Source organism: Chitinophaga sp. 180180018-3 (assembly GCF_037893185.1).
In the GTDB taxonomy this organism is placed as follows: domain Bacteria; phylum Bacteroidota; class Bacteroidia; order Chitinophagales; family Chitinophagaceae; genus Chitinophaga.
In genome coordinates, this window is sequence record NZ_CP140772.1 from 7,326,715 (window position 1) to 7,557,400 (window position 230,686).

204 protein-coding genes and 1 tRNA gene (2 of these 205 running past the window's edge) are annotated in these 230,686 nt (G+C 45.8%); 79 read left to right on the top strand and 126 right to left on the bottom strand.

The window, feature by feature from the left end:
- The 6 genes from cysS to UNH61_RS28920 form a co-directional block, all read left to right on the top strand.
- A protein-coding gene (cysS, locus tag UNH61_RS28895) for a cysteine--tRNA ligase (protein ID WP_326995484.1) crosses the window boundary here: on the top strand, positions 1–1,144 show its 3' portion. Its footprint begins 356 nt before the window's first position; the window shows 1,144 of its 1,500 coding nt (coding positions 357–1,500); its start codon lies beyond the left edge, outside the window; its stop codon occupies positions 1,142–1,144.
- Positions 1,145–1,164: 20 nt separating this feature from the next.
- Positions 1,165–2,160, top strand: coding sequence for a M28 family peptidase (locus tag UNH61_RS28900; protein ID WP_326995485.1), 996 nt, complete (start codon positions 1,165–1,167; stop codon positions 2,158–2,160).
- A 50-nt stretch (positions 2,161–2,210) separates the two neighbouring features.
- Positions 2,211–2,855, top strand: coding sequence for a DNA-3-methyladenine glycosylase 2 family protein (locus UNH61_RS28905; RefSeq protein WP_326995486.1), 645 nt, complete (start codon positions 2,211–2,213; stop codon positions 2,853–2,855).
- 41 nt (positions 2,856–2,896) lie between these two features.
- Complete coding sequence (locus tag UNH61_RS28910; protein ID WP_326995487.1) at positions 2,897–3,514, top strand: alpha-ketoglutarate-dependent dioxygenase AlkB; 618 nt, start codon at positions 2,897–2,899, stop codon at positions 3,512–3,514.
- A 16-nt stretch (positions 3,515–3,530) separates the two neighbouring features.
- Positions 3,531–4,433, top strand: a complete 903-nt coding sequence (locus tag UNH61_RS28915) for a hypothetical protein (protein WP_326995488.1) — start codon at positions 3,531–3,533, stop codon at positions 4,431–4,433.
- 111 nt (positions 4,434–4,544) lie between these two features.
- Positions 4,545–5,606, top strand: coding sequence for an META domain-containing protein (locus UNH61_RS28920; RefSeq protein ID WP_326995490.1), 1,062 nt, complete (start codon positions 4,545–4,547; stop codon positions 5,604–5,606).
- Between the two features lie 108 nt (positions 5,607–5,714).
- Here the strand turns inward: UNH61_RS28920 and UNH61_RS28925 are convergent, their stop codons facing one another.
- The 8 genes from UNH61_RS28925 to UNH61_RS28960 all read right to left on the bottom strand — a co-directional run bounded on the left by UNH61_RS28925 (position 5,715) and on the right by UNH61_RS28960 (position 15,446).
- Positions 5,715–6,482: a helix-turn-helix domain-containing protein gene (locus tag UNH61_RS28925; RefSeq protein ID WP_326995491.1), complete on the bottom strand. Its 768-nt coding sequence runs from the start codon at positions 6,480–6,482 to the stop codon at positions 5,715–5,717.
- A gap of 97 nt (positions 6,483–6,579) precedes the next feature.
- A complete protein-coding gene (locus UNH61_RS28930; protein WP_326995492.1) occupies positions 6,580–6,930 on the bottom strand; it encodes an IPT/TIG domain-containing protein in 351 nt (116 codons plus the stop codon).
- Between the two features lie 205 nt (positions 6,931–7,135).
- Complete coding sequence (locus UNH61_RS28935) at positions 7,136–7,882, bottom strand: succinate dehydrogenase/fumarate reductase iron-sulfur subunit (RefSeq protein WP_326995493.1); 747 nt, start codon at positions 7,880–7,882, stop codon at positions 7,136–7,138.
- A gap of 11 nt (positions 7,883–7,893) precedes the next feature.
- Entirely contained in the window at positions 7,894–9,804 is a 1,911-nt protein-coding gene (locus tag UNH61_RS28940) for a fumarate reductase/succinate dehydrogenase flavoprotein subunit (RefSeq protein ID WP_326995494.1), read from the bottom strand.
- A 6-nt stretch (positions 9,805–9,810) separates the two neighbouring features.
- The gene (locus UNH61_RS28945; protein ID WP_326995495.1) at positions 9,811–10,479 is read right to left on the bottom strand and encodes a succinate dehydrogenase cytochrome b subunit; all 669 of its coding nucleotides are present in this window, start codon (positions 10,477–10,479) and stop codon (positions 9,811–9,813) included.
- A gap of 23 nt (positions 10,480–10,502) precedes the next feature.
- Positions 10,503–11,933, bottom strand: a complete 1,431-nt coding sequence (locus UNH61_RS28950) for an anion permease (RefSeq protein WP_326995496.1) — start codon at positions 11,931–11,933, stop codon at positions 10,503–10,505.
- 11 nt (positions 11,934–11,944) lie between these two features.
- Positions 11,945–13,120 (bottom strand): porin, encoded by a 1,176-nt coding sequence (locus UNH61_RS28955; protein WP_326995497.1) that lies wholly within the window; start codon positions 13,118–13,120, stop codon positions 11,945–11,947.
- 163 nt (positions 13,121–13,283) lie between these two features.
- Positions 13,284–15,446 (bottom strand): S46 family peptidase, encoded by a 2,163-nt coding sequence (locus UNH61_RS28960; RefSeq protein ID WP_326995498.1) that lies wholly within the window; start codon positions 15,444–15,446, stop codon positions 13,284–13,286.
- 208 nt (positions 15,447–15,654) lie between these two features.
- Between UNH61_RS28960 and UNH61_RS28965 the strand changes: the two genes are divergently transcribed.
- From UNH61_RS28965 to recA, 5 genes are all read left to right on the top strand, one after another.
- Positions 15,655–16,092, top strand: a complete 438-nt coding sequence (locus tag UNH61_RS28965; protein WP_326995499.1) for a hypothetical protein — start codon at positions 15,655–15,657, stop codon at positions 16,090–16,092.
- A 79-nt stretch (positions 16,093–16,171) separates the two neighbouring features.
- Positions 16,172–16,789 (top strand): ribonuclease HII, encoded by a 618-nt coding sequence (locus UNH61_RS28970; RefSeq protein WP_326995500.1) that lies wholly within the window; start codon positions 16,172–16,174, stop codon positions 16,787–16,789.
- A 114-nt stretch (positions 16,790–16,903) separates the two neighbouring features.
- Positions 16,904–18,394 (top strand): RNA polymerase factor sigma-54, encoded by a 1,491-nt coding sequence (gene rpoN, locus UNH61_RS28975; RefSeq protein WP_326995501.1) that lies wholly within the window; start codon positions 16,904–16,906, stop codon positions 18,392–18,394.
- 9 nt (positions 18,395–18,403) lie between these two features.
- Complete coding sequence (locus UNH61_RS28980; RefSeq protein ID WP_326995502.1) at positions 18,404–19,099, top strand: hypothetical protein; 696 nt, start codon at positions 18,404–18,406, stop codon at positions 19,097–19,099.
- A 598-nt stretch (positions 19,100–19,697) separates the two neighbouring features.
- Positions 19,698–20,708, top strand: a complete 1,011-nt coding sequence (gene recA, locus UNH61_RS28985) for a recombinase RecA (protein WP_326995503.1) — start codon at positions 19,698–19,700, stop codon at positions 20,706–20,708.
- Between the two features lie 410 nt (positions 20,709–21,118).
- On the opposite strand, the gene typA is transcribed toward recA, so the two are convergent.
- From typA to UNH61_RS29000, 3 genes are all read right to left on the bottom strand, one after another.
- Positions 21,119–22,927: a translational GTPase TypA gene (gene typA, locus UNH61_RS28990; RefSeq protein WP_326995504.1), complete on the bottom strand. Its 1,809-nt coding sequence runs from the start codon at positions 22,925–22,927 to the stop codon at positions 21,119–21,121.
- Positions 22,928–23,268: 341 nt separating this feature from the next.
- Positions 23,269–25,500, bottom strand: a complete 2,232-nt coding sequence (locus tag UNH61_RS28995) for a patatin-like phospholipase family protein (protein ID WP_326995505.1) — start codon at positions 25,498–25,500, stop codon at positions 23,269–23,271.
- 82 nt (positions 25,501–25,582) lie between these two features.
- Complete coding sequence (locus tag UNH61_RS29000) at positions 25,583–26,653, bottom strand: COX15/CtaA family protein (protein ID WP_326995506.1); 1,071 nt, start codon at positions 26,651–26,653, stop codon at positions 25,583–25,585.
- A 190-nt stretch (positions 26,654–26,843) separates the two neighbouring features.
- Here UNH61_RS29000 and UNH61_RS29005 point away from each other — a divergent pair, with 190 nt between their 5' ends.
- A complete protein-coding gene (locus tag UNH61_RS29005; RefSeq protein WP_326995507.1) occupies positions 26,844–27,299 on the top strand; it encodes a hypothetical protein in 456 nt (151 codons plus the stop codon).
- A gap of 89 nt (positions 27,300–27,388) precedes the next feature.
- On the opposite strand, the gene UNH61_RS29010 is transcribed toward UNH61_RS29005, so the two are convergent.
- Entirely contained in the window at positions 27,389–30,373 is a 2,985-nt protein-coding gene (locus UNH61_RS29010) for a glycoside hydrolase family 3 N-terminal domain-containing protein (protein ID WP_326995508.1), read from the bottom strand.
- A 276-nt stretch (positions 30,374–30,649) separates the two neighbouring features.
- On the opposite strand from UNH61_RS29010, the gene UNH61_RS29015 reads away from it, so the two are divergent.
- From UNH61_RS29015 to UNH61_RS29035, 5 genes are all read left to right on the top strand, one after another.
- A complete protein-coding gene (locus tag UNH61_RS29015) occupies positions 30,650–31,237 on the top strand; it encodes an adenylate kinase (protein ID WP_326995509.1) in 588 nt (195 codons plus the stop codon).
- A gap of 171 nt (positions 31,238–31,408) precedes the next feature.
- On the top strand, positions 31,409–32,434 hold the full coding sequence (gene obgE / locus UNH61_RS29020; RefSeq protein ID WP_326995510.1) for a GTPase ObgE: 1,026 nt from the start codon (positions 31,409–31,411) through the stop codon (positions 32,432–32,434).
- Positions 32,435–32,499: 65 nt separating this feature from the next.
- On the top strand, positions 32,500–33,207 hold the full coding sequence (locus UNH61_RS29025; RefSeq protein ID WP_326995511.1) for a hypothetical protein: 708 nt from the start codon (positions 32,500–32,502) through the stop codon (positions 33,205–33,207).
- A gap of 21 nt (positions 33,208–33,228) precedes the next feature.
- Positions 33,229–33,993 carry a hypothetical protein gene (locus UNH61_RS29030; protein ID WP_326995512.1) on the top strand — a complete coding sequence of 255 codons (765 nt, stop codon included), beginning with the start codon at positions 33,229–33,231 and terminating at the stop codon, positions 33,991–33,993.
- Positions 33,965–34,645, top strand: a complete 681-nt coding sequence (locus UNH61_RS29035) for a DUF2306 domain-containing protein (protein WP_326995513.1) — start codon at positions 33,965–33,967, stop codon at positions 34,643–34,645. The genes UNH61_RS29030 and UNH61_RS29035 overlap by 29 nt, the downstream gene beginning before the upstream one ends.
- Here UNH61_RS29035 and UNH61_RS29040 read toward each other — a convergent pair.
- The 5 genes from UNH61_RS29040 to UNH61_RS29060 all read right to left on the bottom strand — a co-directional run bounded on the left by UNH61_RS29040 (position 34,642) and on the right by UNH61_RS29060 (position 38,926).
- Positions 34,642–35,775, bottom strand: coding sequence for a hypothetical protein (locus tag UNH61_RS29040; RefSeq protein ID WP_326995514.1), 1,134 nt, complete (start codon positions 35,773–35,775; stop codon positions 34,642–34,644). The two genes, UNH61_RS29035 and UNH61_RS29040, sit on opposite strands and share 4 nt — an antisense overlap.
- 241 nt (positions 35,776–36,016) lie before the next feature.
- Complete coding sequence (locus UNH61_RS29045; RefSeq protein WP_326995515.1) at positions 36,017–36,559, bottom strand: N-acetyltransferase; 543 nt, start codon at positions 36,557–36,559, stop codon at positions 36,017–36,019.
- Entirely contained in the window at positions 36,546–36,911 is a 366-nt protein-coding gene (locus tag UNH61_RS29050; protein ID WP_326995516.1) for a hypothetical protein, read from the bottom strand. Before UNH61_RS29050 ends, UNH61_RS29045 begins: the two co-directional genes overlap by 14 nt.
- 342 nt (positions 36,912–37,253) lie before the next feature.
- Positions 37,254–38,465: a PepSY-associated TM helix domain-containing protein gene (locus tag UNH61_RS29055; RefSeq protein WP_326995517.1), complete on the bottom strand. Its 1,212-nt coding sequence runs from the start codon at positions 38,463–38,465 to the stop codon at positions 37,254–37,256.
- A 158-nt stretch (positions 38,466–38,623) separates the two neighbouring features.
- Positions 38,624–38,926: a YbaB/EbfC family nucleoid-associated protein gene (locus UNH61_RS29060; protein WP_326995518.1), complete on the bottom strand. Its 303-nt coding sequence runs from the start codon at positions 38,924–38,926 to the stop codon at positions 38,624–38,626.
- Positions 38,927–39,044: 118 nt separating this feature from the next.
- Between UNH61_RS29060 and UNH61_RS29065 the strand changes: the two genes are divergently transcribed.
- On the top strand, positions 39,045–40,283 hold the full coding sequence (locus tag UNH61_RS29065; protein ID WP_326995519.1) for a geranylgeranyl reductase family protein: 1,239 nt from the start codon (positions 39,045–39,047) through the stop codon (positions 40,281–40,283).
- Between the two features lie 15 nt (positions 40,284–40,298).
- On the top strand, positions 40,299–41,372 hold the full coding sequence (locus UNH61_RS29070) for a DUF2891 domain-containing protein (RefSeq protein ID WP_326995520.1): 1,074 nt from the start codon (positions 40,299–40,301) through the stop codon (positions 41,370–41,372).
- A gap of 6 nt (positions 41,373–41,378) precedes the next feature.
- Here UNH61_RS29070 and UNH61_RS29075 read toward each other — a convergent pair whose 3' ends face one another.
- From UNH61_RS29075 to UNH61_RS29085, 3 genes are all read right to left on the bottom strand, one after another.
- Positions 41,379–42,572 (bottom strand): FtsX-like permease family protein, encoded by a 1,194-nt coding sequence (locus UNH61_RS29075; protein ID WP_326995521.1) that lies wholly within the window; start codon positions 42,570–42,572, stop codon positions 41,379–41,381.
- A 9-nt stretch (positions 42,573–42,581) separates the two neighbouring features.
- Positions 42,582–43,232, bottom strand: coding sequence for an ATP-binding cassette domain-containing protein (locus UNH61_RS29080; RefSeq protein ID WP_326995522.1), 651 nt, complete (start codon positions 43,230–43,232; stop codon positions 42,582–42,584).
- 114 nt (positions 43,233–43,346) lie between these two features.
- Positions 43,347–45,161: a hypothetical protein gene (locus tag UNH61_RS29085; protein ID WP_326995523.1), complete on the bottom strand. Its 1,815-nt coding sequence runs from the start codon at positions 45,159–45,161 to the stop codon at positions 43,347–43,349.
- 221 nt (positions 45,162–45,382) lie between these two features.
- Between UNH61_RS29085 and UNH61_RS29090 the strand changes: the two genes are divergently transcribed.
- Positions 45,383–45,661: a YciI family protein gene (locus UNH61_RS29090; protein ID WP_326995524.1), complete on the top strand. Its 279-nt coding sequence runs from the start codon at positions 45,383–45,385 to the stop codon at positions 45,659–45,661.
- 213 nt (positions 45,662–45,874) lie between these two features.
- On the opposite strand, the gene UNH61_RS29095 is transcribed toward UNH61_RS29090, so the two are convergent.
- Together UNH61_RS29095 and msrB are read right to left on the bottom strand one after the other, a co-directional pair.
- Positions 45,875–46,426: an SRPBCC family protein gene (locus UNH61_RS29095; protein ID WP_326995525.1), complete on the bottom strand. Its 552-nt coding sequence runs from the start codon at positions 46,424–46,426 to the stop codon at positions 45,875–45,877.
- 92 nt (positions 46,427–46,518) lie between these two features.
- Complete coding sequence (gene msrB, locus UNH61_RS29100; protein ID WP_326995526.1) at positions 46,519–47,010, bottom strand: peptide-methionine (R)-S-oxide reductase MsrB; 492 nt, start codon at positions 47,008–47,010, stop codon at positions 46,519–46,521.
- Between the two features lie 323 nt (positions 47,011–47,333).
- Between msrB and mutL the strand changes: the two genes are divergently transcribed.
- A complete protein-coding gene (mutL, locus tag UNH61_RS29105) occupies positions 47,334–49,235 on the top strand; it encodes a DNA mismatch repair endonuclease MutL (RefSeq protein WP_326995527.1) in 1,902 nt (633 codons plus the stop codon).
- A gap of 57 nt (positions 49,236–49,292) precedes the next feature.
- Here mutL and UNH61_RS29110 read toward each other — a convergent pair whose 3' ends face one another.
- Complete coding sequence (locus UNH61_RS29110) at positions 49,293–50,759, bottom strand: gluconokinase (RefSeq protein ID WP_326995528.1); 1,467 nt, start codon at positions 50,757–50,759, stop codon at positions 49,293–49,295.
- Between the two features lie 81 nt (positions 50,760–50,840).
- Here UNH61_RS29110 and UNH61_RS29115 point away from each other — a divergent pair, with 81 nt between their 5' ends.
- From UNH61_RS29115 to UNH61_RS29125, 3 genes are read left to right on the top strand one after another with little or no spacing between them, the layout of a single operon-like run.
- Positions 50,841–52,580: a GMC family oxidoreductase gene (locus UNH61_RS29115; protein WP_326995529.1), complete on the top strand. Its 1,740-nt coding sequence runs from the start codon at positions 50,841–50,843 to the stop codon at positions 52,578–52,580.
- Between the two features lie 6 nt (positions 52,581–52,586).
- Positions 52,587–53,282 (top strand): gluconate 2-dehydrogenase subunit 3 family protein, encoded by a 696-nt coding sequence (locus tag UNH61_RS29120; protein WP_326995530.1) that lies wholly within the window; start codon positions 52,587–52,589, stop codon positions 53,280–53,282.
- 48 nt (positions 53,283–53,330) lie between these two features.
- A complete protein-coding gene (locus tag UNH61_RS29125) occupies positions 53,331–54,785 on the top strand; it encodes a Gfo/Idh/MocA family oxidoreductase (protein ID WP_326995531.1) in 1,455 nt (484 codons plus the stop codon).
- Positions 54,786–54,847: 62 nt separating this feature from the next.
- Here UNH61_RS29125 and UNH61_RS29130 read toward each other — a convergent pair whose 3' ends face one another.
- On the bottom strand, positions 54,848–56,608 hold the full coding sequence (locus UNH61_RS29130) for a RagB/SusD family nutrient uptake outer membrane protein (protein ID WP_326995532.1): 1,761 nt from the start codon (positions 56,606–56,608) through the stop codon (positions 54,848–54,850).
- A gap of 10 nt (positions 56,609–56,618) precedes the next feature.
- Complete coding sequence (locus tag UNH61_RS29135) at positions 56,619–59,687, bottom strand: TonB-dependent receptor (RefSeq protein ID WP_326995533.1); 3,069 nt, start codon at positions 59,685–59,687, stop codon at positions 56,619–56,621.
- Between the two features lie 454 nt (positions 59,688–60,141).
- Here UNH61_RS29135 and UNH61_RS29140 point away from each other — a divergent pair, with 454 nt between their 5' ends.
- Entirely contained in the window at positions 60,142–60,798 is a 657-nt protein-coding gene (locus UNH61_RS29140; RefSeq protein WP_326995534.1) for a hypothetical protein, read from the top strand.
- Between the two features lie 7 nt (positions 60,799–60,805).
- On the opposite strand, the gene UNH61_RS29145 is transcribed toward UNH61_RS29140, so the two are convergent.
- The 3 genes from UNH61_RS29145 to UNH61_RS29155 all read right to left on the bottom strand — a co-directional run bounded on the left by UNH61_RS29145 (position 60,806) and on the right by UNH61_RS29155 (position 64,544).
- Entirely contained in the window at positions 60,806–62,101 is a 1,296-nt protein-coding gene (locus tag UNH61_RS29145; RefSeq protein ID WP_326995535.1) for a D-alanyl-D-alanine carboxypeptidase, read from the bottom strand.
- 104 nt (positions 62,102–62,205) lie between these two features.
- Entirely contained in the window at positions 62,206–63,537 is a 1,332-nt protein-coding gene (locus tag UNH61_RS29150) for a Gfo/Idh/MocA family oxidoreductase (protein ID WP_326995536.1), read from the bottom strand.
- A 41-nt stretch (positions 63,538–63,578) separates the two neighbouring features.
- Positions 63,579–64,544 carry an SUMF1/EgtB/PvdO family nonheme iron enzyme gene (locus UNH61_RS29155; RefSeq protein WP_326995537.1) on the bottom strand — a complete coding sequence of 322 codons (966 nt, stop codon included), beginning with the start codon at positions 64,542–64,544 and terminating at the stop codon, positions 63,579–63,581.
- Positions 64,545–64,719: 175 nt separating this feature from the next.
- On the opposite strand from UNH61_RS29155, the gene UNH61_RS29160 reads away from it, so the two are divergent.
- From UNH61_RS29160 to UNH61_RS29170, 3 genes are all read left to right on the top strand, one after another.
- On the top strand, positions 64,720–65,655 hold the full coding sequence (locus UNH61_RS29160; protein ID WP_326995538.1) for a TIM barrel protein: 936 nt from the start codon (positions 64,720–64,722) through the stop codon (positions 65,653–65,655).
- Positions 65,656–65,805: 150 nt separating this feature from the next.
- Positions 65,806–66,156: a phage holin family protein gene (locus UNH61_RS29165; RefSeq protein ID WP_326995539.1), complete on the top strand. Its 351-nt coding sequence runs from the start codon at positions 65,806–65,808 to the stop codon at positions 66,154–66,156.
- A gap of 35 nt (positions 66,157–66,191) precedes the next feature.
- Positions 66,192–68,165: a thiamine pyrophosphate-dependent enzyme gene (locus UNH61_RS29170; RefSeq protein WP_326995540.1), complete on the top strand. Its 1,974-nt coding sequence runs from the start codon at positions 66,192–66,194 to the stop codon at positions 68,163–68,165.
- Positions 68,166–68,457: 292 nt separating this feature from the next.
- Here UNH61_RS29170 and UNH61_RS29175 read toward each other — a convergent pair whose 3' ends face one another.
- From UNH61_RS29175 to UNH61_RS29185, 3 genes are all read right to left on the bottom strand, one after another.
- On the bottom strand, positions 68,458–69,000 hold the full coding sequence (locus tag UNH61_RS29175) for an O-acetyl-ADP-ribose deacetylase (protein WP_326995542.1): 543 nt from the start codon (positions 68,998–69,000) through the stop codon (positions 68,458–68,460).
- A gap of 17 nt (positions 69,001–69,017) precedes the next feature.
- Positions 69,018–69,767 carry an NYN domain-containing protein gene (locus UNH61_RS29180; RefSeq protein ID WP_326995543.1) on the bottom strand — a complete coding sequence of 250 codons (750 nt, stop codon included), beginning with the start codon at positions 69,765–69,767 and terminating at the stop codon, positions 69,018–69,020.
- A 113-nt stretch (positions 69,768–69,880) separates the two neighbouring features.
- Positions 69,881–70,351 (bottom strand): DNA starvation/stationary phase protection protein, encoded by a 471-nt coding sequence (locus UNH61_RS29185; RefSeq protein WP_326995544.1) that lies wholly within the window; start codon positions 70,349–70,351, stop codon positions 69,881–69,883.
- Between the two features lie 174 nt (positions 70,352–70,525).
- Between UNH61_RS29185 and UNH61_RS29190 the strand changes: the two genes are divergently transcribed.
- On the top strand, positions 70,526–71,713 hold the full coding sequence (locus tag UNH61_RS29190) for an MFS transporter (RefSeq protein ID WP_326995545.1): 1,188 nt from the start codon (positions 70,526–70,528) through the stop codon (positions 71,711–71,713).
- A gap of 10 nt (positions 71,714–71,723) precedes the next feature.
- Here UNH61_RS29190 and rmuC read toward each other — a convergent pair whose 3' ends face one another.
- The 4 genes from rmuC to UNH61_RS29210 all read right to left on the bottom strand — a co-directional run bounded on the left by rmuC (position 71,724) and on the right by UNH61_RS29210 (position 76,440).
- Positions 71,724–73,199: a DNA recombination protein RmuC gene (gene rmuC / locus UNH61_RS29195; RefSeq protein WP_326995546.1), complete on the bottom strand. Its 1,476-nt coding sequence runs from the start codon at positions 73,197–73,199 to the stop codon at positions 71,724–71,726.
- A gap of 170 nt (positions 73,200–73,369) precedes the next feature.
- Entirely contained in the window at positions 73,370–74,446 is a 1,077-nt protein-coding gene (locus UNH61_RS29200; protein WP_326995547.1) for an iron-containing alcohol dehydrogenase family protein, read from the bottom strand.
- A 20-nt stretch (positions 74,447–74,466) separates the two neighbouring features.
- Positions 74,467–75,192, bottom strand: coding sequence for a 3-deoxy-manno-octulosonate cytidylyltransferase (gene kdsB, locus UNH61_RS29205; protein ID WP_326995548.1), 726 nt, complete (start codon positions 75,190–75,192; stop codon positions 74,467–74,469).
- 57 nt (positions 75,193–75,249) lie between these two features.
- Positions 75,250–76,440, bottom strand: a complete 1,191-nt coding sequence (locus UNH61_RS29210; RefSeq protein ID WP_326995549.1) for a DegT/DnrJ/EryC1/StrS family aminotransferase — start codon at positions 76,438–76,440, stop codon at positions 75,250–75,252.
- Positions 76,441–76,558: 118 nt separating this feature from the next.
- Between UNH61_RS29210 and UNH61_RS29215 the strand changes: the two genes are divergently transcribed.
- Both UNH61_RS29215 and UNH61_RS29220 read left to right on the top strand, forming a co-directional pair.
- Positions 76,559–76,996, top strand: coding sequence for a DUF4440 domain-containing protein (locus UNH61_RS29215; protein ID WP_326995550.1), 438 nt, complete (start codon positions 76,559–76,561; stop codon positions 76,994–76,996).
- Positions 76,997–77,491: 495 nt separating this feature from the next.
- The gene (locus tag UNH61_RS29220; RefSeq protein ID WP_326995551.1) at positions 77,492–78,040 is read left to right on the top strand and encodes a CAP domain-containing protein; all 549 of its coding nucleotides are present in this window, start codon (positions 77,492–77,494) and stop codon (positions 78,038–78,040) included.
- Here the strand turns inward: UNH61_RS29220 and UNH61_RS29225 are convergent, their stop codons facing one another.
- A complete protein-coding gene (locus tag UNH61_RS29225) occupies positions 78,041–78,313 on the bottom strand; it encodes a hypothetical protein (protein WP_326995552.1) in 273 nt (90 codons plus the stop codon).
- A 19-nt stretch (positions 78,314–78,332) separates the two neighbouring features.
- Entirely contained in the window at positions 78,333–79,085 is a 753-nt protein-coding gene (locus tag UNH61_RS29230) for a GH25 family lysozyme (RefSeq protein ID WP_326995553.1), read from the bottom strand.
- A gap of 129 nt (positions 79,086–79,214) precedes the next feature.
- On the opposite strand from UNH61_RS29230, the gene UNH61_RS29235 reads away from it, so the two are divergent.
- The 3 genes from UNH61_RS29235 to UNH61_RS29245 all read left to right on the top strand — a co-directional run bounded on the left by UNH61_RS29235 (position 79,215) and on the right by UNH61_RS29245 (position 82,370).
- Positions 79,215–80,240, top strand: coding sequence for an SPASM domain-containing protein (locus tag UNH61_RS29235; RefSeq protein ID WP_326995554.1), 1,026 nt, complete (start codon positions 79,215–79,217; stop codon positions 80,238–80,240).
- Positions 80,241–80,343: 103 nt separating this feature from the next.
- Positions 80,344–80,706 (top strand): BlaI/MecI/CopY family transcriptional regulator, encoded by a 363-nt coding sequence (locus tag UNH61_RS29240; RefSeq protein ID WP_326995555.1) that lies wholly within the window; start codon positions 80,344–80,346, stop codon positions 80,704–80,706.
- Between the two features lie 5 nt (positions 80,707–80,711).
- Positions 80,712–82,370, top strand: a complete 1,659-nt coding sequence (locus UNH61_RS29245) for a M56 family metallopeptidase (protein ID WP_326995556.1) — start codon at positions 80,712–80,714, stop codon at positions 82,368–82,370.
- A gap of 1 nt (position 82,371) precedes the next feature.
- On the opposite strand, the gene UNH61_RS29250 is transcribed toward UNH61_RS29245, so the two are convergent.
- From UNH61_RS29250 to UNH61_RS29260, 3 genes are read right to left on the bottom strand one after another with little or no spacing between them, the layout of a single operon-like run.
- Positions 82,372–82,725 (bottom strand): hypothetical protein, encoded by a 354-nt coding sequence (locus UNH61_RS29250; RefSeq protein ID WP_326995557.1) that lies wholly within the window; start codon positions 82,723–82,725, stop codon positions 82,372–82,374.
- 20 nt (positions 82,726–82,745) lie between these two features.
- Positions 82,746–83,228, bottom strand: coding sequence for a hypothetical protein (locus UNH61_RS29255; RefSeq protein WP_326995558.1), 483 nt, complete (start codon positions 83,226–83,228; stop codon positions 82,746–82,748).
- Between the two features lie 24 nt (positions 83,229–83,252).
- Entirely contained in the window at positions 83,253–83,447 is a 195-nt protein-coding gene (locus UNH61_RS29260; RefSeq protein WP_326995559.1) for a hypothetical protein, read from the bottom strand.
- Between the two features lie 208 nt (positions 83,448–83,655).
- Between UNH61_RS29260 and UNH61_RS29265 the strand changes: the two genes are divergently transcribed.
- On the top strand, positions 83,656–84,738 hold the full coding sequence (locus UNH61_RS29265; RefSeq protein WP_326995560.1) for an AI-2E family transporter: 1,083 nt from the start codon (positions 83,656–83,658) through the stop codon (positions 84,736–84,738).
- Here UNH61_RS29265 and nadD read toward each other — a convergent pair whose 3' ends face one another.
- The 5 genes from nadD to paaA form a co-directional block, all read right to left on the bottom strand.
- On the bottom strand, positions 84,739–85,308 hold the full coding sequence (gene nadD / locus UNH61_RS29270) for a nicotinate (nicotinamide) nucleotide adenylyltransferase (RefSeq protein WP_326995561.1): 570 nt from the start codon (positions 85,306–85,308) through the stop codon (positions 84,739–84,741). It abuts the gene before it with no gap.
- An 83-nt stretch (positions 85,309–85,391) separates the two neighbouring features.
- Positions 85,392–85,883 (bottom strand): 1,2-phenylacetyl-CoA epoxidase subunit PaaD, encoded by a 492-nt coding sequence (gene paaD, locus UNH61_RS29275; protein WP_326995562.1) that lies wholly within the window; start codon positions 85,881–85,883, stop codon positions 85,392–85,394.
- 4 nt (positions 85,884–85,887) lie between these two features.
- Positions 85,888–86,652, bottom strand: a complete 765-nt coding sequence (paaC, locus tag UNH61_RS29280; RefSeq protein ID WP_326995563.1) for a 1,2-phenylacetyl-CoA epoxidase subunit PaaC — start codon at positions 86,650–86,652, stop codon at positions 85,888–85,890.
- Entirely contained in the window at positions 86,649–87,017 is a 369-nt protein-coding gene (gene paaB / locus UNH61_RS29285) for a 1,2-phenylacetyl-CoA epoxidase subunit PaaB (protein WP_326995564.1), read from the bottom strand. The genes paaC and paaB overlap by 4 nt, the downstream gene beginning before the upstream one ends.
- A gap of 37 nt (positions 87,018–87,054) precedes the next feature.
- On the bottom strand, positions 87,055–88,053 hold the full coding sequence (gene paaA, locus UNH61_RS29290) for a 1,2-phenylacetyl-CoA epoxidase subunit PaaA (RefSeq protein WP_326995565.1): 999 nt from the start codon (positions 88,051–88,053) through the stop codon (positions 87,055–87,057).
- Between the two features lie 161 nt (positions 88,054–88,214).
- Between paaA and UNH61_RS29295 the strand changes: the two genes are divergently transcribed.
- Together UNH61_RS29295 and UNH61_RS29300 are read left to right on the top strand one after the other, a co-directional pair.
- A complete protein-coding gene (locus UNH61_RS29295) occupies positions 88,215–88,871 on the top strand; it encodes a hypothetical protein (RefSeq protein ID WP_339070485.1) in 657 nt (218 codons plus the stop codon).
- 54 nt (positions 88,872–88,925) lie between these two features.
- Positions 88,926–90,380: a S41 family peptidase gene (locus UNH61_RS29300; protein WP_326995567.1), complete on the top strand. Its 1,455-nt coding sequence runs from the start codon at positions 88,926–88,928 to the stop codon at positions 90,378–90,380.
- A 72-nt stretch (positions 90,381–90,452) separates the two neighbouring features.
- On the opposite strand, the gene UNH61_RS29305 is transcribed toward UNH61_RS29300, so the two are convergent.
- The 4 genes from UNH61_RS29305 to UNH61_RS29320 form a co-directional block, all read right to left on the bottom strand.
- Complete coding sequence (locus tag UNH61_RS29305) at positions 90,453–91,394, bottom strand: M20/M25/M40 family metallo-hydrolase (protein WP_326995569.1); 942 nt, start codon at positions 91,392–91,394, stop codon at positions 90,453–90,455.
- A 38-nt stretch (positions 91,395–91,432) separates the two neighbouring features.
- Positions 91,433–93,565, bottom strand: a complete 2,133-nt coding sequence (gene feoB, locus UNH61_RS29310) for a ferrous iron transport protein B (RefSeq protein ID WP_326995570.1) — start codon at positions 93,563–93,565, stop codon at positions 91,433–91,435.
- A 196-nt stretch (positions 93,566–93,761) separates the two neighbouring features.
- Positions 93,762–95,537, bottom strand: a complete 1,776-nt coding sequence (locus UNH61_RS29315) for a PspC domain-containing protein (protein ID WP_326995571.1) — start codon at positions 95,535–95,537, stop codon at positions 93,762–93,764.
- A gap of 38 nt (positions 95,538–95,575) precedes the next feature.
- Complete coding sequence (locus UNH61_RS29320) at positions 95,576–95,914, bottom strand: PadR family transcriptional regulator (RefSeq protein ID WP_326995572.1); 339 nt, start codon at positions 95,912–95,914, stop codon at positions 95,576–95,578.
- A 373-nt stretch (positions 95,915–96,287) separates the two neighbouring features.
- Between UNH61_RS29320 and UNH61_RS29325 the strand changes: the two genes are divergently transcribed.
- From UNH61_RS29325 to UNH61_RS29335, 3 genes are all read left to right on the top strand, one after another.
- Entirely contained in the window at positions 96,288–96,581 is a 294-nt protein-coding gene (locus UNH61_RS29325) for a hypothetical protein (RefSeq protein ID WP_326995573.1), read from the top strand.
- Between the two features lie 207 nt (positions 96,582–96,788).
- Positions 96,789–98,438, top strand: coding sequence for a SulP family inorganic anion transporter (locus UNH61_RS29330; RefSeq protein ID WP_326995574.1), 1,650 nt, complete (start codon positions 96,789–96,791; stop codon positions 98,436–98,438).
- Between the two features lie 79 nt (positions 98,439–98,517).
- A complete protein-coding gene (locus UNH61_RS29335) occupies positions 98,518–99,189 on the top strand; it encodes a carbonic anhydrase family protein (protein ID WP_326995575.1) in 672 nt (223 codons plus the stop codon).
- A 116-nt stretch (positions 99,190–99,305) separates the two neighbouring features.
- Here UNH61_RS29335 and UNH61_RS29340 read toward each other — a convergent pair whose 3' ends face one another.
- The 3 genes from UNH61_RS29340 to UNH61_RS29350 all read right to left on the bottom strand — a co-directional run bounded on the left by UNH61_RS29340 (position 99,306) and on the right by UNH61_RS29350 (position 102,607).
- Positions 99,306–100,442 carry a methionine aminotransferase gene (locus UNH61_RS29340; RefSeq protein WP_326995576.1) on the bottom strand — a complete coding sequence of 379 codons (1,137 nt, stop codon included), beginning with the start codon at positions 100,440–100,442 and terminating at the stop codon, positions 99,306–99,308.
- A 96-nt stretch (positions 100,443–100,538) separates the two neighbouring features.
- Positions 100,539–101,630, bottom strand: coding sequence for a mannose-1-phosphate guanylyltransferase (locus tag UNH61_RS29345; protein ID WP_326995577.1), 1,092 nt, complete (start codon positions 101,628–101,630; stop codon positions 100,539–100,541).
- Positions 101,631–101,632: 2 nt separating this feature from the next.
- Positions 101,633–102,607: a KpsF/GutQ family sugar-phosphate isomerase gene (locus tag UNH61_RS29350; RefSeq protein ID WP_326995578.1), complete on the bottom strand. Its 975-nt coding sequence runs from the start codon at positions 102,605–102,607 to the stop codon at positions 101,633–101,635.
- A 156-nt stretch (positions 102,608–102,763) separates the two neighbouring features.
- Between UNH61_RS29350 and recQ the strand changes: the two genes are divergently transcribed.
- The 3 genes from recQ (at position 102,764) to UNH61_RS29365 (ending at position 105,916) form a co-directional block, all read left to right on the top strand.
- A complete protein-coding gene (gene recQ / locus UNH61_RS29355; RefSeq protein WP_326995579.1) occupies positions 102,764–104,965 on the top strand; it encodes a DNA helicase RecQ in 2,202 nt (733 codons plus the stop codon).
- 26 nt (positions 104,966–104,991) lie between these two features.
- The gene (locus tag UNH61_RS29360; protein WP_326995580.1) at positions 104,992–105,759 is read left to right on the top strand and encodes a DUF3050 domain-containing protein; all 768 of its coding nucleotides are present in this window, start codon (positions 104,992–104,994) and stop codon (positions 105,757–105,759) included.
- A gap of 84 nt (positions 105,760–105,843) precedes the next feature.
- Positions 105,844–105,916 (top strand) — tRNA-Phe (locus UNH61_RS29365).
- Here UNH61_RS29365 and UNH61_RS29370 read toward each other — a convergent pair.
- The 7 genes from UNH61_RS29370 to UNH61_RS29400 all read right to left on the bottom strand — a co-directional run bounded on the left by UNH61_RS29370 (position 105,909) and on the right by UNH61_RS29400 (position 110,025).
- Positions 105,909–107,483: a recombinase family protein gene (locus UNH61_RS29370; RefSeq protein WP_326995582.1), complete on the bottom strand. Its 1,575-nt coding sequence runs from the start codon at positions 107,481–107,483 to the stop codon at positions 105,909–105,911. The genes UNH61_RS29365 and UNH61_RS29370 overlap by 8 nt on opposite strands.
- Positions 107,480–107,719, bottom strand: coding sequence for a hypothetical protein (locus tag UNH61_RS29375; RefSeq protein ID WP_326995583.1), 240 nt, complete (start codon positions 107,717–107,719; stop codon positions 107,480–107,482). Before UNH61_RS29375 ends, UNH61_RS29370 begins: the two co-directional genes overlap by 4 nt.
- Positions 107,720–108,051: 332 nt before the next feature.
- Positions 108,052–108,291, bottom strand: coding sequence for a hypothetical protein (locus UNH61_RS29380; protein ID WP_326995584.1), 240 nt, complete (start codon positions 108,289–108,291; stop codon positions 108,052–108,054).
- Between the two features lie 251 nt (positions 108,292–108,542).
- Positions 108,543–108,776: a DUF433 domain-containing protein gene (locus UNH61_RS29385; protein ID WP_326995585.1), complete on the bottom strand. Its 234-nt coding sequence runs from the start codon at positions 108,774–108,776 to the stop codon at positions 108,543–108,545.
- A gap of 121 nt (positions 108,777–108,897) precedes the next feature.
- Positions 108,898–109,125, bottom strand: a complete 228-nt coding sequence (locus tag UNH61_RS29390; protein ID WP_326995586.1) for a hypothetical protein — start codon at positions 109,123–109,125, stop codon at positions 108,898–108,900.
- A gap of 92 nt (positions 109,126–109,217) precedes the next feature.
- Positions 109,218–109,517, bottom strand: coding sequence for a hypothetical protein (locus UNH61_RS29395; RefSeq protein WP_326995587.1), 300 nt, complete (start codon positions 109,515–109,517; stop codon positions 109,218–109,220).
- 145 nt (positions 109,518–109,662) lie between these two features.
- Entirely contained in the window at positions 109,663–110,025 is a 363-nt protein-coding gene (locus tag UNH61_RS29400; RefSeq protein ID WP_326995588.1) for a hypothetical protein, read from the bottom strand.
- Positions 110,026–110,489: 464 nt separating this feature from the next.
- Between UNH61_RS29400 and UNH61_RS29405 the strand changes: the two genes are divergently transcribed.
- The 3 genes from UNH61_RS29405 (at position 110,490) to UNH61_RS29415 (ending at position 115,528) form a co-directional block, all read left to right on the top strand.
- Complete coding sequence (locus UNH61_RS29405) at positions 110,490–110,708, top strand: helix-turn-helix transcriptional regulator (RefSeq protein ID WP_326995589.1); 219 nt, start codon at positions 110,490–110,492, stop codon at positions 110,706–110,708.
- Positions 110,709–110,966: 258 nt separating this feature from the next.
- Positions 110,967–114,971: a hypothetical protein gene (locus tag UNH61_RS29410; protein WP_326995590.1), complete on the top strand. Its 4,005-nt coding sequence runs from the start codon at positions 110,967–110,969 to the stop codon at positions 114,969–114,971.
- Positions 114,972–115,189: 218 nt separating this feature from the next.
- Positions 115,190–115,528, top strand: coding sequence for a hypothetical protein (locus UNH61_RS29415; protein ID WP_326995591.1), 339 nt, complete (start codon positions 115,190–115,192; stop codon positions 115,526–115,528).
- Positions 115,529–115,781: 253 nt separating this feature from the next.
- On the opposite strand, the gene UNH61_RS29420 is transcribed toward UNH61_RS29415, so the two are convergent.
- The 9 genes from UNH61_RS29420 to UNH61_RS29460 form a co-directional block, all read right to left on the bottom strand.
- Positions 115,782–116,714 carry a hypothetical protein gene (locus UNH61_RS29420; RefSeq protein ID WP_339071592.1) on the bottom strand — a complete coding sequence of 311 codons (933 nt, stop codon included), beginning with the start codon at positions 116,712–116,714 and terminating at the stop codon, positions 115,782–115,784.
- Positions 116,715–117,058: 344 nt separating this feature from the next.
- Positions 117,059–117,673 carry a hypothetical protein gene (locus tag UNH61_RS29425; protein WP_326995593.1) on the bottom strand — a complete coding sequence of 205 codons (615 nt, stop codon included), beginning with the start codon at positions 117,671–117,673 and terminating at the stop codon, positions 117,059–117,061.
- Between the two features lie 421 nt (positions 117,674–118,094).
- Positions 118,095–118,505: a DsrE family protein gene (locus UNH61_RS29430; RefSeq protein ID WP_326995594.1), complete on the bottom strand. Its 411-nt coding sequence runs from the start codon at positions 118,503–118,505 to the stop codon at positions 118,095–118,097.
- A gap of 41 nt (positions 118,506–118,546) precedes the next feature.
- A complete protein-coding gene (locus tag UNH61_RS29435) occupies positions 118,547–119,521 on the bottom strand; it encodes a c-type cytochrome (protein ID WP_326995595.1) in 975 nt (324 codons plus the stop codon).
- Positions 119,518–120,219 carry a hypothetical protein gene (locus tag UNH61_RS29440; protein ID WP_326995596.1) on the bottom strand — a complete coding sequence of 234 codons (702 nt, stop codon included), beginning with the start codon at positions 120,217–120,219 and terminating at the stop codon, positions 119,518–119,520. The genes UNH61_RS29435 and UNH61_RS29440 overlap by 4 nt, the downstream gene beginning before the upstream one ends.
- Positions 120,220–120,474: 255 nt before the next feature.
- The gene (locus UNH61_RS29445; RefSeq protein ID WP_326995597.1) at positions 120,475–121,287 is read right to left on the bottom strand and encodes a helix-turn-helix domain-containing protein; all 813 of its coding nucleotides are present in this window, start codon (positions 121,285–121,287) and stop codon (positions 120,475–120,477) included.
- 1,610 nt (positions 121,288–122,897) lie between these two features.
- A complete protein-coding gene (locus tag UNH61_RS29450; RefSeq protein ID WP_326995598.1) occupies positions 122,898–123,059 on the bottom strand; it encodes a hypothetical protein in 162 nt (53 codons plus the stop codon).
- A gap of 13 nt (positions 123,060–123,072) precedes the next feature.
- The gene (locus UNH61_RS29455; RefSeq protein ID WP_326995599.1) at positions 123,073–123,618 is read right to left on the bottom strand and encodes a hypothetical protein; all 546 of its coding nucleotides are present in this window, start codon (positions 123,616–123,618) and stop codon (positions 123,073–123,075) included.
- Between the two features lie 81 nt (positions 123,619–123,699).
- Positions 123,700–124,500: a lipid II flippase Amj family protein gene (locus UNH61_RS29460; RefSeq protein WP_326995600.1), complete on the bottom strand. Its 801-nt coding sequence runs from the start codon at positions 124,498–124,500 to the stop codon at positions 123,700–123,702.
- Between the two features lie 218 nt (positions 124,501–124,718).
- Between UNH61_RS29460 and cls the strand changes: the two genes are divergently transcribed.
- Positions 124,719–126,197 (top strand): cardiolipin synthase, encoded by a 1,479-nt coding sequence (cls, locus tag UNH61_RS29465; RefSeq protein WP_326995601.1) that lies wholly within the window; start codon positions 124,719–124,721, stop codon positions 126,195–126,197.
- Between the two features lie 4 nt (positions 126,198–126,201).
- Here cls and UNH61_RS29470 read toward each other — a convergent pair whose 3' ends face one another.
- The 5 genes from UNH61_RS29470 to ybeY form a co-directional block, all read right to left on the bottom strand.
- Entirely contained in the window at positions 126,202–126,597 is a 396-nt protein-coding gene (locus tag UNH61_RS29470) for a hypothetical protein (protein ID WP_326995602.1), read from the bottom strand.
- A gap of 107 nt (positions 126,598–126,704) precedes the next feature.
- Positions 126,705–127,979, bottom strand: a complete 1,275-nt coding sequence (locus UNH61_RS29475; RefSeq protein ID WP_326995603.1) for a porin family protein — start codon at positions 127,977–127,979, stop codon at positions 126,705–126,707.
- Entirely contained in the window at positions 127,972–128,559 is a 588-nt protein-coding gene (locus UNH61_RS29480; protein WP_326995604.1) for an RNA polymerase sigma factor, read from the bottom strand. The genes UNH61_RS29475 and UNH61_RS29480 overlap by 8 nt, the downstream gene beginning before the upstream one ends.
- Before the next feature lie 324 nt (positions 128,560–128,883).
- Positions 128,884–130,752, bottom strand: coding sequence for a tRNA uridine-5-carboxymethylaminomethyl(34) synthesis enzyme MnmG (gene mnmG, locus UNH61_RS29485; protein WP_326995605.1), 1,869 nt, complete (start codon positions 130,750–130,752; stop codon positions 128,884–128,886).
- A 2,055-nt stretch (positions 130,753–132,807) separates the two neighbouring features.
- Positions 132,808–133,230 (bottom strand): rRNA maturation RNase YbeY, encoded by a 423-nt coding sequence (ybeY, locus tag UNH61_RS29490; RefSeq protein WP_326995606.1) that lies wholly within the window; start codon positions 133,228–133,230, stop codon positions 132,808–132,810.
- A gap of 162 nt (positions 133,231–133,392) precedes the next feature.
- Between ybeY and UNH61_RS29495 the strand changes: the two genes are divergently transcribed.
- Entirely contained in the window at positions 133,393–133,629 is a 237-nt protein-coding gene (locus UNH61_RS29495; protein ID WP_326995607.1) for a FeoA family protein, read from the top strand.
- Positions 133,630–135,163: 1,534 nt separating this feature from the next.
- On the opposite strand, the gene nadA is transcribed toward UNH61_RS29495, so the two are convergent.
- Positions 135,164–136,171 carry a quinolinate synthase NadA gene (gene nadA, locus UNH61_RS29500; RefSeq protein ID WP_326995608.1) on the bottom strand — a complete coding sequence of 336 codons (1,008 nt, stop codon included), beginning with the start codon at positions 136,169–136,171 and terminating at the stop codon, positions 135,164–135,166.
- Between the two features lie 766 nt (positions 136,172–136,937).
- Between nadA and UNH61_RS29505 the strand changes: the two genes are divergently transcribed.
- Both UNH61_RS29505 and UNH61_RS29510 read left to right on the top strand, forming a co-directional pair.
- Positions 136,938–139,028, top strand: a complete 2,091-nt coding sequence (locus UNH61_RS29505) for a SurA N-terminal domain-containing protein (RefSeq protein WP_326995609.1) — start codon at positions 136,938–136,940, stop codon at positions 139,026–139,028.
- Between the two features lie 126 nt (positions 139,029–139,154).
- Positions 139,155–139,661: a DUF2480 family protein gene (locus UNH61_RS29510; protein ID WP_326995610.1), complete on the top strand. Its 507-nt coding sequence runs from the start codon at positions 139,155–139,157 to the stop codon at positions 139,659–139,661.
- On the opposite strand, the gene corA is transcribed toward UNH61_RS29510, so the two are convergent.
- The 4 genes from corA to UNH61_RS29530 all read right to left on the bottom strand — a co-directional run bounded on the left by corA (position 139,658) and on the right by UNH61_RS29530 (position 143,352).
- On the bottom strand, positions 139,658–140,764 hold the full coding sequence (gene corA, locus UNH61_RS29515) for a magnesium/cobalt transporter CorA (RefSeq protein WP_326995611.1): 1,107 nt from the start codon (positions 140,762–140,764) through the stop codon (positions 139,658–139,660). The two genes, UNH61_RS29510 and corA, sit on opposite strands and share 4 nt — an antisense overlap.
- Positions 140,765–141,019: 255 nt before the next feature.
- On the bottom strand, positions 141,020–142,276 hold the full coding sequence (locus UNH61_RS29520) for a DUF3472 domain-containing protein (RefSeq protein ID WP_326995612.1): 1,257 nt from the start codon (positions 142,274–142,276) through the stop codon (positions 141,020–141,022).
- 120 nt (positions 142,277–142,396) lie between these two features.
- Positions 142,397–142,789, bottom strand: a complete 393-nt coding sequence (locus UNH61_RS29525; protein WP_326995613.1) for a septal ring lytic transglycosylase RlpA family protein — start codon at positions 142,787–142,789, stop codon at positions 142,397–142,399.
- A 53-nt stretch (positions 142,790–142,842) separates the two neighbouring features.
- On the bottom strand, positions 142,843–143,352 hold the full coding sequence (locus tag UNH61_RS29530; RefSeq protein WP_326995614.1) for a DUF2867 domain-containing protein: 510 nt from the start codon (positions 143,350–143,352) through the stop codon (positions 142,843–142,845).
- 101 nt (positions 143,353–143,453) lie between these two features.
- Here UNH61_RS29530 and UNH61_RS29535 point away from each other — a divergent pair, with 101 nt between their 5' ends.
- A complete protein-coding gene (locus UNH61_RS29535; RefSeq protein ID WP_326995615.1) occupies positions 143,454–145,190 on the top strand; it encodes a thiamine pyrophosphate-dependent enzyme in 1,737 nt (578 codons plus the stop codon).
- A gap of 19 nt (positions 145,191–145,209) precedes the next feature.
- On the opposite strand, the gene UNH61_RS29540 is transcribed toward UNH61_RS29535, so the two are convergent.
- The 5 genes from UNH61_RS29540 to gltB form a co-directional block, all read right to left on the bottom strand.
- Positions 145,210–147,654, bottom strand: a complete 2,445-nt coding sequence (locus tag UNH61_RS29540) for a BamA/TamA family outer membrane protein (RefSeq protein WP_326995616.1) — start codon at positions 147,652–147,654, stop codon at positions 145,210–145,212.
- Entirely contained in the window at positions 147,638–152,713 is a 5,076-nt protein-coding gene (locus UNH61_RS29545) for a translocation/assembly module TamB domain-containing protein (RefSeq protein ID WP_326995617.1), read from the bottom strand. The genes UNH61_RS29540 and UNH61_RS29545 overlap by 17 nt, the downstream gene beginning before the upstream one ends.
- Positions 152,714–152,988: 275 nt before the next feature.
- Positions 152,989–153,615 (bottom strand): hypothetical protein, encoded by a 627-nt coding sequence (locus UNH61_RS29550; protein WP_326995618.1) that lies wholly within the window; start codon positions 153,613–153,615, stop codon positions 152,989–152,991.
- A 200-nt stretch (positions 153,616–153,815) separates the two neighbouring features.
- Entirely contained in the window at positions 153,816–155,291 is a 1,476-nt protein-coding gene (locus UNH61_RS29555; RefSeq protein ID WP_326995619.1) for a glutamate synthase subunit beta, read from the bottom strand.
- A 64-nt stretch (positions 155,292–155,355) separates the two neighbouring features.
- Entirely contained in the window at positions 155,356–159,885 is a 4,530-nt protein-coding gene (gene gltB, locus UNH61_RS29560; protein WP_326995620.1) for a glutamate synthase large subunit, read from the bottom strand.
- Between the two features lie 348 nt (positions 159,886–160,233).
- On the opposite strand from gltB, the gene UNH61_RS29565 reads away from it, so the two are divergent.
- A complete protein-coding gene (locus UNH61_RS29565) occupies positions 160,234–161,328 on the top strand; it encodes a hypothetical protein (RefSeq protein ID WP_326995621.1) in 1,095 nt (364 codons plus the stop codon).
- Positions 161,329–161,453: 125 nt separating this feature from the next.
- On the opposite strand, the gene UNH61_RS29570 is transcribed toward UNH61_RS29565, so the two are convergent.
- The 4 genes from UNH61_RS29570 to UNH61_RS29585 all read right to left on the bottom strand — a co-directional run bounded on the left by UNH61_RS29570 (position 161,454) and on the right by UNH61_RS29585 (position 166,025).
- Positions 161,454–162,995, bottom strand: a complete 1,542-nt coding sequence (locus tag UNH61_RS29570; protein ID WP_326995622.1) for a family 10 glycosylhydrolase — start codon at positions 162,993–162,995, stop codon at positions 161,454–161,456.
- An 86-nt stretch (positions 162,996–163,081) separates the two neighbouring features.
- Positions 163,082–164,953: a mechanosensitive ion channel family protein gene (locus UNH61_RS29575; protein WP_326995623.1), complete on the bottom strand. Its 1,872-nt coding sequence runs from the start codon at positions 164,951–164,953 to the stop codon at positions 163,082–163,084.
- A 48-nt stretch (positions 164,954–165,001) separates the two neighbouring features.
- Positions 165,002–165,454, bottom strand: a complete 453-nt coding sequence (locus UNH61_RS29580; protein WP_326995624.1) for a methylglyoxal synthase — start codon at positions 165,452–165,454, stop codon at positions 165,002–165,004.
- 55 nt (positions 165,455–165,509) lie between these two features.
- Positions 165,510–166,025 carry a ferritin gene (locus UNH61_RS29585; RefSeq protein ID WP_326995625.1) on the bottom strand — a complete coding sequence of 172 codons (516 nt, stop codon included), beginning with the start codon at positions 166,023–166,025 and terminating at the stop codon, positions 165,510–165,512.
- A gap of 154 nt (positions 166,026–166,179) precedes the next feature.
- On the opposite strand from UNH61_RS29585, the gene UNH61_RS29590 reads away from it, so the two are divergent.
- From UNH61_RS29590 to UNH61_RS29605, 4 genes are all read left to right on the top strand, one after another.
- Entirely contained in the window at positions 166,180–166,776 is a 597-nt protein-coding gene (locus tag UNH61_RS29590) for a NifU family protein (protein WP_326995626.1), read from the top strand.
- A gap of 96 nt (positions 166,777–166,872) precedes the next feature.
- Positions 166,873–168,591 carry a PNGase F N-terminal domain-containing protein gene (locus UNH61_RS29595; RefSeq protein WP_326995627.1) on the top strand — a complete coding sequence of 573 codons (1,719 nt, stop codon included), beginning with the start codon at positions 166,873–166,875 and terminating at the stop codon, positions 168,589–168,591.
- Between the two features lie 54 nt (positions 168,592–168,645).
- Positions 168,646–169,269 carry a nicotinamide riboside transporter PnuC gene (gene pnuC, locus UNH61_RS29600; protein WP_326995628.1) on the top strand — a complete coding sequence of 208 codons (624 nt, stop codon included), beginning with the start codon at positions 168,646–168,648 and terminating at the stop codon, positions 169,267–169,269.
- Positions 169,266–169,793 (top strand): ATP-binding protein, encoded by a 528-nt coding sequence (locus UNH61_RS29605; protein WP_326995629.1) that lies wholly within the window; start codon positions 169,266–169,268, stop codon positions 169,791–169,793. Before pnuC ends, UNH61_RS29605 begins: the two co-directional genes overlap by 4 nt.
- On the opposite strand, the gene mtgA is transcribed toward UNH61_RS29605, so the two are convergent.
- Positions 169,777–170,493: a monofunctional biosynthetic peptidoglycan transglycosylase gene (mtgA, locus tag UNH61_RS29610; RefSeq protein WP_326995630.1), complete on the bottom strand. Its 717-nt coding sequence runs from the start codon at positions 170,491–170,493 to the stop codon at positions 169,777–169,779. The genes UNH61_RS29605 and mtgA overlap by 17 nt on opposite strands.
- Before the next feature lie 102 nt (positions 170,494–170,595).
- Here mtgA and UNH61_RS29615 point away from each other — a divergent pair, with 102 nt between their 5' ends.
- The gene (locus tag UNH61_RS29615; RefSeq protein ID WP_326995631.1) at positions 170,596–171,213 is read left to right on the top strand and encodes an L-threonylcarbamoyladenylate synthase; all 618 of its coding nucleotides are present in this window, start codon (positions 170,596–170,598) and stop codon (positions 171,211–171,213) included.
- 9 nt (positions 171,214–171,222) lie between these two features.
- A complete protein-coding gene (locus UNH61_RS29620; RefSeq protein ID WP_326995632.1) occupies positions 171,223–171,534 on the top strand; it encodes a hypothetical protein in 312 nt (103 codons plus the stop codon).
- Positions 171,535–171,618: 84 nt separating this feature from the next.
- Here the strand turns inward: UNH61_RS29620 and UNH61_RS29625 are convergent, their stop codons facing one another.
- From UNH61_RS29625 to polA, 3 genes are all read right to left on the bottom strand, one after another.
- On the bottom strand, positions 171,619–172,764 hold the full coding sequence (locus UNH61_RS29625; protein WP_326995633.1) for a C1 family peptidase: 1,146 nt from the start codon (positions 172,762–172,764) through the stop codon (positions 171,619–171,621).
- Positions 172,765–172,867: 103 nt separating this feature from the next.
- Entirely contained in the window at positions 172,868–173,392 is a 525-nt protein-coding gene (locus tag UNH61_RS29630; RefSeq protein WP_326995634.1) for a GNAT family N-acetyltransferase, read from the bottom strand.
- Between the two features lie 77 nt (positions 173,393–173,469).
- Positions 173,470–176,295 carry a DNA polymerase I gene (polA, locus tag UNH61_RS29635; RefSeq protein WP_326995635.1) on the bottom strand — a complete coding sequence of 942 codons (2,826 nt, stop codon included), beginning with the start codon at positions 176,293–176,295 and terminating at the stop codon, positions 173,470–173,472.
- A 94-nt stretch (positions 176,296–176,389) separates the two neighbouring features.
- Between polA and UNH61_RS29640 the strand changes: the two genes are divergently transcribed.
- Positions 176,390–176,719 (top strand): ArsC/Spx/MgsR family protein, encoded by a 330-nt coding sequence (locus tag UNH61_RS29640; protein WP_326995636.1) that lies wholly within the window; start codon positions 176,390–176,392, stop codon positions 176,717–176,719.
- Between the two features lie 6 nt (positions 176,720–176,725).
- Here the strand turns inward: UNH61_RS29640 and UNH61_RS29645 are convergent, their stop codons facing one another.
- Positions 176,726–177,823 (bottom strand): glycosyltransferase, encoded by a 1,098-nt coding sequence (locus UNH61_RS29645; protein WP_326995637.1) that lies wholly within the window; start codon positions 177,821–177,823, stop codon positions 176,726–176,728.
- Between the two features lie 357 nt (positions 177,824–178,180).
- On the opposite strand from UNH61_RS29645, the gene UNH61_RS29650 reads away from it, so the two are divergent.
- Both UNH61_RS29650 and UNH61_RS29655 read left to right on the top strand, forming a co-directional pair.
- Positions 178,181–178,429 carry a hypothetical protein gene (locus UNH61_RS29650; protein WP_089764628.1) on the top strand — a complete coding sequence of 83 codons (249 nt, stop codon included), beginning with the start codon at positions 178,181–178,183 and terminating at the stop codon, positions 178,427–178,429.
- A 116-nt stretch (positions 178,430–178,545) separates the two neighbouring features.
- A complete protein-coding gene (locus UNH61_RS29655; RefSeq protein WP_326995639.1) occupies positions 178,546–179,685 on the top strand; it encodes a formimidoylglutamase in 1,140 nt (379 codons plus the stop codon).
- 21 nt (positions 179,686–179,706) lie between these two features.
- On the opposite strand, the gene UNH61_RS29660 is transcribed toward UNH61_RS29655, so the two are convergent.
- From UNH61_RS29660 to UNH61_RS29690, 7 genes are all read right to left on the bottom strand, one after another.
- Positions 179,707–180,114 carry a lysozyme inhibitor LprI family protein gene (locus UNH61_RS29660; protein ID WP_326995640.1) on the bottom strand — a complete coding sequence of 136 codons (408 nt, stop codon included), beginning with the start codon at positions 180,112–180,114 and terminating at the stop codon, positions 179,707–179,709.
- Between the two features lie 88 nt (positions 180,115–180,202).
- Complete coding sequence (locus UNH61_RS29665) at positions 180,203–180,610, bottom strand: lysozyme inhibitor LprI family protein (protein WP_326995641.1); 408 nt, start codon at positions 180,608–180,610, stop codon at positions 180,203–180,205.
- Between the two features lies 1 nt (position 180,611).
- Entirely contained in the window at positions 180,612–181,418 is an 807-nt protein-coding gene (locus UNH61_RS29670; RefSeq protein ID WP_326995642.1) for a class I SAM-dependent methyltransferase, read from the bottom strand.
- A 130-nt stretch (positions 181,419–181,548) separates the two neighbouring features.
- On the bottom strand, positions 181,549–182,829 hold the full coding sequence (locus tag UNH61_RS29675) for a pitrilysin family protein (protein WP_326995643.1): 1,281 nt from the start codon (positions 182,827–182,829) through the stop codon (positions 181,549–181,551).
- A 26-nt stretch (positions 182,830–182,855) separates the two neighbouring features.
- Positions 182,856–184,094 carry a pitrilysin family protein gene (locus UNH61_RS29680; protein ID WP_326995644.1) on the bottom strand — a complete coding sequence of 413 codons (1,239 nt, stop codon included), beginning with the start codon at positions 184,092–184,094 and terminating at the stop codon, positions 182,856–182,858.
- A 116-nt stretch (positions 184,095–184,210) separates the two neighbouring features.
- On the bottom strand, positions 184,211–185,134 hold the full coding sequence (locus tag UNH61_RS29685) for a retropepsin-like aspartic protease (RefSeq protein WP_326995645.1): 924 nt from the start codon (positions 185,132–185,134) through the stop codon (positions 184,211–184,213).
- Between the two features lie 13 nt (positions 185,135–185,147).
- Positions 185,148–186,377 carry an aspartyl protease family protein gene (locus UNH61_RS29690; RefSeq protein WP_326995646.1) on the bottom strand — a complete coding sequence of 410 codons (1,230 nt, stop codon included), beginning with the start codon at positions 186,375–186,377 and terminating at the stop codon, positions 185,148–185,150.
- A 164-nt stretch (positions 186,378–186,541) separates the two neighbouring features.
- Between UNH61_RS29690 and mqnC the strand changes: the two genes are divergently transcribed.
- The 3 genes from mqnC (at position 186,542) to UNH61_RS29705 (ending at position 189,152) form a co-directional block, all read left to right on the top strand.
- Entirely contained in the window at positions 186,542–187,666 is a 1,125-nt protein-coding gene (gene mqnC, locus UNH61_RS29695; protein WP_326995647.1) for a cyclic dehypoxanthinyl futalosine synthase, read from the top strand.
- 184 nt (positions 187,667–187,850) lie between these two features.
- The gene (locus UNH61_RS29700; protein WP_326995648.1) at positions 187,851–188,474 is read left to right on the top strand and encodes a hypothetical protein; all 624 of its coding nucleotides are present in this window, start codon (positions 187,851–187,853) and stop codon (positions 188,472–188,474) included.
- Positions 188,475–188,609: 135 nt separating this feature from the next.
- A complete protein-coding gene (locus UNH61_RS29705; RefSeq protein WP_326995649.1) occupies positions 188,610–189,152 on the top strand; it encodes a GNAT family protein in 543 nt (180 codons plus the stop codon).
- Here UNH61_RS29705 and UNH61_RS29710 read toward each other — a convergent pair.
- Both UNH61_RS29710 and UNH61_RS29715 read right to left on the bottom strand, forming a co-directional pair.
- Positions 189,149–190,621 (bottom strand): amino acid permease, encoded by a 1,473-nt coding sequence (locus UNH61_RS29710; protein ID WP_326995650.1) that lies wholly within the window; start codon positions 190,619–190,621, stop codon positions 189,149–189,151. The genes UNH61_RS29705 and UNH61_RS29710 overlap by 4 nt on opposite strands.
- A 56-nt stretch (positions 190,622–190,677) precedes the next feature.
- On the bottom strand, positions 190,678–191,544 hold the full coding sequence (locus tag UNH61_RS29715) for a TIM barrel protein (protein WP_326995651.1): 867 nt from the start codon (positions 191,542–191,544) through the stop codon (positions 190,678–190,680).
- Between the two features lie 227 nt (positions 191,545–191,771).
- Between UNH61_RS29715 and UNH61_RS29720 the strand changes: the two genes are divergently transcribed.
- Positions 191,772–192,053 (top strand): hypothetical protein, encoded by a 282-nt coding sequence (locus UNH61_RS29720; protein ID WP_326995652.1) that lies wholly within the window; start codon positions 191,772–191,774, stop codon positions 192,051–192,053.
- 120 nt (positions 192,054–192,173) lie between these two features.
- On the opposite strand, the gene UNH61_RS29725 is transcribed toward UNH61_RS29720, so the two are convergent.
- Complete coding sequence (locus UNH61_RS29725; RefSeq protein ID WP_326995653.1) at positions 192,174–195,035, bottom strand: outer membrane beta-barrel protein; 2,862 nt, start codon at positions 195,033–195,035, stop codon at positions 192,174–192,176.
- Positions 195,036–195,070: 35 nt separating this feature from the next.
- The gene (locus tag UNH61_RS29730) at positions 195,071–195,847 is read right to left on the bottom strand and encodes a GLPGLI family protein (protein WP_326995654.1); all 777 of its coding nucleotides are present in this window, start codon (positions 195,845–195,847) and stop codon (positions 195,071–195,073) included.
- Positions 195,848–196,073: 226 nt separating this feature from the next.
- Between UNH61_RS29730 and UNH61_RS29735 the strand changes: the two genes are divergently transcribed.
- Both UNH61_RS29735 and UNH61_RS29740 read left to right on the top strand, forming a co-directional pair.
- A complete protein-coding gene (locus UNH61_RS29735) occupies positions 196,074–197,501 on the top strand; it encodes a HAMP domain-containing sensor histidine kinase (protein ID WP_326995655.1) in 1,428 nt (475 codons plus the stop codon).
- Positions 197,502–197,520: 19 nt separating this feature from the next.
- Positions 197,521–198,207, top strand: a complete 687-nt coding sequence (locus tag UNH61_RS29740) for a response regulator transcription factor (protein ID WP_326995656.1) — start codon at positions 197,521–197,523, stop codon at positions 198,205–198,207.
- On the opposite strand, the gene UNH61_RS29745 is transcribed toward UNH61_RS29740, so the two are convergent.
- On the bottom strand, positions 198,204–199,043 hold the full coding sequence (locus tag UNH61_RS29745; protein WP_326995657.1) for a histidine kinase: 840 nt from the start codon (positions 199,041–199,043) through the stop codon (positions 198,204–198,206). The genes UNH61_RS29740 and UNH61_RS29745 overlap by 4 nt on opposite strands.
- 91 nt (positions 199,044–199,134) lie before the next feature.
- On the opposite strand from UNH61_RS29745, the gene pheS reads away from it, so the two are divergent.
- The 3 genes from pheS to UNH61_RS29760 all read left to right on the top strand — a co-directional run bounded on the left by pheS (position 199,135) and on the right by UNH61_RS29760 (position 202,134).
- Positions 199,135–200,163 carry a phenylalanine--tRNA ligase subunit alpha gene (pheS, locus tag UNH61_RS29750; RefSeq protein WP_326995658.1) on the top strand — a complete coding sequence of 343 codons (1,029 nt, stop codon included), beginning with the start codon at positions 199,135–199,137 and terminating at the stop codon, positions 200,161–200,163.
- An 85-nt stretch (positions 200,164–200,248) separates the two neighbouring features.
- Positions 200,249–201,100, top strand: a complete 852-nt coding sequence (locus UNH61_RS29755) for a 3-hydroxyacyl-CoA dehydrogenase NAD-binding domain-containing protein (protein ID WP_326995659.1) — start codon at positions 200,249–200,251, stop codon at positions 201,098–201,100.
- A gap of 47 nt (positions 201,101–201,147) precedes the next feature.
- Positions 201,148–202,134 carry an NAD-dependent epimerase/dehydratase family protein gene (locus UNH61_RS29760; RefSeq protein WP_326995660.1) on the top strand — a complete coding sequence of 329 codons (987 nt, stop codon included), beginning with the start codon at positions 201,148–201,150 and terminating at the stop codon, positions 202,132–202,134.
- Between the two features lie 15 nt (positions 202,135–202,149).
- On the opposite strand, the gene UNH61_RS29765 is transcribed toward UNH61_RS29760, so the two are convergent.
- The 14 genes from UNH61_RS29765 to UNH61_RS29830 form a co-directional block, all read right to left on the bottom strand.
- Positions 202,150–202,836, bottom strand: a complete 687-nt coding sequence (locus UNH61_RS29765) for a hypothetical protein (RefSeq protein ID WP_326995661.1) — start codon at positions 202,834–202,836, stop codon at positions 202,150–202,152.
- Between the two features lie 57 nt (positions 202,837–202,893).
- Complete coding sequence (locus tag UNH61_RS29770; protein WP_326995662.1) at positions 202,894–203,841, bottom strand: UDP-3-O-(3-hydroxymyristoyl)glucosamine N-acyltransferase; 948 nt, start codon at positions 203,839–203,841, stop codon at positions 202,894–202,896.
- A gap of 562 nt (positions 203,842–204,403) precedes the next feature.
- Complete coding sequence (hemN, locus tag UNH61_RS29775; RefSeq protein WP_326995663.1) at positions 204,404–205,762, bottom strand: oxygen-independent coproporphyrinogen III oxidase; 1,359 nt, start codon at positions 205,760–205,762, stop codon at positions 204,404–204,406.
- A gap of 6 nt (positions 205,763–205,768) precedes the next feature.
- Positions 205,769–206,476 (bottom strand): sulfite exporter TauE/SafE family protein, encoded by a 708-nt coding sequence (locus tag UNH61_RS29780; protein ID WP_326995664.1) that lies wholly within the window; start codon positions 206,474–206,476, stop codon positions 205,769–205,771.
- 34 nt (positions 206,477–206,510) lie between these two features.
- A complete protein-coding gene (locus UNH61_RS29785; RefSeq protein WP_326995665.1) occupies positions 206,511–206,948 on the bottom strand; it encodes a FixH family protein in 438 nt (145 codons plus the stop codon).
- Between the two features lie 35 nt (positions 206,949–206,983).
- Positions 206,984–208,369: a cytochrome c oxidase accessory protein CcoG gene (ccoG, locus tag UNH61_RS29790; protein ID WP_326995666.1), complete on the bottom strand. Its 1,386-nt coding sequence runs from the start codon at positions 208,367–208,369 to the stop codon at positions 206,984–206,986.
- 3 nt (positions 208,370–208,372) lie between these two features.
- Positions 208,373–209,434 carry a cbb3-type cytochrome c oxidase N-terminal domain-containing protein gene (locus UNH61_RS29795; RefSeq protein WP_326995667.1) on the bottom strand — a complete coding sequence of 354 codons (1,062 nt, stop codon included), beginning with the start codon at positions 209,432–209,434 and terminating at the stop codon, positions 208,373–208,375.
- Positions 209,435–209,444: 10 nt separating this feature from the next.
- Entirely contained in the window at positions 209,445–209,624 is a 180-nt protein-coding gene (locus UNH61_RS29800; RefSeq protein ID WP_326995668.1) for a CcoQ/FixQ family Cbb3-type cytochrome c oxidase assembly chaperone, read from the bottom strand.
- 10 nt (positions 209,625–209,634) lie between these two features.
- Entirely contained in the window at positions 209,635–211,779 is a 2,145-nt protein-coding gene (ccoN, locus tag UNH61_RS29805; RefSeq protein WP_326995669.1) for a cytochrome-c oxidase, cbb3-type subunit I, read from the bottom strand.
- A gap of 30 nt (positions 211,780–211,809) precedes the next feature.
- Positions 211,810–211,968, bottom strand: coding sequence for a cbb3-type cytochrome oxidase assembly protein CcoS (gene ccoS / locus UNH61_RS29810; RefSeq protein WP_326995670.1), 159 nt, complete (start codon positions 211,966–211,968; stop codon positions 211,810–211,812).
- 6 nt (positions 211,969–211,974) lie between these two features.
- Positions 211,975–212,265 carry a cupin domain-containing protein gene (locus UNH61_RS29815; protein WP_326995671.1) on the bottom strand — a complete coding sequence of 97 codons (291 nt, stop codon included), beginning with the start codon at positions 212,263–212,265 and terminating at the stop codon, positions 211,975–211,977.
- A gap of 192 nt (positions 212,266–212,457) precedes the next feature.
- Positions 212,458–214,896: a heavy metal translocating P-type ATPase gene (locus UNH61_RS29820; protein ID WP_326995672.1), complete on the bottom strand. Its 2,439-nt coding sequence runs from the start codon at positions 214,894–214,896 to the stop codon at positions 212,458–212,460.
- Positions 214,896–215,444, bottom strand: coding sequence for a hypothetical protein (locus UNH61_RS29825; RefSeq protein ID WP_326995673.1), 549 nt, complete (start codon positions 215,442–215,444; stop codon positions 214,896–214,898). The genes UNH61_RS29820 and UNH61_RS29825 overlap by 1 nt, the downstream gene beginning before the upstream one ends.
- Before the next feature lie 96 nt (positions 215,445–215,540).
- Positions 215,541–216,200: a Crp/Fnr family transcriptional regulator gene (locus UNH61_RS29830; RefSeq protein ID WP_326995674.1), complete on the bottom strand. Its 660-nt coding sequence runs from the start codon at positions 216,198–216,200 to the stop codon at positions 215,541–215,543.
- A gap of 104 nt (positions 216,201–216,304) precedes the next feature.
- Here UNH61_RS29830 and UNH61_RS29835 point away from each other — a divergent pair, with 104 nt between their 5' ends.
- The 7 genes from UNH61_RS29835 to UNH61_RS29865 all read left to right on the top strand — a co-directional run bounded on the left by UNH61_RS29835 (position 216,305) and on the right by UNH61_RS29865 (position 222,016).
- Positions 216,305–216,910, top strand: a complete 606-nt coding sequence (locus UNH61_RS29835; RefSeq protein WP_326995675.1) for a pseudouridine synthase — start codon at positions 216,305–216,307, stop codon at positions 216,908–216,910.
- A gap of 102 nt (positions 216,911–217,012) precedes the next feature.
- The gene (locus UNH61_RS29840; protein ID WP_326995676.1) at positions 217,013–217,888 is read left to right on the top strand and encodes a YicC/YloC family endoribonuclease; all 876 of its coding nucleotides are present in this window, start codon (positions 217,013–217,015) and stop codon (positions 217,886–217,888) included.
- A gap of 15 nt (positions 217,889–217,903) precedes the next feature.
- A complete protein-coding gene (locus UNH61_RS29845; RefSeq protein ID WP_326995677.1) occupies positions 217,904–218,392 on the top strand; it encodes a gliding motility lipoprotein GldH in 489 nt (162 codons plus the stop codon).
- Complete coding sequence (locus tag UNH61_RS29850) at positions 218,389–219,408, top strand: ATP-binding protein (protein WP_326995678.1); 1,020 nt, start codon at positions 218,389–218,391, stop codon at positions 219,406–219,408. The genes UNH61_RS29845 and UNH61_RS29850 overlap by 4 nt, the downstream gene beginning before the upstream one ends.
- 47 nt (positions 219,409–219,455) lie before the next feature.
- A complete protein-coding gene (locus tag UNH61_RS29855) occupies positions 219,456–220,166 on the top strand; it encodes a response regulator transcription factor (RefSeq protein ID WP_079471554.1) in 711 nt (236 codons plus the stop codon).
- A gap of 244 nt (positions 220,167–220,410) precedes the next feature.
- Complete coding sequence (locus tag UNH61_RS29860; protein WP_326995679.1) at positions 220,411–221,199, top strand: histidine kinase; 789 nt, start codon at positions 220,411–220,413, stop codon at positions 221,197–221,199.
- A gap of 73 nt (positions 221,200–221,272) precedes the next feature.
- Complete coding sequence (locus UNH61_RS29865; protein ID WP_326995680.1) at positions 221,273–222,016, top strand: response regulator; 744 nt, start codon at positions 221,273–221,275, stop codon at positions 222,014–222,016.
- Here UNH61_RS29865 and UNH61_RS29870 read toward each other — a convergent pair.
- From UNH61_RS29870 to UNH61_RS29880, 3 genes are all read right to left on the bottom strand, one after another.
- Complete coding sequence (locus UNH61_RS29870) at positions 222,011–222,781, bottom strand: tetratricopeptide repeat protein (protein ID WP_326995681.1); 771 nt, start codon at positions 222,779–222,781, stop codon at positions 222,011–222,013. The two genes, UNH61_RS29865 and UNH61_RS29870, sit on opposite strands and share 6 nt — an antisense overlap.
- A 14-nt stretch (positions 222,782–222,795) precedes the next feature.
- Entirely contained in the window at positions 222,796–224,643 is a 1,848-nt protein-coding gene (locus UNH61_RS29875; protein ID WP_326995683.1) for a BatD family protein, read from the bottom strand.
- Between the two features lie 212 nt (positions 224,644–224,855).
- A complete protein-coding gene (locus UNH61_RS29880) occupies positions 224,856–225,557 on the bottom strand; it encodes an SDR family oxidoreductase (RefSeq protein WP_326995684.1) in 702 nt (233 codons plus the stop codon).
- Positions 225,558–225,649: 92 nt separating this feature from the next.
- Between UNH61_RS29880 and UNH61_RS29885 the strand changes: the two genes are divergently transcribed.
- A complete protein-coding gene (locus UNH61_RS29885; protein WP_326995685.1) occupies positions 225,650–226,345 on the top strand; it encodes a YjjG family noncanonical pyrimidine nucleotidase in 696 nt (231 codons plus the stop codon).
- A gap of 106 nt (positions 226,346–226,451) precedes the next feature.
- Here the strand turns inward: UNH61_RS29885 and UNH61_RS29890 are convergent, their stop codons facing one another.
- The 5 genes from UNH61_RS29890 to UNH61_RS29910 all read right to left on the bottom strand — a co-directional run bounded on the left by UNH61_RS29890 (position 226,452) and on the right by UNH61_RS29910 (position 229,601).
- Positions 226,452–226,658, bottom strand: a complete 207-nt coding sequence (locus tag UNH61_RS29890) for a hypothetical protein (RefSeq protein WP_326995686.1) — start codon at positions 226,656–226,658, stop codon at positions 226,452–226,454.
- Positions 226,659–226,694: 36 nt separating this feature from the next.
- The gene (locus tag UNH61_RS29895) at positions 226,695–227,348 is read right to left on the bottom strand and encodes a phosphatidylserine decarboxylase family protein (RefSeq protein WP_326995688.1); all 654 of its coding nucleotides are present in this window, start codon (positions 227,346–227,348) and stop codon (positions 226,695–226,697) included.
- Between the two features lie 85 nt (positions 227,349–227,433).
- A complete protein-coding gene (locus UNH61_RS29900; protein ID WP_326995689.1) occupies positions 227,434–228,318 on the bottom strand; it encodes a phosphatidate cytidylyltransferase in 885 nt (294 codons plus the stop codon).
- Positions 228,319–228,387: 69 nt separating this feature from the next.
- On the bottom strand, positions 228,388–228,633 hold the full coding sequence (locus tag UNH61_RS29905; RefSeq protein WP_326995690.1) for a DUF2007 domain-containing protein: 246 nt from the start codon (positions 228,631–228,633) through the stop codon (positions 228,388–228,390).
- 20 nt (positions 228,634–228,653) lie between these two features.
- Positions 228,654–229,601 (bottom strand): type II CAAX endopeptidase family protein, encoded by a 948-nt coding sequence (locus UNH61_RS29910; RefSeq protein ID WP_326995691.1) that lies wholly within the window; start codon positions 229,599–229,601, stop codon positions 228,654–228,656.
- Positions 229,602–229,786: 185 nt separating this feature from the next.
- Between UNH61_RS29910 and dusB the strand changes: the two genes are divergently transcribed.
- On the top strand, positions 229,787–230,686 hold the 5' portion of the coding sequence (dusB, locus tag UNH61_RS29915; RefSeq protein WP_326995692.1) for a tRNA dihydrouridine synthase DusB. 168 nt of this gene lie beyond the right edge of the window; 900 of the gene's 1,068 nt are visible here — the first part of the coding sequence; the start codon lies at positions 229,787–229,789; the stop codon falls past the right edge of the window.

A 230,686-nucleotide genomic window follows, 5' to 3' on the forward strand; every position in this document is an offset into this window, starting at 1 on the left:
GCCCAGCATTGAGCCCACCGCTACGGGGCACATCATTGAGCAGATAGAGATGATCAAAACGATCATAGAAAAAGGTTACGCATATGAAGTAGACGGCAGTGTGTATTTTGATGTAAAGAAATATGCCGCCGGCTATAATTACGGTATACTCAGTGGCAGGGTACTGGAAGATATGCTGGAAACAACGAGAGAGCTCGAAGGGCAGGATGAAAAACATAATAAAGCGGATTTCGCACTTTGGAAGAAGGCGCCGCCGGAACATATCATGCGTTGGCCAAGCCCATGGGGAGAAGGTTTCCCGGGCTGGCATATTGAATGCTCTGCGATGAGTGCAAAATATCTCGGCTCCCAGTTCGACATACATGGAGGCGGAATGGATTTGCAGTTTCCACATCACGAATGTGAGATCGCGCAAAGTGAGATTGCCCACGGTGATATGATGGCCCGTTACTGGATGCATAACAATATGATTACCATCAACGGGCGCAAAATGGGCAAAGCATATGGTAACACCATTAAGCTGACAGAGATGTTCACCGGCGATAATCCGCAACTGGAGAAGCCATACAGTCCCATGACCATCCGCTTCTTCGTATTGCAGACCCATTACCGCAGTACACTGGATTTCTCTAATGAAGCCTTACAGGCTGCAGAAAAAGGATTACAGCGTATGTGGGCCGCTTATGAAACATTGCAAAAACTGACATACACCCCTGCAAACGGACAACCGGTTAATGAAGAACTGGACAAAAAAGTGCAGGAGTGGTGCCGGGAATGCCCGGAGTTCATGAACGACGACTTCAACACCGCTAAAGTGCTGGCGAATCTGTTTGAGCTGACACCGGTGATCAACTCCCTGAAAGGCGGGCAGATAAAGATTCATGAGATCAGTGAAGATACCTTCAGACTGCTGCAATATACGTGGAAAACTTACCTGATAGACATCCTGGGAGTACAACAGGAGGCCATCAGCGGGGAAGACAATAAACTGGACGGTGTATTGAAGATGCTGATTGAAATGCGGCGGGAAGCCAAAAGCCGGAAGGATTATGCCACTTCCGACAGGATCCGTAATGAATTGCTCTCAGTTGGTATTCAGCTGAAAGACGAGAAAGACGGTTCCGTATCTTATACGTTACAATAACCAATAATACTCCGGATATAATGCGTAAAGCTCTTATTGCGTTGACAGCGCTGGCCCTTACAGTCGGCGCCTGTCAGCCAAATGGAACCACAACAACAGATAATTCTAATGACAGCACCGGTGCAGGTAAAGTGGCGAGGATTGAAGCGCCGGTACCTGCTTTTCAGGTTGACTCGGCCTACGCGTACACTGCCAAGCAGGTAAGCTTCGGCCCAAGAATACCCAATACGCCGGCACAGGAAAAATGCGCCGGTTGGCTGATCAGCAATTTCCGCAGTTGGGCAGATACTGTTTATGTGCAGCGCACTGTTGTTACCGGGCCTAAGAAAGAGAAACTACCCTGTATTAATATCATTGCCAGCTTTAACCCGGCAGCGAAACAGCGTATATTGTTGCTGGCACATTGGGATACCCGTCCATGGGCAGATGAAGATGCTTTCGATAAAACCAAAAAACTTGATGGGGCCGATGATGGTGCCAGCGGAGTAGCTGTGCTGATGGAAGCAGCAAGACAGTTCCGGAAACAAAAACCGGAAGCAGGCGTGGATATATTGCTGGTTGATGTAGAGGATTACGGTGCAAAAAGCGATGAAAACTCGTTTTGCCTGGGTACCCAGTATTGGGCAAAAAACCCGCATATTCCGGGCTATAAAGCCAATTACGGCATATTGCTGGACATGGTGGGAGGCCGCGGGTCACAGTTTTTCATGGAAGGTTCTTCCAAACAATATGCCGCCGGCCCGATGAAGATGTTCTGGGATGCCGCCAATAAACTCGGCTATTCCGATCAGTTCCGTTATGAAAATAACGGTGCATTTATCACCGACGATCATATCGCTGTAAATACCATCGCCAACATTCCAACATTTGATATCATTGCCTTACAGGCGAATAACAACTTTGCTCCGCATTGGCACACCACTAACGACAATATGGATGTGATAGACAAGAAAACGTTGCAGGCGGTGGGCCAAACCCTGCTGCAGGTAGTTTATGCACAGCCATTCAATTACTAACTGATCAGTGCTCCGGAGAGGTGATTTGATGATCATTGAAAAAGAAGTTTATGGCAACATCCAAAGCAGTTCCGGAGCTTGTTCCGGTTCATTACGTGACTCATCTCAGCAAGGACAGAAAGCTTCAGAAAATAATTGACGGCCCGCTAACGGAGCTGGGCATACGAAAAAATATTGCCCTCAAACTGATCGGCTCTATCATGAGCCAGCAGCTATCGACCAAAGTGGCAGACGTCATCTATGGTCGGTTCCTGGAGCTTTATGGCGGTAAAGAACCTACTCCCCGGCAAATACTCGACACGCCGACTACCACACTGAGAAACATCGGCCTGTCTAACGCCAAAGTAACCTATGTACACAATGTAGCTACCTTTGTTATCGCTGAAAAGCTGACGGACAGCCGGCTGAAGAAGATGGATAATGAAGAAGTGATCGCCTATCTCACCCAGATCAAAGGAGTTGGCAGGTGGACAGTAGAAATGTTGCTGATGTTTTACCTGGGCAGGGAAGATGTATTTGCGATGGACGACTGGGGCCTGCAACAGGCAATGGTCAAACTTTACAAACTGGACCGCAGCGACAAAAAACAATTCCGGGAAAAACTGAAAACGATCTCCGACAAATGGGCGCCTTACCGGACACATGCCTGCCGGTATTTATGGTCCTGGAAAGATAATACGCCAGATCAATCCTGACAGCACATATACAATGCGTACCTGTTTACTAAATTTGTAACATGAATGCGCAGGGAAACCTTTTTGATGATCAGAATGCCACAGAGATTTCATTGCTGAATGGAGAGCTGGCTTACTATCCCCGGTTCTTTACATTACAAGAGAGCGATTATTTTCTGCAGGTATTAACGGATACCATTGCCTGGAAACAGGAATCAATGAAGATGTACGGCAAGGAAGTACTGTTTCCCCGTTTGATGGCCTGGCATGGCGATCGTTCCGCGGCCTACAGCTTTTCGGGAAACATCTTCAGTCCAACTACATGGACGAAGGAGTTACAGGAAATCCGGGATCGTATTTCTCCCATAAGCGGCAGCGTTTTCAACAGCGTTTTATTGAATCTGTACCGCAGCGGCAGTGATTCTATGGGATGGCATGCAGATGATGAACCGGAGCTGGGCAATCAACCAGTGATTGCATCTGTAAATTTCGGCGCCACGAGGCGTTTCATGCTGCGCTACAAAACAGATCACCAACTGAAGTACGAACTCGCGTTGCAACACGGCTCGCTGCTGATAATGAAAGGAAAATTACAGGAATACTGGGAACACCAGGTTCCTAAAACAACAAAAATAGCAGACAAACGGATCAACCTTACTTTCCGACTTATCCACCCTTAAAAAGAATGCATTTACTATGAAAAACCTTGTTTTGTTGATCGGAAATGACATTAATAATATTTCCAGTGGTCAGAGCTGGAAAGACCTGCTGCAGGACATTATCAACTTCTGTCATGCAGGAGAGTTTGTGGAACTGGATGATAAAAAACCTTTTCCATTATTGTATGAAGAAATTTTTCTGACGGCAGCCAAACATAACCGGATCAGGGAAAAAGACCTCAAGTCCTTTATAGCAATAAAAGTGGCGGAGATCAAAGCCAATCAGCTGCATCAGGCGATCCGGGAACTGGCGCCCGCACATATTCTGACCACTAACTACGAATTCACGCTGGAAGGCCGTATTCCGCTGGAGAATACCAGTATTATCAAAGAAAAATTCTATAGTATTTTCCGGTGCTATGAAGTAGACAACATTCGTTATTGGCATGTACATGGCGATTGCCTGAACCCGATGAGTATCAACCTTGGGTTTGAGCACTATGGCGGCCAGTTACAGCTGATGCGTAACTATGTGGTCAGCGGTACGGTATATACCTCCCGGGAAGTACCTAAACCTTCGTTGCTGAGACGTATACATTCCAGGGAAGTTTATTTTCATTCCTGGATCGATCTCTTCTTCACGAACGATATCCACATCTTCGGCTTGTCGCTCGATTTCGTGGAAACAGACCTCTGGTGGTTGCTGACTTACAGAGCCCGGCAGAAATTCCATCATAAAAATGTTCCTGTTCCCAACAAGATATTCTATTACATTCCGGAGGAATATGTAACTGCCTCCAGATTCAAATTGGATTTACTGATCGCAAATGACGTTACGGTGATCAGCTTACCCGGCAAAGACAAGCTGGCTTACTATGAATCTATCATCAAACGTTTGGAGAAATCGTCTCAAACAGCCACCCATGGCCATGCTAATTAATTAACATTTTATAAAACGGGTATGGCAGCGTTTTTGCAAAACACTGCGAATTCTAACAAAAAGTAAAACCGTTTGGCTGCTTTTGTTGTTAACTATTAAAATCTATATTTTATGTTATTTGAATTAGCAATTTCCCTGGCCACCACTTTCTTATCACCTGTACAAAGCAAACCTCAAACCGCCAAAACACAGGTTATATATGTGAAGGAATCTAAGGAGCCCTGCACTGGAGTTGCGCCGATGGAGTGCTTGCAGGTAAAAGGAGTAAATGACAAAGAATGGTCTAATTTATACACCGATATCAAAGGATTTAAATACACTCCGGGATACCGTTATAAGCTGAGAGTAAGGGTCACCACCATTAAAAACCCTCCAGCTGATGGATCTTCCATGAAATATACTTTAGCCAGAGTGCTGGAAAAGAAGAAGATCAGCAACAGCAGCAACTTTGCCGCCATTGAGGGCAAGAAATGGGTACTGACAAAAATGGATGGTGCTGCTATCCCTGGTGGTCGTATCTGGATAGCATTTGATGCTGCTCAGAAACGCGTGCATGGCAAAAGTGGCTGTAACGCTATGACTGGAGGGTATACAATTAGCGGCAGCAATATCACTTTTTCCAGGCCGGCAGGTACGCTGATGGCTTGTGCAGAAGATGTGATGAAACAGGAAGGCGCTTTCCTCGAACACATCGGCGACAAAACACTTAAATACAGCGTTTCCGGTAATACTGTAAGCCTTAGTGATAAAGGGAAAACCGTCATGCAATTCGAACTGCAGGAAAACAGTGATGAAGCAAATGCCAATACAATAGATCAGAAATTATGGGCATTCATTGCCAGCAAAAAATGGAATGTCATTAAACTGAACGATGAAACACTGACCAATGGCGGCATTTGGGTGGAATTTGACACCGATAAACAACGCTTCCATGGTAAAGGCGGTTGTAACAGTATTTCAGGCAGCTACAGTACGGCTAAGGAAGATATCAAATTCGGTCCAGCCATCAGTACGCGTATGGCCTGCGTGGATGCAGATGTAATGCGTCGCGAAAATACTTTCCTGAAACTGCTCAGCGAAAATACCTACCGCTATGATGTGGCAGATCAGACGCTGAACCTTTATAAAGATGGGAAAATAGTAGTGATGTTTGGTATGCAGAATAAACAATAAATAATTCCTCTGAATATAATTGTAGCGACCGCAGGATCATCTGATCTCCGGTCGCCACAATATTTTAAAGCGTTGTTATCGTTGCATTATTGTGTTATTACCGGGGTATTAACGCTGTTGGTAACTACTGGGGCTTTCGCCTGAAAACTCACGGAATTCGCGTGTAAGATGTGCGTGATCATAGTATCCGTTGCCCAGTGCCAGCGACAGGAACCGCTCTCCTACTCCGGCTTTCAGCTGCCTGCGGATATTGATAAACCGTATTATACATGCAAATGTTTTAGGAGATATTCCAACTGCCTGCAGGAAATGGCGCTCAAAACTACGTTGGCTCATATATGTTTGTTCGCCAAGCGTGGCAACAGCTATATTTCCTTTCTGCCGGGTGATTAATGATAATCCCTGCTGTATGCTCCCCGCCACTGCACCTGTTGCCGGTAGCCGCTCCAACAAAAAATGCTCTATTTTGCTGATCTTTTCAGGCAGCGTTGTATTACTCTCCGGCAAAAATGCCAGCTGTTGCTGCCATGTAGCCTCCATCGCCGGGAGCATCAAATGCTGATCGGTAAGCTGTTGCATCGGCACGCGGGTAAACGCATGCAATCCTCCCGGTTTAAAACGGATTCCTAACATAATAGTACCGGGCGCAGCAACAACATCCCGGAAGGTAGTCATCGTACCTACTACAAAAGCAGCCCCGGGAGCCAGATTTTCTTCCAGCCCATCCATCACTATGGTATCTTCACCTATATTAAAAATAATATCCGCACAGGTATCGGGCAGGATGCGTACTTGTTCTGATCCTGTAGCTTCCGAAATCCAGTAGGCATCTACATAGGCCGCCAGCAGCGGATGTGGTCGGAATGTCTTATACATCTGCCTGTTATTAGTTGCCACAAATTACGAAATGGCATGCAGATACAGACAGATAAAAATCTGCCTGTGCCTGCTGCCATTGTCGTTACACTAAAGATTATTTCACCGCTATCAGATTCGGATTATAAGCAAACAACATAGCGTTGGATGAATTATCTCCAACAGCCACTACCACAGTTACGGTAGCCGTTTTCTGCAGCTGAGCCGGAACCTGTACCAGCAACGACCTGGAATCTGCGCGCAACACCTGCGCCGGCACATCGCCGAAGGTTACTTTATTTTGTGTTTTGTTTTCACTGAAGCCGTGGCCTTTGATAACCAGGAAATTACCTGCATGGCCTTGTACGACGGTCATTTCATTGGATGATTCTTTTGCATCCGGTGCACAGCCCATCATCATTGTCATGAACAATACCTGGGATAGCACAAACATTTTAAACTGTTTCATTTTGATTTTTCTTTTGGGGAGGGTAACAAGCCCTTTATGATTAACAAATTACCGGGGTTAACGCTATCGCTATTGCAACTCCTATCAGCAATAGCATATATTCGGTATACAAACGGCTGCAAAGTTACAACCATTCTTCCAAAAAAAAGAAAGTTGTGTCAAAAAATATTTGTACTACGCAAACGGATATATGAATGCTGCCACATTATTTTTTCAGCAGCAACGCTTTATTATATTCATAGTTCATACGGGCAATATGCAGTACGGAAATTTGTTGCGGGCACTCCGCCTCACAGGCTTCTGTATTGCTGCAATGTCCGAATCCTTCTTTGTCCATCTGATCTACCATATGCATCACTCTGGTACGGGCTTCTATCTTTCCCTGCGGGATTTGCACGAGGTGTGAGATCTTTGCGCTGGTAAATAACGCCGCACTCGAATTCTTACATACCGCCACACAGGCGCCACATCCGATACAGGATGCGGCATCAAAAGCGGCTTCCGCTTCCGGCGATCCAACAGGGATACTATTTGCCTCCGGCGCCTGGCCGGTATTCACCGCAATATAGCCGCCAGACTGAATGATCCGGTCGAAGGCAGAACGATCTACTTTCAGATCACATTTCACAGGAAAAGCCGTAGCTCTGAATGGCTCCACAACAATCTCCTCATTGTCGCTAAACGTTCGCATATGCAACTGACATGTGGTGGTATTTTTCAATGGCCCATGTGCCCGGCCATTGATCATCACGCCACATTGCCCGCAGATCCCTTCGCGGCAGTCGTGGTCAAACTCCACCGGGCGTTTGCCTTCATTCAGCAGCTGCTCGTTCAGCGTATCCAACATCTCCAGGAACGACATATGCGGATTTACATCTTTCAATACATATTGCTCCATCCTACCCGGATCAGACATATTCTCCTGCCTCCATATTTTTAAGCGTATGTGCATAACCGTTAGTTTTATTTATAACTTCTGACACTCGGTGTCACATATTCAAACTGAAGCACTTCTTTGTGTAAAACCGGTTCCTGTGTTTCGCCTTTCCATTCCCAGGCAGATATAAAAGCATAGTCTTTATCATTACGCAATGCTTCTCCATCCGGTGTCTGGTATTCCACACGGAAGTGCGCGCCGCAGGATTCGTTACGGGTAAGTGCATCATAGCACATCAATTCTCCCAGCTCCAGGTAATCAGCCACCCTGCCGGCTTTTTCAAGCTCGCTGTTGATGCCGTAACCACCAGGTATGTAGAGCCGCTGCCAGAATTCCTCACGTAATGAAACAATTTCCTGAATGGCTGTTTCCAATCCTTCTTTAGAGCGACTGAGTCCACACTTATCGTAGAGGATCTTTCCCAATGTTTTATGGAAGTGGTCTGCACTCAGGTTTCCCTGAATTCCCATCAACCGCTGCAACTGCTGATGTACATGTTCCTCCGCCGAAGCAAAAGCTGCGTCCCGCACATCCACCGGACCAGATCTGATCTCATCTGCCAGGTAGTTTGCCATCGTACCGGGTGCGATAAAATAACCATCCACACAGGCTTGTAACAGGGAATTAGCACCGAGGCGATTGGCGCCGTGATCGGCAAAATTGGCCTCTCCCAGGGCGAATAATCCTGGTATGGTAGTCATCAGGCCATAGTCGACCCATAACCCGCCCATGGAAAAATGTGCTGCCGGCGATATTTTCATGGGTTCTTTGTAAGCATTAACGCCCGTAATCTTCTCATACATCCGGAAAAGATTACCGTATTTCTTTGCGATAGCACCCTCTCCCTGATCTGCAATTGCCTTTGAAAAATCGAGGTACACCGCATTTTTTAATGGCCCCACACCAAAGCCGACATCAATCCGTTCCTTAGCCGCCCGCGATGCAATATCGCGCGGCGACAGGTTCCCGAATGCAGGATACCGGCGCTCCAGGTAATAATCCCTTTCTTCTTCCGGTATCTGGTTAGGATCCCGCTGTTCATCTTTATTCTTCGGCACCCAGATTCGTCCATCGTTACGTAACGATTCCGACATCAGGGTTAATTTCGACTGGTACTCGCCCGACTGTGGCAGACTTGTAGGATGAATCTGCGTCCAGCTGGGATTGGCAATGAAGGCACCACGTTTATGGGCTCTCCAGATAGCAGATCCATTACACCCCATGGCTAATGTAGACAGGTAGTATATTTTCCCGAACCCGCCGGTAGCCAGCACTACAGCGTGCGCACCATGCCGTTCCAGTTCGCCGGTATCCATATTCCTGACAATGATCCCTCTTGCTTTTCCTTCTGACACCACCAGGTCGAGCATTTCATGCCGCGCGAATAATTGTACAGTACCAGCAGCCACCTGACGCATTAACGCCTGATAAGCTCCCAGTAACAGCTGCTGCCCGGTTTGTCCTCTTGCATAAAATGTGCGTGAAACCTGTACACCGCCAAAGGAACGGTTATTCAGATATCCTCCGTATTCGCGGCCAAACGGAACACCCTGCGCCACCGCCTGATCTATCAGGCTCGCGCTGCATTCTGCCAGCCGGTATACATTCGCTTCCCGTGAACGGAAATCACCTCCTTTGATGGTATCATAGAACATGCGAAAAACACTGTCGCCATCATTCTTATAATTCTTACAGGCATTCACGCCACCCTGTGCCGCCACAGAATGGGCACGCCGGGGAGAGTCCTGGAAACAAAAACTCTTCACGCTGTACCCCATCTCCCCCAGCGAAGCGGCTACAGCACTTCCTGCCAGCCCGGTACCTACTACAATGATCTGTAATTTCTTCCTGTTGGCCGGGTTCACCAGCTTTGCATGTGACTTATAATAGCTCCACTTGTCTTCCAGCGGCCCTTCCGGTATCTTAGCATCCAGCATAAGCAACTATTTTAAGAAATGAACATAAACCGGCATTGCAGCAAATCCTGTACAAATAACAATGCTAAATACCCAACCGAAAATCCTTATCCATTTTGCGTAGCGGGGATGATAAAGCCCCAGTGTTCTGGCTGCACTAAAAAATCCATGCAACAAATGGTAACAGAGTGCCACCATGCACAATATGTATAGCAGCACATACCAGAGCTCACTGTATGCACTTACTACCAATACATACAGATCCTTGTGCCCGTCGGCGTCGAGAGGCACTTTCCCGAACTTATAAACGTACCAGAAGTCACGCAGATGAATCACCAGGAAAATCAGGATAACAGTACCTAACAAGCCCATATTCCGGCTGTACCACTTACTAACAGCCCCTCGTTTATCGTAACGATACCGTACTTTCCCAGCCTTGTTATTCGTGATTGTAATGATTACTGCATATACGACATGAGCAATAATGCTGGCGTAGAGTATATAGGAGATGACCATGATGATGATGTTCTCCGACAGGATATGCGAATACAGGTTAAACTGCCGGTGGGCACGTTCTTCCGGCAAAAACAGCTGCAGGTTTCCTAGTAAATGTATGACGAGGAACAGGCAAAGAAACAGTCCTGTTAATGCCATCCAATTCTTTCTCGACAGTGTTTGTTGTTTCCATCGACCCATAAAAGTTTTTTTAGCACGATTATTTACCAGATACCTAATACTTTCCACCAGCCGCCGCCAATTCCCATCCAGATAACGATCAGCACTATACTTAAAATGAACCCGTTTTTCCACCAGTCTTTCAGTTCTACATAAGTACTGCCGAAGAATACCGGCGCCGGGCCATGCCCATAATGCGTGAGCGTACCAAATATCCCTCCGCAGAAACCAAGTACCAATGCCAGCAATGTACCGGGGATCCCTACAGATACTCCAACACCGAGGAATGCGGAATACATCGCAGCCACATGAGCAGTGGCACTTGCGAAAATGTAATGGCTGTAGAAATACACCAGCACAATAATGGGGAACGCCACCGTCCAGGTCATGTCCCCTACCTGCCGCCGGATCTGCTCACTGAACCAGGGAATAAATCCGAGCGAATTCAGGAAGCTGGCCATCATTACCAGTGCAGAAAACCAAACGATCGTATCCCAGGCGCCCTTCTCCGACTTTACATCTTCCCAGGTAAGCACCTGCGACAACAGCAGGAATACCAGGCCTATCAGCGCAGTGGTAGTGGCATCAATCCCAAACATATCTCCCGTAATCCACAGGAATAACAGGATTACAAATGCAAGCAGCATCAGCCATTCATTTTTTTGTACCGGCCCCATTTCCTTCAGCTTCTCTGCTGCCATAGCCGGCGCATCGCCGGTGGATTTCAATTCGGGCGGATATATTTTATATAATACCCACGGCACCACTATCACAGAGAGCAAGGCTGGAAGAATTGCTGCCACAAACCACGACATCCAGGTGATCTCTATTCCTATATTCTTCGCAAATTTCTGACACATAGGATTGCTGGCTGTACCAGTTAAAAACATGGAAGAAGTGATAAGGTTCATGTTATAACTGCTCAACGTAAGATAACCTCCCAGCTTCCTGTGGGTAGCAGGTTCTTCAGGTACGGAGCCGAAATTGATTGCCATTGATTTCATGATAGGGTAAATAATCCCGCCTCCGCGTGCCGTATTGCTGGGCACTGCCGGCGCCAGTACAAGATCCGCCAGCCCCAGGCCGTAAGCCAGTCCCAGGGAGCTTCTGCCAAATACGCGAATGAACAAATAAGCAATCCGTTTCCCCAATCCTGTTTTAATAAATCCCCTGGCAATAAAGAAAGAAATCCCTATCAGCCAGATCACTTTATCTCCGAAGCTGCTCAGGGCCAGTGTGATCGATTTTCCGGGATTACCCGGTGCCAGTACGCCGGAAACCGCCACCAGCGTAATCGCCAGCATCGACATGGTACCCATACTTGCCGCCTTCATAATAATCCCCACTATGGTAGCCAGGAAAATAGCCAACAGATGCCAGGCTTCCGGGGTCACTCCCTGTGGCGCCGGAATAAACCAGATGATCAGCCCTATGGCGAGTGTAATCAAAAGTTGAGGGTACTTGATCTCTTTCATATCAGTTATTGTTAAAACCTGCATTGCACCTGGGCTATCAGCAGATTGCTGTTATGAGTTTTTGTTCCGGGGATATCTTTATTATACTGATCTATCTGCATGCCTAACTGTATCCTGCCTCCGTAATCTTTCAGGAATGCCAGGCTTATCATGGGAATATAGGAGTTGCGCACTACTCCGTCGTGTTGCCTGCTTTCATTGAAATACTCATACCTCATGGAAAGTTCTATAGAAGTAAGCTTATGGTATTGGATTTTATACCGGAGATTGGGAAGCACATAGATGCCTCCCATAATGTATTCATTGAGTGGATTGATCTTACGGATGCTATCCGGCAGCGCATAATACAATTGATGGTTATTACCCTGTTTGTATTCTGATTGCAACTGCAGATCCCATTTTTCAGCCAGTGGCAACACCGCGCTTACATCTATCCCCATAGCATAAACGTTGTGACGCTTCACGGCACCAAAGCCGCCGTTCAATCCTACCGATAACTTTTCCATGTTCCCAAACTCCAGGCGGGCAGTGCCCAGTTTGCCATTATCATTATCGGATATCTGATTACGGTTATTTCCGTTAACCACGGAAACGGCGTATTTCATGGGCACGCTGCTGTTTTTGTTGAATGCACCAAACATGGAAACTCCGATCTGAAAGCTCTGCCATCCGTTGCTGCCGAAAGCATAATATTGATTGGAAAAATCCATGGATTGGATAATGTCCACCGGATACAGATCTTCCAATCCGAATGAAGGCCTGAACTGGCCTATTGTAAAGTTAATGGCATCATTCCAGCGATAAGAAACGAAGGCGTTTTCCAGGACTTTTCCTTTTGTATCGCCGGAGAACTCTGCCAGGTTAATCAGCACTGCAGCAGTAAAGCGATCGCTCACCTGTGCCCGTGCCTGCAAACGGGCACGCTTAATACTAAAGCTGTTGCGCACCACTTCGTCCGCGTTCGGCTGATGTGTGGCGTTTACATCCACATCCTTCACCATCGATATGGTGTACCTGGCCTGAAAAACTCCGCCAAAGGATATTTTTTTTATAAACTGTTTGAGTGGCTTAACCGCCGTGTCTTTTACTGTACTATCGCCGGGAAGTCCGGTCTCCGGCCATTCCAACGCATACCCGCAAGTACAGATAAGCAATAATAAGGAGGATAGTAGAAATCGTTTATGCATACCCGGTTATTAGAAGTCGGTGGAGAATACAGGAGGATAACACACCGGGCCGGGAAAAAGTTCAGGAGGAAACCGGCATTAATGGCGAAGGCCTGAGTGAATGATATCATTGTTTATCATTCACTCAGGCCTTCGCCATTAATGCCGGGTTCTTAAATTCCTGCTACTTCACCAGTTTCAGTTCATTGATAATATTCTTCGCACCACCGAGTTTTTCAACGCACCACAGTACGTAGCGTATATCTACGCAGATAGTACGATTGTACTCAGCGTCGAACTGAATCTTATGGCTGAGGGCTTCGTAGTTACCATCGAACGCCAGGCCGATCAGTTCTCCGTTTCCATTGATCACAGGAGAGCCGGAGTTTCCACCGGTGATGTCGTTGGTAGTAATGAAGCCTACAACGATATCATTGCGTTTAGCATCTTTATACTGGCCAAAATCTTTTTTGTTATACAGGTCGAGATAATTAGCCGGCAGATCGAACTCATAATCACCAGGTACATATTTCTCCATCCCTCCTTTCATGGTGGTTACATAATCGTAATGTACGGCATCACGAGGTGCATATGGTTTTACCTGACCATAACTAACCCGCATGGTAAAGTTCGCATCAGGGTACCTGTTGCCGTTAGGGCTCATCTCCATTACGCCTTTCAGGTAGGCACGGCCGAGGTCATTGATTTTGCTGTTGAACTGGTTGTATAAAGGCAGATATTTACCAATATAATTCTTCACAAAAGCACCTGAATAGGCAAATACAGGATCATTCTGCAGTGTTACCGCGTCGGGGTTGGCAAGGAAAGCTTTCCATTTGGCATCATCAAAGATCATGGTGTTGTTCATCAGGGAAGTAGCCCAGAGACGGTAGGTATTGTCATCGTCCAGGGAACCGAACTTTGATTTGAGGCCTTCGTAAAAACCAATAGGGTGCTGGTCTTTTGCGATGTCGGTATAATACATATGGCAGGTAGCCGCCAGTATTTTCTGATCGCTTGGTTTATTTTCACCTTCCAGGAATGTTTTACGTGCTTTATCCGCAGCATCGAGCGCTTGTTTCACAGCATCTTTGGGAGCACCCGGAGTAGTCAGTGCTTTTTCCACACTCATCAGAGATCCGGCAAAGCCAGCCACAGGGGAGCCAAGGATACCTTCAGTCAGGTATATACGTTGTTTAGCATAGGGAGTCCATGCTTTGTAAGCATCTTCATAAGACGACAAAATATTCGCAAACTCAGGTTTTCCCTGTGCCCATTTGGCAAATGCAGCTTCCTGTTTTTGTTTGTCTGCCAATACGCCATGTTTTTCCAGCTGTTTGGTTTCTCCATCGAAGAATTTCCAGTAGTTGGCGATACCGGCATAAGAAGAAGCTAACTGCAGTTTTACAGCAGGATCTTTCTTCATCTGCTCAAACATGGCTTTCAGTCTCGCATCGCGCAGATTTACCACAGAAGGATTTTCGATGCTGGTTTTCAGTTTCACACCGTAAGAGGTTTCATAACGATTGGTACCACCGGGGTAACCGAATATCATTGCGTAATCGTTTTCCTTAACCCCTTTGATGGATACCGGCAGGAAGTGTTTGGGTTTTAACGGTACGTTGTCGGCCGCATATGGTGCGGGCTTACCATCTTTACTGGTATATACACGGAAAATGGAGAAGTCGCCGGTATGACGGGGCCATTCCCAGTTATCGGTATCACCGCCGAATTTACCCACACTTTCAGGAGGCGCTCCTACGAGGCGTACATCTTTAAAACGTTCATAAACAAACAGCAGATACTGGTTGCCTTTGAACATAGGTACCACTTTAGCTTCATAATCAGTGTTAGCGATGGCTTTGGTGATAATTTCACCAAAAACAGATTGTTCTTTCTGAGCCCGGGCAGTGCCGTCCAGGCCTTTCACCGCCTCTTCCACTTCTTTGCTGACATCTTCCACTTTCACGAGGAACTGAACAGAAAGTTGAGGAGAAGATATTTCTTCCTGTTTATTTTTTGCGTAGAATCCGTTTTTGAGATAGTTATGTTCTACAGAACTGGCTGCTGCAATGGCGCCGTAACCACAGTGGTGATTGGTGAATATCAGGCCTTCATTGCTTACAATTTCTCCCGTACAACCACCACCAAAAATAATGATAGCATCTTTCAGAGAGGCTTTGTTGATACTGTACAACTGTTCTTTGGTCAATTTGAGTCCTTTTTTCACCATGTCGTTGTACGTTTGTTGCCCCAATAAATAAGGCAACCACATGCCCTCATCTGCTTTGGCCCATTTTATACATACACCAAGCAGTAAGAGCAAAACCAGTAGTTTTTTTCTCATATTAAGTCAGGTTTTGTTTTAAGGATCTCAAACCTAGCTATTTTTTCGTTACCGGGCGTAGTTATAAGGTACCAGTGGCCTGAATTATGTAAGAAATATTTCTATATGACAGACGGATGAACCAAAAAACTGGAATATGATTTGATAAATGGGGGCCGGTTATAATGCTATGCCAGGATTTCCAATTAACTTAAAAACTGTACAGACTATGAAAAAGATATTTTTGCTGGTGGGTATGGCTATCCTCTTTGCCTGTAATGAAAACCGCGAACAACAGGAAAAGAAGAAAGAAATAAAAGATAGCATGCAGCAGGCGGCAGAAGATGTTAAATCGGCCGCCAACAATACAGAAGATTATTTAACAGCCCAGAAACAGCAGGCAGAAGATGCTATCCGGGAGCGGATCAAAGAGATAGATCAGACAACCCGGGAGTTGAAAAAAGCCGGGGATACGAAGAGTGAGGAAGCACGACAAAAACTGGAGACATTGAAAAGCCAGATGAACCGTAAACTGGAAGACGTAAAGAAGAGTTCTGCCGGGAAATGGGACAGCACCCGGGCCGCGGCTGATCAGCTGATGAAAAAATCAGACAAAGAGTGGACTGAATTCAAGCAGGAATTCAAAGATCTTTTCAACAAAGAGTAAATGATCAGGTTCAAAATTCGGGACCCCTTGTTCCTTGAACATTAATCTTGTAATTTTACCCGGATTAACAGATTTGAATTTGCTACTTTCTTATTATCAGGAGTTATTGACAGAAGCCGGCTGTGATGAAGCCGGAAGGGGATGCCTGGCGGGTCCGGTATATGCAGCAGCAGTAATATTGCCCCGGCAGTTCCGTCATCCATTGCTGAATGATTCCAAGCAATTGAAAGCATCAGAACGGGATACATTGCGGATAGTGATTGAAAAAGAGGCTGTTTGCTATGCAGTAGCCAGTGTGGATAATATAGAAATAGACAAGATAAATATACTGAAAGCGTCATTCAAGGCCATGCACCTGGCTTTGGAGCAGTTGCAGCAACAACCTGAATTCATACTGGTAGATGGCAACCGCTTTTATACATATGGGAATACACCTCATGCCTGTATTATTCAGGGCGACGGGAAATATGCGTCTATTGCGGCCGCATCGATCCTGGCAAAAACGTACAGGGATGAATATATGCAACAATTGCACACCTCGTATCCTCAGTTCGGCTGGGATGTGAACAAGGGGTACCCTACGAAACAACATCGTGATGCACTGCGGGAGCACGGTGAAACGCCATTTCACCGGAAATCATTCCGTTTGTTACCGGAGCAACTGGAACTGGATCTCGAATCGGAATCCGGGTCCTGATCCTGAGCTGTAAGAGGCTGGCGGCCTGTTAATATGTAACTATTCGTTAAAAGCCCGTGACTGATGGCTCCGTTAACCTTATACTTATTATTTTTGCCCTGATTGGGAATAATTATGTTAAAGCAGACACAACAGCAAAAATTATTACAGAAGCTTTCACCCCAGCAGATTCAGTTAATGAAACTGCTGCAGGTTCCGACTGTCAATCTGGAAGAGCGTATCAAGGAGGAGCTGGAGGAAAACCCGGCCCTGGAGTACGGTGAAGAGGCTGGTGATGACGAATTCAAGGAGCAGGAGGAATATGAAAGTCAGGCTGAAGATGAGGAGGAATTTGAACCGGATGGTAGTGAAAGCGAATACGATAACATTGATATTTCCGAATATGTGAGTGATGGAGATGATGATGTGGCGGATTATAAACTACGCGACGATAATTACCCGGATCCGGATGAAAGCAATAAAACCATACCGATCCGCGTGGAAACCTCCTTCCACGAGCACTTACTCAGCCAGCTGGGTATGCTGGAACTAGATGATCACCAACATGCTATCGCTGAACATATTATCGGCAGCATCGATGACGATGGTTATCTGCGCCGGGAAATCAGCTCTATGGTAGACGATCTGTCGTTTTCCCAGAATATCGATACAACGGAAGAAGAGATTACATCACTGATCAAAAAGATCCAGGATTTTGATCCGGCCGGAGTTTGTGCCACAGATCTGAAAGAGTGCCTGTTGCTGCAGCTGAAGCGCAAGTCGCAGGAAGATCCGGGGGTACACAACGCTTATCTCATTCTGGAGAACTATTTCGACGAGTTTACCAAGAAACATTACGAGAAGATACAGAAAGCACTGAGCCTTTCAGACGAAGGCCTGAAAGAAGCCATCACACAGATTATCAAGCTTACGCCGAAACCAGGAGGTAACTTTGCCACCCTCAACAAGGCGGAAAGCTATGTATTACCCGATTTCTTTATCGTAAACAATGCCGGCAAACTGGAACTGACGCTTAATTCCCGCAATGCACCCGACCTCCGCATTTCCGGAGGCTATCGGGAGATGCTCAAGGAATATGACCGGGGCGATAAAAAAGATAAACGTCAGAAAGAAGCTGTATTGTTCATCAAACAGAAAATAGACGCTGCCAAGTGGTTTATAGATGCCATCAAACAGCGCCAGCATACCCTGTTATCAACGATGGAGTCGATCATGGATTATCAGCGTGAGTTTTTCCTCACAGGAGATGAAACTACCATGAAACCCATGATCCTCAAGGATATCGCCGACCGTACCCAGCTCGATATCTCTACCGTCAGTCGCGTTGCCAACAGTAAATACGTACAAACAGAGTTCGGTACCTTCAAGCTGAAGTTTTTCTTCTCGGAGTCATTATCCACTGATAGCGGAGAAGAAGTATCTACCAGAGAAGTGAAAAAGATCCTGTCCGACCTGATAGAAGCAGAAAATAAACGTAAGCCGCTGAGTGATGAAAACCTGACGAAAATGCTGCAGGACAAAGGTTACAATATCGCCCGCCGTACAGTAGCCAAGTACAGGGAACAGCTCAACATTCCGGTAGCCCGTTTGCGCAAAGAACTATAAGACCATACCATGCAAGAACACGCTGTTTTAGACAGAAACGGAGATTTAAAGATGGAGCCGGAGTTTTCTCCTGCCATGAAAACCGTGGCCCAGGTGATCTCCTGGATCTCTCATCCTTTGTTTATTTCGCTGCTGGTCACATTTGTGGTACTGGCCTTCATCCCGGAGTATATGGTGCCGTTCAAACCTCTTAGCAAACGGTTCCCGTTCGATGTTTTATACATAAGGGTACTGATCATCAGTATAGGATTCCCTATGTTGACCCTGCTGCTGGCGAAAGCACTGAAATTTGTTTCTTCCATATACATGAAGTCTCAGCGCGACCGGATCATTCCTTATGTGGCGATGATCATTTACTACTTCTGGGCATTTTATACCTTCAAGCAGGAAGGGCGTGCACCGAGGTTTTACACGGCATTTTTCCTGGGCGTTTTTCTTAGTATTTCCATTTCTTTTGTCAGCAATAACTTTATTAAGACCAGCATGCATGCAGTAGGCTGGGGCGGCGTAATCGGGTTTCTCCTGTCGCTCATGTGGGGCATGCATATGAACGTATCCGTTCCGCTGGTGATCACCTTTTTTATAGCAGGCCTGGTAGCCACGGCCCGGCTGATACTGGCAGCACATACAGAGCGCGAGATCTATATCGGGTTTCTTATTGGTATTGTTTCCCAACTGGCAGCCTGCCTGATCCTTGTAAAATAAACAGAAAGATATTTACCATTCCGCCCTGTTCCCCGCTGATAACCCTGATTGCAGGATTATCAGCCGGTGAACAGGATTCAGTGTTTCAGAATGGTGGGGAATATTTTTTGGGGTTTGACCTGTAGCACTTTCATCGTAGCTGCCGGGGACATTGGATGTAAGGCCGTAAGGCAGGCTAACAAACAATTTAACAAACAATTCGAGGGGGATTTAACTCTAACAACTAAACTTGACAATACAAAAGTCTGATATTCCCGGCGCTTACTCAAGCGTATAACTACGCTTTTTAAAAAAGCAGTAGTATTCTCATTTTACTTTCCGGAAAATTTTTTTGAAGAATTGTTATTACGCAAATTCAATGCGTAATGAGTTGGCATCTTTGTTATGCCATTGCGGGTTAACCCCTTTTAAAGACTAAAAAGTAGTTTCTTTGACTGATATAAGTAAAAAGCGCTGAGAATACTATTTAATTTAGCATTTAAAAGAAATTGCTAAAATTTTTAGGAAAATAAAAAATAAGATCATAACTTAGCATTCCAATTGAATTGCTTTCTGTTCGTGATCGGGTATCTATTAAATTTGTAAAAACATTAATTATATGTCTACAGCCAATGCAGAAAAACTGAAGGCCCTGCGCCTCACAATGGACAAGATCGAGAAAGATTTCGGTAAGGGATCTGTGATGATGATGGGAGAAAAAGCAGATGCACCGATGGAAGTTATATCCACAGGTTCTCTGGGTCTGGATATAGCACTTGGAATAAATGGTTTACCGAAAGGCAGAATCATCGAGATATATGGTCCGGAATCTTCTGGTAAAACAACCATTGCTATTCATACAATTGCAGAAGCACAGAAAAAAGGTGGTATCTGCGCTATTATAGATGCGGAGCATGCCTTCGACAGCAGCTACGCCAAAAAGCTGGGAGTAGATGTTGATTCCCTGCTGATTTCCCAACCAGATCATGGTGAACAGGCCCTTGAAATTGCTGACCGCCTGATCCTTTCCGGAGCAGTAGATGTGGTGGTAATTGACTCCGTTGCAGCCCTGGTACCTAAGAGTGAGCTGGAAGGGGAAATGGGAGAAAGCAAGATGGGATTGCAGGCCCGTTTGATGTCGCAGGCATTGCGTAAGTTAACGGCAACTATCGCCAAAACCAATTGCTGTGCGATCTTCATCAACCAGCTGCGTGAAAAGATCGGTGTAATGTTCGGTAACCCGGAAACTACAACTGGTGGTAACGCATTAAAATTCTATGCTTCAGTAAGGCTGGATATCCGCCGCATGAGCCAGATTAAAGATGGTGATGAGGCTATTGGTAACCGTGTGAAAGTAAAAGTGGTGAAAAACAAAGTAGCACCTCCTTTCCGTCAGGCAGAATTCGATATCGTTTATGGTCAGGGTATTTCCAAAATGGGAGAAGTGATCGATATGGGTGTTGAATATGGCATTATCCAGAAAAGTGGTAGCTGGTTCAGCTATGATAGCAATAAACTGGGTCAGGGCCGCGATGCAGTGAAACAGCTGCTGGGCGATAATCCTGAGCTGGCTGCTGAAATCGAAACAAAGATCAAAGCAAAAATTGCCGAAAAGCAGGAAGCAGAGTGATATAGCATGAAGGCAGCGAATGAATAGCCAATCTCATCAATGATGACATTGAGGTTATTGATCCCGTATTGCAACTTATTTATAACATTGTAATGTTCCTGATTTTTTGAATCATATTAAAATTAAACCTTAGCATATAAGCACATATAGAAGTTAGTTTTAGTTTTAGTAAGCATTGGGTTAGTATGCACATCCCTGCCTTATCCTGGGCGGGGATTTTTGCTCTCTGGAAATTGCACGCTGAATATTCCTGATGGGGCCACTGATCCGGGAACCGTGATCACATGTGAATAGTAAATTCCAGGGAAAATCCGACAGATAATTGCGGAGGAAATAAATAAAAAAGCCTTTCCGGATTGGAAAGGCTTTTATTTATGTATAGCTATCTGAATCTTATTTCACAAAAACTATTACGCTTCTGCTTTCAGACTCTTTGCTGATCTCTTACGCTCTTCCTCATCCAGAATGGTTTTACGCATACGGATGTGGTTAGGAGTAACTTCAATACACTCATCATGCTGGATATACTCCATACATTCTTCCAGTGTCATCAGAATCTTAGGAGCAATGTTTGCAGCGCCGTCAGTTCCGCTCGCACGCATGTTTGTCAGCTTCTTTCCTTCATTCGGATTCACCACCAGATCACCAGGTTTGTTGTTCTCTCCGATGATCATACCCTTGTATACCTCTTCTCCCGGATCAACAAAGAAAGATCCTCTGTCTTGCAACTTATCCAATGAATAAGCAGTAGTAGTACCCGCTTCTTTCGCAATCAGTACACCATTGTTACGGCCGGGGATAGGGCCTTTCCAGGGTTTATAATCATTGAAGCGGTGCGCCATCACAGCCTCACCTGCAGTAGCGGTCAGCATCTGTGTACGTAATCCGATCAAACCACGGGAAGGAATCTCAAATTCCAGGTGCTGCATTTCACCCTTGGTTTCCATGATCAGCATCTCTCCTTTACGACGGGTTACCAGGTCGATTACCTTGCTGGCATATTCCTGCGGAACATCCACTACCAGGGTTTCATATGGCTCACATTTCTTACCATCAACATGCTTAACGATTACCTGAGGCTGGCCTACCGTTAATTCATATCCCTCACGACGCATAGTTTCAATCAATACGCCTAAGTGAAGAATACCACGACCATACACCATAAAACTATCCGCACTGTCAGAATCCATTACGCGCAGCGCCAGATTCTTTTCAGTTTCTTTCATCAAACGATCGCGCAGGTGACGGGAAGTAACAAACTTACCATCCTTACCAAAGAATGGAGAGTTATTAATACCAAACAACATGTTCATGGTAGGTTCATCCACGCTGATAACCGGTAATGCTTCCGGTGCTTCCCCATCCGCAATAGTATCTCCGATATTGAATCCTTCAATACCTACAACTGCGCAGATATCTCCGGCATAAACTTTCTGTACCTTTCTCTTACCTAACGCTTCAAATACATACAACTCACGAACTTTCTGTCTCTTCTGGGTACCATCAGCCTGCATCAGGGTAATCCACTGTCCTTCCTCAATAAACGCACGGGTTACTTTACCCACCGCAATACGTCCCAGGAAGGAAGAGTAATCCAGTGAAGTGATCTGCAGCTGCAGATTTCCTTCTGGCGTTTTTGGCTCAGGTACATACTCCAGGATGCCATCCATCAACGGGGTGATGTCTGCACTTTGCTCCAGTGAACTATTGAACCAGCCATTCTTACCTGAACCATAGAAGGTCGGGAAGTTTAACTGGTCTTCAGTGGCATCAAGATTAAAGAACAATTCAAATACTGCATCATGCACTTCATCAGGACGACAGTTAGCTTTATCAACTTTGTTGATAACTACGATAGGCTTCAGATTCAACTGCAATGCCTTATGCAGTACGAAACGGGTCTGCGGCATCGGACCTTCAAAAGCATCCACCAACAAAATAACGCCATCAGCCATTTTCAATACCCTTTCTACCTCACCACCAAAGTCGGCGTGGCCCGGAGTATCAATCACATTGATCTTCGTTCCTTTGTACTCAACAGAAGCATTTTTACTGAATATAGTGATACCACGTTCTCTTTCAAGATCGTTGTTATCCATGATCAGTTCTCCAGATTCCTGGTTTGCCCGGAATACATTGGTCTGATGCAGAATTTTGTCAACCAGCGTAGTTTTACCGTGGTCTACGTGTGCAATAATTGCAATATTACGAATGTTCATATGCTTAAATCTTTAGCTATCAGCCATTAACAAAATTTACGCTAATAGCCACAAAAAGAAGGCGCAAAGGTACGAAAAGCTAACGAGAATGATGGTAAGACGTTTTAAATAAATGTAATCATTTGGTCAGGTCTCCATATTCGCACACAAACAATTGAATATCAAATAGTTTCATTCACTGCCTGGCTCAGTAACAGGCATTTTAGGAAAAAACCGGCCCCTGCCGGATACCAGCGTGAAAAGGCCCATACTCGTAAGTTTCACCGCCGGCTGCGATCCGGCATCTTACTCACATTAAAGCCTACACGAAATTTTCCTGGTACCGGGGAGGAGATACTTCCCTACTTTGCCATCTGTTCCAATACATATTCCAACGCACTTTGATTTGCAGGGTTATCAAGTGCATGAGCGATATCGAGTTTCTCGCGGGAGGTAAGGTGCCACGACAGCGCAGCTCCTTTATCATGTTGCTGTGGAACGTATTGAAAAATAACCCGGTGGAATTTATTGGGAAAGTACCCTTCGATGTAATTCAGCAGATCGTCCTGATCGAAGTCCTGCATAGCGCTCCAGTGCTGCTGCATGGTAAAAAGCGGCTCAAAGACCAGATCGCTGAGATCTTTCGTTTTTTTAATCGGACTGATCTCGTTTTTGCGGGTATCTCTGATTTGTATATACACAACACCACTCGTATTTTCATTGATCCATTTACTGAAAGTAAATAAATAGCGCAGCGTTGTTTGCTGCCCGAAGTTATCACGGATACCGGCGTCCATCACATCCACAATAGGATTACTGGGCAAAAAGGCGTTAGGCAGCACATAGGGAAAGGTGGCACACATGCGGATAGCGCTGGAAACCCGAAGGTCCATAGCATCCTGCGCCGCAAAATACTGCCCGAAATCCACCCCGTCCACGTCTCTTACCATCCGTGTCGGATACAGATACTGCGGACTACACAGGTAACTGATCGGCTGTGGAGAAATCATCAGCCGTCTGCCATCTGCATTAATAGTGGCGTTCCAGATCAGCATAGGAATCTCCCCGTTGAACTCCGCCAGGCGGTAATCACCAATCGTTTTATCCAGCACCCCACCTGTATTTTCATTTAATTGCCGCTCAAAAGCATATCCCCGGTCCTTCGCATATTGGTTATGCCCCATCCTGAAACTTCTCCATGGCGCAATAAAGTCATTTACTGCCATCGCCAGGAACACGGAATTCAAAAGATCCATGGATACCCTGTCGACATAAACTTTGTTCTGTAACTCGATATGCTTTCCGTGCAGCTGCTCATAATAAAGTTCCCGAAAATAAGTTGCCCCCAACATTCCGCCTGAAGCGCCCGTCATCAATACGGTATGCTTCATCAGACGGCCTTTCAGCAAACTGTCGAGCCGCTGCAACACATTTAACGTCCAGGTGGCAGAACGACTTCCCCCTCCGCTGAAGTTCATCACTATCAGCTTCGGCTTCTGATCTGCCGGGAACCTCGCCCTCCAGTTGTTCAGGATTTTCAATGTCTGTTTTCTGTCGGCTTCATACTTCTCGCGGGTAAAAAATTGTTGCAGGGCTGTTACTGAGTACTCCGGGCGATCCTTCTTCTGGCGATAATTAAGGCCATAGGCCTTATTCCTGTTATCAACCCAGTTATGTTCCACCATCCAGTTCAATCCGAAGAGCATTACAAGCAGAATTGGGATAGACCAGGTTTGCAGCATATAAGAAAACGCTCCGGCTACTCCGATCAGAAACGCGAAGAATATCAGTACACTGGCTCCGGCGGGAATTCTAAATACATCAAACTCCATCAGGTGCGCAAGAATTACCAGAAATATCAGGGCTCCTCCTACCGTAATCATCGCCGCAAAGTGATGCTGCTTGAGAATACTATCGAGGTAATGCTTATTATAATGCTCTACATTCCTGGCCCTGCGAATCTTCCAGGGGGTAGTAAAATAGTTATGAACAGGCAGCGCATTTTCATCGGGCTCCTGTGTTGGCTTCATGATCATTCTCAGGAAGTTGCGGGTACCTCCGAAGCGTTTCTCGAGCCGCCTGCCTATATTTTTATCTGCATTAAAAAAGTAAAAAAAACAGAAGAAGAAAATAAACAATACGCCACATACGAACCCCTCCGACAGCAGCAGGGTGTCGGCTATACTGCTCAACTGTTCATATCGTTGGTATTCCCATCCCCTGTAAATCATACAGATAATAAATACCAGCGGAATAATCGAATTATTCAAACAATATTTAAAAAACGGCTGAGTGGTGGTGGCAAGAAACTTAAACCGGCCGGTATGAAGGATAAAGGTGGTAATTTGCCAGCTCATGATAAACATGCCTGTACATAAGCCCAGGATAGTTGTACTATAGAAATTAACTTTCCCAAGATATTCCGGCGCCAGGAAAAGGGCATCTCCTCCAAAAACCTTAGCGAATCCGCCGTTAATGGTGCTAAACAATATTACCCAGAAGAGCAGCAACACCTGGTACTTCCGGAAATGCAGCAACAGCAACTGGATAGGGAAAGAATAGTAAATTTTTATCAGTAATAACTTCACCTTCATCAGACGATTATTACAAATAAACCTACGAAAATTTATGGATTTACGGTTGTTGCTGCACAGGATTTTATCCCGGGAAAATGACTTATACGGCCAGATTTTCCTGACGGGCGCCGGCTGATCCCATACTCAGGAATAAAGTCCATATCAATGATAGTAATAACAGCATTCCAACACATTGATGCAGGATACCATAACTGATTGGGATTTTCACCTGACTGTTCAACAGTGTCAGCACGCCCAACAGCACCTGTAATAACACCAGCAACAGAGGCAGGTATCGGATAGCATGTAACTGGCTATGGATGGGCGCTTGCGAGGCTTTCCACCACCAGATACCAATCAGGATGGTAATCACGTAGGCGAGTCCGCGGTGGATGAATTGAATGGTAATGGGATTGTGCGCAATATCTACCCAAAAGCCGCCCTGTGAAAACATTCCGGCGGGTACCCACGATCCATTGATATCCGGCCAGGTTGCAGCCGCTAATGCAGTATGTAATCCTGCCATAAATGCACCATACACCAATTGCACGACCAGCAATACCAACAGCCAGATATTCAGTTTTTTCAGTCCGGGTACAGTTTGTACTTCCACAGGTTTTACACTGAGTTTCAGCGCAAACCAGAATACATAACAAAGTAACACCAGCGCAGAAATAAAGTGAATAGCCAGGCGGATATGGTTTACATACAGATTTTCCTCATTCAATCCGCTCTTCACCATGATCCAGCCAATGAGCCCCTGCAGGCCTCCCAACGCAAACAATATGATCATCGGATTAATCATACTGCTGTTGATTTTCTTCTTCAGTACAAAATAGATGAACGGTATGATAAACACGATCCCCATCAGCCTCGCCCAATCACGATGCAGCCACTCCCAGAAAAAGATGAGCTTAAAATCAGATAAAGTAAAATGATTATTGATGTACTTATACTGCGCTATCTGCTTATAGCCTTCAAAAGCCTTTTCCCAGGCAGCCTGATTCATTGGAGGAAACGCGCCCAGCAACGGCTGCCATTCTGTAATGGATAATCCGGAGCCGGTTAAGCGGGTGATCCCTCCCAGCAATACCTGTACTATTAACATGCCCACTCCTATATATAACCAGATGGCTACGGGGCGGTTACTCTTTAATGTTACTGCTTCCATAAACGCTGCAAAAATAGGGAATGAATGCTGAACAAGGTTGCTAAATTCTCACATTATTTTAACAAAGGCGTAATGTTCTGTTAATCCTATCGTAGGAGCTTTGCATTGAAAATTTAAACGGCACCATTGTATTAGCTAATACCGCCCTCATTAAAGAAAAAGAAAAAGAACACATTAAAAAATTAATGTCATGAAACATTTAAGATTTGTTGTTTTAGCACCCAAAGCAGCAGTATTAATTTTAGCTACTATCCTTTTCCCGATTTTACACGCTGCCTCCCAGTCCAAAGCTTTTGCATACAACGTAGCAAGACTGGCAAGCGCAAAACCGGTTAACAACGACGCACCTGTTGAGAACTTCGGCCTGCATGTGACTCAACTGCAGAAGGATCAGCTTTTATTCCAGTTGTCTGTAGACAATCCTGGTAATGAAAAACTGACTCTCTACATAAAAGATAATTTCAACAACACATTGCACCGCGAAGTTCTTCCTGCTACGCTCCGCTTTGAAGCCCGCTACAACCTGGCTTCTCTCGAAGATGGTAACTATACTTTCGAAATCAGAAATGGTAAATCCAAAGTAGCAGAGAAATCTATCGGCATCAAAACCGAAACGCAGGTAAACAGAAACGTTTCCGTAGAATAAGATCCTCAGCCATAATTTTTATTAAAACAAACGGGAGTTCCACTTGATGTGAAACTCCCGTTTGCTTTTTTATTTGTGATGGCCGGTTGTTAACGGGTTGCGTCGTACAAGGCTTCAAACATTTTTTCCCTTGTATGCAGGGCCGACAGTTTCGTATTGGCGCCCCCGTTAGGATACACCCGGTTGCTGAGGAAAATAAAAACCAGGTTGCTGGATGGGTCTGCCCATACACAGGTTCCGGTAAATCCGGTATGCCCGAATGTTGCTGCCGATGCGCTTTTTGCAGGATAAGGCTCCCGCCGGGTTGCATTGTCTTTCTCCGGTTTGTCAAAGCCTAATCCTCTGCGGCTGATACGGCTGTTGTAAGCTGTAAACAGCTCTATGGTTTCAGGTTTCAGGTAACGTACACCGTTGAAGGTTCCTTTATTCAGCAGCATCTGCATAATAACACCGAGGTCGTGGGCATTGGAGAATAGCCCGGCATGGCCGGCTACTCCTCCAAACATGGCTGCTCCCGGATCATGCACATCACCACGCAGCTGCTGCATGCGGAAAGTATATTCGCGCTCAGTAGGAACCAGCCGCGACAACGGAAAACGTTCCCTCGGTAAAAACCCGGTGGTACCAAGCCCCAGCGGCTCGTAGAACGTTTCACGAACATAGTCGTTCAGCTGCTTACCCGTGAGCTGCTCCACGATTTTTCCCAGGAATATGAAATCACAATCGCTGTATACATATCCCTGTCGTGGTGAAAGCTTGCTATCGAGTATCTTTTGCCACATCGTGTCGATGTAGCTGTTTGCTATATACATCCGCTCGGCCACGCGTTTCTCATGCGTTGCATCGGGGGTGGTATGGAAGATCACGGTATCCGGCGAGCCGTTGTTATAGAGCGTTTCTTTGTAGAAGGGAATAAACGGCACCAGGCCCGCCTGATGCAGGAGGATGTCGCGTATCTTCATACCTGCCTTGTCGGTTCCCTTTACCATCGGAAGATATTCGCCGAGTGAAGCATCGAGGCTGAGCTTTCCTTCGTCATACAGGCGCATTACCGCAAGTGTGGTAGCACAGATCTTGGTAACAGATGCGAGGTCGTATATCGACTGTGGTGATACCGGCTCTGCCTTGTTGTATTCGTAGTGGCCGAAACAACGGTCATATACTACCTTACCATTTTTCATCGCCAATATCTGCGCACCGGGTGCACCGTCGCGGGCAATCATGTCCTCGGCAAGGGCATCGATTTTCAGCAATGCCTGCTCATTCAATCCGGACTCCTTTAATGAGGCTGCCGGCAATGTTGTATATTGGTTTACCTTGTATATAACACCGGTGCCTGAAGGCAATGCCGGACACACTGTCACTGGCAGTTTACCCTCCGGGCCCAGTTTACCAAACAACAGATCTGCTGCTGCCCGTTGCGTAGTACTATCATCTTCATATGCCGCAATGATATTTGGCGCCTCGCAGAAATACTGAATGGCATACGGATTACCAAATACCACAGTTGCAGAAGGCATTTCCGATTGCAGCTGCCTGATGATAAGCCGCTGTGCCATCGACAGGCCAAAGTTGCCGGCCGGGCGACGGCTGTAATTGTGAAGGCTGATGATAACCGCTTTATAATCGCGCTGTATCCTTGATACAATAGGTGCAATCTCCCCTATTGTCTGACGGGAACTAAAAATGAATCCGTCGGTACCTGGTTTGTATTCTTTTATTGTCTGGAGAAAAGTATTGCTGGCATCTGCGCCAACAGCAATTACTGCCAGTTTCTGCTGGGTCATTGCCGGTGAGAACGGCACGAGCTGCTGACTATTTCTTATGAGGGTAATTGATTTTTCCGCAATGCGTTTGTTCAGTGCGATGGTACCTCTGTTCAGGTCTTCTGTCAGGTGGTCGGTATCAATATGCTGCGGTTTCCATAAGCCCAGGTTATACTTAGCGCGAAGTACTTTCTTCACCCGTTCATCCACTTCTGCCTGGCCGATCTTTCCCGCTTTGATGGCCTTTTTTATGGCCTCCACACTGCCTGCGGCGGTAGACGGCAATATCATCAAATCATTTCCCGCCAACAGCGACTGTAAGGACTCCTGTCCTTTGCTATAAAACTTGGCTATTCCTTTCATTTCCAGCGCATCCGTTACAATCAGGCCCTTATAACTAAGTTCTTCTTTTAACAGTTTGGTCACTGCGTTATAGGAAATAGACGTAGGAGTGTTGGGCTTTTTATCTATTGCCGGTATGTAGAGGTGTGCAATCATAATGGAACCAACGCCTGCTGCAATGCTCTGGCGGAAAGGATACAGCTCAAGAGAGTCCAGCTGTGCCCTGCTTTTATTGATGACAGGCAAATCAAGATGCGAGTCTACATTGGTATCCCCATGACCCGGAAAATGCTTGGCACAGGCCATAATCCCGGCATCCTGCATTCCCTTTATAGTAGCTACTCCCATACGGGCTACCTGGTATTTGTTTTCTCCGAAAGACCGGTCGTTGATTACGGGGTTAGCAGGATTATTATTCACGTCCATATCAGGTGCGAAATCCAGGTGAATACCCAGGCGCCGGCATTGCTCTCCTATCAGCTTTCCGGCGTCGTATGCCAGCGAAGAATCCTGTGCTGCTCCTATCATCATATTGCGGGGCAGGGAAATAACACTGTCCAGCCGCATGCCTAGTCCCCATTCCCCATCTATAGCCACCAGCAGTGGCACTTTAGAGATCGATTGGTAATAGTTAGTAAGATTGGCCTGTCTCACCGGTCCTCCCTGAAAGAAGATCACGCCACCTACCTTATTATCTCTGATATCTTTAATTACTGCATTAATGTGGTCCTGTCCGAGGTTGGAATGAGCCCTGATCATGATCAGCTGGGCAATGCGCTCTTCGGGAGTCAGCGACTGAAAAACGCTGTCGGCCCACTGGGAAGCTCTGTCCTGGCTGAGTATTGCCGGTTGCTCCGCTTTTGCTTTTTTTGTTTTTTTCTTGTCTTTATACCGCAAGGGTGCTGAAATAGCATTACCTGTTAACAATAAGCCTGTTAATCCTGCAACCAATAATTGTTTCCTCATATTATAAACTTACAAATAATCAAGTGAATATCCGGAGGGTATATTGAATATCAAAGAATTACTAATAATGATCATATGATTTTGTTAGATAGAAAGTAATTCATTAAATTAGAATACCCTGTTGAAGATAATTTATCTATTCTGGTTAAAATTTGAATGATATTTACAATTTTGTCAGAATATTTACATTTAGTTCAATCAATTGTAATTTTAATTACCAATACATTCAACTGTTTCTTATATTTGCATCCTTGCGAGTAAAGTAGATAATAAAACATGGTCAATCTCATTTTATTTGGCCCTCCCGGTAGCGGCAAGGGTACACAAAGTGCTAACATTATCCAGAAGTATGGGCTCATCCATTTATCAACCGGCGATCTGCTGCGCAGTGAAATCGGAGGTAAGACCCCACTGGGTATGGAAGCCAAGAAGTTTATGGATCAGGGCCTGTTGGTACCGGATGAAGTAGTGATTGGCATGATCAGCTCTAAGCTGGAGGCTAATCCGGAGGCCCGTGGTTTTATCTTCGACGGTTTTCCGCGTACTACTGCCCAGGCAGAAGCGCTGGATAAGCTGCTGGCATTGAAGAAAACTTCCATTTCCGCAGTACTTTCTCTGGAAGTTCCGGAAGATGCGCTGATCAAGCGTTTGCTGAATCGTGGTCTGACTTCCGGTCGCAGCGACGATGCCAACGAAGATGTGGTGAAAGCACGGATCGTGGAATATCACAATAAAACCGCTCCGGTAGCGGATCACTATGCTAAATTCGGCAAGTTCAAAAAGATCAAGGGAGATGGTACCGAAGAAGAAGTTTTCGAATTACTGTCTAAAGAACTGGATGAACTGGTGGGAGAAAGAGTATAGCATACGCGGAATACCGCGACCATAAAGACTATCAGTAATTTTTTTCATATAACGCAAAGACCGTAAAGAAGGGGCCCGGCACATGATTGTGCTAATTAGCCCAAACTTCACGATCTTTGCGTTTCATTTTTACTATGGTACTGGACCCATAGTACTTAAAATCAGAGCATTGTGGAAAAAGCGAATTTCGTAGATTATATCCGTGTTTATTGCAAATCCGGGAAGGGAGGTGCAGGAAGTATGCACTTCATGCGCACAAAATTCAATGCGCAGGCGGGCCCTGATGGCGGCGACGGCGGTCGTGGCGGACACGTTATTTTAAGAGGCAACTCGCAGCTTTGGACCCTTCTTCACCTGCGCTGGCATAAAAATCTGCTGGCTGAGGATGGGGAAAACGGTAGCGGCGACAACTGCACCGGTCGTTTTGGAAAGGATATTATCATAGAAGTTCCGCTGGGTACACAGGCTAAAGACGAAGAAACTGGCGAAGTGGAAGCGGAGATCCTGCACGATGGGCAGGAGGTGATCTGGCTCCCCGGTGGACAAGGCGGAAAAGGTAACGCCTTTTTCAAATCCCCTACCAACCAGACCCCGGAGTATGCGCAACCCGGCATGCCCGGACAGGAAGGCTGGAAGGTAGTAGAGTTAAAGGTATTGGCAGATGTTGGTTTGGTTGGTTTCCCCAATGCCGGCAAATCCACACTCCTGTCTGCCATTACAGCGGCCAAACCCAAAGTGGCTGATTATGCTTTTACCACACTGACCCCGCAATTGGGCATGGTGGCTTACCGCGATAACAGGTCGTTCTGTATCGCCGATCTCCCCGGTATCATTGAGGGCGCACATGAAGGCAAAGGATTAGGTCATAGGTTTTTGCGACATATTGAAAGAAACTCTGTATTATTATTTCTGATTCCTGCCGATAGTTCGGATCATAAAAAAGACTTTGAGATCCTGGTACACGAGCTGGAGCAATATAATCCCGAATTGCTGGACAAACAGTTTTTGCTGGCTATCAGTAAAAGCGATATGCTGGATGATGAGCTGAAAGCCGCAATAGCAGCCGAACTGCCGGAAGGCATTCCGCATGTGTTCATTTCTTCTGTTACCAACCAGGGCCTGACCGAATTAAAGGATATGCTTTGGGAAGCGCTTAACAGAAAAGTTGATACACCTGGCACTGTGGATGCAGACTAACTGTTGCCGCACTTACGGGGAAACCAAAGCCTGAAGCCAATGTTCGATATAGTATCCCGTATGCCATGAAAACACTTATTTTTCCTGCAGCTGTCCTGTTATTATTACAGGCCTGCCAGCAAGCAACCATGCCTGTTAAAGAAAGACCTGTGCAGATAGATACCATGCAGCTAATTGCTCCGCCGGCCAACTCTGTAAAAGTTGCCTCCAACGAGGCATCTGTAGTAGGTCATGATTCTACTACGTATGTCCGTTTTGGTGATTGTTACTTCTCTCTCGACTGGGTCATTCCGGATCAGAAACGGAACGATTTCGAGCACCATCCGGATACGCTCTATTTCCGGCTGGAGCATGGACACAGCATTGAAGGGCAAATGCTGGCGGTCACCACCGGTGAAACAGACCGGGTAAAGGTGTACCAGCGCTACGAAACCAGCGCAGTAATAGGCAAAGAACCCCTGCTCCGCTGGAAGCATTATTTGTCGCCCTGGGAAGCATTGCCCCCGGAGGCAAACAATTTTTTTGTTTGTAAGAAATACAGCGCTGAAGAAAGGGGCCTGTTTCCTGCCATCAGTGTGCAGGTATTGCAACAATACACGAAGCAACATGCGCCCCCCTCAGTTTATTCCAAAATAGCCCACCTGGAAAGTTTCCCGGCTCCTCCCGTCCGGATTGAAATAAGTCGCTATTACATACGGCTGGACGGTCTTCACAGGCAAACTCCCGAGAAGATCAACAAGCTTTTGGTCATCGACGTTACTTTTAAAGGCTAAAATCTATATTTACACAAAAAAGTGAAACATCTCCCCAGCCTTATATTCGCCGCCCTGGTAATATTCCAGTCCTGTAAGCAGTCTGGCAACAAACAATCCCCCGGCGCCGATTCCACCACAGCAGTTGTTGCAGCGGCCGATACTGCCACTGTCAACAAACTCCTGGGAACATATGCAGCCGAATTTTCCGGTAGCCCTATCTATGTCACTATCAATTTTCACAGTGGCAACCAAATAGGCGGATACAATGTGCATAGAGGCCTTCGCAGGAATCTGCACGGAGATATTAAGCAAGATGCCAATGGCAACCAGGTACTGACACTCAACGAACCCGGCGATCACCCTTTTGATGGTGTATTTCTGTTGCATCCCGATAAAAATTTCCAAACCATTCCTGCCAGCTGGGCCCCTACCAACAGCAATACACTAAAGAAAAAAACCTTTACGCTACAGCGACTTCTTTCCAGCGAAAAACAGGAAATTGACCTTCCTACTTTCGGGGGTTTCTTCATAGACGACAACCACAGCGAATTAAGCTTCGAGGATGATGGCAGCTGCCTGCTGAAATTCTACAAACAGAAAAACGATACCACCGTAGCTGATCAGCTTACAAACGTGAGAGGCACCTACGAGCGGCAACGCGATAAAGTAGTGGTTTACTGGGAGGATAATCATCTCATCAAATTAAACCCCCAGACCTTTATGCTCACCTATTATGATGGAGACAATACCAAAAGCATTACCGAAATGAATGCGGATGGATTCAGATTCTATCGAGGGCTATGATATGCAGCTGAGTGCGAGGAAAATATTGTGGATACTTACCGTTCTCATTGTATTATACGGCGCTTGGTTAATGCTGGCGCTGACGCTTCCCTATAGCACCTTTGAACGGTATACCGACTTCCTGCTGACCAAGCAACGGGTTTACAACATCCTGCACTGGCGCATCAGCTTCTACATACATATCTTCGTCAGTATTATCGTACTGCTGACAGGCCTGTTGCAGTTCAGTAAATATCTGCTGGATAAATATCCCCGGCTGCATCGTAACAGCGGGAAAATATATGCCCTGGTGATAACATTCATTAGCGGCCCTACCGGCCTGGTAATGGCCTTTTACGCCAATGGCGGCATTTATGCACGGATCAGTTTTGTGCTGTTATCCCTGCTATGGATTGGATGTACGATAACCGGCTGGAGACGTGCCCTTCAGCGTCGCTGGCCGGAACATATTACATGGATGCTCAGAAGCTATGCGCTCACACTATCGGCGTTAACGTTGCGGTTCTATGCACTGCTACTGGGATTGATGCATCATCCGTTAAGACCGGTTATTGCCTACATCACCATATCGTGGCTCAGCTGGACGCTGAACCTGCTCCTCGCAGAACTACTGATAAAACAATCGCTGATAACGCGAATGACTAAACGCTAGCGACGGTAGTATGCCAGCTGCTGGGTTTTAGGAACAATATGCCCTTCTCCATCCAACTGGTATATCATGGTTTTCAATGCTGTTTTGGATGTTTCGGGATTATCATGATAACCCGTTTCTGCAGGATCATGTGCATACTGAATATTGAAATCAGTGACCGTAATATCTCCATTGGCAGAAAATACCGCTTCTTTATAAGGATCTTTTATCAACTTCTGCCCCGCAATCTGCACCTTGTCGATCAGCACGCCAGTGTTACTGTAACTTACCAAAAAATAATATGGCCAGAAGATGCTCACCTCCGGATTATCCATCTCATCGCTCACTGCGTATAACACCACTGTGTAATCATCTGTCTTTTTAACTCTCCCTACATAATAAAATTCGCTTCCTACTTCCCGGGAAAATTTCGGGCCTCTCATTTCAGCTACATATTTCTCAAAATCGTACGGAATGGTACGTATTTCCAGTTTTTCAGCGAATGCTTTATTTAATGTCAGTGGAAGATCCAGCTGCCTGAACTCGCGTGCATAAACGCTCCACTGCAGTTTCTCCGGGTCGCCCACACCGCTGAAAGCCTCCAGCACGCGTTTGGTATAGGTTGAGTTTTCGGTTAAAAAACGCAGGTCCGGATCTTTCAGCACATTGTTCACATTATTGTAGCCGAATTCTATGGCAGCCATCAGATAATAATCAGCCGAATCAGCTCTTTGAGCCCTGGAATATGCACAGGCTTTGTTGAAGTACAATTTCGATTGCGGCTTGTAATCCAATGCTTCCGCCATGCTGTAGGCCATGATGGCTACATTCGGATTTCCGGCGTCCATCAGGGCATTTCCCAATTCATAATAGCTTTTACCCTGAGGATGCAATAAAATGGAATTGGTAAATAAAGGAATACTGCCTTTTGCATCTTTTTTATTCCGGAATTGATCAATCGCGTTCAGAAATTCCTTGTCTGCTGCGGCCTGTGTTTGCGCAAGGGCATGAGAGGCTACCCATTTTACCGAGTCAGCATTATAGATAGTAAGCTCATTCAGCTTAGTGGTATGATTGGCCGTTGAGTTGCTGTTTTTTGTATCGCAGGAAATCATCAGTATACCCAGCACAAACAAGGGGATATAACGCATAGAACAGGATTTATAACGTAAAGATAGGAAAACTGTTCACTTAAAAGCGCCTACCACAGAGGATTACAAGATAAATTAAGAATCGGGAATAAAGAATGAAGAAACAGCGTGAAGGCCCTTTTTTGTTAAAGTCTTCGCGCTGTTTCTTCATTCTTCAAAAAAAATACCGGCAACGCAAAAGCATCGCCGGTTCCATTTCGTCTCATTTGGCTGTAATTTTTCACAGTTCAGGTTTTCCTGCTCAGTTTGGCTGAAACAGCATGGCAGTACACAGGCAGTTCCTGCGGTCTTTTGCTGCCAGGATAGGATAGTTTACGCAGCTCTTACACCCATCCCAGAAATGGGGATCCTGGGTAATTTCGCTGTACGTTACCGGCTCAAAGCCCAGTCGCGTATTGAGTTTCATCACCGCGAGCCCGGTGGTGATGCTGAATATCTTTGAGGTCGGGTACATCGACCGGCTCAGTTCAAAAATCTTTTGTTTGATAGCGGCCGCCACTTTCTTTCCCCGGAAAGCCGGCGCCACAATGAGACCGCTATTAGATACGAAGCGGTCGTTTTCCCATGACTGGATATATGAAAAACCGGCCCAGATCCCGTCGGCGGTGAAGGCAATTACCGCCTTCCCTTCCAGTATCTTTGCTTTGATGGCGGCCGGGTCACGTTTCGAGATGCCTGTGCCTCTTGCTTTGGCAGATGCTTCCATTTCTTCTACAATCGGAAGGGCAAAATCAACGTCCATAGCTGTTGCCAACCGGACGACAAATTCATCATCTGTTTCCATTTTCTGTAAGTTGATGTTGTATGTAAAGAGGATAAAGTACGTCGGGTATGAGTGAATACATGCGGATCCTGCTGATGGCATCCGCCATTGGTATACTGCATAATGCCGGGAGGAAAACACGCACGATGGCTTCTTTTACTATTGCATTGCCACGCTCATATAATTTTCCGGCCAGCTTCAGGCATTTATCCGCTACCGTAAAATTCTGCTCCTTCAGTTGCTTGTTCGTATACTCGGTCAGGCAACCAATGGTATCGTAAATATGGAATACGGCAGGGAACTGATGTAATGCTTTCTTCAATGCCGGAATGGTATCTTCTATGCAGGCAGGCACTTCATATTGATTAATCATACTTAGTGATTTATACTGTTATATAAAAGTTCTGCCAGGGCGGTGATTAGTATAAAGCCGATAGCGAGATAATACATAACCTTGTGATTCGGTACCGGCGGCTTTGGATATGCACGCATAGTAGTTAAGTTTCCTACTGTATGCCAAATGCTATTCCATATTCATCATACGGAATGTTAAAACTTAGTACTGTGGAGGGTTTGGCAAGAAAATGTTAAATAAAACGCCCCATTAAACCTTTGGGTAGGTATACCATTTTTGAAGGGGGTTTTCAGAAAATGAAAATAAAAAGAGAGACGGGGTGGCCCGTCTCTCTCAATAATATAATCACTGGCAGGGTTCTTAACAGGCCACCTGGCGCACTTCTACAGGCATGGCAGGCGATTTCACTTTTTTCTTCTTTTTCCGTGTCCGGTTAATCCACATGATCGTGCCGGTTGCCGGGAAAGTAGCCCCCAGTAGCGCGATGATCAGCGCGAATATCTTAGATGCTGTGCCGAAAATGGCACCTGTGTGTACAGGCTTAACGGAAGCCTTCACCTGCTGAGCCAGGCTACGCTGCGCAAATGTCTGCGACTGGATCACCTTTCCATTGAACTGATCGAGATAGTAAGTAGTGGTGGCATTATCATGCAGTGCACCCTGTGGCAGCAAGCTCACGGTAAATGCGGCGGTGCTGTCTTTCGGCGCCGATACCGCATAAAAAACGGCACCTGGTGCCTGTTGTTGTACAATGGCCAGCGCTGATTCATAGGAGATCTTACCGCTATTGGCCACAACTGCTTCCGGCGTCGACAAAGGCGCTACCGCCTGTTTCGGGGCGCCGCCCAACAGGGAATAGAAGGCGTTGCTGAACCAGTCGAACGACCAGGTAAGCCCCGTAAAAGCAATAATGAACAGGAAAATTGACGCATAGAATCCGAACACCACGTGCATATCGTGGTTGAAGCGCTTCCAGCCACTGCCCCATTTCATTTTCACCCGTTGCTTGAAAATAGCCCGTGTTTTAGGCCACCACAGCACGATACCGGTAATAAGGATAAACAGGAATATCAGCGTACTGATTCCGGTAATCACTTTACCTGTGTCGCCGGCCAGGAGCCAGCGGTGGAGAGAAAATATCTTGTAGTAAAAAGTTTGCTGATAGCTGTATAATTCAATGACTTTACCAGTATAAGGATTTACGAAAGCAGTTCGGCCCTTTTCTTTTTTGGGCGGAGCGCCAGGCTTTCCTTTTTTGGCAGCTTTGTCGTTCCCTCCCTCTTTTTTTGCTTTTTTACTTTCGTCCAGCAATACCTGTGCGGATCGTTCCGGATCGGCAAATACCTGGATACGGGCGATGCCGGCACCCGGTACCTGTTCCTTCACCATTGCAGCTAACTTATCGAGCGGCAGTCGCGCTCCCACCGGTTGCACATAATAACGGTCGTGGTTAAACGTCTCTGTCAACTCCTTCTCAAATACCAGCAGAGCCCCGGTCAGTGAGCTGATAGTGATGATCAATCCTGCAGCAAGGCCCAGGTATAAATGTATGCGCCGAAAAAAAACTTTCATATACTGTTGGTCGTAACTGCAAAGAAACCGCTCACGCGGGATAATATACGGGCGGAAGCGGAAAACGATTTACGCAATCCGGAATTTTCGCCAATATACACAGAAAAACCCGCCAGTATCGCTCCCGGCGGGTCTTTCGCGCGTTATATTTTAATTAATTACAATAATCCTCCCAACATTCCTCCTGCAGCACCTTTCATTTCAGCTTCCCAGGCATTTTCTGCGTCTTTCAACGCGCGATTCAAAGCCGAAATGAGCAGATCTTCCATTTCTTCCTTATTTTCCGGGCTCAGAAGATGAGCAGCCACATCAATACTCTTCACCTGGCGGTTACCATCCACGGTTACTTTTACTGCGCCGTTTCCGGCTTCTCCGGATAAAGTTACTGTTGCCAGACGCTCTTTACCTTCCTGCAATTTTTGCTTGATCTGTGTCAGCTTTCCAAATAAATCACCAAACATGTTATTCCTGTGTTTTAAGAGCCGCAAAGATAACAATCAACAATAATCAGTGGTAAAGTTTCGTATCTTTCAACGCGCATAACTGTTTGCCAACCGTATCATATTATATTAATAATAAATGGAAACTAAAGTTTGTATCATAGGAGCAGGACCGGGTGGAGCTACTGCTGCCCTGCAACTGGCCCAGCTCGGTGTGGAATGTGTGGTAGTAGACAAAGCCGTTTTTCCGAGGGATAAAGTTTGTGGAGATGGATTAAGCGGCAAGGTGTTAACCCTCCTCGAACGTATCGACAAAGGAATCGGAGAACGGCTACAGCAAGCCCTGTTTAAGATGGACAGCTGGGGAGTGACTTTCGTAGCGCCCAACCGGATCGGAATGGATATCCCCTACCGCATGGGGTATGAGAACGACAAGTCGAATCCCCGTGGTTTTGTTTGTAAGCGGATCGACTTCGACAATTTCCTTGTAGACGAGCTGAAACGCCAGCCCGATATGATACACCTTTATGAAGGTACCAGCATCGATAAGTATGAGTTGAAGCCGGATGGGTACCACCTTTCCAGCAAAGACGGATCTTTCCGGGTAAAGGCCGATATCGTTATTGTTGCCAACGGTGCGCATTCCGGATTTACTAAAGATGTAGCTGGTATCAGGATGGAACCGGAACATTACGTTGCCGGTATCCGTGCCTATTACAAAGGGATCAATGATTTACACAAGGATAACTTTATTGAGCTGCACTTCCTGAAAAATATGCTGCCGGGCTATCTCTGGATATTTCCATTACCCAACGGAGAAGCCAACGTGGGTGTGGGCATGCTCAGCAACAATGCCCGTAACAAGAAGGTAAACCTGAAACAGCTGATGCTGGATACCATCGCGAGTGACCCTGTAATGAAAGAACGTTTCAAAAACGCAGAGCTGGTGGGCACAATCGATGGCTACGGCCTGCCGCTTGGCAGCAAAAAAAGAAAGCTGCACGGCGAACGCTATATGCTGGTAGGCGATGCAGGCTATCTCATTGATCCGTTCACCGGAGAAGGTATCGGCAATGCCCTCTACTCCGGCAGAATTGCGGCGCAGCAAGCTGCTGCAGCCATTGCAGCCAACGACTATTCCGATGCTTTCTTCAACAGCTACGATGAAAACGTATACCGCATTCTCGGGCCTGAGCTGCAGGTAAGTACCAAGCTGCAGAAACTCATCAAATACCCGTGGCTCTTTAATACACTGATGAAAATGGGTACCCGGAACAAGCAGCTGAAAGACCTGATGTCGTGCATGTTTCATGAGGTAGACCTCCGGAAGAAACTGGGCCAGCCAACTTTTTATTTGAAATTGTTATTTAACAGATAAAACCAACCCTCTGCCGTGAGATCCATCTTTGCTTTATTTATCGCTTTGTTTACGGCTTTTGTTGTTCGTGCACAGGTACAGCCCACGCGCCTCACCCGCGACATTGCTGAGAAACTGGCCGAGCTGCCGCTGAAATGCCTGGACCTGGAGTTTCCTTATAAAACGGGCATCGTGTTTACCGACAGCTCGCTGCTGACAGCGCCCCAAAACTACCATCCGGCGTTTTATGGCTGTTTCGACTGGCACAGTAGTGTGCACGGCCACTGGATGCTGGTGCGGCTGCTGAAATCCTATCCGGACCTCCCCAAAGCAACGTTGATCAGAAGCAAACTGGCCGCTCACCTGTCTTCCGAAAATATAAAAGCAGAACAACAATTATTCAAAAACGCAGAAAATAAAAGCTTTGAGCGTATCTATGGCTGGAGCTGGCTACTGCAGCTGCAACGCGAACTACTAACCTGGGACGACCCGCAGGGCAGGGAAATGAGCGGGCATCTGCAACCCCTGGCCTCACAATTTTCTGCTGCCTATATCCAATTCCTGGATAAACTGGTATATCCTATCCGGGTAGGCGAACATACTAACCTGGCTTTCGGGCTATGCCTCGCGTGGGACTATGCCGTTACCGCCAAAGATGCAGCCCTTCAAAAAGCCATCCATGATGCAGCAATGCGTTTCTATGCAACTGATAAAAATGTACCGGTTCAATGGGAACCCGGCGGATATGATTTCCTGTCGCCCAGCCTCGAAGAAGCTGATCTGATGCGGAGGGTAATGCCTGAAAACGACTATCGTAAATGGCTATATGCATTTCTCCCGGGACTCTTCGAGCATAAGATAAATATACTGCAGGTGGCACAGGTAAAAGACCGGACGGATGGTAAACTGGTACACCTGGATGGCCTGAATCTCAGCCGGACCTGGTGCCTGGAGGCCATCGCCCAACATGGTGGTAAAAATCAGGCGGCTATACGCGAACTGGCGCAACAGCATATGAATGCGGGCCTGAAGCAGGTGTTCAGCGGCAACTATGCAGGAGAGCACTGGCTTGCGTCCTTTGCCGTGTATATGCTGACAGTAGGAAAGTAACCGTACTTAAATATCGTTCACGTATTTTTTTACCGTAAACAGGTTTACGAAATACACCAGCGCCAATACCAGTATCACTCCGGCAAAAACCGGCATCCCCGGCCAGTTACTCACCAGCATCTGATGTTTCGCCAAAGTAGCTGCAGCCCAGTATTGCAGCACCGTCACCAACAATAGTGATAAAATACCTATCACGATATAAAGCGGCACAAATTGCTTCATCAGGTACCCTTGCAGCTGGCGGGGAGCTGTTCCCAATATCACCAGCAACTGTATTTCCCGTTTGCAGGAGGCTATCACCAGCTGAATGAACATACTGAATACAAGCAATGCAAAGAACAGCAATATCAGCCCGAAAAATCCCACCACCGACACAATGGTTTGCACAATCAGCCTCGTTTTGCTGAATTTAAGCTTATCCTGGTTGGTAGTATAGCCATTATCTTCCAGAAATTTTACCAGTGCCGGATTAGAAGGATCCGGTGTTTTGATGATCACCCGCGAGATCCCTGCCGGAACACCCGTGCCATATCGCTGATTGGCCCAGGCCATAAAAGAAGCCGGTACGAGAAAAGAAGAAATACGATCCGAGAAGCCCACAATATGCCCCATGTACTGATCCGATAATATATTGCTGGAAATATTCACCTGCAGCGGCAACGCTTTTACGGTTTCCTGGGAAATCTGTGGCAAATCCTGGCTCAGTGAGAACCCGAAATTATAGAGGTTGAGGAAGTCGTTGGGGAGGATGATGGGTATAGTACGATCGCCCGTTTGCCATTGCCAGTCTTCCGCCTTAACATCCAGGAAACTGTCTGGCACGGCTTCAAAAAACATATCCGTTGCAAAATGCAAATCTCCCGGGGCTTGTACCACCACTTTATACTGACTGGAAATAACTAACCCGAAGGCCTGTACGAAGGGTTGTTTTCTGATATTGGCAATTTCTTCCGGGGTAAAAATACTTTTGCCGGATTGTCCCATCATGGCATTGGTAATGGTTTTATTGAGCACCAGGAAGTCGGCAGTTTCGTTCTGATTTTTCTGGCTGTACAGTAACTGATCGAAATTGGTATGTGCCTGAATCGCAATGAGGATCAGCAGCATAGCAATGCCCAATCCAACAGCTGCCATCAGAAAGCGGTTTTTTCCGACGCCGGTTTGTATGATCTTCTTCAGTAATTCAAAAAAAGGACGCATGAAACAACGTTAAAGATGATAATGCACATGATAGGTGAAATGCTCGTCATTATCCAGGTCTGTTAAAATAAAGCCTGCATTGCGGGCCTTGCACTCGCTGGCTATCAACGCGGCTGCCCGGTGGGTGTTTTCTTCATCAAGATGACTGAATGGCTCATCCATGAACAGCCATTGGAAGGGTTGCATCAGCGCCCGGATAATTGCCACCCGCTGGCGTTCGCCATAGGAAAGCGTTTTACCGCTCTGGTCGAGAATATGGGTTACATTCAGCTGTGCTGCCATTTCATTGATCTTTTCCGGAGGATAGAAAGGTTTGGCCTGCATAGCGCTTTTCAATGCAATATTCTCCCTCGCCGTCAGCTGCTCAAACAACCGCAGATCCTGGAAAATGATGCTGATCTGCTGCTGGCGCAGCTGCGCAATCTGCTCTTTATTATAGGCCTGCCAGGGCTGACTGTTTACCATTACTTTTCCCGTATAGTCGTAACGGATATGATACAGGTAGTGTATCAATGTTGTTTTTCCGGTGCCCGAAGGGGCTTTTATCTTCACAAAATTACCCGGCGTAAATATTACATCCCTGTTCCAGATATCCGATTCCCGTTGCCGGAGTTTCTCCTGCAGCGGGATGGGCATCAGGTGATTAAGCTGAATCTGCATGATGGCATCACTGTTAACGGTAGCGAATATAACTGATATATTTTATGAAGACATCCTCAAGAAGAACGGGCGCGGAGGAAATCTCCGCGCCCGTTCTTCTTACATTTAAAAATATTATTTAACCGCAGCGGTGGCAGTATCCACTGGCGCCGCAAAGAGGCTGTCTTCGTAAGCCTTTTCACGATCCTTTTTTGCTTTCATCACTTTGGCTGCTTCTGTGCCAAGATTAATCAGCTGAACCAGGCTGTTCTGATCTTTGTTCTTAAAGGTCAGTACCGCTTCTGCGTGTTGCAGGGAGGTACCATCATTTTTGCTGGTCACTACAACATCTTTCAGCAGATTCTTGGCTTTAGCAACGATAGGTTTTTCTGCAGAATCCAGCTTGTCTTCAGGAAGAATGCTGATGATTTTCTCCAGGTTGGCGTAACCGCCTACCATACCACCTTTCACTTTTCCTTCGATGCCTTCCGGAAGTTTGATGCTGCCTTTACCAGCGAGGTATTGCTGCAGCAGAGCACTGTCGGAGCCCAGGGTCACGTATTTATCGTTGATCGACATGGCCGGCATGGAAGCAGCAGCCACCGGGTTGGCCAATACGTATTCATTGCCCTGTTTGGTAAATACTTCTTTCAGCATAGGGGAAGTCATCAGCTTATTGAAGGCGTCTTTATTGCCAACTTTCAGGCTGTATATCCATTTAGCAGCAGGTTCTTCAGAAAACTCTCCCGGGAAATATTTGGATTCTTTCTTAGTGATGGCGAAATCAGATGCAACATAGGTGATCTGGCCTTCAAAGGCATTCAGGATATCATCCATGGTCAGGCCGGATTTTCCGGTTACCATAGCATTTACGAGTCCATCCATGCCGGTGGCTTTGATAATTTCGCCAATCATGCGGAAATCAAAAGCATAGCAAAGGAAGCCGGTGATATTATCTGAAGGGTATTTTTTCAGCATATCCAGGTCTATTTCCTTTTTACCGTATTTCTTATAGATGTCTGCAATCTCTTTACCGTAGTAGGTATTGCTGCCAAACAGGATTTTTCCGTTTTCGAAATTAACTGTACCGGTCGCGTAAGTTCCTTCCAGCAGCTTCTTCACATTGGCCGGAATCATACTCAGCTGGGCGCTGTTAGCGATAGCAGTTGGATTTACGAATACTCCGGCGTCAGCATTTTCTTTCATCAGCTTACCGAAAGCGTCAATAGAACCGGCGGTTTCATCACTTTTCAGGTGGAAAAGGTGATCCACTTCTGCTGCCCAGGTTTTAATCTCCGCATCATCGTCAGCCGCTCTCAAAGCAACGGGGGAAACCGTGGAGGCCGGACCCGCAGAAGTTGCGCTGTCAACATCCTGCTGCTGATCGTCGGAATCATAATACCGGCGGCCACCACCAACGCCGGTTGGATCTAATTTTCTCCAGGAATCCGGATCGATGGCGCTGATATAAATAACCGCTGATTTAGTCCATCCGATCAGGGCATGTTCCTTACTTTCCCAGATGTATTTGAAATCTTTCTGATTTTTCAGGGAGAAGTCTGGTACTGTCTTCTTCAGGAATGCCTCAAACTTGTCGGCATCTTTCAGGCTGGCGGTCAGGCTCAGGTATGACTTATGCTCAGATGGCTGCCCCTGGAATACGAATGAAGCGAAGAAATGGCTTTGCAGGTCGATCCCTGAGTTTTCCGCATCCTTCCAGGCTTTCATCACTTCGTTGGAAGTGTCTTTATTCTGGGTCGCATCAAATAGTTTGTCCATGGTAATGCCGTTGGTAACCAGCTTGTTGGTAAGCTGTTTGGCGTTCAATTCGATCACCACACCGGCTGTTTTAGGGATAAACCTGCTTTCATCTGGGGTTTTGGAGCATGATGACAACACTACCGCTGTAGTCACAGCAGCTAACAAAACTTTGGAAATTGTTCTTTTCATAAAAGATGTTAAATTAAAAATTGATTCGGAGCAACACGAGTTCCACAATACATTCCCACTATCGTGGTATTTCTTGCGTGCAAAAGTACGTATATTTTTGTAGCGCATATGTCTGATTTTTCCCTCACGACATACAATAATTCTTTTACTGATTAAGTTTATACATTTGCTGTTATGCTACTAACTATGAAACTATTACTAAAAACCATAGAAAAACCGTTATGTTCCTGATTATGCTGCAATACATACGGCCAGTAGCGGCTGTAGAGCACTTTATGGAAGCGCATACCGCTTTCCTCCAAAAGCACTACGATAGTGGTCGCTTTATTTTATCCGGCAGAAGAAAGCCACGGTCGGGGTCTGTTATTCTATGCAATGCGTCGAGCCGTCGGGAAGTAGAAGAAATCATGAACGAAGATCCGCTGGAGAGACACCAGCTGGCAATGTACGAGATCATTGAATTTGAGCCAACTAAGTATGCCAGTACGATTGGAAGATAGCGTACTTTCCCTTCGTGATGCCGTGCCAACAGCTTATGCTTCTTTAGTTCAGGATGACTGTTTTATGTAGTAAATAGCCAGATCGGGTATTTGCTGTTGTCGTTCTTTTTTCCCTGCTGCCCTGCCATACACCCTCTGAAACCATCATCAGTTTGCCCGGAATTGTTATTCCGAAGGGCAATGGTAATGTCATGCCCTGATACGAGGCATGGGTCATTTCTTTCCGGCAGCCTCGTTTTCTGTTTCTGCCATCACTTTCAGGTTCTTCAGCCCTTCATCAAAGTCCCGTTCCAATACTCCTCCTTTCACAAAAAGGGTCAGTACATTCATAGGCCGGCCATAGCGTGTATCGAATCGCCACACTACTTTGGTTTTGCCATCTGTTTCTGTCAGGTGAAAAGACACATCCGCCTCTGCTTCCAGCGGTTTAACAAGGGTAAGCTTCTGTATTACGGAATGATAGGGATCCAAAGATAAATGCTGCAGCCGTCCTTCTCCGATCTTCTTTCCTTTCCAGGCATCAGTAGACCCGATAGCGCCATCATCACCGGTAATAGTGTAACTGGCGGAGGGATCCACCTGTTTCCAGGCACTCCACTCGTTAAATTTTTCAAATTTCACGAGATCTTCCCACACCACTGAAGCTGGCGCATTGATTTCTATTGACCGCTCTACATGGATACTGGTAGGCGCGAAAAAAATAAATGCAATAGCAATAAACAGGATGATTCCTAAAATCCAGGCGAGCGTTTTTAATACCTTCATGACCGTCGGAGGTTGATGATAATAAAAATACACTTTTTATTGGTCAACCTACCTATCACATTGGCAATCAGGAAGAAGAAAGTTGGCTATACTTACTCTTTTTCTTTATCACTGGCTGGGTCCTGCTGATAATGCTGATCCGCTTCTTTCGCCTTTTCAAAATCGAGGATCACGGAGTTAATACAGTAACGAAGGCCGGTTGGCGGAGGTCCGTCGTCAAAAACGTGTCCAAGATGTGATTTACAGCGCCCACATAATACTTCGGTGCGGTGCATACCATGACTGTTGTCTGGTGCATAGATTACGCTGGTTTTCGTTAACGGCTGAAAAAAACTGGGCCAGCCACAACTACTCTCAAATTTAGTATCGGAAACAAATAATGGATTACCACAAGCGGCACAGTAATAGGAGCCTTTTTCTTTGCTATTCCAGTATTTACCAGTAAAAGCCCATTCTGTTCCTTTTTCTCTGGCTATATGGTACACATCCTTGGGCAACATTTCCCTCCATTGGTCTTCCGTCAGATTTACTTTACTGGTATCTGTATGGGAGTAAATGCCTCCCTTCTTTTTTCCATCTTCCATTGATTTCTATTTTTCACCATTATTACGGATAAGTACAGTTGGCAACCCTGATAGAGATATTCAAAATTATTAGATTCCATAGGTACATATGTAAAGTTTTGATTCGTTAACTTCTCATTAACACTATCATGGGGATTTTCGGATTCTACGTTGAGATATTTTTTCTCTACATAAATTACGTATGAACATGCATTATGGATTGTTAGATCTTGCAAATCAAATGGCTAATTGACAAATCCGTGAGTTTTTTGTTTAAAACTGTCTGATAATCACCGATGAGCAAAAGCATAGAAATTGTTAACTTTACCGCAAAAGGCTTGTAAGTGGCGGATATAATTAATTTATTACCAGACAATATAGCAAACCAGATAGCTGCAGGGGAAGTAATACAAAGACCAGCATCAGCTGTAAAGGAATTATTGGAAAATGCGGTGGATGCGGGAGCAACGGAAATTCAGCTGATCATTAAGGATGCGGGCAAGGAATTAGTGCAGGTAATTGATAATGGTGGCGGCATGAGCGAAACGGATGCGAGAATGTGTTTCGAGCGTCATGCTACCTCAAAAATACAATCCATAGAAGATCTGTTCCAGATCACCACCATGGGATTCAGAGGGGAAGCCCTGGCTTCCATTGCAGCTGTTTCACAAGTAGAGCTGAAAACCCGGAAAAGGGGTAGCGATATCGGCACCTATGTGGAGATTGACAACAGTTTTGTTAATAAACAAGAACCTTGTCAGACTGCCGAAGGCACCAGTATTGCCATGAAGAACCTGTTCTTCAACGTACCGGCGCGCAGAAACTTTCTGAAGAGCAATGCAGCAGAGATGCGGCATATTGTAGATGAATTCATCCGCGTGGCAATGGCCTTCCCTCAGTTGCAGTTTTCGCTGACCAATAATGGCCAGCAGCTGTTCCACCTGGAAAAAGGATCTCTGAAACAGCGCATCGTTGCCATTCTGGGCCAACATTACAATGCCCGCCTGGTAAGCGTAAAGGAGACCACCGACTACATGAACGTATACGGATTTGTGGGAAAACCGGAAACGGCCAAAAAAACCAGGGGCGATCAATTCTTCTTTGTCAACAACCGGTTTATCAAAAGCTCTTACCTAAACCATGCAGTCATGAATGCATTTGCCGATATTATTCCGGCAGATGGCTTCCCGCTATATGTTCTTTTCATCGACGTCAACCCGGAGCATGTTGATATCAATGTACATCCTACCAAACAGGAGATCAAGTTCGATGATGAAAAGCTGATGTATGCTTTTGTACAATCTGCAGTAAAACATTCACTGGCCCAATTCAGCATCACCGCTACCCTGGATTTTGACCTCGATCCGAATATCCAGTCGCTCGACGCTGTGAGCAAGCCCTTTACAGCTGAACAGCAGCAGGAGTCCAGACAAAGCTCGCTTTATAAATCGTTCACACAGGCCAACCAGGCACATATGATCGATAAAAGCAGCAACGCCAGTAATCTGAAACACTGGAAAGATCTCTACGAGCCAGCTCAGAGCGACAGCTACGCTGCCAGCTCCTATACTGTTGCGCCCGAACCGGAAGCTAAACCAGAAGTCACTTACGAAAGCCAGCCACATGCCACAGCTTCTGTTATCGACGAACGCTGGCAGGATACGCCTTCCGATCAGAAGGTACCCGTGCAGGTGCATCAGCAATATATCTTATCCCAGATCAAGTCGGGTTTTATACTGATCGATCAACACGCTGCCCATGAAAGGATCCTCTACGAACGCTATCAGCGCGCGTTACAGGAAGCCCCCATGGCCACCCAGCAAAGCCTCTTCCCGCAAACCCTGCAGCTGCCTCCCGCAGATGCAGCCCTGGTAAGCGAAATGCTGGCCGACCTGCAAACCCTTGGATACGACCTGGAACCCTTTGGGAACAACACATTTGTTGTTCGCGGTACCCCCGCTGATATACAGAATGGCAACGACCAGGCTACCATTCAGAGCCTGATTGAACAATTCAAACACTTCAGCCATGAACTGAAAGTGAATAAACGCGAGCACCTGATCCGGTCTATGGCCCGTAACAATGCCATCCCGGCCGGCAAAACACTCTCCGCCCGCGAAATGCAAAATATCATTGACGAACTTTTCGCCTGCAGTATGCCGAATGTGGCCCCCGGCGGTAAGTTCACTTTTATATCATTTAAGCTGACAGACCTGGCCAGGATGTTTGATAAAAGCGGATTCTAGTCAACGGCTATCAGCTATTGGTAAAGTGCCTCGAAGACGGATCTTCGGGGCATTTTACTAATGACTGATAGCTAATAACTGTTGCTGTAGCTGCAGGAACAGTTGATACTTTTCCTGGTACCCTGCATATTTTTCCGGATCCGGTTCGAAGGCCGCCTGTAATTCTCCGCCTCTGCCAGCCCTGATTTCAAGCCGGAGGGTATCGGCAGCCAGGTAAATAGCCCCCATGGCCGAAGCATCGGCCGTATGCCGGAGATACATTGTTTGCCCGAAAATGTCGGCCAGCAGCTGTATCCAGCCAGGAGCATTGGTAAATCCCCCACTCACTGAGATCTTTTTTACCGGCCCGGCTGTTTCGCCGAGGGCATTCCTGATACTGAGCAGGGCAAAGCAAATGCCTTCCAGCACCGCCCTTGTGAAATGGGCCGCAACATGCCGGGGCTGTATCCCGATGAATGCCGCGGTGGCATTACTATCCCAGATCGGGGCCCTTTCCCCTAGCAGGTAAGGTAAACAGATCAGCCGCTCCGGCGCAATATTCAGCGCCTCTTTTACCAGTCCGTCGATATCGCTCAGTGGCCGTTGCAGGAAATCTCTCACAAGCCACTGTAGTACTACTCCGCCATTATTGGTAGCGCCTCCTGTGATATAGGTATGGTCAGTAAGCAGATAGGTAAAAAGCCGTTGCTGACTATCAGTAAGCGGCCGGCTGCCTGCCATCCTTACCGCGCCGCTGGTACCAATGGTAAGTGTGGCGTGCCCCTCATCCAGGGCGTTGCTCCCCAGCTGCGCGAGGCAACCATCGCTCCCTCCTATCACAATAGGCGTGGTGGCTGGTATCCCCAGTTCCCGGGCAATACCGGGTTTTAGTTCCCTGATCACGTAATCGGCCGGTACCGGCACTGGTAGCCGCGTTGCACCGACCCCGGCTGCTTCCAGCGCATCCGCATTCCAGCGGAGGGCATGTATATCGAACAGGCCGGTGGCCGATGCTGTGGAATGATCCGTCAGATAATGGCCGGTAAAATGATGCAGTATATATTCCTTGATCCCCGGAAACATGGCTGCAGCTGCAAATATGCCTGGTTGTTGTTCCCTCATCCACATCAGCTTACTCAGGGGCGACATGGCATGTACCGGGGTGCCGGTTTGCCGGTAGATGAGCAGCCCGCGGGGAGTATCCCGGAGGGCCCGGGCATAGGGTTCACTCCTGTTATCGGCCCAGATAATCAGCGGTGTCAACGGCGCCCCCTCCCCATCTACCGCCATGATACTGTGCATGGCGCTACTGAAAGAAATGGCCGCCGGTGGCCCATCCATCCCGGCCACTACCTCCCGGATACCTCTTTTAACCGCATCCAGGATCTCCGGAGCTGATTGTTCGCTGTAGCCCCGCTCCGGATGCCGCGTCACACAGGCCAGCTGGACGGATGGGCCCGGCTCACCGTTCATCCTCAAAACAATCGATTTTGCACTACTGGTGCCAATATCCACGCCGATAATATACCTGGTGTTATCACTCATATAAAAAACCTTCCTTTTTCCGCATTTAATTTATAGATTTAAAACCTGTGTTCTACTAAAAAGTCTAAAATATCCACGCAAATGGCATTCGAAATCAAAAAACAGGGAAAGGTTTATGACGTTTGTATTGTTGGTTCCGGTGCCGGAGGAGGTATGGCAGCGAAGATCCTGTCGGAAGCAGGTCTGAAGGTAGCCTTACTGGAAGCAGGTCCTAAGTACGACCCCGCCGATCCGGAGCAGGCGACGCAATTAAAATGGCCCTACGAATCACCCAGAAGAGGCGCGAGCACCACTCGCCCATTCGGCGACTTTGACGCCGCCTATGGAGGCTGGGAGCTCTCCGGCGAACCTTACACCAGAAAAGACGGCACGCAATTCGACTGGTTCCGCTCCCGCATGTTAGGAGGTCGAACCAACCACTGGGGCCGTATCTCTCTGCGTTTCGGTGAACGCGATTTCAAACACAAAAGTTATGATGGACTGGGCGATGACTGGCCTATCAACTATGAAGAAGTGGCCCCTTATTACGACCGGGTCGACAAAATGATCGGCGTGTTTGGGTCTCGCGAAAACCTTCCCAATGAACCGGATGGGTTCTTTCTTCCTCCGCCTAAACCCAGGCTCCACGAGCTGATGTTAAAAAAAGCAGGAGATCGTTTAGGAATTCCCGTTATCCCTTCACGGCTTTCCATCCTTACCCGCTCCGTAAACAAAGATCGCAGCCCGTGTTTCTATTGCAGTCAATGTAACCGCGGCTGTACTGTGTATGGCGACTTTTCCTCCTCTTCCGTATTGGTGAAACCAGCGATGAAAAGCGGACATGTAGATCTGTACACTAATGCGATGGTGCGGGAAGTGCTGACAGATAATAACGGCCTGGCAACAGGAGTAGCATATATCGACAAAACAGACATGCAGGAATATTCTGTAAACGCACGGGTAGTGGTACTGGCAGCCAGTGCCTGCGAATCCGCGCGATTACTGCTCAATTCCAAATCGGCCAAGCATCCTAACGGACTGGCCAATTCCAGCGGTGTAGTAGGTAAATACCTGCACGACTCCACTGGTTCTTCCAGAGGCGGCTTCCTTCCCCAGCTCATGGACCGCAAGCGGTATAATGAAGATGGTGTTGGAGGTATGCACGTGTATATTCCCTGGTGGGCAGATAATAAGAAACTGGATTTTGCACGGGGTTACCATATCGAATTCGGTGGTGGCATGCACATGCCTTCTTACGGTTATGGCTTCGGTATGGAAGGCATGAACGGGAAATACCCTGGCAAAGACGGAAAAGCCAAGCCGGCCGGTGGTTACGGAGCGTCGCTGAAAGACGATTACCGCCGTTTCTATGGTGCATCCATTGGTTTTGCCGGAAGGGGCGAGTGTATTGCGCGTGAAGACAACTATTGCGAAATAGATCCGAACGTGGTAGATAAATTTGGTATCCCGGTGCTTCGTTTCCACTATACCTGGAGCGAACATGAGATCAAACAGGCCAAACACATGCAGGATACTTTTGAACAGATCATGCATGAAATGGGAGCGATCCCGGCTGGCGCCAAACCCGGACCAGAAACGAACTACGGGCTCGAAAACCCTGGTCGTATCATTCACGAGGTAGGTACCACCAGGATGGGAGATAATCCTGGCAAGTCAGTGTTAAACAAATTTAACCAGGCCCACGACGTGAAGAACCTCTTCGTGGTAGATGGCGGCGCATTTGTATCCCAGGCAGATAAAAATCCTACCTGGACCATCCTCGCCCTGTCTATGCGAGCATCTGAATACATAGTGGATCAAATGAAAAAGAAAGCACTCTAAATCATTATGGACAGAAGAGAATCACTCAAAGCCATTGCACTGGGCAGTTTATCTGTAGGCGCTATTTTATCGACCACCGGTTGCGACGATAAAAAGGGTGCAGATGGTAAAAAAGAAGGCGTAGCCGGCAGCGCGCAGGGCTATGGCCGTACACCAGATGAAGTAACACGCGATAAAGCATTGATGGATCAGAAGTTCTTCACCCCTGAAGAAATGAAAACCATCACCATACTCGCAGATATTATTATTCCTGCCGACGAACACTCCGGAAGTGCATCCGATGCAAAAGTACCGGAGTTCATCGAGTTCATTGTAAAGGACATACCGGATCATCAGCTGCCGATGAGAGGCGGGCTGCGCTGGCTGGACCTTCAGTGTGCCAAACGGTATAATAAATCCTTTGCGGAATGCAGCGAACAACAACGTATTGAAATAGTTGACCTGATTGCCTATCCGGAAAAAGCCACCCCGGAAACTAGTCAGGGTGTCGCATTTTTTAACCGGATGCGCAACCTTACTGCAACAGGATTCTTTACCAGCAAAATTGGTATCAAGGATCTTGATTACAAAGGCAACACCCCCAACGAATGGGATGGCGTTCCTGCCGATGTATTGCAGCAATACGGTTATGCGTATGATGAAAAAACATTGGCTACCTGCCTGAAAATTGCAGACAGGGGTAAGCTGATGACCTGGGACTAACGACCAAAGTTGCTATTTCATAATTTAAATCCAGAAAATTTCACATCAATGATTCCAGAAAAAAAGAATGAGGGAGAAAGCAATGTATCCCGCAGATCATTCCTGAGAAACGGTGCACTTACCGCAGCCGGTTTCATGATTGTTCCACGTCATGTACTCGGCAGGGGCTACCTGGCGCCCAGCGACCGCTTGCGTGTAGCAGGTGTTGGTGTTGGCGGTAAAGGCTTTAGCGATATATCAGAATTTGCAAAAGGTCCGGCAGATATTGCTTTCCTCTGCGATGTTGATAAACGCCGTGCAGCCGAAGCCGTTAAGAAATTCCCTAAAGCTAAATTCTATACAGACTTCAGGGAAATGTATGATAAAGAACACAAAAACTTTGACGCCGTTTCCGTATCCACGCCGGATCACACCCACGCCGTGGCTGCTATGGGAGCCATGCAGCTGAAGAAACATGTATACGTTCAGAAACCGCTGACACATGATATCTACGAAGCGCGCATGCTTACAGAAGGCGCTAAAAAACATAAAGTAGTGAGCCAGATGGGTAACCAGGGCGCCTCCGGAGATGGTGTACGCCAGCTGATGGAATGGTATAACGCCGGACTGGTTGGCGATGTTCATACTGTTTACTGCTGGACCGACCGCCCCGTATGGCCGCAGGGTATTGCCTGGCCAACCAATCGCCAGGAAATTCCTTCAGAGCTCAACTGGGACCTCTGGTTAGGTACCGCACCGAAGAGAGAATACGTTGATAACCTGGTGCCTTTCAACTGGCGCGGCTGGTGGGATTACGGCACCGGCGCAATCGGCGATATGGGTTGCCATATTATTGAACCGCCTTTCCGCGTATTAGGCCTGGGATATCCTACCTCCGTGGAATGCAGTGTTGGTAGCGTTTATGTGGGCGAATTTACCCGTGGCTATTTCCCCGAAAGCTGCCCTCCGTCTTCACACGTGATCATGAAATTCGCCGGCAAAAACGGTAAGGAAATAACCCTCCACTGGATGGATGGTGGTATCCAGCCTGAGCGCCCCGAGGAACTCGGACCTAACGAAACCATGGGAGATGGTGGTAACGGAGCCATCTTTATCGGTGATAAGGGTAAAATGATGTGCGGTACTTATGGTATGTATCCGAAACTGCTGCCTACTTCCCGTACTACTGAAGTAAACGTACCACAAACGATTGACCGTGTACCGGAAGGACACTATGTACAATGGGTAAATGCTGCTATTGCCGGTTATGGAAGCCAGAAACAGAAAACGCTGAGCTCTCCGTTCGATATTGCAGGACCACTCACCGAATCCATTCTCATGGCGAACCTGGCTATCCGCAGCTTCGATATCCGCAAGCCCAAAGCCGGCGGTAAAGGCTTCGATTATCCGGGCCGTTATATCAAACTGCTCTGGGATGGTAATAATATGAAGATCACTAACTTCGATGAAGCCAATCAGTTCGTTAAGCGTACTTATCGCGACGGATGGTCTCTTGGAGTATAATAACACTATCATAAAAAAAAATGCAGCGGAGGGATCTCCGCTGCTTTTTTTATACACACTCCTTACCAATTATAGTCCTTCTGCTGCTGCAGATTTACATTCTTCCTGATTTCGTTGGCAGGAATCGGCAGCAGGTAGTTCTTCTCTTTAACAAACTTTCTGTCCTGTATACTGAACGGACGATATGTAAACGGATGTCCGGAGATCTGTGAGCCCAATACTTCAATGCCTTTGGCATTTACATTAAAAGCAGTTTGTGCTTCATCTATCCAGCGTCTTGCATCGAAATAACGATGCTCTTCAAACGCCAGCTCATAGCGCCGCTCGTACCTTAAAATGGCTTTAAGCGCATCGCCGCCGGCACTTGTGGCAGGCATACCGGCGCGCTGCCGCACCAGATTCAGCTTATCCCGGCCTGGCCCTTCCTGTTTTGCACCAATAGCAGCTTCCGCATAGTTCAGCAATATTTCAGCATACCGGAAATAGATCCAGTTCTGATCGCCCCGGAAGAATTGTGCATCCAGGTTTTTATCCATGAACTTCCGGATATAATAGCCGGAAAATGTTCCGTTCCAGTTTTCGATAGTACTGTTGCGGGTATCAAGCCCCCAAACACTGTCTTTACCATTTGCAGCTTCATATTTACCTGTTTGTATGATACCAACCGGGTCGATCTTCGCACCATCTGACGGGCGGGGCTTCCATTTTGCACCATCATAAAGAATGGTGGCATAGAAGCGGGGATCCCGATTTGCGTAAGGAGATTTGGCCTGATCCGGACTACTCCAGGAAAAAGCACTTCCATCTTTCATCTGGTAGCCGCTTACAAAATTTTCCAACGGAACGTTCCCTCCCCAGTTGTGATACCCGTTTGGCCCGTTATACAGGTCTACGGATGTTCCCAGCAGTGCTTTGTCGTATTGTTTTACGAAGATCAGCTCCGGATTCTCCTTGTCGAGGAATACCCGCGAATAGTTATCTGTAGGATTGCTGGTAGGTTGATATAAACTGTATATATTCATGCCCATCACCGCCGCTGCCGCATCCATTGCCTGCTGATAGCGATCCGTCTGACTACCGGAAGTGTAACCCATCAGTTCATTCGGTACTTTGGAATTATTGAACAGGTCGCTGGCTGCAAACAGCAATATCCGCGATTTCAACGCCAGCGCTGCTCCTTTGGTCGCCCTGCCTTTGTTGGCAACCCCATCGTAAACTACTGGCAGCTGTTGCGCGGCGCTGTCGCATTCATCTGAGATAAACTTGATACAGTCAGCAAAAGGAGCCCTTTTGATACTCAGGATCTCCTGCTCATCTCCTTTCACCTTAAATGTTTTGGTGATCAATGGCACTCCTCCGAAATACTTTACCAGCAAGTGATAGTACCAGGCTCTCATGAAGTGTACTTCTCCTGTCATCCTGGTGCGTACACTCTCGTCTGTAAACGGTACTGCTCCTACTTTTTCGAGGAACATGTTACAGTTCCTGATTGCTTTATAATGCGCATCCCATCTGGCAAAATCACCTATCGCTCCCAGGTCGTCTGCGGAGGCATTTCCCTGTACTACCCTCGATGTATTATAATCGTGTATGAACCGGCTTTCATCCGACATAGAAGAAAGCATTACTTCATTGAACCCTGGCCGCATTTGTACATACAGATCATTTACGAATGCCTGCACCAGCCCCACGTCTTTCCATACATCTGCTTCCTCATATTCTGTCAGCGGCTTCTTTTCCAGGAAGTCTTTGTTACACCCTGCAGCAACAACGCCTGCCAGCGCCACTCCTGCTATATATTTTAGTATGATTGTTTTTTTCATGACGCGTCAATTAAAAGGTTACGTTTAATCCCACATTGTAAATCTTCGTTTGCGGATAATATTGTCCACTTCCGGCAGGCGCTTCCGGATCAAATATTTTCACCTTGTCGATAGTCAGCAGATTCTGGCCACTCACATATACCCTCAGATTCTGAAGTCCGATACGTTTGCAAACTGCAGAAGGAATGTTATACCCGATGTCCAGTGTTTTCAGGCGTGCATAGTTGGTATTCCAGAACCAGAAAGTATTTTGCCGATTCACCCAGTACTCACGGTCACGGTCGTACGCTCTTGGCCAGGAGGCATTGGTGTTTTGTTCTGTCCAGCGGTCTTGTACGAAGGCCATCGGGAAGTTGCCTATCAGGCCCGATTCTGTACGCAGGTACTGACTGGCGCCGGTAGCTCCCTGCCACAGCATGGTGAAATCGAAGTTTTTGAATTTGGCAGTCAGGGTAAGACCAAAGATCCAGGTTGGATTTTCTGTACGGTCTATCCGGATACGATCGAGATCATCGATTACGCCATCTCCATTTTGATCTTTGAAAATGACATCTCCGGCCCTGGCGCCTCCTATATGAGCGCTTTTGTCTACTTCATCCTGAGTTTTATAGATGCCTATTGCCTCGTAATACAGCGGAGCGCCGATCTGTTTGCCGGTCGACTGTTGCCAGACAGGTACATTAGGTGTTTCATCCCAGAACAGTATCTTGTTTTTAGCGTGGGTAACGGTTCCTATTATTTCATAATGGAATTTCCGGATATCGTTTTTATGGCTCAATACCATTTCAAAACCTTTGTTTTCCACACGGCCGATATTCTCCTGTGGCAGGGTCATTCCTGTATAACCCGGCATGGATAAGCTGCGGCTGACAAGGATATTGGAACGACGGGTATAAAAATAGTCGCCTTCAAAGGCCAGTTTATCACCAAGGATTTTTGCTTCCAGACCTACGTCGTAGTTGTTGGCCACTTCCCAGGTGATGCCGGCATTAGGAGAACGTAACTGGTAAATACCTTTATTCAGGTCGCCGCCAAACATCACACCACCGCTACTGAAGCCGTAGGTACTCAGATACTGGAACGGATCTATCAGGTCGTTACCCATTTGCCCGTATGCAGCCCTGATCTTGAAGTAATCCAACGTACGGATGTTCTTCTTCCAGAAATTTTCGTTTGACAATACCCATCCGGCGGATGCTCCCGGGAAAAGCCCCATCCGTCGCCCTTTGGGGAAATTCTGCGAACCATCGTAGCGCATATTGAAATCGAACAGGTATGTCTCTTTATAATTATAAGAAATACGACCGAAATAATTACGGCGGGCATATTCGAATGCTGCGCCCTCATTGCTTTTCTCCTTATCTCCGCCCAGGCTTAGCTGATCAAGTTTGTCGCTGATGAAGTATTTCCTGTTGGCTGAAAAATTATCATTCCTCAACGTTGCCTGTTCAAAAGCGATAAACGTGCTGAGGTTATGCTTGCCGAAAGAGCGAACGTAGTTCAACTTAGCATTCACCGTTATCTGGCGCAGTGTACCAAATGATTCTGTAAGCTGAGGAGCGCTTGCTCCCCTGGAACCCGCGTTCAGCTTGTGAGTAGGATCATTTACATCTGCAAGAGTGTAAAGCGTCCATGGTTTAATAAAGGATTTATTGAAATCAAAGTTCTGATCATACGCAAAACTTCCATCTACAAACAACCCCTGCACCCATGGGATATTCACTACTGCAGCCATATTGGTGTTGATCACATAGTTCTTATCATTAGTGTAACCGATTGCATTTGTTCCCGTAACAACGGGGTTATCACCGTATTCGATATCAGGCCCTGGCAGCCCATTTGGCCAGATAGCATTTTCAGTAGGTCGTCCACGCATCAGGGATCTGAAAATGGAGCCTGCACTACGCGGAGGGAAGCTTCTGTTTTCCAGCCGGCCGGCGAGGTCGAAGCGCAGGCGGATATAATCATTTACCACCGCGTCCAGGTTGGCTCTTACGTTCTGTTGTTTGTAATTGGTTGCACTGTGTTTGTAAATACCGTCCTGGAAGAGTGATCCGAGAGATACATAATAACTCATCTTCTCTGTTCCACCGCTCAGCGACAGGTCGTGCCGGTTCTGCAGAGAGATTTTCTTAATAGCAGCATCGTACCAGTTGGTATTCGGATACAGCCAGGGATCTGACCCATCGCCGAATTTCTTGATCTGGTCTTCAGTGTACCGGGGTACATCGCCTCCATATTTCAGGATTTCATTTACGACCCTTGCATAGGTAGGCGCATCCGCCATTTTTGGCAACCTGGTTGGTGTTACAAATGACTGGTTGAAACCATAGCTCAGCGTGGGCTTTCCGCCCTTACCCCGTTTGGTGGTCACCAATATAACGCCATTGGCTGCACGCGAACCATAGATGGCCGCTGCCGCGTCTTTCAGGATGGAAACGCTTTCAATGTCGTTAGGATTCATCCGCTCAAAACCATCGCGGGGGAAACCGTCGATTACAACAAGCGGATTACTGTTTCCCAGCGTACTTCGGCCACGGATAAAAATGCGGGAACCATCGTAACCGGGTTCGCCGCTGTTGTTCACTGCAATGATCCCCGGAATGCGCCCCACGAGTGAGTTGGAGATATTCACGTTGGGCGATTGCTGCAGCTCAGCACCTTTCACAGAAGAAACAGCACCTGTTTTGGTGACTTTCTTCTGCGTACCGTAACCTACTACAACATACTCATCGAGGGTTTTTTGGTTCTCCTTCATCACAGTATTAATACTGCTCTTCCCTTCTACCCTAACTTCCAGCTGATCAAAACCGATGTACTGAAATACGAGCACCGCGTCTTTCTTTACATCATTGATCACATAATTACCTTTTTCATCGGTAGTGGCGCCTTTTTTGGTGTCCTTCACCAATACCGTCACCCCGGGCAGGGGGTTCCCGTTGACGTCTTTCACTTTACCTCTGATGGTGAGATTTCCCTGCTGCCAGATACCGGGCAAGGGTTCGCGCGCAGTCGTTGCGCGACTGTTGGTTGCAAACAGGCATAGCAATAGCAATGCCTTTGCATAACGTGGATGCATGCTACAAGTGATTTAGAGTGTGATAAATATTAATTCAAATTTTGGTTCTCCTGTGATTTAGCGTGTGATGAATATGCGTTCAAAATTTTGGTTCTTATAGCGTCGTGCGACAACTATACCGCGGATATGATGACGGGCTAATCGCGTGGTGTAAGTTTAGGTCTTCACGTTCACTAACGGGAATTCATGGTAACAAGCGAATTTTTTAAATCATTAAAATTTATCGACGATTCAGTTTTTCAAAACGACTAAATGGGTATTCATGTCTGCGTAAGATATTCAGAAAACCTTTAATTATTTTCGAAATATAATTGTTTTAAATACATTTATTTTAAAATAACGGATCTTAAAAAAAAATTTATGAAAAGGTCCGTTCGTTAGTTCAGTTATTCTATCCCTTTTTTGCATAATTTTATATTATTCAGCGTTATAGGAATATCAACCTGATGGTTCTATGAAAAAAGGTTTCTTTTTCACAGCTATCCTGTCCATCGCCGTGCTGCTTTTTTCCTGCAGTAAGGAAATGAGTAACGAAGGAGATGGAAACTCTCCCCCGTCGGGGAACTGTGAGTACGCCCCATACACTAATGGTTCTGTTTTTTCCTTCATCAATATAAATAGCTCCAAAGACACTATTAAATACGATTTCACTGTTTCGGGAGATACCACCATTAATGGGAATGTTTACAAAATTGTAGGCAATGACAGTGTATTTACCTGTTCCAACTGTAAAACAGGAATATACACCCAGGTGGCCAGTATTCTGACATTTCAGGGTTATAAAGCAGATGATCTGAAATTGACCTATCTGAAAGACAATGTTCCGGCGGGCACTACCTGGCGCGATACCATCACCGTCAACAATGGGGGCACCAATACTTCCGGCATACTGGAATTTACCCTTTTGCAAAAAGGAATCACCAAGGTGGTGAATGGGAAAAACTATGCTTCTGTAATCGCTGTCAGAATGGATGCCTATGCGATTGTACTGGGCAATGCGATTCCCGTGGGTACTATTTCCACCAGTTATTACGGCAGGGGTGTTGGCCTGATTGAGGCCGACCAGCAACGGGATACCACACTTCTTGTGTCTTACACCCTGAAACCATAACGGGCTGTTAGTATTCCTTCCACACCATTGTAAGCATTTTCTCCACGGCTCTTCTTATGGCAGATGCTGATTCATGATGGTTATTTATCAATACACTAAATACTAACTTCTTTTGTTTCCTCGTAATCAGGTACCCACTCAACGCTACTACCCCGTTCAATGTTCCTGTTTTTGCATGCACAAATTGTTGCTGGTAGTAATTTCTCAGTGTTCCTCTCCCTCCCGTTGGAAAGATCCGCCACAGCCGATCCTGCGGAAACTCCTGCTGCATAAGGGTGAGTACTTTCACGAAATCGCGCGGAGTGAAGAGGTTGTAGCGCGAGAGCCCGGAGCCATCCTCCCATTGGGGCGGATGTGGCAGGGTTTTCAGATCATGATCCAGTAGCCAGGCAATGGTCCGTTTACTGCTAACGGTGTCCCACATGCTGGAAGATGCCATCATCAGTGTTTGTTCTGCAAAAAAGTTATCGCTGCGTTCCATCATCGGCTGAAACAGGGAATCGGCAGGAATACTGCTCAGCACCCTGAACCGGCTGCCGGGAGGAGGTATAACGGCCACGCCTATCTGTTTATGCAGGGTATCTTCCAGGCGCTGCCGGAGATCCGGCACAGATCCGGTGATAAAAGGAACTGCTGCGGTAAAAACGCCTTTGTTACGGGGATTGTATTTCAACAGGAAGAGGTTACTGCGTTCCTCCCTGCTGGCGATGTTCTCGCTAAGGGTGTCGTCTTTCAATATATTCAGATTATAGGAAGATGGAATAATGATATTGGAATCCGCATGATGGCGGATACGAACCACATTTCCATACATAGGCCACTCTCCCAGCTCTGACTGGTAATCGTCCGCATAATCGCCCCAGGCCCAGCCCGGACCGTAACGCTGATTCTCGTTCACGCCCTGCACGAGATAGATCTTCTTTGAAGTTTGCAGCAGCAATTGCAAAAGCGGTTGCCAGGAGTAATCCGGATGCAGGAAGGAAGGATCTCCGGTTCCCTTTACAAATAGAGCTGTATCGTTTTCAAAGTACCTGGCGCCGGGAAGAGAATCGCCGAGTAGCTTCAGCCCGGCATACAGGGAAAAGATCTTTGTGTTGGAGGCCGGCGTAAAGAATTTATCATCCTGGTATTGATACCAGTACTTTCCCGTGGCAGGTTCATAGATACAAATACCCACGTGAGCGTGCTCCAGCGGCGATTTGTGCAAAAATTCCGTTTCTGACCATTTTTTAATGGCGGGTACCTGCCCGGCAACGGGCAGTGATACCAGCAACGTAATTAGTGCAGCCAATAATTTTTTCATAGATGAAAATTACGAATTGTGCCGTACGAAAACAGGGATTTGTGGAAGACGCCTGTCGGCCTCTTTCCTCAAATCCCTGTCAGTAAGTGTGAGCAGCTTATTTATCAGCTAAAGTATTTAGTGATACCTGGTTTGGCATAAGCATAGTTGCCAGATGCATCCGGCATAACCGGTGGTTGTGCATCAAATGAATATGTTTTAGGATGGATATCGAGACCGGAATTCAGCGCTACATCCCAGTTGATCACCTGACCGGAGTAGGTGGCCAGTCGGCCGATGATAGCGGAAAGCGTGGCTTGTGCTCCTCTTTCTGCATCTGCAAATTTGTACTCTCCTTTGGCAATAGCTGCAAACAATTCGTCGTGCTCTGTCTGGTAAGGATTGTTCTCTTTCTTCTTATCGAACTGGTAAAGTACCTTGCCTTTGTGATCCACGATCTGTGCTTTATCACAGTAAATACGGCCCTTAGTACCCACAATCTCCTCATCTACTTTGCTGGGCGCATCTTTCCAGTGACGGCACTGACTGTTCATTACCACACCGTTAGCATATCTGTACTCTACGAAGTGGTGATCGAATATTTCACCGAATTCTTTACCGGTACGTACTGCACGGCCACCAATGCCATAGGAGGTTACAGGGGTTGCTCCCATGAACCAGTTACCGACATCAATATTGTGGATATGCTGTTCTACGATATGATCGCCGCAAAGCCAGTTGAAATAATACCAGTTACGCATCTGGTATTCCATTTCGGTATACTCAGGTTTGCGCGGCTTCACCCATAATGCACCCTGGTTCCACCAAACCTGTGCCGACAGCATATCACCGATCATACCATCCTGGAAGCGTTTGTAGAGCTCACGGTAAGAGTTCTGGTAACGGCGCTGTAAGCCTACCACCACATTCAGTTTCTTGCTTTTCGCAACGGCGGCGGCATCCAGCACTCTTTTAATCCCAGCGGGATCAGTGGCAACGGGTTTTTCCATGAAAACATGTTTGCCCTGTCTGATCGCTTCTTCGAAATGAATAGGACGGAATCCCGGAGGTGTAGCGAGGATCACTACATCAGCCAGTTGTATAGCCTGCTTGTAAGCATCGAATCCAATGAATTTGTGTTCTTCCGGAACAGCCACTCTGTCGGCAGCGCTGCCCAGTGCCTCTTTAATATTGTCGTAGCTGTCTTTCAGTCTGTCGGGGAACGTATCGGCCATCGCTATGAGGCGCACGTTTTGCTTTGTGCTCAGCGCCTGGGTTGCTGCACCGGTACCACGGCCACCGCAGCCGATCAGTGCAATTTTTATTACATCGGAAGCTCCCGAGAAATAATTTGCTTTAGAAAGTATAGGCATCGCCAGCAAGCCGCCCGCAAGCAGGGTAGTCTGCTTTACGAACTCGCGGCGCCCTTCGCCGTGGAATTTTTTTTCGTTTTCCATAAATGAGTAAGATTTTTTAGATTTTAGGAACTGGGTCTGAATTAGCGTGCGCCTTTATATTTAGCGATCATTTCATTATAGAACTTTTCGGCTTCTTCCTTGCCTGGCTGCTTCGCCGGACGTACTATCCGGAAGCCCACAAACGGAGCATCGGCATTCCACCAAACACTTTTCGGGATCTGCGGATCGCGACGGTTCCAGATAGGATCAGATTTAATGCGTGCAGCGCTTCTCAGCAGCTGTGCATCATCCTGAAAACTTCCTCCTTTCAGCAAGCCGGAAACCTTTGTGCCGGCAATAGCCTGCGGATCTTTTTCAGTGGCATTGGCGATGCCTTTTTCATCGTATTGGTCCAGGGTCCACTCTTCCACGTTGCCAAGCATATCGTACAGGCCCCAGGCATTGGGCTTCAGCTGGCCCACCTTATGGTATTTCTGGCTGCTGTTCCCTGAAAACCAGGCATAGTCTTTCAACTGAGCACCATCTTCTCCAAAAGGATAAGCCGTAGTTGATCCGGCACGGCAGGCATACTCCCATTCTGCTGCAGTAGGCAGGCGATAGAATATGCCTGTTTTAAAATACAGCCACTGACAGTATTTCATAGCGGCATACTGGCTCATACTGTTAGCCGGAAAACCGCCGGCCTTGCCCATTCCCAGGGTAAGGTCAATGTAGGGGGGGCTGGGGCGGGTGGTACCATCCGGCACGGGTGTTTTATCTTTTTCTGCGTCGGCAAATACATCATATTCGTCAAATGTTACCTCGGTAGCACCCATCCAGAAATCGGAGAGCTCTATTTTCCTAGCGGGGCCTTCGTCTTTGTTTCTCCCCTTTTCACCGTCGGGGCTTCCCAATTTGAAACTTCCTCCCTTAATAGGTACCATCCTGAAGCTGACATCAGTTCCGGGGATTTGCTGAGAATAGGCTTCGAATGTTTGTGTTGATTGTGCTATCGCCACCTGGCTGAACAATCCGCTCAGCAGGATGGTTACATACTGTTTAGTCATCTAACGTAATTGAAAATATAAGGTGGTGAATCTAAAAAAAACTAATCTGGAATACAATATTTTTTGATGAATGCGCGAAAATGGCTGATGAATTGAAAATTTTTGTAAAAAATTAGTATTTCCTTTGTAAAGCTATTAATTTAATACCAGTCTATTGTAGAATCAATCAAACCTTATGGAAAGAAGAAAATTCCTTCAAAACGGTGCCCTGGCCAGCATTTCGGCAATGGCACTCGGCGGAATCAGCCACGCAGCCCAGGCTGCAACTGACCATGTCGCCGATAGCGAAATGGGCAAACCCAAGCCGTTTAACATGAATTATGCCCCACATGATGGTATGTTTAAAAACAGCGGTGGCAGTAACTTCCTGGATCAGATAAAATATATGCACGACCAGGGTTTCCGCGCGATTGAAGATAATGGAATGTTAGGACGCCAGCCAGCTGAACAATCCAAGATTGGCGAGCTGCTGAATAAACTCGGTATGCAAATGGGCGTGTTCGTTGTAGATACCGGAAACAACTGGAAAACTTCGCTGACTACCGGCAAACAGGAGTTCAAAGATGCTTTCATTAAAACCTGTAAAGACAGCGTAGAAGTAGCAAAGCGATGCAATGCCAAATGGGCAACTGTAGTTCCTGGCTATTTTGAACGTAATCTGCCAATGGGTATCCAAACAGCCAATGTAGTAGATGCATTGCGCAGGGGTGCAGAAATTTTCGAACCCCACGGCCTTGTTATGGTGCTGGAACCTCTCAGCGATAACCCCGACCTGTTCCTCCGTACAGCCGAACAAAGCTTCGATGTGTGTAAAGCAGTAAACAGCCCTTCCTGCAAGATTCTCTATGATATCTTCCATATGCAACGCAATACGGGCAACCTGATACCTGTGATCGACTGGTGCTGGGATGAAATTGCCTATTTCCAGATTGGCGATAATCCGGGCAGAAAAGAACCAGGCACCGGCGAGATCAACTATAAGAATATTTTTAAACACCTGCATGAGAAAGGCTATAAAGGCATTCTCGGTATGGAGCACGGTATGGCCGGACAAGGCAAGGATGGCGAAGCAGCCCTGATCAAAGCCTACCGGGAGGCAGACCGGTTCTAGGTGTTAGCTTTTAGCAGTTAGCCTTTAGTAAAGCGGAGACCACAGCGGGTATTATTCAGATGATATCCATTGTGGTCTCCGCTTTACTAAAGGCTAACTGCTAAAAGCTAATGACTTTTTCTTAACTTAACTGGTGTAAAAACTTTCATCATGGGATTTCTGATCCGTATACTGGTTAGTGCATTAGCTGCGATGTTAACCGCTTACCTGCTAAAACCCGCAGTAAAAGTAGATAGCTTTGTGACCGCACTGATCCTTGCATTGGTGCTGGCAGTACTGAATGCACTCGTAAAACCCTTGCTGATCATACTTACTTTCCCGGTAACAATTATTACGCTTGGGCTTTTTCTTTTTGTTATCAATGCCCTGATCATTCTGCTGGCAGCGAAACTGGTACCAGGCTTCAAAGTGGATGGTTTCTGGTGGGCGCTGTTATTCAGCATTGTGATGACCGTTATTAACAGTATCATGATAAATCTGGCAGGCGGCAACCAGGATTAACCCTTACTGTAACTGCCTGCTTAAAAAGCAGTTTCATGTATTTTGACAGGTCAGATCTGAGCAACGAGCAGTTGTTGTGGTTTTATAAAACGCTGCTATATCCGAGGCTCATCGAAGAAAAAATGCTGTTGCTGCTGCGACAGGGAAAAATCAGCAAATGGTTTTCCGGCATAGGCCAGGAAGCAATCGCAGTGGGCGCTGCGCTGGCAATGGCACCCGACGAATGGATAATGCCACTGCACCGTAACCTGGGCGTGTTTACGACGAGGGAAATGCCGCTTGGTAAATTATTCCGGCAGTGGCAGGGAAGTGAAGATGGCTACAGTAAAGGCCGTGAGCGCTCCTTCCATTTCGGCAGCCGGCAACATCACATCTGCGGTATGATTTCTCACCTCGGGCCACAACTCTCCGTGGCAGATGGCGTGGCGCTCGCATACCAGCTCAGAAATGAAAACAAAGCAACACTTGCTTTCATCGGCGAAGGCGGTACCAGTGAAGGGGAATTTCATGAGGCGCTGAATGTAGCGGCTGTATGGGACTTGCCGGTTATCTTTCTTATCGAAAACAATGGCTACGGGCTAAGCACACCGGTCAGTGAGCAGTACCGCTGCGAAAGCCTGGTAGATAAAGCTGTAGGATATGGAATAGAAGGGGTGAAAATAGATGGAAATAATCTCCTGGAAGTTTACCATACCGTAACCACTGCCCGCTCCTATGCCATCAAACAACAAAAACCTGTTTTGATAGAAGCCATGACCTTCCGCATGCGGGGCCATGAGGAAGCCAGTGGTGTGAAATACGTTCCCCCCTCGCTGCTTGAAGAATGGGGCAAAAAAGATCCTGTCCTTTCATTTGAAAATTTTCTCACGGCTTCCGGCATTTTAACAGATGCGGACATCAGCGCTATCCGTGAGGAGCTGAAACACCAGATAGAAAATGAGGTAAACCAGGGATTGGCGGAACAACCATTTTCTGTTGATAATAATACAGAGATCGGAGATGTATACGCTCCGGCTCCTATTCCGGTAATAGCTACCGGCGGCTCTTCAGAAAAAAGATTTATCAATGCTATTAGCGAGGGGCTGAAACAGGCTATGGAAGAACATCCAGAGCTGATTCTTATGGGTCAGGACATCGCAGAATATGGTGGTGCATTTAAGATCACGGAAGGGTTTACCGCTCTCTTTGGCAAACAACGAGTACGGAATACTCCACTGTGTGAAAGCGCTATTATTGGCACTGCATTGGGTCTGAGCCTGGAAGGATTTAAGAGTATGGTGGAAATGCAATTCGCAGACTTTGTTACCTGCGGCTTCAACCAGATTGTGAATAATCTTGCTAAAATCCACTACCGCTGGGGGCAAAATGCGGATGTTGTCATCAGGATGCCTGCTGGCGGCGGCGTTGGCGCCGGCCCTTTCCATTCACAGAGCAATGAAGCCTGGTTTACCCATGTACCCGGCCTCAAGGTCGTATATCCTTCCAACCCGGAAGATGCCAAAGGGCTGCTTACTGCAGCCATAGCGGATCCGAACCCCGTCATATACTTCGAACATAAAGCGCTCTATCGCAGCGTCAGCGGATTTGTGCCGGATAACTATTACACTACCGAGATCGGGAAAGCGGCCATTGTACAGCCTGGTAATGATGTTGGTATCATCACCTGGGGAAGCGGCGTTCATTGGGCACTGGAATACAGTCATCTTCATCCGGAATTCTCCATAGGTATACTGGACCTCCGCACGCTCCTTCCGCTCGATTATCCGGCCATCAGAGATTTTACGGCCACTACAGGCAAAGTATTGATCCTCCATGAAGATACCCTCACGGGTGGTTTCGGGGCAGAAATCAGCGCCTGGATTGCTGAACATTGCTTCCATCTGCTGGACGCTCCGGTTGTCCGCTGCGGCAGTCTTGATACTCCCATTCCTTTTGCCACTCCACTGGAAAAAAATTTTCTCGCAAAATCGAGGCTGGATAAGTCTATACAGCAATTAACCAGCTGGTAACACCTGGTTTGATTGGGAATATGCCCCGAATGTTTTAATTTGCACCCGGAATAATATAAAATCATTATACAATGAACCTTTTATCGGTAGTACACACCACTAACTTTTATAAAGTTGGCGACAGTATTGGTCACGTTCTGGCTCCTATTGCCATTGTAGTTTTTGCTATTATGTTCATTTATGCGTGGGCGAAATACGCAAAGCTCTAATCAATTCGTTTTTTCACATCGCACTATAATAAGAAAGGCTTCCTCCACGGAAGCCTTTCTTAATTTATTATACAGCTTGTTGTTCATTCTTCCGGGCGGATATACTGGTTATAATACTGCTCCGCATATCGCAGATTTTCATCATCGAAACAAACCAGTATCACTTCCTCGATGTCTTCATGCGCTTCCAGATATTTTACAATAGTATCCATGGCAATGCTGGCAGCCAGTTCCCTGGGGAAATGGTAGATGCCGGTGCTGATATTGGGAAACGCAATTGTTTTCAGATGATGCCGGGATGCCAGCTCCAGTGAATGTTTGTAGCAATTGGTCAGCAATGTTGTTTCACCACGCTTTCCGCCGTTCCACACAGGCCCTACTGTATGAATAACATGTTTTGCCGGTAACCGGCCTGCGGAAGTGATCACAGCCTCCCCTGTTTTGCAACCTCCCTGCCTCGCCACAATAGCCCGGCAATCGGCCAATATATCTGGCCCGCCCGCCCTGTGAATGGCGCCATCTACGCCTCCGCCTCCCAGCAGGGAGGTATTCGCCGCGTTTACAATAGCGTCTGCCTGTACTTTTGTGATATCTCCTTTGATGACCCTGATCTTCTTATATGCCATTATAGATAATGCAATTATTACACGGTTCTTACATATACCAGCTTCCCTGTTTTCTTACCGCTTTCGCGGATATCTATCTCGAAGTTGGGAAAGCTCTTCAGCAGCTGCAGCAACTTATTGAAGCCATAGTTACGGGAATCGAAGTCCGGCTGCTTTTTCAATAACAAATTCCCCAATTCTCCCAAATAAGCCCAGCCATCTTCATCAGCGATATCGTTAATACTGGCGGATAACAGGGCGATCAGTTGCTTATCGGCCTTACTGATACTGTTTCGCTTTTCTTTGGGCGATTTGGCTTTATCTACATTTTCCTTCTTTTCGCTTACCTGCAATATTTCCAGGTAGATGAACTTGTCGCATGCAGCCCTGAAGGCAGTGGGTGTTTTCTGTTCACCCATACCATACACGATCATCCCTGCCTCTCTCAGCCGGGTCGCGAGGCGGGTAAAATCACTATCGCTCGATACCAGGCAAAATCCATCTACACGGCCTGTGTAGAGGATGTCCATTGCATCGATGATCATGGCGGAATCTGTGGCATTTTTTCCGGAGGTATAACTATACTGCTGAATTGGGGTAATCGCATTTTCCAGCAGCACGCCTTTCCAGCCTGCAACGGTGGGTTTGGTCCAGTCGCCATAAATCCTTTTAAAAGTAGGGCTGCCATATTTCGCCACTTCTTCCAGCATGGCTTTTATGTTATGATAGGGAATATTATCTGCATCTATCAATACGGCCAGGCGGAGATCACTTCTTGTATTATCCATTTTTCCAGTTTTTAGGATGAGGATGGGTGTACAAACAAATATAGCTGAAATTAAAAACGTGTTGGTCACAGTTTCCCTCTGTTACCAACACGTTGTTTTATATTGCCCGCTTTTTATTTAAGATAAGAGCGGATCATCCAGGCTAACTTGAGGTGCTTCTGCATCATCTGGGTAGCAAAATCAGCAGCGCCTTTGTCTTTGTACTTGTCATCAAACTCATCTATCAGTCTGCGTAAGTTACGGATGATCGTCTCATGGTCGTCTAACAGCTCCTGTAATTGTTTCTTTTGGTCATTGGAATATTCTGATTCCAACAGATTGGTCAGTTTCAGCACATCTGCATAACGGCCTTCTGCGTAATGCCCGATAGAACGTATATATTCTGCCACTTCATCACCATATTCTTCCAGCTCTTCATATTGATTTTCATAGAACTTATGAAGTTCCATAAAGTTGCCACCCTCGATATTCCAGTGTGCATTACGGGTTTTTGCGTAGATCAGTAACTCGTCGGCCAATACCTTATTCAATTCTAATGCTATCTGTTTCGTGTTTTCAGCTGAAACACCAATGTTTACTTTCATATCATTGAATTTTTTGGTTTACATAAATTTACTACTTCCGGCACCAGATAACCATGATGATTATCATGATTTAACAGCCGGTTAATATAAACATGTCATCCACGTATTTTGTTTTGTTTTTTTTGAAGTGCCATTAATGTTGCTAAAATTGTACCATAGTTAGTACTTTTGAGTATGGAACCGTCGTCTGGAAAGATTTATAATCTTCACTTCATACTACTCTGCCTCAGCAATGCCCTTTTTTCGGCCAGTTTCAATATGATGATCCCCGAATTGCCTGCTTATCTCAGTAAGATGGGTGGGGCGGACTATAAGGGATATATCATAGGATTATTTACGCTAATGGCCGGATTATCCCGTCCGTTTAGCGGAAAACTTACGGATACCATTGGCCGTGTGCCGGTGATGATTTTCGGTTCTCTGATATGTGTGATCTGCAGCCTCATTTATCCTTTGGTCAGTTCGGTAGGCGCCTTTTTGTTACTGCGGTTCTTCCATGGCTTTTCCACCGGATTCAAGCCTACTGGTACATCTGCCTATATCTCAGATCTGGTGCCGGTAACACGGCGGGGTGAAGCAATGGGGATGGTTGGGCTTTTCAGTACCATAGGTATGGCGATGGGACCGGCTATCGGTGGTTATGTGGCGGTAAAATGGAATATCAATGTCATGTTCCAGCTCTCTGCTGTATTTGCATTGTTATCGGTGGTGATATTGATTGGAATGAAAGAAACGCTTACCAATAAGCAACCGTTTCGCTTCTCGCTGTTGAAGATTTCCGGAAATGAGATCTTCGAACCATTGGTTTGGTCGCCCGTGATCATTACATTTCTTACCTATTTCAGTTATGGCGCCGTTCTCACAGTTATCCCGGATTTCAGCGCCTTCCTGGGTATTTCCAATAAAGGGTTATTCTTTACGTTCTTCACCGCCAGCTCCATTGGCATCAGGTTATTGGCGGGGAAGGTATCTGACAGATATGGCCGTGTGCCTGTTCTGAAGATCTCCGCTATATTAATGGCCGGATCCATGCTGATGATGGCACTTTCCGGCAATAGTACCCTGCTACTGGCATCGGCTGTGGTATATGGCATTTCTGTTGGCCTGAATGCTCCTGCAGTAACTGCATGGACTGTAGACCTCGGGCATCCGGCTCATCGCGGGCGTGCGTTGGCCAGTATGTATATAGCGATGGAAGCAGGGATAGGATTGGGTGCCTACTTTTCTGCTTTTATCTATAACAATCAGTCCTCCAACCTCCCACTAACATTCTACATTTTTGCCACCATCACATTGATGGCAACACTGTATCTCAGCTTCATTTATAAACCACGGGAAACTTCGCCAGTGGTTTGCAGGTAGCCGTTGACGTTTACTCGGCGTCTGGAGGCGTATCCTGCGGTATTGCAGCCGCAGCATCTTCGGCTGCATCCGGAAGTGTTGTTGCTGCACCCGGACGAAGCACCGTGATTTGATCATCTTCAGGCTGCTGATCAGCAATAAGATCTTTCGACAGTGTTTTTTTATTGTCCAGTCCCAGTTTGCGCATTCTCTCAGCACGTCCAACCAGGTTACCATTTCCGTTAGTGAGCTTATTCATGGCGCCATCATACGCATTCTGGCTGCGCTTCAGATGTTCTCCCACCAGTCCCATATCTTCTGCAAACCCCACGAACTTATCGTACAATGCACTCCCCTGCCGTACAATTTCTTCCGCATTCTTATTTTGTTTATCCAACCGCCACATATTCTCAATAACCCTCAACGTAGCCAGCAGCGAGGGTACGCTTACCAGTATGATACGCTTGCGGAAAGCGAAGTCGTACAGGTCTTCTTCCTGCTGCATAATAGCCAGTGCATACGCCGGCTCTATCGGAATAAACAGCATCACAAAGTCGGTGGTATTTTTATACAGCGTGTGATAAGCCTTCGCACTCAGTTCACTCACATGGTTCTTTACAGACTGCAGGTGCATTTTCAGGGCATACCGCTTTTCGTCCTCATCAGCTGCACTGCAGTATTGTTCATATGCTTTCAGGGATACTTTGGAATCGATCACTAATTGCCTGTTTTCCGGCAGGTGTAATACAAGATCCGGTTTCCTGAGCTGCCCGGTTTCATCCCTCTGCGCATCCTGGGTAAAATAATGCACGCCTTTCTCTAAGCCGGAAGCCTCCAGCACCCTTTCCAGGATCATTTCCCCCCAATTACCCTGTTTCTTGGTATCCGCCTTCAGTGCATTGGTGAGGTTATTGGCTTCCTTGGAAAGCGTCTGATTCAGCAGCAACAGCCGCTGTAATTCGTTCTTTAACTCTGTACGCTGGGTTGTTTCAGCAACCAGTGATTGCTGCACGCTGCTCCGGAAATTATCTATCTTCTCCGACAATGGTTTCAACAGGTCATCCAGCTTCACTTTATTCTGTTCCATAAATGTACCGGAGATCCGCTGTAGCAGCTGCTGGGCTATATTCTCAAATTGTATCCTGAACTCCTGCTGTACCTGTTGTAAGCGCTCCTTCTCTCCCAACAGCTGCTGCTGCAGGTATTTGTTCTGCTCCATGAGCCGCCCCTGCTCCGACATTAACGAAGAAAATTCTTCATTCAGTCGCTCCAGCTGCTGCTGCTTCTCCCTCAGGGCCATCGCTCTGTCGTCCAGCACACTTTGCAGATAATCCTGCTTAGCCTCCAGCAAATTGTATTTTTCCTGTAACACCGCATAAGCAGCCTGCGCATCATTAAGCTGCTGTGCATGTGACTTTGTAGCCTCCTGCTGTTGCTGCTTTGCCATGTAAAGCAGGTATCCCAGCACGAGTGCCAGCATTCCCAAAATGATTAAAAGTATCAGCATGATAATCCTGTATACGTGAACAATATTCGTGTTTCACTACGCATTGGATTTGCGTTGTGCGTAGAGTGGCAGATACTGTTGCATTATCTGTCTCCCAAAAAATAAAAAATCAGCGGAAACAAATGGCCAATTATTCCACCTGTTTCCGCTGATCCTTACTTCGTTTGCTGTTAAAGGCGCTCGTAAAGCTTACGCAGCCGTTCACGGGTCATGATCTGCTGCCAGTCCTTACCCAGCGCGTTCTCCCATAAAGGCGCCATGCCCAGGGAAACATTGATCATGATATCAAACTGCTCATCTGTCAGTCCTTTGGTAATTCCCTGTGGAATAACAATGTTGTGTTTCTTCACCATCTGCTTGAATTTCGCCACTCCATCGGGGTAAAACTCTTCCAGTTTATCAAACACGATACAATTGCCGATACCATGTTTGGTGCCCAGCAGGTAAGCCAAACCGTAGCTCACCGCATGTGCCACTCCCACCTGGGAATAAGCGATGCTCATGCCTCCTGCATAGGACGCCATCATCAGCTTCTCGTCTGAATCATCGTCCCATTGCGCTTTCTCCAGGAAAATCTCTTCACACAACTCCTGTGCCTTCTCGCCGTACGATTGGCTGAAAGCATTCAGGTAAGTGCCCTGTAACGACTCCACACAATGGATAAAGCAATCCATGGCTGTATAAAACCGCTGGTTCACTTCTACTGTTTTCGTCAGTGAAGGATCCAGTACAATCTGATCAAAAGGCGTGAAATCCGAATTCATACCCAGCTTGCGGGTAGGCCCGGTCAACACACAGGTACGGCTCACTTCCGCTCCTGTTCCTGAAATAGTAGGAATACCTACCTTATAAACACCCGCTACTTTTACGAGATCCCATCCCTGGTAATCTGCAGAAGATCCCGGATTAGTCATCATCAACGCCACCGCTTTGGCCATATCCATCACTGATCCGCCACCAATGCCAATGATCCCCGATACGGTTCCGAACTCCGCTTTGAGCTCATCCCGGATCTGATCAACGTATTTGGTCTTCGGCTCATCTGTTACATCAATCACCACAATTTTATCTTTGCCCTGCAGGGGTATACGGGACAAAAATTCTTTCTTATCCTGGAAATACTGATCCACGAAAAATATCATGGGTGCATCGCCAACACGTTGGGGGGCCAGTATTTCGCCCAGCTGATCAAAACATCCGCTGCCGTAAACCACGTAGTCCACCATTTTAAAATTCCTGAATTTCATATATCCGTATTAGTTAGGTGTTATAAAAGTTTTGCCGCTTTTTCCAAATCTTCCGGCGTATCTATTTCCACGCCCATATAAGAAGTTACCACCATTTTCATGGAGATGCCATTCTCAAGATACCGCAGGCATTCGATTTTTTCTGCTGCTTCCAGTGGTGTTACTTCCATCCGGGTAAAATCAAGCAGCGTCTGTTTGCGAAACGCATAGATACCGATATGTTCGTAGTAAATGGACTTAATGTCTTTGTTGCGCGGATAAGGAATTACGGAGCGGGAAAAGAATAATGCGTTGAAATTTTTATCGACCGCTACTTTTACGTAATTAGGATCTTCTATAGAAGCAGGGTCTTTCAATTCCTGCATCAGCGAAGCCACCTGCACCTTTTTCCCTTCTTCTCCTTCAAATACTTTCAGCAGTTTTTCCAGTGGTTCTTTCTGTGTAAATGGCTCATCTCCCTGTACATTCACCACTATATCCATATCCATATCAACTACGGCCTCGGCTATACGATCGGTACCACATTCATGCTCTTTTTTGCTCATCACCGCTTTTCCGCCGTTGCCAACGATCTCGTTGTAGATGGTTTCGCTGTCTGTTACCACCATTACTTCATCGAAAACACCAGTTTTTACAGTCGATTCATAGGTGCGAAGGATCACGGTTTTATTACCCAGTTTCGCCATCATTTTCCCGGGAAAACGTGTGGCTCCATAACGGGCAGGTATCAACGCTATTTTCTTCATGTAGTAATATTTTCTTCCCGGAGAACACCGGCTGCAAGCCAGTGCTCTCCCGGTACTTTAAAAAGCACTTTTTACAGCATTCACCAGCTTTTCTGCTCTCTCACGGATTTCTGCTTCACTCCAGCCCAGGTTGATTGGGGTGGAAATGTTACGACCGATAATAGCGTCTGATGCAGGGAACTCCTTCGTTTTGTAAACTTCCATGGCTTGTTTCAGTCCTGCTGCAAACGGAGTCAGCACCGCTCCCTGTTTAAAGTGATGCCACTGACGGATGTAGTGCCAGTTGTTATTATAGTAGTGGAACGCCACCAAACCAGCTGCTTTCATGGCTGCTGCTGCTTTCTCCGTAGTTGCCAGATCGGGCAGGAAAAACGACAGGAAGGTTGCGCTGTCGCCGGCTTCATCCGGCAAACGGCGGAATGTTACGCCCGGCACTGTTGCCAGGGCTTCTTTAAATATTTTCTTGGTGCGACGCTGTATATCCAGGAAGTTATCCAGTTTACGTACCTGCGCCAGCCCTACTGCAGCATGCAGCTCGGAAATCCGGTAATTGTACCCGATAAACGGATGCAGATCCGCTCCGCGGTCAACTCCCAGATGATCATGCCCATGATCCGTATAGCCGTCACATTTAGTATAGATGTCTTTGTTATTGGTGATCACCGCACCGCCTTCTGCGCAGGTCACGGTTTTTACAAAATCGAAGGAGAAGGTACCTGCGTCTCCGATGGTGCCCAGGGCCTTGCCTTTGTAACTGGCGCCGAACGACTGACAGGCGTCTTCCAGCAGATAGAGGTTATGCTTTTTACAGATCGCCTGTAATGCATCCAGATCAGCCATCGCTCCGCACATATGCACCGGCATTACAGCCTTTGTACGCGGGGTAATAGCCGCTTCAACTGCTTTAGGGTCGAGGGTAAGGGTATCATCAACATCCACCAGTACAGGCGTTGCTCCTACAGAAAAAACAGACTCAAAGCTGGCTACGAATGTAAAGACAGGCATGATAATCTCATCCCCTGCTCCCAGGCCCAGAGCCGCCATCGCCGTTGTCAGCGCTGCTGTTCCACTGGATGCCAGTTGGGTATACTTTACATTCAGTTTATCGCAAATTGCCTGTTCAAGCTCTTTTGCTTTCCAGATGCCTTTACGCGGACCATCAAATCCGTAGCGCATCATAATCCCTGTTTCCAGTACATCGTTCACCTCTTTTCTTTCCTCGGCTCCAAATAGTTCAAATCCGGGCATAAACTGTTGATTTTAAGATATAATTTGAATGACTTGTTTTAAAATGGTGCAGCAAAGTTACTATAATCGTTGTTGCGTTACATAGGAAAAACTGTTTATCTTTTGCTAAAAATTCAACATGCGTTTTATACTGTTTCTTACCCTGTTGGGTACACTTGGCGCTATGTCGCCCCTCACCTCAATTGCCCAGCAGGGCGATCAGCAGAAAATTACCGCTCTGATGACGGCCCAGACCAATGCCTGGAATAAGGGCGACCTGGATGCCTTTATGCAAACCTACTGGCATTCCGATTCCCTCCTGTTCATCAGTAAAAACGGGGTGACATCCGGATGGCAGGCAACACTCGACCGCTACAGGAAAGCCTATCCCGATACCACCGCCATGGGAAAACTTGATTTCAAATTACTGGAATTCAAACGCCTGGCTGCTGATGTATACCTGCTCGTCGGCCACTGGCACCTGGCACGCAGCATCGGGGATCTTCAGGGCCATTTTAGTGTGATACTACGGAAAATCAAAGGGGAATGGAAGATCATTGCTGATCACAGCAGCTGATAAAAAAACCATCCCAGGACTAGGATGGCCGCTATACACCACAACATTAAAGAAGCTTACACTTCTTTAGATTAAGAAGTATGTCAGGGTTTCCGTCGGATTACGGCAGATGCCGAAATGTTTTGACTTTTTTGAAGTCGCTACATGAGAAGAATCTCAAACACTATTCCATCCCGTGAAATCAGGCTTTTAGCCATTAAAAGGAACCCCGGGCGGGGCGCACTTTCCACAAATCACTGATTCACAGTGGAAAAGAATCCCTGTTAAAAAATGTTAATCATATAGCGGCTATCATTAACATTAGATTTACAAAAACTGTGAATAATTTCTCATATTTCCCGTTTATATTCGCAGCCATAAGTGATTTTAACCCATAACCCTTGATCAACCACGAGTAATTTTAATCACCATCCTTCCGAAATCCCCATTTTAATTTTAATCGGTCCTGTTTAGAGCCCCTGTATCTATCTGTTTATTATTCATTTATCACTGGTTATGCCCGGGAAATTTATGCGTATGGCCACCGCTTTGCTGGCCCTGTTTATTTATTGCAGTTGCTCCAAAACAACCGATGTTGCTGTAAAAGCACCGGAAACAGCGAAGGTCCCCGATAGTACCATCGTTCCGGAAAACAAAGTGGACCGGACTTCCCTGTTACAGCTGGTAAACGGGCTGCGGACCCGCGGTTGCAAATGTGGTACCGACCAAATGCCTCCTGTTCCTGCCGTTACGTGGAACGGATTACTTGAAAAAGCAGCCTACGGGCACAGCAAAGACATGACGCTGCGCAATTATTTTGATCACAACAGTCCCGATGGCACCACTCCTGGCGCCCGACTGGATGCAGTAGGATATCATTGGAGTTTTTATGGAGAAAATATCGCTGCCGGCAACATGGATGAACAGGCCGTAATATTGGGCTGGCTCAGCAGTCCAAAGCACTGTCATAATATGATGGATCCCAGGTTTGCAGAATTTGGTGTAGGAAAATATGATAATAACTGGACGATGGAACTCGGCAGCAGACCCGCTTCCCGGAACTGATCAGGGAGCATCCATCTTCTTGCGCCAAGCCTTCCACACATAATACAGGAAGGCCCCCAGCGTGATAACAAACCAGGCATAAAAGAAGATCATCCGGCCCGGGGTAGATTCCTCCGGCACTGCAAATCCCAGGTAAAGACCCAGGAATACGTTACTCAACATCCAGAAAAGACCAATGAAGATGGTACGCATGATCTTTACCAGGAAATGAAACAGATCGTAATCAAGCTGGTTCGGGTCCTTTTCGGGGAGCTGTTCCGGTTCTTCTTCCATAGTTATTGTATCAATATTGCTAAGGTATACACAGTTTTGCAAGGTCTGCACTGTCGCCCCTGAAAACATTAAAATCCACAGTTGTGCGGATGCCATTAACACGGCCGATATCGCTATGCTGCCAGAAAAGCCACGCCCTGTCTGAACGGGGCCGTTCCTTCTGATAATAATGGGCAAGCCACAACGGATACCGGTCAAATTCACTGCCAAGATATGTTTCGTAAAAGTGGATGTTGGTATAGATGATCGGTTTAACCTTATATGTTTTCTCCATTTCTTCCAGCCAGATCTTCGCGGTACCCCTGATCACTGCCGGCGTTTGATTATTGCTTGTTTCAATATCCAGCACCGGAGGCAAATCACCGGATTGCAGATCCGCTACATTGCGGAAATTAATCGCCTGTTTCAACGGATCCCGGGTGGAATAAAAGAAATGATAAGCCCCCCTGATCAACCCGGCTTTACCGGCACGGTCCCAATTCTGATGAAAAGCAGCATCCTGCCTTGTTATTCCTTCAGTGGCTTTTATAAAGGCAAAGGATATACGAATATTGTCTACTTCCATCTGCCTGACAGCTTGCCAGTTGATGTCTTTCTGAAATTTGGAAACATCAATGCCATGTATCTTGTAGCTTACGGGGATATCGATACCAAATTCCTCGTACCGGACAAAATTGATGCGCTGCTCTCGCATATGCCACCATAAATAGCCGGATACAGCCAAAATAACCAATGCCACTGATATCGATATACGGATACGGGTACTTTTCACGTTGCTTCTGTTAGTTGCAGGGTCGGGGATGCCAGAGGTCAAAGATATACCTGCAACCCTGTTTTTATAGCAAGTATAGGTTATAATTTGTTTAAAGACACTACTTTTACAATGGCCAAGTGAATTTTTATGCCCGATTTTAATCTGAAAGATACCCTGAATCTCTTGTCCAAGTTCACACTGCGCCGGGGCTTAAACGCCGGTAAAGTACTTGGAAGTTACTTCGTAAGTAAATGGACCGGCAAGCCGGTACAGTGGGGGTATCCTATATCCATATCATTTGAACCTACCACCTCGTGTAACCTTCGCTGCCCGGAATGCCCCAGCGGTCTGAGGGCGTTTTCCCGCCCTACAGGGATGCTGGAACAGGACTTCTTCCGGAAAACGATCGATGAGATTTCCAAAGAGCTTTTATACCTGATCTTTTATTTTCAGGGCGAACCATATCTGAATACAGGTTTCCTTGATATGGTGAAATATGCCTCTTCCAAAGGAATATATACTGCCACCTCCACCAATGCACATTACCTGACTGATGCCAACGCTAAAAAAACGGTGGAAAGCGGATTAGATCGCCTCATCATTTCTATCGACGGCACTACCCAGGACGTATACACGCAGTATAGGATCGGCGGCCAGCTCGATAAAGTGATACAGGGTGCGAAGAATATTGTGAAATGGAAAAAAGAGCTGAAATCTTCCAAACCCTTTGTGTTTTTCCAGTTCCTGGTAGTAAAACCGAATGAACACCAGATAGAAGATATAAAAAAGCTGGCTAAAGAAATAGGCGTAGACCAGGTGAGATTTAAAACAGCGCAGGTATATGATTATGAAGAAGGCAATCGCCTTATTCCTACCATCGACAAATACTCGCGATACCACCGCAATGAAGATGGCTCCTATGCCATCAAAAACAAACTGAGTAACCACTGCTGGCGGCTCTGGCATAGCCCTGTTGTTACCTGGGACGGACTGGTTGTTCCCTGCTGCTTCGATAAAGATGCTCAGCACCGGCTTGGTAACCTGAAAAAAGAATCGTTCAAAGCCCTGTGGCATAATAAAGAGTATATCCATTTCCGTAGTCAGATCCTCGAAAGCCGGAAAAACATAGATATCTGCGCTAACTGTAGCGAGGGCACAAAAGTTTGGGGATAATTTTTCGATTCTTATTTATTGACAATCAACTAATTACTTCTTTTATAGTTAAATTACTACAAAAATAGTTTTTAAACTACAAAAATAGTATTAGTTTAGTGTCATGAAAAAGCTATCCAGGAAAGAAGAAGAACTAATGCAGGTATTATGGGACCTGAAGAAAGCATTTGTAAAAGATGCTATCGAGCACCTCCCCGATCCCAAACCACATTACAATACCATTGCCACACTCATGAAGCGGCTGGAGGAAAAAGGATATATCGGCCACCATGAATATGGTGGTTCCTATGAATATTATCCCATCATTGGTAAGGAAAGTTATAAAGACACCTTTATGAAAAAGGTGCTTAATACTTTTTTTGACAACTCCTATCTGAACCTGCTGGCATATTTCGCCAAAGAGGAGAAAATAGATGCCGCCGAAATGAAGGAGTTATTAAAGATGATTGAGAAAGATAAAAAATAACGTGTATGCCTGTACTCTTTTTATATCTTCTCCAGGCCTCCGGCGCTATGGCACTTTTCTACCTTTTCTATGTGGCTTGCTTCAGAAAGGAAACATTTTATCACTACAACCGGGTGCTGCTGTTAAGCATTTTCATCTTTTCTGCCCTGGCTCCGCTACTGCCAGTTCCCGCTATCAGCTGGAACAAGCCGGCGGCTGCTCATACAGCCAGTGCCGCACAGATTTATATTCCTGCGCATTCGCCCTCCATCGTATTCACCGAACAAGAACCTGCTGCTACTCCCTGGTGGCAGCCACTCCGTGACCATGCTGCTACCATAGTAACAGTTGCTTATTTCATGGTCGCATTCATATTGCTGCTGGTACACCTTGCCCAGTTCCTCAGGATCAGAAAACTGCTTAAATCCGGCAACGCCTATACGAAAAACGGCATCCGCTATGTGCAGGTGGCTGGTCTATATACACCCTTCTCTTTTATACGCACCATTTTCTTTGATCCTAACGCCCACGACCATACGGAGTTAAATCATGTACTGAAGCATGAAGAAGCGCATGTACACCAGCTCCACTCTGCTGATGTATTGCTGGCCGGGTTATATTGCTGCTTTTGCTGGATAAACCCCATTGCCTGGTGGTGCAAAAGAGCGATGCAGCTAAACCTTGAATTCCTGGCCGACGATGCTACTGTTAAAGGGTCCGATGCCCCGATGGAATATCAGTACAGCATTCTGAAGATGGGCATTATTCCTCCGAAAACCATCAGATTGGTAAATCATTTCAGCAGATCATTCATTAAAAACAGAATACTCATGATGAACAAAAACCAGTCTTCTCAAGGGCGCACCTGGCGGTACCTGCTGCTGGCGCCAGCTCTTGCTCTGAGCGTAAGCCTTTTGTCCGCCACCTCTCCTTCCGCCCCCGCCAATAACGGCACCAAATACCTGGTTACAGAAAATGGTACTACTTATGGCGTTGTAACCAGATTCACTGCCGACACGGATTTCGACAAAATGAAAGAGCTACTGGCCAAAGAAGGCATAGCGCTTACTATCCCCACGCTGAAAAGAAATACTGCAGGGGAAATCACGGCCATTAGATTCGAACTATCCTACGCAAAGGGAAAATTAAGCGAGGGAGTAGACGAAGACCCGAATGCCAAACCCATGGCTACATTCTTCTTCTACAGGGGCAGTAAAGAAGGGGGAATTGGCATCACCCCTAAAAAGCAATGCCCACAAAGCCTGATAGAAATAGCGGTCAACGAAAGCGCTGGCGCTGTTAAGGGAATCACCACCGATACCGCCTATCTGAACCGCTTTCCGGGTGGCGCAACCGCATTCTCAAAGGCGATGAGCAGACAACTGATATATCCCAGGGAATGCCAGGAAAACAACAAACAGGGATTGGTTGCATTACAGTACAGGATCGCTCCTGATGGAGCCATAAGAGATATAGAATCCCTGTGGGGACCAGATAAAAAACTGTTTGAAGAAGTGAAACGCTCTTTGGGAACATTGCCGGCATTCAAACCGGATCCGGCCGGAAAAACAGCTATCGTAACATACCGGGTTGGGTTTGTGCTACGGGACAAAGATGATAAAATGTCCGATTTTATCGGGATGGACGATGCGGACCTGATCGTTGTGGGGTACGGCGCGAAGTAACCTATTCCGCCGCCGCTGCCGCTTTCTTCTTCCGACGGTTTTTGGTGACCTTGTTAAACAGGTTTATCCCCAACTGAACACCAATAAATTCAAGTGCTGTCATTAATGCCCCGGTAGCAAAATTCTTAAATTTACCACTTCCCCAAACCATCTTAGCCACATTCATGGCTATGTTGAAGGTATTGCTATGTTTGGCGCTGCCGGGGATGACAGCATTGAGCGCCATTTTTTTGTAATTGTCCTTGAAGTATTCTACCCGGTCGCCCATCTCCTGCTCCAGCTGCCGCGAACGCATCTTTAAACGGGCGATTTCCAGGTCCAGCGTTTCAAAGCTGTTTATTTTTCCTTTACGCATGTGTAAACCTATTTCATGGATTATCCTCTTGCAGTATTTTCAGTGGCCTCCTCATCAGGAACGTAACCAGGTTCTTCCGGGGCCTGCTTTTGCGCCGATTTAGGTTGGGGCTGGTATTGGTTATGGATATGCCCGGAGCGTTCATCCGCCTCTGTTATTTCATCTACCAGTTCTGAAATCAGCAACCTTGCGAGCGGCCGTTGTATCAACTGCTTGCGAAATAACAGGATAATAAGAAACAGTACCACAAATAACCCTGCGGCACAGCTGAAACCAATAGTAAAGCTGCCGGTCATTTCTCCGATCCAGAAGCCCACCACCATCCCAAGAAACACTATCACAAAAAAGAACAGCAGGAAAGCCATCGTAAGGGAAAAAAACAATCCCAATGCCTTCGATAACTTTCCTGCTGCCTGGAGCTTAATCAGGTCCAGTCTGGTTTCCAGGTACTCCCTGGCTACTTTTCCCGTTTGTGAAAAATAGTTGCTGAAATTATCTTCCATGCAAAATGATTTATTCAAAAGGGGTTATGCCAACTCATTCTCTAACTCATCATGAAACTGATCCTTCCTCTTTCTCCATTTTGCTTTCAGCTTTTCAGACTGGTCTTTGAATTTTTCTACCAGTTCATCTTTCTTGTCTGAATTCAGGAAATACCCCACAGCCACGCCAACTGCTGCTCCTACGATAAATGAAACCACGGCTTTTGAACTTCTACTCATAACTAAGGTTTTTTAAGATGAAATAAATCAGGTTTTCTTTTTTAGGTAACAGTGGTTCAACAAACATTATTCCATAAATGAACTTTAATTGAAATATTGCCAGTTTCCCCGCAATAAGAACAAGCCGCCTGTCAATTTGTTCAACAATTCCTGTCTCTCTGCCGGTCTGCTTTTTGACAAGTCAACTAATTGCACGATATTATATACTATGAGTTATTTAGATACTGATCGCCTGAAGCAAACTGGCTTTCTTCTCCTTATTCTGTTCCTGGCAGTTTTGCTGTTCCTGGAAATGTATACCTACTTTCCCGGCTTCCTTGGCGCCGTCACCCTTTATGTTATCTGCCGTAAATGGATGTTCCGGCTGGTGGAAGAATGGCGCTGGAAAAACAGTCTTGCTGCCGCCTTGCTGATGGCACTTTCCTTCATCATCATCCTCGTTCCTGTAGGTATGCTGGTAAATATGCTCAGCACTAAAATAGCCTATGCGGCCAGTCATTCTGCGGAACTGATCAACAACTTAAAGCAGGCCAACGCACAACTCGAAGAACATTTGGGATTTGGCGTACTTACCCCCGAACGATTGAAAAAACTGCAGGAAAATATCACTTCTTTTCTACCCGGTTTCCTGGGCGCCACTTTCAATACACTGACTTCTGTTGCGCTCATGTATTTTGTGCTCTATTTCATGCTAACGAACGCCCGCAGGATGGAAGCTGCTTTATATGAATACATTCCTTTGAAAGACAGTAACGTAGACCGATTGGGTAAAGAGTTCAACACTTTGGTAATTGCAAATGCTGTTGGTATCCCACTGATTGCTGTTGTTCAGGGCATTGTGGCGCTTATCGGTTATCTTATATTCGGTGTGCCCCAGCCGGTATTCTGGTTTGTCGTAACCTGCTTTACGGCCATGCTGCCGGTAATAGGCGCTGCTGCTGTTTATGTGCCGATGGGGGTTTATCTCCTCGCTTCCGGGAATACCTGGCAGGGAATTGCGATCCTCGTATACGGGTTTGGAATAGTGGGTACTTCAGATAATATCACCCGACTGTTACTGAATAAGAAAATTGCTGATGTACATCCTCTGGTCACCATCATCGGCGTCATTATCGGGGTAAGCCTGTTCGGCTTTATCGGACTTATTTTCGGCCCGTTGCTTATATCCATGTTTATATTGCTGTTGGATATTTACGGGAATGAATTTATGGTAAAGAGACGGGAAGTGCCCGGATATCCTCTTTCTCCCGGTCGCGGCGAAGGCTCCCGGAATCTGCCAGGGTTAAAGTAATCAGCGGTAATAGTTATTTTCTGCTATATAGTTAATGACAGTATCCGGCACCATATAACGCACCGATTTACCATCCTTAATCCATTTACGGATATCCGTTGCTGAAATATCCAGCATCGGAGCATCCAGTATTTCCATCTTTGCACCAAAAGTATCTGTTATTTCATGCCCCGGGCGGCGATATACATAAATGGGATAGTTCTTTACAATATGTGCATAGTTTTTCCAGCGCGGGAGATTCTGAAAACTATCGCTTCCCATAATGATAGCAAACTCCTGTGTTGGAAATTTCTCACCCAGGTAGGCAAGTGTATCCACCGTATAGGAGGGCCTTGGAAGGGAAAATTCGATATTGCTGGCACGCAATCTGGGCTCATCCTTAATGGCCAGCTCCACCAGGTGAAAACGGTCGTGCTCATTCAACAGCGCGGATTGTGGTTTCAGGGGATTGTGCGGTGATACTACCAGCCAGACTTTATCAAGATCAGTATTGTGCGCAACGTAATTGGCAATGATCAGATGCCCTGTATGTATAGGATTAAAAGACCCAAAATATAAGCCTATTTTCATGATTTCGACGTATAAATTGCCTGCAGCGGCTTCAGTAATACGTGTAAAAATAGGTATTTATAGCATTAACAATACAATAAGGCTCATTCCAATGGTTTAAACTGCTCAAATACCTGTCCGCACGACTTACAAAAATGTATCGCCCGGCAAAGCGTTGAGCCGAACGGGGAACGCAGGTAGGTTTCCTTACTGCCGCAATGCGGGCAGGGCACATGTAACAGTATCTCCTGGTTCAATCCTTCCGAAAGCTTCTCCGGAGGCGCGATACCGAAGTTCTTCAGCTTTTCTTTGGCCGCAGGTGTCAGGCGGTTACTCTGCCAATGCACGGCTTTATCCACTTCTACGTGCACGGCTATCCCAAGCTCTTTTTCCAGGACAGTTTTGATATTTTGCCGGATATAGCTCACCGCAGGGCAGGCTGCAAACGTAGGTATCATTTTCACCTGCACGGAATCTGTTTCCAGCTTCACGTCAGTGATCATTCCCAGGTCAACTACACTTAGAACAGGTATTTCCGGGTCCATCACATGGTTCAGCGATTCATAAACACTATCTATGGTAATGGTTTGAGACATGATATTACCAACCGGCCTCCGTATCCAGATTAAAAACTTCACTCATTTCTGTCAGTAATGGCTGCAGATAAGGAGTATGAAACCCCTGCCGGCCCCCATACACCGGGGCAATAGTGCTTATCTCCGGCAAATTCAGCGAAGCCTGTACCAGCACAGGGTAGATCCTGTCGAGCCAGCGCTCATATAATACAGCCTCTCCGGGATACACGTTATCTGCGATCAATGTTGTTTCATATGTCAGCGATGGTTCAAATATCCCCGCAGCCAGGTGAATAGTGTGGTTTAATGCCTGCTGCATACGGGCAAAACTCTCTTCTCCCGCCCGGCACAACTGTAATATCCAGGCATCTGCATGCAGGGTATGATACTTCAGCTCTCCTTTTATTTTTCTGCTCAACATCCGGAATGACTCAAAACTGCTCTCCTGCAAACTTTCGTAACGAACCGTTTCCGCCTGGTCGAACAGGAAATGCCGCATCAGGCTGAAATCATATTCTCCGTTAGGCATTTCCACCAGTTGAGAACATTTAAACGCCTTCTCCGGCCGGAGGAATGCAAAATGATCCGGGTCTTCCCCTCCCAGCTCCTCATGATAAATCCTGTACAATGCCCACGCATGCCCTATTTTGTCTTGCGCCATAGATGAAAAGGCAATATCCTCTTCCATCACCGGGCCTAATCCGGTCCATTCCGAGTTCCGGTGTCCCAGGATCAGCTCATCATCTGCCATTTTTATGATCAGGTCTTTTAATGCTTCGTTATTCATCATTTGGATTGCTTGAATTTATTGATCTTCTCCATTACCTTAAACCCGCTGGCATCACGATAAGTCTTATCCGCATTGTTGGCAAACATATCTTCATCTTCCACATCAAATGCCAGTATATCTGCACTTTTTACGACCCAGAGATTAACACATTTCTTCCGGCGGGCAAATTGTTCCTTGGCAAAAACAAGCGCCAGTTGCGGATCAGGGGCATGCACACATCCTACATGTTCGTGATGCGCCCCTCTTTTTTCCTGATGGAATACTTCGTAAATATTCCAGTTTTCCCCTTCTTCCACCCGTACTACTTCTCCCGCTGATCCCAGTTTTAACCGGTTAATGCGGGGGTCTAATGAATCGTTCGACATGAATTACAGAAAGATTTTAAATCGAAAAAAATAGGTCTTATGCCACCGGGAGTGCCCGTTTTTCAGTTGGTTTCATTAATGCCTTACGTACCCAGCGGCCCTGTTCTTCCGCCCATTTGCGTACCTGTATACGCTCTGCATTACAAGGGCCTCCGCCATTGATTACACGGAAAAACTCATCCCAATCCGGATCTGTATATTCCCAGCGGCCAGTTTCCGGGTTTTTCTTCAGCGCAGGATCCGGCAATGTAAGCCCCAGCTCCCATACTTTAGGTACATAGGTATCCAGAAACTGATTTCTCATATCATCGTTACTGGCCATTTTCACTTTCCATTGCATCAGCTTTTCACTATGAAGGGAGTTTTTATCCGGTGGGCCGAAGAAGTGCATAATCGGTTGCCACCATCTGTTAAGGGCGTCCTGCAGCATGGCTTTTTGTGCGGGTGTTCCGATAGCCAGTTCAATGAATGCATCATGCCCCTGTTTGAGGTGAAAACTTTCCTCATAACAGATCCGCTCCAGTGCCCTGCAATATGGCCCATAAGACCCCTTCGCATTAGCGACCTGGTTCACAATAGCAGCAGCATCAATGAGAAAGCCGATCACTGCCACATCTGCCCAGGTTTCTGCCGGATAGTTAAAAACATTGGAATATTTGGATTTGCCACTCAGCAGGTCGTTGATCATGGCCTCCCGGGATTTACCCAGGGTTTCTGCTGCATTGTAAAGCAACTGCCCATGCCCTATTTCGTCCTGTACTTTGGCAATAAGCGCCAGCTTTCGCTTGAAACCCGGTGCCCGGGTAATCCAGGTTCCTTCCGGTAAGGCACCAATTACTTCAGAGTGTGCGTGCTGCTCGATCAGACGTATCAGTTGCCGGCGATATTCGGCCGGCATCCAGTCGCCAGGCTCTATCTTTTCTCCCCTGGCAATACGCTCTTCAAAAGCAGCCAGCTTCTCAGGTTCATCATGCTGTTGTTCTTCTTTCAGCTGTTTCCTGTTGGGTTCATCAAATATATATCCACCGCCGTACATATGCGATTGTTTTGGTTGCTAGTAAATTACGGAAAAAAGACCGTTCTGAAAGGAAATGATTGTAAAAACCATCTTCGCAAATGTTATAGAATCGCCAAATTTTCAGGCCCTGAAACAAGTAGTTGGTCATTACATTAATTTTATCGGTGTCTTTTCTTCCAATGCTATCAACTCCTGCCATATTGTGTTTACTGTTGCTGCCTCCGGGGCATAAACATGCTCACGCAAAAAGAATGGCTTCCAAACCGGTTACCGTGATCGAGCTGAATTTTGAAGAACGACAAAATCCGGCTGCCGCCCTTTGCGATACCATTTATTATGATCCGGCAAGAAAACTACAGTGGGATGATTTTCAGGCGAAACCATCGCCATATGGGCCCAGCGCCGCTGTGTCTTACACGAGCTTTGCCTACGAAGGCAATAGCCTCCTCGTACACGATACCCTGCGCATTACGCTTCACCTTCAGGTGTTCTTTATTAAAAGTGCTTCCTGGGTCAGACCGGATGCCCGGAACAGCTATGCCCTCGCACACGAACAGTTGCATTTTGATATTACCCGCCTCGTAGTGGAACGCTTCAAACAAAAATTGCGGCAAACAGCCCTCAACCGCGACGACTACGACAGCATCATTCAATACCAATATCTGCAATCATTCCGGGAAATGAACCGGCTTCAATACCGCTTCGATCAGGAAACCAATCATGGACTTAATGCCGTCGAACAGATCCGCTGGCGCGATAAGGTAAATATAGGACTGAAAAATAATGGTGCCCTTCCGGAAGAATTAGGTATTGAGGGAAATATGATAATACGTTAATTTTATTCCTGCTAAATAATAGTTTCCCGCGGGTATTATTTCTAAAAAGAATTTATGCGACCAAACTTTCTCATTAAAACACTGATTGCCAGTATATTTGCGGCATTTTTACTATCCTCCTGCAAAAAAGGTAACACTACTGCCCCCGATCGCTCAGGCGGTGGTGGCAATGGTTCCAACCCTTCCGCAAAAACAATCAACGATAGTATCTTTTTCATTACGAAAGACATTTATCTGTGGACAGACGCTCTTCCGGATTCTGCCACTTTTAAACCTGACAGTTATCAGAGTACGAATGCTATGTTTGAAGCACTCAAACAATATAAACGTAACAGTAACGGTGGCCAGCTAGACAGATACAGTTTCCTGGACGATGGTACTACCTCCAGAGTGCTCCAGGGCCAGGCCGGCGACATGGGCTTTGAAGTGGGCTACCAGACTTATACAACCCTGTACGTCATATATGTTTACCCTGGCTCCCCTGCAGATAAAGCCGGTATCCAGCGAGGCTGGCAGCTGACTGCCGTAAATGGCACCACCAGCTTCAATTATGACGATGCTACCAATACCCTGCTCAACAATGCCTTCGGTAGTCAAAGCGCTACCTTTGGTTTCCGCAAGCCGGACAATACCACCATGCAGGTAACCCTCAATGCCACTAATTACAAGCTGAATCCTATTTTATACACGAAGTTGTTCGACTTTAACGGCAATAAGGTCGGCTACTTTGTTTTCAACAATTTTGTGGCACTGAATGATGTGCAGGCCCAGTTCGACTCTACCTTCAACGCCTGGGAGAAAGCCGGCGTACAACAGGTGATAGTAGATCTCCGGTACAACGGTGGTGGTATGATAGAAACGGCCGAATATCTCGCCAACAAACTGGTTCCGGCTGCAAAGACCAATACACAAATGTATTCCCAGTATTTCAATAACAACGTATCGAATAAAACATTCAGCAGCTATTTCCAGAATATGAGAGCTGTTCCCAACTACCCTACCTATAACTGGACAGACATCTTCTACAATGAAGCGACTACTTATAAAACTACCAACTTCCAGAAATCCGGAGGTTTGGCGCTGAATAAACTTAGCTTCCTTGTTACCAGAAGCACGGTTTCTGCCAGCGAACTGCTGTATAATGTACTGAAGCCTTCCATGAGCCCTCGCCTGGTCGGAGACTCCACCTATGGTAAGCCTGTTGGGTTTATCAATATTACCTTCGGGCAGTACGACATGTACGCAGTCAGCTTCCAGACAAAGAACGCCGCCGGAGAAGGGGATTATTTTGCCGGACTTCCTCCTCAAATCAAAGCACTGGATGATTACTCTATGAACTGGGGCGACTTTAATGATCCGCTGCTGAGAGCTGCGCTCACCGACATGGGAGTGCCTGCAACAGCCCTTGGCCGTATGGCAATGGCACGTACCAACACCCTCGCACGGGCAGGTGTAAACCATTTGTCATCGAATCGGTTCAAAGGAATGATCCAGAGAATTAAGCGATAGAAAATAAGCAATAAGACGAAGGCCATGGCGGATGAAATTATTCGCCATGGCCTTCGTCTTATTGCTTATTTCTTAATTCATGGTTCTTACGCTACTGAATTTATTCTCTGGCATCTCGCTATCCAGTTTCCTGATCAGCTCCAGGATAGTTTGCACAGAATGGAAATAAAAGGAATGATTGATCCGTGAGTACTCGTCTGTTACTTTGTGATAGTCCGGATGGTCTTCCACGCCGAAATAAAGAAATGGAATTTTTTGCCTGAAAAACTCGTATTGATCACTTTGCCGGGTCCAGTCATCTATGCCACTTTCCGGTTTATCGTGTCCGGCAATGAGCTTAATATTGCTGTGGGCAGCTATATCATCAATATATTTTTTCAGATCCGGGAATTGATAGGTACCACATACATAGAGCTCATTTTTATCGTTGTGAGCGATCATGTCCATGTTAATGTTCTGGCGGATTTGCGTAATGGGAATGGGCGGCTGCTGAACAAATGCTTTCGCTCCCTGTAGTCCTTCTTCCTCCCCATCAAATGCAACAAAAATGAGGGTATAGCGGGGTGGATGTTTTTTAAACCAGGCCGCCATGGCTAACAGCCCGGCCACACCAGACGCGTTATCATCGGCGCCGTTATAGATAGAATCTGCCCCATTTGCGCCTGTCTGGATGCCAAGATGATCGTAGTGGGCAGATATCACTATTGCTGTACTAAGTTGTCCGTGAATGTAGCCAAAAAGGTTAGTGCCCATTACGTTTTTTTCTCTTTCCTGAAAATAAAAGGGGTATTCGTAAGTATCATGGTAGGCAGCTATCCCGATTTCTTTGAACCGGTTGATGATATAGAACTGCGCCATCCGGTTGCCGCGGGTGCCCGTTTTTCTGCCTTCAAATTTGTTGGCCGAAAGGGTTTGCAGGTCCTTCATCAGCTGAGAAGAATCCACCTGGGCCTGTGCAATTACCGGCAGCATCAGTAGGAAACAAAAGCAGTTGCGAAGCAATTTCATAAACATTGCATTTATGGTTAACTATACCTGCAATGTACAAGATATTATCTGAAGATATGAAACACTATAAAACTGCAGATATACGCCAGTCCTGTCATATACGTCAGCTGAATCAGCGGGAATTTCCATGATTTAGTTTCGCGTTTCACGATGGCCATGGTGCTCATACACTGCATCGCAAATGCATAGAAGATCATCAGCGATAAGCCGGAAGCCAATGTATATACCGGCGCTCCATCGGGCCAGGTAGCCGACGACAGTTTTTCCCTGAGTGTGGCATTGTTATTCTCAGGATTTTCCCCCACACTGTAAAGTGTGGCCATAGTACCTACAAATACTTCACGGGCTGCAAAAGAAGTGATCAGTGCAATACCGATTTTCCAGTCGAAACCCAGCGGGCGTATCACCGGTTCAATCGTATGCCCGAGCATACCGGCATATGAATGGGTTAAGCGGGCCGATTGATATTCCTTATTCAGTGCTGCCAGCTCCGGCGATCCGGGAGCAGCCTGGGCAATCAACGGTTCATATTTTTCATGCAGTGGTTTCATCCTGCTGGCAGGCCCATAGGAAGCAAGAAACCAGAGAATTACCGAGATAACAACAATTACTTTACCTGCATCCTTCACAAAGATCTTTGCCTTCTCCACCATGGTTGTACCAACATTAGCCCAACGTGGCGAGCGGTAAACCGGGAGCTCCATGATGAAATAGCTCTTTTCCTTTATTTTCAGGAAGAGTTTCATGATAGCAGCGATACAGATCGCCATGAAAAATCCCAGAAGATAAAGGCCCATCATGGCAAGCCCCTGTAATCCGAGAATGCCGAAGAGGCGTTTATCCGGCACTATCAGCGCAATCATCATGGTATAGATGGGTAGCCTGGCCGAGCAACTCATCAGTGGGGTTACCAGTATCGTTATTAATCTTTCTTTCTTGTTTTCGATTGTCCGGGTAGCCATGATTGCCGGCACCGCGCAGGCAACACCACTGATCAATGGCATCACCGATTTCCCGTTCAGGCCAACCTGTCGCATCAGGCGATCCGTGAGGAAGCTGATTCTTGCCATATAACCGGTATCTTCCAAAATGGTAATCAATCCAAACAGGATCATGATCTGCGGCACAAAAACGGCAAATCCGCTGACCCCGGCCAGGATACCATTGATAAAGAAATCGGTTACCTTGTTATCCGGCAATATACTACTGAGCCATCCACTCAGCGCTCCAAAACCGCCTTCAATCCAACTCATAGGGTAGGATGCCAGCCAGAATATACTCTGAAATAAGAGGAACATTACAACCAGCAAAATCACATACCCCCAGAAACGATGCAATAGCAGATCGTCAATTTTTTCTGAACGCAGCTGCTTCTGCAGGGGATCAGTTTCCACTACCGTCGCTTTCATGATATGCTTGATACGGGCATATCGCTGCATGATTTCTTCCGCCTGTAGCTTGGTTTTGTTAAACTGGTTGGCTTCCAGGGCATGCCGGATCGCGCTCTTCTGGCCCTGATCGATAAATCCGAGGTCATCAACGTTAACGGCTATATGAAGAGCACCATAGTCGCTTTTTACAGGGACTGTTTTCTTCACTTCATCGATCACTTCTTTAGCGAGGGCGTTATTATTGATAAAGTCTCTGGACGGCGTGCTGTACTGCGAGCGCAGCGACAGGTCAATCACCTTTTTTATTTCATTCACCCCCTTATTCTTGCGAGGGTTAATGGCAACCACAGGCACTCCCAGCTCCCGTTCCAGGCCGTCGAGATCTATCTCCACTCCTTTCTTGCGGGCAATATCCATCATCGTAAGGCCGATGATCACCGGAATCCTCAGGTCGATGATCTGAGAGCAGAAAAGCAGATTACGTTTGAGGTTGGAGGCATCCGCCACGATGATCACCAGGCGGGGGGTATCTTCATTATTTTGATTGATGAGCACATCATACGTCACATATTCATCCGCACTTTTAGGATAGAGACTATAAGTACCTGGCAGGTCTATAATATTCGTACTTACTCCCGGAGCGATCTGGGCCGTTCCGGTTTTCTTGTCTACCGTAACTCCCGGAAAATTGCCCACTTTCTGATTTAAGCCCGTGAGTGCATTAAAAAGGGAACTTTTACCACTATTCGGATTACCTACCAGTGCGATGTTTATGGGAGCCTGCATTCCTTATCTTATCCTGTTTTTTAATATTATATGCCTCAATACGCAAATTTAAACATTAATCAGGCTGTGGAATGATCCAATCAGGAAAATCTTGATAGTCTTTAACTTTTTAGTCTTTAGGAAAACGCAGCGGAGATCACAATATTAACTTACTTGTGATCTCCGCTGCGTTTTCCTAAAGACTAAAAGCTAAGGGCTAACTGAACATATTGAGAACAGAGTATCCGAGTATTGATATTCCGTCTTTCATTGGCGCCTTTCCTTGTGGGCAGGCCTGAGCTACCGGCCCTTTATAACGATACCCGTTGGCAGAACTGTCTGTTTTTTCCTTTTCAGGGGTATTTTGAAGCTTTTTCTGCTGAGTAGAGTCTTCTTTTTTGGATTTATCGGATTGTTCATTTGCGCCGTCGGGAGTCATTTTCAATATCACCCTACCAGGCTCATCATTATCATCGTCGTTATCATCAGCATCATCATGGCGGTAACGACTGAAGTCATAATTGTTGTATACTTCCTGATCTACTTCGATGTTTTTGCCGACCGGCACTCTTATGGTTACCGTTACCCTTTGGCCCCGGTACTTAGAGTCCCGGGGGAGTGTAAATCCCTCCGGCAGGTATAATATTGAATCCTGTTGTTTGATGTTGAACTCAATATCATGCGCCAGGGTCTGGGCTTTGGTGATGTTACGCCCCCGTGAGTATTTGGTTACATCAACGGAGAAACTATCGTTCGGGCTCTTTTCAATCCTCACCCGGATATAATTGATCAGGATGGTATCATCAGCAATCAGCAGGTGGTTATCGAAGAAATCGAATTCGTCGGAGCCGATATCAGCAAGCATTCCTGGTGCACGCTTCACTATCAGTTTACCTTTCGCGGGCTGCTGCAGAGTTACGTTCTGAGTTTCACTGGCTGGTCTTCTGAAATCCCGCACGAACGACACAGTAACGGCAGCAGCAAGGGCAACACCCAGTAACCAGAGGAAAGTCAGCGTATATCCGGCATAACGGTTGGTTTCCTTCACCCCGGTGAGCTTACGGATAATAAATATCAGCAATGCTACAATGGGAATCCCGATCAGCAGGCCAATAGCAGGCCAGATCAGCACTGTCTGCAGTGTTCCGTCCAGTAACAGATTTTTAATGGGATAAAGGGCCGCGGAGGAAACTGCAATGGCTATACCGGTTACGAGGAAAACGATCAGCATCACTACAGAAAAGAAATAGAAGAACCCTTTGGTAACAGCTACCAGCACTTGTCCGAGACCATTTGCAAGGTTTACAAAAAAGCGCTCGATATCGCTACCTACCTGCCTGCCGCGGCCCTGCGAAAAATTTCGGATATCATCTCCTACATTTTTCACCTGACCTTTCATGTGATTCAATTCTTCCTGTATGGTTGCCTTGATGTTATTCAGGTCCACCTTTTCTCCCCTCATTTCCAGCTTTTCAGCTGCAGTATCGGCGGAAGGAGTGGCAATCCAGAGGATAAAGTATACCAGCACGCCGGTACCAAAACCTCCGATGGCCAGGAGAGCAAAGATGATACGGAATATTACAGGATCGATGTTGAAATACGCACCCAAACCGCTACATACCCCACTTAATACCTTGTTATCCGGATCGCGGTACAGACGTTTACGCGGGCGGGAGAAAATCTTCTCTTCAGCAGCTGCGGCGTTTTGCTGCCAGGAGCTTTCGCCGGGGGCATCATCAAATTGTTCAGGAGTTCCCATGGAGGCCTTTACATGTTGCACATCTTCGTCAGTAATACAATGTGCTCCTTTTTTCAGCTTATCCTGGAATAATTCGGCGATACGACTTTCGATATCAGACACAATTTCATCCCCTCCCTCTTCTTTCGAAAAGTACTTTTTCAGGCTGGCGAGATACTGACTAAGTATCTCGTACGCGCTATCCTCAATGGGAATAAGGCGCCCCGACAGGTTTATGTTGATAATTTTTTTCATCTCGTTGTCTTTTTTAGGTTTCAGGTAAATAAGTCCCGTTAAAGGGGGGTACTATTTTGTGTTAATTGATGTACGGCATTGGCCAGTTCATTCCAGGTAGTCTCCAGCACTTTATAGAAAGCCTCCCCTTTCTCCGTCATGGAGAAGTATTTTCGTGGAGGACCTGAACTACTTTCTACCCATCTGTATGTCAGCAATTCCGCATTTTTTAATCTTGTTAATAAAGGATAAAGGGTTCCCTCCAGAATATCCAGTTTTGCTTCCTTCATTTTTTCTATGATATCTGATGGGTAAGCTTCTCCTTGCTTAATGATGGACAGTATGCAGAATTCCAGCACACCCTTCCTCATCTGCGATTGTGTGTTATCAATATTCATGGCAAGTGAGCTTTAATTTCTAAATGGTGGTTTCTGATCAGTTAATTAAAGTGTTATAGCTATTCTTTCAACTTTACGATACAAAAATAGGGATTATTTACTACTATGCAATACACAATACCATAGAAAGCAAAATAACTTGTTTTGAATATTACCCTTTTCAAACAGAAAAACCCTGTACAGTAAGGGATTTAAATCAGATTTTGCAGAAAATGAGCGGGGCCTAAAATATGACAAACGGATTTAAAATCTGACAAACGGCAACAACGGATCTGTTCGCATTTGCTGATAATTTGCTTTAACATTTTTTTAATTGGGTGGAGTCATCAATTATGAACTCCCGTTTTTACATTTGTATGAGCGCATACTACACATGAAGAAAATTATCGGCATATTCCTGTTGGCACTGATGGTGTCGCAACTGCTTCCAATCAAGGAAGTAGGCAGGCTGCTGTTTAATAATCAGATTGTGGAAGAACACCCGGTAGATTGTGGCGGGGACCATATGAAAATGGTGAAGGATTTCAGGATCTGTAAACAGTTTGATGAAATTCAATTCAGCCCGATACTGATATCAGGTATTTTACAATGCCATTTAATGGAAGATATTCCCGCTAACCCTGCTCAGGAAATACACGCTCCCCCTCCCAATATGCACATAGCATAATCGTTTTGCAGTTGTTGTATCAACTGTAGTCATTTCTTTTTACTTATTGAATTTATCACTCAACGACTGTCAGGCGCCGCGTGTCTATTCGAATGACACATTATTCCGGTACCAGCAGGCAGTACTATTCTATCAATGTTGCTTCAGCGATAGTGGCTTAATGCTACTGTCCGGAAGTGCGATCCCTTAGTGGAAAAGCAAATTTTTATGAACAAGCAAACATCCTTATTCTCCAATATAAAAGGCGATTTTTCTGCCGGCCTGGTTGTATTCCTTATCGCTGTGCCACTGTGCCTGGGCATTGCGCTCGCATCTGGTGCACCATTATTTGCCGGTATGATCTCCGGTATAGTAGGCGGCCTGGTGATAGGCTTTCTGAGTGGCTCCCAATTGAGCGTAAGCGGACCAGCAGCGGGTCTTACTGCAGTAGTGCTGGTAGCTATTACCAAACTGGGCGGATTCGAAATATTCCTGCTCAGCGCGGTGATTGCCGGTGCCCTGCAACTGATACTCGGTCTTGCTAAAGCCGGAACTGTGGCCAATTATTTTCCAAGCAATGTAATTACGGGCATGCTTACCGCCATCGGCGTTATCATTATCCTGAAACAATTACCGCATGCCTTTGGCTATGATGCCAACGCAGAAGGGAATATCACCTTTTTCCAGGTAGACGGCGATAATACTTTCAGTGCTTTGCTCTCTGCTGTAAATCATATTAGCCTGGGTGCCACCCTGATTACCATCATATCCATTTTCATTATTCTGTACTGGAGCAAGATCCCGAAACTTAATGTAGTGCCGGCACCACTGGTAGCCGTTCTTACCGGAATACTGCTGAACAGCCTGTTTTCCGGCAGTGCGTTGCTGGCACTGGGATCTAAACACCTGGTATCATTGCCGGTTCCCAGTAGTTTTAATGATTTTATCCACCAGTTCACCTTCCCTGATTTTACGGCTATAGGTAACAAAGAGGTCTGGATTACCGCTGTAACCATTGCCATTGTAGCATCTGTGGAAACGCTGCTGAACGTAGAGGCAACAGACAAACTGGATCCGATGAAACGGTATACCTCTCCCAACCGCGAGCTTAAAGCACAGGGAATAGGTAACATGGTCAGCGGGCTGATTGGAGGATTGCCGATTACATCTGTTATCGTGCGTTCCAGCGCCAACATTAATGCCGGCGGTAAAACCAAGATGGCTACCATGGTACATGGCGCGCTGTTACTGATATGCGCGGCGCTTATACCGGGGCTACTGAATAAAATTCCTTTGGCGACACTGGCTGCCGTGTTGCTCGTAACCGGTTATAAACTGTGTAAATTTTCCATCTTCCAGGGCATGTTCAAAAACGGGAAATATCAATGGGTACCTTTCCTTGTTACCGTAATCGCCATCGTGTTTACCGACCTGTTGATTGGTATCGCCCTCGGTATGGTGGTAAGTGTGCTGGCCATTTTACGCGGTAATATGAAAAGCTCGTATTATTTCCGCAAGGAAAAATACCATAATGGTGATAGTATCAGGCTGGAACTCGCGCAGGAAGTGTCATTCCTCAATAAAGCATCCATTTTGCTGACACTCGATCATATACCGGAAAATATCACCCTGGTGATAGACGCACATAAAACTGCATATATCGATTTCGATGTCTTGCAAACGATTCGCGAATTCAAAGATATTAAAGCGCCTCAGAAAAATATTAACGTTATTCTGACAGGATTTAAACCTGTGTACAACATACAAAATACTCCGGACCTGAGCCAGGAAGAGCAAACGAGGCTAAGCGCTGCCCACGTACACACTATTTCATCTGGAAATCATCGGGAATTATTGAAAGAATTACAATTAAACTAAAAGATGGGCAACAGCCCTGTTAGCGATGTTAGAAGTTACAGGAAACCATGCTTTTTCTAAATCCTAAAAAATGGCAATCATGAAAACACTCAATAAAATATCCCAGGCTAACCTTACTCCAGGAAAAGCGCTGGAATTACTGAAAGCAGGCAATGCCCGTTTCATTGACAATCTGCGCCTGAACCGCAACCTGCTGCAAATGATCAATGATACCAGCGATGGGCAATGGCCAATGGCGGCCATTGTCAGCTGCATGGACTCCCGCACGTCAGCAGAACTGATATTTGATCAGGGCCTGGGCGATATATTCAGTATTCGTTTAGCCGGTGCCGTTATCTCAGATAATGTGCTGGGTAGCCTGGAATATGCCTGCAAAATTGCTGGTTCCAAATTCATTGTTGTATTGGGCCATACGAAATGCGGCGCCATTAAAGGAGCTTGCGACGCCATAGAGCTCGGTAATCTTACCGGTTTACTGAATAAAATAGCTCCTGCTGTTTTTGCAGAAAAAACCGTGACAGAAGAACGGCACTCTCACAACAACGAGTTTGTCGAAAAAGTCAACAACATACATGTGGAACGCTCTGTACAAGCGATCATGGAACAAAGCAAAATTCTCCGTGAAATGATCCTGGCTGGTGAGGTAGGCATTGTTGGGGCTGTATACGATGTAGAAACCGGTATCGTGAGCTTCATGGAGCATACGCAAATCCTTGAAAAAAAACTGTCTGAAACAGCTGTCGCTGTTTAATCGCTTTTTTCGGAGAAGGACAAAATTTGCTTTTTCATAAAAATCGGGGAGGTACTGATAACAGATCCGGCAGCTTTTTTAAAGGCAGCTGTGCGGATCGTATCATGCCTCCTTTTTTATATCCCCTGCAGACGTGCTGCGGCCTGTTCCAGTGTTGTCTGCTTCTTTGCAAAACAGAACCTGACCACATGATCATCTTTTCCATCCTGATAAAATGCAGATACCGGGATAACCGCTACCCCAAAATCTTTTGTTAACCGGATAGCAAAATCCTTATCGCTCTCTTTGGAGATACGGTCGTACTTCATCAACTGAAAATAGCTGCCATGGCTGGCCAGTGGCGTAAACCGGGTGCCTTTCATTAACTCCAAAAAATAATCCCGCTTTTGCTGATAAAATGCCGGCAGTTCCAGATAGTGGGAAGGCGTTTCAAGAAATTTCGCCAGTCCGTATTGCATAGGGGTATTTACTGAAAAGCACAGGTACTGATGTACTTTCCTGTATTCTTTCATCAGGCGTTCCGGTGCTACGCAATAGCCCATTTTCCAACCGGTGTTGTGAAAAACCTTACCAAATGAAAACGTAACAAAACTATTCCGGTAGATCGCCGGATAACGCAGCATACTGCGATGACTTGCACCGTCGAATACCAGATGCTCATATACTTCGTCTGAAAGTACCAGCAGGTTAAATTCTTCCACCAGCTTTTCCAGTTCCTTTATATCATTGTCCTGCAGAATTGCGCCGGTAGGATTATGCGGGGTATTCAGCATTATCATTTTTGTACGGGGTGAGATCCGGTTTCTTACTTCACTCCAGTTAATGCTATAATCCGGAAATGACAGGGAGATACGTACCGGCACCCCTCCGTTTACCAATACATTGGGGATGTAGCTGTCGTACGCCGGTTCAAAAATAATCACCTCATCTCCAGGTTGTATACAGGTGGCTATGGCGGTGAAAATAGCGTAGGTGCCTCCTGGTGTGACAGTAATTTCTGTGTCGGGATCTACCTGTTGCTGATACAGGCTCCTGATTTTTGCTGCAATAGCAGATCTGAGTGGCATCAGACCGGGCATGGGGGCATATTGGTTGTGCCCTTGTTGCATGGCCTCATTTACCAATGCTTTAAGCTCGTCGCTGCAATCGTAATCCGGAAATCCCTGGGAGAGGTTAATGGCCTGATGGGTCGCCGCCAGGGCCGACATCACCGTAAATATAGTAGTGCCTGTTTGCGGCAGTTTTGATATCATTTTTCTGTTTTTGATTTCCGAATTTAGGTATTTGTTGTGTGAAGATATCTATCTGACAGATAATACCTAAATCCGGAAAACAAAAAACGGCATTCGTCAGAGGTATTTTTCCCCTTTGTTGCGTTTAATTTCTGCAACGTATTCCTTGATCTGCTGTTCGTTTTCTTTTTTGCAGATAAGCAGCACATCCTGTGTATCGATTACTATGAATCCGTCTAATCCCTGCAGCAATACCAGTTTTTCATTAGGCACTTTTACCATACATTTAGTAGCATCTATCACTACTACATTCTTTCCCTGAACGGCATTCCCCAGGTAATCTTTCTCCAGATTCTCATAAGCGGAAGCCCAGGTTCCGAGATCACTCCATCCAAAATTGGATGGGATCACATACACGTTGTCTGCTTTCTCCATTATACCATAGTCGATGGAAATATTGGTACATTGCGGATAAACTTTTTCAATAGCCTCCTTTTCCTGTGGCGTATTGAGATCAGCCGTTACCTGTTCAAACAGCTCGTCCATTTCCGGCAGATACTGTTTCAGCGCGGCCATAATAGTTTTCACATTCCAGACAAAAATGCCGGCATTCCAAAGAAAATCACCACTCTGCAGAAACGTTTTGGCCAGCTCCAGATTAGGTTTTTCTGTGAATGTTTTCACCTGATAAACATTATCTGCTACGTGTTGTGGTTCAAACTGGATATAGCCATATCCGGTATCAGGCCTCGTTGGCTTGATGCCTAGGGTAACCAGAGCACTATGCTTCTGAACGAACAACAAGGCATTCAGACAGGAATTGGTAAATGCCGGGCCATCCATGATGAGATGATCTGCCGGCGCACAGATGATATTAGCCAGAGGATCCTGTTTACTAATCTTGTGGGAAATATACGCAACACACGGTGCAGTATTTTTCCGCGACGGCTCGCTGACAATATTTTCCGCAGGCAAATCCGGCAACTGTGTTCCCACTTTGCTTGTATACTGATGATGAGTCACTACATAAATATTCTCTTTCGGAATAAACTGCAGGAATCTTTCATATGTCCATTGAAGTAGGGTTTTCCCTGTGTTCAGGATATCCAGGAACTGCTTGGGATTGTCTGTGCGGCTATGGGGCCAGAAGCGACTGCCGATTCCCCCTGCCATGATTGCCACATAAAAGTGGGTGTTCAGTTGTGTCATTTCTAAATAATTCCTTCTCTGATTAAATCATGTAAATGAATAATACCTTGATATCGCTCTCCGTCCATTACCAGCAGTTGTGTAATATCATGTTTGCGCATCAGCTCCAGTGCGTCGATGGCTAACTGATCCTGCTGGATCATTTTAGGATGAAGCGACATAATATCTTTTGCCGTTACAGCTGCTGTCGGAACATTTTTCTCCAACATTCTGCGCAGGTCTCCATCTGTAATAATACCTTGTAAAATGCCCTTATTATCCAGTACAGCAGTAACCCCGAGCATTTTAGATGAAATTTCTACAATCACTTCTCTCAGTGAACTATCGAGCAATACCTGTGGCGCCTGATGCTGTTTACTGAGATCCCCTACCTTCAGATATAGTTTTTTACCCAGCGCGCCTCCCGGATGAAACTTGGCAAAATCTGCAGCCGTAAATCCATGCCACTCTATCAGGCAAACAGCTAATGCGTCTCCCATTGCCAGCTGGGCAGTAGTACTGGTGGTAGGCGCCAGATTATTTGGGCAGGCTTCCTGACTAACAGTGGTATTCAATACAAAATCTGCCTCCTGTGCAAGAAATGAGTTGGTATTCCCCACCATGGCAATTAAAGTGTTGCCAAAATTCTTCACCAAAGGAACCAATACTTTAATTTCAGCAGAAGTACCACTCTTCGAGATACACATCACAATATCTTCCTCTCTGATCATTCCAAGATCTCCATGTATGGCATCCGCAGCATGCATAAAAAGTGCAGGCGTACCCGTGGAATTTAACGTAGCTACAATTTTCTGGGCGATGATGGCGCTTTTTCCAACACCGGCTATTACCAGCCGACCTTCACAATGCGCAATCCTTTCAACAATTTTTTCAAAATCTGCATTTATAAACTCCTGCAAATCATTAATCGCTGATGCCTCCATCGCAATCGTGCGCCTGGCCACCTGTCCTATATTGATTGTTTGATTCCTTTTCATGACGAATTACAAATTTATCATTTTTTAGTCAGCAGTGACGCCCTTTGGTAATTTATATTGATACTACGGGCTTTTTTAATTAACTTCGTGTCCCCTAAAAAACATATAATTATATTTCGTCATTTGTTAGTTCTTTAGAGTTAAAATTTGAATGCAATGGCTGTTGTTAAGGAACGTTTGATGGATGCATTACGCGAACATTTTGGGTTCGATTCCTTTAAAGGAAATCAGGAGAAAATTATAAGTAGCATCCTCTCTGGCAAAGATACTTTTGTAATAATGCCAACCGGCGGAGGTAAATCACTTTGCTACCAGTTACCGGCACTGATGAGTCCGGGCTGTGCTTTAATCGTTTCACCGCTTATTGCACTGATGAAAAACCAGGTAGATCTGGTGAGGGGATATAGCAGTAAAGACAATGTGGCTCACTTTCTCAATTCCACCTTATCCAAGGCGCAGATAAAGAAAGTGAAAGCAGATCTGACAGCAGGGAAAACAAAGTTGCTTTATGTAGCACCGGAAACCCTGACAAAACAGGAAAATCTCGACTTCTTTAAGGAGCTGGAAATATCTTTTATTGCCGTAGATGAAGCACACTGTATTTCCGAATGGGGACATGATTTCAGGCCGGAATACCGTCGCCTGAAAGAGATGATCGACCAAATCGATGATAAGCTGCCTATCATAGCGCTGACCGCTACGGCAACGCCTAAAGTGCAGAGTGATATTGTTAAAAACCTGGGGCTGACCAAGGCTAATATCTTTATCTCATCCTTTAACCGTCCGAACCTCTATTACGAGATCAGACCGAAGCGCAAAAAGGAACAAACCATCAAGGATATCGTTAAGTTCATTCATCAGCACAAAGGTAAAAGTGGTATTATTTATACCCTGAACCGGAAAACAACTGAAGAACTGGCCGACATGCTGGTAGCCAATGGTATTAAAGCAGTAGCTTATCATGCCGGTCTGGATTCTACCACCAGAGCGCAACGGCAGGATATGTTCCTACATGAGGATACAGAGGTGATTGTTGCTACCATAGCCTTTGGTATGGGCATCGATAAACCGGATGTACGTTTTGTAATTCACTACAATATCCCGAAAAGCCTGGAAAACTATTACCAGGAAACTGGTCGGGCCGGAAGAGACGGACTGGATGGACATTGTATCTGTTATTATTCTCACAAAGATGTGCAGAAGCTGGAGCACCTCATGCGCGACAAATCGCTCAGTGAGCGTGAAATGGGCGCTCAGTTGATCAATGAAACTGTTGCCTATGCTGAAAGTGCTGTTTGTCGCCGGAAAGTGATATTGCACTATTTTGGAGAAAAATTCGACGACGACAACTGTGGCCAGTGTGACAACTGCCGTAATCCGAAAGAGAAGATCGAAGTAAAGAACCGGGTAGTAATCATGCTAAAAGCCATCCGCGCGTTAGAGGAACGCTTTGGTAGTGAGTATGTTATCAATATTATTACCGGGAAGATAAGTCCGCAGATTACCACCTATCGCCATGATCAGCTGGACGTTTTCGGAGAAGGAAAAGAGTTTGATGCCCATTTCTGGAACTCCCTGATGCGCCAGATGATGCTGGAAGGGCTGATCGAAAAAGATATCGAAGAATACGGCTTGCTGAAAGTAACGGATAAGGGTGCGAAATTCCTTAAAAAGCCATACTCTATCATGGTTGCACTGAATCATCAGTTTGATGAAGATGCCATGGACGATGAAGAGGAAGCAGCCGCTGATGCACATGCCTCCGCAGATCCGGTGTTATTTGAAATGCTGAAAGAACTGCGAAAGAAAGTTGCGAAGGAAAAACACCTGCCCCCATTTGTCATCTTCCTGGAAAACTCCCTGGAAGATATGGCCACCCAATATCCTACCACTGTGCAGGAACTGGAAAAAATACAGGGCGTAAGTAAGGGTAAAGCCGTTCGTTACGGCAAACAGTTCCTCGACGTTATCACCCGGTACGTGGAAGAAAACAACATCACCAAGCCGGATGATTTTGTCATGAAGAGCGTGGTGAACAAGAGCGGAATGAAAGTTTTCATTATCCAGAACATCGATAAGAAAATTCCGCTGGAAACCATTGCCAAAAACAAGGAACTTTCACTCGCCGATCTGCTCGACGAAATGGAAACTATTGTTGCCAGTGGTACCAAGCTGAATATCGATTATTGCCTTGACGAAGAACTGGACGACTATGCCCAGGATGAGATCATGGAATATTTCAAAGGATGTGAAACCTCCAGCCTTGCGCTGGCAAGAGAAGAACTGATTGAAAACGATTATACACTGGAGCAATTGAAGTTGATGCGTATCAAGTTCCTGGTTGTTTACGGTAACTAACGCACGGCTGATTCAAATCGATATTTATGAACGTAGGATTTATACAGGAAACCATTGCTCCTATCAGGGAAAAGATAGTATCTCACCCGCTATACGGCCAGCTGCGGACGCCAGAAGATGTTCGTCGGTTTATGGAACATCACGTTTATGCCGTATGGGATTTCATGTCATTGTTAAAGGGATTACAGCAGCAGCTGACCTGCGTAAATGTACCATGGATTCCGGTAGGAAATGCAGCAACCCGCTATCTCATTAATGAAATTGTTACCGGGGAAGAAAGCGATATAGATCAGAATGGGAACCGTTGCAGTCATTTTGAATTATACGAACGGGCTATGCAACAGGCTGGCGCTGATATATCCCATATACAGGCGCTGATCAGCGATGTTAAAACCGGAAGGTCTATCGACAGCATTCTTTCAACCCCTGCCCTTCCAGAGGCGGTAAAGGGCTTTCTTCGCTTTACATTTGATGTTATTGCCACCGGCAAACCTCATATACTGGCATCGGTATTTACTTTTGGTCGGGAAGACCTGATTCCTGATATGTTTCTGGCCCTGGTAAAGGATCTGGGCGAAAAATTTCCAGGCACACTAGACATCTTTATTTACTACCTGGAGCGTCATATTGAAGTTGATGGCGATCATCATAGCCAACTGGCGATTCAGATGGTAAATGAGCTTTGCGGTACCGACCAGGCCAAATGGGAAGAAGCTGCCCGGTATGCTGAACAGTCGCTGCAATGGAGACATCGGCTCTGGAGTAGCATCATTGCTGAAAATGTAGTCGTATAAATTTTTTTGCAAAAAAATTTTGCAATTCAAAAGATTGTCTTACTTTTGCAATCCCCTCACACGAGAGGGACAAACAAAACGGATGGTGCGGTAGCTCAGTTGGTAGAGCAAAGGACTGAAAATCCTTGTGTCGCCGGTTCGATCCCGGCTCACACCACGAAAGCGGGAACATAACTGTAAAAGGTTTTGTTCCCGCTTTTTATTTGGTGCAAATCACTTGCCTGCGCTGCAATCTGGCGGAATACTTCATTTACGCGCGGGGTTCGACACGTATCATTTTTCCGATTATATAATATCCCTTCAGGAAAGAGCAAAAATTGTAGCTGCTGTTTCTCCCCATAATCACCTAAATCCCACAAGGACGCTAGTTTAGAAGCATAGGTAATGCACTCGTCGACACACTTTTCAAGGTTCGACACTCCATTTTTGAATTTAAGCAGCTCCTGCTCAATATTTTTGCGCTCCTCCAAAAGCCGGGGCTTAAATTCCTCATATATCTCCCGATCAATTTCCTCCATAGCGAAGCGTTCTTTAAGCCGTTGCAATTTTCTATCTACCTCTGCTAATTGCTTATGAAGCTGTTCCTGCTGCGCCCTCCCTTCTGCCGTTAACAGGTTATAAGTGGCAATCATCTGGAGCCGGATTATAGTCCTGTGATCTTCATTTACATCCACTGTATAACTATTCAACAGTGTCTTGAATGCTGAGTGCAGATTGTCGGCCCGCTTGTTGCATTTACAGCCGGGGGTATTACACTTATAATAATATTGCTGATTTTTAGCGGCTTTGTATGCCCGCAGGTAATTACCACAGTCGTCACACTTTAAAAAGCGCTTTAAAGGAATATTTTCATTTTCAGGTTTAAGGTTGTATCCCTGGTGATTTTGTGATAGAATGCCATTCACTTTTAGAAACAATTCCTTTGACGCCACTTTTTCCTGTACCCCTTCTACTATTTTTCCCTCCAAGGCATTGTGGACGAGCAATCCACAATAGAACGGATTCCGCAAAAAGTCTGAAATCCTTTGATTGTCAAGCTTTAATCCGCGCGCGGCTAACCTGGCTCTTACTTCTTCATTGGATACTCCTTCTGCCTTCCATTCAAAACCCTTCCTGAGCAGCTTCCCTGTTTGATTGATGACAAATTCTTTTTTTCCATTTCTGCGTACAATATTATATCCTAATGGCGGTGAGGTGCACCATATTCCTTGTAATAGCTTCTCTTTTACTCCCGCCATGCACTTTTCCCGGCGAAGCTGGTTGTCATATTCACTGAAAATAAACTGGATATTTTGTTGCAACCTCCCACTAACAGTTGTAGTATCCGTTGGCTGTGTTACCGCATAAACTAATATCCCTGCTTTCTTCAATTGATCCGCAATATACATGGCATTGGTTCCTGAACGGCTAAACCGGTCAACGCTATAAACAATGATGTAGGCAATCTTCTCCTTGCTCCTTTTTACAAAGGAAAGCATGTTATTAAACTCTTTCCTCTCATCAGTCTTGGCACTTTCATACGTTCCTCCGAAATACCCTGCTATATGATAACCACTTTTGTTGGCATACGCCTCACAGGCTTTACGCTGTGTCTCGAGGCTCATATTATTATCAGCCTGTTCTTTCGTTGAAACCCGCGTATAAATCACGCAATTCCTACTACTTGTGGTGGCTGTTTTCTTTCCTTTCGTAAAGGATTCAAAGAGGTGTAAATCGTTACTCATGCTGCTTTCTGTTTATCATCACCCGTTGTTAGCGTAATAATCCTGCCTTCTGCCACATTTCTTTTTGAGCGGACGGAAAGTGTTATTCGTGTAAATGCTTTAATCGTATCCATGAGCTGAATAATCTGTTCATCACTATAATCTCTAAAGCTGGCCAAGGCTCTCACTTCTTCTATGGTTACATCATAATCCCTGTATGAATCATACAGGGGACTATCTCCACACTGTTGGGGCATACCTTTTTGTTTACAAAAGTTTGATTGTAAAATGATAAAATCACAATGTGCGGCGTGGATTTGCAGACAGGTAATCATTTAACTGTGACTGGCTAAATAGAATACGCCCACGCCTCTTACGTTGTAGGGGAGCTAATTTGCCTTCACACACCAGGCAATAGATTCTAGCAACAGATAAATGCAGATAGGCTGCCGTTTCCTTAGCGGACAATAATTGGTCAGCGGCCAAATAAGGCTGCAAAGGCTCTTGGGTCCTTTGCAGCTTATCTAGTTTCTGCTCTATCTGTTCCAGTCTGGTGAGAATCTCCTGCAATACGTCCTCCGTGCTGTTGCTATTCGTCCTCCTCATCATCATCTTCTTCTTCATGGTAATCATCAATGAGGTCTTCTGCCTGATGAATAGCGTCCCTTTGCTCTTTTGTAAATTGTACCGACAATGTGATTATTTCATTCTTCTCATCGGCTTCTATGATTTCTGGCGTTATTTCTTGGCTGCATAAAAGATTGGCAACTTCAACAATAATTGCTACTGGGACTTCCAGGTCTTTTTCGATAATTGTTTTCAATGGCATGTGTGTAAGGATTAGTGAAACAATAGTTCGTATACTCCTTAAAGCATACAGATTTCAATACAAACATACTATGCCCACCAAGCCCACTTTCCCTTATTTGATCGAATGTGCTCGAATTAGCTCAAATTTTTCTGAATTTGTACAAATTTTCCATTTCTGGGGGCCACAATGAATTCTGAGGGCATAAATATCCTCGTTGAAATGCTAAAAACGCAGGTTCACTTCATTGATGACCGCTATTTACGCACCTGTTAAACATATTTAACCCCCATTAGAAGATAATAGAAGATAATAGAGATGTTGTCGTATCTGATGATATTTATTGCCTCTGGTGTAATATGTGGATAAGCTACGAGTATATCCTGCACTGTTTCACCGCTTGATAATCTTTCCAATATTAACTCAACAGTAATACGTGTACCTTTAATTACGGGTTTACCCAGCATAACCTTTGGATTGATATCTATGTATTGTGTTATGTCCATTTATTCAAGATTTGATAAAGGAATCGCCGACCAGGGAAAGCCAGCGGAGGAGACACAAATATAGTCCTGCCGGCTAGGAAGAATCAATAACTGGGTTAGTTGCTATACATTGATAGTAATATTATTGTGGCAAAAGTTCCGTTCTGTCGGTGTCTGCCTGATAGTAGACTTCATTCATCACCTCAATAATTTTCTGTTTTTCCGCATTACTGAGTGACGGAATAACTTTTCTGCTATCGGTTGGGTGTGGTTTGTCTCTTCCGCGCATTTTACGATAGAATGTAGGAGTACTCCAATTACATTCCTCACAAACCCTCTCCCTGAAGGTGACCGGTAGCTTTGATAACATTGTATGTATTTGTAACAAAGTATTTACGGATTTATTCATAATGCTATTTTGTATTGTTATTAATAGATTGATTCTACGGATGGCGATGTAGTTTATCCACCGAGTTTATTGGGTCTTTTTACCCTCTTAACGCCTTTCCTTATAAGAAAGAAGTTTGCCTCAAGCAGCTTTTCCACATCGCCAACAAATTCGATAGTGTTCAATAAATCCGGATTATTATCTGGAAGATTATTTAATAGTAGCGTAAAGTGATCATGAGCAGCGAGAAGATTGTAGATACTGAAGAACTCTTTTAATACGGATATCGGGGCTTTCATTTCGCCGGCGGTTAGCCTAAACGGTTTCTCTACACGGGCCTTTTTCTGTGAGCCTGTTTGTTGTTTTTCTTTCATAAAAATTAGCGTTTAATTTGAGGACTTAACTAATCTGATTTTTAGAGCAGCGCCAATAACATGCTCTGTAGTTTTCTAATTATAGCTGTTTCCTATAATGGGAAAGAGATTTCAAGGGGCGAACATTTTTCGGAAAACTCCGCGGCTATGTGCTTTCCAATACGGAAAATGGTTCTTTACATAGCAAAATGCTCCTTAATAATTCAATTCTATCTTCATTCTTTTGACGTCTTAGAAATAATAAGGCATGGCGAAGTATTGTCTTAAATAGCAAGCAAGAATTGTCCTTTGACAAGGTTTTTTCTCTTTTTGACCATAATTCAGCAAAAATATCTGTCGTGACATTCGTGATAACACTTACATCGCATGTTCCTGTCAGCCGAGCAACAGTACTGAATGTTTTATCACAATAGGTATTTAGAAAGTCCTCAAATACGGTCATATCGTCTTGTAGCTGATAAGCCATATTATTACCTGGAGACAGGGTTGTTTTAGCCTTACAGTTCATTGTAGCTCATTTTATGAATGGAGAAGAGAAATAGCTACCTGAAAGGACTTGCCAGCGGGGGAAAAACAAAAGAGACGCGGGTTAGTCCTTACCGCACTGAAGGGCTGCGACACCCTAACGACGAATAAGAACGCCCACGTCTCTTCAGTACGCAATATACTAAGGAAAGCGTGAGCGATTTACCCTATTCTCGTCGTTTTTGAAAGGTCGCAGTTTTCAGTGCGAGAATTGAAGCAAATACGCTTAATATTTAGCTGTCCATATGATCAAGGAAGTGTTATATATTTTGAAATCCATCGGTTGGAAAAAATTTTATTGCAGAGTGAAATTAATAGAAAGTGTTGAATTTTGCAAATAAATTTCTGAAATAATCATCAAAGTTCTCATTTTCAACACTTTTAGCTTTAAATGACATTTCTAGGGTTACCTATATTGCCACTTCAATGGTGAATAACGCTATTAAAATGTCAGAAAAGAGAATCCTTAATAGAATCAAAAGTGTCCTGGCGGATAAAGGAAAGACCAATATCTGGTTGGCGGAGCAGTTGGGGAAAAACAAAACAACAATATCTAAGTGGTGTACAAATGATCAGCAGCCCACGCTGGAGACGCTGTTTGATATTGCAGTTGCGTTAGATGTTGATGTTAAGGAACTCCTCATTTCGAATAAACCTCGAAAATAAAATTAAATGTTACTCTCCCGGAATCCTGACATTACTTCTGATTTACCTCTTAACCCAGCAAAATCATTTACTAGATAATGGGGGTGTAAAATTATTGGGGTTTTATGAGTAGATGGGATACGACCTGCTTACGAACTATTTGCCTTTACTTTAATTATATTTGACAGTTAATGTAATTCCAATCTCTCATTGGAAATAATTTACATATAATAGTTATTCTCAGTATCGCTTACCCCTTGATCTGTAAATCCTGTGTATATGCACCATGATCTGAACGAACGGGCGTACCGTATTTCCGAAGAAATAGATTTTATAAAGCCTTCCGTAATAAAACAGACAGACGAACTTTTGGAGCAGGCTGACTTAAAATGGAACTTATCATATTTGCTTGCCCAAATTCTCTTACATGCCAAACCTTTATCTGGATATAGCTTTAATGAGCAGGGTTTGCAAGAGGCAAAAGTAATATTCGAAAGGAGTAGCTCCTTTGTTGTCGATATTGACGGTCTAAAGTCCAAGTACTGGCTGCGCAACGTATTGGGTAAGATTTGCATACCATCCAGTATCAGATATGCGATAGGTGTTTATGATCGTATAAGATATGCGGAGGCAGAACTAGTTTTCCTAACAAATACCTTTAATCAAGATGCAAAATTATCAGCTGAGGAGCTCTCGCACGCAGTAGTGCTCTACTTACAAGAGAAGGGTATTGAAGTAAACATAGAAAATGCAACTGTCGCTGGATTCCTTTATTGGCGCGAGATAGAACAAAGCTACTCAATAGGTCCTTTACGCGAGTACGAGCAGCTCCTTTCAATGGAAAAGGATTTCGCTTTTCTTAGTTACTTAAATTCCAATATAGGGGGAGATTTTCAGTTTGAAATTGAAGCTTCAAAGTACGATGAGCTATGCCAACAGCATAGAGCCTATTATCCTGCAGTTGATCTACAACTCATTTTAAAATCAGAGACGATAAAGAGGGATGGGAATCGTTGTCTGATTCAGTTTCAACGTAACATTGATAGTAACGTCTTTGATAAGAGTTATGCATTACTTTTTCAGTTTATGGCAGAGGAGGATGCTGATTTACCTACGAACCGTCTGGTCGCACAGTGGCTGGAGAAGGTTTCATTATTAACGGAATCAATTCATGCACCGGACTTTCTCTCCAAGACTTATAGAGATATGATGCTGGATGGATCAATGTTATTGCTTCTTTCAGAACAAGATCTGGTGGGCACTGAGCAGGAATATGCAAAGGTGATGCTGGATTGCCTGGAACGACGTCTTGACTTTTTAAAAATAAATGCGCCTTGGATAAATTATAGCTTTTCTAAAGAAAATGACATTTTTAGTCAATATCGGCAGCTCGTAGAAAAGTATGGACACAATGGTGGATTACCACTCGGCCAGAGCTGCAGGGCTATGATAAGCTCACTAATCCGAATAGTAGTCAAGTATGACTATTTGCGGAATCCGGTCAGAGTATACAAATTATATGAGCACGCTTTGGAGCGTCCATATTTGCTGTATAGCTTGGGATGCTGGATTGCCTGGATACAGCCATCTGTTATTCCTCTTCTGTCGGTAAACACTAGTACCGCCTCTTTGTCGCTGGTGCTTTATAGAGAGTTCAGACAGCATAATGAAAGAGTGAAAGCAAGTTTGCTAGATACTGAAGTTTCGATTGTTGCAGGATTGTTTCAGTTATTACTTGATACATTTCTTAGGACACCTCATGCCTCAGGAGAAGAAGGTGCTCAAGCTATCCACCAAGCATTATTTGAAGTTTATGGGCAATATCATTGGTTTCTTCAGGCCAATCCAACTGAAGCGAACAAGACGAGACTGCGATATTATGAGCAGCTGATTAAAACGTTTGAGAGTATTCTTTCTACTCATATCATTGGATGTATAATGTATAAAAATGCTGTCGGTATTAAAGAGTTACTGACTGCTGTTATGACTCAGGAGCTAAATGAGTCATTGAGCAACAGACATCTTCTGAAACTGCCAACTATAAAAATGGAGTTATTGGCGTTTTTACTGCGGTTATCAGATAGCCATTCCATGACGATATTAGTTTCGGATCTCCCTGGTTTGAAAAAGAATATGGTAAGCGAGTTTTTTAAATCGTATGCGCAGATATTAGAGACTCAAGCAGTTGATGGTTGGGACTTCACTAATAATAAGGAAGGAAAATTTATACCAGTCCTTGGTGTAAATTATGCGGCATTTAATCGTATGCCCTGGGCAGAAACATTTGTTACTTTTAACGGATTGCTGTTATTGGATGACTGGCTGGATGAAGTCCGTTTGGGGATCGCAGGGAAGCTGGAAGGTGAAAAAAAACACTTCTTAATATCCAAGGTCCAAGCCTTTATTCATGGACTACTATTGGTCCATAAGGCCCTTAGCACACGCGAATATCGGTCGGATATTGGAAGAACGGGGACTATAATGAAAGTAGAACAGGCTTTGGCCAAATGGATACAGAAGTGGTCCCATGATAGCGTCGAGCATGGGGGGATTGATATATTTAGTAGCGCTTATGAGAATAATAGATTTCAGTATAAGCAGGAGTATCTTTTGCCCAAGATAGCCGTAACAGTAAATTATATGTCTGACGTGGTGAAAAATGATATATTCCGCGCGTTATTTCGGAAAGACAGTCTTTCAAAAGCGCTGCATATGCTAGAATTTATCACCAAAAGCAGGGATAGGCAGCTATTGGTAGATAAGATAGAGCAGCAGGATGTTCTAGAGTACGTTAGCCATAAGTATTCTTATGAGGTGGAACATGTACTCAGCACGCTAGCAGTGCATGAGGAGTTCAAGCAATTGGCTAAGTCCGTACTTGAATATTGGGTAATTAGTGAAAAGGCAGATGATCTGAACGCTTCACCAGAGAAAAAGATAACCGCTTTCAGGATAAGGCTACTCCTGGCTTATTTTGATGGTAACATTAATGAAATTGAAAATATTATTAATCCTGGATTTGACCGGTATTATAGCTCTGGTTATGGACAAAATTTCCAACCTGAGGAAACACGTAATTTTTATAAAGGACTGCTGGCAGCGCAGCGAAAAGAATACGAAAAAGCAATTACCGTTTTTAACACCTTAATCAATGATACCAGGTCTATCAGACCTGAGTTTGCGGTCAATCGGTTCCATTGCCGAAATGAAATAGCGATAAAAATAAGAAGCCAGCAGGACAGATTAGAGGCATTTGAGAATGCCATCAAGGAATGGGATGATTATATCAGTAAGATTCCGGAAGGTGATATGAAAGAGAAGTTTGATTTTGTCAGTGAGAGTATCTGGTTCAACAAGTTATTGGCATTTCTTGAAACAGGTAACCGCCAGGCATTTAACCGTACTTATCTTGAGCTAGAGCTCAGTCACAGGATGTTACCAGCCTTCCTGGAACTTTATATTAAATACCTTACCCGATTTAGCGAATATGACAAGGCTAAACAATTATTGATTGAGGCGCTTGAATATCATCGAATGGAGGATGGATCGGTTCCCGATTCAATAAAAGCTTTACGTCATCTAGTTGAGGAGAAGGAGGATTTTGAGAGAATGAGATTCTACTACCAGGATATAGTCAGCAGATCTCCTCAAACATTAATCAGGATACTTCCCGAAAAATTAAATGGCGGCGCTACACTTGAGGAGTTTCTCCTCCGGGAGATTTGCGGTGCGGTTAATGACCTATTAGGCAATATTAACGCTATCAGAGAGATTGGTAAGGAGGATAAGTATACTGATCTTGTAAAGATGGTTCTTCGGGCAAGAACCAGAAATTGGGACTGGAACATAGGTGGTGATAGAGGCGGATACTCTGCGCCCAAAAGTGCGAAAGGAAGAGAACCTAATCCGGGAGAAATTGACCTGATGATTTCAGAAGCCAATAACGACCATATGGCGACTATTGAAGCACTTATTCTTAATGGGACCAATCGAAATCTTGTTCTTGATCACGTAATGAAAACGTTCAACTATGATCACCGGAGAAAATTGTTCTTTATACTTAATTACTATCAAGGAAAATATTTCGTAGACCACTGGGGTGATTATAAGAACTACGTTTCAAACATATCCTATCCGACTGAATTTCCAATTTTAAACGAGGCCTTGGAAGATCTATCAGGACCTTTTACCAATCATTCAGTGAGGGTCGCTATTGCCAAGCATGACAATGGTCTGATTATTTATCATTTATTCATTAATGTTGGATATAAGATTGAAAGCTAGCAAAATATCTGGCCACAAATGAAAGAGAAATAGATAATCCGGATTATTTTCCTTTTTTCGATTTCTCTTTTATTCAATTGCATTTACATGATGATGCTGATAGGTTTTATCATAAATTAGATCATAATGTTTCTTTTTAAAATAATTGCTTTAACGTTGGATTAACACTTTTGTCGTGGAGACTTTCTATATTTTCAGAATAAATAATATTAGATATTATGGAGTTAGATAAAAATCAATCCGGTGTACCTGCAATTCCCAAGTTTCTTCCTTCATTGGCAAATGGACATATTTTTATCACACACACTTTAGAGCCACAATTTGTGGGTAGAGTACGTTTCAGTAAAAAGGGGAATTGGCTAATTAATTTTCCCTCAGCAGATGATCCCAACGAATTGCAAGACATTATTGATGTTGTAGATGAAATGTTAGAATACTGCAATGAGATCATTCTACCATCAGTGAAAGCAAAGGGCTATCAAATCGGAAAAACTGGATTATTAATACCTCCCGATAGAAAACCTATTGAAGATCTTGACTTTATCGAAAAAATATAGCCTGTAGACTTCGTCTGGATGAGTGGATTTGAACTACCAAAAAAGCCTGACTAAATATTCAATTCGTTACAAATTTCCTCCAAATCCTCCAAGAAATTCGACATCTCTCCCTTTCCACGGTGCCTGTAAGTAAGTTATTTACGGGCTTTTCTTTCTCCAAGCTTTTTGCTACAAAAATCCTCTACTGGCATATAGCTTATAAACTTTTTTCTGATCGAGGCATAAAGACCGGCATCATCCTGGCCGTTAGGAATCAAAATTTCAACTTTGTCAATTCTCTTAATTTTTTAAAGCCGAAGTTTCTAATGATATAGCCTATCATTTGGGGAGGCATTAAAGTAAGCGCTTGGGGGCATGTTAAAAAATATCCATGTTCTTTACAATGCAGCTTGTAAGTTCTAACCACCTCTTCTATTGTATACTTATTGCGGGTATAGAATTGGGAAACAAAATTAAGTCCTGATTTTTCCCGTGCTATTTTCAAAGTAAGCCCATGGCGATTCAGGCAGCCGGCTAAGCGAGAAAATCCGTCGTTTATTAGTTGTTGGCGTGTAAGAAACTTTCTATATTTTTTGCAGACTCTCCTGTAGTCTGCAATTGCCTGTTCTTGCAAGTATTCCCGTCCCCGGAAGCGACGCAGAGAAAACCCCAGCTTACATCGCCGACGAATAGCTTGGAAACCTTTGTGTTTGGTGATTGCATGTGCTAAGCCCCGTAGGTTCATTTCATAAAGTTCTTTCCTAGTCAAATACTTATTATAGTCTACACAAAGCTGCTTGTAGTCGGCAATTGTTTTTTGTAGGGTATAATACTCTCTGGACACCTGTCGGAATTTGATTTGCAGGCGTTGCGCAATATCATATGTTGTACCATGATATTTATAGATAGCATTGGCCATTGATGCTTTACCCGCTGAGTACAATTCCTTAATAGTAGGCATTCTCCCAAATCGGGAAATAAACGGCTGTAACTCTGTTTCTATATTTTTGAAGTCAGCCCAATAAGTAGGGGGCTTAATGCAACTATCCCTGCGAAAAGCAGATGATCTTGTTGGCTGAAAATCTATTTTGCCGATAATCTTAAGCACCTCCTCTTCAATCCATTTAATTCGTTGGCAAAACAACTTTTGTGGTAAAATGATATATTTCTTTTTTAGCTGTTTGTATATCTCTATCTTCTTCGCCATTTTAACTTCATAGGCGTTACTATTAGTCCGATTATATCCCGCTATTTCTATATACGTTTTCCCAATTAGGAAATCACACTTATATAGATATTTCTTGGAAATTCTGACGTGTACCTGGTGAGGTATATTATATTTAAAAAGAATGTTATCAAACACACACTCGTACGAGCTCTGCAGATAATGTCCGTCATTTGCCGGGAACAGCCGCTCAGAGCGCATGTTAAGTAATTTATAAAATTTGGGGTATCCGCCATTTTGGGATATCGCTGATGATAGGTCATTACGTTCTATCATCTTCAAGAGCGACGCGTTGGGAAAGAACCCATATTCTTCAATGATGGGTTTCAAATGCTTAATATAATAATGGACTCGTCTGACCAACGGACAACCTCCTTTATCGGGATACCAGCAGCCTTTTTAAAATTTGTCAACGTCCCCAACCTAGTACTAGCCCACGCTAAACCATTTTTACCTAACTCCCTCAAGTTAGCAAGTGTTATGACATGGCCAGCCTGATGAAGTTGTTGCAATTCCCGAATCACCCTAGCCTTTGTCCAACTCTTCTTTTTTAGTTTAATGCCTAATTTTTGCTTTTTATTCAACATTTTTAACCCACCATGCCTACTTATCGCACTTATTAAAGCAAACATTTTCTTTTCGTGCATGACTCTGAAAATCGCCATGTTTTCCAAAAGCTGTTGATTCTGCTGACAAAATTTTCTAAGCTCGGCTACTGTATTCTTTTTAGTCCAATAGCCTGGTGGCCTTCTCTCGTTAATGATCCCCATCTCTGCGTGAAGGTTTCGGAAGTTTTTAAAGTACTTAGGGACAGCATATTGAGCTAGTTTCCTATATCCTGTCTTAATCATTAGGCTTTTGGTAGGAACAATTGCCCATTGCCTGTAAAGTACTAGGCATTGAGTCAAAATACCTTCCCTGCTCCATTTTTCTCTCGGCATAACAACGAGACTTTATAATGAAAATAATTGCAGAAATTCTATTCTTATCCCTTTTCCTTCTTTGCAGGAATAGAAGAAAGGAGAAATTCTGTAAGCGTTCTTCTTTGGAAGCTAAAGAAAACCTAGAACCTTATAAGTATACTTACAACGAAAATGTTACTTCCTATAATCTGGTATACTACCGTAGAACCGATGGCTGGCTTAGGCTTATTATACTATACCTCATATCAAAACGTTCGTCTGTAAAAATTCAATCCACTGCAAATTTGTTCAAAATCCTTCAAAAAAGTCGACCTTTCCCCGCCCCTTTCCACGAAAGAAAAGGTCATCGAAAGATGGCCTTTTTTTATGCCCGGAAATGTTGGTTCAACATTTATTATGCCGCACGGAGCTCTGACCTCCGCGGGCAGATCACAATTTATTACTGCGCTACTTTGATATACCCCCACCCTTCACGCTGTTTGGTGACTATTTCATAAATGGCATCCGGCACTACTTGTACACCGGGGATCAATTCACTGGCTACTTTATTATTCCGCTTCATAGTAGCACCGCATACTTTTACGCTCACATTTTTATTGTTCAGCAATTCTGTGAGGGCAGTGGTTATTTTGGATTTATCTTTCAAAACCATATCCAATGCCTCGCCGTACACAGCTATCTCCAGCTGTGCATCCGGGCTACCTTTCAAAATACTGTTCACTTGCCGCATTACCGTGTTATGATCCGCTACCGATTTGCTGGTAATATCAAATACTACCTTGTAATCAGCCTGGGCATAAGATGCGAGATATACAAGCAAACATCCCACAAGTATGAATAGCTTTTTCATGATCATATTTTTACCTGAAATGATGAATATCAACCGGAAGTTTATTTAATGCGCCACTTGTTTCTTTGATCCCGGATAGGGCCAAAAGGACCGTATTTATGCTGTTGCTCAGAAAAGGTATCGCTGAACGGCCCGAAAGGATGATCCACCGGCTTCGTGCTTACTACAGGCCAGTCTTCGGGGAATTCTTTAACAGGACGAGGTTGTGAATTTACAAAGGCAGCTACATCCCACGCTTCCTCGTCGGTTAATTGTGGTTTACTATAGTCCGCGCCAAACGGCATATTGTTTTTTACATACCCGGCAAATCTCGATATCCTGTAAATGCCAGCGCCTGTATTATAACTGTTCTCTCCCCACAAAGGCGGATACTCAATTGCCAGCGTGTCTGATAATGTCTTGCCACCTCCATTCTCCCCATGACATCTACTGCATTTCTGTATGTATACCTGTTTACCTTTTATGGTATCTGCCTTTCTTTCCAGGTAGGCGATTTCTTTTATTCCGCTTCCGGGCGGCTTGTATCCCTTAGGTACATCTTTCCCGAGCCATCGTATGTAAGCTACGATCGCCCTGAGCTCCCGGCTGTTACTGTCGAGGGCATTGCCATTGAGGCTTCGGATCAGACAATCATTCACTTTTTTTTCTATTGATTCAACCGTGCCGCTTCTTTCTCTGAATTTCGGGTATGTAGATGCCGTTCCGCCATAGTTGTTTCCCCAGCGTTTGGTGCCCGCATCCAGGTGGCAATTCTGGCAATTCATACCATTGCTGATGGCCGCTATTTTTCCTCTTGGTCCCAGGTATATGGAAGTATGCACAATAAGATCCCGGCCATAAAGGATCATGGCTCCATTTGGTGTATATGGAATCATGGCTGTATCGGGAGCCATCCACAATACCGTGGTTAAGTTTCTTCCGCGTTTTGTCTGGCAGGCGAAAAACATTTTAATAACAACCAGGATCAATCCCAGCAACACCATCCCCAACAACACCCGGAAAAAAAGCTTTTTCATCCCGCACTACAGTAGCCACAATTCCGTTCCTGAGCACGGCCTACAGCCCAGACGCCGGAAGGCACTAATTGTATTCCTGGTAAGATTCCATCTATCCATTCTTTCTTAACCTCAGCAGCATCGAGCGACATGTTTTGTGCTACCACCGCACTATACACTGTCATTGCCATGTTACATACACAGAATAATACGCCGCTGGCCTGCAGTTCATTGATTCCGATAGCAACCTCTCCAATACCCGGTACTTTGAAATCTCCTGGTTTAGGCTCCCAGAACGGATTTCTGACTGCCGGCGCTTTTGTGGCAGGATCATCTGCCTTAAATACCTCTCCAAATTTATATTTCTCCCATAGCTCACTCTTCATAGCATACGGAATCCCTTCATGACGTAACACCACCACCACACAGCATTCTTTTTCGGGCGTTCCTGTAGCTGCATTGGTCATTAAAAACACCTTAGGCCAGGCAAAGGGCAATATGTCATGCGGACGAACTACATCCAGCACCATTTTGTGTTTACCCTTGATTTTATTCAGCCATGCCTCGGGGTCTTCGAGACCAGTTTTATTTTTTCCAGAGGTAAATGCCGCCTGCATATCTAAAGGAACAAAAGAAGGTATGGTCAACACCGTTGCTCCTGTAATGATTTTTCCAAGAAAATCACGGCGGTTGGTTGCGTCGTTTTCGATATAACTCATATGATTGCTATTTTGGTGAATGCAATATTTACCAATAACAACTGCTATTGCTAATAGCAGGCTGTCAATCGTCTGGCATTAAAGGATAGCAGGAATTCAAGGAAACGGTCAAAAATATAAGGAGATGCATTTTCGACACAGTTAATACGGCTAAATCTTCAACCAATGTTATCATTGCTTAACCGTATTAACTTGGGGAAGTGATGCTAATTTAGGAAAATAAGAATGGGGACTATCGGATAAAAGTGACAAAATTTAAATCCCCAACGCCTGCTCCAGGCTACTGCGGAAGCCGGGATATTCATGTGGCAAACATCCCGCGAAATGTCTGAACTCATTGATAAAATGAGTTTGATCGCTATACCCGAACCGGTTAGCCAATAAACACCATTGAATTTTTTTTTCTTTTTCCATGTATTCAATCGTTCGTCGGAAGCGCACAATGCGACAAAATGTTTTCAGGTGGAGCCCTGTTTGTTCCAGAAAATTTCTTTCTAAAGTACGTTTAGTAAGGTAAGTGCCCGACTCCAATTGCCGGATGGTAATATTACCATCTGCAGCATATATCATCCGTATTGTCTCATTCAGATTTCTTGAATATTTTCTTTCGCTTAACAATTGCCTGATAAGAAATGCCTCCAGAATAGCAACCTGTTGTTCTCCGTTACTGCATTCCCTCAGCTGCTTCCCTAATTCACGCATTTGAGAACCGATAATAACTGATAGATCTATGCTTTTATTGGTGAAATTAGTTGCCGGAACATGGAAGAGTTTAAACCAACCGCCTGGCTTAAAATTTACCACAAGGTTTTTCATTCCTGTATAAATGCAGCGCTCACAAACAATATCATTGGGTCCTGTAACACTTTCTGATGCTACATATTCCTTATTAGTAACATCATAAACCTTATCCGGCGGACCTAAATTAAATTCCAGACTTTGTATAAGATGTGGTAAGATGATCATGTTCCGGCTGTCTTCTTCCCGGAAATCGCTTTCCAGGATTAAGGAGGAAAGAATATAATCCTGTAACAACCTGTGCGGCCGGAAAGATTGCACCTTGAACATATTCAAACGCTTTATAGATACCAGATATCTGAAATATCAAACTGCTCTGAAATAGTTAATAGTAGCCCGAACCAAACATGAATTCATATGCAAATATAAGCATCATTATCTATCCTATAAATCGCCGGTTCGATCCCTGTTCATATCACAGCAAAAAGTTTCTCTGCCGGCGTCCTTTTTTATTAAGATCCCGGACAACATCCCCATTACCGGCAAATCTTACTTTCAAGATCCACCGCAACCAAGCTGGCTAATCACTTCTTAGAAAATTAATTCTTTAAACAGCACTGGTATCTTAAATGCCAATTGGTTTGTTCAAAGCTTATTAAATACGCGGTACAATGAACTGATGAATGATGCACTCCTCATCGCCCTGAAAAGCCGGGGGAATGGCGCAGTCACCGCACCATTCCTCTTTCTGATCCCGGCTGGGTTACAAACAATGGTAACATATTACCCCAAAGACCTAAACCTCTCATAAAGTTGGCCAATAAAAACATAACTTACCCTTTTTGAAATCTCAGAAAAATTTCTCCTCTCTCCTTAAAAATGAACTTCCTATAAAATACTCGCTCCCTTCCTCTTATATCCCTCCTTACTGTTTCTGTTCGCATTCCCTATCTGTTTTCTGTTTACATCTAACAAATACCCTAAGGCCATTATTTATTTCTATCCCTGATTTTTTCTTACGCAAATACAGCGCGTACTCATTAACTACTTTTACACTGTTAACCCCAAAGCTTGTCCCTAATACCCGTGAACACAGCAAGAGATCACCGTACGGAGGCGCTTGTTAAGCTTAATTTTCCCGTCCAGCTCATCTGGAAACACGACCGGGAATATAAGCCTGGCAGCATCTCTGAAGCGACGGTGATCTCTTTATTTGCTATGTTATTTTTTGATTATTGCACATGGTCTACAAACAACGGATTTACAAACAACGAAATTTCTATGTACCCTTTTCAAAATATAGGTTGGTTTTATTTGTTAATATTCTTTGGCTCCCTGATTCATAATACATTCTTCCGGTTCATAAAATCAAAGGATGAACGCCGTGCTGATGGTGACAATTTCTGCTACTAGTCTTATAAAATATTGGCCTGTCGCGGGGTTACCCATAACAATGCTATATCCGGCTCTTTTCTTTTTCGCTATAGCTGTTTCATTATACATTAATGAATACAGTTCTCCATAACAATCTACAGTTATATAGCTCTAATAATATTCTATTACACACCTGAAACATAGAAAGTACTATTTCAGTAATTAAATATTTCATAGCTATTTTTAAAAAGTCTCCGGATCATCCATTATTTACCTTCTTATAAATAGCTTCTTTCCCGCTGCAGCACTATATTTCATCAAAAACATCCAACATTTAACCCAAGTGTTCGCCGCAAATTTCGTTTGTATAAAATTGGCTAATCAATATGTATAACTTCCCGCAACAACCACTCTCTTTGCTCAAAAATGCTCTCATCAACTATGCTGTCACCGCACTTCCACAAACACTCGCCTGGCAGGTAGCCCATGCTTCTTCCAAACAACCAGCCATACTTTTTCCATGCGGAAACACTGCGCCTTCGCAAATCTGTGTACTAATAAAAACATCATGGCTTTGCGTCTTCCTCCACATCATTTCCTGGCACAACCCCTCCTGTCCACAGGTACAGCCCCATGAAATACACTTGTGTTTTACCCAGCACACCCCTGTATATCTCCCGACACAATAATTTCCCTCCCACCACGCGGCGCGTGGCAGTAACACTCATCTTTTATCTCTCATCACACCTCCTCCCGGTTCGAAAAAAATCCTCTGGATTTTGAAGCAGGCAACGATAACTCCCGCAACAACTGCACAATCTCTCCTACCCGCTCTTTAAATCGTTGCCGGGATTGCGTAATCAGGCGATCCAATACATAAATATTGCTGCTTTTCACCTCCTGCCGAAACAGCTCCATATCCTCATCACAGATCACTTTCTTGTCATTCCAGCTGCTATACAACATCAGGTAATGCACCTCGAAGCATAACTCGCTGAAAAATGACAGGATCGTTCTTGCATCCCGGGCGCTGTCATCAAAAACAAGACTGACAACCACCAACAGGCACGCTTCCGTATCACGATGATGCTCAATCACCGATTTTATACGCGCCAGATAATCCCCGGCCCGATAATTATGATCCGAATTGTTGATCACAATATAATCGCCGGTACCGAGTCCTGATGCCTGAATCGGCCCTTTAAAGGGAAAAAACAACCTTCGCTCGAATATCTCTGCGAGGGTCTTGGTTTTGCCTGTATGCGGGTAACCAACTATAACAAACAATTTTCTTGGGTTAAAATTCATACTGCAAGAAAACAAGAAAAAAGAGGAAGTCTGTTAACGAAATCTAAATAGCCTAAATAGCTAAACTTTCTCCGCCAGGTGAGCTATCAACTGTGCAGCCGGCAGGAATAATACCTGCGCCACCAGGGTTCCCAATATACGCGCCAATACCATATAAGACACATATCTGCTGAATGCCCCTTGTGATAATTTTCCCAACACTACATCATCTGTAAGCATAGATAAATGCGGATCTATAAATAGTGCCATCAACACCGTTGCAATACCATTTATTACCCCCGACAAATTGCTGGCCGTTGTCCTGTATTCCGGGCTCAAATAGGCAGCATATACGCATGATAAAACAGCTATTGTTATAATAGCCGTAGCCAGGACGTTATAAATAAAAATACGCCAGGGAAAATCCTTTCTGTCTGAAAGCATCACCAGGGTTTCTTTTGCCGGCATCCTGAGACTTTCCTTCATGAATTGCATGCCGGCACCCGATAACCCAAGATAAAACAGGCGGGGAATAGATCTGTGGACACTGAAATTAGCCACCGCTCCCGTCATCAATCGCCGGAAGGTAGGAATCAATATTGCTCCCAATACCGAGCCTATGGTGCAGGACAAAATAATATACCTGAAAACAGCCTCATTTGATGTAACCTGATGCTTCAATCCATCCTCCACCGTTTTTGCCAGTAATGGCGCCTGAAACGTATTAGCAGTACGGGATAATAATACCAGTATATTGAATAGCGAAAAGGTTATTGCAATTCTGCCTGTTCTGACCCCAACAATTCTTACGGCATATGATAATGTTGTGATCAGGTTGATCAGCATGGTAAGAATAAAAACGATTATAATCTGGGTAGACATATCTGTATCCTAATATTAATACAGCTACTAAAATAATCATTATTCTATTCTCCGCCTTTTCACCGGATTCGTAGCTGCAAGGCGAATTCACATTTCATTCCCACTGGAAACCAGGCAGCCTCCTCCCTGTTATAGATAAAATTATATCCGATCAGATAACCATTTTAACAGTACGCCATTAATTATATAATTTGCAATTAACATAAAGCTTTGAGCTGGTGAAAACACTTATTGGTTATCTGACAGATACGGAATGGCATCTCTATATGAAAGTTGGTAGTATTGTTTTAATAGTGCTCATTTTCATCGGGCTGGTTGCCACTATACTAATGGAAAACCGCAATCCTGTGAAGGCCATTGCCTATATACTGGTACTGGTATTCATTCCGATAGTAGGATTAATTATCTACTATTATCTCGGCAGGGATCTGCGTAAGAGGCGAAGGTTTACACTCAAGGGCAGCAAAGATGAAGTGTTGTTCCTACGATATTGGGAATCACAGCGATCGGAAATAGAACAGATGCAGATGCTACTCAGGCAGCAATTCGGCAGCAAACAGGAACTGTCCGCTATGCTGCTGAATACCCGCCAATCCGTATTGAGTAGGAATAACCATGTACAGATACTCGTAAATGGAGAAGAAAAATTTCCTGCCGTATTCAGTGCCCTGAGGGCAGCCCAACATCATATACATATCGAATATTACATGGTGACAGATGATGAGGTCGGCAGAGAACTGACAGAGATCCTTATTGAAAAACTGAATGTTGGTGTACAGGTTCGTTTTATTTACGATGATATGGGAAGCAACCGGATCGGAAAAATCCCTGGCAAACTGCAGGAACATGGAGCCAGCGTGTATCCATTTTCTCCCGTGCTGGTCGACTTCTACCTGAATGCCAATTACCGTAATCACCGTAAAATAATTGTGATAGATGGTAAAGTAGGATTTGTTGGCGGCATCAACCTGGATGAACGTTACATCAACAACGGCAAATATCCTACTTACTGGCGGGATACGCATCTGCGTATTGAAGGCGATGCCGTTAATTTGTTGCAGTTGCAGTTTCTGATGAGCTATCGTTACTGTAGTAAAGATGTTTTTCCTTTCGCTGAACCTTTTTTTGGAAGATCTCAATTAAAAGGGAACAGCTTTGTTGATATCGTTGCCAGTGGCCCCGACTCTGAATGGCCAATAGCCATGCAAAGCATATTGATGGCCATTAACGTAGCAAAAAGACGTATCCGGATCACTAATCCTTATTTTATTCCGACCGAAGAGTTGCTAACAGCGCTACAAATGGCAGCCCTCGCGGGAAAGGACGTACAGTTGTTACTGCCATTTAAGGGCGATTCCTTCATCGTACAGCACGCTGCTTTATCTTACCTGAAACCCTTGCTGGCTGCAGGTGTAAAAATATTTTTCTATACCCGGGGTTTTATTCATGCTAAAACGATGGTGATAGATGATAGTCTCGCGTGGGTTAGTTCTGTGAACTTCGATAACCGCAGCTTTTATCTGAATTGTGAAATAGGAGTACTCATCTACGATGAGGAAGTAGCTGGCAAATTAAACAGGGTATTTGATGAAGATCTTTTACACGCAGTACCTGTACAGGAAACCCGTTGGAATAAGCGCAATTTTTTGAACCGCTTTATAGACGCCGTTTTCCGGTTATTAACCCCCCTGTTGTAAAATATTAATTACGATCCTCTTCCAGATCCCGGAATTCACCGTTGTCTTCTTCCAGGTCCTGGTGCCGGTCGCCACCCAGGCTGTAAATATTATTCTCCTCGTCTTCATGTCCTATAGCTTCATCGCTATCGTCCAGCTCTGCTCCGGGAATATCAAGATCATCTCCTACCCTGTCTTCCTGCCAGCTTTCCTCCTGCTCATCTCCCCTGGTATTTTTCCTCTTATTTTGCTCAACCGGCAATTCGCTGTTTCTCCTGAAAGAACTGCTCATTTCATCCATATTGAGGTCCACCTCTCCATCGCGGTTATTCCTGTTCATAATATCTTCACTGGCCGGATACTCGGGATACCCTGGAAACTGATCTTCTTTTTTAGCCTTCTTTGTTTTTTTATTGCTCATAGTCATCTCTTTTTTCGCATAAAAATATAGGAATGTCATGCCATAGGCTGTTGACACAGTATCTATGAGAGATAACAATGCGGGAGAAATGATTGTTTACGGGCTTCTCAGCGTTTTTTTCCCAGAAGGTTAATCTGAAAGGATACACCGGCAGAGTACAGTTTAACCTGTCCAATCCCCACCCCACGAAGGGGAATTTTTGCATATGGTTGCACCCCAACAATGAGCCGTTTTCCTGCGGGATGCTGGTATAAAGCACCTACATTAAGAATGGCCAGATAGTGCTGGTTCTCATTTTCCACCGTTTTTTCCCAGTCGGGGTAGGTCTTATAGATATACTGATACTTCTCTTTCAACATCAGGTAATTAGAGATCCCAAGGGTAGCACTCAAAGTATTATTGTTCCTTTCCAGGAAGGTATAATTAAGGTTCACAGGAATGTCGAGTACATCGCAATCGGCATTTACTTTTACAAGATCATTGTTAACAGATCCGCCCGGCGTTTTATAATCTTTATTCGTAGCACCATAAAGCTTCTTACTATAAACCGCACCGGTAGTAACGAACCAGTGCCTGTTAAAATAATAATGAGCAAGCAGTCCCACATTGAAGCCCACTTTACCGTAATTAAAAGAAGGAGCAACATTAAGATCCGGTCCCAGGGTAACTCCAAAATAAAGCCCTTTGGCATTGATTTTTCTACGATTTTTTTTTGCGGTCGAATCCTCTGTAATGCCTGTTTTTACTGGTATTTCGTAAGGTTTGTTTATTTTCGTATACCCGTTAAGGTTATAGTCTTTTATCGTTACGGGAATGCTGGTAAACTGGCTATTATTTGTTTTTGTATAATTATCCGGAAGACGGATAACCGATTTATTCTCTTCTTTAATATTATCATCACCGGATGTATGTCCCGGATGTATGTTGTTTCCGGCAGACATTACCGTTTGTTCATCAGCAGGTTTATTTCTTCCTATAGTAGCGGTATCGTTGTTTTGATTGACAAAAACGGTTTTATTATTGCTTGTGGCTTGTTGCCTGCCTGTTTTGGTTGTTTTGGTTGTTTCACGTGAAACGACGCCGGCATCAGTATGATTTGGCGCTTTGGAAAGCTGCATGGTATCTGTACGGCTGCTTTGGGGGGATGCAGGTGCCTGCACAACGGCCTCCACATTATTCTCGTTAACACCAATTGATTGAATGCTCCACCAAACCAGTCCACCGAGAATCGGCAACAGCATTAGCCACCACCATGCAACTGGTGTTTTAGGCTGATTATCTGCATCAAGCAACGCTTCCATTTTCGTCCAGGCATCCTGGTCAAATGGAATGTCAGCTTCATTCAGCTTGTTACGGATACTATTTTCAAATTCGTCATTCATTTTTATACAAAGGCATATTTAAGTCTATACCATCATCCATGTTAATGGAAGCTTTTATTATTCTTTCTTTCAGTATTTTTTTTGCTTTAAACAGATTTGATTTGGAGGTACCTTCCGAGATGCGCAATATCTGCGCAATTTCCTGGTGCTGAAATCCTTCCATAACATACAGGTTAAAAACAGTCCTGTAGGCCGGAGGCAGCGCCTGTATATGTTTCAGGAGTTCGTCATAGGATAGTTTATCTATAGCCTTTTCATTGGTACCAGGATCCTGTAACTGGCTAAAATCATCAGTGAATACTAGTTTCTTCTTACCTCTCAAAAAGTCGATGGCAGTATTTACCATTATTTTTGCCAGCCAGGTTTTAAATGATCTGCTTGTGTCGAAAGATTGAATGTGTTGAAATATTTTAAGAAATCCATCATTCATGATTTCAATCGCTTCATCCCTGTTCTGTGCATATCGTAAACAAATACTTAAAGCATAAGCGAAAAAATTCCGGTATAACATTTCCTGGCTGTTGCGTTCTTTTCTGCAACAACCTGCTATCAGATCATTAATATTATTCAGATCCTGCACAAAAAAAACTTATCAGCTTTAAGCGTTACTGTTTCCTCGTTATCTAATTTGGGTTTTAAAAACTCAAAACTGATGAATGATACGGAAAGCAGTAAAAAAGCGTTGCCTGATTCTGAAAAAAAATCGCCTCTCTGCAAAACGCATTTTAAGCCCATTTAATAGCCCTACCCCTTTTCACAACACTTACATCCACCTCTAAAGAGATATACGAAATTTACCCCCTTTCCGGAGGTCGATTTTTCGTATTTCTGTCATTTTTTTTCGCATTATGCATAAAAAAGCGGACAGATGCTTAAGCATCTGTCCGCCTAAAAAAAGTGATGACTATCTTCCCATATAAACCATCAGGATCTGTACGTCGCTCGGATTTACTCCACTGATCCTGCTGGCCTGACCTAAAGTGTGTGGTCGTATTTTGTTAAATTTTTGTCTCGCTTCATTTGACAAGGAAACCAGTTTTCCGTAATCGAAATTTGCTGGTATTACCAGATCTTCCAACTGGCTCATTTTCTGAACAAGCTCGTTTTCCTTTTCGATGTATACATCATACTTGATCTGAATTTCTGCCTGTTCCAATGTTTCATTATTGAAAGCCACCAATGCCTGACCTATTTTTTCAACCCTGTCTTTCATAGAAAAAATATCCAGGCCGGGTCTTAACAGGATCTGATGGGCTTTTTGTTTTTGCGTAAGTGGCGCAGAAGCGCGGTCGGCCAGTAGTGAACTGATCTCCTCCGGCTCAATGGAAAGTTCCTTTAGTATGCGCTTGATTTGTTCTACTCCCTGTCGTTTTTCCTGTACCCGTTGCATCCTTTCTTCTGATGCCAATCCCATTTTGTAACTTCTTTCTGTTAATCTGAGATCAGCGTTATCCTGCCGTAACAGCGTTCTGAATTCAGCACGGGAAGTGAACATCCGGTATGGTTCTTCCGTTCCTTTGTTGATCAGATCGTCTATCAGTACGCCTATATAGGCTTCACTTCTTTTCAGGATAAATGGATCCAGCTCCCTTGATTTAAGGTGTGCATTGATCCCAGCCATGATACCCTGACAGGCCGCCTCTTCATACCCTGTGGTACCGTTGATCTGGCCAGCGAAGAAAAGGTGCTGAATCTGCTTTGTTTCCAGGGAAAACTGCAATTGGGTAGGTGGAAAATAATCGTACTCAATAGCGTATCCGGGCCTGAACATACGGCAGTTTTCAAATCCGGGAACCAGGCGAAGCGCTTTCATTTGTACCTCTTCCGGTAAGGAGGTAGAGAACCCGTTTACATAGATTTCCACTGTGTCCCAACCTTCCGGTTCTACGAAGAGCTGGTGTCTTTCCCGCTCAGCGAAACGGTTGATCTTGTCTTCAATACTAGGGCAGTAACGCGGTCCGGTTCCCTGAATTCTCCCCTGGAACATAGGAGAACGGTCAAAGCCGGTACGAAGCATTTCATGTACAGCCTCGCTGGTATATGTGATCCAGCAGCTTCGTTGCTGAGCTGGTTTAATTTTTTCGATGTCGAGGTAAGAAAACCCTATAATCTCATCGTCTCCTTTCTGTTCCTCCATTTTGGAGTAATCAAGACTCCGGCCATCAATTCGGGGAGGTGTACCTGTTTTCAGGCGATCACTTTCGAAACCCAATGAAACCAGTTGTTCTGTGATTCCGGTTGCAGCCTTCTCAGCCACTCTTCCCCCACCAAATTGTTTCTCGCCGATATGGATTACTCCATTCAGAAAGGTACCATTAGTGAGTACAACCGCTTTAGCTTTTATCTCATGCCCTAACCCGGTAATTACCCCATAGCATCTTCCATCCTTCACTAAAAGTCCTTTTACCATATCCTGGTAGAAATCGACGTTTGGTGTTTTTTCCAATGCTTCTCTCCATTTTGCAGCGAACAGCATACGGTCGTTTTGTGTACGAGGGCTCCACATGGCAGGTCCTTTTGAGCGGTTCAGCATACGAAACTGGATCATAGACTGATCTGTAACAATGCCAGAATAACCACCCAGGGCATCTATCTCCCTTACTATCTGTCCTTTTGCGATCCCTCCCATAGCAGGGTTGCAACTCATCTGAGCAATGGTTTGCATATTCATGGTCACCAATAATACTTTGGAGCCCATATTGGCGGCAGCAGCAGCAGCCTCACAGCCTGCGTGCCCGGCGCCTACAACAATTATATCGTACGATGGAAACATAATAACTCTAAGAAAATGCAAAATTACGGAGAAGAAGGCAGATTGCAGACAGAAAGTAAGATGTTCCACGTGGAACATTAGCACTCCTTAAATAGAGTAAGGAATACCTATAGTCTTGAAAAGCGATCCAGGTCATTTTACAATTGTATCCTATTTAACCAGCTCATAAATCAACCTCATTCATAACCCTAAAAGCAATGTTTCACGTGGAACATTCATTTTAAAACAGCGAGTACTATATCTCATCAAATACTCTCAATTAAGAACAGTGATTAGTCGCTGGAATAAAATGTGCATGGGGATTCGTTGAAAACAGATCAACAATGAATAAATACTATCCGGGATAATTCAAATCAAACTTGCCGGCGGTGCTGATTGAATAAAGTTTGATCGAACGCCTATTCCTGACTATTTACTACTCTAAGAATAGCGTTGTATAAACCAGAAAGATTCATTAAAAGCAATAAATGATTCTGGTGCTATTGATAGCTTTAGAATTGTGAGCTGAATAGAACTCGTGAAAAAATTACCATAGCGAGTCCATTTTTTACACCCCAAACATAATAAAGCGTAGATGCAATCATGAGCTAATACAGCCTAATTATATAGGCTGTATTAGAAATAACCATGGATATCTTCTTATTGCCTGCCCGTCTCTATCTACTACTATCTGCTGGTCATAGATGACCAAATACGATGCTTGCGCTGTTCATTCTCACTTGCATTATACCACGATTTCTAAAAGCAGCGCTGAACAATAAGTATATACTACTCTAAAAAGTGCCTACTTCCACTTTATCATCCGTATGACAACAGAAGAAATAATCGCTGTTGCGGTAACTCCATTATTCTAAAACAAAGCACCTGCTTCAATCAAATATAAAATTCAGCATGCATTACTATCCATCGGGGCATACATCCTTCTACCGTCAGTATAAACATAAAGGATCAGATCAGTTTTTTGGGTAACACCGCACAATTCGGTATTCTATTACAACACCGCAGGATAGGCTATCTCTCTCCTATTCCTTTCACGTTTATCTCCGCAACAGTAATTCCTTCCAACCTAAGATATACCTCATTGGTCTCCATAAAATCTGCAACAAAGCCGACATCAGATATTGAGAAATCAAACACCTCTGCTCTTCTGTTTCATCATCCTTCATAACATCATAACCCAATCACTTCAATACTCAGTATCCAAAAATCCCCTACACAATAATAAATATCATGGAGGCATATACTATCATAGCATTTCCCTTTAGCCAGTGAGCCCTCATCTTAAATAGCCTAATAAGATTCTCCCGGGTAATTTCATTATCGGCCAACGGGCCAACACCATCTATAGTAATCCTTCATGGTGGTATTTTCCATCTGGAGAAGCTAAAATGCTAATTGCGCCGATATTTTCAGCAGGCTTTCTACAAGTGGTATATCTATCTGCAATAAAGACAAAATAGTAATTGCACCATATATCAATAGGATTGTAGCAAATAAAGGAAACACTAAATAGGAATCAATCGCCCCATATACTATCAAACAATAAACTGAGACACACCCTTTTTGTTAGCATAATTTCTCAGGTAGACATAACAGGCGTTCAGGTAAATACCTATCAACCCTGCTGACTCGTAGGCAATGAATTATAAGCGGGATACCGATATCTTTACGTCGTTGATAAAAACAGGATCCAATCCTACTGGCTGTTATTACTACGGTAAAATCTGCTATAGTCCTGTTCAATAGCATTAGGCCATTGGTGTTTAAGCACACGAACGAGCAGGCAAATAAAAGGCTATTATAGAAAAAGAACTCAACCAGGCAGAAAAGTCGAGGTTGTTATCTTCTGAATTTAAATGTTCAACAAACAAGGGAAATAGTGTCATCTACCAGGAAGAATCAGCACTCATGATCATTCCAAATTTATGTAATCTCAACAACGGATATTTCTGCCCTGTGATAATTAATGTTCCACGTGAAACATTCAGATCTAAAAATAAAAAATGTTCCACGTGGAACATTTCATTTACTCCTCTTATAATCCAACCTATGTGTTTATCCAAAATACTTACACAGGTATTCATCCTCTTTTGCCCTCATTAGGGTCGAGTCTTTCTTGCTTTTATCTTTAAAACCACAAAGATGCAAGGCGCCGTGAAAAATGACCCTGTGTAATTCCTGAATAACTGGAACTTTGAACTTCTCCGCGTTATCTACTACTCTATCCACGCTGATATAGATTTCTCCCTCAGTAACATCAGGATCCTCTCCCATTTCAAAAGTCACGATGTCGGTATATGTATCGTGATTCAAAAATTGCTTATTGATCTCCAGCAAGTAAGCATCGGAACAAAATATATAATGCAGACTTTCCAATCCCTGCTCTTCTGCGGCGAAAAGTTCTGCCAGAAATGATTTCAGCCTGCGCTTTTCCTTCAAATAATCTTTTACCTCGTGTGCTGTAAATTGAATAGCCATTGATTCTCTGAAAAAATTTTATTGGATGTAAAAGTAAAGTGAAATTTCGGTTTCAAAGGCCTTTCTTTTTGCATATTGGCATTTCGAGGGTACCTTTGCTTATCATTCATGTAAGTCCCCAAAGATGCCAGGTAAAACGTTTAAAAGATTAATCAGCAGGAAATGAAAAAAGGCATGATTAAGTTGTCAGCTCTTACAACAGGGAAAAGCGCAGTAATTATTGAATTTGCAAAAGACGATCTTCATATAAAACTGATGGAAATGGGTTGCGTACCTGGTGAAACAGTGAAGGTGGAAAAAATAGCTCCCCTTGGAGATCCCATATCAATCATGGTTGCCGGTTATAATTTATCGCTTCGAAAAACAGAAGCAGATCATATTTGGGTAGAGGAAATTTAAATTTTATCCACGTTTTTTCACTTCTCTTCTATATTTCGACGAGATTTTATCCCAAAAAAACAAAAAAATTTTTTTTAAAAAAGTGCTTTTTCGAAAAAATAGACCCTTTTTTGTCAAATTTTCCACATTTTAGCTCCAGAATCGCTTTTTTCAAAGAAAAACTCTCATTTCTATTCTTTTCGGAGGCTCATTTATCCACATTTCTGGCTAAAAAACACTATTTCCTACCAAAAAATTTTCACGGCAAAAAAACATGAAACACAACGCAGTGTTTCATACTCCATCTTTGTTGAATTATGCGAAAATCAAGCCTTGAGAATCGCGTAAAAAAGCAACATACGGGGTTATGCAATGAACAATCCTGAAAAATGAATTCTCAGCCGCTAATAAAAGCGGCTGGATTCAAATAATTGTTTCGTCCAGTCTCTTCCCTAAGTACAAAGCATCCACAGCATCCTCCCAGTGCTTCAACAATCCAATATTTCTGGAAATCCCGGGGGGGTGAGGGGAAAATCCTGAAAGATTCATTGTCAGAGCAATTGCCAGGCGTCGTAGATGTCTTCTAAAATAGTTTCTCATACTTTATACAGAAAAATACATTTCTATCCAATTCTACACGCCCTGATAAGGCGCTGAGAATTGAATAAAACATCCTCACTCCTGCTTAATAAAAATGCTCACAAAATATTCGATTCTCAACGCCTTCCGTGTGGCTTTAGAACGAGATATAAAAATCTCCTGCAAATCTGCTTCCGATTGGAATTAGAATATTGAATTCTCAGCGCTTTAGTAACGCGTTGAGAATCGAATGAAAATAGATTATCTGCACATACCCCAGTATAGGAGCCAATCTCAGCTGCCTATGAGCGCGTTTAGGATTGAACGAAAATAAAAATGCCGGGGTAACCCCGGCATTTCATAAAATATTCAATTCTCACAGCCCTCTTAAAATCACTATGATAAGTCCTTTCCAGCCCTATAACCGACTAAAATCACTAAAACGACCTCAACTCTTAACAATACCCAGCCTCTTTTAAATTGGCCGCAATTCACAATGTCAATATTTCCCCGAAAAAACGAAGCCTCTGAGAATCACATGAAACTCCCAATCGTTCCATTCCCCCACATACGGAAAGAATATCGAATTCTGAACGCCTGTTCCCAATCCCTGCTAATATCATAGCTGGAAAGTTTGTACGATATCCAACCCGGCAGCGCACCAAATTTTGAAATCTCACGCTGCTGGTATGCCTCTGAGAATTGAATATTCGTTTCTTTTCACGGCATACCCCAAAGAGGATTTTATATTCCTGATTCTCAGCGTCCTGGAAAATGGTTTCTAAGAGTTTCCGTTCATTAAAAATTGGCGGAACAAAAAAGGGGGACCTCAGGTATGCATAACACACTGGTACTTAATCAATTCTGAAAAAATAAAAAGCCGTGAGAATATCAAAATCTCACGGCCTTCGCAAAAAAGAAGTGCTATTAGTTCAAGAAAAGATTCAAAATAAAACTGAAAATCAATAAGTTATACTTATAATCCAGCTCTTGCACTGATTTCCAGCATACGTTCAATAGGCTTTTTGGCTGCTACGCGTAAAGCTTCATCCATAGTAATCTCTGGCTGCTCATACTCCATGCACAGATATAATTTTTCCAGCGTATTCAATTTCATGTGAGGGCAATCATTGCAGGCACATGCATTATTTGGAGGAGCTGGTATAAAAGTCTTATGAGGATTCTCTTTCTGCATCTGATGAAGTATTCCTGTTTCTGTAACAACGATATACTCCTGGGCATCATCTTTCTGGCTGAACTTTAGTAGTCCTGTAGTAGATCCGATATAGTCAGCTATTGCAAGCACAGCCGGTTCGCACTCAGGATGTGCGATCACCCTGGCTTTAGGATGACGCACTTTTAGTTTGGTTATTTTCTCCAGTGAAAAAATTTCATGTACCATGCAGGCTCCGTTCCACAACACCATATCCCTTCCGGTCTTCTTGATCAGATATGAACCCAGGTTTCTGTCGGGTGCGAAAATGATTGGTTGATCTGCCGGCACGCTTTCAATTATCTTCTCAGCATTTGAGCTCGTGCAGATAATATCACTCAGCGCTTTGATACCTGCAGAGCAGTTGATGTAGGAAATCACGATATGATCGGGGTATTTATCGCGAAACTTTTTGAACAATTCCGGTGGAGCACTATCGGCCAAAGAACATCCGGCTTTAAGATCCGGCAACAGCACCTTTTTCTGAGGGCTCAGAATTTTTGCCGTTTCAGCCATAAAGTGTACTCCGGCGAAAACAATAATATCTGCATCTGTTTTTGCGGCCTGCTGGCTGAGCCCCAGACTATCTCCAATGTAATCTGCGATATCCTGAATATCCGGCTCCTGATAATAGTGTGCCAGGACAATTGCATTTTTTTCCTTTTTCAGATTTTCGATCGCTGCAAATAAATCCAGAGAGGGATCAACGGCTATATCCAAAAATCCATTTCGTTGCAAATTTTTTTTCGCTTCAGCGATTTCCATAATCATGACTATATATTTATTTATTTATTTAAAAGAAAAGCCCACTACTATTAGGGCTGTGAATATGTGGAAATTTAATTTCCGGCCTGTATACAAATGTAGTTGTTATTCTTTTTTACTTCGCTTTCCACATTAAATTAACACGCTATTTCCGCGTCAATACTGGCTTTTCCTGTTTTCATCCACATACGTGGATATCGTTGTTAGTGAAAATCTTTTTACTTGTTGGTGTATTAGGAAATTGTTAAAACATCGCATTTGCTATCCACAATTTCGGTCTTCTTGTTTTAAGGGTAAATTTAACCACAATAACAAAATTAGTTTTACCAGTTCAAAAAGGCTGGTTTTCCCACCTTATTTTACGTTTTACAGGGGTTTTTACACATGAATTGTGGAAAAAAAACGGCTGGAGGTTCAAAATGGTCGGAATGCATGTAGTCGCGGATTTGCCCCTTTTTATTCACATTTTTATGTGAATTGGGAAATCCACACTTTTATCGATTTGTGAATAAATGTTTACCCCGGGTTTTCTGCAGATTTTATGTAAAAACCAGCTGCGACTGGCTTTTCAAAATAAAAGACTGGCGGAAAAAAGCACCCTCGGAAATGGGGATATCTGTGGAAAAATTGTGAATCATAGGATATCCACCAAAGTGTTATACACAGTCGAAACCCTTTGCTGTATTGGGTTTGATGATAAAAAATACTCTTTTGCAGTTACAGTTATTTTATTCTATTTTTGCTTTCCTTAAAAATGTAGACTATATAATATATGTCAGTAATTCAGAAAATCAGGGACAAATACGCCGTCGTGATCGTTGTAGTGATTTGCCTGGCTATTGTTAGTTTCCTGTTACAGGATGCCTTTTTTGGCAAAAGTTCTTTGTCCCGTCGAAGTACGAGTGTGGGTAAAGTAAATGGTGAAGATCTCGATCTCTCAGAGTATCAACGCCGTATTCAGGACGCGGAAAATATTGCCCGTCAGCAAATGCCTAATATTGACGAGCAGACCCGTCAATACATTCGCGAACAGGTTTGGAACGAGTTTCTGAATGAACAAATCATGCAGGCTCAGTATAAGAAACTGGGCATTGTGGTAACCGAAGCTGAGATTGTAGATCAGATCAAAGGAAAAAATCCTAATCCTATAGTTGTTCAGCAATTTACCCGCGATGGTCAATTCGACCGTAATGCGCTGCAACAGGCTGTTTCTCAGGCAGGTACCAATCCGCAGATCCGCGAAGGCCTGCATCAGCTGGAAAGCTATATTGCTAAATACCAGGAACATCTTAAATACACTACTCTCCTTAAACAGGGTGTATATTATCCTAAATGGTTAGCCAAGCAACAACAGGAAGACAACAGCCAAACGGCTACAGTATCTTATGTTAATGTGCCCTACGCTACTATCGCGGATTCTACCATTAAAGTAACAGACAGCGAACTGGATCGCTTTATCCAGGAGCATAAACAGCTCTTTAAAGTAGAAGAATCCCGTAAAGTGGAATATGTTTCTTTCGATGCCATTCCATCTGCTAAAGATTCTGCTGCAGCCATCCAACAGATTGTTGGGCTGAAACATGAGCTGGATACCACCAAAGATGTGGCTGGTTTCATTAACAGAAACTCTGATATTAAGTACTACGACGGATATATTTCTAAGAACGAAGCAAAGGTTCCTCAGAAAGATTCGATTGTAAACCTTCCAGTGGGCGCTATTTTCGGACCTTATTATGATAATAACCTGATCGTTTATGCGAAAATGGTTGATCGTAAAAATATGCCGGACAGTGTAAAGGTGCGTCACATTCTGATTGCATCTGGTGGTCCTCAGGGCGGACTACCTGACTCGGTAGCCAAAAAACGCGCAGATAGCCTTGCTATCGCTGTAAAAGGCGGAGCAGACTTTAAAGCGCTGGTTGCTCAGTTCTCCGACGATCCGGGTAGCAAGCAAACAGGTGGAGAATATGATTTAACTCCTTCTTCCCAATTTGTACCTGAGTTTAAAAACTACGCGCTGGAAGGACCTAAAGGTGAAACTAAGGTTGTAAAAACCCAGTTTGGTTACCATGTAATACAGATCATGGAACAGAAGAACATAGGTCCGGCTATCAAAGTGGCTTACCTGGGTAAATCTGTAGAAGCCAGCAAAGAAACAAATAACACCGCTTATGGTGCTGCCAGCGATTTTGCTTCAAAAAGCCGTTCTGCCGCTGCTTTCGAGAAAACTGTGCAGACAGAAAAGCTGAACAAGAGAATTGCTGATAACGTTCGTCCGATGGATTTTGTAATTCCTGGTATTGGTCAGTCACGCGAACTGGTTCGTTGGGCGTATGATGCGAAGAGAGGAGATGTAAGCAATGTATTTACTTTTGATGATAAATATGTTGTAGCTGTATTAACCAGCGTTCGTGAAGAAGGAACAGCTCCACTGGCGGATGTAAGGCCGCAGGTAGAAGCAGAGGTTAAAAAGCATAAGAAATCTGAACAGATTATTGCTAAACTCCAGTCTCCTGCTTCTCTGGATGCGGCTGCTAAAACTACCAACCAGCCTGTGCTGAAAGCAGAAGGAGTATCTTTTGCTACTCCATTCATAGCTTCTCTTGGTTTTGAACCACGTGTAACGGGCGCTGCTTTCAATAAGAAATGGGGTACTGCTGCAGTATCTGCACCTATTGAAGGAAATGGTGGTGTATATGTAATTAAAGTAGACAGTTTCCAGCCTGCGGCGCAACCGGGCCAGGATGTTGCTTCTCAACAGGCTGCTTATGAGCAGAGTGTTAAAGCAATGATGGATCAGCAACTGTTTGAAGTATTGAAGAAGAAGAGCAATGTGAAAGACACCCGCGGTAAATTCTTCTAATAAAACGCTACATTTTAACTGACATAAGGAAAGGGGAAGCAGTAATGCTTCCCCTTCTTATTGTTTATAGGGTGGTTTTACCTGTTATTGACTTATTCGTAAATTTGTATTTCTAAATGTGAGAAAATGGACGAAATCGTTAATAAAATAGCGCAGAGTGGATTGGAAACCATCGACTTAGAGAATTACTTTCCACAGGGAGAAATAGTTGTTTTTGACCTGAAAGACTTTCTGTTCATGGGGCTGATCCTGAAAGAAAAGGATTTTAGAGCTGCCCTTCAAGCGCACGACTGGGAGCAATACCGTGGAAAGAATGTGGGTCTCGTATGTAGTGTTGATGCAGTAATACCGTTGTGGGCATATATGCTGGTAATGACCTATCTGGAGCCATTGGCGGCTTATGCGGCTGCAGGAGATGCCGATTTTATACACAAAACCCTTTACCTGCAGGAGTTGAGCAAGATTGATGTAAGCACGTTTGCAGATAAGAGAATTGTGATAAAAGGGTGTGGCGACAAGCGTGTGGGAGAAATTGCCTATGCGGAGATCACCAGGTTACTGCGTCCGGTTGTAAAAAGTATCATGTACGGAGAACCCTGTTCTACAGTACCTGTCTATAAGAAAAAAAGCTAAAACCAGCCTCTTTTCCTGAAAACAAAGACCATCAGGAGTAGCAATATACCCATTCCTCCCAGGGTGTAGTAATATCCGTTAGGGGAATCCAGTTCGGGCATATTGTGAAAGTTCATGCCATAGATACCGGCCAGCAATGTGGGCGGTGCCATTAGCGTAGTTACCACGGCCAGTACTTTCATAATCTCATTCAACTTCAGATTGAGCTGGGTATGGTACATCTCCTGGAGGTTTAGCACCATGTCGCGGTAGTTATCTGCCAGATCGTTACATTGAATAATGTGGTCATGAACATCTTTGTAATATTTTCTCACATTATCTTCCAGAAAATCGCTGTCGCTTTTCAGATAACCATTTACCAGCTCACGCACAGGTGAGATGGCACGCTTGAATAAAAAGACTTGTCGCCTCAGAAAGTTGATTCTGGCCAGTGTGCGGGTATTAGGTTGGTGTTGCACAATGTCTTCCATCATTTCAATCCGCTCTCCCAGTTTATCCATCACGATAAAATAGTTATCAACGATTACATCGAGCAAGGCATAACAGAGATAATCTGCTCCACCATTGCGGATCCTGGATCCTTTAAGCGTTAGTTTGGTGCGGATGGGATCAAATACATCTCTTACCGGATCTTCCTGGAAGGAAATCACGAAATTTTTTCCGAGCACGATACTTACCTGTTCCAGGTCAACCGCGGAGGTTTCATTGTTAAAGTAGATCATGGGAAGCAGGCAAAAGAGGCGGTCGTTGATTTCGTCCATTTTTGCCCGTTGTCCGATGCTCAAAATGTCTTCTTCAATCAATGGGTGAATCAGGAAGTTTTCACAGATGGCGTGTACTTCGTCTTTCCGTAGCCCGTCGATATTAATCCAGCAAAGTTGAGGTGACTCAAGATATTTATAGGTGTCTTCTATCTTTTCCAGAACCAGTTCTGTACACGAAGTGCTGTTATAGTCAAAAACAGTGATCCTTGTATTATCCGCTGGTTTGCGTAGAGAAACCCCTTCCGCCGGATTAAAGTTCATGATACGCTGCTTCCTCACCTTAAACGGATTTAGTACCTGCACTACATCGGGGATAGGAAGTTTGTTTTTCAATGCCATAATTAACTGATATTACGAGGATTCATCACCGAATTTAAAATAAATAGAGGTTCTGTCAATTTTCCAGCGGAATATTTATGGATGTTTAATATTTCTCCGAGTCGTAGAGAAAGATCGCGTGATGTGAGAAATAAATTCGCAACTATTATCCCATAGGACATATGGACTAAAGAATGAAATATTAAAAAGGCTTATTATTAACCTGCGGGTAGCAACGGAAAATAATAAGCCTATAAAAATTTTTAAAAGCGGAGATCAGAATTTAGGAAGATCGATTACCGGGGGCGTGCCGGTGGCCGGTCTTTCGAAAATATCCCCATATTGTGCATTAGCTGGTTTGAAGCCACTGTTCCATAAATAGAACCACCCGTTTTCTGCTCCTCCCCCATAGTCGATACGGTCTTTTGCTTTGGCGGTGGCGTCGTTGGAGAATCTGGCTTTGGTTAACTCAATCCATTCTCCGGTATTGGTTTTTATCCAATGGTTACCAAAGTAGCCTTTACGGCTGAGATGACCATTTTCAAACGAAAAGTTTTCCAGAAAAGAGTAAAGATGTCCCATATATTTTCCATCTTTCGGTGCTCTGAAACTGGCGATCAGCTTCCACTCCCGGTGTTCGGGAACATAGAAATACGCCGTATATGTGGTGGTAGTGCCGGTAGGAACGCTGTGCATCAGGAAATGATAGGTTTCTCCTGCTTTCCAGGGATATATCCAATGGCTGTGGCCTCCGGTTCCTTCTCCGCCAAAGCCGCTGGCATAAACGCTGTCGCCTTTTGCAAGGAGTACCACCTGATCTTCATATTTCACTTTGCTGCGTTCTTCCGGTTCTCCGCCGGCATCCCACACAGAAAAGATGATTCTTCTTTCAACAGAGGAATTTACCTGCATTCCGAAATAGCCTCTGTGAAAGCCGCACGACATGAAGTAAGTGCCTATTTTATCTTCTCCCGCCGGCACTTTAATTTCACCATAAAACCATTCTACATTTTTGCCATCCGGCACAGGGTAGTTAAGATGTACGGAGGCCGCACGGCGCCAGGGTTTGGGGTTGAACTGTATGTCTTTTACCGCGGCGCCGGAAAGGTCTATGCCTTTGACATCTGCATAAACACTTCCTTTCTTTTCTACTCCTTTCAGTGAGATACAATAAAACCCTGGGTTTTTTATATTGGTTTGTAAAACCGGGATCGTTGTAAATTCATTATTGTTAGGAATGCTAATTGTTTTTTCTGTTCCGTTCACTGTAAGTGAAATACTGCTTCCGGCATCAGATCTGGCAACCAATGATACTTTCAGCGGCCCGGTGCTGGCTGCGTGGAAATAGAAGTTAACCGTGTTACTATTACTGGTCCAGTTAGTAACACCTTCTTTTTCGTTGATGTTTACATTTTCCTCTGCAGGGTCTGCATAAGCAGTGAAACCGGGAAGTTCCACCGCAGGAGATTGAGCAAAAGTGCTGCCAGCAGTAGCGTATAGCAGCAGCGCCGATAGGAGAAATCGTTTATTCATTGTTCATTAATTGTATGGGAACAAATAAAGCAGCATCTCTTACCAAAAGCAATTGCAGGATTAAAATATTACAATCGAATGAGAATGTCTTAAAAGGCGCCAGGGATCCGGGAAATGAGGTTATTTCCGTTTTTTACTTTTCTTGTATTTCACTTCAACATTAGCCACGCCGGTATTGAGCATACCTAGTTTGGCAGCAGCCCGGTGTGAAAGATCTATAATGCGCCCGGTAACAAATGGTCCCCTATCGTTGATACGAACTTTCACACTTCTTCCGTTTGAAACATTGGTGACGGTGACTTTGGTGCCGAAGGGCAATGATCTGTGGGCTGCAGTGAGCCGGCGTTGACGGAAAACCTCGCCGCTGGCAGTTTTTCTACCATCAAAGGAGTCGGCATAATAGGAGGCTTTACCTGTTTCCATGATTTTGCGGCTGCAGGAAGAGGTAGTTGCCATCAGTAAGAACAGCAACGGTGCAAAACAACCACGGATGGACGCTTGAAGAGGTGTCATTACGGATAGCGATTTAGATTAGAGATATAAAAATAGCACATTTTTTAATATGTTCATCGGACATTGGTATTCAATTGATGAACAACGTTTTTGATTAAAGAAGGAACAATCAGGCGATGAAAAGGCTTAACAAAGAAGAAGTAGAGCCTCCCCCATATATTGTTGTAGTGAACAAGGGTAGTGCATAACAACAGTTGTGGGGTATTTTCGGAGGATTGCAGATAAAGGGAAACCCAGAAGTTAAGATGTTTATCATCCTGCCCAAGGATCAGTTCTTTCTTGTTTTTATCAAGGATAATAAAGGGGCCGGCCTTTTCTCCCGGGGCGATCTGCATTTGTTTCCGGGATGTGGGTTGGGATACTTTAAGGCCAAATAAGCGAACGAGGTTGTCCCTGAAAAGCAGCATCTGCTCCACCCAGCGAGGAGCTGAAGATAAAAAAGCAGAGCCAGTTTGTTCGATTGTTACCGGATGAGTGGAGAGGATTGCAGTTGAATAAGAGTCGGTATAATGAATGCTACCAGGCTTCGGGTGGAGGATTGAATCATCAGGGAGTAAGTACATGATATACGTTATTGATCCTGCACAAAGGTAAGTATATATATTGCTGAACAATGTAGATGAGGCAGATGTTTTAATCAATCTACGAGCAGAAAAAATATTTTATGGCAAAATTAGTAGCAGATCAGATCGTGGAAATGCTGGTTGCGGCTGGTATTAAGCGAATTTATGCCGTTACCGGCGATAGTTTAAACCATTTGAATGATGCTGTTCGCCGGGAAGGCAGCATACAATGGATTCATGTAAGACATGAAGAGGTAGGGGCATTTGCGGCCGGGGCAGAGGCACAGTTGAATGGACTGGCCTGTTGTGCGGGGAGCAGCGGTCCGGGCCACGTACATCTTATCAATGGCCTGTATGATGCACATCGTTCGGGAGCATCTGTGCTGGCTATAGCATCTACCTGTGCTACCAGTGAATTTGGCAGCAATTATTTCCAGGAAACAAATACCATCAAGTTGTTCGATGATTGTAGTCATTATAATCAGATTGCAGCAACCGCTGAGCAGGCGCCCCGTATGTTACAGGCAGCCCTTCAGCATGCGTTGAATAAACATGGTGTGGCGGTTTTCGGGTTACCCGGAGATGTGGCAGCCCAGGAAGCGAAAGAAATACCAACTGCCACGAAAACCTATGCTCCCCGGCCAATTATCCGTCCGTCTGAAAAAGAGCTGGATCAGCTGGCAGAGCTGCTAAACGGCGCCGGAAAGAGGGCTATTTATTGTGGTGTTGGTGCATCGGAAGGGCATGATCAGGTAGTGGCGCTTGCCGAAAAATTGAAAGCACCGGTTGCTTATTCGTTTCGCGCGAAGATGGGTATACAGCATCATAATCCGAATGAAGTGGGAATGACTGGCCTACTGGGCCTGGCATCCGCCTATAAAAGCATGCACGAGGCTGATGTATTGCTCCTACTCGGAACAGATTTCCCCTATACCCCTTTCATACCGGAAAAAGCGAAGATTGTTCAGATAGATATAAGGCCCGAACTGCTGGGCCGCCGGGCCACCCTTGAAATGGGCCTGTGCGGGGATATCAGGGACACACTGGATGCCCTGTTGCCGAAATTAAAAACGCATACAGACAGGGAGTTTCTCGATGCGATGGTGGAGTTTTACAAAGAAGTGCAGCAGAAAATGCAGACATATGTGAATGACAAAGGTAAAACGGATGCCATCAGCCCGGAATTTGTGGCAACCACCCTTAACCAGGTTGCTTCCAACAATGCAATTTTTACCGTAGATACCGGGATGACGAATGTGTGGACCGCCCGTTATCTGGTGGCGACAGGAAAGCGTTCTCTCCTGGGTTCTTTTAATCATGGATCTATGGCCAATGCCATGCCTCAGGCAATAGGCGCCGCACTGGCTCAACCGGGCAGGGAGGTATACGCCTTGTGCGGAGATGGAGGATTAACTATGTTGCTCGGAGATCTGATGACCATACGACAATATAATCTGCCGGTAAAAGTGATCGTGTTTAATAACAGGGCATTGGGAATGGTGAAACTGGAAATGGAAGTTGCGGGTATACCGGACTGGCAAACAGATATGGTTAATCCAGATTTCGCAGCGGTAGCAGTTGCGATGGGGTTCACGACCTTTACGGTACATCAGCCGGACGATGTAACAGATATTTTACAAAAGGTTGCGCAAACGAAAGGTCCGGTATTGGTAAACATCTTCACTAATCCTGAATCACTGGCAATGCCTCCCAAAATAGAGTTTTCACAAATGAAAGGTTTCGCCCTCTGGATGAGCAAATTAATTCTCAGCGGGCGTTATGAGGATGTGTTTGATGCCGTTAAATCGAATTATAAACATCTGAAAGACGCATTGTAGAAGAACAGTGTCTGATTCGCTAGAACGGGTATCCGATCGCAATATTCAGGATCAGGTTCTTCTTTCGCCAATCAGGATCGCCGAAATTGATTTTGTTGATGACCCATTTTTCGTTGTCAGGAAGATAGGGTATGCGCAATGGTGTGGCCAGATCCAGTCGTACTACCACTATTGAGGCATCTATTCGAAGACCGAGACCCGCGCCTACGGCGATATCTTTATAAAAAGTGTTGAACTTGAATTTGCTGCCGGGTTTGTCGGGAACATCTTTTTGAAGCCAGATATTACCTGCATCAACGAAAGCTGCAACGTTAAATACGCTTGCAACGTGTATGCGCAGTTCTGAATTGAATTCCAGTTTAATGTCACCGGCTTCGTTAGCCAGCAGGGCGGAAGTATCCACTGCTTTATTATGGTAAGAACCGGGGCCCAGCGTACGAGCCCTGAAGGCCCTGATACTGCTGCTTCCACCGGTGAAGAACTGTTTTACGAATGGCAGCGTGGCAGAGTTGCCATAAGGCAAACCATATCCCAGCAACAGGCGGTTAACCCATTGTTTGCCATTGCCTATTTTCCAATAGTGGCGGCCTTCGAGCGTAAGCTTTTCGTATTGAGCGAAGGAATTGCCGAGTATGGTACGTTGTCCGGTATCATTTTTAGGAACGAACAATCCGGCCAGATTACCGGATATATCGATGTTACCACTGAGATAGAAGCTATGTATACGATTGGGGTGCTGATTGTTGTAGGTGATGGTGTAGTTACCACCCAGGATGAATTGTTTTTCTATAGCAGCTCTTTGGCTTGGATCGTTCAGCAGTATGCTGTCGTATTTGGAAGTTGTTCTGGTCGGCAATACATAAGTAACTGCTACCGGAGCAAAGATGTGGCTGAGGTATTGTGTTTTTTGCCACAGATACTGCAGCTGCAGCGTATATGCGTTCAGGTTATACATGTCGGCCCGGCTGTATAGTTCATAACTGGCGCTGATACGGGTCTTGGGCACATAAGGTGTTCGGATATTAAGTCCACGGAACGGCGTCAGGAACCGGGGAAAGGTAACGGCCACTTCAGCTCCGAGGGAATATGAATTACTTCCTCCGGCGCTGTTATTACCTGTTTGCCATTCCATTCCTCCACTCAGGCCTATCTCCAGCAATGATGCTGAATGGAGCCAGTTGCGGTTCTTGGCCGTTATTTTCACTTCAGAACCAATAAACCCGTTGGATTTGGAGGTGCCTCGTAACTCTGTTTGTAATGAACGACGTTTATAGGGAGTAAGATAAAATTTGGCGTCCAGCCATCCACTATCGAGAGAGAGGCTGTTATTTACCATTGCGCGGTAATTGACGGTTTGCAGGCTGTCGCGCCCATTCCTGCCCGGCGTTTTGCTGGTGGGCAGCTGGCTGGGGCTGGTTCCCACGATATTGTGAACGGAAGTATCCCTCACCGGCGAAAACTGACCTTTGACAAATTTAAATACCCCAAGATTGATCAGCCTTTGTAAGGTGATGTTGTGGGAGCTCAGGCGGTAAAGGCTGTCCGGCCGGAGAAAAACGGACCGGTCGAAAGCACTGCGCTTAAATCGTTTTACAGAATCAATGATGTAAATACCCTTGTACATTACCGGTGTACCGAGTGTTGATGCAGAGTCGTTATCCAATGAATAGTCTGGGAAAAGCGAGATGTCGTGCATTCTGTAAGGCCGTAGTGCGAGCAAAGGCGTATTGTCTTTTATCTTCACATACAAATTCACCTTACCCATCTTATTACTATCGGCCTGTACAAGCAGGTAATCTGGTGTGAAGTAGTAATATCCCTGTTCTTTCAGAACTGCGTGTATACGTTCCCGTTCGGCCGTTATGGAATCAAGGGAATAGGGCTCTCCTTCTATCAGGGAGCTTTCATCTCTGGTGGCCAGAACGGATTTACCAATGGCGCTGCTATCGGTAATATAGGTAACGCTTTTGATCGTATAGCGATGATTGGGGGTGGCGGTGTAAATAACAGCGGCTTTTTTACGGCCGGTTTTTTTTACAGCAGCAGTTACTTCCGATTGAAAGTATCCATGGTCTATCAGTGAGCCCTGGAGGATTTTAGAAGTATAGTCGGGTTTTGCCTGGCTCAGTAACACCGGAGGCTCTCCCCATTTTTTTCTCAGGAGGTAGTTAAGGCCTTTTCCTCTGGGCTCTTTGCCCATATTATACAGCCATAGCTTAATGGGCATGCCCAGGAATTTCCTGTTCCGGTTAGGCCGGATCTTTTTGTTAAGTCCTTCAACGAGCGAGCTGTAGTCTTTGGGTTTCTTTCTGGTAACAGTATCGTTGATCCATTTCACCTCACTACCTGTATATAACCGGTCGCCCTCCGGAACAGTACGGGTAGTACTGCAGGAGCTGATCGCCAGGTATACCAGGCAGAGTATGATAGTGTTTATGATGATATAGTTATTTGCTCTTCGCATCAGGTGTTGCTGAATTTTTATTTGTCTTCTTATTATCACGTAACCGGTCTTTCTTCTTATCTGATTTGGAACGTTGCAGAATTTCCCGGAATTCATCATAGTCCATCACCAAAGCGAAGGCAACGCCGGTTTCTACCACCTGGCCCTGAATCACCATCTGGCCATCATTACGTTGATATACCCTGATTCTGTAGCGACCATCCCTGGTAAGTTTGTATTCTACTGAAATATCGCCTATCAGAGAGCTGGCATTTTGCTGATTCCCCTGCAGCATGATATTGGAGCCAACGGAAACGGATAAACGATCATTGAACAGTTGCTTGGATGCTCCGATATTCAGATTGGTGCTTTCCTGTGCAGAACCGGAAGAGTAATCTTCTTTATTCTGAAGATCAAAATTCAGGTCCACTCCTTTGATCAGGTTTCCGGCGAGGTTGTTGAGTTGCTGAGAGAGGATTTTACTAACACTGTTTTTGGCTGCCTGCCCTACCCCGCCTCCGGTTCCGCCGCTCAGTGTGCTCATCGGATCGTCGGGGACAAAGGTGTTCAGCACCAGTAGCCCCATTACCTGTTTATTCAATTCAGATGTGCTCTGGTTGATTTGTTTCAGGCGATTATAAGGGGTACCGTTTAGCGTGTTCCTGTCTTTTTCCGGCAAATCAAGACGGAAGCTGATATCGGGTTTCAGCAGGCTGCCTTTGATCATCAGGTAAACAAGAAATGGCATGCGCTGTTTGTACATATTCTGTTGGTCAGCAGGCTTGCCTTGTATCTGACCAGCCACAAGGTCGTAGGCTGGCGCATTCACCGTGTATTTGGCGGTAATATCGAGGTCGGCGGAGGTGGCATCCCCGTTGAAGGAAATAAAGCTTCCTTTCTCGATATCAAAGGAGCGTTTGATCAGTTGATTAAGCGACATTTCATATTTCCCTTCGGAAATTTCGTAACGTCCTGTCAGACTGAGTTTACTACTGGGATCCAGTGTTGCATTAATACTGGCCGTTCCCTTTGCCTGTACATAGTCCCCGTTCTGTGCATCAATGACAATCTTGATAACAGATTCCGGCGTGATGTCGAGGTTTCCGGAGAGGAACATCCCTTTCAGGCGGGTGGTTTTATATTTCAGGCTGTCTTGCCGGGCCAGCAGCGCAGAGTCTACCGGTTTGGACATATCCACGAATTCCACGATACCTTCCCTGTTGGCAAGGCTTGGCTCGTCCTGCGGAAGTATCATGGTGACGCTGGATTTATCGCGTAGTTTCACGGCAGCGTCGATTCTCGGGAGATCGAGGGTACCACGTACTTTTATTTTGCTATCGATGAATGCCGGCCCATAAACCCACTGATCGGGGTTTTGTTGCTTGCCGAGTGCCATGAAATTATTGGCGGTTACGTCCAGGTTGAAACGGTAGTTGGTGAAGTCCTTAGAGTTGATGCGGCCGTTCACTACCAGTTCGTTATTAAGACTGTCGGCGATGACAAGGTTGTTCAGCTGAATACCTTTTTCGTCGATCACAATATTTTCATCGGGCAAGTGCAGGGTACTGCCAATCATGTTGACCATGGCAGCTGCTTTGTTGAAATGCAGATTACCAGTAACGCGAGGGGCTGAAGTGGTCCCTGAAATATTGAACTGGCCGTCGGCGCTTCCCGACATATTAGACAGGCTACCCATTGTAAACGGCTCCATCACTCCCATATTGAGGTGGTTGATGTTGAGCAGGGCATTGATGGTGCTGTCGTAAGTACCATCTACCTTAATATCATTTCCATATCCTTCCAGTCCGGCAAGGAGTTTATATTGATCGGGTGAGCTATTATCAACGCTGGCGTTGAGGGTGCCCATGTGCTTGTTCCTTACCACAAGGCTGTCTACTTTCAGCACTGCATGAACGAGCGGAGACTGGTTCCAGTTATGTACGGTGGCGTCGGCATTGAGGATACCGTTTGCCAGCAGGGTATCGGTAGCCAGCAGGCCGGTGATGGTCGATAATTTGAAGTTGCTGATATTGGCCAGCAACGCGGGTACTGAGCTGGAATCGGGCCGGGTGGACACCTGTATTGCCTGATCGCCATGTGAAATTTTGATATTGGCGGTATCCGGAGCCCCGTTCCTGATGCGCAACACATTATTGCCGGCAACGGTCCAGGTTTGTTTATTCAACAGCAGTCCGGGTTTCAGCGAGAGCTGCATTACGTTGTCTTTCAGGAAGGAAAACAGGCCACCCAGTTTGTATTTAGCCTGCCGGTTTTCATCGTCCAGCAGGAGATCGAAATCAACCACTCCTGTGCTGGCATTGGCTTTCAGCAGGGTGTGCTGCAGCGGGAACGACGGATGATGCATACGGGCGAGCGACACGTACGATTGTATGGAAGTATCTCTGATGCGTGTAAACATCCGCAGACTGTCTATTTGCAGGGAGTCGTAACTGATTCGGGCAACGGCCGCATTCACCAGGAGCAGGCTGCTGTCGCTGTTCAACCTGCCGGAGGTAACCAGTGGCACGTCCATCCGGAGCGCGGGGAACAGTGCCTGCAGGCTTTTCGGCCATAATAAAGAAGCATTCCAGCGTAATATTTGTCCGCCGGGAACACTTACCACCCGGGATGAATCTTCCGGCATCAACGGCTTATTGATAATATTGCTGAAAGCAGTACCAATCTTTGTATAATTCATCTGGCCGCTGGCATTCAGCGAGCCAAGGGGACTTAGTAATGTTATATATTGCTGGTCGCTATAGCTTGCGGTGAGCGAGATGCTATCAAGCGGAAACTCCTTCTCCCTCGTTGTAATTTTGCAGTTGGTGAGAAAGGCATTTCCGCTGATCTGTTCTGGCGCAATGGTACTGAAATCTGCAACGAAGTTCCCTTTCAGCGACATTGGCTCTGAATACCAGTGGGTGGCAAACAGGTCTGCTTTGGCCAGGTCCATGTTTACTTTAAGGTTCCTGATGGTACTGTCGGGCAGCTGGCCGCTGATATCAAAGTTGGCGTTGATGCTGGTATCTGCGCTTTCTCCCTGTACATGAAAATCTCCTCTGTTAATGCCGGCAATGATGTTTACATCATGGTAGGTGTAGGCATTATAATGTGCTTCATCCAGCTGTACGGCAGCTTTAGCTGTCATCTGTTTTAGCGTATACCCCTGACCGTTAGCCATCAGTTTTCCGGCCACCCAGCCAAGCGTAGTATCATACAGCATAGCGCCAGGGTTGGCACGGAAGTATGGTATGCTGATGGTATAGCTACTGCGTATACTGTCGGTGATATTGACGAGATGTGCATCCAGATTGGCCTGGACATATTCGCTTTTTAACTGCAGTTGAGTGACAAGGTCTTTCATATCACCGCGGAACATCCCGGTGATAAGCATATCTTCCGGTATCCGGGGGGTATCCGGTAAAGTTCCCGCTGGTAGCCAGGCCCGCAGCGGTTTATTGCCGGTTTGTATGTAGAGATTTGGCAGATTGGCGCTGAACTGATTAGGATCGGTGGCATGCTGTACCTGGCTTTCGTCGGCTTTTATGATGTTGCCGTTATGGTCATTAAGATACAGTTGTTTGATATTGAGCGTACCCAGTGTTCCTTTCAGTATAGCCGACAGCGTTAGTTCCTTATCCCAGAGCGGGGCAAATGATTTGTTTTTCCTGGCATCCGGAACAAAGGGCAGCCACTCTCCCAGTGCAACATGAACAGAGTCGAGGCTGGCATCCAGTCCGAGCTGATCCAGGTTATCGGCAATGCCGGACCAGGAGGGAACTGTAACGATAATCTGTTTTCGGAATGTACTTTTATTTGTTTGTAGCAAGAAGTTTTTGAGGGCCAGCATATGCGGTGTAAAAAGCACATCCATATTTGCTTTCCTGATGGCAAACCCAGATCGCTCGCTGGCAGTAAGCGACTTAATATGAACGGCAGTACTGTCTGGTTTATATCGGAGGTTAGCGATTTTGCTGGCGAAGCTGGTCAGCAGCAGGTGATTGTAGTCGGGATCAGGGCCGGCGGCTTTGGGAGCCGGACCATTGTCGTAGCGCAAGGCGATGTGGTCCAGATTTACCAGGTTGGCGAATACCTGCCAGGTATTCGGAGTGGTATCTTTTGGGATGGCGGGAATGGTATCTTTTGCCGGCAACATCATCACAACACCGGTGGTGTTATTGATGGAAAGGTCGCCCACCTGTATGCGGGTAGAATCCTGATCCAGGTTGCTGTTGCGTAGCAGCAGGGAGCCAATCCGCCAGGTGGTGGAAATACCGGAGCCTTCATCAGCATATTGGAAGCTTGAATTGTTGAGCTGTAGTTTTTTTAGCAGCAGGTGCAGCGAGGGGCTGTTGGTATCGGCGGGTGGTGGCGGAGGGGCTGCCGCAGCGGGTATACGCGGTATATATTGTTGACGGAAAAAGCCCCGCAACCCATCGAGTTTAATGCCGCGGAATGCGTATACACCGTCATCTATCAGCAGGTCGTCCGGATCAACAAAAAGATTATCCCAGGCCAGCACCGCGTTCATACCGCCTGGAGCATCCAGGTAGCTTACCCTGACATGGCGGAGGGAAATATCTTTCAGGCGGAACTGCATGGTAGTGCCCGTAGCGGGAGAAATAGTATCCGGCGTGGTAGCAGGACTTACAAAAGCGTTGATAATAAACTGATAGTTAAAAACGGAATCGGTTGGATGCCGGTAGGCATTTACAATGAGGCTATCCCACTCCAGTTTGTCTATTTTCAGTTCATTGCCGATCAGTGAGAGCAGGTTGTAATGTACTTTGAGAGAACCGGTATAAAAGAGCGCCTGGTTGGAGGTATCGGCAACATACACATTACGAAGCTCCAGGTATTGCCACCATCTGACACGGAGATATCCAATCTGTACTTTGGTATGTAGTTTTTTTCTGAGATAACTTTCCCCCTGATCTCTCAGGTAGCTCTGGACACCGCTCAGTTGGAGTAATAAAACAAGTATTACGGGCAGAAAGAGCACCGCAACAATTGGCCATAAAATCCATCGCCACCAGCGGCGGCGGCCCTTTTTTTCTCCTGTTTCAGCTGGTTCTGTCACTATGATGTATTACGATAGTAAATTACTTAATATAAACGCAAAAGTGTATTTATGGTTTATTTGCGGGCAGGATAGTGCACCTGGCATTCGCCAGCGGGGTACAACAAAATCCATACCTTCGGGTAACAGGAATAAATAGTATTTGCAAGAATACATTAAATACGGTAACGGACACACTATTTTTTGGGTGCAGGATAAAAATGAATATGTGAAGCAGCGGTAACGGATCGTTGAAAATGGGGAGCTGTAGCAGGTTAAGAGGTAACCAAAAGATATTATTGTTTTATCACAGGTTTATTCCGTTGATTAAACCGATAGATGTAATACTCCAACTGATCTTTTTTTTCCCGGTCTGCTCTGAATTCGTCCAACAGCGTACTATCCTGGGGGAGTATATATTTACGGAGATTATAAGGGCTAAGATCCAGTATTTCACCGGTAACAATATTGAGTACTTTCTTGATGACAACAGGGGTGCTGATGTTATTAACAGTCATATCGGCCTGGTTGACATACCCGCGGGAAGGTTGCAGGCCATGTTGGGTGTAGATACAATAATAGCCGGTTTCTTCCAGTTTATTTAGCCCGTTGTCTTTTATATAGATATTTTTTCCATCACAGAATCCCCAGTACTTTTTCACTTTATGTTCCTGGCCGGAGGCGTCCCGGAGAATGAGCTCATTCCTGTTGGCGAGCAGGTATATCTGTGCAGCAGTGCTACGGTCTTTAATCAGAAGGTCGCCTTCTTCAGATGGGTTATTGGTCTGAAACTCTTCAAATGTTTTGTATAGTCCCTTTTTCAGCCTGGAAGCTTCGGTGATGAGCACCGGTTGCCGCACCGTTTGTGCGGCGGAAGAGAGCACAAACAACAGCAAACACCAAAGACACAACATTTGTTTCATGTGAACAAATGTATCCGGTTTGAGATTGGAATGGAGCAGAAATAGCTGAATGGGCTTATTTCTTCTGCTGGCCTGATAATTATATCTCCGACTTAAACAGGAAGAGATAAAAAACTATAGGCCGGGTAAAAACCCGGCCCGGCTGAAGGTTACAACAAAATCTAAACCTGCTTATGAGAAAAATGTTAATTCATTTGATCTTACAACGCCATTGCCTGCAGCGAATGGTCTTTACTTTCCAGTTGAGAGCTTCCCATCAGGAATTCATCAACTTTTCTGGCACATTCCCGTCCTTCACTGATGGCCCATACTACCAGAGACTGGCCGCGGCGCATATCTCCGGCGGTAAATACCTTCGGAATAGAAGTAAGGTAATCTTTTTCAGTGGCTTTTACATTCCCACGTTCATCTTTTTCCACTTCCAGTTGATCCAGAAGTCCGGTATGCTGCGGATGAACGAAGCCCATTGCCAGTAAAGCGAGCTCGCAGGGCAGATCCCTTTCAGAGCCAGGTACTTCAGAGAACTTTGCCGGACGGCCATCTGAACTGGAAGTCCATTCGATATCCACAACACGTAAAGCTTTCAGATGTCCTTTATCGTCACCGATGAAAGATTTCGTCGCAATTGCCCAGTGACGGTCTGCGCCTTCTTCGTGTGAAGAAGAAGTTTTCAGGATCATCGGATAAGTTGGCCAGGGCATGAACGGAGTACGTTCTCCCGGAGGCTTAGGCAGCAATTCCAGCTGAGTGACGCTGATAGCACCATGACGGTTACTGGTTCCGACACAGTCGGAACCGGTATCTCCACCACCTATCACAATCACATTCCTGCCTGTAGCCATAATATCATGGCCATCAACGGGGAGATTACCTACCCTTTTATTCTGCTGTTTCAGGAAATCCATTGCGTAATGAACGCCTTTCAACTCACGGCCTGCGATTGGCAGATCGCGCGGAATGGTAGATCCTCCTGCCAGTACTATAGCATTATACTCTCTCAGAAGATCGTTCGTACTAATATTAACCCCAACATTTGCATTGCACAGGAACACCACTCCTTCTTCTTCCATCAGTTTCACGCGGCGTTCTACCACCCATTTCTCCAGTTTGAAGTCGGGGATACCGTAGCGGAGAAGACCGCCAGGCGCATCATCGCGTTCGAAAACGGTTACAGAGTGACCTGCATAGTTCAGTTGGGCAGCAGCAGCGAGCCCGGCAGGACCGGAACCGATAACAGCTACTTTTTTACCGGTACGTACCCGGGGAGTTTTAGCCTGAACGAGGCCTTTATCGAAAGCGATTTCAATAATATGTCTTTCTATTTCCTCAATAGCCACCGGCGGCTGATTAATACCCAACACACAGGCGCTTTCACAAGGAGCCGGACAAATACGGCCGGTAAATTCCGGAAAGTTATTGGTGGATGTCAGAATATCATATGCTTCTTTCCAGTCCTGGCGGTATACAGCATCGTTAAATTCCGGAATCACGTTACCCAGCGGGCAACCGCTATGGCAAAAGGGCACGCCGCAGTTCATACAGCGGGCAGCCTGCTGATTTAATTTGTTTTCAGGGAAACGATCTACGAATTCATTGTAGTGCTTAACCCTTTCCCGGGGATCTGTTTTCCCGGGCAACTCGCGTGTAAATTCCAGGAATCCTGTAGGCTTACCCATAATTTTCCTCCACAAGTCCCTTACCTGCAAGGGATATTTTGAATGATGAATGTTAATTTTTTTCTCAGTGACCTACTTTCTGTCCCTGTACTTTACCTGATTTCAACACAGCCTTGTATTCTTTCGGGAATACTTTTACGAAGTGGCGCAGTTGGTTTTCCCAGTCTTTCAGGATAAACTTAGCTACGGTGCTGTTCGTATAGGCATGGTGTTTAGTGATCAGATCCTGCAGCAGAGTTACATCTTCCTGGTCCAGCGGATCGAGGTCGATCATATCCCTGTTGCATTGGTTGGCGAAATTGCCCTTGATATCGTATACATAAGCGATACCACCGCTCATACCGGCACCGAAGTTACGGCCGGTTTCCCCGAGGATAACGGCTTTACCACCGGTCATGTATTCGCATCCGTGATCGCCTACTCCTTCCACTACTATGGTAGCACCGGAGTTACGCACGCCGAAACGTTCGCCCGCTTTACCGCGGATATAGGCATCGCCGGAGGTAGCACCATAGAAGCAAACGTTACCGGCAATGATATTTTCTTCTGCTTTAAATCCGGCTTCGCCCTGCGGATACAGGATCAGTTTTGATCCGGACAGGCCCTTACCGAAGTAGTCGTTAGCTTCTCCTTCCAGTTCCAGCGTCAGACCTTTTGTAGTAAAGGCGCCGAAGCTCTGGCCTGCAGATCCGGTAAATTTAAAGTGGAGGGTATCTTCCGGCAGTCCTTCACTCTTATAACGTTTAGATACTTCGTTAGAGAGGATGGTACCAACTGTACGGTCCGTATTTTTAACAGTATACTGTTGATATACGCGTGCTTTCTTTTCCAGTGCGGGCTGTGCGGCTTTCAACAGCTGCCAGTCGAGCACTTCGGCAATACCATGATCTTGTTCTTCCTGTTTATAAAGACCGGTTTCAGCAGAAGCCTGTTCTTTATACAGGATCGGAGAAAGATCCAGTTTCTGTGCTTTCCAGTTGCCGATGTTATCGCGCACCTGGAGGCATTCTACCTGGCCTACCATTTCGTTGATGGTTCTGAAGCCTAGTTCAGCCATGATTTCGCGGAGTTCTTCCACGAGGAAGGTGAACAGGTTCACTACGTGCTGCGGATCGCCGGTGAAGCGTTTCCGCAGTTCCGGATCCTGGGTAGCAACACCCACAGGGCAGGTATTCACATGGCATTTACGCATCATGATACAACCTTCCACTACCAGTGCAGCAGTGGCAACACCCCATTCTTCCGCACCCAGCAATGTTGCAATAGCAATGTCGCGGCCGGTTTTCAGCTGTCCGTCTGTTTGCAGTACTACCCTGCTACGCAGTTTATTTTTTACGAGGGTCTGGTGCGACTCAGCGAGGCCGAGTTCCCAGGGCAGACCAGCGTGCTTGATAGAGCTTTCCGGAGAAGCGCCGGTACCGCCATCGTGGCCAGATACCAGTACCACGTCTGCGTGGGCTTTGGCAACACCTGCAGCGATGGTACCAACACCTGCTTTAGATACGAGCTTCACGCTGATACGGGCAGCACGGTTGGCGTTTTTCAGATCGTAGATCAGCTGAGCCAGATCTTCGATAGAATAAATATCGTGGTGAGGAGGCGGTGAAATAAGGCCTACACCCGGAGTGGAGTGCCTAACTTTCGCGATCCAGTCGTCCACTTTATGGCCGGGCAGCTGTCCGCCCTCACCGGGTTTTGCACCCTGCGCCATTTTGATCTGTAATTCGTCGGCATTGGTCAGGTAGTAGCTGGTAACCCCGAAACGGGCGCTGGCAACCTGTTTGATGGCAGAACGCATAGAGTCGCCGTTTTCGAGCAGCTCATAGCGGAGCTCATCTTCCCCACCCTCACCGGTATTACTTTTAGCACCGATGCGGTTCATGGCAATAGCGAGTGTGGAGTGTGCCTCGTGAGAAATAGAGCCAAAGCTCATCGCACCGGTTGCGAACCGTTTGAAGATGCTGCTGGCTGGTTCTACTTCGTCAATAGAAATAGATGGCCGGTTAGGTTTGAAGCTAAACAGACTGCGCAGCGTTGCTGCCTTTTCAGCCTGATCGTTCACGGCCTTGGAATATTTCTTGAATGCAGCGTAGTCGCCCATCCGGGTGGAGAGCTGCAGATAGTGTATAGTGGTTGGATTGAAGAGGTGGAACTCTCCTTTACGTTTCCACTGGTATACACCACCTTCTGTCAAACGCTGTACGGGTGTTTCCTTACGACCATATCCCATCCAGTGTTTGGCCAGTGTTTCGCGGGCGATTTCATCGAGGCCGAGGCCCTGGATACGGGAAACTGCGCCGGTGAAATATTTATCAACGGTAGCCTGGTTGATACCGAGTATTTCAAAAATTTGTGCACCCTGGTAAGATTGCAGGGTAGAGATGCCCATTTTGGAGAAAACCTTTAACAGGCCTTCGCACACCGCTTTGATGTAGTTCTTTTTCAGTTTGTCGACATCCTGGGCAGTATCCAGGTTGCCGCTCAGCTTCATATCACGGATGGTGCTGAGTGCCAGGTATGGGTTGATGGCAGTGACGCCAAAGCCCAGCAGGCAGGCAAAGTGATGTACTTCCCATACATCGCCGGCTTCCACAATCAGTCCTACCTGGCCACGATAGCCTTTCCGGATCAGGTGGTGGTGAACGGCAGATGCAGCGAGGATAGAAGGCATCGCGGCGTGTTCGGAGTCGATGGCGCGGTCGGAAAGGATAATCACCTCAAATCCGTCTTCCACGGCATCCACGGCATAGCGGCACAGGCGCGCCAGGCCTTTCTCGAGCGAACCGGGTTTACCATCGGCTTTGAAATAGGTATGCAGTGTTTTGGCCTGGAATAAACCAGTGTCGATACTGCGGATCTTTTCAAGTTCGTGGTTGTTAAGGATAGGATGACGCAGCGAAACACTGTGGCAGTGTAACGGATCTTCATCCAGCAGGTTGCCGTTGTTACCTACGAAGGTAGCGAGCGACATTACCAGTCTTTCCCTGATAGGATCAATCGGAGGATTGGTTACCTGGGCAAAGAGTTGTTTGAAATAGTTACAGAGGTGCTGGGGCTGGTTGCTCAATACCGCCAGCGGCGTATCGGTACCCATAGATCCCACAGGCTCCTTGCCATCTATCGCCATTGGTGCGATGATGTGCTCCAGATCTTCGGTGCTGTAACCAAAAGCGCGCTGGTATTTAAAGATCTGCTCGTGCTCCAGATGGGTAAAGGTTACCCTGGGTTCAGGCAGTTCTTCCAGGCGGATCTTGTATTTATTCAGCCACTCGCCGTACGGTTGCTGGGAGCAGATTTGCTGCTTCAGCTCTTCGTCGCCGATGATACGGCCCTGGTCCATGTCTACAATGAACATTTTACCAGGCTGCAGGCGGCCTTTTTCTTTTACATTTTTAGGATCAACAGGCAGTACACCGGCTTCAGAAGCCATGATCACCCGGTCGTCTTTGGTTACAACAAAGCGGCTCGGGCGCAGACCGTTACGGTCGAGCGTAGCGCCGATGATCTTACCATCGGTGAAGGAAATGGAAGCAGGTCCGTCCCAGGGCTCCATCAGGGAAGCGTGGTATTCGTAAAATGCTTTCTTTTCCTCGCTCATGCTTTCATTACCATCCCATGCCTCAGGAACCAGCATCATCATTACATGCGGGAGGGAACGGCCGGTCATGGTCAGGAGCTCAATAACGTTGTCCAGGCTGGCGGAGTCGGATTGTCCTTCTTCCACAATAGGGAGCAGCATTTCCATTTCTTCTTTGGAGAAGTATTTGGTAACGAAGTCCCTTTCGCCGGCGCGGAGCCAGTTAAGGTTCCCCTTGAGGGTGTTGATCTCACCATTGTGGGCAATATAGCGGTAAGGGTGAGCCAGTCTCCAGCTGGGGAAGGTATTAGTCGCAAACCTTGAGTGGATGAGGGCAAAGGCGGATACCATTTTCTCATCACTCAGGTCAGTATAATAATGACGTACCTGATAGGTAGTCAGCTGACCTTTATAAACGATGGTTTTATAGGAAAGGGACGCGATATAGAAAAGCGACTTTTCCTTCGGAACAGTATTGCGAACGGTTTTGGAAACGTAATTGCGGAGTACGAATAATTTGCGTTCAAAAACTTCCGGATCACTGATATGATAAGGGCAGGCAATAAATACCTGCTCAATTTCGGGCTCTACAGAAAGTGCGGATTCTCCGATGCCATCAGGGCGAACGGGAACTTTACGATAGCCCAGAATCTCCAGGCCCAGATTCTCAGCACTGCGTTGAAAAATTTCGCGGCATTCTTCCCTCCAGCGGGGCTCTTTCGGAAAGAAGACCATGCCTACACCATATTTTCCAAATTCCGGCAGGCGAATACCCAGTTTCAGGCATTCGTCGTACAGAAATTCGTGTGGCGTCTGAAACAGTATACCTGCACCATCTCCCGTATTCTGCTCACAGCCGCAGGCTCCGCGGTGTTCCATGTTTTCCAGCATGGTTAAGGCATCACGAATGATCTGGTGGGATTTACAACCCTTGATATGAGCTGTGAACCCTGTTCCGCAGGCATCATGTTCAAATTCCGGACGGTATAAACCTCGCGTTTGCTTCACTTCATCCATTTGGTTTAGATTTTTTGCTTTGGCACACTATCCCCTCTGACTTGCGCCGCGGGTGATGGTGTACGATATAATTTGGGAACGGTATAAAGATACTAAAGGAATGAGACATTTTTTATACAAACTTTTGTTAGGCGGTTAAAATTTAGAAAAAAATAAAATGAAGTGGTTAATTGTTAGAATTTTTGAAAAAATGAATGCCCGGTTGGGGTAACTTCAGGGGTTAAGGGGAAGCAGGCTCAACCAATTTAAAAGCAGGAAATCACACCGGGTTATCAAGGTCTTTTATTGATGAACCCACTATATCTTTGGCAAGTAACCACAATTTACTCACTCCTATACCGTAACTGTATGCCAACAAAAGCAACGCTCGCATTTTTAGCACTGGTATTGGGCGCGATTCAGCCGGCCAGCGCACAACAATTGCCCGAAGATACTGCTGCTCATGCAAAAAGCAATGCCCGGAAGAGAATTTCGCTCGACGAGGGCCAGCCCTTCTCCCCTGCCAGCCGGCAGGTAAAGATCGCCGGAATAACCGTTGTCAATGCTTTATGGGATACCAGCCGCCTGGGCTTCCTGCAGGTAGGGCTTTTTAATAAAAAGGTGGAAGCCGTTCCGGATAAGCCTATGGGAACGTTTCTCCAGGATTACATAAATGCTGCCTATGGGAATCTCTATCAGCCCGGAAACGTTACGTTGTTGTGGGTGGTTGAGGAACTGCGTATCGGCGAACGAACCGGCGCCATGAGTGAAAAGGCCTTTATACGTCTGAAAGCAACCGCCTATGCTACAAAGGACGGCAGGGCGTTCAGACCGGTAACCTCCATCGACGAAGTGAAACAGGTGGGTGGCATGGATGTCACGCACAAACACAAGAGTAATATCACGAAAGCATTCAAAAAGCTCTACGAGGAGTCTGTTGCCCACCTGGATACTGCTCTGCCTGATGCGCCGGCCATCACCTATGACGATGTAGTCAAGAAACACACCGCCCGGCGGGAAGCCCCGGCGCTGAAAGTTAGCAAGATGGATGATGGGGTGTATTTGTCTTATGAAGATTTCCTGCAGAATAAGCCTGCCATCACCCGGTTTGACCTGAGTGGATCAAATGTCCGTGCCCGTGTATACACTGTTGCTTCCGACGGCGGGAAGTCTGAAGTGCCGCAATATTGGGGAGTAGTAAAGAACGGAGAAGTATACAAGTATAAGGAAGGCCGTCTTATACCGCTTGAGCGGGATGGATTCGGCTATGTCATTTCCAGCTATATCGCCGATTATAAAAGGCGGAACAGGTCTATCATCTGGGGATCTGTAGCCGGAGGGATCACGGGAGCAGCTATTATGAGCGCATCTACCGGTCTGCAGTACGCTGATGCATTCCCAACCCTGAAAGTGTCGCCTGAAGCTACGGCGATAGATATGGAGACAGGGGAATTTATTTTTTAGGGAGAATTACGAATTAGGAATTACAAATTACGAAAATGCCGGGGAGATAGTAGCGAAGTGGATCTTCGCGTTTACTATCTCCCCGGCATTTTCGTAATTTGTAATTCCTAATTCGTAATTCTCTTCTACGGTTCAAACAAAAACACCGTCTTCCCATTTTTTACCTGCATTCTCAATGGCTCACTAAGCTGGCTTTCATTCTGCATTCTGTCCAGCGCAGTTACTACATAAGTGTACATCCGGCCTTTTACGTAGGTAATATCCTTGTATTCAGGATCAGAGGCCTGCTGCAGTATCGAGAGTATTTTCGTTGGGTCATTGACGTTAATGGGCTCATTTTGCTCAAAGCGATAGAGGACATACTGTTTGGTACGGCCACTGGTATCATCGTCGGTCCAGTGGATTTCCAGGCCACCGGGCCGTTCGAAGGCATCGATAAAATAAGGCGCATCCGGTGTTTGCTTAGGCAGCCAGTTCATGATCGGGCGCAGTGCCGGATATTTGTAAACGCGGTTGCGCAGGATATCTTCCAGCCCCAGCGGGTTACCGCGGAAGGAGGCAGCACTGTAAAAGATGCTTCCCTGAATGGTGCCGAGCGTACGGGCCTCCTCAATCTGGGCCGGTATTTCGTTAGGGTCTTTCCAGGCGGCGTTGCTGCCGATGCGGTATACGCCGTGCCCGATATACACCTGCCGTCCGTAGCCGTGCTGGCTCCACCAGTTCAGCAGTATCTCATAGTCTGCCAGCCGGTGGCCTCGCTCCCAGTACAACTGGGGCGCCACATAATCGATCCAGCCTTTCTTCAGCCATTTCAGGATATCAGCATAGAGATCATCGTAGTTGGTTTGTCCGCCTTTGGTATAGGATCCTTCCGGATCTTTATCTTTATTGCGCCATACCCCAAATGGGCTGACACCAAATTTTACCCAGGGCTTTTCTGCTTTGATAGCTACACTCAGCAGCTGTATAATAGCATCAACATTGGCTCTGCGCCAATCGTCCTTCATCATATTGTTCCCATACAGGCGGTAAGAACTGTTGTCCGGGAACTCTTTTCCCGGAACACGATAAGGATAGAAATAATCGTCAAAGTGCACAGCGTCGATGTCATATCGTTTTACCACATCCCTTATCACATTCGTCACGTATTCGCGGACTTCCGGGATGCCCGGATCGAAATATTTTTTGTTGTCGTAGGTGACGAACCACTGTGGTTTCAGACGGGTAATGTGGTTGGGAGCCACACTACTGCGACTGACATTAAAAACAGCGCGATAAGGATTAAACCAGGCATGGAATTCCATTCCACGGCGATGGGTTTCATCGATCATGAATTGCAAGGGGTCGTAATACGGATTCGGGGGCTGCCCTTGCACGCCTGTCAGGTATTCCGACCAGGGCTCGAATGACGAAGGGTAAAATGCATCGGTTGCCGGACGGATCTGTACCACCACGGCATTCATGCCATTGCGCTGCTGCTGGTTTAATATAGCGATGAACTCCTGTTTTTGTTGTTCTGTGCTAAGCCCGCGCCTTGATGGCCAGTCGATATTCTCTACTGTTGCTATCCACACTGCCCGCAGTTCCCTTTTGGGCGATACCTGGGCCCACGCCTGTTGTGCCAGGGTAACCCATAATATCGCGCCAGCTATAAATTGCTTCAACATCTGCCTTACTTTATACGTAAGATGCGAAAATAGCAAAAAGCAGGTCTGGTTGGATATAATTATGTGATTCTTATGAAGATAGCTATTTAATCTTTCCGCAGATTTACGTTAAACGCCGGTGCCTTATAGTCTTTCGGCAGGTGATCCGGCGGTATAGTAACGGTATTGCCATCGCGATGTGCATGGTAGTTGGGCGACATAATCTCCACTCCTGCCGCATTGAACTGGTTCTGGATATTTTCATGCAACCCGGAATAAATGCCGGCCATATGATCCGGATGATCTGTATAGACATTCAATTCATAAGCCACAGAAAAATCGTTCAGTGCGGTTTGCAGTACGAACGGTTTTTTATCAGCCAGGATCCCGTCGGTGGCCAGTGCGGCCTTTATCAGCAGCTCATGTACCTGCGGCCAGGGAACATCATATCCTATGGTGACGGTCGTGTGCAGGATCAGGCCGAGTTCTTTGCTGGAAGTAGTAAAGTTGATAGTGTGGCCGCTTAATATACTGGCATTGGGAACTGTAACTTCCTCATTCCTGACTGTGCGCAGCCTGGTTACCAGCAAATTCTTTTCTATCACATCTCCCATAACCTCCCCTATTTTAACCCGGTCGCCTATCTTAAAAGGGCGCATATAAGTAATCACAAAGCCCGCAATCACATTGGATATAGCCGATGACGAACCAAGGGAGAAAAGGATCCCCAGGAAAACAGATACTCCCTGAAAAATTTTGGAATCCGATCCGGGCAGATAAGGGAAAATGACAACAAACATGAATGCATACAACAGGAACTTTACACCGCTGCCTGTGGGGCGTGCCCAGTCTGCATAAAATCCTTTAATAGACAGGTTGCCGGTTGCAATTTCTTCTGCCAGATAATTTACCAGCTTAACAAGATACCTGGTGATCACATAAATGACCAGTATGGTAAGGAGTTTAGGGAGATAATGAACAAAGCTCAGGGATATTGATTTAATCGGAGCTAATGTCCACGAGATGAGTTTATCGGCGATGCCTCTTGTCCACGGAAATATGCTGAAAACAAATGGCAGTGTGATATAAAAGACCAACAGAATAAGAATGATCCTCAGGATGCGCAGCCCATTAAAGATAAGCCCCATCTGCTTTTGCTGGTTCAGCAATGCGTACTCCTTTACCCTGATGCCTTTGAAGTAGTGATCCTTATTGCGGACGATTTTTTTCCGTAATCGTTTAAACAGGCGGTTGATGCCAAATACAATCAGGGAAAATACAACGATGATCAGCAGCAGCCAGGCAATTCTGATGAGGATGTGTTGCAGACTGTTTTCCTGTTTTGTCTGCAATACGGCTTTGCGGATAGCTGCTGCATATTGTTGTGCCACCCGGGCCTTATCTTCATTGAGCCATAGCGCGTCGTCATCTGTTATGGTCAGGAGTACAAGGTCGTTATAGACTACATCGATGTTGCTTTCATTGGGGACAACGACCACGGAATCGGCAACGAATAGCGGGTCTTCTGCCAGCCGGGTTACTTTATGATCAATGTTTGCAGCCCGGTCACTTGGCTGAAATGGTCCCAGTTTATTATATACAAAGAAAAGGGTATCGCCGAAGGGAGCAACCGGAATCCCTGCATTGGAGGCTCTGAGCAGCTGAATGCGTTGCAGGGAGGCTGCTTTTTTAATGGAATCGGCCTTCTCAAAAGCAACCAGCTTTTCCTGTAGTTCTTTCTTCCTGCTGTTGTTTTCCTGTGTGAGCTGCCGGAGTTGCGCTTCCAGGGCCTGTCGTTGTTCTCCATCAGCTTTCTGGAGGGAATCATTTTCGCGGAGTAACCGGGTAGTGAGCACCAGCTGTGAATCGGCCTGTGCATTGGAGGATGTGCGACGGCTACTGTCTGCCTGTGCCACGGCGCAACAGGCAATGCCTGTGAACACCGCCAACAGGATAAGGATAGAAGAAAAACATCTCATTCCTTTAAAATACGTAAAATTCCTGTCCTGCAGCCGATATCCGGAAAGTTATATCTTCCGCCTGGCGTATTGGCTATAGTCCGGGAGAATAGCCTGGTATTCCTCGTGCATCAGTGGCGATGTAAGCAGGAAATCAGCAGATGCCCGGTTGCTGGCCATTGGAATATTCCAGACAACACCCAGTCGCAATAAAGCCTTGATATCGGGATCGTGTGGTAATGCTTCCATCGGATCCCAGAAGAAGATGATGACATCCAGCTCGCCGGTGGCTACGAGAGCACCTATTTGCTGATCGCCGCCCAGGGGGCCGCTCAGTAATTTTCTGACGGGGATATCCAGTGCCTGTTCGATCAGCTGGCCGGTGGTACCCGTGCCGTAGAGCTCATGGCGACTTAACACTGTTTTATTGTACGTGGCCCATTCTATCATCTCTGCCTTTTTATGGTCATGAGCAATAAGGGCAATACGTTTGCGTGCTTTAAGGACTTTCGTTGTTTGCATAATTGAGCACAAAAGTAATAAGTGACACGCAATAAATGTGAGAATTTATAATGTTTTAATGTCTGTCAGCTGTGTCAAGCGTACCCAGATCCCGGTCGAAAATATACAACCCGCCTTTATCCTCACCGATGAGTTTCAGCTTATCGAGGATCTGCCGGGCCATGCGTTCTTCTTCGATCTGCTCGGTTACATACCATTGCAGAAAGTTGTGAGTGGCGTAGTCTTTTTCGCTCAGGCATATATCCACCAGGTTATTGATCTCTTTGGAAACGAGCAATTCATGACTGAATACATGTTCAAAAATTGAGTGTATGTTTTTGAAATTATGGGTGGGTTGCTTCAGTGCAGGAACCAGACCGTGGCCGCCCCGTTCATTGATGAACTTTATCAGCTTCAGCATGTGTATCCTTTCTTCGTCTGAATGACGATACAGGAACTGGGCGATACCATTGTAGCCCTGTACTTCTGCCCAGGAAGCCATCGCAAGATAATATTGGGAAGAGGCAGCTTCCATTTCCACCTGCTGATTGAGGGCATCCTGGATTTTGGGAGATAGTTCTTTCAATAACATGACGAAAAATTTGTATAATTAGAAGAAGATGCAGACAGAGAAGGGATATCACTGCTGCTTATAACGAGATTGTTAATTTCGATGGCCTATATTCCGGATGCGCCGGAATTTCTGCCCGAAAAACGTTACCTTTGCCGTAGTAAATTAGGATAAAATGATTAAAACAGGAAATCCGATCATTAGCATATATACAGAAATGACACCTAACCCGGAAACAATGAAGTTTGTGGCAAACAAGCTGTTGTATCCCGGTAAGAGCATTGATTTCCCGGATGAAGCCAGCGCAAAACCGTCTCCTTTGGCCGTGGAACTCTTCAGCTTCCCATTCATCAGGGGCGTGTTCATCATGGCTAACTTTATTACGCTTACAAAAACCAGTGATACCGACTGGAACGATATAATCCCCACCGTGAAAGCCTTCCTGAAAGAATATCTGGAAGATTCCCGGCCTATTATCAATGAAGATGAGGTGGTTGTCACCAAATCTGCTGCCAGCAACGAAGTAAGCGCAGACGATACCGATGTGGTTAAACGTATCAAGGAATTGCTTGAAAACTACGTGAAACCAGCTGTAGAAATGGATGGCGGTGCTATTCAGTTTAAGGATTATGAGAACGGCACAGTGAAGCTGATGCTGCAGGGCTCCTGCTCAGGTTGTCCTTCTTCCATGATCACACTGAAAGCCGGCATCGAAGGTATGATGAAGCGCATGATCCCTGAAGTGAAAGAAGTGGTAGCAGAAGCAGAATAAGCCATAGTTGAGTGAATGATAGTGTTAAACGAAAGCACAGTCTTTATTGGCTGTGCTTTTTTTTAGCATGCAGTTTCCATGTTAACAACCCTGTGGATGAAGAAAACAGCGATTATTGATATGAAAGGATTCGGACTGATGATGGCCGGACTGGCGATTGCCATGACGCCGGCACAGGCACAGCAAAAGAAAGGTATCGACAGCACTGCTGCTGTTGTTACCTATGGCTTCAGCAGTAACGGGAAACCGGTACCGGGGAACGGGCTGCAATTATTTATCGATGGCCCGCGGGCCCATATTGTACCTGGCGGGAGTAAACAACAGGAGCAACAATACCTGCAGTTACACGAACAGGCTACCATGCAGGTACTTACACTGAATAACGGAGATGTATACACGCTGAAGAAGGGATTCGGAGAATACGCTACCCCGGAACTGCTGCCGGATACTGCTACCATTCTCGGCTATGTTTGTAAGAAAGCAAAACTCTTTATCCGTTCCAATACCATAGAAGTATGGTATACCAACAACCTTAAGCTGAAAGGAACTCCCAGTATCAGTATTGCTCCCGGGCTCGGACTGGTGCTGAAAATAGTACGTAACGGCAACAGCGAAACTTTGGCGAAGAGCATTTCTTACCGGAAAATCACCCCGGCAGAACTGGCCTGGCCGGCAAATACCGGGACACTAACAGACGATGCTGCTTACATGCGTCAGGTGATCGATAGCCGTTATACCACCATCCCCATATTCGATCAGGAGCAGATCAGCTGGGGCAACAATACCCCCAATCCATCAGGAGAGCAGGAAGGAATCACTTATCACTACGCGGGAGGCACTATCATCCTGAAAAAAGTTAAGCTGCCGGCACCGCGTAAAGGAGAGAACCTGTTCGCAGAGCTGACACAATACTCTAACGGGGATGCCTATGACCGCACAGGCGCTGTATTTATGATTCCGACAGACAAGCAGTTATCGTTTCTGGATGGCCTGCAGAAAGGCGTAGGGGCGTTACCGTTATTCACTGCCGCCAACGGGAAGAAGTATCAGGGAATGGTGGCAACAGACAATTACCTGCCAGCCCTGGAAATTCTGAGATTTTTTACTCCATTCGGTGTAAGACAGTTTAACAATCAGGTGAAAATTGCCGGTTATAACTGGGCGGATTCAGTGATCTATAAGCAGGATATCACGGAACTGCACAGCCGCTTGCAGGGAGAAGTCTGGTTGGGCGTTTATATCGGCAACTATGATAAAGGCGGACATAAAGTAAGCCTGCGATTGAAATATTATCCCGGAGATCCGGAAGATGAAAATAGGCCTGGTGGCAACTGGGTTTACCCGATCTTTAATACCACCAATCTGATGGAAATGGCCGGACAGGAATATCCTACCCTGTTCGATAAGGATTCCCTGAAAGCAACGGTTGATATCCCGGCGGGTATCAGGCATCTGCAGTTACGATTCCTTACTACAGGCCATGGTGGCTGGGGAGGCGGAGACGAATTCAATCCTAAGCAAAACGAGATTTTCGTGGATGGGAAAAGAGTGTATCACTTTATTCCCTGGCGCACCGATTGTGCTACCTACCGCTTATCGAACCCGGCATCCGGAAATTTCGGTAATGGTTTATCGTCGTCGGATCTGAGCCGTTCCAACTGGTGCCCGGGTACACTAACATCTCCGGTGATTATATCGCTCCCTGATATCGCCCCGGGCCGGCATACCATACAGGTAGCCATTCCGCAGGGAAAGCCGGAAGGAAGCAGCCAGAGTTTCTGGAATGTATCCGGAACACTGATAGGTGAGAAATAGCAAATTTTCCGGGATGCAGCTACTGTATCCCGGAAATCTTATCATATTCGCATTATGAACGATTTATACCAGGGATTTCTACAGGGATTACATGAGATGACCGGATGGGAATTGGTGGCTGTTTTCTTCGCAGTATTGTCTGTTATTTTCCAGAAAAACAACAACATCCTGGTTTATCCAACCGGTATCATCAGCACAGGGATTTACACCTATCTTTTATCGCGAGCGCACTTCAAGCTATACGCAGATGCCATCCTGAATGCCTATTACCTTGTAATGAGTGTATATGGCTGGATTTATTGGGCCAAAAAGGGGGCGTCCACTCCTCATACACCGGTGACGCATGCCGGAAAACGGGAACTGGGTACGGCAATATTAATCGCTGTGGGCGGATGGGGGCTCTTTTATTTCCTGTTAAGCCGCTTTTCCGACTCCAATGTTCCGGTGATGGATGCCTTCGTTTCCGCCACCGCCTGTGCCGGAATGTGGCTGCTGGCAAAGAGAAAGGTAGAAAACTGGATATTCCTGAATATTTCCAATCTGGCAGCCATTCCGCTGCTGTCCTATAAGCATCTTTACCCAACGGCCGCATTGACGGTCTTTTTGTTTATCATTGCTGTTTTCGGGTATTTCGACTGGCGAAGAATTGTACGGGAAAGAGAAACACTCCATTCATGAAGAAAGTAGTTGTAATAGGGCCGGAATCCACCGGTAAAAGTACGCTGAGTGAACAGCTGGCAGCCCGTTTTAACACGGTGTGGACACCCGAATACGCGCGCGAATATATCGACAAGCTGAACAGGCCCTATGAACAGTCAGATCTGTTGGAGATTGCCAGGGGGCAGGTGGCCCGGGAACGGCAATTGATGCCGCAAGCCAACCAGGTATTGATCTGTGATACGGATCTATACGTAATAAAAGTGTGGAGCGAGCATAAATACGGCAATTGTGCCCCGGAGATCCTGGAAATGCTATCTGTACAGCATTGCGACCTGTACCTGCTTACTTATATTGATCTGCCCTGGGAAGAAGACCCGCAACGTGAGTATCCCGATCCGGAGATGAGGCACTACTTCTATGACCTATACAGAAACATCGTTTCCTCGACTGGTATACCCTGGGTTGATATCAGAGGAAGTTATGAAGAACGTACGGCAAAGGCTGTGGCTGCGGTAGAACAATGCATTACTTCCGGCCGGTAACTAATTCCATAATGTCGGGATCCGGTGCAAGGTTCCGCATCTGAATGAGGATCCGGTGCTGGCGCCAGACAGTGATACGCGCAGGAGGATTGATCGTATATTTGACAGGGTTAGGCAGGCATGCGGCGATCATCGCAGATTCCTCGCGATTGAGGCTGGCTGCATTTTTATGGAAGTTTGCCTGGGCGCAGGCTTCCACCCCAAATATCCCCTCTCCCATCTCGGCAACATTCAGGTATACTTCAAGGATACGTTGTTTCCCCCAGATCTTTTCAATCATAAAGGTGAAATATACTTCCAGCCCTTTTCTGAACCAGCTGCGGCCCTGCCAGAGGAATACGTTCTTGGCAACCTGCTGGCTGATGGTACTCGCGCCTTTTATCTTTTTACTTTCCTGGTTATGTTTCATCGCCTTTTCGATAGACTTGAAATCAAAACCATTGTGATCGGTGAACAGTTGATCTTCACTGGCAATAACCGCCAGTTTCGCGTGTTGGGATATTTCGTTGTAGCCAACCCAGGTTTTCTGTAATTTCTTATCAGTGCCCCAAAGGCTGAACCAGCTGGAGATCTGAGTAATAGTGACAGGCGGGTTCACCCATTTTAGCAGGATGATATATAAAAACTGTGCAACAATTAGAAATAATAAAACTCTCTTCAGTCTCCTCCACGTTCTGGGAACAATGCCTTTTAAACTCATCGCGTAGGTTTAGAAAAAATCGGGCTGAAAGGTAGGCAAAAAGGCTGAAAGCGTAAAGCTGAATACAAAAAGCAATTGAGGCATATTTTGTAACTTTAAAGTATGTTATTGAACGTACACCCGGATAACCCTAATTCCAGGCATATTAAGACAATTATTGAATGTTTGAAGGAAGGAGGGATTATCATTTACCCGACGGATACGGTGTATGGCCTGGGTTGTGATATTACACAGCACAAAGCCATAGAGCGTATCGCAAGAATCAAGCATATAGATCCGAAGAAAGCGCAGTTTTCATTCATCTGCTACGATCTGAGCCACTTGTCTGACTACGCTAAAAGTGTGGACACGCCTGTATTCAGAATGCTGAAGAAAGCCCTGCCGGGGCCATATACATTTATTCTGCCGGCGAGCAGAATGGTTCCGAAGTTACTTAAGACGAAGAAAGATACAGTTGGTATCAGGGTACCGGATAACAATATCTGCCGCACCATTGTAAAGGAACTGGGTAATCCGATTATGAGTACTACCCTTCCGATAGAAGATTATGTAGAAGAATATACTGATCCGGAGATTATTTATGAGAAGTTTGGCAGCCAGGTGGATATTGTGATAGACGGAGGTCCGGGCGGAATGGGATTTTCCACGGTTGTAGATTGTACCGGGCCGGAACCTGTATTAATCCGCGAAGGTATGGGCAGTTTCGAAGAAATTTCCTGATGAAGAAATATGAGGTACATCGTGCTTATATCAGCTTTTATTTTAGTCTCCGCCGGTATTGTGGCGGGGCAGACGCCGATGTGGAAGCCCCTGTTGCCTGTAAAACCATTTAAGCTCCTGCCACTCTCCATCAGCCCTGTGAAGCCAGTTGGCGCATTAACACCGGCTACACCCGCTCCTTATTCTGTATACCCGGTATTCCGCCCTACTCCGGATGCCTATTATAAGCAGTATTTCGGTTTTTTCTGCAAACAGGAATGGATACTGGAGAAACACACGGGAATGCCGTTGAAGTTGCGGGTAGGGAGAATGACGAATTAGGAATTACGAAATAACGGGGGAGATAGTAAACGCGAAAATTAACTTCGCTACTATCTCCCCCGTTATTTCGTAATTCCTGATTCTTTACTTAACGCCTAATTTCTTCGCAACATCGGCAGGTAGTGCTTTCTTGTTTACCATGAAGCAGGTGGTTTTGTATGCGAAGTAAGGGACAGACGCGTAGAAGTAGCCCTGGCCCGGATTTTCTGTTCCCCAGGAGTTCTTGACACGGAAGTATTTGTTTCCGTTCTGATCTTTCACCAGGCCTACGATATGCATACCATGATCGTCCTGGGTTTCGTAATTATCGAATGCCAGCTGGCGAACTTCAGGGGTAATAGTTTTTTCCTTGCCAGGTTCGAGGAAGACATTTTTCCTTTCATCAGGCGACATATCAGTCCAGTCTTTTTCCGGAACGATCGCCAGTCCCTGTCTGAAGTTGAATCCTTTTTCGCTTACATCTGCAGCCCAGGCTATAGAGTAGCCATTCATAACGGCATTTTCTGCGACATTCGTGAATTCATCAAGAGGAACGTTATATACCCTTTCCCAATTCCAGTTATCCGGTACTTCCAGTACAAACTGGGAATAATATGGATGGTGAGTAAAGGAAGAAATGATTACATAATCGTCAGCATTCAGGCCCAGTTCTTTGGCGAATGATTGCGGAGTATATGTTTTACCATCGTACTGGAATTTTTCAGGAGCATCTCCCATGTAAGCATTCAGCACGCCATCCAGCGCTTTGGACCATTCAGGATTGATGGAGCCCTGGGCGTTACCGATTTTGGTAACCATGCCCTCGAGCAGGCCTTCCATTTCTGCGTGATTATATGTTTTGACTTTATTGCCATCGTAAACGCTTTGTGGCACCATGCCGTATTTGCGAAGGCACAGCAGGTCATCCGGGAATCCGCCGCCTTCACCGAAGTTGGCTTTCCCGTGCATACGCACGAAGTTGGCAGCTTTCAGGGGATACATCTTGCGGACAACATACATTTCACTAAGATTTAGCCCTTTGTACTTGCTGTTCCGCAGCAGTTCTGACTCAAAAAAAGACAGGCCGGAAAAAGACCAGCAGGTGCCGGTATTACCCTGGTTCTGTACATCGCCGGCTTCCAGATTTTTTAATACAGTAAACTGGTAGTGGCTTCCTTCAACGTTGGTGGTGTTTTGTGCAAATGCCCCAATGCTGCAAAGCATAGCAGCACTCATTATCCATTTCTTCATAAGTTATGACAGATTTAAACAGGCACCAAATGTAAAGGAAAGCAGGTATTTGACCGATTAAAAGATGGATGAGCGGGCTTTGCTACAGATAAACAGGACCAGGTTATTTAGATTCATATTGTTGCCGGGTGATCTCCCATTCCCAGAGATCTTCTCCTTCTTTATTTTTTATTGTTCCCACAAATCGCATTCCTGCTTTTTGTAATATTTTAACCGAGGCGTTGTATTCTTCTTCCGTGTGGGCAATGACTCGATGCACATAAGAATGGCCGAATGCAAAACGGATCAGGGCCCCGGCCATTTCTGTACCGAATCCTTTTTCCCTGTAATCGGCAGTGATTTCGTAGCCTATTTCCACGGTGCCATCGCCATTGGGCTTTCCTTTGAAGCCGCCCGCTCCTATCAGCCGTTCATCGGCACGGTGGATCACCAGGTAAAAGAACCAGCCCAGCATCGCCGGGTCGTTGCGCAATTTATCATATGCAACCAGGACCATTTCGGGATATTCTGTCCAGCCGTCAGGGATTGAAATTCCAAGCAGGTCGGCCAGATGGTCGTTGCCTTGTAACAACAATTCGAAATGCTCAAGGGAGCACGGCAACAATTGTAGTCGAGGTGTTTGGATCATATAAGAAAACTAGTAAACTGTTTTGGGAAAAGCAAGAAGTAGCTGCCCGCTCTTAGTAGCAGGCAGCTAATAGCTTTTTAATGTGCTTCCAGCCAGTTGTTACCAGTGCCCATTTCTGCTTCAACAGGAACGGACATTGGCAGGGCATTCCGCATAAGATCTAAAATAAGGGGTTTGATCACTTCCAGTTCAGAACGGTGAGCATCAAAAACCAATTCGTCATGTACCTGCAACAGCATACGTGACTTGAAATTATGGGCTTTGAATGCTTTATGAATAGATATCATTGCCAGCTTGATCATATCGGCAGCAGTTCCCTGAATAGGCATATTGATGGCGTTTCTTTCAGCGAAGCCACGCACCACTGCATTGGAGGAGTTGATGTCTTTCAACCATCTCTTTCTGCCAAGAATAGTTTGTACATATCCATGTTTCTGTGCAAACTTCACCTGGTCTTCCATGTATTGCTTAATAGATGGATACTGTGCAAAATAGTTATCGATCAGCGTTTTGGCTTCGCTTCTCGGAATACCAAGATTTTCAGAAAGCCCGAATGCGCTCACACCATAGATGATTCCGAAGTTTACGCTTTTGGCATTGCGACGCATTTCCGGTGTCACGGCATCGAGTGCTACATTGTATACTTTGGCGGCAGTAGCAGCGTGAATATCGATCCCTTGTGTAAATGCAGCAGTCATTTCCTTATCGCCGCTGATCGCCGCAATAATGCGCAGCTCTATCTGCGAATAGTCAGCAGAAAGCAACACGTACTCATCGTTGCGGGGAATAAACGCTTTGCGTATTTCCCGGCCTCTTTCCGTGCGTATCGGGATGTTCTGAAGATTCGGATTATTAGAGCTCAGACGACCGGTTACAGCTACCGCCTGATTGTAGGAGGTGTGTATCCTGTTGGTCCGTTTGTTCAGCAATAACGGTAACGTATCTACGTAGGTCGACTTCAGCTTACTCAATTCACGGAAAATGAGGATATCTTCTACGATTTTGTGTTTGCCGGAAAGCTTTTGCAGTACATCTTCCCCGGTAGCATACTGCCCTGTGCGGGTCTTTTTTGCTTTCGGATCCAGCTGGAGTTTTTCAAACAGCACCTCACCCAATTGCTTGGGGGAAGCGAGTTTAAAGCGGACGCCGGCCTGTTCGTATACACTTTCTTCTGCCCGTTTGATTTCTATCTCTAACTCTTTGGAGTAGTCGGCCAGTGCCATGATATCCAGTGCAATGCCTTCATACTCCATATCGGTGAGTACTTTTACCAGCGGGTTTTCTATCTCATAAAACACTTTATCCACCGCCTTTTCCGGCAACATGGGAGAGAATTTATCTTTGAGCTGCAGGGTAACATCGGCATCTTCCGACGCATATTCCTTGATCTTTTCAATCTCCACATCCCGCATATTGCCCTGTCCTTTTCCTTTTTTGCCGATCAGCGTTTCGATGGAAACGGGTTCGTACTGGAGGTATTGCGCACTCAGCACATCCATACCACGCCGGCCTTCCGGCTCAATCAGGTAGTGCGCGAGCATAGTATCGAATATAGTAGCGGTTACATCTACACCATACCATTTGAGGATCAGCATATCGTATTTGATATTTTGTCCTATCAGTACAATGCTCTGATGATGGAACAGCGGGATGAATTCCTGTATAATGGCGCGGGCTGCGGCCTGATCAGCCGGCATGGGTATGTAATATGCTTCGCCTTTTTTGAAAGAGAAGCTCATGCCCACTATTTCCGCTTCGTTGGCATCTGTGCCGGTTGTTTCAGTATCAAATGCCACCTCTTTTTGTTGTAATAACTGCTGCAGCAGGGATGCCCTTTTTTCGGGCGTATCAATTACATCGTATTGATGCGGCGTATTATGAATATTTTTATCAGCCAGCAGGATATTGGGAGCTTCTGTCGTTTCTTCTTCCGGAGTTTCCGCTACTTCTTCCGTTGCTACCGCTGTACCAAAGAGATCCGTTTGCACTACCTTGGCTTTGGTGGCAGCATTGGTAGTACTTCCTCCAAAACTATCGCCCAGTATCCTTTTGCCGAGGGTCTTAAATTCCAGTTCAGTGAAAATTTCGGTGAGCTTTTCTTTATCAGTTGCCTTTACGCAAAAATTTTCTTCATGGAAAGTGACGGGTACATTGGTGATGATAGTGGCCAGTTCTTTGGAAAGCAGGGCATTTTCACGGCCGGCATTGATCTTCTCTCCCATTTTTCCGCCAATAGTATCAGCATTATCCAGCACGTTTTCCAGGGAGTGATATTGGGCAAGAAGTTTCATGGCTGTTTTTTCTCCGATGCCGGCAATCCCGGGGATATTATCCACCGCATCGCCCATCAGCCCCAGAATGTCGATTACCTGTTTTACATCTTTGATCTGCCATTTGTCGCAAACTTCCTTGGGCCCCATGATCTCTTCCTTGTTACCCATGTAAGGGGGTTTGTAGATAAATATGTTGTCCCTCACAAGTTGTCCGTAGTCTTTATCAGGAGTAACCATATAAACGGTGTAACCTGCATCAGCAGCCTGCCAGGCGAGTGTACCGATCAGGTCATCTGCCTCGTAACCATCCAGTTCTATCACAGGAATGTTAAAGCCGTCGATGATGCGCTTGATATCGGGTAAAGCATCCAGCAGATCTTCCGGCGCATCTTCCCGGTTGGCTTTATAGTCGGTGTAAGTTGTATGACGCTCGGTAGGCGCGTGCGTATCAAATGCAACGGCCATATGGGTAGGCTTCTCTTTGTTGAGGAGGTCCAGTAAGGTGGTAGTAAAACCAAACTGTGCGTTGGTATTTCTGCCTGCACTGGTAATGCGCGGATTCCTGATCAGGGCGTAGTAAGCCCGGTAGATCAGCGCCATAGCATCCAGTAAGAATAATTTTTTCTCCATTGTTAAACCTACAAGATTTAATTTGAATCTGCAAAACTAAGATAGAACTATCATATTATTGCGAGGGGGAGTAACTTTGAAAAAAAGAAAGGAAATGAACAAAATTTATCATCTGTCTACGTGCAGCACTTGTAAAAAAATACTTGAAGAAACCAATGCTAAAGATCGTGGGTTCGTCTTACAGGACATCAAAAAAGAAAAAATAACCCCGGAGCAGCTGGATCAGATGAAGGCATTATCCGGCAGCTATGAATCATTGTTCAGCCGCAGGTCGCAGCTGTACCGGCCAATGGGATTACATGAGAAAGAGCTGACGGAAAAAGATTACCGCAGTCTGATTCTCCAGGAATATTCTTTCCTGAAACGCCCGGTGGCGATTGTCGGAAAGAAAATTTATATCGGGGCGGACGTTAAAGATATTTAGCGCCGGTTACCCGAGGGTTCGCACAAACTCATGCACTACCTGCTTATAAAGACTCATGTCCTGTTCGTGATGGAAAGATTTAAACCCGAACCGGCCGGCTTCTTCCAGGGCGGTTTTCAGGTTGAATTTTTCCTGCGAAACGGAATAAAAGTATCCTTTTTCCATCAGGTATTCGCCCAGGTATTCCTGTTCCGACTGTCCGGGTGTGGGGATCAGGATGGCTTTTTTATTCAGTTTGGCAAGGTCCATCAGCGTTGTATAGCCGGAGCGACTCAGCACCATATCAGAAGCAAGCATGGCTTCATTTAACTCGCTGGCGTTCAGGTGATTCACCTGTACAACTCCTGGCGCAACCTGTTCGTGCCGGGGAGTATCTGGTTTGCCGCTAACGATAAGCGCGGTGATATGTAACGACTGGATCTGATCGATGACCATTTTTTCCAGGTTGGTCCGTTGTGGTTCCGGTCCTGAAATGAGTACCAGCAGATCATATTTTTTGCGTACATCCCTGCGCGACTCAAACCGGCTCAGGCAACCGATATAGGTGGTATGAACCGGAAGCTTGCCGGGATGTGCCAGTTCGCCGGAGAGATTGTTGGTACCGGCAAAATCCGGAATCCAGCAGGCGCTGTACTTATTAATAAAATTATAATTTATCTGCTGTAGTGCCCGCTCTATCCACCCTCCAAAAGGTGTTTTAATTAATAGCTGATGAGTGATGAATACTGAGGGTATTTTTTTATGATATAATCCGAAGCGATTATCTGAAATCACCGCATCGATCTGATATTCAGCTACTATGCGATTCAGCCAGCGCTGCTCATATTTTACAGTACGATAGATTTTCGGAATTTGCTGAATGATTTTCAGGCCGAAAAATTGTCCTTTTTGAGCGTACCGGATGCGATAGCCAGGTAACGGGAGTATCGTGAGTTGGGGGAATTCCTGCTGGAGTAGTGCGGCGTGCTTGCCTTCGGCTGCAATAAAAACCTGACATCCTGCGTTTAGCATTTCGCGGATCAGCGGAATATCCCGTGTGGCATGTCCAAGGCCCCAGTCAAGGGGAACTATAAGAATTTTCCGGGACGTAAGAATTGTGGACAAATATTTTAATATTTTTTACGAATTTAGCTTAAATTACAAAAGGGCATTGTTAAGAAAAGGTAAACACACGGGAAAGGTTTTAATATAACAGCTAAGTACATTAAACTGCAGTATGAAAAGTATAAAATGGATCGTAGTCTTTTTTCTTTGCGGATGTTTAGTAATGGAGGGATGTAAAGTTTTTAAGAAAAACGATTGCGGTTGTCCTACCATGAATAAAAAAAGAATGCACTGATAAGATCTATTTTTTGCGACTGACAACAAGCTGAACGACGAACAATTTTGCCTTATCTTTTTGAACTATCCTTTGATACCTTGGCCAAACAATATTTCGGGGAACAGTCAAATTTTTTATTCATGAAACCTGTAGATAGAGATTTATTAATCCTGCTACATGAAGATAGGTACACGGAACAGCAGATACAGTCTGCGGTAAGACAAATCAGCGAGATGCTTTCGCTGATTGAAACGATGGATTATCTCTGTGCAGTTATGGAAGTGATGGATTGTAACAAGAGCCGTATTACCAGCAAACGATCGGTGCTGGAAAAAGCAATTTCGCGTAAGTCACATAAGCCATTCGAATTTATTATTCACAAGAACTAGTAGCGTCACCTACAAAATTCCCGTTATAGTAGCTTTGACCCGCTTACCTTAACAGCTGTTTTTGCTTTTTTTTAAATTCTTGTTTACGTTTGCCATCAAACAAACCCAAATAAGTGATGGCAGATTTTTCACATCTGCAGGATTTCCTGCAGCCTGTTTCCAGGGCATTTCTGAACGACGACCAGGAGTACGATCCATATCAGATAGGTGGTACCATTGATGTTTATGAAGTAGATCATCAGCCGGACATAGATGCGGCCGACGTCATTTTATTGGGTGTAGGTGAAGAAAGAGGCAGCATATCCGGCAAAACCAATACCAACGGACCGGATGCCATCCGAAAGGAATTTTATGGCCTGTATAACTGGCATCGCGATATCAGGCTCGCGGATGTTGGTAACCTGCTACCGGGCGCATTTCTGGCCGATGCTTATGCTGCCATGAAAACAGTACTCGCTGAATTACTGGCTGCCAATAAAACGGTGATCATCCTCGGGGGCTCACACGATCTCACCTATCCGCAATACAAGGCTTATGCTTCTCAGCAACTCATTATTGAAGCTACTGTAGCCGATGCACTGATTGACCTGAAAGAAGAATCAGGAGAGCGCAATGAACGCTTTCTGATGGAGATACTTACAGAACAACCCAATTATTTACGTCATTATAATCATATCGGCTTCCAGAGCTATTTCGTACATCCACGTATGTTAGAGACCCTGGATAAGCTGCGGTTCGACTGTTTCCGGCTTGGCCGCATCCGCGAGAATATGGAAGAAGCCGAACCGGTATTGCGCCATTCAGATATGTTCAGTCTGGATATCAATATCATCCGGCATACAGATGCTCCCGCCAATAGCCTCTCCCTTAATGGATTCAGCGGCGAAGAAGCCTGCTCTCTTGCCCGCTATGCCGGCATGAGCAGCCGCCTTTCATCCTTCGGTATCTATGGTTACCGACCGGAAAAAGACAAGGAACAGCTTACTGCCCGCCAGATTGCTCAGATGATGTGGTACTTCCTGGATGGGCGCGCAGTAAAAAACAAGGAAGCTGTGCTCGACGACCGGGATGCTTTCTGGGAATTTCATATAGCCTTCTCCGATATAGAAACTGTTTTTCTGAAAAGCAAAAGAACCGGGCGCTGGTGGATGCAACTGCCGGACCGCGAATTCGTTCCCTGCGCGTACAACGACTACCTCATGGCAAGTAATAATGAAATGCCGGAAAGGTGGCTGAGGCACCAGGAGCGGCTTTAAATAACTGCTGGCTGTTAGCTGTTAGTGGCTGGCAGCCAGTATATCTTCCAGCCGGGATCGGACAAATGCAGCTTTATTGTCGGTGGAGATCGTGTTGTCGTCCAGTCCGGCCAGGGTTTGCTTATGGAGCTTCTCTACTCTTTCATCTATCTTCCTGAAATATTCATATTTCTTTTCTTCCCAGGCACTCTGTTCCGCCTGCAATTGTTGCTGCCGGTGAGTATTAAGACTGGCATACAAATGTTGCAGGGTGCGGTTCAGCAGGCTGTCGAGCTGGCGATAATAAGTGACTGCACAGTCGTATATATTTTGACTGTTACCAAGACATTGCTGGTACCGGTTTTCAAGTGTGTCGAGTGCAGTTGGGTGTGATTGGGAATAGGCACTGGTACACAGGAAAACCATGACTATAAGGATCAGGTTTCGCATAGGACAGGGTGTGTACAACAAATATAATAATATTTAATATAAAAAATCAGGAATTACCCTATGCATAATTCCTGATCTTTCTTTAAGGTTATTGTTTATCCTGCTTATCTCCAACAGAACCGGTGCAAACATCCCCATCTTTTGGTTGCTGCGTCAGCCAGGCTCTTAGTGTTTCAATGCGCTGCTGTGTCAGCAGGGTGAGGTAATTGGCTTTACACACCGGGAAAACGCTACCGTAATTTTTGGCTGATTCCGGATACATCATTTTTAATTGTGCATCCCGCAGCTCAATCCAGATGCGTTGCGCATCTTTCAGGTTGTGTACAAAGTTCTTGTTGCCGGCATATTCTTTTTGAATACGCTGGTAGATTTCATTCAATTTTTTATCAGCGTCTTTATACTCCTGATTGGCCTGTTTGTTCAATTCTGCCTGTGATTGAGAAAAAGCGGCTATGCTGCCGGTGATTAGTAAGAGAAAAACAAAAAGTGATTTCATGTTATAGCGGTTTGAAGAATTTGAATGCATATACCATTGGCAGTTTCTCTTCGAGTCCACGAATATAGAAGCGGCCGTCTTTCTCTGTCATATTACTGAAGCAGTTGTAGGGAGAATAATTATGCTCGCGGAACACCTGCAGCTGCAATCCTTGCGCAGTGAGCGCAGTTACAATTTCACTCAGCGGATGATTCCAGGAATATGCTTTATTACTGACGGGAGCGCTGCGATCGGTGTAACTGCCGCTGGTTTCTTCGATGATGGTTTCGGTATTGAAATAGTCGTACGTAATTTTGGTGAAATCATTGTCGAACATCCATAGCATCGGGTGAAAATCGGCCATGATGAAGCGGCCGCCGGGTTTCAGGAAGTGGCAGACTACAGCCGCCCATTTATCCAGGTCTGGCAGCCAGCCGATGGTACCATACGAAGTGAATACGGTATCAAACGTATCATTGAGATGGGCGGGCGCGCTATACAAATCGCAGCAGATAAACCGTGTTTGATTTTCCAGTTGCAGTTGACGGGCAAGTTTTCCTGCTTCTGAGATAGCGGTATCAGACAGGTCAACTCCTGTAACGCGGGCGCCCATACGGGCCAGCGAAAGGCTGTCCTGCCCGAAGTGGCACTGGAGATGCAGAATCTCCTGCCGGTTTATATCTTCCAGTAATGCCAGCTCTATTTCTTTAAGGGAAGTATTTCCGGTAAGGAATCCGGGAATATCATAGAACTCAGAGCTAACGTGAACGGCCGTACGTTTATTCCAGAGTTCTTTATTAACGGCAATATATTCCGGATTTATTTCCATCGCAGATGTTTGAGGTAAAAGATAAAAAATTCCTGTGAGGGGTTGGGTAATTATCCGGTCAAAACAATAAAAAAGGGTTTGTTATATGGTCAATACATACAACAAACCCTCTCCGGCCGGAGCAGCGGTGCTAGATTACCACTAGCTCATAGAAATCGGCCGGTGTGAAATATTGTTTTGCCAGCTGTTGTAATTCACCGGTAGTAATCGTTTTAATAGTACGAATATTATTGTAAAAATAATTTTCGTCTAAATCGTTTAGAATCAGATTCTTCCATCGTTGTATTATCTGAAATGCGCCATCAAGGTCGCCCAGGATGGAACCTATCATATAGTTGCGGACGAGATCCAGTTCTTCCTGTGGAACGGGCTCGTCCTGCAGTCTTTTAAGCTCTTTATAGATTTCATCGATAGTGGCTTCACAAACGTCTCTGCCAGCCTCTGTTTGTATATTCAGCGCGCTGGTCTGGCGGAAGTTATAGAGCTGGGAGTAAATGCCATAGGTGTAGCCTTTTTCTTCCCGGATATTGCTCATCAGCCGGGAGCCAAAATAGCCTCCCAGAATGGTGTTCAGCACGAGCATCTTAGGGAAGTCGGGGTGATAGCGGTTCGGGAAATGGCGGGCAACCCTCACGGCACCCTGCACGCCGTTTTCATCGTTGAAGATCCTGAATTTCTTTTCTTCAGCGGGTTGTATCGGCAGGTCGAGCCTCAGCAGGTGGGAATCTCCGTTCCACTGGGTGTTACCGAAGTATTGATTCAACAGGGAGATCATATTGGCGGGTAAATTCCCGGCCACGAATATCCTGCAGTTATTATACGTATAGTGCTTTTTATAGAACGCCATCAGGGTTTCGGGCTGTAGCGCATCATAGGCCATCATGGTGCTTACGCGGCCATATGGATGAAATTCTCCGAAGAGATATTTATCGATATGCCGGTTTGCCACGAAGTCGCATTTCAGCAGGTTTACGGCCAGTTTCTGCTTCTGGTTCTGTTTGTAGAGGTTTAGCTCTTCTTCCGGAAACGCAGGATCAAGAATAACTTCCTGCAGCACAGGCAGCAGAGATTCCGCATGCTTGGTCAGGCAATGCAGCGTATAAGTGGCGTGTTCGTGATAGGCATTGCGGTTCAGGTAAGCGCCGTAGTAGTCAACGCTTTCGCTGATCTCATGGGCGGTATGTTTGCTGGTACCATTCCTCATGAGAAAATTAGTAGCAGTAGCTTCGAGGCTTTCGCTCTCGTACCAGCTGCCGGCCGGAAATATCAGCTCCAGCTGCAACGTATCCTGCTCATCAGATTTCACCACATATACCGGGATGCCGTTGTCGAGGGTGAACTTTTCATACGGTTTCAATTGTATATCAAAGTCCACCGCATCTTTAATGGGAGGGGCAATAGTTCTGTTCATCATTTGTTGTTTTAACGTATCCGACGTTAGTTCGCTGCGTAATAGTAAATGGTATTTGAATTCTTTTCATCAAACAGGAGCTTTGCTTCCTGATGGATTTGTTCTGAGGTGACGTCCTCGTAGTTTTCAAATTCGCGGTTCATCAGTGCTGCATCACCGAGTAATTCATAAAACGCGAGGTTGTTAGCGCGGTTCAACAAACTCATGTCCTCAAACGCGAGTAGGCTTTCCACGCGATTTTTTACTTTTTGAAGTTCCCGTTCCGGGATGATTTCTTTTTGAAGTTTTTCTAACTCCTGCTGTATGGCTTTTTCGGCGTCTTTCATTTTTACCCCTTTTACGAGTTTGCCTTCTATCGTCAGCAAACCGGCATCAAGGCTGCCGAAATGATAACACTCGATATTGCTGAATAGTTTTTTTTCTTTTACCAATACCTGGTGCAAGCGGGAAGAGCTGCCACCACCAAGTATATCGGAGATCAGATCTGCCACATAGTATCGCTTGTCTTTACGGGGATACATGTGATAGCATTTATAAAGCGCATCCAGCGGAACATTGGCTTTCACTTCCATTTTGCGGGCTGCAGCCTGTGGTGGTTCCAGGGGCAGCTTACGCTCGTATTTTTCCCCGGAAGGAATGCCGCCAAACCACTTTTCTGCCAGGGCTTTCACCTGCTCAACAGTGACATTGCCTCCCACAGAAAGGATGGCATTAACCGGGCGGTAGTGCCTGAAGAAAAAGGCTTTTACATCTTCCAGCTTTGCATTCTCAATATGAGAAAGCTCCTTGCCGATGGTCATCCAGCGATAAGGGTGGGTCGTGTAAGCCAGTTCACGCATTTTATGCCAGGTATCACCGTAAGGCTTATTGATATAGTGTTCTTTAAACTCCTCGGACACTACTTTGCGCTGTACGTCGAGGCTTTTTTCCCCGAAGGCGAGCGACAGCATACGGTCGCTTTCCAGCCAGAACCCTGTTTCTATGTTCTCGGCAGGCAGTTGTATGTAGTAGTTAGTGAGGTCGCTGGTGGTGTAGGCGTTGTTCTCCCCTCCTGCCATTTGCAGAGGTTCATCGTAGACGGGAATATTAACGGAACCTCCAAACATCAGGTGTTCAAACAAATGGGCAAATCCGGTCTGGGCGGGGTCTTCATCTCTTGCACCTACGTCGTACAGTACGTTGATAACCGCCATGGGTGTAGTATGGTCTTCGTGAACAATCACTCTCAATCCGTTTGCCAGCGTAAATTTATTATAGTGAATCATATCTTTTTGTTGGTCAATATGGTAAAAATAGGGAAAATACCGTAAAGCGTTTAGGTATTAGCGTTTAGACCCCGGGCGTTAAAGTAAAAAAATAACCGCCGGACCCGGCTGCCGGGTCAAAAGCTTTCCAGGTATAGCTCCCGTTTATCGTAATTGATGGTGAGGTTATAATCTTTCCAGACATCATATCCAATAGAGCCGGCCACTTCTGTAAATACGCCGAGGTCGTCGATGTCTTTGCTGTAGCTTACCGGTACATTTTTGATGGAGTAGCCACCCACTTCCAGGAGGGAAATGGAGCTGTTGATATAGTATAGCACTTTCAGCATATCCTGCACCCTGTCTGTGTTGATTGTGGGGAGCAGGGTATTAAGCTTGTTTTTATCTACATAAGGCCAGTTAAATAAAATTCCATAATCGCCACCGGAGGTGATATGGTAATGACCTGCCAGGCGGCTGCCATTGGGCAGCTGAATAACGGCATCGATGATGGGGGTGCTGAAGTTAAGCTGAAAATGAAGCAGGCGGCCGGTATTTCCTATGGGGGTATTGCCCGACTTGTACAGCACGAGCAGCCTTTGCTGATGATCGATTTTAACGATATAATTTTTCAGCAGCGCTATCCCGATAATACCATCGATCTGCCCCAGGTTGTGCAGGTCTTCCAGATATACTTTCACATATGGCATGCGTAACTCTTTCAGATAAAGCGCATTAAGCGTGGCAACGCCCGTTTTGGCCATTGCATTGTTGGTGCCGGTCAGGTAAGATTCCCCTGAATTTTTGAGCTGCAGTTTTGAAGCAGTCGCCATATTCAGGATGGTTACCTCTGCTCCGCTGTCGAAAATAAAATGCAGGGTATCCGTGCTGCCGGATACGACCACGGGAATCACCACGTGCTTGTCGACCAGTTGAAAAGGAATGACCGCTACAGGTTTATGCCTGCCTGTTTCCTCTGCCACCTGTTTTTTCTTCTGGGCAAAGGCAGGGATGAGGGCAAAACAGGTGATCACGGTTACTGTCCATAAGAAACGCCACATGACACAAATAACGTCAAAGTATACTTTTTATTGGCAATCTTTTCAGTAACAATTCGTTATCGCGACTGATCAGACAAACGGCCCTGGTGCCGATGTTTTTCAGGATTTCGCGGAAAAGCTGGAGATTAGGCCCCATGTTATTATTGATCGCCAGAATGATATCTCCTTTTTTGAAGCCTGCTTTTTCAGCGGGAGAGCCTTTGATAATATCTGTCACTTCTACCCTGCCGTTGATAAGATAAATAATAAGACCGGTGTAGGAATAATCGAACATATCCCTGAAATGCGTATTGGGCAGCAGGTATATCTCTTTCCGGCCGTAGTTGAGCGTGATATTGAAGCGTCGCAACAGGTCGTTGCCGATCATCCCGCCCAGGAACGGATAGGCGGTCACGTTACTTTTATCATCGAAGATATAGGTAGGTACATTACGAAAATTATAGTTACCGACGCGGAAGTCGGGGATCGTTGTAAGCGACATACTCATTTTACCACCCAGGCCCTGGGCTTCGGTTTGTATTATTTTCCGGCCGCGCCTTTTTTTGCGTTCGAGCACGCTGCTGTCGTTGACAAACTGCTGGGAAAGGAGCAGGCACATACCGGCACCGGTATCAAAGTAGTAGCGGTTGGTGATGGTACGTACGGAATTTCTCAACGGGGCGGCAATCAGCGGGATCTGGGTGAGGGAGGGACGCAGCAGCATGCCGCCTCTCGGGTAATTGAAGTCTCCTTTTGAATAGATGAGGATCTCTTCGGCATCATAATCTATCGTTACAATATAGCGGCTCAGGAGGCTGAATCCGATAATACCATCTACCTGTATACCGTACACCTGGCTGATCAGTTCATAATCGTTGATATGAAAATTGAGGCTGTCTACCGTTAAGCCGGGAAGTTTCAGGCTGTGATGGCGGGCGTATGATACCGGTTTTGAACTACCGAGTCCTTTGATGATGATATCAGAGGGCTCCATGTGGATGCCGAGCCGCAGGCAGGTGGTGGTATCCAGTGAAATACCGGCGCTGCCGGTATCGAGAATAAACTGGAGAGTATCCGGATAGTTGCTGACGAGCGCCTGCACCACCACTACCCCGCCATAGTATTGCTTGAAATGAAAACGGGTAAGCAACACAGATGCTCGTGTGGTGTCTTTTTCAAACGTGGCATTTCCGGCCAGTGCTCTTGCGGATATGCCTGTAACTGCCAGCAGCAGTATGAAGTGTAACAGAATGGCTTTAAGCATACCGGGACGCAGGAATGTATTGCTATAAATTTAACATTAAAAAGTGTTCGTATAAAATATTTTTATTACAGGGGGTTAACTACCTAAATGCTACCTTTGCGGGAGTTTTTCAGCTTTTAGCCTTTAGCTTTTAGCTTTTAATAAAGTTATCAGAAACAAAGCATATGAAACTTCAGGATCTATACAAAAAGGCGCAGGATTTCGGGTTTCTGACAGCAGAAGAGGGTGTTTATATGTTTGAACACGCCCCGCTGACGGAGCTGATGGAAATAGCGAATGAATTAAGGAAGCAGCAGGTGCCACATGGTAAGGTTACCTGGCAGATAGACAGGAATGTGAACACCACCAATGTGTGCATTGCCAACTGTAAGTTCTGTAACTTCTACCGCATTCCTGGTCATAAAGAAGCCTATATTACGCCGATTGAGGAGTATAGGAAGAAAATCGATGAAACGCTCAGGTATGGCGGCGACCAGTTGCTGCTGCAGGGAGGCCATCACCCGGACCTGGGGCTCAGTTTTTATGTAGATCTTTTTAAACAGCTGAAGCAGTTATATCCTGAATTGAGGCTGCATACCTTAGGGCCGCCGGAAGTAGCCCATATTACCAAACTGGAGAAAAGTACGCATATAGAAGTGCTGAAAGCACTGAAAGAAGCCGGGATGGACAGCTTGCCAGGTGCGGGCGCGGAAATCCTGAACGACCGGGTGCGCCGGTTGATCTCAAAAGGAAAATGCGGAGCACAGGAATGGCTGGATATCATGCGTGCGGCACATAAGCTCAATATTGCTTCTTCTGCCACGATGATGTTCGGACATGTGGAAACGGTGCTGGAACGTTTTGAACACCTGGTCGACATCAGGCAGGTACAAAGTGAGAAGCCGGAAGGACATTATGGATTTACGGCATTCATCCCCTGGACATTCCAGGACGTAGATACGCTTTTGGCAAGGATCCGCGGAGTGCACAACATGACCTCTGCAGAAGAATATATCCGTATGATTGCAATGAGCCGTATCATGCTGCCTAATGTCAAAAACATACAGGCGTCCTGGTTAACTGTAGGTAAACAGGTGGCACAACTTTGTTTACACGCCGGAGCCAATGATTTCGGATCTATCATGATCGAGGAAAATGTGGTAAGCGCCGCAGGTGCGCCTCACCGCTTTACATACCGGTCTATGCAGGAAGCCATTCGTGAAGCCGGATTTGAGCCACAGCTGCGCAATCAGCTGTATACTTTCCGGGAACTTCCTGAAGCGATCGAAGAACAGGTAATAAATTATTAGAATCTTACAATATTAAGACAGCCCTTAGCTGCCGGCTTCGGGTATTGGTCACCACCAATGCCTGAAAGTCAGCCGCTAAGGGCTTTTTTTTCGTCAAACAAATGTTAAAACTGGCAGGAAGATGTTACAAAAAGCTCCTTTATCCGTCTAACAGATACTAACTAATCAAACTAAAGGAGGGAATATGAAAAAGCTGGGTTTAATCATGGCTGGATTGGCATTCATGGCCATGGCAGCATGTACGAGCACCAAAGTAACGTCTTCCTGGCGTTCGAATAATGCTCCGCAGCTGCAGAGGGATAACAAGATCATGGTAATGGCGCTGGTGCCTCAGAAAGACCGTACCCTGCGTAGCCAGATGGAAAATTATACCGTATCAGAACTGAGGAGAAAGGGATATAATGCTGTTTCTGCCCTGCAGACATACGGTCCTGCAGAATTCGGAAAACTGAATGAAAAGCAGGTAGTACAACAGTTGCAGGGAAGCGATGTTAACCAGGTGATGACTATTGTTATGCTCGACAGAGGACGGGAAAGAACATTTGTTCCGAACTATAGTCCTTACGGATATTATGGTTTCTGGCCTTACTACTCCATGTGGTACAACCGGATGTATGCGCCGGGGTATTACACCTACAACACAAAATATCAGTGGGAAGGTAATCTGTATGATCTGAAGAGTGGTCAGTTGTTATACTCTGTTCAGTCAAGATCCTTTGATCCGCCAACAACGGAAAGGATGGCTGTATTGTATGCGCAACAGGTGGTGAAAGATATGGCCAGACAACAATTACTGGCTAAGCAATAAGCCATCAGAAGATATTGGAAGAGCAGCTGTCAGTACCGGCATCGTAGTAAAGCCGGGGCTGACAGCTGTTTTTAATTTCAGAACGTTGTTTTTTCCGCTAATAAAATGTATGTTTAACCCCCTTTCAATCCCGCTATGTTCGAAATCTTCGTTAATGAAAACATATACCTGCGGCAACTACAGGTGCAGGATGCCCCTCTGGTATATAAGCAACTGGATGTATCCCGAAAGAGTCTGCGTAAATTCTTACCCTGGGTAGATTATAACACAAATGAAGAGCATTCGCTCCGTTTTATAGAACTGATGCTCCGTAAAGCAGAAGAGCAGGATGCTATTGCGCTGGGCATATGGTATCAGCAGCAGTTCTGCGGAGTGATAGATCTGCACGGCTGGGACCATCAGTTACAAAAGGCAGAAATAGGTTACTGGATAGGAGAATCCTTCCAGGGGAAAGGCATTGTTACCAGCGCCTGCAAAAGCTTAATATCCTTTGTATTCAGAAAGCTTCACCTGAACAAGATCGAGATACGGTTCGTTTTACAGAATGAGCGGAGTGGCCAGATACCCATCAAGCTGGGATTTGCGAAAGAAGGTATCCTTCGCCACAGTGCCAAGCTGCATGGGCAGTATGTAGACATGGTGGTGATGGGTATCCTGCGGCAGGACTGGAAATATTAAGCCGCCTTCTTCTCTTCAGCCGCCTGCGACAGGCGTACCTTACTGTTTTTCCGGCCGTAAGTGTAGTAGACAATCATGCCCAGCGCCATCCAGATGATGAGCCGTAGCCAGGTATCCCAGGGCAGGAACACCATCATGACTACGCAGGAAAGAATGCCCATAATGGGAACGAAAGGAACCCAGGGCGTTTTAAAGGCGCGGGGCGCATCAGGCATGGTATGACGCATGATCCACACGCCGGCGCAAACAATTACAAACGCCAGCAATGTTCCGATACTGGTCATTTCCCCTACCACCCTTATTGGTACAAGGGCCGCAAAAAGGCTCACGAAAATGCAGAAAAGGATATTTGATTTCCAGGGAGTGCGGTAACGGGGATGCACATCTGAAAATATTTTAGGGAGCAATCCATCTTTAGACATCGAATAAAACACCCTCGATTGTCCCCACAAATCTACAAGGATAACGGATGTATAACCTACTACAATGGCCAGTACGATCATTTGTCCTAACCATTTGTAAGGAGTGTGGGAGATGGCAATGGCCACGGGAGCCGCGCTTTGTTTGAACTCCTGGTAGGGAGCCAGTCCTGTCATTACATAGGAGAATAGCATGAAGAGGATGGTGCAAACCGCCAGGGATCCGAGTATACCAATGGGCATATTACGTCTGGGATTGCGGGTTTCCTGGGCAGCTGTACTCACGATATCGAATCCGAGATAAACGAAGAAAATAACCCCTGCGCCCCTAAGTATTCCGGAAATGCCAAATTCGCCGAATTTGCCGGTGTTTTGAGGGATATAAGGGGTTAGGTTGGCCGGCTGTATATACTTCCAGCCCAGGGCTATAAAAACGAGAACAACGCCTACTTTCAGAGACACCACTACCGCATTCCACAAAGCCGATCCTTTGCTGCCCCGCATAAGGATAGCCGACATCAGAATGATGATCAGGGCTGCCGGCAGGTTGAAGTAACCCTGGCCTGTGGCGCCATTTGCCAGCACGAAGGTTTCGAAAGGGGAATGAGTATACTGAGGCGGAATATTAATGTTATAGGCAGACAGAAAAGTAACCAGGTAGTTCGACCAACTGATAGCCACTGTGGCAGCTCCCACGGAAAATTCCAGTACCAGATCCCAGCCAATGATCCAGGCCAGCTGTTCTCCCATGGTAGTATATGCGTAGGTATAGGCACTACCGGCCACGGGGATCATAGAAGCAAATTCAGCATAGCAAAGTCCGGCAAATGCACAGCCTATACCGGCTATTATAAAGGAAAGCGTTACTGCCGGGCCGGCGTTATTGGCGGCAGCCGGCCCCGTAAGGGAGAATAACCCGGCCCCGATAATAACCCCCAGACCCAGCATCAACAGCTGAAAACCATTCAGCGAACGCTTTAATGTATTCTTGTTTTCACTGGCTGATTCATTGAGCAGCCATGACAGTGGTTTTTTGTAGTATTGCGCCATCTTATATCCTACTGTTTTAGTGGACTAGTCCGCGAAAGTAGAACATATTTATGAATTTAAGCAACGTCGCAGATATTTATAGCCTGTCTGAGTGAGGCTATCTGGTCTTTGTGAGCAGGTATAAACTCCTGAGCCACATGACCTTTAAAGCCTGTTTCATATATCGCTTTCATGATAGCGGGATAGTACAGCTCCTGGGTTTCATCGATTTCATGCCGGCCGGGAACTCCTCCTGTGTGATAATGGGCGATATAATCGTGATGGTCACGGATATTGCGGATTACATCTCCTTCCATTATCTGCATATGGTAAATATCATACAGCAACTTAAAATTTGGAGAGCCTACTGATTTACAGAGTTCTACCCCCCAGGCGGTATGGTCGCACTGATAGTCGTGGTGATCAACTTTGCTGTTCAGCAGTTCCATTACCAGGGTTATTTTTTTCTTTTCTGCATAGCCCATAAGGCGTTTCAGTCCTTTGGTACAGTTTTCCAGGCCTTCCTGATCGCTCATGCCATTGCGGTTGCCGGAAAAGCAGATGAGATTGGTGAAACCGGCTTTCGCAGTTTCATCGATATAGTGTTTGAAATATTCTTCCAGTTGATCGTGGTGGGCAATGGTATTAAATCCTTTGGTAATCCCCCATTCCGGGCCATTACTAGCCACCATGGCGGTGATCATGTCATGCTTTTTCAGAATGCTGAAATCCCTGGGATCTACCAGGTCGATGGACCCGATACCGATCTGTTTCGCAGCGGTACAAAGGTCATCCAGTGGAATATTGTAACACCAGGCACAAACAGAGTGGTTGATCTTACCCTTTAGTTTTTCGTCGACCGCCTTGTCGTGGGCAGCAACCCTCGAAGTGAGAGAAGCTAACGAGGTGGATGCGAAGGCCATAGCGGCTACTTTTTTTATCATATCGCGGCGTGAGTTTTCCGGGTGCATAAATTTAGATTGCTTTAATAAGCATCAATGTACTCGAAATTATCGTCAAATACAAGCTATAGCGGTGTTTTCAGGGAGAAAAAAGCGATTTTACATTTCGGGCAGAATAACTGTCATTTTGCTACGTTAATATGATAAATTTGCATTAGCCGTGTTTTGGTAAGTATTTTGTTAAAACTTAGAAAAAAGCGGAGGTTGACATGGAAAAAAAGAATACCCCCAGTTTGTGGATCTGCATCCTGATGGATCTGATTGGATGTGCCAGCTACGCTGTGCCGGGCCTTGGTGAGCTTAGTGATGTCATTTGGGCTCCCATTTCTGCCCTGATCCTCTATCGCATGTTCGGCGGCGCGCTTGGTGCTTATGGTGGCGTATTCAACTTTGTTGAAGAGTTATTCCCCGGAACCGATTTCATTCCCACGTTTACGATTTCATGGATCCTGAAACGGATTGCAGAGGGGCGGCGAACAGCAACGGCATAATTAAGAATATGGAATAAAGAATTAAGAAATAACCCGAAGACTTTAGCAGATAAATATTACACATCGCTAAGGTCTTCGGGTTATTTCTTAGTGTCGGATTTTCTTACAGGTGGATGTTACTTAAAAATTTCTCTGTCTGAATCCTCCGCCAGGGAATCCTCCGGGCATACCCATTCTCATACCTTTATTAGGCTGGTTGGAACCTCCGAACTTGTTCAGGAAATAGGTGAAGCTGATCATGAAATATTGCTGCAATACATTGCTCTGCACGTCCTGGATATAGTTGTCGGCCACTGCCCGGGATACGCTGATATGCTGCCTCAGCAGATCAAATCCCTGTATTTTGATCAGCCCCTGTTTCTTGGGGAATACATACTTGGCAACATTGGCATTCCACATGGTGGAAGTCAGATTGTAGCCCGCCTGCCTGCCGCGACTCATGGTACAGGTAACATCGCTGCCTATCATGAATCCGAGTGGCAGATTGAAGTTTACGTCTGCGTTGACATTATAATCGAAATACCTGGTATTGCCGGCAGCAGTGGCTGCCGAGTGCGAATAGTTGGTGGCGTTGAAATTAACGCTGCCGCCAACCATTGCGTCGAACAGCTCCTTGTACATGTAATTCACATTGACAGATTGTGAGATGGTCAGCGTTGTGGAGCTGCCAGAAACGCCATTGTTCTCTATCATACTATTGCTATAATTGACAGAAGTACCTGTGTTCAGGTTCTGGCCTGGTGTTCTGGAGAGCGGGATGGAATTATGTATCATACCGGAAAGGTTGAAGTTACCATTTACATTCACCGGTTTTACGGTTTGTTTACCGGTGCTGGTATCCAGTGTAGTGGCATTGATGATCTGGTTTACTACAAATGAACCATTCAGTCTTGCGAACATACCACGGAAAGTAACGTTGTTGAATGTGTTATACATCACATTCAGGTTATTGGTGAAAGACGGCTTCAGGTCCGGGTTACCAAGTTGAATATACAGCGGATTACTGTTGTCCGGAACAGGAGCCAGCTGCTGTACGGTGGGCTGACTAGTGCTGCCATTATAGTTAATGCGCAGCCTTTTGCTTTTGGCAAACATGTAGTTGAACGATGCCTGTGGCGAGAAGTTAACCGTATGTTGCCGGATAAGGCTGTCTTTCCCGGTTAAAAAGGAATGGGTGGTATTATCAAGATTGTTGAACAACACGTTTAATCCAATGGAGTAGTCATATTTCAGCTTGTTCGTTCTTATTGCAAATCCTGCCTGTTGATTCACGGTGCTGTTAGTAAAATGGTTACTCAGCGAATCATTCATGATGCTGTACGTTCCCTTGACATTGTCGTAATCGAAAGTGTATTTGGTGCTGTTACTATTGTATTTGGTGATGCCGTAATTGGCTTCCAGGTAACGATCCCTTCCGATTGGCTCAGTGTAAGTGAGATTCATGCCTGCATTGCGGCTGTCGGTGTTTACCTGGTTGCTCTGGTTAAAGGTCACGAGGCTGTCGGCCGCAAAGTATTTGATACTGGATTGTATGTAGTTCTGCTGCTGGTTATTGCTGTTGTTGTAGCTGAAATTGGCGCTGAGTGTACGCCCTGCTTTTTTGAACCGTTTCCGGAAAAGCAGGGTGCCGCCAACGTTCTGATTGATGCCCTGTCCGTCGTTATACGTAGTGCCTTTGTTGACGGTATCTTTTGCTGTGTTGAGTGTTTGGCTGTTAGATACCGTATAGCTGTTACCGTTAGTCAGTGAAACGGTAGGTGAAAATATCAGTGAATGCAGCGTATCGATAGTATACTCCACCCGTCCGGCAAAGCGGTTGTTCGCATTATCCGACTGGGAAGAAGAATTGCTGTTATCGTAGGTGGTACTCGGCGTGCCTTTGATCACAGAGAATGTTTGGCGGGCTGTTTTCTGCTCGATATCTGTTTTGGTATCATTAAACAAATAGCTGCCATTGACGATAAGTTTTTTATTGAAATCCTGATTGAAATTGAGCCCGGTGTTCCAGTTGCGTGTGATACCCGGGTTATTGGAGCCACTGCCGCCTCCGCCCATCATCCGCATCCCGCCACGGCCTCCTCCTCCCCTGCCACCTCCGGCGGAGTTGAACGACATCTGATCCTGAAGCGTATAGCCCAGGTTATTCACGTTGTTGCCTCCGCCCAACAGCGACAGTTGTTGATTTTCACGGAAACGGTTCAGGCTCATGCTTAATCCGAAACGGTCGTCAGTGCCGTATCCGGCAGTTGCGCGTCCGAACATGCCTTTCTTTTTATCTTTCTTTATGGTGATATTAATCGTTTTCTCCGTCTGCCCGTCGTCGATCTGCGTGAACTGTGCCTGATCTGATTTGCGGTCTATCACCTGTACTTTATCGATGATATTGGCAGGGAGGTTTTTGGTGGCCATCTTTGGATCGCTGCCGAAAAACGGTTTGCCATCAACAAATACTTTGGTGACAGTTTCGCCCTGTGCCGTGATGGCACCATCTTTATCAACGGTAACGCCGGGTATTTTCTTCAGGAGGTCTTCCACCACTGCGTTTTCCCGTGTTTTGAATGCATCGGCGTTGAACTCCAGTGTATCTTTCTTGACAACAATAGGTGGTTTTTCATCCAGTATTTCCACCGTGCCCAGGGTTACTCCTTTCTGTGCCATGGCAATATTGCCCATTGAAACCTGGTTGTGATCCGGGGAGATTTGCAGTCGTTTATTGATGGCTTTATAGCCGAGAAAGGTTACGTACAGACGGTATCCGCCATCGGATATGTTATTCAGTTCAAAGTTCCCTTTGTTATCTGTGAGCGTGGTGGTTATAACACTGGAATCTTTAGCATACAGTAATACTACCGTTGCTGCCGGTAGCGGTTCTTTGGTAGTGGAGTCGGTCAGCTGGCCTTTGATTTTTCCCTGCTGAGCCTGGGCTTGTGCGTGCAATAGTCCCAAACCCAGTATCAGCAGGACTTGTAAAAGTTTCTTCATGGTAGAAATTAACGGAACGAAAGTTAGGATGAAATTTACATTTGTGGTTGCCGCTTACGTAATTTCTCCATTTCTTCCCTCCGGATATCTCTCATTTTTTCGGGCGTTACTTTTTCGGCGCCGGCAGGCAATGCCAGCTCGGCATCTGTAACTGGTTTAAGGCTTATACTGGTGGCATTGAATGCGCGACGGCCACCTTCAGCTGCCAGCACTACTGCATTATTTTCAGGCAGCAGCCCGTTTATGGGAGAAAAACTGAAGGGTAATTCGGTGGTGTACCAAACAGTGTATGTATCGTCCTTTAACTGTATAGTGGCCTTTTTACAGATATAGCCGGCGATTTTTTTTGTCTTGTCAGAAGATTTGCTGTTCGCTGTAACGATATAATCTTCCTCGGTGTAATAAGTTTTCTTATCGTCGCCGAACGTAGTGAAAACCTGTTCGTATTTTTTATTGGCGAGGTCCACATACTGTGCGTTGTTGCCTCTCATGCCGAAACCGTTCCTGCGGGGGCCGCGGCTGGTGTCGCCATCGGGGCGTTGCCTTCTGCCGCCCTGGCCGCCGAAATCAGGACGTTCGGTAGTAATCTTGCCAAGGTTGTTGTTGAAAGTAAAGATTTGTTTGAAAGTAATCACATCGGGGATCTGGCGGGAATCATCGCCCTCGCCCCCACCGCGTTGAAAACCACGCATACGTTCAGGGTCGGTTTGGGCAGTCACTTCGTATTCAATAACGCCGGATTGCTGAGCGAATAAAGATCCGGAAGAGAGCAGGGCTGCTGCTGCAAATAGTAAACGGATAGTTCGGTTCATGCCTGATAAATTTTATTTCACAAAAGTGGCAGATCAGGGCTGTTTTTTCGGTTAAAAACCTTTATTTACTGTTATTTATTGTTAAGGGCAATCTGTAAGCGTTAATCTTCCTTATTTACTGTTAAATACTGTTAAGGAATCGGCTGCTATTAAGCCTGTAATAGATAGTTTTGTAAGGATCTTAAAAAAGTTCATGCGACAACGAATCCGAAATATTCTTATCCTCATGTCTGTCTGTATCCTGGGTATATTTTTATTCCAGGGCTACTGGCTGTACAATTCCTATAAACTCCGGGAAGAACAATTCAACAAAGAGATCAATGAATCGTTGCGGACAGCGGTTTTCAACAAACAGTTTTCCGATGTACGCCGTTATATCCGGTATTTTGGTAAAGACAAAGATTCTCTGAAATCCCCTACGATGAAAGGGCTGGCAGACCAGCTGGAAGAGATCGGGGTACCCAAGGGTAAGCGGTTCCGGCCAAGAAAGCCCGACTGGGACGATCATTTCCCCGGTCCGGGGCATCCTCCGGAAGGTTTTCCGGGTGATTCACATGCCCGGAACTATGCCGATACCCTGGCCCGCCAGATCTCGGAATTCCTCATAACCAGTAATTTAAGTAACGATAGTACCAACCTGAAGAAGCTGGATTCGGTATTCCGGGTAGAGCTGACCAACCGGCAGATCAACACCCCTTACCGGCTCGATACTTTTCATATCAGCTATAGTGGTTTTGCCCGGGAAACTTTCCGCGACAGCCTCCGCAGGCGGGAGCCGCGGCGAACGTCAAAAATTCCGTTCAATCCGGCCAGCAGCCTTTTTGTACAGGCCAGTTTCGATTCTCCCCTGCAGTTTATTCTGCAGAAGATGATCTGGACATTACTGGCTTCCGTGGTGCTGCTGGTACTGACTACCGTAAGCTTCCTGTATATGCTGCGGACTATTCTCAAACAGAAGAAGCTGTCGGAGGTAAAGAACGACTTTATCAACAACATGACGCATGAGCTGAAAACTCCCATTGCTACAGTATCTGCAGCAGTAGAAGCGTTGCAGAATTTCAATGCACTGAACGATCAGCGCAAGACGCAGACATACCTGGATATCTCGAAAAATGAACTGCAGCGGCTGTCGGATCTTGTAGAAAAAGTATTACATATTGCAGCAGAAGAGAAGGAAGATATAGAGTTATACCGGGAAGAAACAGACCTTAATGAGATCATCGATAATATACTTTCCAATCATCAGCTGAAAGCAACAAAGCAATTACAGATCAGGTACGATAACAAGATCGGTGACAGGACGGTATACGTTGACAAAACACATCTCGCTAACGCTATTAACAACCTGGTTGACAATGCTATCAAGTATTCAGGTGACCTGGTACAATTATACATACAAACCAGCCTGGAGAATGGTACACTGAAGATCCGGGTAAAGGATAACGGGATTGGTATTCCCAAAGTTTATCAGAACAGTATCTTTGATAAGTTTTTCCGGGTGCCCACCGGCAACCTGCATAACGTAAAAGGCTTCGGACTGGGGCTGAGTTATGTACAGAAGATTGTAGAAATGCATGGAGGAACCATTCAGGTTACCAGCGAGCCCGACAAGGGCAGTGAGTTTATTATTACCATCCCGTCATCTGCTTTATAACAACTAATTTAACCGGTTTATGGCAAAAGTATTACTGATAGAAGATGAAGTTCAGCTCGGACAAATAGTGAAAGACAGTCTGGAGATGAGAGGCTTTGAAATGTTATATGCGGCCGATGGCCGGGAAGGGCTGCGCATTTTCCAGCAGGAGCATCCCGACGTAGTGGTGTTGGATATTATGATGCCGAACATGGACGGATTTTCCGTTACTGCGGAAATCCGCCGGCAGGATAAATTTACGCCGATCATTTTCCTGACAGCCAAGTCGCAGACAGCAGATGTGGTAAAAGGATTTGAACTGGGAGGTAATGATTACCTGAAGAAGCCCTTCAGCATGGATGAGCTGATCGTTAGGATCACGGCGCTGCTGAAGCGTTTCGGCGATAACCCCGGAACAAGGGAAATAGAGGAAGGAGCTGTATCTATCGGACAATATGTTTTTAACTATACGAAGCAGACCCTTTCCCGTAATAATACCACGGAGTTTCTTTCCCACAGGGAGGCAGCTATTCTGAAACGCTTATATGATAACCGGAACGAAGTAATGGAGCGTAAAGCAGTATTACTGGATCTTTGGGGAGATGATAATTTTTTCAACGCCCGCAGTATGGATGTATTCATCACGAAGCTGCGCCGGTACCTCAAGGATGATTCCCGGGTACAGATCGTCAATATCCGTGGCGTAGGATATAAGCTGATCTTTTAATGGCTCATGGCAGCGGGGTCTACTTCAAACGTAATATAAACCCTGGTGCCTTCCACATCATTTTCCTTTCCTGGCAGGTCGGTTACCTCGATGTTAAACTGGGTATGGTACATAGACCGATACAGTGAAGCCCTTTCCATGCATATTTCCATCCCCCGGGAATGATGATTGTTTTTTTTGAGACCATCGTGATGATACTGCAGCGCCCTAAGACGGCCAATGCCGTTGTCTCTCACCTCACAGGCATAAATATTGGAATGTAACCTGGTCCACTGAATATGCAGCTGCCGGTCGGTAGTCTTGTGCATTAAGCCATGCCAGATAGCATTTTCCACGAATGGTTGTACCAGCATACAGGGTACAGGCAGGGCTGAAGGCGAGATAGACGGATCAGTAGTGAGTGTGTATTCAAACCCGTGATTGGTGCGTAATTGCTCCAGTTTGAGATAAAGTTCCAGCATGTCGGCTTCTTCCTGTAATGGAATGAAATCTTTGTCGGCCAGCGTCAGTACCTTTCTGAGCAGCAGGGCGAATCCGGAAATGTATTCTTTGGCCAGATTTACCTCACCGGTCATCAGGGCGGTGTAGATGCCGTTGAGACAATTGAACTGAAAATGCGGATTGACCTGGGATTTCAGGCTGAGCAGTTTGAGCTCCGAAAGTTGTTTGCTTAGTAGCAGGATTTCTTTTTCCTGACTGGTACTATGATAAGCCATAGCTGACTCATTGCCTTTGACAGCAAGGTACCGGGAACGAAAATGGAGGAACAGTATAAAGAAAACCATAGCGCCCGCTGTTGCTAACAACAGCGCAACAGTGTGTATAGTGACAGGCATACCCCCTTACATTTGCTCATGAAAATATACGGCTTTTCCGGCAAAATATGCGCAATAGCAGTTTCCCCTTAAAGACTTATCTTTGTCGTTTATGGAACAATTAGTACAGCAAATAGCAGCCTATAAGGAAGAAATAGCGGCTTTTACGCCCACAGGAGCAGCGGAACTGGAACAATACCGCATTAAATTTCTGGGTACAAAAGGCATTGTAAAAGCCCTTTTCGGGGAGATGAAGCAGGTGCCTAATGACCGTAAGAAAGAGTTTGGACAGATTTTAAACGAATTTAAACAGATCGCAGAAGCACGTTATGAGCAATTCAGTGATCTGAAAGACAATGCCGGTGCCGCTGCTGCGGATATCGACTATACCCTGCCTGCAGCGCCTCATCGCCTGGGTACCCGGCATCCTATCAGCCTGGTGCGGAATAAGATCATCCGAATATTTGAACGCCTTGGATTTACGATCGCAGAAGGTCCGGAAATAGAGGACGACTGGCATAATTTCACGGCATTAAACCTGCCGGAGAACCACCCTGCCCGCGATATGCAGGATACCTTTTTCATCAGCAGGAATCCCGACTGGCTGTTGCGTACACAAACTTCTTCTGCCCAGGTAAGGGTGATGGAAGAAGGCAAGCTGCCTATCCGCATCATCAGCCCGGGAAGAGTTTACCGGAATGAAACCATTTCAGCGCGTGCGCATTGCTTTTTCCATCAGGTAGAAGGGTTGTATATAGATGAAAATGTATCGTTTGCCGACCTGAAACAAACCCTGTATCACTTTGTACAGGAAATGTTTGGTGAGAATACCGGCATTCGTTTCCGTCCCTCTTATTTTCCGTTTACAGAGCCCAGTGCAGAGATGGACATTGTATGTTTCATCTGTGGTGGTACTGGCTGCCCGGTATGTAAGCAAACCGGCTGGGTAGAAATACTTGGTTGCGGTATGGTACATCCTAAAGTGTTGGCGAATTGTGGTATAGATCCTGAAAAATACACCGGATTTGCTTTTGGTATGGGGATAGAACGCATCACCATGCTCAAGTACCAGATCAAGGATCTTCGTTTGTTCTCTGAAAATGATACCCGTTTCCTCGAACAGTTCGAGGGGGCGGTTTAGATATTGATACTGCCTGCATCATTGAACGGATGCAGTAGTCCAGGCTGCTGCATCCGTCCGGATAAATAACAAAAATCACCCTATAGTGATACAATCCATTGCCATATGCGGCGCCGGTACCATGGGCGCCGGAATAGCACAGATAGCAGCTTACAGCGGATTCAGCACCATCTTGTTCGACATTCGGGAGGATGGTTTGGACAAAGCAAGGGCCCAGATCGAAAAGAGCCTCAGCACGGCGGTAGAAAAGGGTAAGCTCTCTTCTGAAAAAGCAGCAGATACACTCCGGCAGATACGTTTTACCACCGTTATAGATGACTGTATCGCCAATGTAGTGATAGAAGCCATTGTAGAGAAATTAACCGCCAAAACAGCGCTCTTTAACCAACTGGGCGCCATTAATTCCCCCGACACAATTTTTGCGACGAATACCTCTTCCCTCTCTGTTTCCGAGATTGCAGCGGCGGTGGAGAAGAACCCTTCCCGGGTAGTGGGAATGCATTTTTTCAACCCGGCGCATCTGATGAAACTGGTGGAAGTGGTGAGTGGAAAACAAACAGACCCGGAGGTGGCGGATGTGGTGTATGAACTGGCGCTTGTGATGGGAAAGGTTCCGGTCAGGGTAAAAGATTCGCCTGGATTTATCGTGAACAGGGTGGCAAGGCACTATTACCTGGAAGCGATGCATATCGCTGAGCAGGGGCTTGCAGACTTCAGCACAATTGATCATTTGCTGGAAAGTGCAGGCTTCAGAATGGGGCCGTTTGCGCTGATGGACCTGATCGGTAATGATGTAAACCTTGCAGTAACACAATCCCTGTATGATGCCTTTCACCATGCACCGCGTTTCAAGCCTAACATGTTACAGGAACAACGCGTGAAGGACGGTAAACTGGGGCGCAAAACAGGAATCGGCTTTTACCGGTACGAACAATAGCAGGTTTTAGTTATTTTTGAGCCGCTTTTAGAAACAACATTCACTTCATGATCTTAGTAACCGGCGGAACAGGATTTTTAGGTAGTTATTTAATTCGGGCGTTAGTGGCTGCAGGCAAACCTGTCAGGGCGCTCTACCGTCAGCAACCATCTCCACGGTTAGAAGATATCTCCGACAAAATAGAATGGATACAGGGCGACATACTGGATGTATGTTCGCTGGAAGATGCCATGGCCGGAGTTACCCAGGTTTATCACTGTGCCGCAGTGGTATCGTTTCAGGCAGATGCCCGGGAACGGTTGATGAAAATAAATGTCGAAGGAACAGCTAATGTAGTAAATATGGCCCTTGATGCCGGAGTCAGGAAACTGCTATATGTAAGTTCCGTGGCTGCTATAGGCAGGGCTAAAGAAGGTGCAGAGATAAACGAAGACTGTGAATGGGAAGATAATAAGAACAATTCCCGCTACGCCATCAGCAAGTTCCAGGGAGAGATGGAGGTCTGGAGAGGAATAGCAGAAGGACTCGATGCCGTGATTGTAAACCCCTCCATTATTCTGGGAGCAGGTTTCTGGGATGATGGCTCCGGTACACTGCTTAAAAATGCCTGGAAAGAGTTTCCCTACTATACCACCGGCGTGAATGGATTTGTGGATGTGGAGGATGTGGTAAAAGCAATGATACTGCTGATGGACAGCGACATTCAGGCCGAGCGTTTTATCCTTTCTGCAGATAACTGGGACTATCGTCAGCTGTTCACAACGATGGCTCATTCATTTGGGAAAAAGCCGCCTCATATAGCAGCAAAACCCTGGATGGCCGAAGTAGTATGGAGGGTGGAAAAAGTAAAAGGAATGCTTACCGGTAAGCGCTCCGTGGTAACAAAAGAAACAGCCCGGACAGCCCAGTTGAAAGTGTACTATAGCAACCGCAAATTACTGGATGCGTTACCGGAGTTCCGGTTCCGGCCACTGGAAGATACCATACAGCATATCGCAGCGGCCTTCCTGCAGGAAAGAACCAGCGGGCAGTAAGATGCCAGCCTGTTATCAGAAGATAAAAGCAGCTATTGCTGCAGATAAGGTTTTAGACAATTCCGGAGCAACTTCCCTGCTCATCCATATCCGGGGTTTTTCGCCAGGCATTACTGCCGCTACGGATTGCCCGCGATACTGGAACTCGTAACAGATATTTTCATAAGAGTTCATTTTGCCATAACGGTTATTCGCTGTAACGCGGATATCCGTATCAGCAGATCTTAGTATGCCCACCGGTTTGTTTTCATTCAGCTCCAGGTAATGAGGCGATTTAACGATCATTTCCCAGCGTTTCAACGGCTCGTTCTTTGTGCCGTTGATCAGGGTATAACGAAGCTCTGCTCCTGCGGGCAAACTGTTTAACCAGGATGGCAGGTTACGGTTGGAAAAAGCAACCGCAGTGGTGCCCATTGTTTGTATCAGCAGGTGCTCATCGTTACCATTCAGATAGAAATTAAAGGCGTTTTTAGGGTCTTTGATGAAGGTGGCTTCCGCTACCCCGTTTTTACGGGAAGTCGTGGAATAAAGGCCAAAAGAAATGGTTTTAGCGGTAAGCCAGCCGTCTTTCACCTTAACGGCCCATTCCTGGTCGCTGGTATAGAGTGTATTGGTGGTCGTTTTTTTGCCGGTTCCGGCAGGTTTGGAGGTGCTGCAGCTCCACAGCAGCAATGGGATAAAAGCGGCTAACAGATATTTCATGAAACAGGTGGTTTGAATATGGGGTATGATCCGTTTCCGGATCATACCCGGGTTGTTTTATCTTGTTTCTTTCAGTTTTTCCCACATTTCAGGGATACGTTTGATCCAGGCAATTTCTTTTCTCTTGGCCCTGGCATCTTCTGCAGGGTACCCGAAATATACTTTGCCACCTTCAAGTGAAGAAGGTACACCACTTTGCGCAAGCACTACAGCGCCCTTACCTATGGTCAGGTCTTTATTAACACCTACCTGTCCCCAGAGGATTACGTTGTCTTCTATCCTCGCCTTACCGGCAATACCTACCTGTGCAGCAATGAGACAGTTTCTGCCCACAATGGTACCGTGACCGATGTGGATCATATTGTCCAGCTTCGTACCGCGACCAATGATCGTATCACCGCTAACTCCCTTATCGACGGTACATCCTGCACCGATCTCCACATCATCTTCAATCACTACCCTTCCGCAGCTTTCCAGCTTGTCGTATATCACCTCGCGTTCTGCTCTTTTTTTGAAGTAGAAAGCATCGGCACCAAGCACTGTTCCTGCATGAATGATTACATTATCACCGATCACACAGTGGTCATAAATGGTAACGTTGGGGTGAATGAGACAGTTCTTACCAATACGCACGTGATTACCGATGAAAACGTTGGGCTGCACAATTGTGCCTTCTCCAATTACTGCACTGTCGCTGATGGATTTGGTAGCAGGTTCAAACGGGCGAAACCTCTTTACAAGTTTCACATAAGCGCTGAAAGGATCCTCTAATACCAATAATGCCTTGCCTTCGGGGCAGGTAACTTTTTTGTTAATGATGATGATGCTGGCTGCCGACTGTAAACTGGCATTGTAGTATTTTTCAAAGTCAACGAAGGAGATATCGCCGGGTGTGACCTTGTGTATTTCGTTGATTCCGCCGGCCATCAGTTGAGCATTGCCAACCAGCTCTGCGCCTATATATGCTGCTATTTCAGTTACTGCAACAGGTGCTTCGAACTTCATATAATCTGAATTATTGAATAATGTTAAAGTGCAACAAAGGTAGTAAATCAGAGATTGTAATGATCAAATTCAGGAGGTAGACAAAAGGAGATGTTGAAGTTTTTAACTGCTGTTATCCACAATTATTTTAGTGGTGTGAATAAATTTTTTTGCAAATTTTTTCTTTTGTGATGAAATTCTTTTTAATATTGTGTAGGGAATTTTGTTTCCCTGTACTTACTAACCCATTCACATAACAAGAAAGTCTGATTGTTTAAACGGTCAGACTTTTTTTATTGCCTCTGAAACCTGCATGAACAGAAGGTTACAGCCGATCATCATTTTACGGAGTAAAAATTTGCCACACTTTTTACAATAATATTTTACCTGTTTTATCATCCCGAGATTGGAACAGCTCCTGCCGGTTTTTTACCTTTTGGATGAACAGAACGACCCCCGAAGGAGAAAAAACTTTACCGGCAGGATGAAAAGAAGGGATAAAAAGGATGTTGGAGGTGATATTCTTTACCAACTATGTTAACAGGTGTCTCTTACTGCTCAGCTGAAACCCTGCAACCCGTTGTTAGATAGCGTTGCTAAATAGTTGTGAATGTGGTACTTGTCGCCATAGCCGGGCGTCAAATGCCATACAAATATTCCGGATAAAAGGTTTGCCTTTCTCAGTTACTTCCACCTTTTGAGGAAGCACCCGAACCAGTTCATCCTTCTCCAGTTCCTGCAGTCGTTGTAACCCGTCGATGATGGCGTCGCATTGTGTGTCTGCTTTTTTCCAGGTGGTTTCAAAGTTGCACATCAGCTGGTGTATATGCTTTCTCAGCAGCAGATCTTCTTCGGTAAGAATATGCCCTCTGACGATAGGAAACTGACCTTTATTCACCAGTTCCTGGTAAGCGTTCACTTGTTTTTCATTCTGTACATATGCATACCAGTTGTCGCCGATAGAAGATGCTCCAAGTCCGATTAACAGGGAGGTGTGTGAAACTGTATAGCCCATGAAATTGCGGTGTAATCTGCCCTCCCGGAATGCTTTATACAAAGCTTCGCCGGGCAGTGCAAAATGATCCATTCCTATCTCTGTATAACCATTACTATCAAACAACAGTTTACCGAGTTCATACAGTTGCCTCTTTTCTTCATCCCGGGGAAGGTCTGCTTCCGTATAACGACGCTGGCCGGTACCCTTGATCCAGGGAACGTGTGCATAACTGTAAAAGGAGATCCTGTCGGGCAACAACCGGATAACTTTATCGATGGTATGCTGCATACTTTCCGTTGTCTGTAATGGCAGCCCGTATATCAGGTCGAAGTTGATGGAGGTATAGCCGATCTTTCTCGCATTCTCTACTACGGAGGCTACCATTTGGAACGGCTGGAGACGATTGATGATTTCCTGCACTTTTTTATCGAAATCCTGTATGCCTAAACTGATCCGTCGGAAACCGAGATCGTATAACGTTTGCAGATGTTCCGGAGTAGTATTGCCCGGATGTCCTTCAAAGCTCAGAGATGCGTCAGGCAGTAGTGTTGCGTGCTCGTATATGCCACTCAGCAGGCGGTTCAGATTTGTGGCACTGAAGAAAGTAGGCGTGCCTCCTCCGAGGTGAATTTCCCGTATACGGGGCCGCTCGCCAAAGGCTTGAAGATACAGTTGCCATTCTTTCAGTAAGGCTTCTATATAAGGTTCCTCTACCCCATGGTTAACGGTTATGTACTTGTTACAACCGCAGTAGGTACACATGCTTTCGCAGAAGGGAAGATGTATATAGATGCTGATGCCATCCCTGCCATTTGATTCCTGAAAAGACTTTTTCAGCAATGCTTCCCAATGGCCGGCATCAAAGGAATTTTCATCCCAGTAGGGAACAGTTGGGTAACTGGTATATCGGGGGGCGGCAACGTTATATTTACTGATGAGGCTCATGATGTGTTAGGATTTATGACAACAATTATGGATAACCTGTTCGCTGTGGGGAGTCATGGCAGGACTGATATAAGGAATACCCAGATTCATGCCCCGCAATATGAGTAATACCCCCATTACACTTACAACAACAGGGATTAAGCTGCGCATCCTGTTTCTGATAGAAAGCGAAATAAGATGACTGAACCAGGTAACTCCGGCCATAGCAGGCAAAGTTCCTGCACCAAATGCAGCCATGAACAACATGCCCTGCAGGATATCTCCGGTAGCAAGCGCACCGGCAATACCAAGATAAACCAGTCCGCATGGCAGGAACCCGTTCAGAAATCCGATGGCATACAACGTGCTGAAACGTTGTTGTTGCAATAAGCGTCCCAGCATCGATTTTATCTGCCTGGTAAAGGCATTGGGAACAGGTTGGTTTTTGAAGATGCGTATGCCGGCATACCTGATGAAAATGACCATTAACAGGAGGCTGCCGGTGATAATGGATAACCATTGCTGCAATCCTCCCAGATAGAACTGCCGTCCAAGCCACCCGAAAATAAGTCCGAGTATTGCATAAGCGCTGATACGCCCGGTGTTATATAACAGAATGCCTGCCGCTTTGCGGCCTCCTGAAAGATGTTGCAGGGGAAGTGTCAGCGCAATGGGGCCACACATGCCAATGCAGTGAAAACTGCCTATAAACCCCAGCATAAATGGTGCAATCATAATCGAAGTTTTTTGCTGGCTGAATAGCCTGCTGTCAGTAAATATTCAATGACTGTTCCTGGTAAAAAGGCCGGTTGTTCATGGTCCACTGTAACTTTACCTTGTACAGTCCTTTGATGAATAACTGTTTGTTTATCAATTGCTGCCCCTCGGAATCAGGTTGTAGCGGGAGACGTATATCCTTGTTGGAATCGGATGGCCGGTAAAAGGTGAGCTGCCCCTTCACTGCTTTATCTTTCATTTCCGCCGGAAAGATCAGTTTCACCCCTTCAGCAGGTTGTTCAATGATGACCGGCGTTGAGAGCAGGGCTGCATTTTGTCTGCCATCTACCACCTGTTGGTATTTTAGTTCTTCGCCATAGTAGTCAGGTGTTACCATGTCAATCCGGGTACGCATGCTATGCGTAACCAGTGTGAGGATTCCTGCCGCAAATACCACAAAAACAAGTATGATCTTATGTCCCCAGTTCATGATGATCGGTTTTAAGCGATGATATAAAGTTCCGTCTACTGTATTGGCCCGAGAAAGGTGGTACGTAAACGGGTTATTTTCCTGTTGTGTTCATACAAACCTATGTACAGGGTTGATTTACGTTGATGTAATGCTGTTTTCGGCAATACAACGAAGAAGGTGCCCTCCCCCTGTCCTTCTGCCCTGACATGTATAACCGGTTGCCCCACCATGGTGATGTTACCGGCTTCATCTTCCAGTTTTAGCTCAAGAGGGATATCCGCATTGGTTTTGTTGATCAGTTTGATGCGATACAGGTTGCTGACGCTGTCTGTTCCACGCTCCTGGTAGAGCATACCGGCTGTACGCATGATGGTACCGCTTACCGGCTTCCGGCTTGTGAGCATAAAGGTAATAGCAGCCAGCAGCAGCGCCAGTACAGACGCATATACTTTCATGCGGGCGGAGAACCGGATTTTTTTCCCTTCGGCAATGCCGTTTTCGGAGGCATAGCGGATCAGTCCTTTCGGCCGGCCGGTTTGCTCCATCATAAAATCGCATGCGTCGATACATGCGGTACAGTTGACACATTCCAGCTGCGTGCCATTCCGGATGTCGATCCCGGTTGGACAAACTTTCACGCATTGGGCACAATCGATACAATCGCCCAACTCCGGCGCCGCATTTTTCCGGAATTTTCCGCGAGGCTCACCTCTTTTGTAGTCATAAGCTACCAGCAGAGAGTTACGGTCCAGCAACACGCCCTGTAGTCTTCCGTATGGGCAAACCGTGGTGCAGATTTGTTCACGCATAAACGCAAATACGCCATAGAACACACCGGAAAAAATCAGGATAGCACTGAAGCCGCCGGCATGTTCGGAAAGAGGTTCCGTAATGATCCTGCCTAATGCTTTGGCTCCGATGATATAAGACAGGAATATGTTTGCGATGAGAAAAGAAAGAGCAAAGAACGCCAGATGTTTGCCTGTTTTCCGGATGATTTTATTGGTATTCCAGGGCGACTGCTGCAGGACTTTTTGAGCGGCAGCATCTCCTTCTATCCAATATTCCAGGCGCCGGAAAAGCATCTCCATAAAAATTGTCTGTGGGCACATCCACCCACAAAACAGTCGTCCGAAGGCCATTGTAAACAGCACTACAAAAAGGATAAAGGCCACCATTGCAAGGCCGAAAACAAAGAAATCCTGGGGCCAGAAAATGGCGCCAAACAGGATGAATTTGCCTTCCACGACATTCAGCATAAATAAAGGCCTGCCATTTATGGAAATAAACGGCAGGCTAAAAAAAACACTAAAATAGAGCAGGCTTACCGCAGTACGTATATTATACCATTGGCCTTTCGGCTGTTTGGCGTATATCCACTTACGTTTACCCTGCGCGTCAACTGTGGCTAATGTATCTCTGAATGTGTTACTGGTCATTGTTTATTCTTTTTGACCCTGCGGGTCTTTCGGATTCGGAGGATTGCTGCCATGGATCGACTTGATGAAGCTGGCCAGCTGAGCAAGCTGTTTAGGAGAAAAATCATCCTGCCACGATTTCATCCCTTTATCCGCGACGCCATACTTGATGGTTTTGAAAACGTCATTCACCTTGCCACCATGCAGCCAGTAATCGTCTGTGAGGTTTGGTCCTACCACGCCCTGGCCCTGCGGCCCGTGGCAGGGAGCGCAATTGGAAACGAACATTTTTTGTCCGGCTGTGATATCAGCGGGATCGGTGAGCAGCTTTACGTTATTCTCATCGATATTGTTGGCTGCTTTCTTCAGATATTCCTCTTTGGCAACAGCTGCTTTTTTCTCTGCTGCCGCCAGTTCTTCGATCTGGTTAGGCGCGGAATGAGTTATTTCTGTTCGCCAGAAGTATACCACTCCGAAGCAGATGGTAAACGCGAAGCCCCATTTCCACCAGGGAGGAGTTGGATTATTCAATTCCCGGATGCCGTCGAAGTCGTGGCCCATGTCTTCTTCCGCTTCTGCCGCAGCATCCAGTGTTTTGGTGTTGTTTAGTTTTTCCAGCCAGGAAACGCTGGGTTTCCCGGGTACTACTGCTTTCGCAGGCCTGTGTTTACGTTTGATACCAACCAGGTACCGCAACAGGAACAGGAGGCAGATGACCACCAGGAGCTCCAGCAGGATAACGGATATCAATACGTAGAAAGACGTCTGTGAAAGATTGGTGAAATAAGGGCTGGCTGCCGGGGCAGTTGTTTCAGCGAAGGCGCTGCTGCTGAATAGCGACAACGCTATGATTCCGATTGCGATCAGTGTTTTGCCGGCATCATTTTTCATCTTTTCCCTGAAAATATCCATGGCGCCCAGTACGGCATTTCCCAGGATAGTAATGGCCAGTAATAATCCTATTGCCACTACCAGCAGCAGGAGAGCTACAGGATCTGACAGCTCAGAGGGGGCATTACCAGCAGCAAATACCGGGGCGCTGCAGAGGATGCCAGCGGTGAGCAATTGTATAAAGTGTTTATTCATCGTTGTGCTTTTAAAGGGGATTAGCGTCGTCGTTATCTAAGGGAATACGGCTGATCTGATCCACCATTCGTTTATCCGCCTTGAATGCCCATATGGCTGCGCCAACAAAAAAGGTAGTGAACAGCAGCAGGGATGCCATCGGGTAGATGCTGATGCCTGCTATAGATTCCAGGTAATTAATGAACTTCATGACATACGATTTATAAGTCCTCTTTATCTGCTACCTGTGCCGGTTTGGGGGCTGATTTAATGTCTTTCCCCATCCTTTGCAGGTAAGCTATTAATGCTATGATTTCGCGGTCGGCTTTGATCGGAAGTTTGTCTTTCTGCAGATTGGCTGCAATTTCCTGAGCCTGTTTATCAAGGTCGGCGTTGGCCTGCAATTCATAGCCTGTTGCATAGGGCACACCCAGCTTTCTCATGACATTGATCATCGCCGGTGTTTTGCTTTTATCTACCCGTTCTTCAAATAGCCAGGGATAGGAAGGCATGATAGATCCGGGCGACATGGAGGTTGGATCCAGCATGTGGTTAAAGTGCCAGGAATCAGGGTATTTGCCTCCTATACGTGCCAGATCGGGACCGGTACGTTTAGAACCCCACTGGAACGGATGATCATATACAAATTCACCGGCTTTGGAATATTCTCCGTAACGGGCAACTTCATCGCGGAACGGACGGATCATCTGGGAGTGACAGTTATAACAGCCTTCTCTCAGGTATATATCACGGCCGTGCAATTCCAGCGGCGTGTATGGTTTTACACTGCTGATAGTAGGGATATTACTCCGGATAAGGAATGTAGGCATCATTTCGAGAAGCCCTCCGATGGCCACTACTATCAGGCTGAATACAACCAGTGGTATGGGGCGGCGTTCTATCCAGTTATGCCAGTGGGCTTTACCATGAGTAGTGATCACTTTCGGCAATGGAGCTGCTTCGGCTGCTTCGTTGGCAACAAAAGAGCCACGGCGTATGGTTTTGGTAAGATTCACTACCATCAGTATAAGTCCGCTGATGTATAACATACCTCCTACTGCACGCAGGGCGTACATCGGTACAATGGTGGTAACTGTTTCCAGGAACTGGTATTTTAACTGTCCTTCTTCAGTAAACTGTTTCCACATCATACTTTGGGTAAAGGCGGCCCAGTAAAGCGGGATCACATAGAAGATGATACCCAGAGTGCCGATCCAGAAGTGTGTGTTGGCCCATTTGCGGGAATACAGCTGTGTGCTGAAGATCCGGGGAATGAGCCAGTAAAGGATACCGAATGTAAGGAACCCGTTCCAGCCGAGCGCGCCCACATGAACGTGTGCAATGGTCCAGTCGGTGTAGTGGCTGATAGCATTCACATTCTTCAATGACAACATCGGTCCTTCGAAAGTTGCCATACCATAACAGGTCAGTGCTACCACAAAGAACTTGAGGATAGCGTCTTCCCTTACCCGGTCCCAGGCTCCGCGGAGTGTCAGCAAACCATTGAGCATACCACCCCAGGAGGGTGCAATCAGCATTACACTAAAGGCGGTACCGAGTGTTTGAGCCCATTCGGGGAGCGCGGTATACAGCAGGTGATGCGGGCCGGCCCAGATATATATAAAGATCAGCGACCAGAAGTGGATGATAGACCACCGGTAGGAATAAACAGGTCTGTTTGCCGCCTTGGGCACGAAGAAATACATCAGCCCCAGGTAAGGTGTAGTCAGGAAAAATGCTACTGCATTGTGTCCGTACCACCACTGAACCAGGGCATCCTGTACACCCGCATACCAGCTGTAACTTTTGAACAGGGATAAAGGAAATTCGAAAGAGTTAACGATATGAAGCATGGCAATAGCCACCCAGGTACCGATGTAGAACCAGATGGCCACATACAGGTGCGATTCACGCCGGCGAAGAATGGTACCCAGCATGTTGGCGCCGAAGACGAGCCATATGAGGGTGATCGCAATATCAAAAGGCCACTCCAGCTCGGCATATTCTTTTCCGGTAGTGTAACCGAGGAATAAAGTCAATGCGCCACCGGCAATGATAGCCTGCCAGCCCCAGAAATGGATTTTACTCAACAGATCACTGAACATGCGGGCTTTACACAGGCGCTGCAGGGAATAATAGACACCCATGAATATACCATTACCCACAAAGGCAAAAATAACAGCGTTGGTGTGCACGGGCCTGAGCCTGCCGAATGTAATGGGGGCAAAACCCATGTTAAGGCCTGGGATCACCAGTTCAAGCGCTGCCCATAAACCGGCCAGCATGCCTATGAATCCCCAGAACATACAAGCGTAGGCAAACCATTTTACCGTACGGTTGTCGTAATAAAATTTTTCGAGTGACATAGTGGTATTTAAAGGTGTTGAAGAATACGTTTATTCATTACCGTTAGTGAGATCATCGTCGAACAGGATCCGGTGTGCCGGAGAGAAATCATCATCAAATTGTCCGTTCTTTACTGACCAGATGAAAGCGGCGAGGAATCCCACTGCTACCAGCAGGCTGATTCCGAGTAAAATGACGATAACACTCATGGCTTTTTATTTAATGAGAATAAAACGTGCTGTTTCCAATGCCTGCAATGCGTGTATTTCATTGGCTGCGAAAGAAAAAATATCTCCTGTTTCCAGTATGGTGATCTCTTCATTCAGCATAAAGGCAATTTTCCCTTCCAATACCAGTATCATAGCATTTGCCGGAGAGGTATGAGGCGGGATTTGATGTCCCTGTTGCATGATCAGCAACGTAGCGTCAAATTTTTTTGTTTTCAGAATAGCACAGCTCTTCACTTTCTCATTTGCTGCTACCTGCATTACGTTCATTACTTTCATGGGTAGTTGTTGTGGTATAATACGATGCTGCACTCCCGGCATGCCTCACCCGCTGCGTGTAAGCAGCCTCTTTTCAGAGACTGCTTACATGCCCATTTCGTACGGGTTTAATTGAGGTTGCTTAGATTATACTGTGTATGTTCGTGTTATAGCAAAGTTAAAAACAGGTATACCCGGCAGCAATGATATTGCTCAATCAGGAATATGATTTTTATCAGTCATTTCCTGAATTCCCTTACTGTTAAGCTTTTTGCCGTACCATTCGCTGCACGCCCAGGTAATAATAATAATGCTGATAGAACTGGCAGGCATTAACACCGCCGCTACCAGGGGAGATAAAATACCCTGTACGGCGAAGTATAGCCCGGTGATATTGTACAGGACAGATAGTGTGAAGCTGAGCAGGATAATGCGTTTGCCGGCTTTGCATAAGCTGATGAAACGAGGTAGCATCGGCAGCTTCTCTGCAGCCAGGATGCCATCGCTGGCCGGTGTGAAGTTGTTACTGTCGTCTGTCAGGGAAATACCAATATCGCTTTGTTTTAACGCACCTGCGTCGTTCAGCCCGTCTCCTATCATCATCACTTTTTTCCCCTGTTGCTGAAGCGACAGGATATAGGCGAGTTTATCCGCCGGTTGCTGTTCGAATAATAAGGCAGTATCATTGCCCATCAGCTGCCGGAGCTGTAAGATCGTGTGGTTGTTATCGCCCGACAACACGGAGAGTGGGTAAGAGGCATTCAGTTCTTTCATCAGCGGCCGCAATCCGCTGCGGTAGCTGTTGCGGATGGTAAAGAGCCCCGCCAGCTTTTCATTGATGGAAACATATACCACACTTCCTGCCTGATCCTCTTTACGATGAGCGCCTGCAAATTCAGCATTGCCGAGCCTGATGAAAGACCCATCTACCCAACCACATACTCCTTTTCCGGAAAAATCGCGGAAGTCATTCACCGGCAAACGTACATGCATGCCGCAATATTGTATGATGGCCTGGCTCAGCGGATGTGTCGACTGTGCCGCAAGGGATGCGATTTGTATCTCCTGCGCCACGGTGAGTTTGTTGCCATAGTAAACAACAGAACTACCGGTTTTATTGGTGAGCGTACCGGTTTTATCAAATACGATGTGGGTGGCATTCGCCATACTTTCAATGGCGTCGGCATTCCGCAGATATAACTGATGCCGGCTGAGTATCCGGAGTATATGTCCGTTTGTAAATGAAGAGGCAAGCAGCAGTGCGCAGGGACAGGCAATAATAAGAATAGCTGTTACGGCCGGCCAGATACGCACAGGATCATGGGTACTCCACCAAACGGAGGTTACTGTTGCGATGAATAACACAATCCAGGTAAAGTAGCGGCTCAGCAGGTGTATAAATGACTGCGTTTTGGGTGCCGTGTTCTTTAATTCTTCCCTGTTCCATAAACTCGTCAGGTAACTTTGCGCTACTTCTTTAATGGTGAGGATCTCAAGGTTGCCATCCAGCTGGCGTCCGCCCGCATAAACAATTTCTCCTACCGCTTTTTGCACGGGTATTGATTCGCCGGTAACGAAACTATAATCGATCAGTGCATGCCCGCGTACAATGATGCCATCTGCCGGTACCAGTTCGTTGTTATGAACCCGGATGGTGTCGCCGGTTTTAATTTCCGGCAGCGCGGTCGGAACTTCTGCATGGTCCCTGATAACGCTTACGGCTATAGGAAAATATGCGGTATAGTCCCTGTCAAATGAAAGCCCCTGGTAGGTTTTGTCTTGCAAAATTCTTCCAACAAGCATAAAGAAAACGATCCCGGTCATAGAGTCGAAGTACCCTGCGTTACCCTGCAGTACTTCAGTAAGGCTGCGTATAAATGTCACGAATATCGCCAGTACAATCGGTACATCAATATTGAGGAATCCGTGTTTAAGCCCGCCCCAGGCAGATTTGTAAAATGCCTGTGCACTGAATAGCAATACCGGTAACGCCAGTACGAGATTCATATAGCGGAATAGCCGGTTGAAGTTTTCATCCAGTCCGGCCGCACCGGCGAAGTAATCCGGGAAGCTGAGCAACATGATGTTGCCGAAACAAAACCCTGCTACGCCCAGCTGGTAGATCAGCTTCCGGTTTGTTGCCGGCTTTTTATGCTGCAGATCCTGCAGGCTGATATGCGGTTCGTAACCTATGGCGGTGAGTGCTTCTGCTACTTTTCTCAGCGAGGTTTGCTGATTAGAAAAGATGATCAGGGCTTCTTTACGGCTAAAGTTAACGGTAACCCTGGTAACCCCGTTTTCCAGCTTATGGAGATTTTCCAGTAGCCACAAACAGGAGCTGCAATGGATTTGAGGGATATAGAAATTTACATGCGTTTGCGTGTCGTCCCGAAACGAGCAAAGTTGTTGCGCGATTTTATCGTCGTCCAGGAAAGCAAATTTATCTTTCCGTACTACTACCCGCTGATTCAATCCAGGCTGGCGGTTCAGGTCATAGTATTCACACAGGTGATGCTGATTCAGTATCTCATATACCATTTTACATCCCTGGCAACAGAATACTTTGTCCTGCAATGCAATGTCGTTATCCGTACAGTTCTCCCCGCAATGATAGCAGGTAAGATGTGTACTGGTATGTGAAGAAACGGCCATCAGTCTATAATTTGGTTATCAGTATCTTGTTGGGGAGCAACTGGTTGATGTCCCGGAACAGCCGTAGAATAAAGGATATTCTGCTCTACGTAGATCCATTGATGCAGCAATTGCTCTGTCAGAAATATATCGTTTATGCATAAACGATATGTGGCACTCCATTCCGGATGTAACTGGTAGTTCCCGGAAACCTGGCGCAGTCGCTGAAGCAACAATGTTATTTTCTGAAAAGATTGTTGAATGCTTTCGTACACTACAGGCTGGATATTTTCACGCATTTTAAGTGCGGATTGGTTGCGGATAACAGGAAACAACAACGTGCTTTCTTTACGGATAAGCTGGTTGATTTCGGCGTGCATCCTGGAAAACAATAGTTGCTGCAGGTCTGCTACAGGGGGCGTGGTACCGTCGTCCTGCCGGTCGAGGTTAAAATATGCCATTACCTGCTCCGCCTGATGCTGGATCGGCCAATGAAATTTATTGGCGATAACAAGACATAAATGTCCGGGCGTTAATTCGTGGAAATTAATAATCGAATAAGTGAGCATGTAATGGAACTTTATGACGCTACAAAAGTAGAGGCGGCGTCAGGGAGGCCCAATGACATGTATCAAGGCATAATATGATATTTGTCAGGATTTGTACTAGTCCTGCAGATTAGCAGTGCGGATAATTTCGGGCATGTCGAGCAGGCGTATTTTTTTGCCTTCCAGCTCAATCATACCATCTTTTTTGAATTCGGAAAGGAGGCGGATAGCGGATTCGGTAGCGGTACCGACAAGGTTGGCGATTTCTTCCCGCGAGAGGCGAACACTGAGTGTTTGACCATCGGGCTCAACGCCATAAGTTTCCTTAATAAAGAGAAGGGTTTCGGCAAGGCGTTCCCGTACCGGCTTTTGCGCAAGATGTGTGATCTTCAGCTCAGCTTTACGGAGTTCGCTTGATAAAATGCGCATCATCTCGAAAGAAAGGGATGCGTCTTTTTGCAAGATATTGAGGAACAGGTCTTTAGGAATAAAACAAACGGAAGAATCTTCCAGTGCAATGGCCGTAGCCGTATACCTTTCATTGCTCAGGAGGGCTTTATATCCCATGATATCGCCGGCTTTGATGAGGCGTATAATCTGTTCACGTCCATCATCGCCACTATGTGCCAGCTTTATTTTACCATTATTCACACAATACACACCGAATGGATAGGCTCCTTCATGGAAAATCACCTGACCTTTCTTGTACACCGAGCATACTTTAGCATCTGCGATCTCTTCGAGATTGCATTGCTCAGCTTTGCAGAATATCGACATAAAGCGATCCTTGCAATGGACACAGGATGGATTGTTTAAAGGTATAGCCATATCAATTTGCAAAAGTACTAATTTACGGCTCCTTAACCAAAGTAAAACCTTTCGTGATATTTTATTATTATATTATTTATAAGCCATATGAAGTGTTGACCCGTTTTACACCGGAAGGGAATAAAGCCTGCCTGGCAGATTACTTTAAGGTGCCTTCTGATGTTTATCCTGTGGGGCGTCTGGATTATGATAGCGAAGGGTTACTGGTGCTTACCAACGACAAATACCTGAACCAGCAGTTGTTGCTGCCCAGGCATGCCCATGAGCGGGAGTATTGGGTACAGGTAGATGGGGCGGTGACACCGGAGGCCATACAGCAATTGCAGGCAGGAGTAGACATAAAAGTAGACGGGCAGCTTTACCGGACCCGCCGCTGTAAAGCGGAGATACTATCTGCCGAACCGGGGCTGCCACCTCGTAACCCACCTATCCGTTTCCGGAAGCATATTCCTGCACCGTGGATAAAAATGATATTGGAAGAAGGGAAAAACAGGCAGGTTCGGAGAATGACCGCTGCCGTAGGTTTTCCTACGTTGAGGCTTGTCCGTTACCGGATTGAAGCACTGACAGTAGCCAGCATGCAATCCGGTGAAATGCGGCAATTGAGCAGGGAGGAGATATACCGTCAGCTGAAGATAAGCGGGAAACGCCAGGCCTGATACCAGGAAAAAGAAACAGATACCCTGTTTTAACCGTCTGGCAGGTTTGGGCTTTATGCTTTCAGCTTTTTTAACTAGGTTTGTCACCAACAAATTTCTATTATGCTGAAATCAATGACAGGCTTCGGAAGGGCAGAAAGCACAAGAGGCGAGACAAGTATCGTAGTGGAGATCAAATCGCTGAATGGGAAGCAGTTTGAGGTGAATCTGAAGTTTTCTCCTTTGTTAAAACCCTATGAATTCGATATCCGGGCACTTATGCAACAGATGTTGGTGCGCGGTACATTGGATGCCACCATTAACATCCGCCAGAACGGGGCTACCCGTCCGGTGGTGATCAACACTGAGCTGGCGAAATACTATTACCAATCCATTACGATGATGGCCAATCAGCTGGAAATTCCACAGGGCGATATGCTGAACGTGCTGATGAAATTACCGGAAGTGGTGACCCCTGCTACAGAGCAGATCACAGCGGAAGAATGGAAAGATGTGGAAGAAACCGTCAGAGAGGCCCTGATAGACCTGGATAATCATCGTATCGATGAAGGACAGATGCTGGAAGCCGATTTGCAGCAGCGTATAGATAATATCGACAATTATATGCAGAAGGTCCGGGAACTGGATCCGCTGCGCAAAGACCGTATCCGCCAGCGTCTGGAAGGCTTGCTGGCAGAACATGTAGGGAAAGATAATGTAGACGGTAACCGTCTGGAACAGGAGCTGATCTTTTATCTGGAGAAACTGGATATTTCTGAAGAGTTATCGCGACTGGAAAACCACCTGCGTTATTTCAAAGAGATCTTAAAAGAAGGAGAAGCTGCGAAGGGAAAGAAGCTGGGCTTCGTGTTACAGGAAATAGGCCGCGAAATCAATACTACCGGCTCCAAAGCCAACGACGCCGGTATCCAGCAATGGGTGGTGCTGATGAAAGATGAACTGGAAAAAGCCAAAGAACAAGTTTTAAATGTTTTATAGTAAGGCGCAAACCATATGAATAAACTTTTCCTGGCCACAGCGGGATGCTTATTTTTGGCTGCGGCCTGTAAGCCGCCTAAAATGGACACTTATGAGAAAAACCTGGAAATACCGGGGCATGAGTGGGCCTATGACTACAAGCCGTCTTTCGAAATAAAAATACAACCTGAAGATACCGCCTACCTGTACAATATCTGTGTCAACATACGTCATACGGATGCTTATCCCTACAGTAACATCTGGTTACTGATAGGTACCCAGTATCCGGGCGATAGTATTCCGAAACAACAACGGGTGGAACTGCCACTGGCAGATGTTACCGGCAAGTGGTCGGGAACAGGGCTGGATGATATTTACGAACATCGTATCTTTATTCAGGAACGGGCAATCTTCAATAAACCGGGGACCTATAAGTTTTCTTTCGAACAGAATATGCGGCAAAACCCGCTACCCAATGTAATGAATGTTGGTCTACGGATAGAGAAAGCCGGTACCAGGCAATGATGAGAAAGCTTTTCAATAAAATGCAGGAAGGAAAATCCGTTTCCCTCATTTACTTCCTGGTAATGGCCTACACAATAGCTGCCCTCATATGGTGGGGGATCCTCTTGTTCAGGCAAAGTAAACAGATCAGTACATTTGAGCGACAGAACCTCTATCTGCGGGTCGATAGCCTCTCCCGGCCGGTGGAACATCAGCTGGAGTTGCAACGGATCAATAAAGACGAGCATATGCGCTCCTTCAAATACCTGGGAGAAGGCATTATATTCCTGGGAATTATCTTGCTGGGCGCGGTTTTCGTGTACAGGGCCGTGTGGAAATACATGAAACTAAGCCGGCAACAGCAAAATTTTATGATGGCAGTGACACATGAATTGAAATCACCCATCGCTGCGGCAAAACTGAACCTCGAAACCATCCGGAAACACCGGCTGGATGAAGAAAAGCAGCTAAAGCTGCTCAACAACACCATTCGCGAAACCAACCGGCTCGATCAGCTTTGTAATAATATCCTGTTGGCTGCCCAGCTGGAAACACATAAATACCGTTTGTTCAAAGAAGCACTCGATTTCTCTGCGCTGGTGGAGAACAGCATCAAAGAGCTGGACGGCCGCATAGGCACCCACCAGATCGATGCCGAAATACAGCCGCATATGTGGATGGATGGCGACAAGCTTACGTTGCAGATAGTATTGAGCAACCTGGTGGAGAATGCAGCGAAATATGCCCCGAAGAATACCAGGATCCTGGTGAAGCTCTTCGAAGACCAGCAGCTGCTGAAATTACAGGTGATAGATGAAGGGCCGGGTGTGCCGGAGGAGGAGAAGAAACGCATCTTCCTGAAATTCTACAGGGTAGGCAACGAAAACACCCGTAAAGCCAAAGGCTCCGGCCTGGGCCTGTTCCTGACAGCTAAAATAGTGGAGCAGCATGGCGGCAGTATTGAAGTGAAGGATAATACGCCCACCGGTAGCTGCTTTGAAATAACATGGCCTGAATATTCCGTACAAACAGCGTAAATTAGAGAATGGATTAACTGATCCGTTGTAAAATCAAACAATAACACATGAAGGAAGCGACAAAGGCATCAATACTGTTGGTGGAGGATGAAGAGAACCTTCAGGAAGCATTAAAGCTGAACCTGGAGCTGGAAGGATATGAGGTTACTGCAGTAGATAACGGTACTGCTGCGCTGAAAGCAGTAAAGAACGAATATTTTGATCTTATCATACTGGATATCATGTTACCTGAAATGGATGGCATCGCCGTTTGTGAAAACATCCGTATTCAGAATAACGAAATACCCATCCTTTTCCTGAGCGCTAAAAATAGCAGTGCCGACAGGGTGCTGGGCCTCAAGAAAGGCGGCGATGACTATATGACCAAACCCTTTAACCTGGAGGAGCTCCTGCTGAGAGTCGAAAAACTGATCGTTAAGAACAAGAAGATCCAGGATAAAGACAGCGTGCCTAATGTATACCGCTTCGGTGATAATGTGATCGATTTTGCCGCCCAGGAATGTGTTGGTAAAGATGGTAAACATTATGAGTTAAGTAAGAAAGAAGCGATGTTGCTGAAGTTGCTTATCGAAAACAAAGGTGAAGTGGTAACCCGCGAGAAAATATTGCAGGTAGTATGGGGTTATAACGTATATCCTACTACCCGAACCATCGACAATTTTATACTCAACTTCCGTAAGTATTTTGAGGAAGATAGCCGGAACTCCAGGTATTTCCACTCTGTCAGAGGTGTGGGATACAAGTTCACGGAAGCGTAAAGTTCTCTTGTGTCATTGCGAGGCAGCAGCATCGCCAGCAACGGAATACTGCTGCTTTGTTTCTTCATTGCGGGGTTGTGCCATGCCAGATTTCACCCCATATTCCCCGTTTTCCTTAAAAATCCGACCTCGTACTAAATCCCCCTTTCCATTGGTGATTAATTAGCCGATATTTATTAAGCTTATATAACTAAGGAGAATCAACTACCTAGAAACCTGATTTGTGGCATATTATTATGTTAATATGATCTTTACTGCGGAGTGGCCGTTCTGGCTGTTTTTTTTGTTAAGTCTCATAACCCTAACATTATTTTTTGCCCTGCGGGAAAGAAAAATCAGGAGAGCCTCAGCGAAAGAAATAACCAAACACCATACGCAGGTACACCTGGAGCTTCATGCTTTCCAGGCGCAGATGGACCCGCATTTTATTTTCAACAGCCTCAATGCCATTCATCACTATATACTCACCACCAGCACCGACATGGCATCCCTCTATCTTACCCGGTTTTCGCGCCTGATGCGCCTGATGATCGGTAATTTCAATAAGGAGTGGATCTCCCTGCAGGATGAGCTGGATGCCCTGGAACTATACATTCAGCTCGAACAGCTCCGGTTTGAAGAACAGTTTAATTATCAACTCCAGGTATTGCCGGGGGTGAATAAGCAATTCACCCAGATCCCTCCTCTCATCATACAACCCTATGTACAATATGCTATCTGGCACCGGATACTACTACGGCCCCAGAAAACAGGCGGTTGCCTCAAGATCGTCATCTGCAGGGAAAAAGACCGGTTACTGATCCAGCTGGAAGATAATGGGATAGCAGTTACAGATATCCCCGTTAACAACGGAGAACATCAAACAAACGGAATCGATATTGCCGCCGAACGGCTTTATATGATGAGTGAAAAATATCATATGAAAGCCAGCATAAAAGCCTTGCAGTTGTTCGATGAAAAGCGCCTGCCCGCCGGAAACCGGCTTATTATTAGTATGCAGCATGTGGCCACCAGACAATCGCTGGCCGGTTAATTGGTAAAGTGCCCGTAATTGCTTAATTTCTACCTGATTTTCAGAGCGAAAGAGCACCTTACAACCATATCAGATGCGTACCATTATCGTGGACGACGAAAAGCACAGCCGGGACGTGCTGCAAATGATGCTTGAAAAGTATTGCCCACATGTAGTTATATTGGCTCAATGCTGTAATGGAAATGAAGCCCTCAAAGCTATCCGTGAGCTCCGGCCCGAACTGATATTCCTGGATGTGGAAATGCCCGGCATGGATGGTTTCCAGATACTGGAAGCCTGCGAAGTACATGCGTTTTCTGTGATCTTCATTACTGCTTATGATCAGTATGCCCTGAAGGCAATACGTCATAGCGCGCTGGACTATTTGCTGAAACCTGTAGATCTGACGGAGCTGAAAGAAGCGGTGAAAAAAGCCGGCTCTCAGTCCGGCGACTCTTCCGGGAAGGTAATGAACCTGCTCCGGTTTCTTCGTGAACAAGCCGGTTGTGAGGAGAGGCGCGCCTTTCCTACTGCCAATGGATTAAGGATGGTGGCAGCCCGGGATATCATCTATTGCCGTTCCACGGGAGCACAAACCTGGTTACATTTACAGGCGCCGGAACAACCGTTGCCAGTACAACGCACATTGCCGGAAATGGAGGAGTGGCTGACGAATAAAGGATTTTTCAGGGTTCATAATAGTTTTCTGATTAACCTTTCCTTCATGGAAAAATACATCAAGGGAGATGGTGGGGAAATTATTATGTGCAACGGTTTCAGCATTCCGCTGGCACGCGAAAAAAAGCATGATTTTCTGCTCCGGATAGAGCGGTTATAAACGTTTGATATTGGAACAGCTGATCCAGCCATTTTTGCCATCGGCAAGCTCTATTTTGCAGAAATCCTGGGTAGAGTCAGTAATATGTACCTTCGTGCCCTCTCCTACTTCAAAAGCATCTTTGCTGTTTTCGTCGGGAGCCGTCTTCGCCCTGATGTTATTGTTCATCACAATACCCTGCTGGTGATTATTTGAAATGCGGTAAGTATCTATTGCCATCATCAGATACAGGGCAAATAAAACGCCCAAAGCGTAGGCACCCCATCGCAGGAACTTGTTCTTCCATCCGGGAAGCCATGTATTTACTACCACAGCTGCCACCAGGAGCCATAAGAAAATGATCGCTCCTGTTGCCCACCCATTGGGCTTATGAAGATGTTGTAATTGCAGCCACCATTGCTGGAAAAATACCAGTGGCAACTCCCCTATATACCCATTTACTTTCTGGTTGGCAAGCCCAAGATTATGCTGAACAGCAGCATCACCAGGTGCCAGCTGCAATGCTTTTTCGTAGGCATAAACGGCCATTCCGGTCTTCCCTGCTTTATACCAGGCATTGCCGGCATTGAACCAGACGGCCTTCTGCTGATGGCCCTCGTTCAGTAGCTGCTGGTAAATCCCGGCAGCTTCGGTGAACTTGCTCTGGTTAAAGAGTTTGTTGGCGTCATCGAATCTTTGCTGCGGACTTTGGGCATTGCCCGTTGTAACGCCCAGCAGCAAAGTGATCGCCAGTATGATCAATTGAATATTTTTATACTTCAGCATTCGCCTTTCGTTAATTAGTTCTTCAATACATCTTCGAGGTTACTGATAATGCTGACCGCTTTCTCATAAGTACCCTGCATTTTGTGATTATCCTGCCCCGGAGCATATAAAGCTACTTCACAATTGTCTATCAGCGCGAACAGGTCGTGTGTATTGCTTCCATTGATTTTGCGGGCACTTAACTTGTCCTGCACCAGCTGTTTACTGAGGTCGGCCATTGGGATTTTCAGCTTGGAGCTGAGATAGCCCCATACTGCTCTCGATGTTTCTTCGTAGAAAGCTTTGTCCTTGCCTTCCCGCAGGTAGCGGGCAGCAAGTTCCAGCCTTTTCAGCGCCACCTTATTGGCGTAGCGGTGCTTCAATACAGCTGCATTAACGGTTTTATAATCCATTCGGCGCTTATAGAGCACAGCGGCAACAGCAAGCAACAACGGGAGTATCAGCAGTATATAGAACCAGGGGCTCAATATAAACCAGCTATGGTGCCTGCTCCAGTTGAGGATGCGTGTGTCATTGCCTATCAGCTCATTCTTGCCCGTACTGAAATCCTGTTTATCCTGTTTGATGTGTTTGCCCTGATTGATATGGATGGGGAAGGACGCAGAACGCAGCGTTTTGTAACTGTTCGCTGCGGGGTCAAAATACGTGAATTCTACCGCCGGAATGGTAACATCGCCGGCTTCACGGGGCATCAGCACATATTCGAATGTACGGCTGCCGGAAAGCGGGTTGCTGTTTTTCTCTATATCGTCGGTTACTTTAGGATCAAATTTTTCAAAGCCTGCGGGTGCATCTATCTTAGGGGAGTTCAGCAGATTTACGTTACCCTTTCCGCTGATGGAGACCTTCAGCGTAAGCGCATCGTCGGTAGTAAGCTTGTTCTTGTCTACCACGGCAGTCATGTTAAACTGGCCTACAGCCCCATTGTAGCTGGCCGGGCGGCCATCTACCGGCACCGGTTTTACATTGATAGTGATGGGTGTGCTCTGTATCTTGTAAGGCACATCCTGGTATTCCACTTCCGGACGGTTGAAGAAGTCGTCGAAGAAAGGATCCTTGAATGCAGGATCATTGAAGAAGTCGTCGAAAGGATCTTTGCCTTTGTTTCCCTTTTTACCACTGACCAGTTTCACCAGTCGCACCTGATTGTCTACCTCCACCGGATCCAGCTCCAGCTGCCCTGACTGCAATGGAAACAGCAGGGTTTTACGAATGGTGAAAACCTTATAGGGCAAACCGTTGATCCGTTCTTCTGTAGCCTGAGGCGGATTGGGCAGTTCAATGTCTTTAGCTGAAAATCCTTTGAATGCCGGCACTTTGGTGACACTGGAGTTCGTCGGAAGCCGGGTGTAAAGTTTATAAGTGGCAGTCAGTTGCTCTCCTTCGTACAGATTGGTTTTATCAACGTCCACTTTCAGGAAGATATTCTTCTTCAGTTTCTCATTGAGATCCTCTCCTTTTTTCAGGATGCCTTCCATATCATCACTACTGCCCTGAGCTCCCCGGTGAGCGGGCGGAAAACCGCCGGATGGCTGAGTATTCTGCTGTTGTTGCTGGGCACTGGCATTGCCTTTTCTTACCTCTATCAGTACAGGATTAGATTTAACGACGTTGCCATTTACCCTGGCCTGCGCGCCGGCGATGGTAAAGCTACCAACATGTTTAGGCTGAAGCAGATAGCTGAGTGCCACATATTCAGAGCGTTTGCCGTTGAAAATTGTCTGGCCCTGCATCTGTGACGGACCCTGTAATACATCAAAATCTTTAAAATTGGGAGGAGTAAAACTGGTCACATTTGTTCCGTTTTCCAGCATAAACTGAATCTGGAACGGTTCATCCAACGTCACAGTGTTATTGCTCACAGTGGTTGTAAAGCGGAACTCCTGTGCAGATGCACAGGCAACCAGTCCTAAACAAAACAAAATGGAGTAAAAACACTTCCTTATGCAAAAACTGTAGCTCATCATTATGTCAACAAATTTAACCAAAGCCGCGCCGGATGCGCGCTAAGCGCCGTTAAAAGTTAGTTAAAACATTTTAATATGTTGTTTTTTTTTATTTGGAAACAGGGGGCTTAAATGTCTCCCAACATAGGTCTGAGTATGATTTCCTCTACAACGGTTTGCTTTGCCATATTCCAGGCGCCCCAGATGGCATTGGCGATATCTTCGGGGGGCATCATTCTGTCGGGTGGCGCTTCGAACCCATCCCACGACGCCGTCAGTGTCGGCCCGGGGCTTACGGCGGTTACTCTGATATTATGCGGCAGCAATTCTTTACGGAGATTTTTGGTGAATCCCAGCAACGCGTATTTGGTGATGCTATAGGAGCCACCGTTAGGATAGGCATGGTAGCTGGCGGTAGAGCAGATATTGAATATATGGCCACTTCGTTGCGCTATCATATCCGGCAGCAGCGTCCGGGTAAGATGATAAGCACTATATACGTTTACGGCCATCAACTTTTCGAGCGTGCCGTCTGCTTCCTGATGGAGGGCACCTGGAATATAGATCCCGGCGTTGTTTACCAATATGTCTACCTGGTGGAATGTGGCCCTGACTTTATCAGCGAAGGCCATTACCTGCGCTTTGTCTCCCATATCCACTGCTTCAGCCAATACGGAAACCGCCGGATTTTTCCGCTGAATACCTGCTTTGGCCGCCTCCAGTGTGTCGGTATGTCTTGCACAGATCGCTACATTAAATCCTTCCTGAGCCAGCTTTTCCGCAATGGCCTTCCCTATTCCCTTGCTGGCGCCTGTTATAACTGCATTCATAATTCTCTGATTAGTGTGGTAAAATAATGAATTTACACGTAAGACAATGGCATTCCTGACCCATCCCGGGGATTTCGTACCTTTGCGCCGACATGAAATACAAACATCTCTTTTTTGACCTGGACCATACGCTGTGGGACTTTGAAAAAAACGAACAGGAAACCTTGCAGGAGCTGTTTAGCAGCCATAACTTAGCCGCCAGGGGCATATCTTCCTTCGAGGCATTTCACGTCTCTTATGTAGCGCATAATGAACGGTTGTGGGACCGCTTCAGAAAAGGCTTTATTACACGTAAAGACCTGCGCGACAAACGCTTCCGTCTTACCCTGATCGATTTCCGGATTGGTGATGAGCAACTGACGCAGCAACTGGCTGATGGATTCCTGGAAATATTGCCTACGAAAAAGGCGCTTTTTCCGGAAACGAAGGAAACGCTGGACTACCTGGCAGCGAAGAACTACCCGATGCACATGATCACTAACGGTTTCGAAGAAACGCAGTTACAGAAGATGAAAAATTCGGGAATTGATCATTACTTCACGCATATTATCACTTCTGAATTAGCCGGCAGCCTGAAACCTTATCGTGAAATTTTCGATTTCGCCATCAGCAAAGCAGGTACCTCTGCAGCAGAGAGCATTATGGTCGGCGACGCAATGGAACTGGATATCAAGGGTGCACATGGAGTAGGAATGGATCAGGTCTATTTCAATCCTGCCAACCCCCCGGTGGATTTCCAGCCGACTTATGTGATTGGGAGCCTGGCTGAATTGAAAGATATATTGTAGAAAAGAATTACGAATTAGGAATTACGAATTACGAAATAGCGGGGAGATAGTAGCGAAGTGGATCTTCGCGTTTACTATCTCCCCGCTATTTCGTAATTCGTAATTCCTAATTCGTAATTCTTTTGTTAGCCCTCATCGCCATTGTCCTTGTTGGTTGTTTACAGCAGCTTTTACCTTTGTCGGCCGTTTTGCAGGTTGCCTGCGTACAGGTTTTAGGCGCAGGTTTCCCGGCTTCACCGGTTTTTTGTTGAGCAGATGCTGCAACAGTTACCAGAAGCATGACAGTGGCGGCAGTAAAAGCTTTTTTAAACATAGCTGACAATATTGGGAATGTTTGCTTTTAAAGATACTAGATTTTAGCGACAACAGTAATACCGCCCTGTACTACCTGCTGTAATTGTACAGCTACTTCGGTGCCAATAGGCAGGTACAGGTCTACCCGGGAACCGAATTTGATGAAGCCCATCTCATCGTTCTGCGCCACTTCCATACCTGGTTTCAGGTAATTCACAATCCTGCGGGCCAGGGCTCCGGCAATCTGACGTACAAGTATGTCGCCCTTATTGTTCCCGATCACAACAGAGTGCCTTTCGTTTTCTGTGGATGATTTAGGGTGCCAGGCCACCAGGTATTTACCGGCATGGTATTGCGATAACTTCACGGTACCGCTGATAGGGTTGCGGTTTACGTGTACATTGGCAGGGCTCATAAATATAGATACCTGTAAACGTTTATCTTTAAAGTATTCAGGTTCATATACCTCCTCAATTACTACCACTTTACCATCGCAGGGAGAAATAACCAGGGAATCGCCTGTTGTATATTGCCGGGAAGGAATGCGGAAAAAGGATACGATGAACAGGAAGAAAGCCAGGGATATGACAGATACAGTCCAGCACACTGCAGGCGAACTTCCGAACCAATAAAATACTGCTCCGTTGATTAACGCCAGTACCAGGAATACAAGGGAAATGGTAGCAAATCCTTCACGATGGATCTTCATTGTTTTCTTATTAGATTATTGATTTATGTGTTTAATCGTAGTGCGAAGTTAGTTTAATTCGATTTTTCGGAACAGGAAAGTTCTGTTAAGCCATCATAAAGAACTGTACATAGATCCAGGCGAAGGGAGCCGCCAGGAGCAGAGAATCGAACCGGTCGAGGAAACCGCCATGACCGGGCATGATCCGGCCTGAGTCTTTCACCCCGGCCATTCGTTTCAGCTTCGATTCTATCAGGTCGCCAATGGTGCCAAAAACGGCGGCAATCAGGGCCAGTACAATCCAATGTTGCAGGGCGAGATACTGTTTGCCCCAGAAATAGCCATATACAGCGGCGGCAGCCACAGCCAGTATCATTCCTCCCACCGTACCTTCGATGGTTTTCTTGGGCGAAATAGCCGGAGCAAAGGGCGTACGGCCAATCAGCGAGCCCACGATATAGGCCATGGTATCGTTGATCCAGATGAAAATGATCAGCAGCAGCGGAATCAGCCAGCCCGGAGCCGTGCCTACATCCAGTACCGTATAATGTATATTGATAGCATTCAGACGGATATGAATCAGCAGTCCGAATGGTACAGTTACATACAGCAGCCCGATGGCAGAATAGCCAAGATTCTTTAAAGAAAAGTCTTTACTCATTAATACTTCTCCCAATGGCATTACCAGCAAAAAGATAACGGCCACCCACCAGCCAATGAAGCCTGTAGGCAGATGTGCTATTTGAAAGTTCTTACCGGTAAAAGTCAGCAGGATGGCTGCACCCGCAATGGTGGCTCCCCATTGGTGCCAGACAGGGATGTTGTTATAATCGGGATCGATATGACGCAACAGCCTAAAGTACTCCTGGAGGGCAAAACAGCCTATCAGGAAAAAAAGCAGGAAAAAACTAACATCCGTCCATAAGATACCGCCCAGCATCACTGCCACAAACACAAGCGCCGAAGCAGTGCGGGTGAAAAAAGTTTTCATTCTGTATTGATCTGTTAATGAATGCTACCCGCAAAAGTGGATAAAATAACCATGCGGAACAAGTGCTGTTTATTCCACATCCCCCGTCACATCGCCGGTTGGGTGGTTGTTATGATTGTGTATCAGGTCTTTGGCAGTTTGCTCATTCGACTGATGTACGTATAGTTCCGCCTGCCCCGGGAGGCCAATATTGTAGGAAGATGACTGCCTGTTCAACAGTACTGCTGTTACTCCGTTCTCCAGCAGCATGCCTTTCACTACTTCTGCCTCAAAGGGACTATTACTTGCAAAAACTTTAACCCAGTCTTTTTCCATACCTATTAGCTTTAGAAGGATCAAATCTCGTCATTATTCCCAATTTCGTCTACTTTATCTGTTGCTGCTTCTACCGGGTCGATCATGGGCATTGGATCGGATTTCTTCCGTAACGCCCAAAACACACCAATAGTAACAGGGATCGCCAGGGCTACGTAATACCATTCAACGGTTCCGTCTTTCGCCGGGTCTTCTTTCAGCATCCCATGTTGGAACAGGTATAACATCAATACCTGCATCCCGTTAACGAGGATATGCGCATATATGGCCAGCCAGAGGTTTCCGCTGAAAACATAGATGGCGCCCAGCCCTATGCCCAGCAGCAGCCTGGGCATAAAGCCCAATATATCCCCATGGATGGCGCTGAATATTACTGAAGCAATGAATACACCGATCCACACATTCCGGGTGGCCTTGATTAACAGGCGCTGTAATACGCCCCTGAAAAAGAATTCTTCCGCAATGGCAGGAACAATGGCGATCAGCACCAGGTTAATGAGGAGGTCGGTGATGGTGGGCATCTTCAGAAAAACTTCCAGTAATTTCTCTGCCAGGGCGGCCGCATCTTTCACTGCATCCGGAACCGGCCAGGTTTTATTCCACTCCCCCAGAGGGCTGGCTATTATCAGGCATCCATATATTGCCACCAGCGCCAGCACTACCTGAATGCCTTTGGGGGCAGGTTTCAGCCCCAGGTAAGTCATGGGATAAGGTTGCCACAGGTAGGCAAAAAGCGCCGCTGGTACAAAGAATGCTACAATAGAGTAAAAGAATTGTGTTATTTTCAGATAGCCGATGAAGTTAGGATTTACCAGTGCTCCATTTTGGAGGGCTTCCAGGCTTTGACCGGTGATACCCGGGGTGATCAGCCCCAACGCGAACAGGTATATGGCAAAGAACCCAAAGAAGAAACCGAGGAAGGTAACGAACTGCATTAAAACGGGAGACTGTTTCAGATAACCGGTCATAAGAAATTACTGTATTAAATTTGCGTAAATTTACACCGCGAAATTCAGTTTTTGCAGTTACTGACGGACCATCCGGACCGCTTGTAAATTTGACTGTCACTGCAAGGAAACCTGCTTGTAATAGAAATAGTATATAAAATATAAAAATAATAACTATAGCGAAAACCGCTGTGGCTATGTAAATTATGGTGAAGATAGGAAATATTGAACTAGGAGAATTCCCTTTATTGCTGGCGCCCATGGAAGATGTGAGCGATCCGCCATTCCGTGCGGTATGTAAAGATAATGGGGCTGACCTCATGTATACCGAGTTCATATCTTCGGAGGGGCTGATACGTGATGCCATAAAAAGCCGGAAGAAGCTGGATATTTTTGATTACGAACGGCCTGTTGGTATACAGATCTTTGGCGGGGATGAAGAGTCGCTTTCACTGGCCGCCCAGATTGTGGAAGCTACCAACCCGGATCTGCTGGATATTAATTTTGGCTGTCCGGTGAAGAAAGTGGCCTGTAAGGGAGCCGGTGCCGGTATATTGAAGGATATTCCCAAGATGGTAAAGCTTACGGCAGCTGTAGTAAAAGCCACCAAACTGCCGGTGACCATTAAAACCCGCCTGGGTTGGGATGAGGAAACCAAGAATATCGAAGACGTGGCGGAAAGGCTGCAGGATGTGGGAATCAAAGCCCTCACCATTCACGGCCGTACCCGTACCCAAATGTATAAAGGAAGCGCCGACTGGACGCTGATCGGAAAAGTAAAGAATAATCCACGCATACAAATCCCTATCTTTGGTAACGGTGACATATGTACGCCGGAGCAGGCAATAGCCGCCAGACAGAAATACGGGGTAGATGGCATTATGATCGGCCGCGCAGCTATCGGATATCCCTGGGTTTTCAGGGAAATAAAGCATTTTATGAAGACGGGCGAACATTTGCCTTTACCAACTGTTTTAGAAAGAGTGGAAGTTTGTAAAAAGCATCTTCACCAATCAGTTGCCTGGAAAGGGGAAGTAGTTGGTATACTGGAAATGCGCCGGCATTATACAAATTATCTCAAAGGTTTGCCGCATATAAAGGAATTC

Coding starts and splice junctions, on each gene's coding strand:
- UNH61_RS29130 (WP_326995532.1), bottom strand. CDS start 56,608: ATGAAAAAAACAATCATACTAAAATATATAGCAGGAGTGGCGCTGGCA.
- UNH61_RS29060 (WP_326995518.1), bottom strand. CDS start 38,926: ATGTTTGGTGATTTATTTGGAAAGCTGACACAGATCAAGCAAAAATTG.
- UNH61_RS29450 (WP_326995598.1), bottom strand. CDS start 123,059: ATGAGTGTTACTGCCACGCGCCGCGTGGTGGGAGGGAAATTATTGTGT.
- UNH61_RS29800 (WP_326995668.1), bottom strand. CDS start 209,624: ATGAAGTTCATTAATTACCTGGAATCTATAGCAGGCATCAGCATCTAC.
- UNH61_RS29765 (WP_326995661.1), bottom strand. CDS start 202,836: ATGAAATATCTGTTAGCCGCTTTTATCCCATTGCTGCTGTGGAGCTGC.
- UNH61_RS29025 (WP_326995511.1), top strand. CDS start 32,500: ATGAAAACACTTATTTTTCCTGCAGCTGTCCTGTTATTATTACAGGCC.
- UNH61_RS29110 (WP_326995528.1), bottom strand. CDS start 50,759: ATGAGTGATAACACCAGGTATATTATCGGCGTGGATATTGGCACCAGT.
- UNH61_RS29090 (WP_326995524.1), top strand. CDS start 45,383: ATGTTCCTGATTATGCTGCAATACATACGGCCAGTAGCGGCTGTAGAG.
- UNH61_RS29250 (WP_326995557.1), bottom strand. CDS start 82,725: ATGCGTAAAGGAAAAATAAACAGCTTTGAAACGCTGGACCTGGAAATC.
- UNH61_RS29900 (WP_326995689.1), bottom strand. CDS start 228,318: ATGAAAACTTTTTTCACCCGCACTGCTTCGGCGCTTGTGTTTGTGGCA.
- UNH61_RS29625 (WP_326995633.1), bottom strand. CDS start 172,764: ATGAAGAAATGGATAATGAGTGCTGCTATGCTTTGCAGCATTGGGGCA.
- UNH61_RS29085 (WP_326995523.1), bottom strand. CDS start 45,161: ATGAAAAGAACAATTTCCAAAGTTTTGTTAGCTGCTGTGACTACAGCG.
- UNH61_RS29190 (WP_326995545.1), top strand. CDS start 70,526: ATGGAACCGTCGTCTGGAAAGATTTATAATCTTCACTTCATACTACTC.
- UNH61_RS28910 (WP_326995487.1), top strand. CDS start 2,897: ATGAATGCGCAGGGAAACCTTTTTGATGATCAGAATGCCACAGAGATT.
- UNH61_RS29510 (WP_326995610.1), top strand. CDS start 139,155: ATGGACGAAATCGTTAATAAAATAGCGCAGAGTGGATTGGAAACCATC.
- UNH61_RS29445 (WP_326995597.1), bottom strand. CDS start 121,287: ATGTTCAAGGTGCAATCTTTCCGGCCGCACAGGTTGTTACAGGATTAT.
- UNH61_RS29630 (WP_326995634.1), bottom strand. CDS start 173,392: ATGATCCAAACACCTCGACTACAATTGTTGCCGTGCTCCCTTGAGCAT.
- UNH61_RS29440 (WP_326995596.1), bottom strand. CDS start 120,219: ATGAGTTATATCGAAAACGACGCAACCAACCGCCGTGATTTTCTTGGA.
- UNH61_RS29830 (WP_326995674.1), bottom strand. CDS start 216,200: ATGTCGATATTCTGCAAAGCTGAGCAATGCAATCTCGAAGAGATCGCA.
- UNH61_RS28965 (WP_326995499.1), top strand. CDS start 15,655: ATGAAAAAGATATTTTTGCTGGTGGGTATGGCTATCCTCTTTGCCTGT.
- UNH61_RS28980 (WP_326995502.1), top strand. CDS start 18,404: ATGCAAGAACACGCTGTTTTAGACAGAAACGGAGATTTAAAGATGGAG.
- UNH61_RS29075 (WP_326995521.1), bottom strand. CDS start 42,572: ATGCGTCCTTTTTTTGAATTACTGAAGAAGATCATACAAACCGGCGTC.
- corA (WP_326995611.1), bottom strand. CDS start 140,764: ATGGCATTGAAAAACAAACTTCCTATCCCCGATGTAGTGCAGGTACTA.
- UNH61_RS29840 (WP_326995676.1), top strand. CDS start 217,013: ATGCTGAAATCAATGACAGGCTTCGGAAGGGCAGAAAGCACAAGAGGC.
- UNH61_RS29685 (WP_326995645.1), bottom strand. CDS start 185,134: ATGTGGCGTTTCTTATGGACAGTAACCGTGATCACCTGTTTTGCCCTC.
- UNH61_RS29435 (WP_326995595.1), bottom strand. CDS start 119,521: ATGAAAAAGCTTTTTTTCCGGGTGTTGTTGGGGATGGTGTTGCTGGGA.
- UNH61_RS29525 (WP_326995613.1), bottom strand. CDS start 142,789: ATGACACCTCTTCAAGCGTCCATCCGTGGTTGTTTTGCACCGTTGCTG.
- UNH61_RS29550 (WP_326995618.1), bottom strand. CDS start 153,615: ATGAAACAAATGTTGTGTCTTTGGTGTTTGCTGTTGTTTGTGCTCTCT.
- UNH61_RS29675 (WP_326995643.1), bottom strand. CDS start 182,829: ATGAACAGAACTATTGCCCCTCCCATTAAAGATGCGGTGGACTTTGAT.
- UNH61_RS28995 (WP_326995505.1), bottom strand. CDS start 25,500: ATGAAGGTGAAGTTATTACTGATAAAAATTTACTATTCTTTCCCTATC.
- UNH61_RS29145 (WP_326995535.1), bottom strand. CDS start 62,101: ATGAAAAAATTATTGGCTGCACTAATTACGTTGCTGGTATCACTGCCC.
- UNH61_RS29175 (WP_326995542.1), bottom strand. CDS start 69,000: ATGGCATATAAGAAGATCAGGGTCATCAAAGGAGATATCACAAAAGTA.
- UNH61_RS29295 (WP_339070485.1), top strand. CDS start 88,215: ATGCTATCAACTCCTGCCATATTGTGTTTACTGTTGCTGCCTCCGGGG.
- UNH61_RS29080 (WP_326995522.1), bottom strand. CDS start 43,232: ATGCAGATTCAGCTTAATCACCTGATGCCCATCCCGCTGCAGGAGAAA.
- kdsB (WP_326995548.1), bottom strand. CDS start 75,192: ATGAAGAAAATAGCGTTGATACCTGCCCGTTATGGAGCCACACGTTTT.
- UNH61_RS29815 (WP_326995671.1), bottom strand. CDS start 212,265: ATGAAAGTAATGAACGTAATGCAGGTAGCAGCAAATGAGAAAGTGAAG.
- paaC (WP_326995563.1), bottom strand. CDS start 86,652: ATGATGAATAACGAAGCATTAAAAGACCTGATCATAAAAATGGCAGAT.
- paaA (WP_326995565.1), bottom strand. CDS start 88,053: ATGTACGGCGGTGGATATATATTTGATGAACCCAACAGGAAACAGCTG.
- msrB (WP_326995526.1), bottom strand. CDS start 47,010: ATGGAAGATGGAAAAAAGAAGGGAGGCATTTACTCCCATACAGATACC.
- UNH61_RS29720 (WP_326995652.1), top strand. CDS start 191,772: ATGGAAAAAAAGAATACCCCCAGTTTGTGGATCTGCATCCTGATGGAT.
- UNH61_RS29320 (WP_326995572.1), bottom strand. CDS start 95,914: ATGAATATTGATAACACACAATCGCAGATGAGGAAGGGTGTGCTGGAA.
- UNH61_RS29415 (WP_326995591.1), top strand. CDS start 115,190: ATGGAGTTAGATAAAAATCAATCCGGTGTACCTGCAATTCCCAAGTTT.
- UNH61_RS29120 (WP_326995530.1), top strand. CDS start 52,587: ATGGACAGAAGAGAATCACTCAAAGCCATTGCACTGGGCAGTTTATCT.
- UNH61_RS28935 (WP_326995493.1), bottom strand. CDS start 7,882: ATGCACATACGCTTAAAAATATGGAGGCAGGAGAATATGTCTGATCCG.
- UNH61_RS29240 (WP_326995555.1), top strand. CDS start 80,344: ATGAAAAAGCTATCCAGGAAAGAAGAAGAACTAATGCAGGTATTATGG.
- UNH61_RS29880 (WP_326995684.1), bottom strand. CDS start 225,557: ATGAATGCAGTTATAACAGGCGCCAGCAAGGGAATAGGGAAGGCCATT.
- UNH61_RS29730 (WP_326995654.1), bottom strand. CDS start 195,847: ATGAACCGAACTATCCGTTTACTATTTGCAGCAGCAGCCCTGCTCTCT.
- UNH61_RS29580 (WP_326995624.1), bottom strand. CDS start 165,454: ATGCAAACAACGAAAGTCCTTAAAGCACGCAAACGTATTGCCCTTATT.
- UNH61_RS28955 (WP_326995497.1), bottom strand. CDS start 13,120: ATGCATAAACGATTTCTACTATCCTCCTTATTATTGCTTATCTGTACT.
- UNH61_RS28905 (WP_326995486.1), top strand. CDS start 2,211: ATGGCAACATCCAAAGCAGTTCCGGAGCTTGTTCCGGTTCATTACGTG.
- UNH61_RS29055 (WP_326995517.1), bottom strand. CDS start 38,465: ATGAAAGTTTTTTTTCGGCGCATACATTTATACCTGGGCCTTGCTGCA.
- UNH61_RS29370 (WP_326995582.1), bottom strand. CDS start 107,483: ATGAGTAACGATTTACACCTCTTTGAATCCTTTACGAAAGGAAAGAAA.
- UNH61_RS29045 (WP_326995515.1), bottom strand. CDS start 36,559: ATGGAAACAGATGATGAATTTGTCGTCCGGTTGGCAACAGCTATGGAC.
- mnmG (WP_326995605.1), bottom strand. CDS start 130,752: ATGTTTCCATCGTACGATATAATTGTTGTAGGCGCCGGGCACGCAGGC.
- rpoN (WP_326995501.1), top strand. CDS start 16,904: ATGTTAAAGCAGACACAACAGCAAAAATTATTACAGAAGCTTTCACCC.
- paaD (WP_326995562.1), bottom strand. CDS start 85,883: ATGTCTCAAACCATTACCATAGATAGTGTTTATGAATCGCTGAACCAT.
- ccoG (WP_326995666.1), bottom strand. CDS start 208,369: ATGACCAGTAACACATTCAGAGATACATTAGCCACAGTTGACGCGCAG.
- UNH61_RS29400 (WP_326995588.1), bottom strand. CDS start 110,025: ATGAACTGTAAGGCTAAAACAACCCTGTCTCCAGGTAATAATATGGCT.
- rmuC (WP_326995546.1), bottom strand. CDS start 73,199: ATGCTGATACTTTTAATCATTTTGGGAATGCTGGCACTCGTGCTGGGA.
- UNH61_RS29345 (WP_326995577.1), bottom strand. CDS start 101,630: ATGACACAACTGAACACCCACTTTTATGTGGCAATCATGGCAGGGGGA.
- UNH61_RS29395 (WP_326995587.1), bottom strand. CDS start 109,517: ATGAAAGAAAAACAACAAACAGGCTCACAGAAAAAGGCCCGTGTAGAG.
- UNH61_RS29170 (WP_326995540.1), top strand. CDS start 66,192: ATGTATTTTGACAGGTCAGATCTGAGCAACGAGCAGTTGTTGTGGTTT.
- UNH61_RS29575 (WP_326995623.1), bottom strand. CDS start 164,953: ATGAGATGTTTTTCTTCTATCCTTATCCTGTTGGCGGTGTTCACAGGC.
- UNH61_RS29710 (WP_326995650.1), bottom strand. CDS start 190,621: ATGGCGCAATACTACAAAAAACCACTGTCATGGCTGCTCAATGAATCA.
- UNH61_RS29770 (WP_326995662.1), bottom strand. CDS start 203,841: ATGAAGTTCGAAGCACCTGTTGCAGTAACTGAAATAGCAGCATATATA.
- UNH61_RS29215 (WP_326995550.1), top strand. CDS start 76,559: ATGCGTTTTATACTGTTTCTTACCCTGTTGGGTACACTTGGCGCTATG.
- polA (WP_326995635.1), bottom strand. CDS start 176,295: ATGGAGAAAAAATTATTCTTACTGGATGCTATGGCGCTGATCTACCGG.
- UNH61_RS28940 (WP_326995494.1), bottom strand. CDS start 9,804: ATGCTGGATGCTAAGATACCGGAAGGGCCGCTGGAAGACAAGTGGAGC.
- feoB (WP_326995570.1), bottom strand. CDS start 93,565: ATGCAGGCTCCCATAAACATCGCACTGGTAGGTAATCCGAATAGTGGT.
- UNH61_RS29340 (WP_326995576.1), bottom strand. CDS start 100,442: ATGATATCAAAACTGCCGCAAACAGGCACTACTATATTTACGGTGATG.
- UNH61_RS29540 (WP_326995616.1), bottom strand. CDS start 147,654: ATGCGAAGAGCAAATAACTATATCATCATAAACACTATCATACTCTGC.
- UNH61_RS29300 (WP_326995567.1), top strand. CDS start 88,926: ATGCGACCAAACTTTCTCATTAAAACACTGATTGCCAGTATATTTGCG.
- UNH61_RS29385 (WP_326995585.1), bottom strand. CDS start 108,776: ATGGACATAACACAATACATAGATATCAATCCAAAGGTTATGCTGGGT.
- UNH61_RS29760 (WP_326995660.1), top strand. CDS start 201,148: ATGATCTTAGTAACCGGCGGAACAGGATTTTTAGGTAGTTATTTAATT.
- UNH61_RS29220 (WP_326995551.1), top strand. CDS start 77,492: ATGCCCGGGAAATTTATGCGTATGGCCACCGCTTTGCTGGCCCTGTTT.
- UNH61_RS28930 (WP_326995492.1), bottom strand. CDS start 6,930: ATGAAACAGTTTAAAATGTTTGTGCTATCCCAGGTATTGTTCATGACA.
- UNH61_RS29665 (WP_326995641.1), bottom strand. CDS start 180,610: ATGAAATCACTTTTTGTTTTTCTCTTACTAATCACCGGCAGCATAGCC.
- UNH61_RS28945 (WP_326995495.1), bottom strand. CDS start 10,479: ATGGGTCGATGGAAACAACAAACACTGTCGAGAAAGAATTGGATGGCA.
- UNH61_RS29795 (WP_326995667.1), bottom strand. CDS start 209,434: ATGAATAAACACTTTATACAATTGCTCACCGCTGGCATCCTCTGCAGC.
- UNH61_RS29535 (WP_326995615.1), top strand. CDS start 143,454: ATGGCAAAATTAGTAGCAGATCAGATCGTGGAAATGCTGGTTGCGGCT.
- UNH61_RS29095 (WP_326995525.1), bottom strand. CDS start 46,426: ATGAAGGTATTAAAAACGCTCGCCTGGATTTTAGGAATCATCCTGTTT.
- UNH61_RS29705 (WP_326995649.1), top strand. CDS start 188,610: ATGTTCGAAATCTTCGTTAATGAAAACATATACCTGCGGCAACTACAG.
- UNH61_RS28960 (WP_326995498.1), bottom strand. CDS start 15,446: ATGAGAAAAAAACTACTGGTTTTGCTCTTACTGCTTGGTGTATGTATA.
- mqnC (WP_326995647.1), top strand. CDS start 186,542: ATGAAACTTCAGGATCTATACAAAAAGGCGCAGGATTTCGGGTTTCTG.
- UNH61_RS29785 (WP_326995665.1), bottom strand. CDS start 206,948: ATGAACTGGGGACATAAGATCATACTTGTTTTTGTGGTATTTGCGGCA.
- UNH61_RS29065 (WP_326995519.1), top strand. CDS start 39,045: ATGGAAACTAAAGTTTGTATCATAGGAGCAGGACCGGGTGGAGCTACT.
- UNH61_RS29265 (WP_326995560.1), top strand. CDS start 83,656: ATGAGTTATTTAGATACTGATCGCCTGAAGCAAACTGGCTTTCTTCTC.
- UNH61_RS29000 (WP_326995506.1), bottom strand. CDS start 26,653: ATGGAAGCAGTAACATTAAAGAGTAACCGCCCCGTAGCCATCTGGTTA.
- UNH61_RS29860 (WP_326995679.1), top strand. CDS start 220,411: ATGATCTTTACTGCGGAGTGGCCGTTCTGGCTGTTTTTTTTGTTAAGT.
- UNH61_RS29150 (WP_326995536.1), bottom strand. CDS start 63,537: ATGGAAAACGAAAAAAAATTCCACGGCGAAGGGCGCCGCGAGTTCGTA.
- UNH61_RS29570 (WP_326995622.1), bottom strand. CDS start 162,995: ATGTTGAAGCAATTTATAGCTGGCGCGATATTATGGGTTACCCTGGCA.
- UNH61_RS29895 (WP_326995688.1), bottom strand. CDS start 227,348: ATGAAGATCCATCGTGAAGGATTTGCTACCATTTCCCTTGTATTCCTG.
- UNH61_RS29160 (WP_326995538.1), top strand. CDS start 64,720: ATGGAAAGAAGAAAATTCCTTCAAAACGGTGCCCTGGCCAGCATTTCG.
- UNH61_RS29380 (WP_326995584.1), bottom strand. CDS start 108,291: ATGCCATTGAAAACAATTATCGAAAAAGACCTGGAAGTCCCAGTAGCA.
- UNH61_RS29470 (WP_326995602.1), bottom strand. CDS start 126,597: ATGAGCAATAAAAAAACAAAGAAGGCTAAAAAAGAAGATCAGTTTCCA.
- UNH61_RS29325 (WP_326995573.1), top strand. CDS start 96,288: ATGAAGAAAATTATCGGCATATTCCTGTTGGCACTGATGGTGTCGCAA.
- UNH61_RS29015 (WP_326995509.1), top strand. CDS start 30,650: ATGGTCAATCTCATTTTATTTGGCCCTCCCGGTAGCGGCAAGGGTACA.
- UNH61_RS29255 (WP_326995558.1), bottom strand. CDS start 83,228: ATGGAAGATAATTTCAGCAACTATTTTTCACAAACGGGAAAAGTAGCC.
- UNH61_RS29620 (WP_326995632.1), top strand. CDS start 171,223: ATGAGGTACATCGTGCTTATATCAGCTTTTATTTTAGTCTCCGCCGGT.
- UNH61_RS29660 (WP_326995640.1), bottom strand. CDS start 180,114: ATGCGAAACCTGATCCTTATAGTCATGGTTTTCCTGTGTACCAGTGCC.
- UNH61_RS29350 (WP_326995578.1), bottom strand. CDS start 102,607: ATGAAAAGGAATCAAACAATCAATATAGGACAGGTGGCCAGGCGCACG.
- UNH61_RS29035 (WP_326995513.1), top strand. CDS start 33,965: ATGGATTCAGATTCTATCGAGGGCTATGATATGCAGCTGAGTGCGAGG.
- UNH61_RS29520 (WP_326995612.1), bottom strand. CDS start 142,276: ATGAATAAACGATTTCTCCTATCGGCGCTGCTGCTATACGCTACTGCT.
- UNH61_RS29715 (WP_326995651.1), bottom strand. CDS start 191,544: ATGATAAAAAAAGTAGCCGCTATGGCCTTCGCATCCACCTCGTTAGCT.
- UNH61_RS29005 (WP_326995507.1), top strand. CDS start 26,844: ATGAAACATTTAAGATTTGTTGTTTTAGCACCCAAAGCAGCAGTATTA.
- UNH61_RS28950 (WP_326995496.1), bottom strand. CDS start 11,933: ATGAAAGAGATCAAGTACCCTCAACTTTTGATTACACTCGCCATAGGG.
- UNH61_RS29565 (WP_326995621.1), top strand. CDS start 160,234: ATGCCAACAAAAGCAACGCTCGCATTTTTAGCACTGGTATTGGGCGCG.
- UNH61_RS29010 (WP_326995508.1), bottom strand. CDS start 30,373: ATGAGGAAACAATTATTGGTTGCAGGATTAACAGGCTTATTGTTAACA.
- UNH61_RS29735 (WP_326995655.1), top strand. CDS start 196,074: ATGTCTGTCTGTATCCTGGGTATATTTTTATTCCAGGGCTACTGGCTG.
- ybeY (WP_326995606.1), bottom strand. CDS start 133,230: ATGGCTATTCAATTTACAGCACACGAGGTAAAAGATTATTTGAAGGAA.
- UNH61_RS29905 (WP_326995690.1), bottom strand. CDS start 228,633: ATGGAAAAAGACTGGGTTAAAGTTTTTGCAAGTAATAGTCCCTTTGAG.
- UNH61_RS29495 (WP_326995607.1), top strand. CDS start 133,393: ATGAAAAAAGGCATGATTAAGTTGTCAGCTCTTACAACAGGGAAAAGC.
- UNH61_RS29885 (WP_326995685.1), top strand. CDS start 225,650: ATGAAATACAAACATCTCTTTTTTGACCTGGACCATACGCTGTGGGAC.
- UNH61_RS29605 (WP_326995629.1), top strand. CDS start 169,266: ATGAAGAAAGTAGTTGTAATAGGGCCGGAATCCACCGGTAAAAGTACG.
- UNH61_RS29680 (WP_326995644.1), bottom strand. CDS start 184,094: ATGATTCACTATAATAAATTTACGCTGGCAAACGGATTGAGAGTGATT.
- ccoS (WP_326995670.1), bottom strand. CDS start 211,968: ATGAGTGTTATCGTCATTTTACTCGGAATCAGCCTGCTGGTAGCAGTG.
- UNH61_RS29745 (WP_326995657.1), bottom strand. CDS start 199,043: ATGCCTGTCACTATACACACTGTTGCGCTGTTGTTAGCAACAGCGGGC.
- UNH61_RS28915 (WP_326995488.1), top strand. CDS start 3,531: ATGAAAAACCTTGTTTTGTTGATCGGAAATGACATTAATAATATTTCC.
- UNH61_RS29235 (WP_326995554.1), top strand. CDS start 79,215: ATGCCCGATTTTAATCTGAAAGATACCCTGAATCTCTTGTCCAAGTTC.
- UNH61_RS29505 (WP_326995609.1), top strand. CDS start 136,938: ATGTCAGTAATTCAGAAAATCAGGGACAAATACGCCGTCGTGATCGTT.
- UNH61_RS29315 (WP_326995571.1), bottom strand. CDS start 95,537: ATGAAAAAAATTATCAACATAAACCTGTCGGGGCGCCTTATTCCCATT.
- UNH61_RS29460 (WP_326995600.1), bottom strand. CDS start 124,500: ATGTCTACCCAGATTATAATCGTTTTTATTCTTACCATGCTGATCAAC.
- UNH61_RS29845 (WP_326995677.1), top strand. CDS start 217,904: ATGAATAAACTTTTCCTGGCCACAGCGGGATGCTTATTTTTGGCTGCG.
- UNH61_RS29260 (WP_326995559.1), bottom strand. CDS start 83,447: ATGAGTAGAAGTTCAAAAGCCGTGGTTTCATTTATCGTAGGAGCAGCA.
- UNH61_RS28925 (WP_326995491.1), bottom strand. CDS start 6,482: ATGTATAAGACATTCCGACCACATCCGCTGCTGGCGGCCTATGTAGAT.
- UNH61_RS29200 (WP_326995547.1), bottom strand. CDS start 74,446: ATGAAATTCAGGAATTTTAAAATGGTGGACTACGTGGTTTACGGCAGC.
- UNH61_RS29140 (WP_326995534.1), top strand. CDS start 60,142: ATGAAAAAAGGTTTCTTTTTCACAGCTATCCTGTCCATCGCCGTGCTG.
- typA (WP_326995504.1), bottom strand. CDS start 22,927: ATGAACATTCGTAATATTGCAATTATTGCACACGTAGACCACGGTAAA.
- UNH61_RS29040 (WP_326995514.1), bottom strand. CDS start 35,775: ATGCGTTATATCCCCTTGTTTGTGCTGGGTATACTGATGATTTCCTGC.
- UNH61_RS29210 (WP_326995549.1), bottom strand. CDS start 76,440: ATGCCCGGATTTGAACTATTTGGAGCCGAGGAAAGAAAAGAGGTGAAC.
- UNH61_RS29245 (WP_326995556.1), top strand. CDS start 80,712: ATGCCTGTACTCTTTTTATATCTTCTCCAGGCCTCCGGCGCTATGGCA.
- UNH61_RS29425 (WP_326995593.1), bottom strand. CDS start 117,673: ATGCCGAGAGAAAAATGGAGCAGGGAAGGTATTTTGACTCAATGCCTA.
- pnuC (WP_326995628.1), top strand. CDS start 168,646: ATGAACGATTTATACCAGGGATTTCTACAGGGATTACATGAGATGACC.
- UNH61_RS29555 (WP_326995619.1), bottom strand. CDS start 155,291: ATGGGTAAGCCTACAGGATTCCTGGAATTTACACGCGAGTTGCCCGGG.
- UNH61_RS29225 (WP_326995552.1), bottom strand. CDS start 78,313: ATGGAAGAAGAACCGGAACAGCTCCCCGAAAAGGACCCGAACCAGCTT.
- UNH61_RS29655 (WP_326995639.1), top strand. CDS start 178,546: ATGGCAGATTTTTCACATCTGCAGGATTTCCTGCAGCCTGTTTCCAGG.
- UNH61_RS29330 (WP_326995574.1), top strand. CDS start 96,789: ATGAACAAGCAAACATCCTTATTCTCCAATATAAAAGGCGATTTTTCT.
- UNH61_RS29855 (WP_079471554.1), top strand. CDS start 219,456: ATGAAGGAAGCGACAAAGGCATCAATACTGTTGGTGGAGGATGAAGAG.
- UNH61_RS29050 (WP_326995516.1), bottom strand. CDS start 36,911: ATGATTAATCAATATGAAGTGCCTGCCTGCATAGAAGATACCATTCCG.
- UNH61_RS29180 (WP_326995543.1), bottom strand. CDS start 69,767: ATGGATAATACAAGAAGTGATCTCCGCCTGGCCGTATTGATAGATGCA.
- UNH61_RS29530 (WP_326995614.1), bottom strand. CDS start 143,352: ATGTACTTACTCCCTGATGATTCAATCCTCCACCCGAAGCCTGGTAGC.
- UNH61_RS29360 (WP_326995580.1), top strand. CDS start 104,992: ATGAACGTAGGATTTATACAGGAAACCATTGCTCCTATCAGGGAAAAG.
- UNH61_RS28920 (WP_326995490.1), top strand. CDS start 4,545: ATGTTATTTGAATTAGCAATTTCCCTGGCCACCACTTTCTTATCACCT.
- UNH61_RS29185 (WP_326995544.1), bottom strand. CDS start 70,351: ATGAAAGTAAACATTGGTGTTTCAGCTGAAAACACGAAACAGATAGCA.
- UNH61_RS29125 (WP_326995531.1), top strand. CDS start 53,331: ATGATTCCAGAAAAAAAGAATGAGGGAGAAAGCAATGTATCCCGCAGA.
- recQ (WP_326995579.1), top strand. CDS start 102,764: ATGGCTGTTGTTAAGGAACGTTTGATGGATGCATTACGCGAACATTTT.
- UNH61_RS29405 (WP_326995589.1), top strand. CDS start 110,490: ATGTCAGAAAAGAGAATCCTTAATAGAATCAAAAGTGTCCTGGCGGAT.
- UNH61_RS29430 (WP_326995594.1), bottom strand. CDS start 118,505: ATGAAAAAGCTATTCATACTTGTGGGATGTTTGCTTGTATATCTCGCA.
- UNH61_RS29390 (WP_326995586.1), bottom strand. CDS start 109,125: ATGTTATCAAAGCTACCGGTCACCTTCAGGGAGAGGGTTTGTGAGGAA.
- UNH61_RS29870 (WP_326995681.1), bottom strand. CDS start 222,781: ATGCTGAAGTATAAAAATATTCAATTGATCATACTGGCGATCACTTTG.
- UNH61_RS29850 (WP_326995678.1), top strand. CDS start 218,389: ATGATGAGAAAGCTTTTCAATAAAATGCAGGAAGGAAAATCCGTTTCC.
- UNH61_RS29475 (WP_326995603.1), bottom strand. CDS start 127,979: ATGAATGACGAATTTGAAAATAGTATCCGTAACAAGCTGAATGAAGCT.
- UNH61_RS29335 (WP_326995575.1), top strand. CDS start 98,518: ATGAAAACACTCAATAAAATATCCCAGGCTAACCTTACTCCAGGAAAA.
- UNH61_RS29910 (WP_326995691.1), bottom strand. CDS start 229,601: ATGACCGGTTATCTGAAACAGTCTCCCGTTTTAATGCAGTTCGTTACC.
- UNH61_RS29115 (WP_326995529.1), top strand. CDS start 50,841: ATGGCATTCGAAATCAAAAAACAGGGAAAGGTTTATGACGTTTGTATT.
- UNH61_RS29890 (WP_326995686.1), bottom strand. CDS start 226,658: ATGTTTAAAAAAGCTTTTACTGCCGCCACTGTCATGCTTCTGGTAACT.
- UNH61_RS29165 (WP_326995539.1), top strand. CDS start 65,806: ATGGGATTTCTGATCCGTATACTGGTTAGTGCATTAGCTGCGATGTTA.
- nadD (WP_326995561.1), bottom strand. CDS start 85,308: ATGAAAATAGGCTTATATTTTGGGTCTTTTAATCCTATACATACAGGG.
- ccoN (WP_326995669.1), bottom strand. CDS start 211,779: ATGTCACTCGAAAAATTTTATTACGACAACCGTACGGTAAAATGGTTT.
- UNH61_RS29410 (WP_326995590.1), top strand. CDS start 110,967: ATGCACCATGATCTGAACGAACGGGCGTACCGTATTTCCGAAGAAATA.
- UNH61_RS29740 (WP_326995656.1), top strand. CDS start 197,521: ATGGCAAAAGTATTACTGATAGAAGATGAAGTTCAGCTCGGACAAATA.
- UNH61_RS29590 (WP_326995626.1), top strand. CDS start 166,180: ATGATTAAAACAGGAAATCCGATCATTAGCATATATACAGAAATGACA.
- UNH61_RS29670 (WP_326995642.1), bottom strand. CDS start 181,418: ATGGAAATAAATCCGGAATATATTGCCGTTAATAAAGAACTCTGGAAT.
- UNH61_RS29640 (WP_326995636.1), top strand. CDS start 176,390: ATGAACAAAATTTATCATCTGTCTACGTGCAGCACTTGTAAAAAAATA.
- UNH61_RS29135 (WP_326995533.1), bottom strand. CDS start 59,687: ATGCATCCACGTTATGCAAAGGCATTGCTATTGCTATGCCTGTTTGCA.
- UNH61_RS29155 (WP_326995537.1), bottom strand. CDS start 64,544: ATGACTAAACAGTATGTAACCATCCTGCTGAGCGGATTGTTCAGCCAG.
- hemN (WP_326995663.1), bottom strand. CDS start 205,762: ATGAGCCTCATCAGTAAATATAACGTTGCCGCCCCCCGATATACCAGT.
- UNH61_RS29650 (WP_089764628.1), top strand. CDS start 178,181: ATGAAACCTGTAGATAGAGATTTATTAATCCTGCTACATGAAGATAGG.
- UNH61_RS29615 (WP_326995631.1), top strand. CDS start 170,596: ATGTTATTGAACGTACACCCGGATAACCCTAATTCCAGGCATATTAAG.
- paaB (WP_326995564.1), bottom strand. CDS start 87,017: ATGTCGAACGATTCATTAGACCCCCGCATTAACCGGTTAAAACTGGGA.
- UNH61_RS29725 (WP_326995653.1), bottom strand. CDS start 195,035: ATGAAGAAACTTTTACAAGTCCTGCTGATACTGGGTTTGGGACTATTG.
- gltB (WP_326995620.1), bottom strand. CDS start 159,885: ATGGATGAAGTGAAGCAAACGCGAGGTTTATACCGTCCGGAATTTGAA.
- UNH61_RS29595 (WP_326995627.1), top strand. CDS start 166,873: ATGAAGAAAACAGCGATTATTGATATGAAAGGATTCGGACTGATGATG.
- UNH61_RS29585 (WP_326995625.1), bottom strand. CDS start 166,025: ATGTTATTGAAAGAACTATCTCCCAAAATCCAGGATGCCCTCAATCAG.
- UNH61_RS29690 (WP_326995646.1), bottom strand. CDS start 186,377: ATGCTTAAAGCCATTCTGTTACACTTCATACTGCTGCTGGCAGTTACA.
- UNH61_RS29780 (WP_326995664.1), bottom strand. CDS start 206,476: ATGATTGCACCATTTATGCTGGGGTTTATAGGCAGTTTTCACTGCATT.
- UNH61_RS29420 (WP_339071592.1), bottom strand. CDS start 116,714: ATGGCGAAGAAGATAGAGATATACAAACAGCTAAAAAAGAAATATATC.
- nadA (WP_326995608.1), bottom strand. CDS start 136,171: ATGATTATGGAAATCGCTGAAGCGAAAAAAAATTTGCAACGAAATGGA.
- UNH61_RS29865 (WP_326995680.1), top strand. CDS start 221,273: ATGCGTACCATTATCGTGGACGACGAAAAGCACAGCCGGGACGTGCTG.
- UNH61_RS29700 (WP_326995648.1), top strand. CDS start 187,851: ATGAAAAAGCTGGGTTTAATCATGGCTGGATTGGCATTCATGGCCATG.
- pheS (WP_326995658.1), top strand. CDS start 199,135: ATGGAACAATTAGTACAGCAAATAGCAGCCTATAAGGAAGAAATAGCG.
- recA (WP_326995503.1), top strand. CDS start 19,698: ATGTCTACAGCCAATGCAGAAAAACTGAAGGCCCTGCGCCTCACAATG.
- mtgA (WP_326995630.1), bottom strand. CDS start 170,493: ATGAGTTTAAAAGGCATTGTTCCCAGAACGTGGAGGAGACTGAAGAGA.
- UNH61_RS29820 (WP_326995672.1), bottom strand. CDS start 214,896: ATGGCCGTTTCTTCACATACCAGTACACATCTTACCTGCTATCATTGC.
- UNH61_RS29305 (WP_326995569.1), bottom strand. CDS start 91,394: ATGTTTATGAAATTGCTTCGCAACTGCTTTTGTTTCCTACTGATGCTG.
- UNH61_RS28900 (WP_326995485.1), top strand. CDS start 1,165: ATGCGTAAAGCTCTTATTGCGTTGACAGCGCTGGCCCTTACAGTCGGC.
- UNH61_RS29825 (WP_326995673.1), bottom strand. CDS start 215,444: ATGCTCACTTATTCGATTATTAATTTCCACGAATTAACGCCCGGACAT.
- UNH61_RS29375 (WP_326995583.1), bottom strand. CDS start 107,719: ATGCCCCAACAGTGTGGAGATAGTCCCCTGTATGATTCATACAGGGAT.